This window comes from Amycolatopsis sp. NPDC005232 (assembly GCF_040607795.1).
In the GTDB taxonomy this organism is placed as follows: Bacteria; Actinomycetota; Actinomycetes; order Mycobacteriales; family Pseudonocardiaceae; genus Amycolatopsis.
The window spans coordinates 1-222,859 of record NZ_JBEXHL010000011.1 but is presented as its reverse complement, the minus strand read 5'-3'; the positions used below and the strand labels follow the sequence as shown (position 1 = coordinate 222,859).

General features: G+C 70.4%; 217 protein-coding genes, 2 tRNA genes and 4 pseudogenes (1 of these 223 cut by a window edge). 108 read left to right on the top strand and 115 right to left on the bottom strand.

Annotated features, from left to right (window positions below; all coding sequences use genetic code 11):
- The 3 genes in view from ABZU76_RS22565 to ABZU76_RS22555 are tightly spaced (at most 28 nt apart) and all read right to left on the bottom strand, a layout consistent with a single transcriptional unit that may run on beyond the window.
- Window positions 1-1,407: the 5' portion of an ATP-binding cassette domain-containing protein gene (locus tag ABZU76_RS22565; RefSeq protein ID WP_354872652.1), read on the bottom strand. The gene continues 321 nt to the left of window position 1, outside the view; the window shows 1,407 of its 1,728 coding nt (coding positions 1-1,407); it begins with the start codon at window positions 1,405-1,407; its stop codon lies beyond the left edge, outside the window.
- 2 nt (window positions 1,408-1,409) lie between these two features.
- Window positions 1,410-2,288 (bottom strand): branched-chain amino acid ABC transporter permease, encoded by an 879-nt coding sequence (locus ABZU76_RS22560; RefSeq protein ID WP_354872650.1) that lies wholly within the window; start codon window positions 2,286-2,288, stop codon window positions 1,410-1,412.
- A gap of 28 nt (window positions 2,289-2,316) precedes the next feature.
- Window positions 2,317-3,504, bottom strand: a complete 1,188-nt coding sequence (locus ABZU76_RS22555; protein WP_354872809.1) for an ABC transporter substrate-binding protein — start codon at window positions 3,502-3,504, stop codon at window positions 2,317-2,319.
- A 208-nt stretch (window positions 3,505-3,712) separates the two neighbouring features.
- Here ABZU76_RS22555 and ABZU76_RS22550 point away from each other — a divergent pair, with 208 nt between their 5' ends.
- A complete protein-coding gene (locus ABZU76_RS22550) occupies window positions 3,713-4,459 on the top strand; it encodes an SDR family oxidoreductase (protein ID WP_354872647.1) in 747 nt (248 codons plus the stop codon).
- A 47-nt stretch (window positions 4,460-4,506) separates the two neighbouring features.
- Here the strand turns inward: ABZU76_RS22550 and ABZU76_RS22545 are convergent, their stop codons facing one another.
- From ABZU76_RS22545 to ABZU76_RS22480, 14 genes are all read right to left on the bottom strand, one after another.
- Entirely contained in the window at window positions 4,507-5,337 is an 831-nt protein-coding gene (locus ABZU76_RS22545; protein WP_354872644.1) for an enoyl-CoA hydratase-related protein, read from the bottom strand.
- A 61-nt stretch (window positions 5,338-5,398) separates the two neighbouring features.
- Window positions 5,399-7,090: a CoA-transferase gene (locus ABZU76_RS22540; RefSeq protein WP_354872642.1), complete on the bottom strand. Its 1,692-nt coding sequence runs from the start codon at window positions 7,088-7,090 to the stop codon at window positions 5,399-5,401.
- Window positions 7,090-9,210, bottom strand: a complete 2,121-nt coding sequence (locus ABZU76_RS22535) for an acetate--CoA ligase family protein (RefSeq protein ID WP_354872639.1) — start codon at window positions 9,208-9,210, stop codon at window positions 7,090-7,092. The genes ABZU76_RS22540 and ABZU76_RS22535 overlap by 1 nt, the downstream gene beginning before the upstream one ends.
- A gap of 29 nt (window positions 9,211-9,239) precedes the next feature.
- Window positions 9,240-10,655 carry an aldehyde dehydrogenase family protein gene (locus ABZU76_RS22530; protein ID WP_354872637.1) on the bottom strand — a complete coding sequence of 472 codons (1,416 nt, stop codon included), beginning with the start codon at window positions 10,653-10,655 and terminating at the stop codon, window positions 9,240-9,242.
- 29 nt (window positions 10,656-10,684) lie between these two features.
- On the bottom strand, window positions 10,685-11,752 hold the full coding sequence (locus ABZU76_RS22525) for a tartrate dehydrogenase (protein WP_354872635.1): 1,068 nt from the start codon (window positions 11,750-11,752) through the stop codon (window positions 10,685-10,687).
- Window positions 11,749-12,561 carry a DeoR/GlpR family DNA-binding transcription regulator gene (locus ABZU76_RS22520; protein WP_354872632.1) on the bottom strand — a complete coding sequence of 271 codons (813 nt, stop codon included), beginning with the start codon at window positions 12,559-12,561 and terminating at the stop codon, window positions 11,749-11,751. Before ABZU76_RS22520 ends, ABZU76_RS22525 begins: the two co-directional genes overlap by 4 nt.
- Entirely contained in the window at window positions 12,558-13,424 is an 867-nt protein-coding gene (locus tag ABZU76_RS22515; RefSeq protein WP_354872630.1) for a hypothetical protein, read from the bottom strand. The genes ABZU76_RS22520 and ABZU76_RS22515 overlap by 4 nt, the downstream gene beginning before the upstream one ends.
- Before the next feature lie 99 nt (window positions 13,425-13,523).
- Complete coding sequence (locus ABZU76_RS22510; protein WP_354872627.1) at window positions 13,524-15,137, bottom strand: thiamine pyrophosphate-binding protein; 1,614 nt, start codon at window positions 15,135-15,137, stop codon at window positions 13,524-13,526.
- Entirely contained in the window at window positions 15,134-16,294 is a 1,161-nt protein-coding gene (locus ABZU76_RS22505; protein WP_354872624.1) for a hypothetical protein, read from the bottom strand. Before ABZU76_RS22505 ends, ABZU76_RS22510 begins: the two co-directional genes overlap by 4 nt.
- A gap of 84 nt (window positions 16,295-16,378) precedes the next feature.
- Complete coding sequence (locus tag ABZU76_RS22500) at window positions 16,379-17,539, bottom strand: hypothetical protein (protein ID WP_354872622.1); 1,161 nt, start codon at window positions 17,537-17,539, stop codon at window positions 16,379-16,381.
- 54 nt (window positions 17,540-17,593) lie between these two features.
- Window positions 17,594-18,406, bottom strand: coding sequence for an ABC transporter permease (locus ABZU76_RS22495; protein WP_220239152.1), 813 nt, complete (start codon window positions 18,404-18,406; stop codon window positions 17,594-17,596).
- Window positions 18,407-18,469: 63 nt separating this feature from the next.
- Window positions 18,470-19,255 carry an ABC transporter ATP-binding protein gene (locus tag ABZU76_RS22490; RefSeq protein ID WP_220239151.1) on the bottom strand — a complete coding sequence of 262 codons (786 nt, stop codon included), beginning with the start codon at window positions 19,253-19,255 and terminating at the stop codon, window positions 18,470-18,472.
- A gap of 29 nt (window positions 19,256-19,284) precedes the next feature.
- Entirely contained in the window at window positions 19,285-20,271 is a 987-nt protein-coding gene (locus ABZU76_RS22485) for a cyclase family protein (RefSeq protein ID WP_354872619.1), read from the bottom strand.
- Window positions 20,272-20,425: 154 nt separating this feature from the next.
- Window positions 20,426-22,540, bottom strand: a complete 2,115-nt coding sequence (locus ABZU76_RS22480) for an acetate--CoA ligase family protein (RefSeq protein ID WP_354872617.1) — start codon at window positions 22,538-22,540, stop codon at window positions 20,426-20,428.
- A gap of 248 nt (window positions 22,541-22,788) precedes the next feature.
- Between ABZU76_RS22480 and ABZU76_RS22475 the strand changes: the two genes are divergently transcribed.
- Window positions 22,789-23,622: an IclR family transcriptional regulator C-terminal domain-containing protein gene (locus tag ABZU76_RS22475; protein ID WP_354872615.1), complete on the top strand. Its 834-nt coding sequence runs from the start codon at window positions 22,789-22,791 to the stop codon at window positions 23,620-23,622.
- Window positions 23,623-23,698: 76 nt separating this feature from the next.
- Window positions 23,699-24,115, top strand: a complete 417-nt coding sequence (locus ABZU76_RS22470) for a Fur family transcriptional regulator (protein WP_354872613.1) — start codon at window positions 23,699-23,701, stop codon at window positions 24,113-24,115.
- Here the strand turns inward: ABZU76_RS22470 and ABZU76_RS22465 are convergent.
- On the bottom strand, window positions 24,112-25,107 hold the full coding sequence (locus ABZU76_RS22465) for a hypothetical protein (RefSeq protein ID WP_354872806.1): 996 nt from the start codon (window positions 25,105-25,107) through the stop codon (window positions 24,112-24,114). The genes ABZU76_RS22470 and ABZU76_RS22465 overlap by 4 nt on opposite strands.
- On the bottom strand, window positions 24,992-25,990 hold the full coding sequence (locus ABZU76_RS22460; RefSeq protein WP_354872610.1) for an EamA family transporter: 999 nt from the start codon (window positions 25,988-25,990) through the stop codon (window positions 24,992-24,994). The genes ABZU76_RS22465 and ABZU76_RS22460 overlap by 116 nt, the downstream gene beginning before the upstream one ends.
- 69 nt (window positions 25,991-26,059) lie before the next feature.
- Here ABZU76_RS22460 and ABZU76_RS22455 point away from each other — a divergent pair, with 69 nt between their 5' ends.
- From ABZU76_RS22455 to ABZU76_RS22435, 5 genes are all read left to right on the top strand, one after another.
- The gene (locus ABZU76_RS22455) at window positions 26,060-26,914 is read left to right on the top strand and encodes a LysR family transcriptional regulator (RefSeq protein ID WP_354872608.1); all 855 of its coding nucleotides are present in this window, start codon (window positions 26,060-26,062) and stop codon (window positions 26,912-26,914) included.
- A gap of 115 nt (window positions 26,915-27,029) precedes the next feature.
- A complete protein-coding gene (locus ABZU76_RS22450) occupies window positions 27,030-27,395 on the top strand; it encodes a hypothetical protein (protein WP_354872606.1) in 366 nt (121 codons plus the stop codon).
- Between the two features lie 438 nt (window positions 27,396-27,833).
- Window positions 27,834-27,907: transfer RNA gene (locus ABZU76_RS22445), tRNA-Cys, on the top strand.
- Window positions 27,908-27,942: 35 nt separating this feature from the next.
- Window positions 27,943-28,398 carry an HNH endonuclease gene (locus tag ABZU76_RS22440; RefSeq protein WP_354872603.1) on the top strand — a complete coding sequence of 152 codons (456 nt, stop codon included), beginning with the start codon at window positions 27,943-27,945 and terminating at the stop codon, window positions 28,396-28,398.
- 54 nt (window positions 28,399-28,452) lie between these two features.
- Window positions 28,453-29,805, top strand: coding sequence for a helix-turn-helix domain-containing protein (locus tag ABZU76_RS22435; RefSeq protein ID WP_354872602.1), 1,353 nt, complete (start codon window positions 28,453-28,455; stop codon window positions 29,803-29,805).
- 99 nt (window positions 29,806-29,904) lie between these two features.
- On the opposite strand, the gene ABZU76_RS22430 is transcribed toward ABZU76_RS22435, so the two are convergent.
- The 4 genes from ABZU76_RS22430 to ABZU76_RS22415 all read right to left on the bottom strand — a co-directional run bounded on the left by ABZU76_RS22430 (window position 29,905) and on the right by ABZU76_RS22415 (window position 33,642).
- Window positions 29,905-30,858: an alpha/beta hydrolase gene (locus ABZU76_RS22430; protein ID WP_354872601.1), complete on the bottom strand. Its 954-nt coding sequence runs from the start codon at window positions 30,856-30,858 to the stop codon at window positions 29,905-29,907.
- Between the two features lie 108 nt (window positions 30,859-30,966).
- The gene (locus tag ABZU76_RS22425) at window positions 30,967-31,899 is read right to left on the bottom strand and encodes a hypothetical protein (RefSeq protein ID WP_354872600.1); all 933 of its coding nucleotides are present in this window, start codon (window positions 31,897-31,899) and stop codon (window positions 30,967-30,969) included.
- Window positions 31,896-33,029 carry an aminotransferase class I/II-fold pyridoxal phosphate-dependent enzyme gene (locus tag ABZU76_RS22420; RefSeq protein ID WP_354872598.1) on the bottom strand — a complete coding sequence of 378 codons (1,134 nt, stop codon included), beginning with the start codon at window positions 33,027-33,029 and terminating at the stop codon, window positions 31,896-31,898. Before ABZU76_RS22420 ends, ABZU76_RS22425 begins: the two co-directional genes overlap by 4 nt.
- Complete coding sequence (locus tag ABZU76_RS22415; RefSeq protein WP_220239138.1) at window positions 33,013-33,642, bottom strand: PAS domain-containing protein; 630 nt, start codon at window positions 33,640-33,642, stop codon at window positions 33,013-33,015. The genes ABZU76_RS22420 and ABZU76_RS22415 overlap by 17 nt, the downstream gene beginning before the upstream one ends.
- A gap of 118 nt (window positions 33,643-33,760) precedes the next feature.
- On the opposite strand from ABZU76_RS22415, the gene ABZU76_RS22410 reads away from it, so the two are divergent.
- The gene (locus tag ABZU76_RS22410; RefSeq protein WP_354872595.1) at window positions 33,761-34,816 is read left to right on the top strand and encodes an alkene reductase; all 1,056 of its coding nucleotides are present in this window, start codon (window positions 33,761-33,763) and stop codon (window positions 34,814-34,816) included.
- On the opposite strand, the gene ABZU76_RS22405 is transcribed toward ABZU76_RS22410, so the two are convergent.
- On the bottom strand, window positions 34,801-35,673 hold the full coding sequence (locus tag ABZU76_RS22405) for a TIGR03620 family F420-dependent LLM class oxidoreductase (RefSeq protein WP_354872592.1): 873 nt from the start codon (window positions 35,671-35,673) through the stop codon (window positions 34,801-34,803). The two genes, ABZU76_RS22410 and ABZU76_RS22405, sit on opposite strands and share 16 nt — an antisense overlap.
- Window positions 35,670-36,410, bottom strand: a complete 741-nt coding sequence (locus tag ABZU76_RS22400) for an SDR family oxidoreductase (protein ID WP_354872589.1) — start codon at window positions 36,408-36,410, stop codon at window positions 35,670-35,672. The genes ABZU76_RS22405 and ABZU76_RS22400 overlap by 4 nt, the downstream gene beginning before the upstream one ends.
- A 119-nt stretch (window positions 36,411-36,529) precedes the next feature.
- Here ABZU76_RS22400 and ABZU76_RS22395 point away from each other — a divergent pair, with 119 nt between their 5' ends.
- The 4 genes from ABZU76_RS22395 (at window position 36,530) to ABZU76_RS22380 (ending at window position 39,908) form a co-directional block, all read left to right on the top strand.
- Window positions 36,530-37,018 carry a MarR family winged helix-turn-helix transcriptional regulator gene (locus tag ABZU76_RS22395; RefSeq protein WP_354872586.1) on the top strand — a complete coding sequence of 163 codons (489 nt, stop codon included), beginning with the start codon at window positions 36,530-36,532 and terminating at the stop codon, window positions 37,016-37,018.
- A gap of 138 nt (window positions 37,019-37,156) precedes the next feature.
- A complete protein-coding gene (locus tag ABZU76_RS22390) occupies window positions 37,157-38,371 on the top strand; it encodes an alginate lyase family protein (protein ID WP_354872583.1) in 1,215 nt (404 codons plus the stop codon).
- 94 nt (window positions 38,372-38,465) lie between these two features.
- On the top strand, window positions 38,466-38,951 hold the full coding sequence (locus ABZU76_RS22385; RefSeq protein WP_354872580.1) for a hypothetical protein: 486 nt from the start codon (window positions 38,466-38,468) through the stop codon (window positions 38,949-38,951).
- 78 nt (window positions 38,952-39,029) lie between these two features.
- The gene (locus ABZU76_RS22380) at window positions 39,030-39,908 is read left to right on the top strand and encodes an SDR family oxidoreductase (RefSeq protein WP_354872577.1); all 879 of its coding nucleotides are present in this window, start codon (window positions 39,030-39,032) and stop codon (window positions 39,906-39,908) included.
- A gap of 4 nt (window positions 39,909-39,912) precedes the next feature.
- On the opposite strand, the gene ABZU76_RS22375 is transcribed toward ABZU76_RS22380, so the two are convergent.
- Window positions 39,913-40,374 carry a helix-turn-helix domain-containing protein gene (locus ABZU76_RS22375; protein WP_354872574.1) on the bottom strand — a complete coding sequence of 154 codons (462 nt, stop codon included), beginning with the start codon at window positions 40,372-40,374 and terminating at the stop codon, window positions 39,913-39,915.
- Between the two features lie 81 nt (window positions 40,375-40,455).
- On the opposite strand from ABZU76_RS22375, the gene ABZU76_RS22370 reads away from it, so the two are divergent.
- Together ABZU76_RS22370 and ABZU76_RS22365 are read left to right on the top strand one after the other, a co-directional pair.
- The gene (locus tag ABZU76_RS22370; RefSeq protein ID WP_354872571.1) at window positions 40,456-41,163 is read left to right on the top strand and encodes an SDR family oxidoreductase; all 708 of its coding nucleotides are present in this window, start codon (window positions 40,456-40,458) and stop codon (window positions 41,161-41,163) included.
- Window positions 41,164-41,425: 262 nt separating this feature from the next.
- Window positions 41,426-42,463, top strand: coding sequence for a phenylacetaldoxime dehydratase family protein (locus tag ABZU76_RS22365; protein ID WP_354872568.1), 1,038 nt, complete (start codon window positions 41,426-41,428; stop codon window positions 42,461-42,463).
- Window positions 42,464-42,510: 47 nt separating this feature from the next.
- Here ABZU76_RS22365 and ABZU76_RS22360 read toward each other — a convergent pair whose 3' ends face one another.
- The 3 genes from ABZU76_RS22360 to ABZU76_RS22350 are packed head-to-tail and all read right to left on the bottom strand — an operon-like array spanning window position 42,511 to window position 45,487.
- Window positions 42,511-43,740, bottom strand: a complete 1,230-nt coding sequence (locus ABZU76_RS22360; RefSeq protein ID WP_354872565.1) for an amidohydrolase family protein — start codon at window positions 43,738-43,740, stop codon at window positions 42,511-42,513.
- 40 nt (window positions 43,741-43,780) lie between these two features.
- Entirely contained in the window at window positions 43,781-44,542 is a 762-nt protein-coding gene (locus ABZU76_RS22355) for an alpha/beta hydrolase (protein WP_354872562.1), read from the bottom strand.
- A 24-nt stretch (window positions 44,543-44,566) separates the two neighbouring features.
- On the bottom strand, window positions 44,567-45,487 hold the full coding sequence (locus ABZU76_RS22350) for a fumarylacetoacetate hydrolase family protein (RefSeq protein ID WP_354872559.1): 921 nt from the start codon (window positions 45,485-45,487) through the stop codon (window positions 44,567-44,569).
- 148 nt (window positions 45,488-45,635) lie between these two features.
- Here ABZU76_RS22350 and ABZU76_RS22345 point away from each other — a divergent pair, with 148 nt between their 5' ends.
- Together ABZU76_RS22345 and ABZU76_RS22340 are read left to right on the top strand one after the other, a co-directional pair.
- Window positions 45,636-46,298 carry an FCD domain-containing protein gene (locus ABZU76_RS22345; RefSeq protein ID WP_354872556.1) on the top strand — a complete coding sequence of 221 codons (663 nt, stop codon included), beginning with the start codon at window positions 45,636-45,638 and terminating at the stop codon, window positions 46,296-46,298.
- A gap of 126 nt (window positions 46,299-46,424) precedes the next feature.
- Window positions 46,425-46,568 (top strand): annotated as a pseudogene (locus ABZU76_RS22340) (catalase); the annotation flags it as partial.
- Here ABZU76_RS22340 and ABZU76_RS22335 read toward each other — a convergent pair.
- Window positions 46,567-47,013: pseudogene (locus tag ABZU76_RS22335) on the bottom strand (catalase); the annotation flags it as partial. The pseudogenes ABZU76_RS22340 and ABZU76_RS22335 overlap by 2 nt on opposite strands.
- A 63-nt stretch (window positions 47,014-47,076) precedes the next feature.
- Here ABZU76_RS22335 and ABZU76_RS22330 point away from each other — a divergent pair.
- Both ABZU76_RS22330 and ABZU76_RS22325 read left to right on the top strand, forming a co-directional pair.
- A pseudogene (locus ABZU76_RS22330) lies at window positions 47,077-47,379 on the top strand (catalase-related domain-containing protein); the annotation flags it as partial.
- A gap of 87 nt (window positions 47,380-47,466) precedes the next feature.
- Window positions 47,467-49,086: an ATP-binding cassette domain-containing protein gene (locus ABZU76_RS22325; protein WP_354872553.1), complete on the top strand. Its 1,620-nt coding sequence runs from the start codon at window positions 47,467-47,469 to the stop codon at window positions 49,084-49,086.
- On the opposite strand, the gene ABZU76_RS22320 is transcribed toward ABZU76_RS22325, so the two are convergent.
- Entirely contained in the window at window positions 49,087-49,482 is a 396-nt protein-coding gene (locus tag ABZU76_RS22320) for a hypothetical protein (RefSeq protein ID WP_354872550.1), read from the bottom strand. It abuts the gene before it with no gap.
- Between the two features lie 122 nt (window positions 49,483-49,604).
- Here ABZU76_RS22320 and ABZU76_RS22315 point away from each other — a divergent pair, with 122 nt between their 5' ends.
- On the top strand, window positions 49,605-49,883 hold the full coding sequence (locus ABZU76_RS22315) for a hypothetical protein (RefSeq protein WP_354872547.1): 279 nt from the start codon (window positions 49,605-49,607) through the stop codon (window positions 49,881-49,883).
- A gap of 181 nt (window positions 49,884-50,064) precedes the next feature.
- Here the strand turns inward: ABZU76_RS22315 and ABZU76_RS22310 are convergent, their stop codons facing one another.
- The 7 genes from ABZU76_RS22310 to ABZU76_RS22280 are packed head-to-tail and all read right to left on the bottom strand — an operon-like array spanning window position 50,065 to window position 58,932.
- Complete coding sequence (locus ABZU76_RS22310) at window positions 50,065-51,258, bottom strand: amidase (protein ID WP_354872544.1); 1,194 nt, start codon at window positions 51,256-51,258, stop codon at window positions 50,065-50,067.
- A gap of 2 nt (window positions 51,259-51,260) precedes the next feature.
- Window positions 51,261-53,075 carry a hydantoinase B/oxoprolinase family protein gene (locus ABZU76_RS22305; RefSeq protein WP_354872541.1) on the bottom strand — a complete coding sequence of 605 codons (1,815 nt, stop codon included), beginning with the start codon at window positions 53,073-53,075 and terminating at the stop codon, window positions 51,261-51,263.
- Window positions 53,072-55,183, bottom strand: a complete 2,112-nt coding sequence (locus ABZU76_RS22300) for a hydantoinase/oxoprolinase family protein (RefSeq protein WP_354872538.1) — start codon at window positions 55,181-55,183, stop codon at window positions 53,072-53,074. Before ABZU76_RS22300 ends, ABZU76_RS22305 begins: the two co-directional genes overlap by 4 nt.
- Window positions 55,180-56,034, bottom strand: coding sequence for an aldolase/citrate lyase family protein (locus tag ABZU76_RS22295; RefSeq protein WP_354872536.1), 855 nt, complete (start codon window positions 56,032-56,034; stop codon window positions 55,180-55,182). The genes ABZU76_RS22300 and ABZU76_RS22295 overlap by 4 nt, the downstream gene beginning before the upstream one ends.
- The gene (locus ABZU76_RS22290; protein ID WP_354872533.1) at window positions 56,028-57,194 is read right to left on the bottom strand and encodes an acyl-CoA dehydrogenase family protein; all 1,167 of its coding nucleotides are present in this window, start codon (window positions 57,192-57,194) and stop codon (window positions 56,028-56,030) included. The genes ABZU76_RS22295 and ABZU76_RS22290 overlap by 7 nt, the downstream gene beginning before the upstream one ends.
- The gene (locus ABZU76_RS22285; RefSeq protein WP_354872530.1) at window positions 57,179-58,411 is read right to left on the bottom strand and encodes a CoA transferase; all 1,233 of its coding nucleotides are present in this window, start codon (window positions 58,409-58,411) and stop codon (window positions 57,179-57,181) included. Before ABZU76_RS22285 ends, ABZU76_RS22290 begins: the two co-directional genes overlap by 16 nt.
- Window positions 58,408-58,932 (bottom strand): MaoC family dehydratase, encoded by a 525-nt coding sequence (locus tag ABZU76_RS22280; RefSeq protein ID WP_354872803.1) that lies wholly within the window; start codon window positions 58,930-58,932, stop codon window positions 58,408-58,410. Before ABZU76_RS22280 ends, ABZU76_RS22285 begins: the two co-directional genes overlap by 4 nt.
- Window positions 58,933-59,102: 170 nt before the next feature.
- Here ABZU76_RS22280 and ABZU76_RS22275 point away from each other — a divergent pair, with 170 nt between their 5' ends.
- Both ABZU76_RS22275 and ABZU76_RS22270 read left to right on the top strand, forming a co-directional pair.
- Window positions 59,103-59,834, top strand: coding sequence for an FCD domain-containing protein (locus tag ABZU76_RS22275; protein WP_354872527.1), 732 nt, complete (start codon window positions 59,103-59,105; stop codon window positions 59,832-59,834).
- A 52-nt stretch (window positions 59,835-59,886) separates the two neighbouring features.
- Window positions 59,887-61,278: an MmgE/PrpD family protein gene (locus ABZU76_RS22270; RefSeq protein WP_354872524.1), complete on the top strand. Its 1,392-nt coding sequence runs from the start codon at window positions 59,887-59,889 to the stop codon at window positions 61,276-61,278.
- Window positions 61,279-61,284: 6 nt separating this feature from the next.
- Here the strand turns inward: ABZU76_RS22270 and ABZU76_RS22265 are convergent, their stop codons facing one another.
- Entirely contained in the window at window positions 61,285-61,593 is a 309-nt protein-coding gene (locus tag ABZU76_RS22265) for a hypothetical protein (protein WP_354872521.1), read from the bottom strand.
- A 121-nt stretch (window positions 61,594-61,714) separates the two neighbouring features.
- Here ABZU76_RS22265 and ABZU76_RS22260 point away from each other — a divergent pair, with 121 nt between their 5' ends.
- Window positions 61,715-62,380, top strand: a complete 666-nt coding sequence (locus ABZU76_RS22260) for a nitroreductase (protein ID WP_354872519.1) — start codon at window positions 61,715-61,717, stop codon at window positions 62,378-62,380.
- Between the two features lie 257 nt (window positions 62,381-62,637).
- Entirely contained in the window at window positions 62,638-63,552 is a 915-nt protein-coding gene (locus ABZU76_RS22255; protein WP_354872517.1) for a M20/M25/M40 family metallo-hydrolase, read from the top strand.
- A gap of 14 nt (window positions 63,553-63,566) precedes the next feature.
- On the opposite strand, the gene ABZU76_RS22250 is transcribed toward ABZU76_RS22255, so the two are convergent.
- Both ABZU76_RS22250 and ABZU76_RS22245 read right to left on the bottom strand, forming a co-directional pair.
- Window positions 63,567-66,854: an error-prone DNA polymerase gene (locus tag ABZU76_RS22250; RefSeq protein ID WP_354872801.1), complete on the bottom strand. Its 3,288-nt coding sequence runs from the start codon at window positions 66,852-66,854 to the stop codon at window positions 63,567-63,569.
- 132 nt (window positions 66,855-66,986) lie between these two features.
- A complete protein-coding gene (locus ABZU76_RS22245) occupies window positions 66,987-67,397 on the bottom strand; it encodes a hypothetical protein (RefSeq protein WP_354872515.1) in 411 nt (136 codons plus the stop codon).
- Between ABZU76_RS22245 and ABZU76_RS22240 the strand changes: the two genes are divergently transcribed.
- Window positions 67,396-67,689, top strand: a complete 294-nt coding sequence (locus ABZU76_RS22240) for a putative quinol monooxygenase (protein ID WP_220239112.1) — start codon at window positions 67,396-67,398, stop codon at window positions 67,687-67,689. The two genes, ABZU76_RS22245 and ABZU76_RS22240, sit on opposite strands and share 2 nt — an antisense overlap.
- 39 nt (window positions 67,690-67,728) lie before the next feature.
- On the opposite strand, the gene ABZU76_RS22235 is transcribed toward ABZU76_RS22240, so the two are convergent.
- The gene (locus ABZU76_RS22235; RefSeq protein ID WP_354872512.1) at window positions 67,729-69,270 is read right to left on the bottom strand and encodes a UbiD family decarboxylase; all 1,542 of its coding nucleotides are present in this window, start codon (window positions 69,268-69,270) and stop codon (window positions 67,729-67,731) included.
- A gap of 355 nt (window positions 69,271-69,625) precedes the next feature.
- On the opposite strand from ABZU76_RS22235, the gene ABZU76_RS22230 reads away from it, so the two are divergent.
- The 5 genes from ABZU76_RS22230 to ABZU76_RS22210 are packed head-to-tail and all read left to right on the top strand — an operon-like array spanning window position 69,626 to window position 73,769.
- The gene (locus tag ABZU76_RS22230; RefSeq protein ID WP_354872510.1) at window positions 69,626-70,984 is read left to right on the top strand and encodes an MFS transporter; all 1,359 of its coding nucleotides are present in this window, start codon (window positions 69,626-69,628) and stop codon (window positions 70,982-70,984) included.
- A 32-nt stretch (window positions 70,985-71,016) separates the two neighbouring features.
- Window positions 71,017-71,952, top strand: a complete 936-nt coding sequence (locus tag ABZU76_RS22225) for an ABC transporter substrate-binding protein (protein ID WP_354872508.1) — start codon at window positions 71,017-71,019, stop codon at window positions 71,950-71,952.
- A complete protein-coding gene (locus ABZU76_RS22220) occupies window positions 71,949-72,758 on the top strand; it encodes a carbon-nitrogen family hydrolase (protein ID WP_220239108.1) in 810 nt (269 codons plus the stop codon). Before ABZU76_RS22225 ends, ABZU76_RS22220 begins: the two co-directional genes overlap by 4 nt.
- The gene (locus ABZU76_RS22215) at window positions 72,755-73,393 is read left to right on the top strand and encodes a DUF2848 family protein (RefSeq protein ID WP_354872506.1); all 639 of its coding nucleotides are present in this window, start codon (window positions 72,755-72,757) and stop codon (window positions 73,391-73,393) included. Before ABZU76_RS22220 ends, ABZU76_RS22215 begins: the two co-directional genes overlap by 4 nt.
- Window positions 73,394-73,421: 28 nt before the next feature.
- Window positions 73,422-73,769: a cupin domain-containing protein gene (locus ABZU76_RS22210; protein ID WP_220239106.1), complete on the top strand. Its 348-nt coding sequence runs from the start codon at window positions 73,422-73,424 to the stop codon at window positions 73,767-73,769.
- A 178-nt stretch (window positions 73,770-73,947) separates the two neighbouring features.
- On the opposite strand, the gene ABZU76_RS22205 is transcribed toward ABZU76_RS22210, so the two are convergent.
- Both ABZU76_RS22205 and ABZU76_RS22200 read right to left on the bottom strand, forming a co-directional pair.
- Window positions 73,948-75,426 carry a 4-hydroxyphenylacetate 3-hydroxylase N-terminal domain-containing protein gene (locus tag ABZU76_RS22205; protein WP_220239105.1) on the bottom strand — a complete coding sequence of 493 codons (1,479 nt, stop codon included), beginning with the start codon at window positions 75,424-75,426 and terminating at the stop codon, window positions 73,948-73,950.
- A complete protein-coding gene (locus ABZU76_RS22200; protein ID WP_354872504.1) occupies window positions 75,423-75,986 on the bottom strand; it encodes a flavin reductase family protein in 564 nt (187 codons plus the stop codon). The genes ABZU76_RS22205 and ABZU76_RS22200 overlap by 4 nt, the downstream gene beginning before the upstream one ends.
- 121 nt (window positions 75,987-76,107) lie before the next feature.
- Here ABZU76_RS22200 and ABZU76_RS22195 point away from each other — a divergent pair, with 121 nt between their 5' ends.
- Together ABZU76_RS22195 and ABZU76_RS22190 are read left to right on the top strand one after the other, a co-directional pair.
- A complete protein-coding gene (locus tag ABZU76_RS22195; protein WP_354872501.1) occupies window positions 76,108-76,644 on the top strand; it encodes a MarR family transcriptional regulator in 537 nt (178 codons plus the stop codon).
- A 64-nt stretch (window positions 76,645-76,708) separates the two neighbouring features.
- Window positions 76,709-77,260 (top strand): MarR family transcriptional regulator, encoded by a 552-nt coding sequence (locus ABZU76_RS22190; protein ID WP_220239102.1) that lies wholly within the window; start codon window positions 76,709-76,711, stop codon window positions 77,258-77,260.
- Between the two features lie 77 nt (window positions 77,261-77,337).
- Here ABZU76_RS22190 and ABZU76_RS22185 read toward each other — a convergent pair whose 3' ends face one another.
- The 3 genes from ABZU76_RS22185 to ABZU76_RS22175 are packed head-to-tail and all read right to left on the bottom strand — an operon-like array spanning window position 77,338 to window position 79,683.
- Window positions 77,338-78,102 carry an ABC transporter permease subunit gene (locus tag ABZU76_RS22185; protein ID WP_220239101.1) on the bottom strand — a complete coding sequence of 255 codons (765 nt, stop codon included), beginning with the start codon at window positions 78,100-78,102 and terminating at the stop codon, window positions 77,338-77,340.
- Complete coding sequence (locus ABZU76_RS22180; protein WP_220239100.1) at window positions 78,092-78,859, bottom strand: ABC transporter permease subunit; 768 nt, start codon at window positions 78,857-78,859, stop codon at window positions 78,092-78,094. Before ABZU76_RS22180 ends, ABZU76_RS22185 begins: the two co-directional genes overlap by 11 nt.
- Window positions 78,856-79,683 (bottom strand): ABC transporter ATP-binding protein, encoded by an 828-nt coding sequence (locus tag ABZU76_RS22175; protein WP_354872497.1) that lies wholly within the window; start codon window positions 79,681-79,683, stop codon window positions 78,856-78,858. The genes ABZU76_RS22180 and ABZU76_RS22175 overlap by 4 nt, the downstream gene beginning before the upstream one ends.
- Before the next feature lie 233 nt (window positions 79,684-79,916).
- Here ABZU76_RS22175 and ABZU76_RS22170 point away from each other — a divergent pair, with 233 nt between their 5' ends.
- Genes ABZU76_RS22170 through ABZU76_RS22160 form a run of 3 tightly spaced genes read left to right on the top strand, consistent with a single transcriptional unit; the run spans window position 79,917 to window position 83,031 of the window.
- Window positions 79,917-80,876, top strand: coding sequence for an ABC transporter substrate-binding protein (locus ABZU76_RS22170; protein ID WP_354872495.1), 960 nt, complete (start codon window positions 79,917-79,919; stop codon window positions 80,874-80,876).
- A 14-nt stretch (window positions 80,877-80,890) separates the two neighbouring features.
- Window positions 80,891-81,826: an alpha/beta fold hydrolase gene (locus ABZU76_RS22165; RefSeq protein ID WP_354872493.1), complete on the top strand. Its 936-nt coding sequence runs from the start codon at window positions 80,891-80,893 to the stop codon at window positions 81,824-81,826.
- Between the two features lie 17 nt (window positions 81,827-81,843).
- The gene (locus ABZU76_RS22160; RefSeq protein WP_354872490.1) at window positions 81,844-83,031 is read left to right on the top strand and encodes an NAD(P)/FAD-dependent oxidoreductase; all 1,188 of its coding nucleotides are present in this window, start codon (window positions 81,844-81,846) and stop codon (window positions 83,029-83,031) included.
- Window positions 83,032-83,150: 119 nt separating this feature from the next.
- On the opposite strand, the gene ABZU76_RS22155 is transcribed toward ABZU76_RS22160, so the two are convergent.
- From ABZU76_RS22155 to ABZU76_RS22140, 4 genes are read right to left on the bottom strand one after another with little or no spacing between them, the layout of a single operon-like run.
- Window positions 83,151-83,693 (bottom strand): hypothetical protein, encoded by a 543-nt coding sequence (locus tag ABZU76_RS22155; RefSeq protein ID WP_354872487.1) that lies wholly within the window; start codon window positions 83,691-83,693, stop codon window positions 83,151-83,153.
- A gap of 11 nt (window positions 83,694-83,704) precedes the next feature.
- On the bottom strand, window positions 83,705-84,916 hold the full coding sequence (locus ABZU76_RS22150) for an ABC transporter permease (RefSeq protein ID WP_354872484.1): 1,212 nt from the start codon (window positions 84,914-84,916) through the stop codon (window positions 83,705-83,707).
- Window positions 84,913-85,596, bottom strand: coding sequence for an ABC transporter ATP-binding protein (locus ABZU76_RS22145; protein ID WP_354872481.1), 684 nt, complete (start codon window positions 85,594-85,596; stop codon window positions 84,913-84,915). The genes ABZU76_RS22150 and ABZU76_RS22145 overlap by 4 nt, the downstream gene beginning before the upstream one ends.
- Window positions 85,593-86,669, bottom strand: coding sequence for a peptidoglycan-binding protein (locus tag ABZU76_RS22140; protein WP_354872479.1), 1,077 nt, complete (start codon window positions 86,667-86,669; stop codon window positions 85,593-85,595). The genes ABZU76_RS22145 and ABZU76_RS22140 overlap by 4 nt, the downstream gene beginning before the upstream one ends.
- A 181-nt stretch (window positions 86,670-86,850) precedes the next feature.
- Here ABZU76_RS22140 and ABZU76_RS22135 point away from each other — a divergent pair, with 181 nt between their 5' ends.
- Both ABZU76_RS22135 and ABZU76_RS22130 read left to right on the top strand, forming a co-directional pair.
- Window positions 86,851-87,549 (top strand): response regulator transcription factor, encoded by a 699-nt coding sequence (locus ABZU76_RS22135; protein ID WP_354872476.1) that lies wholly within the window; start codon window positions 86,851-86,853, stop codon window positions 87,547-87,549.
- Window positions 87,539-89,314 (top strand): HAMP domain-containing sensor histidine kinase, encoded by a 1,776-nt coding sequence (locus ABZU76_RS22130; RefSeq protein ID WP_354872473.1) that lies wholly within the window; start codon window positions 87,539-87,541, stop codon window positions 89,312-89,314. Before ABZU76_RS22135 ends, ABZU76_RS22130 begins: the two co-directional genes overlap by 11 nt.
- A 30-nt stretch (window positions 89,315-89,344) precedes the next feature.
- Here ABZU76_RS22130 and bcp read toward each other — a convergent pair whose 3' ends face one another.
- The 3 genes from bcp to ABZU76_RS22115 all read right to left on the bottom strand — a co-directional run bounded on the left by bcp (window position 89,345) and on the right by ABZU76_RS22115 (window position 90,837).
- On the bottom strand, window positions 89,345-89,821 hold the full coding sequence (gene bcp / locus ABZU76_RS22125; protein WP_354872470.1) for a thioredoxin-dependent thiol peroxidase: 477 nt from the start codon (window positions 89,819-89,821) through the stop codon (window positions 89,345-89,347).
- A gap of 116 nt (window positions 89,822-89,937) precedes the next feature.
- A complete protein-coding gene (locus tag ABZU76_RS22120) occupies window positions 89,938-90,474 on the bottom strand; it encodes a hypothetical protein (RefSeq protein ID WP_354872467.1) in 537 nt (178 codons plus the stop codon).
- A gap of 180 nt (window positions 90,475-90,654) precedes the next feature.
- Window positions 90,655-90,837, bottom strand: a complete 183-nt coding sequence (locus tag ABZU76_RS22115) for a hypothetical protein (RefSeq protein ID WP_220243744.1) — start codon at window positions 90,835-90,837, stop codon at window positions 90,655-90,657.
- Window positions 90,838-90,911: 74 nt separating this feature from the next.
- Here ABZU76_RS22115 and ABZU76_RS22110 point away from each other — a divergent pair, with 74 nt between their 5' ends.
- The gene (locus ABZU76_RS22110; RefSeq protein WP_354872464.1) at window positions 90,912-92,243 is read left to right on the top strand and encodes a DUF3089 domain-containing protein; all 1,332 of its coding nucleotides are present in this window, start codon (window positions 90,912-90,914) and stop codon (window positions 92,241-92,243) included.
- Window positions 92,244-92,410: 167 nt separating this feature from the next.
- Here ABZU76_RS22110 and ABZU76_RS22105 read toward each other — a convergent pair whose 3' ends face one another.
- The 3 genes from ABZU76_RS22105 to ABZU76_RS22095 form a co-directional block, all read right to left on the bottom strand.
- Window positions 92,411-92,785, bottom strand: a complete 375-nt coding sequence (locus ABZU76_RS22105) for a Fic family protein (protein WP_354872461.1) — start codon at window positions 92,783-92,785, stop codon at window positions 92,411-92,413.
- On the bottom strand, window positions 92,782-92,985 hold the full coding sequence (locus tag ABZU76_RS22100) for a hypothetical protein (protein ID WP_220243741.1): 204 nt from the start codon (window positions 92,983-92,985) through the stop codon (window positions 92,782-92,784). The genes ABZU76_RS22105 and ABZU76_RS22100 overlap by 4 nt, the downstream gene beginning before the upstream one ends.
- Window positions 92,986-93,052: 67 nt before the next feature.
- Window positions 93,053-94,132, bottom strand: a complete 1,080-nt coding sequence (locus ABZU76_RS22095) for a hypothetical protein (protein WP_354872458.1) — start codon at window positions 94,130-94,132, stop codon at window positions 93,053-93,055.
- 166 nt (window positions 94,133-94,298) lie between these two features.
- Here ABZU76_RS22095 and ABZU76_RS22090 point away from each other — a divergent pair, with 166 nt between their 5' ends.
- The gene (locus ABZU76_RS22090) at window positions 94,299-94,826 is read left to right on the top strand and encodes a hypothetical protein (protein ID WP_354872455.1); all 528 of its coding nucleotides are present in this window, start codon (window positions 94,299-94,301) and stop codon (window positions 94,824-94,826) included.
- 1 nt (window position 94,827) lies between these two features.
- Here ABZU76_RS22090 and ABZU76_RS22085 read toward each other — a convergent pair whose 3' ends face one another.
- Window positions 94,828-95,733: a LysR family transcriptional regulator gene (locus ABZU76_RS22085; RefSeq protein ID WP_220243739.1), complete on the bottom strand. Its 906-nt coding sequence runs from the start codon at window positions 95,731-95,733 to the stop codon at window positions 94,828-94,830.
- Window positions 95,734-95,840: 107 nt separating this feature from the next.
- Here ABZU76_RS22085 and ABZU76_RS22080 point away from each other — a divergent pair, with 107 nt between their 5' ends.
- Both ABZU76_RS22080 and ABZU76_RS22075 read left to right on the top strand, forming a co-directional pair.
- Window positions 95,841-96,584, top strand: a complete 744-nt coding sequence (locus tag ABZU76_RS22080) for an SDR family oxidoreductase (RefSeq protein WP_354872452.1) — start codon at window positions 95,841-95,843, stop codon at window positions 96,582-96,584.
- A 23-nt stretch (window positions 96,585-96,607) separates the two neighbouring features.
- Window positions 96,608-97,618, top strand: a complete 1,011-nt coding sequence (locus ABZU76_RS22075; protein ID WP_354872449.1) for an alcohol dehydrogenase catalytic domain-containing protein — start codon at window positions 96,608-96,610, stop codon at window positions 97,616-97,618.
- A 67-nt stretch (window positions 97,619-97,685) separates the two neighbouring features.
- On the opposite strand, the gene ABZU76_RS22070 is transcribed toward ABZU76_RS22075, so the two are convergent.
- Entirely contained in the window at window positions 97,686-98,591 is a 906-nt protein-coding gene (locus ABZU76_RS22070; protein WP_354872446.1) for a TetR/AcrR family transcriptional regulator C-terminal domain-containing protein, read from the bottom strand.
- Window positions 98,592-98,710: 119 nt separating this feature from the next.
- Between ABZU76_RS22070 and ABZU76_RS22065 the strand changes: the two genes are divergently transcribed.
- The 3 genes from ABZU76_RS22065 (at window position 98,711) to ABZU76_RS22055 (ending at window position 104,840) form a co-directional block, all read left to right on the top strand.
- Window positions 98,711-99,832, top strand: coding sequence for an FAD-dependent monooxygenase (locus ABZU76_RS22065; RefSeq protein ID WP_354872443.1), 1,122 nt, complete (start codon window positions 98,711-98,713; stop codon window positions 99,830-99,832).
- 308 nt (window positions 99,833-100,140) lie between these two features.
- The gene (locus ABZU76_RS22060; RefSeq protein WP_354872439.1) at window positions 100,141-102,324 is read left to right on the top strand and encodes a PQQ-binding-like beta-propeller repeat protein; all 2,184 of its coding nucleotides are present in this window, start codon (window positions 100,141-100,143) and stop codon (window positions 102,322-102,324) included.
- Window positions 102,325-102,383: 59 nt separating this feature from the next.
- A complete protein-coding gene (locus ABZU76_RS22055) occupies window positions 102,384-104,840 on the top strand; it encodes a CehA/McbA family metallohydrolase (RefSeq protein WP_354872436.1) in 2,457 nt (818 codons plus the stop codon).
- Between the two features lie 149 nt (window positions 104,841-104,989).
- Here the strand turns inward: ABZU76_RS22055 and ABZU76_RS22050 are convergent, their stop codons facing one another.
- Both ABZU76_RS22050 and ABZU76_RS22045 read right to left on the bottom strand, forming a co-directional pair.
- The gene (locus ABZU76_RS22050) at window positions 104,990-105,550 is read right to left on the bottom strand and encodes a GNAT family protein (protein ID WP_354872799.1); all 561 of its coding nucleotides are present in this window, start codon (window positions 105,548-105,550) and stop codon (window positions 104,990-104,992) included.
- A 71-nt stretch (window positions 105,551-105,621) separates the two neighbouring features.
- Window positions 105,622-106,476 (bottom strand): IclR family transcriptional regulator, encoded by an 855-nt coding sequence (locus ABZU76_RS22045; RefSeq protein ID WP_354872433.1) that lies wholly within the window; start codon window positions 106,474-106,476, stop codon window positions 105,622-105,624.
- A 106-nt stretch (window positions 106,477-106,582) separates the two neighbouring features.
- On the opposite strand from ABZU76_RS22045, the gene ABZU76_RS22040 reads away from it, so the two are divergent.
- Window positions 106,583-107,758 (top strand): FAD-dependent monooxygenase, encoded by a 1,176-nt coding sequence (locus ABZU76_RS22040; protein WP_354872430.1) that lies wholly within the window; start codon window positions 106,583-106,585, stop codon window positions 107,756-107,758.
- 147 nt (window positions 107,759-107,905) lie between these two features.
- Here ABZU76_RS22040 and ABZU76_RS22035 read toward each other — a convergent pair whose 3' ends face one another.
- On the bottom strand, window positions 107,906-108,991 hold the full coding sequence (locus ABZU76_RS22035; protein WP_354872428.1) for a DUF5937 family protein: 1,086 nt from the start codon (window positions 108,989-108,991) through the stop codon (window positions 107,906-107,908).
- A 99-nt stretch (window positions 108,992-109,090) separates the two neighbouring features.
- On the opposite strand from ABZU76_RS22035, the gene ABZU76_RS22030 reads away from it, so the two are divergent.
- The 3 genes from ABZU76_RS22030 (at window position 109,091) to ABZU76_RS22020 (ending at window position 112,039) form a co-directional block, all read left to right on the top strand.
- Complete coding sequence (locus tag ABZU76_RS22030) at window positions 109,091-110,299, top strand: MFS transporter (protein ID WP_354872426.1); 1,209 nt, start codon at window positions 109,091-109,093, stop codon at window positions 110,297-110,299.
- A gap of 217 nt (window positions 110,300-110,516) precedes the next feature.
- On the top strand, window positions 110,517-111,029 hold the full coding sequence (locus ABZU76_RS22025) for a cupin domain-containing protein (RefSeq protein ID WP_354872423.1): 513 nt from the start codon (window positions 110,517-110,519) through the stop codon (window positions 111,027-111,029).
- A 191-nt stretch (window positions 111,030-111,220) separates the two neighbouring features.
- Complete coding sequence (locus ABZU76_RS22020) at window positions 111,221-112,039, top strand: alpha/beta hydrolase (RefSeq protein WP_354872420.1); 819 nt, start codon at window positions 111,221-111,223, stop codon at window positions 112,037-112,039.
- 196 nt (window positions 112,040-112,235) lie between these two features.
- Here the strand turns inward: ABZU76_RS22020 and ABZU76_RS22015 are convergent, their stop codons facing one another.
- Window positions 112,236-112,637, bottom strand: coding sequence for a metalloregulator ArsR/SmtB family transcription factor (locus ABZU76_RS22015; RefSeq protein ID WP_354872418.1), 402 nt, complete (start codon window positions 112,635-112,637; stop codon window positions 112,236-112,238).
- 114 nt (window positions 112,638-112,751) lie between these two features.
- On the opposite strand from ABZU76_RS22015, the gene ABZU76_RS22010 reads away from it, so the two are divergent.
- The 6 genes from ABZU76_RS22010 (at window position 112,752) to ABZU76_RS21985 (ending at window position 116,417) form a co-directional block, all read left to right on the top strand.
- Entirely contained in the window at window positions 112,752-113,387 is a 636-nt protein-coding gene (locus ABZU76_RS22010) for an arsenate reductase ArsC (protein ID WP_354872415.1), read from the top strand.
- Between the two features lie 28 nt (window positions 113,388-113,415).
- Window positions 113,416-113,820, top strand: a complete 405-nt coding sequence (locus tag ABZU76_RS22005) for an arsenate reductase ArsC (RefSeq protein WP_354872412.1) — start codon at window positions 113,416-113,418, stop codon at window positions 113,818-113,820.
- 32 nt (window positions 113,821-113,852) lie between these two features.
- A complete protein-coding gene (gene arsB, locus ABZU76_RS22000) occupies window positions 113,853-114,959 on the top strand; it encodes an ACR3 family arsenite efflux transporter (protein ID WP_354872410.1) in 1,107 nt (368 codons plus the stop codon).
- Window positions 114,956-115,273, top strand: coding sequence for a hypothetical protein (locus ABZU76_RS21995; protein ID WP_354872407.1), 318 nt, complete (start codon window positions 114,956-114,958; stop codon window positions 115,271-115,273). The genes arsB and ABZU76_RS21995 overlap by 4 nt, the downstream gene beginning before the upstream one ends.
- Before the next feature lie 71 nt (window positions 115,274-115,344).
- Window positions 115,345-116,049, top strand: a complete 705-nt coding sequence (locus tag ABZU76_RS21990; protein ID WP_354872405.1) for an FAD-dependent oxidoreductase — start codon at window positions 115,345-115,347, stop codon at window positions 116,047-116,049.
- Window positions 116,050-116,072: 23 nt separating this feature from the next.
- Complete coding sequence (locus ABZU76_RS21985; RefSeq protein WP_354872403.1) at window positions 116,073-116,417, top strand: metalloregulator ArsR/SmtB family transcription factor; 345 nt, start codon at window positions 116,073-116,075, stop codon at window positions 116,415-116,417.
- Window position 116,418: 1 nt separating this feature from the next.
- On the opposite strand, the gene ABZU76_RS21980 is transcribed toward ABZU76_RS21985, so the two are convergent.
- Together ABZU76_RS21980 and ABZU76_RS21975 are read right to left on the bottom strand one after the other, a co-directional pair.
- Window positions 116,419-117,633: an MFS transporter gene (locus ABZU76_RS21980; protein ID WP_354872400.1), complete on the bottom strand. Its 1,215-nt coding sequence runs from the start codon at window positions 117,631-117,633 to the stop codon at window positions 116,419-116,421.
- Between the two features lie 5 nt (window positions 117,634-117,638).
- Complete coding sequence (locus ABZU76_RS21975) at window positions 117,639-118,976, bottom strand: FAD-dependent oxidoreductase (protein WP_354872398.1); 1,338 nt, start codon at window positions 118,974-118,976, stop codon at window positions 117,639-117,641.
- 102 nt (window positions 118,977-119,078) lie between these two features.
- Between ABZU76_RS21975 and ABZU76_RS21970 the strand changes: the two genes are divergently transcribed.
- Entirely contained in the window at window positions 119,079-119,918 is an 840-nt protein-coding gene (locus ABZU76_RS21970; RefSeq protein WP_354872396.1) for a GNAT family N-acetyltransferase, read from the top strand.
- Window positions 119,919-120,306: 388 nt separating this feature from the next.
- Here ABZU76_RS21970 and ABZU76_RS21965 read toward each other — a convergent pair whose 3' ends face one another.
- Window positions 120,307-120,885 (bottom strand): TetR/AcrR family transcriptional regulator, encoded by a 579-nt coding sequence (locus ABZU76_RS21965; RefSeq protein ID WP_354872394.1) that lies wholly within the window; start codon window positions 120,883-120,885, stop codon window positions 120,307-120,309.
- Window positions 120,886-120,975: 90 nt separating this feature from the next.
- Here ABZU76_RS21965 and ABZU76_RS21960 point away from each other — a divergent pair, with 90 nt between their 5' ends.
- Window positions 120,976-121,422, top strand: a complete 447-nt coding sequence (locus ABZU76_RS21960) for a DUF1772 domain-containing protein (RefSeq protein WP_354872392.1) — start codon at window positions 120,976-120,978, stop codon at window positions 121,420-121,422.
- An 84-nt stretch (window positions 121,423-121,506) separates the two neighbouring features.
- A complete protein-coding gene (locus ABZU76_RS21955) occupies window positions 121,507-121,857 on the top strand; it encodes an antibiotic biosynthesis monooxygenase family protein (protein WP_354872390.1) in 351 nt (116 codons plus the stop codon).
- Window positions 121,858-122,184: 327 nt separating this feature from the next.
- Here ABZU76_RS21955 and ABZU76_RS21950 read toward each other — a convergent pair whose 3' ends face one another.
- On the bottom strand, window positions 122,185-122,661 hold the full coding sequence (locus ABZU76_RS21950) for a DIP1984 family protein (RefSeq protein WP_354872388.1): 477 nt from the start codon (window positions 122,659-122,661) through the stop codon (window positions 122,185-122,187).
- A gap of 296 nt (window positions 122,662-122,957) precedes the next feature.
- Between ABZU76_RS21950 and ABZU76_RS21945 the strand changes: the two genes are divergently transcribed.
- The 4 genes from ABZU76_RS21945 to ABZU76_RS21930 all read left to right on the top strand — a co-directional run bounded on the left by ABZU76_RS21945 (window position 122,958) and on the right by ABZU76_RS21930 (window position 125,950).
- On the top strand, window positions 122,958-123,953 hold the full coding sequence (locus ABZU76_RS21945) for a VCBS repeat-containing protein (protein WP_354872385.1): 996 nt from the start codon (window positions 122,958-122,960) through the stop codon (window positions 123,951-123,953).
- 596 nt (window positions 123,954-124,549) lie between these two features.
- Window positions 124,550-124,885, top strand: coding sequence for a metalloregulator ArsR/SmtB family transcription factor (locus tag ABZU76_RS21940; protein ID WP_354872382.1), 336 nt, complete (start codon window positions 124,550-124,552; stop codon window positions 124,883-124,885).
- Window positions 124,882-125,349: an SRPBCC family protein gene (locus ABZU76_RS21935; RefSeq protein ID WP_354872379.1), complete on the top strand. Its 468-nt coding sequence runs from the start codon at window positions 124,882-124,884 to the stop codon at window positions 125,347-125,349. The genes ABZU76_RS21940 and ABZU76_RS21935 overlap by 4 nt, the downstream gene beginning before the upstream one ends.
- 1 nt (window position 125,350) lies before the next feature.
- Window positions 125,351-125,950 (top strand): dihydrofolate reductase family protein, encoded by a 600-nt coding sequence (locus tag ABZU76_RS21930; RefSeq protein ID WP_354872376.1) that lies wholly within the window; start codon window positions 125,351-125,353, stop codon window positions 125,948-125,950.
- Between the two features lie 19 nt (window positions 125,951-125,969).
- On the opposite strand, the gene ABZU76_RS21925 is transcribed toward ABZU76_RS21930, so the two are convergent.
- Window positions 125,970-126,043, bottom strand: a tRNA-Leu gene (locus tag ABZU76_RS21925).
- A gap of 122 nt (window positions 126,044-126,165) precedes the next feature.
- Between ABZU76_RS21925 and ABZU76_RS21920 the strand changes: the two genes are divergently transcribed.
- A complete protein-coding gene (locus tag ABZU76_RS21920) occupies window positions 126,166-126,387 on the top strand; it encodes a DUF3618 domain-containing protein (RefSeq protein ID WP_220243712.1) in 222 nt (73 codons plus the stop codon).
- Window positions 126,388-126,492: 105 nt separating this feature from the next.
- On the opposite strand, the gene ABZU76_RS21915 is transcribed toward ABZU76_RS21920, so the two are convergent.
- On the bottom strand, window positions 126,493-127,008 hold the full coding sequence (locus ABZU76_RS21915; RefSeq protein WP_354872374.1) for a hypothetical protein: 516 nt from the start codon (window positions 127,006-127,008) through the stop codon (window positions 126,493-126,495).
- 220 nt (window positions 127,009-127,228) lie between these two features.
- Window positions 127,229-127,828, bottom strand: a complete 600-nt coding sequence (locus tag ABZU76_RS21910; protein ID WP_354872372.1) for a helix-turn-helix domain-containing protein — start codon at window positions 127,826-127,828, stop codon at window positions 127,229-127,231.
- Between the two features lie 70 nt (window positions 127,829-127,898).
- On the opposite strand from ABZU76_RS21910, the gene ABZU76_RS21905 reads away from it, so the two are divergent.
- Entirely contained in the window at window positions 127,899-129,359 is a 1,461-nt protein-coding gene (locus tag ABZU76_RS21905) for an NAD(P)/FAD-dependent oxidoreductase (protein ID WP_354872369.1), read from the top strand.
- A 231-nt stretch (window positions 129,360-129,590) separates the two neighbouring features.
- On the opposite strand, the gene ABZU76_RS21900 is transcribed toward ABZU76_RS21905, so the two are convergent.
- The 5 genes from ABZU76_RS21900 to ABZU76_RS21880 form a co-directional block, all read right to left on the bottom strand.
- The gene (locus ABZU76_RS21900) at window positions 129,591-130,085 is read right to left on the bottom strand and encodes a helix-turn-helix domain-containing protein (protein ID WP_220247062.1); all 495 of its coding nucleotides are present in this window, start codon (window positions 130,083-130,085) and stop codon (window positions 129,591-129,593) included.
- A gap of 183 nt (window positions 130,086-130,268) precedes the next feature.
- Complete coding sequence (locus ABZU76_RS21895) at window positions 130,269-131,705, bottom strand: LCP family protein (protein WP_354872795.1); 1,437 nt, start codon at window positions 131,703-131,705, stop codon at window positions 130,269-130,271.
- 440 nt (window positions 131,706-132,145) lie between these two features.
- Window positions 132,146-134,305, bottom strand: coding sequence for a phospholipase (locus ABZU76_RS21890; protein WP_354872366.1), 2,160 nt, complete (start codon window positions 134,303-134,305; stop codon window positions 132,146-132,148).
- Between the two features lie 236 nt (window positions 134,306-134,541).
- Window positions 134,542-135,768, bottom strand: a complete 1,227-nt coding sequence (locus tag ABZU76_RS21885) for a GGDEF domain-containing protein (RefSeq protein ID WP_354872363.1) — start codon at window positions 135,766-135,768, stop codon at window positions 134,542-134,544.
- A 726-nt stretch (window positions 135,769-136,494) separates the two neighbouring features.
- Window positions 136,495-137,709: an MFS transporter gene (locus ABZU76_RS21880; RefSeq protein ID WP_255638396.1), complete on the bottom strand. Its 1,215-nt coding sequence runs from the start codon at window positions 137,707-137,709 to the stop codon at window positions 136,495-136,497.
- A gap of 390 nt (window positions 137,710-138,099) precedes the next feature.
- Between ABZU76_RS21880 and ABZU76_RS21875 the strand changes: the two genes are divergently transcribed.
- Entirely contained in the window at window positions 138,100-138,993 is an 894-nt protein-coding gene (locus ABZU76_RS21875; RefSeq protein ID WP_220243707.1) for an SDR family oxidoreductase, read from the top strand.
- Window positions 138,994-139,039: 46 nt separating this feature from the next.
- Here ABZU76_RS21875 and ABZU76_RS21870 read toward each other — a convergent pair whose 3' ends face one another.
- Entirely contained in the window at window positions 139,040-140,887 is a 1,848-nt protein-coding gene (locus ABZU76_RS21870; protein ID WP_354872360.1) for a long-chain fatty acid--CoA ligase, read from the bottom strand.
- A gap of 200 nt (window positions 140,888-141,087) precedes the next feature.
- Between ABZU76_RS21870 and ABZU76_RS21865 the strand changes: the two genes are divergently transcribed.
- From ABZU76_RS21865 to ABZU76_RS21835, 7 genes are all read left to right on the top strand, one after another.
- Window positions 141,088-141,768 carry a transcriptional regulator gene (locus ABZU76_RS21865; protein ID WP_354872358.1) on the top strand — a complete coding sequence of 227 codons (681 nt, stop codon included), beginning with the start codon at window positions 141,088-141,090 and terminating at the stop codon, window positions 141,766-141,768.
- Window positions 141,765-142,931 (top strand): kynureninase, encoded by a 1,167-nt coding sequence (gene kynU, locus ABZU76_RS21860; RefSeq protein WP_354872355.1) that lies wholly within the window; start codon window positions 141,765-141,767, stop codon window positions 142,929-142,931. Before ABZU76_RS21865 ends, kynU begins: the two co-directional genes overlap by 4 nt.
- Window positions 142,932-143,147: 216 nt before the next feature.
- Window positions 143,148-143,471 (top strand): hypothetical protein, encoded by a 324-nt coding sequence (locus ABZU76_RS21855; RefSeq protein ID WP_354872352.1) that lies wholly within the window; start codon window positions 143,148-143,150, stop codon window positions 143,469-143,471.
- A 462-nt stretch (window positions 143,472-143,933) separates the two neighbouring features.
- Entirely contained in the window at window positions 143,934-146,354 is a 2,421-nt protein-coding gene (locus tag ABZU76_RS21850) for a nitrate- and nitrite sensing domain-containing protein (RefSeq protein WP_354872350.1), read from the top strand.
- Window positions 146,354-146,770, top strand: a complete 417-nt coding sequence (locus tag ABZU76_RS21845) for a roadblock/LC7 domain-containing protein (protein WP_220243702.1) — start codon at window positions 146,354-146,356, stop codon at window positions 146,768-146,770. The genes ABZU76_RS21850 and ABZU76_RS21845 overlap by 1 nt, the downstream gene beginning before the upstream one ends.
- Window positions 146,767-147,138: a DUF742 domain-containing protein gene (locus ABZU76_RS21840; protein WP_220243701.1), complete on the top strand. Its 372-nt coding sequence runs from the start codon at window positions 146,767-146,769 to the stop codon at window positions 147,136-147,138. The genes ABZU76_RS21845 and ABZU76_RS21840 overlap by 4 nt, the downstream gene beginning before the upstream one ends.
- Complete coding sequence (locus ABZU76_RS21835; protein WP_354872347.1) at window positions 147,119-147,715, top strand: ATP/GTP-binding protein; 597 nt, start codon at window positions 147,119-147,121, stop codon at window positions 147,713-147,715. Before ABZU76_RS21840 ends, ABZU76_RS21835 begins: the two co-directional genes overlap by 20 nt.
- Here the strand turns inward: ABZU76_RS21835 and ABZU76_RS21830 are convergent.
- Window positions 147,709-148,176, bottom strand: coding sequence for a DoxX family protein (locus ABZU76_RS21830; RefSeq protein ID WP_354872344.1), 468 nt, complete (start codon window positions 148,174-148,176; stop codon window positions 147,709-147,711). The two genes, ABZU76_RS21835 and ABZU76_RS21830, sit on opposite strands and share 7 nt — an antisense overlap.
- A 111-nt stretch (window positions 148,177-148,287) precedes the next feature.
- On the opposite strand from ABZU76_RS21830, the gene ABZU76_RS21825 reads away from it, so the two are divergent.
- Complete coding sequence (locus tag ABZU76_RS21825) at window positions 148,288-148,743, top strand: NUDIX domain-containing protein (RefSeq protein ID WP_354872341.1); 456 nt, start codon at window positions 148,288-148,290, stop codon at window positions 148,741-148,743.
- On the opposite strand, the gene ABZU76_RS21820 is transcribed toward ABZU76_RS21825, so the two are convergent.
- The 3 genes from ABZU76_RS21820 to ABZU76_RS21810 form a co-directional block, all read right to left on the bottom strand.
- Window positions 148,740-149,393 (bottom strand): HAD-IA family hydrolase, encoded by a 654-nt coding sequence (locus tag ABZU76_RS21820; protein WP_354872339.1) that lies wholly within the window; start codon window positions 149,391-149,393, stop codon window positions 148,740-148,742. The two genes, ABZU76_RS21825 and ABZU76_RS21820, sit on opposite strands and share 4 nt — an antisense overlap.
- Before the next feature lie 32 nt (window positions 149,394-149,425).
- On the bottom strand, window positions 149,426-150,226 hold the full coding sequence (locus ABZU76_RS21815) for an alpha/beta hydrolase (RefSeq protein ID WP_354872337.1): 801 nt from the start codon (window positions 150,224-150,226) through the stop codon (window positions 149,426-149,428).
- Window positions 150,227-150,767: 541 nt separating this feature from the next.
- Entirely contained in the window at window positions 150,768-151,904 is a 1,137-nt protein-coding gene (locus ABZU76_RS21810) for a metallophosphoesterase (RefSeq protein ID WP_354872335.1), read from the bottom strand.
- Window positions 151,905-152,423: 519 nt separating this feature from the next.
- On the opposite strand from ABZU76_RS21810, the gene ABZU76_RS21805 reads away from it, so the two are divergent.
- Window positions 152,424-152,756, top strand: coding sequence for a hypothetical protein (locus ABZU76_RS21805; RefSeq protein ID WP_354872332.1), 333 nt, complete (start codon window positions 152,424-152,426; stop codon window positions 152,754-152,756).
- A gap of 148 nt (window positions 152,757-152,904) precedes the next feature.
- Here the strand turns inward: ABZU76_RS21805 and ABZU76_RS21800 are convergent, their stop codons facing one another.
- Genes ABZU76_RS21800 through ABZU76_RS21775 form a run of 6 tightly spaced genes read right to left on the bottom strand, consistent with a single transcriptional unit; the run spans window position 152,905 to window position 159,310 of the window.
- Window positions 152,905-154,263, bottom strand: coding sequence for an FAD-dependent oxidoreductase (locus tag ABZU76_RS21800; protein ID WP_354872330.1), 1,359 nt, complete (start codon window positions 154,261-154,263; stop codon window positions 152,905-152,907).
- Entirely contained in the window at window positions 154,260-154,949 is a 690-nt protein-coding gene (locus ABZU76_RS21795; RefSeq protein WP_354872327.1) for an isochorismatase family protein, read from the bottom strand. Before ABZU76_RS21795 ends, ABZU76_RS21800 begins: the two co-directional genes overlap by 4 nt.
- Window positions 154,946-156,358 (bottom strand): amidohydrolase family protein, encoded by a 1,413-nt coding sequence (locus ABZU76_RS21790; protein ID WP_354872324.1) that lies wholly within the window; start codon window positions 156,356-156,358, stop codon window positions 154,946-154,948. Before ABZU76_RS21790 ends, ABZU76_RS21795 begins: the two co-directional genes overlap by 4 nt.
- Window positions 156,355-157,242 (bottom strand): oxaloacetate decarboxylase, encoded by an 888-nt coding sequence (locus tag ABZU76_RS21785; RefSeq protein WP_354872321.1) that lies wholly within the window; start codon window positions 157,240-157,242, stop codon window positions 156,355-156,357. The genes ABZU76_RS21790 and ABZU76_RS21785 overlap by 4 nt, the downstream gene beginning before the upstream one ends.
- 5 nt (window positions 157,243-157,247) lie before the next feature.
- On the bottom strand, window positions 157,248-157,964 hold the full coding sequence (locus ABZU76_RS21780) for a GntR family transcriptional regulator (protein WP_220243689.1): 717 nt from the start codon (window positions 157,962-157,964) through the stop codon (window positions 157,248-157,250).
- A 26-nt stretch (window positions 157,965-157,990) separates the two neighbouring features.
- Complete coding sequence (locus ABZU76_RS21775) at window positions 157,991-159,310, bottom strand: MFS transporter (RefSeq protein ID WP_354872318.1); 1,320 nt, start codon at window positions 159,308-159,310, stop codon at window positions 157,991-157,993.
- A 262-nt stretch (window positions 159,311-159,572) separates the two neighbouring features.
- Here ABZU76_RS21775 and ABZU76_RS21770 point away from each other — a divergent pair, with 262 nt between their 5' ends.
- A complete protein-coding gene (locus ABZU76_RS21770) occupies window positions 159,573-161,435 on the top strand; it encodes a CocE/NonD family hydrolase (protein ID WP_354872316.1) in 1,863 nt (620 codons plus the stop codon).
- On the opposite strand, the gene ABZU76_RS21765 is transcribed toward ABZU76_RS21770, so the two are convergent.
- Window positions 161,425-161,829: a DUF1992 domain-containing protein gene (locus tag ABZU76_RS21765; RefSeq protein ID WP_220243686.1), complete on the bottom strand. Its 405-nt coding sequence runs from the start codon at window positions 161,827-161,829 to the stop codon at window positions 161,425-161,427. The two genes, ABZU76_RS21770 and ABZU76_RS21765, sit on opposite strands and share 11 nt — an antisense overlap.
- 128 nt (window positions 161,830-161,957) lie before the next feature.
- Here ABZU76_RS21765 and ABZU76_RS21760 point away from each other — a divergent pair, with 128 nt between their 5' ends.
- Complete coding sequence (locus tag ABZU76_RS21760; RefSeq protein WP_354872313.1) at window positions 161,958-162,776, top strand: TetR/AcrR family transcriptional regulator; 819 nt, start codon at window positions 161,958-161,960, stop codon at window positions 162,774-162,776.
- Here ABZU76_RS21760 and ABZU76_RS21755 read toward each other — a convergent pair.
- The gene (locus ABZU76_RS21755) at window positions 162,742-163,899 is read right to left on the bottom strand and encodes an acyl-CoA dehydrogenase family protein (RefSeq protein ID WP_354872310.1); all 1,158 of its coding nucleotides are present in this window, start codon (window positions 163,897-163,899) and stop codon (window positions 162,742-162,744) included. The genes ABZU76_RS21760 and ABZU76_RS21755 overlap by 35 nt on opposite strands.
- Entirely contained in the window at window positions 163,899-164,957 is a 1,059-nt protein-coding gene (locus ABZU76_RS21750; protein WP_354872307.1) for an alcohol dehydrogenase catalytic domain-containing protein, read from the bottom strand. Before ABZU76_RS21750 ends, ABZU76_RS21755 begins: the two co-directional genes overlap by 1 nt.
- Before the next feature lie 114 nt (window positions 164,958-165,071).
- Here ABZU76_RS21750 and ABZU76_RS21745 point away from each other — a divergent pair, with 114 nt between their 5' ends.
- A complete protein-coding gene (locus tag ABZU76_RS21745; protein WP_354872305.1) occupies window positions 165,072-167,060 on the top strand; it encodes a dehydrogenase E1 component subunit alpha/beta in 1,989 nt (662 codons plus the stop codon).
- Between the two features lie 115 nt (window positions 167,061-167,175).
- Here the strand turns inward: ABZU76_RS21745 and ABZU76_RS21740 are convergent, their stop codons facing one another.
- On the bottom strand, window positions 167,176-167,835 hold the full coding sequence (locus ABZU76_RS21740) for a TetR/AcrR family transcriptional regulator (RefSeq protein ID WP_354872302.1): 660 nt from the start codon (window positions 167,833-167,835) through the stop codon (window positions 167,176-167,178).
- 32 nt (window positions 167,836-167,867) lie between these two features.
- A complete protein-coding gene (locus ABZU76_RS21735) occupies window positions 167,868-168,644 on the bottom strand; it encodes an enoyl-CoA hydratase-related protein (protein ID WP_354872299.1) in 777 nt (258 codons plus the stop codon).
- A gap of 136 nt (window positions 168,645-168,780) precedes the next feature.
- Between ABZU76_RS21735 and ABZU76_RS21730 the strand changes: the two genes are divergently transcribed.
- The 8 genes from ABZU76_RS21730 to ABZU76_RS21695 are packed head-to-tail and all read left to right on the top strand — an operon-like array spanning window position 168,781 to window position 177,257.
- Window positions 168,781-169,047, top strand: a complete 267-nt coding sequence (locus ABZU76_RS21730; RefSeq protein ID WP_354872297.1) for a hypothetical protein — start codon at window positions 168,781-168,783, stop codon at window positions 169,045-169,047.
- A gap of 30 nt (window positions 169,048-169,077) precedes the next feature.
- On the top strand, window positions 169,078-171,108 hold the full coding sequence (locus ABZU76_RS21725) for a hydantoinase/oxoprolinase family protein (protein ID WP_354872294.1): 2,031 nt from the start codon (window positions 169,078-169,080) through the stop codon (window positions 171,106-171,108).
- Between the two features lie 3 nt (window positions 171,109-171,111).
- Window positions 171,112-173,040 carry a hydantoinase B/oxoprolinase family protein gene (locus tag ABZU76_RS21720; RefSeq protein ID WP_354872292.1) on the top strand — a complete coding sequence of 643 codons (1,929 nt, stop codon included), beginning with the start codon at window positions 171,112-171,114 and terminating at the stop codon, window positions 173,038-173,040.
- Between the two features lie 11 nt (window positions 173,041-173,051).
- A complete protein-coding gene (locus ABZU76_RS21715; RefSeq protein WP_354872290.1) occupies window positions 173,052-173,447 on the top strand; it encodes a carboxymuconolactone decarboxylase family protein in 396 nt (131 codons plus the stop codon).
- The gene (locus ABZU76_RS21710; RefSeq protein WP_354872287.1) at window positions 173,444-174,202 is read left to right on the top strand and encodes an SDR family NAD(P)-dependent oxidoreductase; all 759 of its coding nucleotides are present in this window, start codon (window positions 173,444-173,446) and stop codon (window positions 174,200-174,202) included. The genes ABZU76_RS21715 and ABZU76_RS21710 overlap by 4 nt, the downstream gene beginning before the upstream one ends.
- 24 nt (window positions 174,203-174,226) lie before the next feature.
- A complete protein-coding gene (locus ABZU76_RS21705; RefSeq protein ID WP_354872284.1) occupies window positions 174,227-175,015 on the top strand; it encodes an SDR family NAD(P)-dependent oxidoreductase in 789 nt (262 codons plus the stop codon).
- Window positions 175,015-176,520 (top strand): long-chain fatty acid--CoA ligase, encoded by a 1,506-nt coding sequence (locus ABZU76_RS21700; RefSeq protein WP_354872282.1) that lies wholly within the window; start codon window positions 175,015-175,017, stop codon window positions 176,518-176,520. The genes ABZU76_RS21705 and ABZU76_RS21700 overlap by 1 nt, the downstream gene beginning before the upstream one ends.
- Window positions 176,517-177,257, top strand: coding sequence for an SDR family oxidoreductase (locus ABZU76_RS21695; protein WP_354872280.1), 741 nt, complete (start codon window positions 176,517-176,519; stop codon window positions 177,255-177,257). The genes ABZU76_RS21700 and ABZU76_RS21695 overlap by 4 nt, the downstream gene beginning before the upstream one ends.
- Here the strand turns inward: ABZU76_RS21695 and ABZU76_RS21690 are convergent.
- Window positions 177,229-178,563 (bottom strand): carboxypeptidase regulatory-like domain-containing protein, encoded by a 1,335-nt coding sequence (locus ABZU76_RS21690; RefSeq protein ID WP_354872278.1) that lies wholly within the window; start codon window positions 178,561-178,563, stop codon window positions 177,229-177,231. The two genes, ABZU76_RS21695 and ABZU76_RS21690, sit on opposite strands and share 29 nt — an antisense overlap.
- A 50-nt stretch (window positions 178,564-178,613) precedes the next feature.
- On the opposite strand from ABZU76_RS21690, the gene ABZU76_RS21685 reads away from it, so the two are divergent.
- Window positions 178,614-179,201: a TetR/AcrR family transcriptional regulator gene (locus tag ABZU76_RS21685; protein WP_354872277.1), complete on the top strand. Its 588-nt coding sequence runs from the start codon at window positions 178,614-178,616 to the stop codon at window positions 179,199-179,201.
- 190 nt (window positions 179,202-179,391) lie between these two features.
- On the opposite strand, the gene ABZU76_RS21680 is transcribed toward ABZU76_RS21685, so the two are convergent.
- On the bottom strand, window positions 179,392-180,300 hold the full coding sequence (locus tag ABZU76_RS21680) for an SDR family NAD(P)-dependent oxidoreductase (protein WP_354872275.1): 909 nt from the start codon (window positions 180,298-180,300) through the stop codon (window positions 179,392-179,394).
- Window positions 180,301-180,382: 82 nt separating this feature from the next.
- Complete coding sequence (locus ABZU76_RS21675; protein ID WP_354872273.1) at window positions 180,383-181,234, bottom strand: SDR family oxidoreductase; 852 nt, start codon at window positions 181,232-181,234, stop codon at window positions 180,383-180,385.
- Between the two features lie 114 nt (window positions 181,235-181,348).
- Here ABZU76_RS21675 and ABZU76_RS21670 point away from each other — a divergent pair, with 114 nt between their 5' ends.
- A complete protein-coding gene (locus ABZU76_RS21670; protein WP_354872271.1) occupies window positions 181,349-181,729 on the top strand; it encodes a helix-turn-helix domain-containing protein in 381 nt (126 codons plus the stop codon).
- Window positions 181,730-181,783: 54 nt separating this feature from the next.
- Here ABZU76_RS21670 and ABZU76_RS21665 read toward each other — a convergent pair whose 3' ends face one another.
- Window positions 181,784-183,052, bottom strand: coding sequence for a lytic murein transglycosylase (locus ABZU76_RS21665; protein WP_354872269.1), 1,269 nt, complete (start codon window positions 183,050-183,052; stop codon window positions 181,784-181,786).
- 145 nt (window positions 183,053-183,197) lie between these two features.
- On the bottom strand, window positions 183,198-183,704 hold the full coding sequence (locus ABZU76_RS21660; protein WP_354872266.1) for a GNAT family N-acetyltransferase: 507 nt from the start codon (window positions 183,702-183,704) through the stop codon (window positions 183,198-183,200).
- 69 nt (window positions 183,705-183,773) lie between these two features.
- Here ABZU76_RS21660 and ABZU76_RS21655 point away from each other — a divergent pair, with 69 nt between their 5' ends.
- Window positions 183,774-184,358 carry a TetR family transcriptional regulator C-terminal domain-containing protein gene (locus ABZU76_RS21655; protein WP_354872263.1) on the top strand — a complete coding sequence of 195 codons (585 nt, stop codon included), beginning with the start codon at window positions 183,774-183,776 and terminating at the stop codon, window positions 184,356-184,358.
- On the opposite strand, the gene ABZU76_RS21650 is transcribed toward ABZU76_RS21655, so the two are convergent.
- Window positions 184,359-185,324: a helix-turn-helix domain-containing protein gene (locus tag ABZU76_RS21650; protein WP_354872261.1), complete on the bottom strand. Its 966-nt coding sequence runs from the start codon at window positions 185,322-185,324 to the stop codon at window positions 184,359-184,361. It abuts the gene before it with no gap.
- A 52-nt stretch (window positions 185,325-185,376) separates the two neighbouring features.
- On the opposite strand from ABZU76_RS21650, the gene ABZU76_RS21645 reads away from it, so the two are divergent.
- From ABZU76_RS21645 to ABZU76_RS21625, 5 genes are all read left to right on the top strand, one after another.
- Complete coding sequence (locus ABZU76_RS21645; protein WP_354872258.1) at window positions 185,377-185,772, top strand: cupin domain-containing protein; 396 nt, start codon at window positions 185,377-185,379, stop codon at window positions 185,770-185,772.
- Window positions 185,773-185,824: 52 nt separating this feature from the next.
- On the top strand, window positions 185,825-186,337 hold the full coding sequence (locus ABZU76_RS21640) for a helix-turn-helix domain-containing protein (RefSeq protein WP_354872256.1): 513 nt from the start codon (window positions 185,825-185,827) through the stop codon (window positions 186,335-186,337).
- A gap of 88 nt (window positions 186,338-186,425) precedes the next feature.
- Window positions 186,426-186,938, top strand: a complete 513-nt coding sequence (locus tag ABZU76_RS21635; protein WP_354872793.1) for an SRPBCC family protein — start codon at window positions 186,426-186,428, stop codon at window positions 186,936-186,938.
- Window positions 186,938-187,975 (top strand): LLM class flavin-dependent oxidoreductase, encoded by a 1,038-nt coding sequence (locus ABZU76_RS21630; RefSeq protein ID WP_354872254.1) that lies wholly within the window; start codon window positions 186,938-186,940, stop codon window positions 187,973-187,975. The genes ABZU76_RS21635 and ABZU76_RS21630 overlap by 1 nt, the downstream gene beginning before the upstream one ends.
- Before the next feature lie 70 nt (window positions 187,976-188,045).
- The gene (locus tag ABZU76_RS21625) at window positions 188,046-188,597 is read left to right on the top strand and encodes a dihydrofolate reductase family protein (protein ID WP_354872251.1); all 552 of its coding nucleotides are present in this window, start codon (window positions 188,046-188,048) and stop codon (window positions 188,595-188,597) included.
- A gap of 47 nt (window positions 188,598-188,644) precedes the next feature.
- Here the strand turns inward: ABZU76_RS21625 and ABZU76_RS21620 are convergent, their stop codons facing one another.
- A complete protein-coding gene (locus tag ABZU76_RS21620; RefSeq protein ID WP_354872248.1) occupies window positions 188,645-189,709 on the bottom strand; it encodes a pyridoxal-phosphate dependent enzyme in 1,065 nt (354 codons plus the stop codon).
- A gap of 76 nt (window positions 189,710-189,785) precedes the next feature.
- Between ABZU76_RS21620 and ABZU76_RS21615 the strand changes: the two genes are divergently transcribed.
- A complete protein-coding gene (locus tag ABZU76_RS21615; protein WP_354872246.1) occupies window positions 189,786-190,688 on the top strand; it encodes a LysR substrate-binding domain-containing protein in 903 nt (300 codons plus the stop codon).
- Window positions 190,689-190,713: 25 nt separating this feature from the next.
- On the opposite strand, the gene ABZU76_RS21610 is transcribed toward ABZU76_RS21615, so the two are convergent.
- Window positions 190,714-192,240 (bottom strand): AMP-binding protein, encoded by a 1,527-nt coding sequence (locus tag ABZU76_RS21610; protein ID WP_354872244.1) that lies wholly within the window; start codon window positions 192,238-192,240, stop codon window positions 190,714-190,716.
- A 91-nt stretch (window positions 192,241-192,331) separates the two neighbouring features.
- Window positions 192,332-193,141 carry a helix-turn-helix transcriptional regulator gene (locus ABZU76_RS21605; protein ID WP_354872242.1) on the bottom strand — a complete coding sequence of 270 codons (810 nt, stop codon included), beginning with the start codon at window positions 193,139-193,141 and terminating at the stop codon, window positions 192,332-192,334.
- A gap of 110 nt (window positions 193,142-193,251) precedes the next feature.
- Between ABZU76_RS21605 and ABZU76_RS21600 the strand changes: the two genes are divergently transcribed.
- Window positions 193,252-194,124 carry a hypothetical protein gene (locus tag ABZU76_RS21600; RefSeq protein ID WP_354872240.1) on the top strand — a complete coding sequence of 291 codons (873 nt, stop codon included), beginning with the start codon at window positions 193,252-193,254 and terminating at the stop codon, window positions 194,122-194,124.
- Here ABZU76_RS21600 and ABZU76_RS21595 read toward each other — a convergent pair.
- Window positions 194,094-194,933, bottom strand: coding sequence for an LLM class F420-dependent oxidoreductase (locus ABZU76_RS21595; RefSeq protein ID WP_354872238.1), 840 nt, complete (start codon window positions 194,931-194,933; stop codon window positions 194,094-194,096). The two genes, ABZU76_RS21600 and ABZU76_RS21595, sit on opposite strands and share 31 nt — an antisense overlap.
- Before the next feature lie 79 nt (window positions 194,934-195,012).
- Here ABZU76_RS21595 and ABZU76_RS21590 point away from each other — a divergent pair, with 79 nt between their 5' ends.
- Complete coding sequence (locus tag ABZU76_RS21590; protein WP_354872236.1) at window positions 195,013-195,615, top strand: DinB family protein; 603 nt, start codon at window positions 195,013-195,015, stop codon at window positions 195,613-195,615.
- A 123-nt stretch (window positions 195,616-195,738) separates the two neighbouring features.
- On the opposite strand, the gene ABZU76_RS21585 is transcribed toward ABZU76_RS21590, so the two are convergent.
- Entirely contained in the window at window positions 195,739-196,431 is a 693-nt protein-coding gene (locus tag ABZU76_RS21585; RefSeq protein ID WP_354872233.1) for a TetR/AcrR family transcriptional regulator, read from the bottom strand.
- Between the two features lie 36 nt (window positions 196,432-196,467).
- Here ABZU76_RS21585 and ABZU76_RS21580 point away from each other — a divergent pair, with 36 nt between their 5' ends.
- Window positions 196,468-197,565 carry a DNA alkylation repair protein gene (locus tag ABZU76_RS21580; protein ID WP_354872231.1) on the top strand — a complete coding sequence of 366 codons (1,098 nt, stop codon included), beginning with the start codon at window positions 196,468-196,470 and terminating at the stop codon, window positions 197,563-197,565.
- A gap of 25 nt (window positions 197,566-197,590) precedes the next feature.
- Here ABZU76_RS21580 and ABZU76_RS21575 read toward each other — a convergent pair whose 3' ends face one another.
- The 3 genes from ABZU76_RS21575 to ABZU76_RS21565 form a co-directional block, all read right to left on the bottom strand.
- Window positions 197,591-198,322 carry a pyrimidine reductase family protein gene (locus ABZU76_RS21575; protein WP_354872228.1) on the bottom strand — a complete coding sequence of 244 codons (732 nt, stop codon included), beginning with the start codon at window positions 198,320-198,322 and terminating at the stop codon, window positions 197,591-197,593.
- Window positions 198,322-199,191, bottom strand: coding sequence for a dihydropteroate synthase (gene folP, locus ABZU76_RS21570; protein ID WP_354872225.1), 870 nt, complete (start codon window positions 199,189-199,191; stop codon window positions 198,322-198,324). Before folP ends, ABZU76_RS21575 begins: the two co-directional genes overlap by 1 nt.
- A gap of 117 nt (window positions 199,192-199,308) precedes the next feature.
- A complete protein-coding gene (locus ABZU76_RS21565) occupies window positions 199,309-199,608 on the bottom strand; it encodes a hypothetical protein (RefSeq protein WP_220243647.1) in 300 nt (99 codons plus the stop codon).
- Window positions 199,609-199,822: 214 nt separating this feature from the next.
- Here ABZU76_RS21565 and ABZU76_RS21560 point away from each other — a divergent pair, with 214 nt between their 5' ends.
- Complete coding sequence (locus ABZU76_RS21560; RefSeq protein ID WP_354872790.1) at window positions 199,823-200,716, top strand: hypothetical protein; 894 nt, start codon at window positions 199,823-199,825, stop codon at window positions 200,714-200,716.
- Here the strand turns inward: ABZU76_RS21560 and ABZU76_RS21555 are convergent.
- The 3 genes from ABZU76_RS21555 to ABZU76_RS21545 form a co-directional block, all read right to left on the bottom strand.
- A complete protein-coding gene (locus ABZU76_RS21555; protein ID WP_354872222.1) occupies window positions 200,692-201,255 on the bottom strand; it encodes a TetR family transcriptional regulator in 564 nt (187 codons plus the stop codon). The two genes, ABZU76_RS21560 and ABZU76_RS21555, sit on opposite strands and share 25 nt — an antisense overlap.
- A gap of 88 nt (window positions 201,256-201,343) precedes the next feature.
- Entirely contained in the window at window positions 201,344-202,180 is an 837-nt protein-coding gene (locus tag ABZU76_RS21550) for a Scr1 family TA system antitoxin-like transcriptional regulator (RefSeq protein ID WP_354872219.1), read from the bottom strand.
- Window positions 202,181-202,471: 291 nt separating this feature from the next.
- Window positions 202,472-202,693, bottom strand: a complete 222-nt coding sequence (locus ABZU76_RS21545) for a hypothetical protein (protein WP_354872217.1) — start codon at window positions 202,691-202,693, stop codon at window positions 202,472-202,474.
- A gap of 153 nt (window positions 202,694-202,846) precedes the next feature.
- Between ABZU76_RS21545 and ABZU76_RS21540 the strand changes: the two genes are divergently transcribed.
- Both ABZU76_RS21540 and ABZU76_RS21535 read left to right on the top strand, forming a co-directional pair.
- A complete protein-coding gene (locus ABZU76_RS21540; protein ID WP_354872215.1) occupies window positions 202,847-203,701 on the top strand; it encodes a helix-turn-helix transcriptional regulator in 855 nt (284 codons plus the stop codon).
- Window positions 203,698-203,889, top strand: a complete 192-nt coding sequence (locus tag ABZU76_RS21535; protein WP_354872212.1) for a DUF397 domain-containing protein — start codon at window positions 203,698-203,700, stop codon at window positions 203,887-203,889. The genes ABZU76_RS21540 and ABZU76_RS21535 overlap by 4 nt, the downstream gene beginning before the upstream one ends.
- Before the next feature lie 93 nt (window positions 203,890-203,982).
- On the opposite strand, the gene ABZU76_RS21530 is transcribed toward ABZU76_RS21535, so the two are convergent.
- Window positions 203,983-204,387, bottom strand: coding sequence for an Imm1 family immunity protein (locus tag ABZU76_RS21530; protein WP_354872210.1), 405 nt, complete (start codon window positions 204,385-204,387; stop codon window positions 203,983-203,985).
- Window position 204,388: 1 nt separating this feature from the next.
- Complete coding sequence (locus ABZU76_RS21525; RefSeq protein WP_354872207.1) at window positions 204,389-205,120, bottom strand: DddA-like double-stranded DNA deaminase toxin; 732 nt, start codon at window positions 205,118-205,120, stop codon at window positions 204,389-204,391.
- A 97-nt stretch (window positions 205,121-205,217) separates the two neighbouring features.
- On the opposite strand from ABZU76_RS21525, the gene ABZU76_RS21520 reads away from it, so the two are divergent.
- Complete coding sequence (locus tag ABZU76_RS21520) at window positions 205,218-205,841, top strand: SDR family NAD(P)-dependent oxidoreductase (RefSeq protein WP_354872204.1); 624 nt, start codon at window positions 205,218-205,220, stop codon at window positions 205,839-205,841.
- On the opposite strand, the gene ABZU76_RS21515 is transcribed toward ABZU76_RS21520, so the two are convergent.
- Window positions 205,816-207,366, bottom strand: a complete 1,551-nt coding sequence (locus ABZU76_RS21515; protein WP_354872201.1) for a helix-turn-helix domain-containing protein — start codon at window positions 207,364-207,366, stop codon at window positions 205,816-205,818. The two genes, ABZU76_RS21520 and ABZU76_RS21515, sit on opposite strands and share 26 nt — an antisense overlap.
- A gap of 166 nt (window positions 207,367-207,532) precedes the next feature.
- Here ABZU76_RS21515 and pucL point away from each other — a divergent pair, with 166 nt between their 5' ends.
- From pucL to ABZU76_RS21475, 8 genes and pseudogenes are all read left to right on the top strand, one after another.
- Window positions 207,533-208,414: a factor-independent urate hydroxylase gene (gene pucL / locus ABZU76_RS21510; RefSeq protein ID WP_354872198.1), complete on the top strand. Its 882-nt coding sequence runs from the start codon at window positions 207,533-207,535 to the stop codon at window positions 208,412-208,414.
- Window positions 208,415-208,427: 13 nt separating this feature from the next.
- Window positions 208,428-209,312, top strand: coding sequence for an FAD binding domain-containing protein (locus tag ABZU76_RS21505; RefSeq protein ID WP_354872196.1), 885 nt, complete (start codon window positions 208,428-208,430; stop codon window positions 209,310-209,312).
- Complete coding sequence (locus ABZU76_RS21500; RefSeq protein ID WP_354872193.1) at window positions 209,303-209,773, top strand: (2Fe-2S)-binding protein; 471 nt, start codon at window positions 209,303-209,305, stop codon at window positions 209,771-209,773. Before ABZU76_RS21505 ends, ABZU76_RS21500 begins: the two co-directional genes overlap by 10 nt.
- A complete protein-coding gene (gene pucD / locus ABZU76_RS21495; RefSeq protein WP_354872191.1) occupies window positions 209,770-212,079 on the top strand; it encodes a xanthine dehydrogenase subunit D in 2,310 nt (769 codons plus the stop codon). Before ABZU76_RS21500 ends, pucD begins: the two co-directional genes overlap by 4 nt.
- 35 nt (window positions 212,080-212,114) lie before the next feature.
- Window positions 212,115-212,603, top strand: coding sequence for a nucleoside deaminase (locus ABZU76_RS21490; protein WP_220243638.1), 489 nt, complete (start codon window positions 212,115-212,117; stop codon window positions 212,601-212,603).
- 208 nt (window positions 212,604-212,811) lie between these two features.
- Complete coding sequence (locus tag ABZU76_RS21485; protein ID WP_354872187.1) at window positions 212,812-214,254, top strand: NCS2 family permease; 1,443 nt, start codon at window positions 212,812-212,814, stop codon at window positions 214,252-214,254.
- A gap of 29 nt (window positions 214,255-214,283) precedes the next feature.
- A complete protein-coding gene (locus ABZU76_RS21480; RefSeq protein ID WP_285973005.1) occupies window positions 214,284-214,661 on the top strand; it encodes a gamma-glutamylcyclotransferase in 378 nt (125 codons plus the stop codon).
- Window positions 214,658-215,749 (top strand): annotated as a pseudogene (locus ABZU76_RS21475) (glycerate kinase); the annotation flags it as partial. The gene ABZU76_RS21480 and the pseudogene ABZU76_RS21475, both read left to right, overlap by 4 nt.
- On the opposite strand, the gene ABZU76_RS21470 reads toward ABZU76_RS21475, so the two are convergent.
- From ABZU76_RS21470 to ABZU76_RS21455, 4 genes are all read right to left on the bottom strand, one after another.
- Complete coding sequence (locus ABZU76_RS21470; RefSeq protein WP_354872184.1) at window positions 215,747-220,747, bottom strand: AAA family ATPase; 5,001 nt, start codon at window positions 220,745-220,747, stop codon at window positions 215,747-215,749. The pseudogene ABZU76_RS21475 and the gene ABZU76_RS21470 overlap by 3 nt on opposite strands.
- A 117-nt stretch (window positions 220,748-220,864) precedes the next feature.
- Complete coding sequence (locus tag ABZU76_RS21465) at window positions 220,865-221,251, bottom strand: NUDIX hydrolase (protein ID WP_354872181.1); 387 nt, start codon at window positions 221,249-221,251, stop codon at window positions 220,865-220,867.
- Window positions 221,248-221,970, bottom strand: coding sequence for an SDR family oxidoreductase (locus ABZU76_RS21460; RefSeq protein ID WP_354872179.1), 723 nt, complete (start codon window positions 221,968-221,970; stop codon window positions 221,248-221,250). Before ABZU76_RS21460 ends, ABZU76_RS21465 begins: the two co-directional genes overlap by 4 nt.
- Window positions 221,960-222,664: an RraA family protein gene (locus tag ABZU76_RS21455; protein WP_354872177.1), complete on the bottom strand. Its 705-nt coding sequence runs from the start codon at window positions 222,662-222,664 to the stop codon at window positions 221,960-221,962. Before ABZU76_RS21455 ends, ABZU76_RS21460 begins: the two co-directional genes overlap by 11 nt.
- Window positions 222,665-222,859: the final 195 nt, after the last annotated feature.

Sequence of the window (222,859 nt, the reverse complement as noted above, 5' to 3'; positions counted from 1 at the left end):
GGAGACCGGCACGCCGCGCAACACGTCGCGGATCCAGGCGTAGTCCCGATCCGAACCCTCCCGGATGCCGAGCTCGATGTTGTCCCACGCGTCGAGCGAGTCGAACACCCGCGGCGTCTGGAACCCCCGCGCAACACCTGCAGTGGCGATATCCACCGCCGAGCGGTGGTTTTCGGACATCCCGTCGAGCGAAATCTCACCCGCGTCCGCACGAACGAGACCGGAGATCACGTTCAGCGTGGTGGATTTCCCACACCCGTTGGGACCGATCAGCGCATGGACCTTGCCCGCCACGGCCTCGAAGCCGACACCGTCCAGCGCGACCACCGCGCCGAACCGCTTCGTCACCCCAGACACCTCGAGCTCCAGACCCTTTCCGGGTTTCCGCTCGCCCTCCAGCCGCCCGATCATCGCCGGGATGTCCACGGCCGGCTTCGGCGCCGGTTTCCAGATCTGCGCCGCGAGGCGTTTCAACGGTGGCAGCAGCCCGTCGGGCAGCAGCGCCATGATCACGAACGCGAGCACACCGTAGATCAGGTCGCGGTAGTCGGAGAACTTCGTGAGCAGCAGGTTCGGCACCACGTACAGCACGAACAACCCGAACAGCGGCCCGATGATCGTGCTGTCGCCACCGACCACCACGGTGAAGTACAGCAACACGCTGAACGACACCGGGAACGCGTCCGGGCTGACAAAGCTGAAGTACGGCGCGTACAACGCACCCGCGACACCCGCACCGACCGCGGCGATCACGAACGCCGCCACGCGCACCCGCCCCGGCCGGATCCGCAGCGTCTGGGCCGCTTCCGGGCTGATCGCCGCCGCACGCATCCGCCGCCCCAGCCGTGAACCACGCAACACCGCGTGTCCGAAAAGTGCCAGGATCGCCAGCGCGAGCACGATCAGGCTGAACGGCTGGAACGCACCGCTGTGCGCGTCGACCGGCCGCACCACGGTGAGCGGCACACCGGACACCGCGTGCGTGAACGTGCTGAACCCGTACAGCAGCTGCGGGAACACCACCGCGGCCGCCAGCGACACGAACCCGAGGTAGTAACCCTGCACGCGCAACGCCGGCAACGCCAGCAGCAGCCCGAGCACCCCGGCGATCGCGATCCCGAGCAGCACCGCGAGCACCGGATTCCAGCCGTACGTCGCCGTCGCGAGCGCCGTGCTATACGCGGCGGCGCCGAAGATCGCGCCCTGGCCGAAGGTGTACTGGCCGGACTCCGCGCGCAGCACGTTGGTCGAGGCCGATGCGATCGAGTAGATCGCGACGATCGTCAGCGCGTAGGCCCAGTACGGGTCGCCGCCCAGCGCGGGCACGAGCACGGCCAGCGCGAGGATCACCGCGCCGACCCCGGATTCGCGCATCGCGGAGGAGTTCACAAAGGACAATCGAGGCACGCTCACACCCTTCTCGCGGCGGGACGGCCGAACAGGCCCTGGGGCACGACGAGCAGCACGACCACGAGGATCCCCAGCACCACCGCCGACTGGAAGTCCGCGCCGATCCACGTGGTGGCGGCCTGCGTCGCCATGCCGAACAGCGGGCCGATCAGCACCGCGCCCTGCAGCGAGCTCAGCCCGCCGACGATCGCGACGGTGAACCCGCCGATCACCAGGTTCAGCCCGCTCGTGCTCGACAACGCGAGGATCGGGCCGAACAGGTAACCGGTGAGGCCGAGAATCAGCCCGGCGATCGCGAACGACGCGATCTGCAGCCGCCGTGCGGGAATCCCGGCGGCGCGCGCGACGTCGTAGTCCTGCCGCAACGCCTGCATCGCGAGGCCGGCATCGGTGCGCCGGTAGAAAAGCGACAACGCGGCGAACACGACCACCGCGAACACGATCGCGACCAGGTACAGCACCGAAGTCTGCACCCCGAACACACCGAAGCTGCCGAAGACGGTGGGGATGTTGAGCGAGTCGCTGCCCAGCGTCCGCTCCACCAGCGCGCCGATGATCACCGACGCCGCCAGCGTCGTGACCAGCCATGAATGCTGGCTCGTGCCGCCCCGCAACGGCAGCAGCGTCGCCACCCCCTGCACCGACACCAGCGCGACGATCACCGCGACGACGGCGAGCAGCCCCAGCACGTATCCGCCCACCCCGACGCCCGCCGGGAGCCAGGACACGGCGAGACCGCCCGCGGCCACGACCCAGAAGCCCTGCGCGAAGTTCAGGATGGTGCTGGTGTTGTAGATGATCGTGAGCGACATCGCGATGAGCGCGTAGATCGCGCCGCTGCCGATGCCCCGGACGAGGACGATTCCTAGTTCCTGCATGGTTCCCTCTCGAGAAGCTGCGTCCCGGTCACTGGCATCCGGCCACCTTCTTGAACACCCCGGGCACCACGGCCGTGCCGGGTGCGACCGCGACGAGCGCGTCGTGCGAGGTGAGGAAGTGCGACGCGGGAGTGATGCCGAACGGCGCGTTGACGTAGCCGTCCTTCAGCCCGGAAGCGTGGTGTTCGAGCCAGTTCGCGACCGAACCCCCGGTGATCGATTTCGAACCTTCGGCACCGGCGGCGAACAACAACACGGAGTCGTGGGTGTTGGCCGCGAGGTCGGTCTGCGCGGTGGCCGCGGCCTTGGCGTCGAACGCCTTGAGCTGCGTGCGGAACTGCGCCGTCTCCGCCGGGACCTGCGCGGCCGAGCAAGCGCCGAAGCCGGGGTACTCGAGCGCGGTGACGTTGCGGTACGCGTCGGGCCCGGCGATCGCGGTGGCCGGCCCGGTGAACGTGGTGCCGTAGTTGCCGATCACGGGCACGTCCCAGTGCAGGTCCTGCAGCGCCTTGAGCGCGCGGCCGGTGTCCTGGCCGTTGGACGCGAACACCATCAACGCCTGCGGGTTCGTGTTCTTCAGGTTCAGCACCTGCGAGGTCATGTCCGCGGTGCCCGACTGGTACTCCGCCGAGCCGGTGACGGTGATCCCGTTCTGCCTCGCCGCGGCCCGGATGGCGGCCGAGCCGAGGCGGCCGTACTCGAGGGTGTCGGAGAGGATCGCGATCTTCCCGTACTGCTTGCTCGTGGCGAACCCGACCTGCGCCAGGCCCTGGTCGCCCGCGCTCGCGGTGATCGAGAAGCTGTTGGGCGCGGCCTTCGGGCCGAAGGCGGGTGAGGCGGAACCCTGCACGTTGTAGACGTTGGCGGCGTTGATCGTGGTGATCAGCGCGGACACCTGGCCGGACGCGGTCGGTCCCACGAGCACGTCCACGTGTTCTTGCAGGATCAGCCGCCGCACCTCCTGCACGCTCTGTGTGAGGTCCGACGTGGTGTCGGCCGTGACGACCTCGAGCTGGTGCCCCAGCACACCGCCCGCGGCGTTGAGCTGGGCGACGGCGACCTCCGCGCCGAGTCGCACGGAGCTGCCGACCGTCGCGTTCGGACCCGTGAGCGGCACGGCGACCCCGATCCGGATCGGACCGTCGCCCAGTGTTCCCGGCAGCGCGGAACCGCCGCCGCAGCCGGCGAGAGTCGCCAGCAGGCCGAGCACGAGCACGGCGCGCAACCCGCGGGATCGCCGGGACCCACGGATTCCACGGTGCCCGGCTGTCCGATGTGGCCCCATCGAGGTGCCTCCGTCTCTCGAGCTGGTCGCAACGTAGGGTGACCCGCTCACGATGTCAATGTTCCAACATTCCTTGTTGCCATTCGATCACCGTTCTGATGACCTGGACCCGGGATCCGTTCGAAGAAAGGCAGGACACGTGACTACTCCACCACCGGTTGCGGTGCTCACCGGCGGCGCGGGCGACCTCGGGGCGGCCACCGCCGCCCGCCTGGCCCGCGACGGCCACCGCCTGCTCGTGGTCGACGTGGACACCGCCCGCGTCGAAGCGACGGTCGCCGCTCTGCGAGCAGACGGCGCGACCGCCGAGGGCCACACCGCCGACGTGACCGATCCCGCGCAGGTCGCCGCCTACGCGGAGCACGCGGCGAGCCTCGGCCCGGTCCGCGCGTTCTTCAACAACGCCGGGATCGAAGGCCCGCGCGCCCTCATCCCCGACTTCGACCTCGACGCGTTCGAACGCGTGATGGCCGTGAACGTGCGCGGGGTGTTCCTCGGTCTCAAGCACATGCTCCCCGTCCTCGAAGACGGCGCCGCCGTGGTCAACACCGCGAGCGGCGCCGCGTTCGCCGCTGGCGCCGGCAACGTCGCCTACGTGACGTCGAAACACGCCGTGCTCGGCCTCACCCGAGCCGCCGCCGTCGAGGCCGCCGAGCGCGGGATCCGCGTGAACGCCGTGTGCCCCGGCGCCGTCGAGGGCCGGATGATGCGCAGCATCGACGCGCAGCGACTGTCCACGGAGGACATTCCGGCCGGAAACCCGCTCGGCCGCCGCGCGCAGCCGGACGAAATCGCCGACGCCGTGGCGTTCCTGTTGTCGGCGAACGCGAGCTTCGTGACCGGCGAAGCGCTGGTCGTCGACGGCGGCAAACGCGCCCGCACCTGACGCGCGGCTCCCGTGCCGGGACTGGCCCCGGCACGGGAGGCGGGAGGTCAGGACACCGTCCACTTCGGAGCACGCTTCTCGCGGAACGCGCGCGGCCCCTCGGCGCCGTCGTCGCTCTCCGCGATCTCCTTGTCCAGGTGCTTCGCGTAGGCCGAAAGCGTCGGCTCAGCCGCCGACATCCGGTAGAGCTGCACGGTCGCCTGCACCGCTAGCGGCGAGCTGCGGCACACCATCTCCGCGATCTCCTCGGCGGCCTCGATCAGCTTGTCCTGCGGCACCACCCGGTTGACGATGCCCTGCTGCAAGCAGTCCTGCGCGCTCAACCGTCCATTGCAGAGGGTCAGGTACGCGGCCGTCGCGCGCGGCAGCGCCGTGTACTTCAGGTGCGGGGATCCGAGACGCCCGACGTTGGTGTGCTGGTCGCCGAGCCACGCGTCGTCGGCCATCACGCGCAGCTGGCACTGCAGCGCGAGGGTGAGCCCGACGCCGACGGCGAACCCGTTGACCGCCGAGATCAGCGGCTTGTTGAGCTCGACGTCCTCGGGCATCCCGCCGCCGCCCCAGTGGAACACCGGGCTGTTGGGGTCCTCGTGCGGCGTGCGCTTGCCCTCGGACTGGTGCTGCGCGAGGAACTTGATGTCGCGCCCGGCGCAGAACGCGGGGCCCGCGCCGGTCACGATGCCGACGAAGATCTCCGGGTCGCGCGCGATGTCGAGCCAGCACTGGCGCAGCTCGAGGTAGGCGTAGGTGTGCAGGGCGTTGCGCACGTCGGGCCGGTTGATCGTGACGTAGGCAACGTGCCCCTTCTTCTCGTACACCACGTGCTCGAGACCGCTCGGCATGGTGGACGGATCGTACGGGGACTCGTACTGGGCCATGGTTTCTCCTGATTTTCGGTGAAGTGGCTCGGTTTCCGCGAGGGTCAGGTCCGAGCGCGGCTCAGGCCGGGACGCTGCCGAGGAACACGCGTTGCGGGTCGTAGCCGCGCAGCCGTTCGAGGTCGGCCGCGTCGGGCAGCGGCTCGGGCCGGCAGTCGGCGGCGACGGTGACCGGGAATCCGGTGCGTTCGACGATCTTGCGCAGCGTCGCGTCCCGGTCGGTGCGCGGGACCTCGACGTAGCTGGTGATCTCGTAACGGCCGTTCCGGCGTTCCAGCACCGCTTCCGACGTGACGATCGCCGACACGCGCCGGCCGGGCACCGTCACGTACGGCACGGTTTCGACCAGCCGCCGTGGCGAATGCTTCACCACCGCGACCACATCGTCGGCGGCCGAGGCGACATCGTTCGCGCCGCCCGAGCCGACGAGGAACCCGCCGTCGGCGCCGACGGTGGAGTTGATGTTGCCCTCCGCGTCGATCTGTCCGGCCCCGAGCACCGCGATGCTGGACGTGCCGGGTCCCGCCATGTCACGGCCGAGCACGGTCATCACGTCGGTGAGCTGCAGGCAGGTCGGGAGGTTCCGGCCGGCGAAAAGGTAAGGATCTCCCGGCTGGGGTTCGAATCCGGACATCCCGAGTTCGGCCGCCAACTGCACCGGGGAGCCCGCCGACCGCAATCGCGCGACGGCGACCCACGCGGCCAGGTGCGCGAACCCGATCCCGGCCAGCGCGACGTCGTGGCCCGCCACCGTGATGCGGTCCCCGACGATCCGGGCGGCGGTGAGCGTCATCCGCTCCTCGACCGTGGGCCCGGTCGCGAGGGAAGGCGGCCACACGACCGGCCGGCCCTCGCGCAGCGTCCGCAGCCGGTCTTCTCCGAGCCGCGCCAGGAACTCGTCGTGGTCGCGCACGCCGGTGATCCATTTCTTGATCCACCGCGCGAGCTCCTCGGCGTCCGCGGCGGCCGCGCGCAGCTCGTCCATGAACTCGGCGTCCTCGACGTACCCGCCGACGCCTTCCAGGCCCACCGGCTGCAACCCGTAGGGATGGGAACCGAACGGCGTGTGGCAGACCGCGCGCACCGCGTGTGCGGGAATCATCGGCAGCGAGTTGTGCCGCCGGATGAAGGAGTCGTCCACGATCTCCTCGACGCACGCGATCACGCCGTCGCGGGCCGCGAGCGAACCCCACGCGCCCTCGCCGTAGGGCGGAGCCAGGATCACGTTGCCCGCGGGGTCGGCGGCGAGCCCGTGCAGCAGCACCAGGTCGGGCCGCAGCGCCGTGACCACCGGCGAGACCGCGCCATCGGGGCCGACCTCGTGGTAGTCGCGACCGGCGTGCTCCTGCGCCATCGTGCTGCCGGCGAGCGAGCGCACCGGCAGGAACGGCACCCCGAGCGCCCCGGCCATCAGCCGCGCGGTGAGCGTCCAGATCGACCAGTTCTCGATCTCGACGGACCCGTCGGCCGAAGCCCTTTGCAGCGCCGGGTTCGGGCGCGGGCTCGGGAAGTTCTCCCCCGCGTACGCCACGGTCAGCGTCTTCACCAAGCCCGCGGCGACGAGGGCGTGTTGCGTGTTCACGAACCCCTGCGCGCTGATCCGGAACCCCGGCTCGGTGCCGGCGAACTTCCGGATGATCTCCGCGACCGCCGCGTTGGGGCGGCCGCCGTTGTAGGCGAGGTGCAGGAACGCACCCGGCCGCACGAACTTCTCGACCGCCTCGGCCAGCGGCAGCACCTTCGACTCGCTCATCACACGGCCTCCACGATCAGCAGCGCGTCCAGCGCCACGACACCCGACCCGACCGCCTTGACCGGGTTGATCTCGAGCGTGAACTTCCGCCACGGCAAGGCGGACGCCAGCGCGGCGAGGTTCGCGGCGAACGCACCCAGCGTGGAAAGATCAACGCCGGCTGTGAGTTTCGGCGCACGTTCGAACACCTTCAGCCCGCGAATGTGTTCGGCCGCGGACACCGCGCTCACCGGCGCCCGCATGAGCACCACGTCGTCGAGCGCCTCGGCCAGCACGCCGCCGACGCCGACGCTCACCATCACGCCGAACTGGTCGTCGGTGAACGCCGAGACGAGGAACTCCGTGTCCCCGTCGGCCATGCGCTGCACGAGCATCCCGTCGAGGGACACGCCGTCGGCCTCGGCGCGGGTGGTGATCGACTTCCACGCCGTGTTCAGTTCTTCACGGCCGGACACCCCCAGTTTCACCAGCCCGGCCGCGTAGCGGTGGGTGACCTCGTCGGTCACACCCTTGAGCACCAGCGGGAAACCGAACTCCGCGGCCTCGTCGACCGAATGCGCGTGGATCCCTTCGACCACCGGCAGCCCCGCGGCGGCCAACAACGGGCGCGCGCGGTGTTCCGCCACCACGGCCGGTTCGGAAACCACCCATCCGTCCACCACCGCCCCGACCGCGGCCGGAACCTCGGCGACATCCGCCGAGGCGGCCCCGGCGGCCGGCAAGTACCGGCCGAGGTGACCCAGCGCCCGCGCCGCCCGATCGTGCTCGGGGAACGCGTAGATCCCGAGCTCCGCCAGCGACCGCAACGCCTCGTCCGGCGCGAGCGGCCAGCTCACGCACACCGGTTTGTCCGTCGCCGCGCGCAGCGCCTCGACCGCGGCCACCACGTCGGCGGCCCGGTGCCGCATCGCCTGGGCGAGGAACAGCACGCCGTCCACACCTTCGTCCGCCGCGATCGCGCCCAGCGCCTCGGGCAGCTGCGAGCGCCACTTCGCCTGGTAGAACGACTCCGGCGTGAGGTCGGTCGGGTTGCCCACCGCCGCCAGCGGCGTCAGCTTCGCGGCCGCCGCCGCCACTGTCGCCTCGGACAGCCGCGGCACGGCCAGCCCGCGCGAAACGCACTGGTCCGTCGCGAGCACCCCGCCGCCACCACCGGTCGTGGTGATGGCGATCCGCCCGCCGGACCCGAGCTGCTCCGGACGAAGCGAACTGAACAGCGACGCCGTGTCGAGCAGTTCTTCCAGCGAGCTCACCAGCGTCACGCCGCAGTCGCGCATCACCGCGCTGAACACCTTGTCCACACCCGCGAGCACCGCCGTGTGCGATTTCGCAGCCTCGGCGCTCTCTTTCGAACGCCCGCCCTTCAAAATCACCACAGGTTTGGCTGCCGCGTGTGCTTCCCGCAACGCGGCGACGAGCTTCGCCCCGTCCTGCACACCTTCGAGGTACGCCGCGATCACGCGCACACCGTCGTCGTTCGCGTAGTGGTGGATGAAGTCGGCGGCCGACACCACGGCCTCGTTGCCGACACTCACCACGTGCCGGAATCCCCACCCGGCGCGGGCGGCGAGTGCCATCGACGCGGCGGTGATCCCGCCGCTCTGGCTCACCATCGACACCGCGCCTGTGAGCATGGTTTCGAAATCGAACAAGCCCGAGCTGTAGGTGGCCGTGAGCTTGGTGCCCGTGTTGATCAGGCCCAGGCAGTTGGGCCCGCACAGGTTGAAGTCCACCGCCGCGCATGCCTCGACCAGCCGGTCCTGCAGCGCCCGGCCCTCCGGCCCGGACTCCGCGAACCCGCCGGCCCACACGACGCCGTTGCGGATGCCGGCCGCGCCGCACTCGGCGACGAGGTCGACCGTCCGGGCCGCGGGGACCGCGAGGATGGCGAGGTCCGCCGCGCCCGGAAGGTCGGCCACACTGCGGTAGGCAGGCAGGCCCGCCACCGTCTCGGCCGACGGGTGTACCGGCCAGATCTCACCGGTGTACCCGAACTTCACCAGGTGCCCGATCGCCGTGCCGCCGACGTTGCCTTCCCGGTCGGACGCACCGACCACGGCGACGCTACGCGCCTCGAGCAGGCCGCGGATGTCGCGGAACCGCACTCCGTTCTCGCTCACTGAGCTGACCTTTCCTTCGTCCCGGCCGCTCAGGCGGCGAGGATCACGAGCTTCTCGGCGACCAGCGACGCCACGGCGTACTTCACGCCTTCGCGGCCGTGGCCCGATTCCTTCACACCGCGGTAGGGCATGTGGTCCGCGCGGAACGCGGGCGCCACGTTGACCAGGACCGAGCCCGCTTCCGCCTTCTTGGCGTACTGCAGGGCGTTGGCGAGGTCGTTGGTGAAGATCGCGGTGTTGAGGCCGAAGCGGGAGTCGTTGGCCGCGACGATGGCCTCGGCGACGTCCTTCACGGGCACCACGGTGACGACCGGGCCGAAGACCTCGCTGCACAGCAGCGCCGAGTCCGCCCGGACGTCCGTGACCACGGTCGGTTCGAGCACGCCTTCGCGCAGCGCGCCGCCGGCGACCACGCGGGCGCCTTCGCTGACGGCGCCCTGGACCCACTCCGTGACGCGGTCGGTGGCCTGGCCGCTGATCAACGGGCCGACCACGGTCTTCTCGTCGGCCGGGTCGCCCACCGCGAGCGCCGCGACGGCCGCGCCGAGCTTGGCCACGACGTCGTCGACCACGTCCTCGTGGACGTAAAGCCGTTGCAGCGAAACACAAGCCTGGCCGGAGAAGCCGTAGCCCGACGCCACGGCGGCGGCGACCGCGCGGTCGAGGTCGGCGTCGGCGTCCACCACCATCGCGGTGTTCGAGCCGAGCTCCAGGATGTGGTGCTTGTGCGGCGAACCGGCCTTGATCTGCCAGCCGACGGCAGCCGAACCGGTGAACGAGACCACGGCCACGCGCTCGTCCTCCTGCCACGCCTTCACGATCTGCGCGGGGTCGCCGGTAACGAGGTTCAGCCAGCCGGCGGGCAACCCCGCGTCGGCCAGGACCTCCACGAGCAGGCCCGCGGTGAGCGGCGTGCGCTCCGACGGCTTGAGCACCACCGGGCAGCCTGCCGCCAGCGCGGGGCCGATCTTGTGCGCGACCAGGTTCAGCGGGAAGTTGAACGGCGTGATCGCCGCGACCACACCCAGCGGCTCGGCCACGGTGAAGGCGAACATTCCGTCACCGGACGGGAAAGCGTCCATCTGCACGGACTCGCTCGGAAGCCGACGGGCCTCGTCGGCCGAGAGCTGCAGCGTGGTGATCGCGCGCTGAACCTCGCCGCGCGCGGCCGTGATCGGCTTGCCCGCTTCGAGCAGCAACAGCCGGGCGAACTCCTCGGCTCGCTCGCCGACGAGCCGCGCCGCGGCCCCGAGCACCTCGGCCCGGCTGTGCGGCGGCAGTCCTTCGGCCAGCGCGTGGTGCGCGGCGGTCACGGCGGCGGTGGCGTCTTCGGTGCCGCCCATGGCGTAGGTGCCGACGAGCTGCCCGTCCCACGGGCTGCGAACCTCGGCTGTTGCTTCGCGTGACACGCGCTGTCCGTTGATGAACAAATCTTGTGAACGCACGATCGTCCCCTCTTCTCCCCTGGTGGTGGTCATGCCTGCAACCGCGCGGCGACGCCGTCGGTGAACTCCGCGGTGGACGCGGTGCCCCCGAGGTCGCGGGTGCGCAGGCCCTCGGCGAGGCACGCTTCGAACGCGGCCATGAGCTCCGCCGCGGCGGCCGGCTCACCGAGGTGTTCGAGCATCATCACGCCGGCCCACAGCTGCCCGACGGGGTTCGCCACGCCCTGGCCCGCGATGTCCGGTGCCGAACCGTGGACGGGTTCGAACATCGACGGGTGTTTCTTCTCCGGGTTCAGGTTCCCGCTGGGAGCCACGCCGATCGAGCCGGCGATCGCACCGGCCAGGTCGGACAGGATGTCGCCGAACAGGTTCGACGCCACGATCACGTCGAAGCCCGCCGGGTCGAGCACCAGCTTCGCGGCCAGCGCGTCGATGAGCACCTTGTCCACGCTCACGCCCGGATAGTCGGCGAGCGTGTCGGCCACGACCTCGTCCCAGAACGGCATCGTGTGCACGATCCCATTGGACTTCGTCGCGGACGTCAGCCGGTTGTGCCGGGTCGTGGCCAGCTCGGCCGCGAACCGCGCGGCCCGGGCCACGCCGCGGCGGGTGAACACGGCTTCCTGCATGGCCGCCTCGTGCGGCTCGCCGACGTAGATCCGCCCGCCGACGGCCGAGTACTCACCCTCGACGTTCTCCCGCACGATCACCAGGTCCACGTCGCCCGCGCCGACGACCCGCGGCGGGATGCCCGGGAGTGTCCGAACCGGACGGAGGTTGATGTACTGGTCGAACGTGCGGCGGATGGGGATCAGCAGGCCCCACAGCGTTTCCACGTCGGGGATCTCCGGATCGCCGACGGCGCCGAGGAAGATCGCGTCGTGCTTCGCGAGCTCGTCGAGCCCGGTCGTGGGCATCATCGCGCCGTTCGCCCGGAAGTACGCCGAACCCCACGGGTATTCGGTGAGGTTGAGCGTGAAATCGTGCCGCTTCGCGACGAGCTCGAGGCACCGCAGCGCGGCGGGCACCACCTCGAGGCCGATGCCGTCACCCGCGATGACGGCGATGTCGTGTTGGCGCTTCCTCGCGGAAGTCATGCTTCCTCCTTGTCCCCCTGGGCTTCCGCCCGGGAGACGATCGAGACCTCGACCCCGTGGGCGAGGAGTGCTTCGTGATCGGGGTCCGGGATGCCGTCGTCGGTGACGATCCGGTCCACGTCGTCGAGGGTGCAGGCACGCACCATCGCCGAGATCGAGAACTTGCTGGAATCGGCCAGCAGCACCACTTCGTCGGCGACGTCCACGAGCGCCCGTTTGGTCATGGCGTCGAAGTGGTTGCCGCAGTACACGCCGTCGGCGTTGACACCGCTGGCGGCGAGGTAGAGGCGGCGCAGGCGCAGCTCCGCGATCGCGGCCAGCGTCGCGGGGCCGGCGAACGACTGCGTCTGGTGGTGCAGGGAACCGCCGAGGCACACGATCTCCACGTACTCGTGCGCCAGCAACGTGTTGGCTACCGCGAGCGAAGGCGTGACCACGTGCAGGCGGGCCTCGGGCGGGATGGCGAGCGCGAGCGCCAGGGTGGTGGTGCCGGCGTCGAGGGCGACCGCGCCGACGTCGGGCAGGTCGCGGGCGGCGAACTCGGCGATGGCGTCCTTGGTCGAGCGCATGCGTTCGACGCGGGACCGGAAGTCGGTGCCCGCCAACGCGGTCTGCGGCAGGGCGGTCACTCCACCGTGGACACTGCGGAGGCGGCCGTCGGCCACGAGCTTCTGGACGTCGCGGCGGATCGTCATGTCCGAGACGTCGAACTCACGCGACAGCTCGGCCGTGGTGCAGTAGCCCTGCTCCTCGACGATCTCCATGATGCGGCCGCGGCGGTCGCGTGTCGGGCGGGACGAGGTGGTCATCGGGCGCTCACCGCCTCGCGCACGGCTTTCGCCAGCGTGGCGAGCCTGGGCGCGGCCGTCGCGCGCAGGCCCGGGCCAGGCGGGTTTTCGGCGACGACGTCGTGCCAGATCGCCCGGCCGGCGAGGAACCCCGCCGCGCCGCCGCGGCAGGCTTCGAGGACGGCGGCCGGGTAGTCGGCGGGGTCGATGCCACTGGAGAGGACGACCCACGGCACGGTGAGCTCTTCGGTCAGCCGGGTGGAAAGCCCGGCGACGTCCGAGACGTCACCCTTGCGGTAGCCGGGGATTTCGGCTTTGTAGAGGTCCGGGCCGGCGGCGCAGAGGGTGGTGGCCGCTTCGTGGATGGCTTCGTCGCGCTGCGCGGGTTCGCAGCGCACCATGCCTTCGAGCAGGGTCGGCACCCCGCAGCGCCGGCCGAGGTCGAGGAAACGGGCTACGGTGTCGTCGCGTTGCGGGTCGGGGTGCCCGGGGCGGAAGAGCACGAGCAGCTTGATGGCGTCAGGGCCGGTGCGGCTCAGGAAGGCCGGAGTGGCCTCCCCGGCCAGCTCACCACGGGTGACCGGGCCGCCGCGCTCCTGCACGAGCCGGTCGACGGCGAGCACGAACCGCGTGCCCGCCGGGATGCCGGCGCGCGGCCCGTTGGCCAGTCCGTAACGGCTGTCGACCAGGACCGCCGACGCGTGGGGCGCCAGCGCGGCCACGGCCTCGGCCTTGAACCGGCGCAGGCGCTCGTCGGACACGGTGCCCACGGGGGCGCCTGCGGCCATGAGCGTCCGCAGCGATTCGCGGTGGTCGACCGACACCATCGTGAAGGAGCCATCCGGGTTCGCCAGGCGGGCCGCAGCCGTGTGCGGGGCTTTCATCCGGCCTCCTTCCTGATTTCGTCACTCTTCGCACAGTGTGATGTTCGAAAAACAACATCGTGGGGCGGTTTTCGCCCAGGGCGCCCCGCCCGGGTGTGGCTACTTCAACGCGGCCGCACAATCGATGACGGGATCGATGCGCACGTCCAGCAGCGTGAGCCCCGGCCGGGAGTCGGCCGCCGCCTCGGCCAGCTCCTCCCGGGTGCGCACCACGCGCCCGGTCCCGCCGAACGCCGCGGCGAGGTGCGCGACATCGGGCAGGGTCTGGCGGATCATCTCGGCCGGCAGGTCGTACTGGTCGATGTACTTGGCCTCGGCACCGAGCTGCTCGTCGTTGGTGACCACGACGGTGAGGCTCAGCCCGTTGAGCCGCACCGCGTCGAGGTCCTGGGCGGCCATCATGAAGCCGCCGTCGCCGCAGAACAGCACCACCGGGTCGGCCGGCCGCGCGGCGGCCGCGCCGATCGCGATGCCGAGACCGCGCCCGATCGAACCGAAACTGTTGCCGATCAACCATTGCCTGGCCGATTCCGCACGCACCAGTGTCGGCAACGTCTTCAGGCTGCGTCCGGCATCGGTCACCACCACGCGCCCGGCCGGCAGGTGCTCGTCGAACGCCGTGAACACCTCTCGCAGGTCCAGCCCGCGTGCCGGGTCGTGGCCGACGTCGACCGCCCGCACCGACTCCTGCACCTCCGCCACCGTCGGCCGCGCCACCACGGGCTTCGGCTCGGTGAACCCGCGCGCCCGCCAGGCGTCGAGCACCGCGCGCACCACCGTTTTGGCGTCACCGAACAGCGAGACCTCCGGGTCCGCGCCCGCCGGCACCGTCGCGGGGTCCACGTCGCACCGCACGAACCGCGCCGCCGGGAACACCTGCCGGTCGCCCGTCGTCCACGTGTTCAGTGACGCCCCGACCGCGAACACCACGTCCACCTCGGCCAGTGCCTTGCGCACCAGCGCGGGCGCCCAGTTGCCGCAGAGGCCGAGGTTGCCCTCGCGGCCGGCGAAGAACCAGTTGGCCCGCAACGTGGTCCCCGTCTGCGCCCCGGTGAGCGTGGCCAGCTCGGCCAGCTCGGCCTCGCAGCCGGCGAGCAAGGCACCCTGCCCGGCGAGGATGAGCGGCCGCCGCGCCGAAGCCAGGAGATCCACAGTGGACGCGACTGCGGCCGGGTCCGCAACCGCGGCCGTGACCTCGCCACGTTCGTCCGCCGGCAGCTCGACCTCCGCCGTCAGCACTCCGTCGGCGATGCTCACGACCTGCGGGCAGCCGTTCCACCGGGCCGCCGCCAGCGCCGCGCCGAACCGCCCGGCCAGTTGCGAAACCTCCGCGACGTGGTGGAAACCCGCCCCGGCGAGGTCAGACAACGCACGCTGGTCGATGTTCATCGTGGTCTTCACCTTCGTCGCCGGCGACTCGCCGACGACGAACAACATCGGGACGTGCGTACGTGTCGCCGAGATCAGCCCGTTGAGCGCGTTGGCGAAGCCCGGCCCCTGCGTCACGCTGCAGACCGGGATCTCACCGCGGCTGCGGCTGTACCCCTCGGCCGCGTTCACGGCCGTTTCCTCGTGTCGGGTTTTCACCAGGCGAAGTGCGCCGGTTTTCAACCCGTGTCCGATCCAGGGCACGTTGGTGTTGCCGACCATGCTGAACACGGTCGTGGTGCCCCCACGGCGCAACAGTTCCGGGATCGCTTCGAAGCCCTTCACGAAAGGCTCCCCGTCGGCTGGTCCCAGCCCTTCTCGTCGGTGCCGTACTTGGCGATGTAGGCGTTCAGCACGGTCTCGCCGAGGTAGCCGTCGTAGGGGGCCGGGCCGGGGATCGAGTGGATGTCGTCGAAGAAGTACCGGTTGTCCTGGTCCCAGGTCGCCTTCCAGTACGCGACCCCGCCCGGAGTGAAGATCTGCGCCTTCGTCTCCCCCGCGTTCACCGGGTACGTCTCGAGTTTCTGCCAGTACGCCTTGAAGTTGTCGACCGTGAGCGTGGAGCCGGTCTGCTTGTTGTAGGTCTTCGAGATGTACGCGGCGACCTGGTCGAGGTTCGCGTTGGTGTAGCGGATCGCCTCGTAGGTCACGTGGATCAGCTTCAGCAGCGCGTCCTGGTTGGCGTTCCAGTAGGACTTGGTGGTGATGTAGCCGTTGACCGGCGGCGGCGACAGGTTCGTGCCGGCCAGCAGCACCTTGTACCCGCGGTCCGACAGCGTCTGGCGCTGCGGGATGCCGGCGATGTAGGTGTCGCCGTCACCGCGCAGGTAGGCCGTGAGCCCGCTCGCCGGGTCGAGGTCCGTGTACTTGACCCAGTCCAGCGCCTTGCCCTGGGCCTGCAGCGCCGTCTGGATCACCTCGGCGCGGCTGTTGTTCAGCGTCGTGATCACCGACTTGCCGTGGATCTCGTCGATCACCGCGGTGATCGCGTCCTTCGAGCTCTTGCCTTCCTTCACGAACTCGTCGTAGGTCTTGAGGTCCGAGCCCGGCCGGCCCATCAGCGCGAAGCCGTTGCTGAAGATGTCCCACGGGTAGAGGTAGGCCAGGTCGTTGTCGAGGTGGTAGCCCTGGTTGATCTCCGACGCCGTGCGCCACCCGACGGGTGCACCCTTTCCGCTGGCCACGATCTTCGCGATGTTGGTGAACGCGACGTTCTGGAACGTCACGTTGAGGCATTCCTTCTTGTACCAGCCCAATGCGTCGCCCAGGCTCATCACCAGCGAGTCCTGGTACGGCGTGGTCGCGATCTGGATATTGGTGGTTTTCGCACAGCCCTGGATGGCCGGGCCGGACGCGCTGTCGGTTCCCCGGCAGGCGGTCAGCGCGGCGCAGAGGCTGACGGCAGCCAGCGCCACGGCGGCGAATCTCCGACGTGTGGACATGGTGCACCCTTCTTGGAGCTCTCGAGCGTCTTCGATCGAACCCCCGGCCGCGCATTCACGCGGCGACAAACTCTGTCCCCTTTGTCACAGATTCCCGGTCGGCTTCGTCCACCCCGTTTCGTCCGCTCCGTACTTGGCGACGTAGGCCTTCTGCACCTCTTCGCCCAGGAACGCCGACGCCGGCGCCGGTTCCGGGATAATGTGGGTGATCGTGTGGAAGTAGTTGTTGTCCTCGTCCCAGATCGTCCGCCAGTACGCGGGGGCGCCGGGCGTGAACATCTTCTTCTGGGCGTCACCCGCGTTGGTCGGATACGTCTCGAGGTTCTGCCAGTAGCGGTTGAAGTCCGCGACCGTGAGCGTGCTGCCGGTCTGCTTGTTGTAAGTGTCGGACACGTACTTGGCCACGGCGTCGCGGTTGGCGTCGGTGTAGCGGATGGCCATGAACGTGACGTGGATGAGCGAGAGCAGCGCGTCCTTGTTCTCGTTCCAGTACGTCTTGGTGGTGAGGAACCCGTTGAGCGGCGGCGGGGAGAGCTCCGCGCCGGTCAGTAGGTTCTTGTACCCCTTGTCCGCCAACGGTTGCTGCTGCGGCAGGCCGGCGATGTAGGTGTCGCCCGTGCCCGAGAGGAACGCGGTGTACCCGCTCGCCGGGTCGAGGTCCACGTAGCTCGCCCAGTCCAGCGGCTTGCCCTGCGACTGGATCGCGCTCTGGATCACCTCGGCGCGGCTGTTCTTGAGCGTCGTGACGATCGACTTGCCGTGCAGCTCGTTGATCACCGCGGCGATGGCGGCTTCCCGGCTCATGCCGGAGTTCTTGAACTCGGTGTAGCTCTTCAGCCCGGTGCCCGGCCGGGCCATGAGCGCCGAGCAGCTGCTGCAGATGTCCCACGGGTACAGGTAGATCAGGTCGGAGTCGAGGTGCTGTGCCTGGTTGATCTCCGACGACGTGCGCCAGCCCACCGGCGCGCCGTGTCCGCTCGCGACGATCTTCGAGATGTTCGTGAGCGCCACGTTCTGGAACGTCACGTTCAGGCAGGCCTGCTTGTACCACCCGAGCTGGTTGCCCAGGCTCATGATCAGCGAGTCCTGGTACGGCGTGGTCGCGATCTGGATGTTGGTGGTCTTCGCGCAGCCTTCGATCGGCGCGCCTTCGCTGCTGGAGCCGGCGCACGCGGTCAGAGCGCTCGCCAGCAGCCCGGCTGCGACCAGGAGACCGCCGAGGCGGAGACGTTTGCTGATCCTCATCGGGTGTTCGCTTTCTGACGGAATTCGGTGGGGAACGAAAGAGGGGTGAGCGGATCAGGACATCCGGTCGACCCAGCGGGTGAGGAACTTCGTCACCAGGCGAAGGATCTGATCGAAAACGAACGCGCCGATGGTCACGGTCGCCGTGCCGATGAGGACCACCGACGTGTTGAGCGAGTTGCTCGCCTGCAGGATCAGGTAGCCGATGCCGTTCTGCGCGCCCAGGTACTCGGCCGACACCACCACGGCCCACGCCAGCGCGGCCGCGATCCGCAGCGACGCCACGAGGTTCGGCAGGATCGCGCGCAGCACCACCGTGCGGTAGATCTGGTTGGGCGAGGCGCCCAGCGACTGCGCGGCCCGCACGAACAGCGGGTTCACGTTTTTCGCCGACTCCATCGTGGTCACGGCGAGCGTCATGAAACACGGCAGCGCGGCCAGGGCGATGCGCTGGGTGTCGGTGAGCCCGAACCACAGGATCGTGAACGGGATCAGCGCGATCGGCGGCACCGGCCGGATGATCTCGATCAGCGGGTTGACCGAGAAGTACGCGATGCGGCTGCGCGCCATGATCAGGCCGGCGAGCACGCCGAGGGCGCACCCGATCACCCAGCCGAAGAGCATGCGGTACGCGGTGGACCCGAAGTCCAGGGCGAGGTTGCTCCCGAGCGTCTTGCCCGCCTCGATCGTGGACGCGATCGACGGGAAGTACAGGTCGGGCACGACCTTCAGCAGGTCGGTGAGCAGGTACCACGCGGCGAGCACGACCACGACGGCGAGCACGCTGAGGATGCGCAGATCCAGGCGGCGGCGCGGCCGTGCGGACGGCCGCGCGGTCCGCACCGGCGGCGTGTCGAGCTGGGTCATGGGATTCTCACTCTCGAACGGCCTTGTTCGGCGGGCAGTGTTCGGCGGGCGGGGACGGCGGGTTCACTCGTTGCGCAGCAGCGACTGGATCTCGCGGCGCAGCTCCTGGAAGGCGGGTTCCATGCGGACGTTCTCGGGGCGCGGCCGGGCGAACGGCACGTCGATGATCTTGCGGATGCGCCCCGGCCGCGGGGTCATCACCGCCACCATGTCGCCCACGAAGATCGCTTCCTCGATGTCGTGGGTGATGAACACCAGCGTCTTGGGGTCGCTCACACTGAGGTTCACGAGCTCGTCCTGCAGCTGTTCCTTGGTGATCTCGTCGAGCGCGCCGAACGGCTCATCGAGCAGGATGGTGCGCGGGTTGTTCACATACGCACGCCCGATGTCCACTCGCTTGCGCATGCCACCGGAGAGCACCTTCGGGAACTCGTCGGCGAACGCCTCGAGCCCGAGCACCTGCAGGAAGTGTTCGGTGCGAGCCTTCGACGCCGCGTCCTGTGCGTGGCGGATGCGCGGGCCGTACTCGAGGTTGCCGCGCACGGTGAGCCAAGGGAACACCGCGTCGGCCTGGAACACGGTGGCCCGGTGCTCGTCGGGAGCACCGACGGGCGCGCCGTCGATCAGGGCCTCGCCCGTAGTGGCACCGGTGAAACCGCCCAGCACGTTGAGCAGCGTCGTCTTCCCGCAGCCCGACGGGCCGACGATGGCGAGCGTCTGCCCAGGTTCGATCGTGAACGAAGCGTTCTGCACCGCGTCGAAGCTGCGGTCCTTGAGCTGCATCGTCACGGTCAGGTCGTCCACGACGATCCGCGCGGGCAGGGTGTCTGTGGTCTGGGAGAGCGTCATCGCTTCGTCCTCGTCAGTCTGCAGCGGGGTCACTTGACGGCCAGGGCGTTGGCCGGGGAGGCCGCGCCGTGGAGGAGGTTGATGGGGGCCGACGCGAGCAGGAACCGATAGACCCGGTCGCGCGCGCAGTCCTCGGCGAGCCGGGCGAGGTCCCACATCTCGCCGATCGGCATGCCCAGCATGGGGATCAGCCGCGGGTGCAGCATCATCTCGTGGCGCCGGGCGGGATCCGCTTTGATGGCCTCGGCTTCTTCGCCGGGTTCGAGCAGCGCGCCCGGCGGCCAGATCTCGAGCGCCGGGTTGTCCGCCGCGACGGCGGCGAGGCGCCGGTTCCACAGCGTGCGGACCATGTCCTCGACCGGACGCAGCCCGGGCGTGCGCAGAGCCGGGATCGGGGCGATCCCGGCGCGTTCGTCCGCGGTGAGGCTTTCGTACCACTCCGTCCAGCCGGTACGCACCAGCAGGATGTCTCCACTGTGGACTTCCACCTGCTGGCTCTCCAGCGCGCCCACGAGGTCGGCCACCTCGATCGGGTCGGACGTGCGGTAGTCCAGCGGCCGGCCCACCTGCTCGCGGTAGCGGCCGACGTCGGCGAGCACCGCGTGGCCGAAGATCCCGCGCTCGGCCCACACGTGGACGCCGTGCTCCTCGCTCGGGATCCCGTTGTAGTTGCCGAACCCGACGCGCTCCACGTGCCGGAATCCGTCCCACTGCGACGAAGCCTGGGTGTTCCAGTCGTGGAGCACGTCGTTGAGCGAGGTGGAGGTGGTCGACTTCACGATCTCGTGGCGCAGGTTGGGCCGGCCGAAGAAAGCCGGGCTCGGCAGGTCCATCCGCCAGTTGAGCGAGAACACCGCGCCACGCCGCACGCCCCGGGCCGCTTCGGCCGCGTGCTCCTCGGTGATCAGGTTGAGGCAGCCCAGCTTGTCGTCCGGGCCCCACAGCCCCCAGGAACACGGCAACCCGCCCTTGGTAGGGAGGTCGTCGTAGTCCGGGATCGCGTCTGCCTTCGCCACTGGTGCTCCAACCTGTCCGGGGAGAGCCGCGGACTCGCGGCCGTGAAGTGCGGGGAAGTGGTTGCGACGTTAAGCGCGCGTTGCAGCGGTGTCAATATTCGAACAGATCTCTGTTGTGAAACGAACATCTGGCGCACCCGATGTGGCTTTTCGCTCACACCAACGAAGAACGCTCCACGATCAGCAGACCGTCGAGCGCGATCGCGCCGGCCGCGGTGACGGAGACGGGGTTGAGCTCGAGCACGAACCGGGCCCAAGGCAGGCCCCGGGCGAACTCCGCGAACGCCACCAGGAACTCCGCCGCCGGCTTGCCGGCCACGGTGAGGTCGAGCCCCTTCGGATGTCGTGTGAACCGGAGTTTCTCCAGCAGCCGCAACGCTTTCCGCTCGTCGAGCGGCACGGTGGCGAACGCGACGTCGTCGAGCAGCTCGGCGAGCACACCACCCGCACCACAGGACACGACGAGCCCGAACACGGGATCTCGGAACACGGACACGAAAAGTTCGGTTCCGGACTCCGCCTGTTCCTGAACGAAACAGGACGCACCGGTCAGGCCCAGCCGCGCGATCGCGGCCGTGAACTCGTCGTGCGCCTTCCGGACGGCGTCCTCATCGGACAGTCCCAACCGGACGAGCCCGGCGTCGGCGCGATGCGTGACCTCCGGCGACACTACCTTGAGCACCACCGGAAACCCGATGTCCCGCGCCGCCGCCACGGCATCTTCTGCCGACGGCGCGACGACACCTCGCGGAGTACGCAGCCCGGCTTCGGCCAGCAACCGGTGCACCTCGTGCTCGGGGAACACCTGCCCGTCGACCGCGTGCGGAACACCGCGTGGCCTGTGCCGCACCGCGTCGGCGACAAGCCTTGCGGACTCGGCGCCGACGTCGCGCGCCGCGGCGGCCACTCGCCCCAACGTGACGGTCGCCGAGGCCTGCTCGGCGAACACGTGGATCCCCTCGGCCTTCAGCAACGCCTCGGCCGTCGGCGGAAAACCCTTGCAGTGCACTGCGAGCGTCGCGGGTCCGGTGTCGTGCGCCTCGCACAGCGCGAGCGCCAGCTCCTCCCCCGCCGCCGCGCTCATCGCACCCAGCTGCACCAGGACCACATCGGCCTCGCCACAGGAAGCCAGTAGCCGCAACGCTTCCGGGAACGTCTTCCGCCACTCCGTCCGCGTGAACGCCTCCGGCGTCAGGTCGATCGGGTTGCGGTTCGACGCGATCGACGGCAGCAACGGCGCCAGCAGCCGGCGCGTCGCCGTGCTCAGCAGCGGCACCTCGAGCCCGGCGTCGTAACAGAGGTCCGCGGCCACGATCCCTTGCCCGCCACCGTGACTCACCACGACGACCCGGCGCCCCGGCAGCGGCCGATCGGCTTGGGCGGCGAGGAACGACGTGACTTCCACGAGCTCCTGCGCCGAGGTCACCCGCACAGCGCCTTCTTGCTCCAGCACCGCGTCCCAGATCCGCGCCTGCCCCGCGAGTGCTCCGGTGTGCGCGGCGATCGCCTGCGCACTCACCGCGGAGCGTCCGCCCTTGAGCACCACCACGGGTTTGCCTGCACGCCGCGCGGCCCGCAGAACCGAGACCAGCCCTGCGCCGTCGGTGAGACCTTCGAGGTAACACGCGAGCACCGCGGTCCCGGGGTCGTCGACCAGGTACGCGAGCGCCTCGACGGCGCCGACGTCAGCCTCGTTGCCCGTGCTGATCATGTGCCCGAAGCCGGTGCCCGCCGCCTGCGCCCACGAGTGCGCCGACGCGGCGAGGCCCCCGCTCTGGCTCACCATCCCGATCCGTCCCGGCAACAGTGTGTCCACACCGGACAGCCACGAGGCGAACGTGCCGGTGAAACCGAGGGCGGTGTTCACCACGCCCAGGCAGTTGGGGCCGAGCAGCCGGATCCCGGCGGCGCGTGCCCGCTCGGTGACCTGCTCCTGCAAGCCCGCGTTCCCGGTTTCGGCGAAGCCGCCCGCCCACAGGATCGCCGCGGCGACGCCGGCCTCGGCCAGCTGCGGCACCAGGTCCGGCACACGCGCGGCCCCGACCCCGACGATCGCCAGGTCCGGCGCGCACGGCAGGTCGGCCAGGCCGCGGTAGCCGGCGTACCCGGCCACCGGCTCGCCCGAGGGATGAACCGGGAAGACCTCGCCCGCGTAACCGAACTTGCGCAGGAACCGCACGGCCGTGCCGCCGCGGTTGCCCTCGGCTTCGCGCGCACCGACGACGGCGACCGAGCGCGGGCCGAAGAGCGCGCGCAGACCGGCGCTCACGGCCGGGCCGCCTGTGGTCGGCAGGCCCCGGCCGTCCGGAGCGACGTCTCTGTCGTCGGATCCACGGACACCCCTTTACGGGTCGTCTCTGAGTGTGCTCTAGTTTGTGCGGAGGTCGAACAAGTTTCCGTAGCTCGCACAAACCATGCCTCGCCGCCGTCGGACTGTCAAGAATCGAGGCGGACGGCGGCGGTGGCCTGGACCGTGCGAGAGTTTCGGGTCGAAGCAGATTCAGGAGGTGACCGGCAGTGGCCGACAAACCGGGCCCGATCAGCAAGGGCGACCTGGTCCAGTCGTTCGAACGCGGCTTGGCCGTGATCCGCGCGTTCGACGGGCACGGGCCGGAGCTCACGCTGACCGAGGTGGCCGAGCTCGCCGGCGTCACGCGCGCGGCCGCGCGGCGCTTCCTGCTCACGCTCGCCGAGGTCGGCTACGTGCACACCGACGGCAAGCGGTTCTGGCTGCGGCCGCGGATCCTCGAGCTCGGCAACGCGTTCCTGTCGAGCCAGGGCCTCGCGGAGGTCGCGCGGCCGCACCTCGACAAGCTGGTGGCGGAGGTCGACGACTCGGCGGCGCTGTGCGTGCTCGAGGACGACGAGATCGTCTACGTCGGACTGGTCCGCACGCCCGCGCGGCGGATCATGGCGCTCAACGTGACGATCGGCAGCCGGATCCCGGCGCACCCGTCGTCGATGGGGCGCGTGCTGCTCGCGTTCCAGCCCGAAGAGTGGCGTGCGGAGTACCTGAAGCGCGTCGAGCTGCAGCCGTTCACGCCGCGCACGGTGAAGGACCCGGCGAAGCTGGGCGCGATCCTCGACCGCGTGCGCGCCGACGACTACGCGCTGGTCGACCAAGAGCTCGACCTGGGCCTGCGCTCGATCGCCGTGCCGCTGCGGCACGAGGACGGGCAGGTGTACGCGTCGCTGAACGTCTCGATGCACTCCACCCGGCGTTCGAAAGAAGAGATGCGCGGGCAGCTGCTCGAACCGCTGCGCCGCAGCGCCGGCGAGATCGAAGCGGACCTGCGGGCCATCGCGCGGCGGCGCCAGTCGTTCGGCGTCGGCGACGAGGACGGGGCCTGAGCAGGCCGTTCGGGGTCAGGTGTGACCCGGGTCCCTCGATCGGTGTCACCGAGTGGTGCGAAGTTACCATCGGGTCATGGATGACTTCGCGGTCCAGCTGAAGCGGAGGGGACTGCGGAACACGGCCCAGCGCCGGGCGGTGCTCGGTGCCGTGCGCGACCACCCGCACACCACGGCCGCCGAGATCGCGGCGGCCGTCGAGGCCGGCACCGGCGGGCTGTCGCGGCAAGGGCTCTACAACGTGCTGGACGACCTCGTCGGCGTCGGTCTGCTGCGCACGCTCGAACCGGCCGGCTCGCCCGCGCGCTTCGAGCTCGACCGGCACGACGACCACCACCACCTGGTGTGCCGCGGTTGTGGCCGGATCGAGGACGTGCCGTGCGCCGAGGGCTCGGCGCCGTGCCTGCACCCGTCGTCGGCGCCCGGGTTCACGATCGACGAGGCCGAGGTCACGTGGTGGGGCCTGTGCGCGGAGTGTGCGGCGCGGGCTTAGTCCTGCTCCGGGTTTGGCTCTGGAGCGGCGGTCCCCGGGGTGGCCGTCTCGGGAGTTGCGGTCTCGGGAGTCGCCGTCTCGTCGACGGTCAGGGTGAGCAGGCGGATCATCGCCTCCACCGGCAACTTGCTCTCGTCCGCGTGGTCGAGAAACGACAACACGCGCAACCCCTCCGGGGTGAGCGCCGAGGTGTCGTCGCCGATCTGCGCGCTCGCCGCTTCGAGGGTGCCGAGGCCGGCGTTGTGGTGGGCGTCGCGGACGGCGTTGCGCAGCACGGCGAGTTCGGCCGGCGACGGTCCGCGTTTCTCTTCGCGCAACCTTTGGACGATTCGCACCACCTGAGGTGACCTCGCCGCCACGGACTGGCGGGCCGCGAACGACGCCACCATCCGCGGGGTCGAGCGCGTCTCCTGCGGGGAAGCCGGGATCACAGGTGCGGCGGCACCCTCCACGCGCAGGCTGTCGAGCGCCGCGGCCCGGCGTTGTTCACTTTCGCGCAGGCGCGCGAGCGGATCTTTGCGCCGGGACGCCGCGAATGTTCGAGCTTCATCACGCGCGCTCTGCCCCGCCTCGGTGACTCGCGGGCGCCGGCGGCCCGTGCCCTCAGCCGCGGCTTGGCGGCGGTTGTTCTCGAACCACGCCTCGAACGACTGCCCGCGCCGCGGCGGCTCATGGACCTCGGTCATCGCGGCCTGCGCCGCGTCGTTGAACCAGCCCTCCAGCCGCGAGCGCAGGAAGCCGCCGGGACGTTCGGCGGAGTGGCGGGGGCGCTGGCGCGTGCCGTCGGGCAGGGTGCTGAGTGCGATCAGCAGCGCGTCGGGGCAGTAGCCGCTGCTGTACCAGAACTCGAGCTGGCGCTCGACGTCCTCGCGCTCGTCACGCGTCAGCGTCTCCGTCACCCAGCCCATGCGCCGGAACAGGACACCGGTCGCCTGCGCGCGTTCGTGCTCGTCGCTCGGGATCACCGTCGACGGCCACGCGCGGTCCGACATCCGCACCATCCGCCACCTCCTGCATCGACGGTACGGCGCCCGAGTTCGCGCCCTTCACCCGACACGCCGCCGCCGTGTTGGCCGCCACGATCACCGCGATCGCCGCCCATGCCGGGGCGTCGAGCCGCTGGTCGAGCACCACTTCGCCCACGAGCGCGGCCAGGACCGGGTTCACGCTCATGAAGACCCCGAAGAACCGAGTCGGGACTCGCCGCAGCGCCAGCACGTCGGCGAGGAACGGCAGCGCCGAGGACAGCACCCCGGCAGCGAGCGCCGCACCGAGTGCCGCCGGTGTGGGGCGGTGGTGGAAAAACACCACGATCCCGACGGGCAGGTACAGCAGGCCGGACACGCCCGCCGCCGCGGCGGAGCCCTGCACGCCGGGCAGCCGGCGGCCGACGGTGCGGTTGAGCAGGATGTAGCAGGCCCAGCACGTGGCCGCGACCAGCGCGAGTGCGACGCCGAGGTAGTCGGTGCTGGGCCGCGGCCGCGTGAGTATTCCGACAGCCGTGGCGGCAGCAATCGCACAGGCCAGGTCCGTTCGGCGACGCGAGCCGGCCAGCGCGACGGCGAGAGGGCCGAGGAACTCCAGCGTCACGGCCAGCCCGAGCCCGATCCGGTCGATGGCGGAGTAGAGCGAGAGGTTCATCGTCGCGAACACCGCCGCGAGCGCGAGGACCGGGCGCCACTGGCGGGCGGTGAACGACCGCAGCCGCGGGCGTCCCACGGCGAGCAGCAGCACGGCGGCCACCCACTGGCGCACGGCCACCACGCCGGCGGGCCCGAGCACGGGGAACGCCAGCGCCGCGGTGGCCGCGCCGAGCTGGTTCGCGGTCGCGCCGCCGAACATCAACGCCACGCCGGTGCGATTGTCCTGGGTCATGCCGGCGAGCCTGCGGCACGGCCGTGCATGCGCAAAATGCATTCATCGCGGCATGCATACGCTGGAGTCATGGATCTGGAGCTGCGGCACCTGCGGTGCCTGGTGGCGATCGTGGACACGGGAACGTTCACGGACGCGGCGATCGAGCTCGGAGTCTCCCAAGCAGCGGTGTCGCGCACACTTCTTTCGTTGGAATCCGCGCTCGGCGTGCGACTTCTCCACCGCACGAGCCGCAGCGTCACCCCGACGACGGCCGGTGTGCAGGTGCTCGCCCGCGCCCGGCACCTGCTGGCCGAGGCCGAAGAACTCGTGCGCGAGGCCACGACGGGGCACACCCGGCTGCGCGTCGGCCACGCGTGGTCCGCGATGGGCCGCCACACGGCCGAGTTCCAGCGCCGCTGGGCCGATCGCCACCCCGACATCGAGCTGCTGCTGGTCCGCACCAACACCGCCACGGGCGGTCTGGCCGAAGGGCTGTGCGACCTCGCCGTCGTGCGCACCGTCGTGGACACCCGCAAGTACGCGCACGCGATCGTCGGCCACGAGGCCCGCTACTGCGCCATGGCCACCGACGACCCGCTCGCGCGCCGCCGCACCGTCACGCTCGCCGATCTCAGCCCGCGCGTCCTGGTGATCGACCGCCGCACCGGCACCACGACCACCGACCTGTGGCCGGAGGCGGAGCGCCCGCGTGTGGAGCCCACTCACGAAATCGACGACTGGCTGGCCGCCATCGCCACCGGCCGCTGCGTCGGCGTCACACCGCATTCCACGGTGACCCAGTACCGCCGCGACGGCATCGCCTACCGCCGCGTGCGTGACGCGGCCCCCGTTCCGGTACGGCTGATCTGGCACGGCCACGACCCCCATCCGGCCACACACGCGGCGGTGGCGCTGCTGAGCGAGCTCTACCGGGCCCGCTGAAACCGCCACAGTGGACGGTCACCCCTTCGGGCGTAAGAACCTTGCAGGGGCAGACATCGGCGCCTACGCGCGGGATGCTCCATTTCGGACAAACGCGATCAGGAAGGGGCGTTTCATGAGGAATCTCCGGGCCGCTCTGCTGGCGGCGCCACTGGTGGCCGCGAGCCTGCTCGTCGCGCCGGCCCCCACGTCCGCGGCGCCCGCCGTCAAAGATCTCGACTGCGGGTTCTTCGCGTGCAGCTGGGTGTTCAGCAAGAGCGCCACGAAGCTGATCTCCGAGGGCGCGCCCGCGATCCGCGTCTGCAAGAACATCCCGACGCCGGGCAACCTCGCGTGCGGCGTCGCCATCGCGGCGCTGGTCGTGACCGCGAAGAAGGCCCGCAGCGAGGGCAAGTGCGCGAAGATCACCTGGGCCAAGACGCCGGCGCCGCCCCTGGGCACGTGGTGGCCGTCGGTCGAGGGTGGCAAGCGCTGCAAGTAGGTTCCCTCCGGCCGTCGGGTGGCGAGCACCCGCCGACCGGGGAGGTGCGGGGCCGTCCCGTCCACTGTGGACGCGTGGACGGCCCCGCGAAACATTTTCGGGGGCCGGCGAGGTCGTTCGCCGGGCGAATTATCACCGTTGACGCCGTCGCGCGAGGTCGGTCATGATGTGGTGGTACACCACCAACCGAGGAGTGACGAGAATGTTCGGCGGCGAAGAGCGCAAGGCTTGTCCGGGGTGCTTCGGCATCGCGGGCGATGCTCGGCGCCTGCCTTACGCTGCCGAGACACCAGGCTCCACGCCGTGACGCGCCCAGAACGCGTCGCAGCACGGAGCCGCCCGTCGGGAGACCGATCAGGGCGGCTTTTTCGTTTTCCGTGACTTTTTCGTGACATTTCCGGCGCCATTTTCCGACCCCGATTTCCGATCCCCCTCTCCGACCACGTGCCCGAACGGCCAGGGAACCGCTTGCAAAGCGGGTCAAACCGGTTCAACTCCGGTCGCGGTCTCCACCCGAGCGAAAACCGAAAAGGAGGTGCCCGTCGCCATGGGTGTCCTGGTCCTCAACGCCGGCTACGAGCCCCTGCACACCGTCTCCGTCCCCCACGCGATCCGGATGCTCGTGCGCCACGTCGCGGTCGTCCACGAGAGCGACGGCGCCGACCTGGGCATCTTCCCCCGCCCGAAGGTCGTGCGGCTGCTGCGCTACGTGGTGATGAAGTGGCGCTATACCGGCCCGCCCCGGTGGTCACGCCGCGGCGTGCTCCAGCGCGACGGCCACACGTGCGCGTACTGCGGCCGCCACGCGACCACGGTCGACCACATCATCCCGACGTCCCGCGGCGGCGAGCGCACCAGCTGGCTCAACACCGTCGCCGCGTGCGGTGGCACCGCGCGCAGCTGCAACGCCCGCAAGGCCGACCGGACCCTCGCCGAGACCGGGCTGACGCTGCGGATCACCCCGCACGTGCCCACGTGGGACCAGCTGCACCTGCTGCGCTGACCGTCCACATGCGACACCTGTGCGCGACGGCCGGGCGGCGCTAGGCTGGCTCCCATGAAGGGGCTGCTGTTGCGCCTCTCGGCCGTCGACTCCGACGCCGAGGCCGCGGTGCGGGTGATCGCGTACTTCGACGAGCTCGTGGCCCACCGCGCCACGATCGCCGACCTGGTCCGCGCCACGGCCTCCCTCGCCGAATGCGTCGCCGGCCTCCAACGCGGCGGCGAATCACCCTTGCGCTTCCGTCCCGACGGCACCCGTGCGGTCGGGACGGAAGCGCGCGCGGTGGCTCGGCCGAGCGAGCCCGCGCGCGACGGCGGGACACCGGCCGAACCTCAGCCCGGGGCAACCGACCTCGGCGGCACGCGAGACAGCGCGACCCCCGCCGAAGCACGCACCCCGGCGACTGACCTGCGCGGCGAGGCGCTCTCAGCACCACGCCCCGTCGCAACTGGCCTCGCCGGCACACGCGACCGCGAGACCCCCGCCCCGGAGAGCAAACTCGGCGGCAAGGCCCCGGCAGCACCATGCGTCGTGGCGACCGAGCTCGGGGGTGAGACCGCGGGGCAGGTGTGGCTCGAGCGGGACGGCGAGCCGGGGCCACTCGACGATCTCGTGCTGGAGCGCTTCGCCATCGCGGCGCGGGTGCTAGGGCCGGCGCCGCAGGTCGTACAGCCGCATTTGGCGGACCCGGCGCTGGTGGAGTTGGTGCTGGGTGAGCGCGCGGCGGCGGAGGACCGGTCGCGGGCGCTCGTGTTGCTCGGGCTGGACGCGGGGCGGCCGTTGCGGGTCGTCGCGGTCGGGACCGAGGACGGGCGCGACCCGGGCGCCGCCGCCGTCGCGCTGGTTGCGCGCGGGGGTACGGCGCTGGGCGCGCGCGTCGCGGTGGTCGGGGAGGTCGCGGCGGTGTTGGTGCAGCCCCGGGAGGGGCCGGCGACGGTGGTGGGGGTGTTGGAAAACGCACTTTCCCTGCGCGCTCGCGAACGTGGGTCGTCCGGGAGTGTGCGCGTGGGGGTGGGCGATGCCGTCGCCGGGCTCGAGACGCGGCGGTCCTGGCTGCAGGCTCGCCTCGCCGAGCGCTTTGCCGTGCCCGCGACGGAGCCGCTCGTGGTCCACGAGAACCTCGGGTCGCTGACCCTGCTGGCCGAGATCCCCGCCGACCACCTGCGCGCGCAGCCCGACGTCCGCGCCCTCGACGCGCTCGCCGCGCCCGACCTCGAAGCGCTCGAAGCCTTCTGCCGCACCGGTTCCCTGCGCCAGGCGGCCGTCGCGCTGCACCGCCACCACAGCTCCGTCGCCACCCGGCTCGCCCACGTGGAAGACGCTCTCGGCTGGCCCCTGGACGACCCCGCCGGCCGCTTCCGCACCCGGCTGGCCCTGCTGGCACACCGATTGGCCCACCGCGCCTGACCGGCCGCGGCCGGCGCCCGAAACAAAGCCACACAACGAAAACGCGGCGCCCGGGCCGTCACCCGGACGCCGCGTCGTCACGCAGCGTCGTCTCAAACGTCAGCCCAGCTCCACACCCAGCGCCCGCGCCAGCACCGCGCGAGACTCCGCGGCCTCGCGCCGGGTGATGGTCGCGTGGCGGACCATGGCGGAGCCGTGGAAGGTGCCGGGGAACAGGTGCAGCTCGGTGGTCACGCCGGCGGCCAGCAGCGCCTGCGCGTAGGCGATGCCCTCGTCGCGCAGCGGGTCGAACTCCATCACCGAGATGTACGCCGGCGGGAGGCCCGTCAGGTCGGTCGCTCGGGAGGGCGCGGCGTAGACGGGCACGCCGTCGGTGCCGCGGACGCCCGGGCCGAGGTAGCAGTCCCAGCTGAGCTCGGCGTTGGGGAGGTTCCACAGTGGAGTGTCGTCGAAGCGGCGCATGCTGGACGTCTGCAGGCGGTCGTCGATCTCCGGGATGCCGAGGAACTGGAACGCGATGGCCGGCCCGCCGCGGTCGCGCGCCAGCAGCGCGAGCGCGGCGCACAGGCCGCCGCCCGCGCTGACGCCGTGGATGACCACGCGCTCGGGGTCGATGCCGAGCTCGTCGGCGTGCTTGACCGACCACACGAGCGCCGCGTAGCAGTCCTCCAGGCCCGCCGGGTACGGCGCCTCGGGCGCGAGCCGGTAGTCCACCGACACCACGACCACCCCGAGGTCCCGCGCGAGCTCGACCACGCCCGCGTGATCGGTGTCGACGTCACCGATGATGAAGCCTCCGCCATGGACGTTGAACAGCAGCGCGGGCGACGCGATGTTGTCCGGTGTGTAGATCCGAACAGCCACGTCGGGCGCGCCCTCGGGGCCGGGCACGGTCGTGTCGCGCACGGTCACGCCGGTCTCGTCGACGTCGCCGACCAGCTCGGCCGTCATCTCCTTCATCTTTTCCCGCGCCGACACCAGGTCCCTCAGATCGCCGGTGTCGGGGATCATCGGGAGAGCGGCGGCGATCTCGGGATCGAACGCGTAGTCCATGCGGGCCTCCAGGAGTGCGGGTGCCGTCCATCCTCCCGACCGGCAGCCGCCGCGTTCATCCGCCACGCGTCGCCGACCCGCGGCGCCGGGCCCGCCACGCGGCGGTGTTCAGCCCAGGTGCCGGAACACGGCCGTCGCCACCGCGGCGTCGGCCACACCGACGCCGGTGAGGTCGGCGATCGTCAGGCCCGAGCGATCCCGCACCCCGTCGCGCAGGACCAGCCCGACGGGGATGTCCGCGTCGTCGGCGACGGTCCCGGCCCGGACGGCGTTGCCGAAGTCGCCGTGCGCGAGGCACTGCGCGTGGTCGTCGGTCGCGATCGTCGTGGCGCGGGCGAACAGCCCGGCCGGCAGCTCCGCCTTGCCCGGCAGGTCGGTGCCGATCCCGGTCACGTGCACCGCGGCGAACGCCTCCGCCGGCGCCACCGGGCTCGTCGACGCCGTCGCCGTGATCACGCACGGCGTGGCCGCCGCTTCCTCCGCCGTCGCGGGCACGGCCGTCAGCCCGGCCTCGCCCAGCTCGGCACACAGCTTCCGAACGGCCTCGGGCCGCCGCCCACACACCCGCACCAGGGTCAGCGGCCGCAGGTCCGCGAGCCACTCGACCTGCAGCCGCGCCTGCAGTCCCGTGCCGAACACGGCCACCTCGTCGACGTCCGGCGGAGTGAGCGCATGGGTGATCAGGGCGCCGGCGGCGGCCGTCCGCCACGCCGTGAGCCAGCCCTCGTCGGCCAGCACCGCGGCGGGCACGCCGGTCGACGCGTCGAAAACCAGCATGAGGCCGCTGTTGGTCGGCAGGCCGCGCTCGGCGTTGCGGTAGAAGCCCGACGCCACCTTCACGCCGAAGTGCGAGGCGCCTTCGAGGTAGCCGGCCTTCACGTGGCAATCGCCCTCGGCCTCGGGGAACCACATCGCGATCGGCGCGGGCATCTGCGCGCGGCCCTCGGCGTGCGCGATCAACGCGCCGCGCACGGCGTCGAACACCAGCCCTCGCGTCGCCACGGCCTCGATCTCGGGCAGTCCCACCACGTCCAGCGTCATCGCCGCTCCTCCAGGAACTCCGCCCACGCGGCCAGCCCTTCGTCCGGACCACGACGGCCCACGCCGACGCGGAACCGGTCCTCGGGCGTCGCCGTGAGGTCGGATCGGTAGATGCTCGCCGGCAGCAGCAGCACGCCGCGCTGCTCGACGAGCTCGGTGCACATCGTCTCGACGCCGTCCGCGCCGAGGTAGCGCGGGAAGCACACGCAGCCGCCCTGCGGAGGTGCCCAATCGAACAGATCTTGGTAATTCTCGAAAAACGCGTCGAACTTCGGCACGTTCTCCGCGATCACCGCGCGGTTGCGCGCCAGGATCGCGTCCCGCGCGCGCAGCCCGATCAGCGCGAGCACCTCGCTCGGCGCCGAGTTGCAGATCGACGTGTAGTGCTTGGCCCGCTCGAGCCGCCGCAGGATTTCCGGGTCGCGGCAGGCGATCCAGCCCACGCGCAGGCCCGGGAGCCCGTAGGCCTTGGACATCACGTTGAGCGAAAGCGCCGACGCGGACAGGTCGGCGGCCTGCGGCAGCGTCGCCGACGGGTCGAGCTCCAGACCGCGGTAGACCTCGTCGCTGAACAGCAGCACGCCGCGCTCCTCGCACAGGCGCACGAGCCGGGTCCAGGTCTCGAGGTCCGGCACGGCGCCGGTCGGGTTGTTGGGGAAGTTCACCGACACCAGGCGCGTGGTGGGCCGCAGCTGCCGTTCGATCTCGTCGACGTCGAGGGACCAGCCGTCCTCGGGCCGCAGCGCGACACCGGACACCTCGCCGATCGAGAGCGGAATCGTCTCGGCGGCCTGGTAGTTCGGCGTGATCACCACGGTGTGGTCGCCGGGTTCGAGCAACGTCCGCATCGCCAGGTAGAGACCTTCTTCGGCGCCGGCGAAGCACAGCACGTGCTCGGGGCCGACGTCGGTGTAGGTCGCGGCGATCTCCTCACGCAGGGCGGGCAGGCCGTAGGTCTCGGTGTAGCCGAGCGCGAGGTTCTCCCAGCGTTCGCGGCCGTCGTCGTCGGCCAGCGCCAGCAGTTCGGCGACGGTCATGGTCTGCACGTCGGACGCCGTGAGGTGGTGGCGGGCGGTGAACTCCCAGCGGGAGAAGTACGTCTCCAGGCGGAAGTCAGGAAGCGTCGGCATCGGGCTCCTTGCGCATCTCGGCGAGCAGTTGGTAGGTGGCCGAACGGGAGATGCGCAACGCGCGTGCGACCACGGGCACGGATCGGCGCTGCGCGAACACACCGGCGGCGTCCAGACGTGCGAGAAGCACCAGGCGTTGTTCGCGGGTCAACACCTCGACCGGGGTCGCGTGATCGCGAACGAACTCGCCCACCACGTCGTTGAGCGTCTCGGTCCAGTCGCGTTCGAACAGCGCCTGGGGCTGTCCGGTCACCGGAGCCGCGAACCCGGACAGCAGCTGCGCGGCCTGGTCGAACGCGGTGCGGTCGACGTTCACGCACAACACCACTTCGGCGTTGCCGTGTTCGTCTCTCACCACGGCGCTCACACTCGACAGCCGCCGTCCGTCGGGCAGTGACTTCGGGTACGGGCCGTAGACGTCCTTCCCCGCGGGCCGCAGGCCGTCGAGCTCGCCGAGCAGCGACGGGTCCCCGGGTTCACGCCCGGAGAACGCGTTCCAGATGCCGAGCACGCAATCCGTGCGCGGGTCGTGCAGCACCACCTCCGCGTGCGGCGAAAGCAGGCGCACGATCGCCTCGCACACCGGCGCCCAGCGCGCCGTCCTCCCGTCCATGGATCTGGACACTACATCCAGCGTGGACGAAGAGTCCAATCACCCACTGTACCGAACCGTACACTTTGTTCTGTACGATCCAGTACAGACAGTCAGGCAGCCGACGGAAGGAATCCGCGTGCCCGGTCTCTGGAGTCCCGTCGACGTCGGCCGCATGCGTTTGCGCCACCGGCTGGCGCTGTCGCCGATGATGCGCAACCGCGCGCTGCCCGACGGATCACCCACCCCGCTCGACGCCGAGTACTTCGCGCAACGAGCGTCGCTCGGGCTGCTGATCACCGGCGGCACGCAGCCCTCGGCCGACGGGCAGGGGTTCCTGCTCAGCCACGGCTGCCACACCGACGCGCACATCGCCGGCTGGCAGCAGGTCACCAAGGCGGTGCACGACGCGGGCGGACACCTGTTCGTCCAGCTCATGCACGCCGGCCGCGTCGCACACCCCGACAACACGCCGCACGGCCGGGCGCCGGTCGCGCCGTCTGCCGTCGCGGCGGGAGTCGGCATCCACACCCCGAGCGGCAACCAGCAGGTCCCGCCACCGCGGGAACTGTCCACGAAAGAGGTCCGCGCGACCGTCGACGACTTCCGCCGCGCGGCCGCCGCCGCGATCGAGGCCGGCGCCGACGGCGTGGAAGTCCACGGCGCCAACGGTTTCCTCGTGCAGCAGTTCCTCTCGGCCAACGCCAACCACCGCACCGACGCGTACGGCGGCTCCATCGCCGGCCGCACCCGGTTCGCGCTCGAGGTGACCGAGGCCGTCGCCGCGGAGATCGGCGCCGACCGCACGGCCGTGCGCCTCTCCCCCGGCCTCCGCGGCTTCGGCATCGACGAAGGCGAGACCGGGCCGGCGACCTACGCCCACCTGGTTCGCGCCCTCGCCCGCCTCGACCTCGCCTTCCTCCACGTCACCCACCACGGCGACGACGCGCTCCTGGCCGAGCTGCGCACCGCGTTCCCCGGCCCGCTGCTGCTGACCCGCCCGGGCGCCACCGTCCGGGAACGCTCCGCCGACGTCAAAAGCGGCCTCGCCGACCTCGTCACCCTCGGCCGCCTGGCACTGGCCAACCCCGACGTCGTCGCCCGGCTGCGGGCCGGCGCGGCCCTCAACTCCCCCGACCCCGCCACCTTCTACGGCGGCGGCGCCGAGGGCTACACGGACTATCCGGCGCTCTGAGCCAGCCCGGCGAGCTCGCGCCACTGCGGCATCGGCATACCGTCACCGCCGCCCACGACGTGAAGGGCCACGTGGTCCGCGCCCGCCTGGAGGTGTTCCGCCACGCGCTTGCCGATCGCGTCGATGTCGCCCCAGGCAAGGACGCTGTCCACGAGCCGGTCGCTGCCGCCCTCGGCAAAATCGGCTTCCGTGAACCCCTGCGCCCGCAGGCTCTTGCGGTAGGCAGGCGCCCCGAAGAACCCGGCGAGGAAACCCCGGCCGGCTGCCCGAGCCTTCGCCGGATCCCGCTCCAGGGTCACAGCCTGGTACGGCGCGAGCAATGGCCCGGCGCCGAGCAGTCCGCGCGCCGTCGCCGAGTAGTCCGGTGTGACGAGGAACGGGTGCGTCCCGCCGGCCCGCCGCCGCGCCAGACCGACCATCTTCGGCCCCATCGCCGCGAGGATCAGCCGCTCCGCCGCCACCGGCTCCGGCTCGGCGTCGAGCTCGTCGAGGTACGCGGCCATGTCGTGCAGCGGCCGATACTCGTGGCCGTGCTCGGCGGCGGTGCCCGGGTCGCTCACGCCGAGACCGAGCAGCACCCGGTCGCCGTAGGCGCCCGCGAGCCGCGCGTGGCCCGCAGCCAGTTCCTTCGCCGGGTGACGCCAGATGCTCGACACTGCCGGCGCGACCGTGAGCCCTCGGGTCACCTCGAGCAGCCGCTCGAGGTCTCCCACGATGTCGCCGCCACCCAAACCGGGGATCCAGAGCGCGCCGAAGCCCAGTTCGTCGAGCTCGGCCGCCGCGTCGGCGATCTCGCCCGGCGCGGCCGTGCGCAGCTCGACGCTCCAGACCCCGACGCGGCCGATGTCGAGGGTCATACCTGGTTCGCCCCGCCGTCGGCGAAGAGCTCCACCCCGGTGACGAAGCTGCTGGCGTCGGTCGCGAGGAACAGCGCCACCGACGCGATCTCCTCGGGCCGGCCCATCCGTCCCAAGGGGACAGAGCTCACCAGCGCCGCCTTCAGCTGCTCCTCGCCGAAATCGGCGCTCGCGAGCCCGCTGATCCCCGGTGTGTCGACCGGTCCCGGGCTCAGCGAGTTGACGCGGATCCCGCGGCCGCTCAGCTCCTTGGCCCATGTGCGCGCGAACGAGCGGACGGCCGCCTTCGACGCGGCGTACACGCCGAAAGCGTCGTTGCCCTTCGTGCCCGCGGTCGAGCCGGTCAGGATCACCGAAGCGCCGTCCACCAGGAGAGGAAGCGCTTTCTGGACCGTGAACAGCGTGCCCTTCACGTTGGTGCCGAAGGTCTCGTCGAAGTGCTGCTCGGTGACCTGCGCCAACGTCGAGAACTCGCCGCCGCCCGCGTTGGCGAAGAGCACGTCGATCGGCCCGCCGACGGTTTCGTAGAGCCGGTCGAGGTCTGCCGGGTCGGAGCTGTCCACCTGGACACCGGTCACGTCGCCGCCGATCTCCGCGACGGCCGCGTCCAGCACGTCCTTGCGCCGTCCCGTCACGAAGACGCGCGCGCCCTCGTCCGCGAACCGCCGGGCCGTCGCGAGCCCGATGCCGCTCGAGCCGCCCGTGACGACGGCGGTCTTCCCCTGTAGTGCGTTCATAACCGTGTTTCCCGTCCGTGTACTCACCCGGCCCAGCCGTGGTCGTTCCGCTCGGCCGGTCTGCGCGGGACAATGAGCCTCTTCGCTCCACCGCCGACCACTACGACAGATTACGGGACATGTCACCTAAAGGCAATGACGACCCCTGGCTCGACGCGCGGCAGCAGCGCGCCTGGCTCGCCTACATCCGCGTCCAGCTGCGGCTGAGCTACGAGATCAACCGGCAGCTGCAGACCGACAGCGACCTGTCCATGCCGGACTACGACGTGCTCACCGCACTCGCGAACGCCCCCGGCGAGCGGATGCAGATGACCGCGCTGGCCAACCAGATCGGCTGGGAACGCAGCCGCACCGGCCACCACGTGCGCCGCATGGCGACGCGCGGGCTCGTCGACGCGCGCACCTCGAGCACCGACCGGCGCGCCACCGAGGTCACCTTGACCGCGCAGGGCCGCGAGCTGCTGGAGAAGGCGGCGCCGGGCCACGTCGAGCTGGTGCGCGGCCTCTTTTTCGACGGCCTGCCCGCCGAGCTGCTCACCCCGCTGACCGAGGCGATGGAGAACATCTACGCCAACATCCTGGAGCGCGGCACGCTGCCCCCGCCGTGAGACTGCCGCTGCCGCAAGGAAAAAGCCGTCCCTGCCAGTGGAACACGGGTTTTCGCGCGCGGTGGACCAGACCAATGGGCGTGAAGTAAATTCACCTTTCACGCACGGTCCGCCAGCCTGCGCCCTGTTCTCAAAGTCGTGGACGAAGGGCAGCTCATGCACCGGAAGTTCGTTCGTTGCCTGGCGGCCGCGGCCGCCACCGCCGTGGTGATCGCCACCGGTCCGGCGGCGTCGGCCCAGCCGGCCGCACCCGCGGCACCGACCTCGCCGGCCACCTTCACGCACCCCGGCGTGCTGGTCAGCCGGGCCCAGCTGGACACCATGCGCCAGCGCGTGCAGGCCGGCACGCAGCCGCAGAAACAGGCGTACGACTCGATGATGGGCTCGAAGTACGCGTCGCTGTCCTACACGCCGCACCCGCGCGCCGTGGTCGACTGCGGGCCCAGCTCGATGCCCAACAACGGCTGCACCGACGAGCGTGAAGACGCGATCGCCGCGTACACGCAGTCCCTGGCCTGGTACGTGACCGGCGACGCGCGCTACGCGAACAAGGCCATCCAGATCATGGACGCGTGGTCGGCCACCATCAAGGACCACACCAGCGACAACGCGCACCTGCAGACCGCCTGGTCGGCGTCGACGTGGCCGCGCGCGGCGGAGATCATCAAGTACGCCTACGGGACTTGGCTGAACTCCGGGCGGTTCGCCACGATGCTGCGCAACGTCTACTACAACGAGATCCAGGGCAGCGACGGGCGCACCGGCAACTGGGAGCTCAGCATCGCCGAGGCCATCGTCGGCATCGGCGTGTTCCTCGAGGACAAGACGATCTACGACCGCGGCATGTCGATTTACCGCAACCGCGTGCCCGCGTTCATCTACCTCAGCTCCGACGGCGCGCTCCCGAAGACCGTGCCCGGCAGCGGCCTGAACACCCGCGACCAGATCGTCGGCTACTGGCAGGGCCAGTCCACCTTCGTCGACGGTCTCACCCAGGAGACCTGCCGCGACTTCGTCCACACCGGCTACGGCATCGCCGCGATCGCGGAGGTCGCCGAGACCTCGCGCATCCAGGGCCAGGACCTCTACGGCACCGACATCGGCGAGCGGCTGCGCCAGGCGCTGGGCTTCCAGACGAAATACGAGCTCACCGCTGCACCGTCGTGGCTCTGCGGCGGCACGGTCAAGCGCGGCCTCGGCCCCGTGACCGAGGTCGGGTACAACGCGCTGCACAACCGCCTCGGCATCGCCATGACCAACACCCAGGCCTACACCACGAGCCACCGTCCCCAGGGCAGCAACAACTTGTTCGTCTCGTGGGAAACCTTGACCCACGGCGACAACCCGGCCTGACCGGATTCGGTTCCGGGGCCGCCGTACCGAGCGCGGCGGCCCCGGAATCCGCGAACCCCCGCTCGCCGGCCCGGCGAGGTGCTACCAAGAGCGCATGAGAAAAGCGCTCGCCTGCTCGTTCTTGCTGCTCGCGGCGGGCTGTTCGACGCCGCCCCAGCCACCCCCGCCGCCGCCCGAGCCGATCGTGGCGCCGCCGTCGGTCTCGACGGTGCCGCTCGAGCCCGCCCCGACGACGTCGCGCACCTTGATTGCGAAAGACGGGTCCGACCTCACCGCGTGCAGCGACGGTTCGTGTGACGTGCTCATCCACGGTTCGGTGACCGTGCCGCTCGACGCGCGGTTCGCCACGCGCCGGCTGACGCTCACGCAGTCGGCTCCGGACCGGCTGGACTTCGCCATCGACCGCACCGAACTGCCCGACATCAAGGGCCACTTCCGCGGCGAGGGTTACGTGAGCCTGGCCAATCGGATCACCGTCACCGTGCTGGACATCGATGCCACCGGGGCCGTGATCCGCGTGTCGCCGTCGAGTGAATCGTCCCAGGACAAGATCTGGGGTGACGACTCCCGCTTCGACTGAGCTCATGGTGGCATGTAGTCGTTGACCATATTGTTGTCGGCGACTACATTGGCGGACGCCTACCGAAAGGACTCCGTCGTGCCTGCTCCCACCCAGACGTGGCTCATCACCGGCGCCGGCTCCGGCTTCGGGCTCGAGGTCACCGCCCAGCTGCTGGCCGGCGGCCACCGCGTCGCCGCCACGAGCCGCAACCTGAGCCCGGCGTTGAAGGAGCTCGCGCGCCGGCACGGCGATCGGCTGTGGACCGCCGAGCTGGACGTCACCGACCCCCAGACCGTCCACGCGACGGTCGAGCAGGCCTTCACCGAGCTCGGCCGCATCGACGTCGTGTTCTCCAGCGCCGGGTTCGGTGCGCTGGGCGCCGCCGAGGAGCTGTCGGACGAGCTGCTGAACCGGCAGCTCGCCGTGAACCTGCTCGGACCGATTCACCTCACGCGCGCGGTCACGCCGTGGCTGCGGGCGCAGGGTGGCGGGCGGATCATCCAGATGTCCAGCTCCGGCGGCCACGTGCCCGACCCGGGCATGAGCGTGTACAACGCGTCGAAGTTCGGCGTCGAGGGCTTCTTCGAGTCGGCGGCGGTGGAGCTGGCGGCGTTCGGGATTTCGGTGACGCTGATCGCCCCGGGCGGCACGCGCACGGCGTTCAACGCCAACATCGCGCAGGCCGAACCGCTGCCCGCCTACGAGGACGGCGTGCTCGGCCAGGTGCGCGGCGCGCTCGCGGGCGGGATGGACGAAACCACGCTGCGCCACGCCGTCGCGGGCGATCCGGCGAAGATCGCCCGCGCGATCATCACCTCCGCGAGCACCACGCCCGCGCCCCGGCGGCTCGTGTTCGGCGCCGCGGCCTACGAGGCCATCACCACGGCGTGGCGGCAACGCCTCGACGCGCTCACTGCCCAGCGCGACCTGGCGCTGAGCACCGACGCCGACGACGTGCTCGCCGACCGCGCCTGACGCGTCAGTCTTCGAGAGCCCCCGGCCCACGGCGGTAGGCGACCTTCGCCGGGTCGACGACGTGACCGTCTTCGTCGACGAAGGCCAGGTGCACGGGCCGGTCGTCGGTCGTGTCGACGTAGATCGTCGCCGGGCCGTGGCCGGTCGGGAGGTACTCGTCGCCCCACTCCGACAGCGCGGCCAGCACCGGCAGCAGGTCCTCCCCGACGGGGGTGAGCACGTACTCGACACGGGCCCGCTGCCCCGGCTCCCGGTACGGCCGCCGCACGAGGATTCCGGCCTCGACCAAGGATTCCAGCCGGGACGTGAGGAGATCCGTCGGCACGCCGATCTTCTGGAACTCGGCGAAGCGGGTCCGCCCGCGGAACGCCTCGCGAACGATCAGCAGGCTCCACTTCTGCCCGAGCACCTCCAGGCTGCGCGCGATCGAGCAGCGGCTGTTGGTCGGGATCGCCATGGCCTTCATGACTCCATCGTACGGCACACTTGGCATTTCGGAGTCAGCCTGCTAGCTTGGAATTACCAAGCAAGAGAGCCGGAGGAAGTCATGACCGATCTGCAGGGTGCGGTTGTCCTGGTCACCGGGGCCAACGGCGGGCTCGGCATCGAGTTCGTCAACCAGGCGCTGGAGCGCGGGGCGCGGCGCGTGTACGCGACGGCGCGCACTCCGCGCCAGTGGGACGACGAGCGCGTGGTGCCACTCGCCCTCGACGTCACCGACGAGGCCTCGGTTGCCGCCGCGGCCGCGGCTGCCCCGGACACCACGGTGGTGGTGAACAACGCGGGCGTCAGCGGGCGGCAGAGCCTGCTCACCGTGCCCCTGGCCGAGGTGCGCGCGACGTACGAGACGAACGTCTTCGGCGCGCTCGCCGTCGCACAGGCGTTCGCGCCCGTGCTGGCGAGCAACGGCGGCGGCGCCCTCGTCGACATCCACTCGGCGCTGAGCTGGCTGGCCAAGTCGGGCGCGTACTCGTCGAGCAAGGCCGCGCTGTGGCAGATCACCAACTCGCTGCGGCTCGACCTCGCCGGCCAGAAGACCCACGTGCTGGGTGCGCACCTCGGCTACACGGACACGCCGATGACCCAGGCGCTGACCGTCGAGAAGGAAGACCCGCGCGACATCGTGGCGGCGATCTACGACGGACTGGAAGCGGGCGCGCTCGAGGTGCTGGCGGACAAGACGTCGCGGGACATCAAGGAAAACCTGTCCGGTCCGGTGGAGGCGCTGTACCCGGAGCTGACAGCGACGGTGTGAGGCGACCGGGCGCGAGCCCGTCGTGGTGAGTCCGCGCTTCAAGTCCATGCCGTGAGTCCACGCCCTGAGTCCACTGTGGATCGTGTGATGTTCGAGGTGTTCGAAGTCGAAAGTTCGGAATCGCACGTGCGCTGTGCAGCAACTCCCGGTGCGCTGTGAAGCAAGTCACAGGTGGCCCCCGTGCCTACGTTCGGTCGGTTACAACCGGCACCACGTTCCCCGGAGGCCACCATGACCCACCACGAAACGGCGGGGTGACGCCGTGGAATCCTCGATCGCCGAGCACTTGCGCGTCGGCCGGGTCCACCCGCGCCGCAAGCCGGACAGCTTCCACCCGCCCTACCCGTCGTTCTCCGCGCGCTTCGACCCCGCCGTCGACCAGGTGGTGATGGCGTACCTCGGTGTTCAGTACCGAACACCGGAACCACCGCCGGTGGTGGTCGCCGCACTCGCGGCGCTCGATTCCGCACGCTCGGGCGAGCACGCGCCCGACCACCACGACCGGGCGCGGTTCGTCGACGAAGCCGGCTACACGACCGTGCTCACCACGTTGTACTGGACCGACCCCGCCGAGCACGACCGCTGGGCGAAGGCCCGCGAAGCGTGGACCGGCCAGGAGCACCGGTCCCCCGACGCCGGGTTCTTCAGCGAGGTCGTGCGCCCGACCGTGCGGCGGTTCGAGACGCTGTTCTCCAGCGACCGCACCGAAGGCGTGTCCGTGGCCGCCGGCGAACTCAGTGGCGAGATCCACGAACACGGCTACTGGGGCGGCGCCCGCGACCGGCTGCCGATCGCGCAGACCGACCGGCTCGAACCCGGCACGCGGCCCACGGCGGAAACCGATCCGGAGACGGGCGTCGTCACCGTGCGGCCGCAGGGAAACCTGTGCCTCATCCGCTCCGGCCAGGAGTGGACCGAGACCGAGGACGACGAACGCGGCATGTACCTCGGCGACGTGGAACCCGTGCTGCGCGCCGGCATGGAGTTCCTGCGCGACGACGGGCTCGCCATCGGCTGCTACGCCAACCGCTACGTGCGCGTCACCGACGAAACCGGTGCCGAGACGGACAAGAGCTACGGGATGAGCTGGTGGCACAGCCTGGCCGATCTTGAGGCGTGGGCCGAATCGCACCCGACGCACGTCGCGATCTTCCGCGCCGCCATGAAGTACCTGTCGGCGATGGGGCCTGCGGCGCGGCTGCGGCTCTACCACGAGGTCACTGTGACCGACGCCGACGAACAGGAGTTCCGCTACCTCGGCTGCCACGACCGCACGGGCCTGCTGCGCGCGGTCCGGTGAGAGCTCCTGGTGCGCCGCCCCGGCCGGGCGGCGCACCGCGGACGCGGTCAGGCCGCGTCTTTGTGGAACCGGCCGTCCTTCATGATGGCGTGGAGCTTTTCCTTGTCCTGCAACACGGTGATGTCGGCGAGCGGGTCGCCGTCGACGAGCAGCAGGTCGGCGAGGTACCCGGGCTGGACCTTGCCGAGCTCGTCGCCGCGCAGCATGATCTCGCCGCCCTGCGCGGTGGCGGCGAGGATGGCCTCCATCGGCGTGAACTCGAAGCGCTCGACGAAGTGCTGCAGGTCGCGCGCGTAGGTGCCGTGCGGGGTCCAGGCGAAGCCGTAGTCACCGCCGGGCAGCACGCGGATGCCGCGCCGGTGCATCTCGATCATCGCCGCCGTCGCCTTTTCCAGCTCGCGCTTGTAGCCGACGGCTTCGGCCGCCGCCTGCGGGAACCCGAAGTCGGCGGCTTCGTAGAGCGTCGCGACGAGCCAGTTGACGCCCGGCGCCACGAACACCCAGTCTTTGGCCTGCTCCAGCAGATCCATGCCCTCGGGGTCGGTGAAGCTGGCGTGGTAGACGATGTCGACGCCGTGGCGCACACACATCTTCACGCTCTCGGCGCTGCGCGCGTGGGCGCACACCCGCTTGCCCCGCCGGTGCGCCTCGGTGACGGCCATCGCCACCTCCTCGTCGGACATGTAGGTGTCCTCGGCGCGCTGCGTGCCGGTGATCTCCTCGCCGGTCATCGACAGCTTGATCTGGTCGACGCCGATCTCGACGAGGCGGCGCACGGCTTTGCGCATCTCGTCGGGGCCGTCGGCGAACCAGGTGATGCCCTTCACGAGCTCCCCGCCCGTCACGGCGATCTCGGGTCCGTTGGCGAGGTAACGCGGGCCGGGGATCCGCCCGGCGTTGATCGCGTCGCGGCACACGACGTCGAGCCGGTCCTTCGCCGACGCGGCACCCAGGCACATCGTGTAGCCGGCGTCCAGATAGGACTTGGCCGATTCCACGGCGAACAGCAGGTGCTCCTCCACCGGCAGGGCGGCCAGCCCGTCGAGGTCGGCGCTGTTGTTCCAGGTGAAGTGGGTGTGGGCGTCGCACAGCCCGGACATCAGCGTGCGGCCGCGGCCCTCGACCACCCGCGAGCCCTGGGCGGCGGCCGGGTCGACGGTGCCGACGGCGGTGATGCGGTCGTGGTCCACGAGCACGTCGCCCCGGTAGGGCAGCGCGCCCGTGGAGTCCAGAATGGACACATCGCGGAACAGGGTCTTGTCGGCGGTGAGCGGCACAGTGGTTCCTCCTCGTCGTTGAGGCGCGAAAACTTTGTGGTTAAAGGAACTTCAGCAGCATCGAGGTGACGTCGGCGGCGGCTTCGAGCGCGGTCCAGTGACCGACGCCCGGCAGCACCTCCACGTTCGTGCTGCCGTGTGCGGCGGCGAGCGCCTCGCTCACGGCGGGTGGGCCGACTTTGTCGTCGGCGCCGGTGATCAGCAGCAGCGGCAACGCGGGGTCGACCGGCCCGGGGTCGGTCGCGGCGGCGAGCGCCTCGCAGTTGCGTGCGTAGCCCTCGGCGTCCTGGCGCATCACGAGCTCCCGCACGAACGCCGCCACCTCGGGCTTGTCGCGGCGGGTGGCTTCCGACAGCGCGTTGGCGACGACGGCCGGCGCCACGGCCGCAGTGCCTTCCGCGCGCAGCAGGGCCGCGCGGTCGTGCTGGGCCTGGCGCCCGGCCTCGGGCGGCTCCGCGACGGCGCCGAGCAGCGCCAGCGCGGTCACCTTGTCCCGGTGGCGGGCCGCGAAGCTGCGGGCGACGAGCGTGCCCATCGAGTGCCCGACCACGGCCGCCGACGCGACGCCGACCTCGTCGAGCACCGCGGCCAGGTCGTCGGCGTGCGACTCGATGCCGATGCCGGCACGCAGGCCGGAGCGCCCGGCACCCGCGGAGTCGACGCGGATCACCTGGTGGCTCGCTGCCAGCGCGCCGGCCTGGACCTGGTAGAAGTTGCCGGTGCCGCCGAGGCCGTGCACCAGCAGCACGGCGGGACCGCTGCCCTCGACCTCGACCGCGAGGTCCGTTCCGTTGATCTTCATGCGGGCTCCTTTCGGTACGGGAGTTCAGGCGAGCGAGGCTGAGGCGACACGGGCTGAGGCGACGCTGTTGCGCAGCACGCCGAGACCGGTGATGGTCACCTCCACAACGTCGCCGCTCGCCAGGAACTTCGGCGGGTCGAAGCCGATGCCGACGCCCGCGGGTGTGCCGGTGGCGATCACGTCGCCGGGCAGCAGGGTGATGCCGGCCGAGAGGGTGGCGATCAGCTCAGGAATGTCGAAGATGAGGTCCTTGACCCGGGCGTGCTGGCGGCGTTCGCCGTTGACGGTGGTTTCGAGCTCCAGCGCGGTCACGTCGGGGATCTCGTCGGCGGTCACCGCGTACGGGCCCATCGGGCAGTGCGTGTCGAGAGACTTGCCGAGCAGCCACTGGCGGTGGTCGCGCTGCAGGTCGCGGGCCGTGACGTCGTCGAGGATCGTGTAGCCCCAGACGTGTGCCAGGGCGGCTTCGCGGGTGATCCCACGGCCGCCCCGGCCGATGATCACGGCGAGTTCACCCTCGTAGTCGAGCTCGGAGGTGAGGCCGGCGTGCGGGTCGATGTCGTCGCCGGGGCCGATCACGGCCGTGGTGGCCTTGGAGAACAGGATCGGCCGGGCAGGCAGGTCTTCCGAGCGGTCCGGGCTGTCGTAACCGCTGCGGCCGAACTCCGCGGCGTGCTCGCGGTAGTTCTTGCCGACGCAGAAGATGTTGCGCCGTGGAGCGGGGAACGGCGCGCGGAGCCGCACGTCGGCGAGGGGTACCGGCGTGCGGTCCGCGGCCTGGTCGGTGAGGATGGTCCCGACCTCGCCCCAGCGTTCGACGGCGCCGAGGAGCGTTCCGCCCGGCACGAGATCGGTGACGTCCCGGACCTCGCTTTCGCCGGTCACGACCCCGACGCGGTCGGCGTCCCCGGTGGAGTTCCCGGCGGAGAAGGTCACCAGCTTCATGTGAGACCAATCTGTACCAATATGAACCAATGCGGACGTGATCGACCGTACGCGTCTCGGCATCCGTTGTCGATATGCAGGACTTGTTCTGGTCATTGCTTCGCCCATTGGTCTCGATTGGTCTCAAGTCGTCCGGTAGAGTGCGCCCATGACCACGGTGGAACACGCCCTGCGCGCGCTGCTCGACGAAGGCGCGGCCGACGGCAGCCTCGGCCCGGGCGCCAAGCTGCCCACCGAGCGCGACCTCGTGCAGCGGCTTTCCGCGCCGCGCAGTGCCGTGCGGCGCGCACTGGATTCTTTGGAGCGCGACGGGCTCGTGATCCGGCACGTCGGGCGCGGCACGTTCCTCACCGACATCGCGGCGCAGCACGTCGAGCCCGCCCCCGCCGACACGAGCCCGGCCGAGATCATGCAGGTGCGCCAGCTGCTCGAACCGCAGGTCGCGACACTCGCCGCAAGGGTGGCCACGCAGGCGGACCTCGACCGGATCGCGGCCGCGCTCGGCGCGGGCGCCGCGGCCGGCGACTTCGAAGGCTTCGAGCGCGCCGACGCCGGGTTGCACCGCGCGATCGCCGTCGCGGCCCACAACGGGTTGCTGATGAACATGTTCGACGTGATGAACACCGCGCGCTCACTGCCGGTGTGGGGCAGCCTCAAGCGGCGAACGTCCACACCGGAGCTGCGTTCGTGTTACCACGACGAACACACGTTGATCGTCGAAGCACTGCGCGACCGGGATCCCGTGAGCGCCGGCGAACACATGCGGCGCCATCTCCAACACGTGGCCGACACCCTGCTGGGGCGCGACTGAGATTCCACCCGATTTGAGCTTCCGCCTGACTGAGTTCCCACCTGACCGAGCTCCCACGTGTGAGCCCGTGTTCGCCGGGTTTCGCCATCTCCTCGTGTTCGAATCCCACCACGAGGAGCTGGCGAAATGACGCAGACGGAACGGACCACCACCGACGCCGGTATCCCGGTGGAAAGCGACGAACATTCGCTCACCGTGGGGCCGGGCGGGCCGATCCTGCTGCAGGGCCACTACCTCATCGAGCAGATGGCTCAGTTCAACCGCGAACGTAGCCGTTCATGTGCCGCCACGTGCGCGGAATACCGCGGTCGCCCATCAGCCACGTCACCTGGTGCGCCGATTCGGGGGACAGCGTCCAGAAGTCCCACTGCATGTCGTGGTCGCGCAGGTTGTTGTCCGCCCGGCGTTTCTGCGAACGGATGAAGTGCTGGAACTTCAACGGGTCTTTGACGAAGAACACCGGCGTGTTGTTGCCGACCATGTCGTACACGCCTTCGCTCGCGTAGAACTTCAATGCGAACCCGCGCGGATCGCGCCACGTGTCAGGGCTGCCCCGCTCGCCGGCCACCGTCGAGAATCGCGCCACCATCTCAGTCTTCGTGCCCGGCTGGAACACCGCGGCTTTCGTGTGCGGGCTGACGTCGGCCGTCACCTCGAACCGGCCGAACGCGCCGCTGCCCTTGGCGTGTGATTGGCGCTCCGGTACGCGAACTCGAAGGGCGGCCCGAGCGCCGACGTCGAGCGCTACGGCACCCCGGCCGGCTGCCATGCCGACGGCGAGATCACGCGCTCGGCCTACGTCGACCACTCCGAGGACGACGACTGGGGCCAGGCGGGCACGATGGTGCGCGAGGTCCTCGACGACGCGGCGCGCGAGCGTTTGGTTTCCAACGTCGTCGGTCACTTGCTGAACGGGGTGAGTGAGCCGGTGGTGCAACGGGCGTTCGAATATTGGCACAACGTGGACAAGCACCTCGGCGACCGCATCGAGTCCGGTGTGCGGGCGAAGGCCGACGAGAAGGACCCGAAGGCCGCGGAGGAGGGCAACCCGGCGCGCAGTGACATGCAGCGGAAGGCGTGAGTCCGTCCACTTCGGACTGGTCACGGTCACGGGGCCTGGCGGAAAATCTGACGGCGTCCACCGGGCCCGCCGGTAGAGTGCGCGTCCATGGGTCACCTGGAGGTCGCGCACCTCGACTACTCGCTGCCCGACGGGCGGCCGCTGCTCGGTGATGTGTCGTTCCGGGTCTCCGACGGTGCCGTCGTCGCGCTGGTCGGCCCCAACGGCGCCGGGAAGACGACGCTGCTGCGCCTGCTTTCCGGTGAGCTGAAGCCGCACGGCGGCACGGTGACGGTGTCCGGCGGGCTGGGCGTGATGGGCCAGTTCGTCGGCTCGGTCCGCGACGAGCGCACCGTGCGAGACCTGCTCGTGTCGGTGTCGCCCGAGCGCATCCGCACCGCCGCGGCGGCCGTGGACGCGGCCGAGGAGCGGCTGCTGACCGTCGACGACGAGGCCGCGCAGATGAAGTACGCGCAGGCGTTGAGCGACTGGGCGGAGGTGCGCGGCTACGAGTCGGAGACGACCTGGGACGTGTGCACCACGGCCGCGCTCGGCGTGCCGTACGAGAAGGCGCAGTGGCGGCTCGTGCGCACGTTGAGCGGGGGCGAGCAGAAGCGGCTCGTGCTGGAGGCGCTGCTGCGCGGCCCCGACGAGGTGCTGCTGCTCGACGAGCCCGACAACTACCTCGACGTGCCCGGCAAACGCTGGCTCGAGGCGCGCCTGGCGGAGACGCGCAAGACGGTGCTGTTCGTCTCGCACGACCGGGAGCTGCTCGCGCGGGCGGCGAAGAAGATCGTGAGCGTGGAGCCCGGGCCGGCCGGCAGCGACGCGTGGGTGCACGGCGGCGGGTTCGCCACCTACCACGAGGCACGCGACGATCGCTTCGCCCGCTACGAAGAGCTGAAGCGACGCTGGGCCGAGAAGTACGCACAGCTCAAGAAGCTCGTGCTCGACATGCAGCAGTACGCCGCCCGCAGCGACGAGATGGCGTCCCGCTACAAAGCCGCGAAGACCCGGCTGCGCAAGTTCGAGGAGGCCGGCCCGCCTCCGGAGCCCCCGCGTCGGCAGGACATCCGCATGCGGTTGCGCGGCGGACGCACCGGCCTGCGCGCCGTGACGTGCGAAAACCTGGAGCTCACGGGCCTGATGAAGCCGTTCTCGCTGGAGATCTTCTTCGGCGAACGCGTGGCCGTGCTCGGCTCCAACGGCTCCGGCAAGTCACACTTCCTGCGCCTGCTCGCGGGCGGCGACGTCGCACACACAGGCCTGTGGAAGACCGGCGCCCGCGTGGTGCCCGGCCACTTCGCCCAGACGCACGCCCACCCGGAGCTCACCGGCCGCACCCTGGTCGACATCCTCTGGACCACCCACGCCAAGGACCGCGGCGGCGCCATGGCCGTGCTGCGGCGCTACGAGCTCGAACGCCAGGGTGACCAGCCCTTCGACCGCCTGTCGGGCGGTCAGCAGGCCCGCTTCCAGATCCTGCTCCTGGAACTCGGCGGCGCCACCGCCCTGCTCCTGGACGAGCCGACGGACAACCTCGACCTCGAATCGGCCGAAGCCCTGCAGGCGGGGTTGGAGGCCTACGAAGGCACCGTCCTCGCGGTCACCCACGACCGCTGGTTCGCGCGCAGCTTCGACCGCTACCTGGTCTTCGGCTCCGACGGCGTGGTGCGCGAAACCGCGGAACCCGTGTGGGACGAACGGCGGGTGGAACGGGCTCGCTGATCAGCGCGGCAGCGGCAGAGCCAGCTCCGCGCGCGTCACCGAGATCGAGCCCAGGGTGTGGGACCACCAGGTCGACGCGAGTTCCTCCAGGAGGAAGCGGCCTTCGACGCGTTCCGGGGACATCGCGGTGATGCGGGGCTCGTCGGGCTCGTCGCGTTCGACGTCGATGCGCAGGCGGGGCGGGTGGGCGGCCAAGCCGAGGCGCAGGGCGCGGAAGGAGGCGCCGTCGCGGGTGGCGTCGGTGACGAGCTCGTCCATGAGCTGCACGGCGTCGCCGACCACGGGGGCGGGCACGTGGGCCAGCATGGCCCTCAGCGTGACCCGTGCGGCCTCCGCGGTGTCCGGGCCGTTGAACACGGCCGTGGCGGCGCCGGGCGGCCGCGAATCCTCCGTCATGGTGGTGCCCCTCCCCTGTCGAGCGATGATCAAGCGCAGTGCAGGTACCCAGAGCCTCCAGGGTTCAACCGTCCGAGTTAAGTCGCGGCCATATGCTGGGACGGACGACCGGAGGTGAGCAGGTGCCCGACAAGCCACGAAGCACCTGGTCAGCCGCGGAAAAGGCCGCTTACCGGGAGTTCGTGCGCACCCACCATCCCGACGCGGGCGGCGACGCGGAGGCGTTCCGGGAGGGGCTGGCGCGGTTCCACCAAGTGGACAAAGCAGTGGACAAAACGGTGGGCAAACCGGTCAGGCAGCCCGATTCCGTGATCTTCGTCGTGCGCAGGCGCGGGCTGACGCGGTTGCTCGCCGCGCTCGCCGCCCACCGCAGGCGCAAGCGGCGGACTCGCGTGCGCTGAATCGAACCGCGCAGACGCCCCCAGGCGCGGTCCCGCCGGCTGTAATGCTCAACCGGCGAGACCTGGGGCATCGGCAGCCGGGCCCTGCCGCCGATGCCATGGGAAGCGGATAGACGCCATTACCACCCCGTAAACATCGGTTTCGCGAAAAGTCCACCACCGGCCACAGTGGACCCCTGCGTCACCGCAACGGGCCGCGCGCCCCCTCGAAGGCCGCGGCCGCTCCCAGCAGCACGTCTTCCCGCCACGGCGCCGCGCTCAGCTGCACGCCCACCGGCATGCCGGACGCCGGATGCCGCCCGCCCGGCACGCTCAGCGACGGCCCGCCGTACGCCGACCACGCGTAGGTGAACCGGGCGATCTCCCGCGTCGACGCCGCGAGGTCCACGCCCTCGCGCAGCGGCACGTCCACGGGGATCGTCGGGGTCAGGACCACGTCGACCTCGGTGAACACCGCGTCCACCCGCGCGCGGAACCCGATGAGCCACTCCCGCGCCGCCGCCGTCCGCGCCGGAGGCACCTCGAGCCCGAGCAGAAGCCGCCGCCGGACGTCGGGGTCGATGCTCTCCGGCGCGTCCCGCAGCCGAGCCGCGTGCACGGCCGCGGCCTCCGGGTACATCACGTCGAGCATCCGCGCCTGCGCCTGCGCGGCCGACGGCACCTCCACCGGCACCACCTGCGCGCCGAGCCCGCGGAACACCTCGACGGCCGCCCGCACCACCTCCGCCACGCCGGGTTCGACGCCGACGGCGAAGAATCCGCCCGCCACGCCGATCCGCGGCAGGACACCCGACCCGAGCAGCGCGTCGACCGGCCCCGAGCCCCCTCCGTCGAGCGCCGCCAGCACCGCCGCGGCTGTGCGGACGTCGCGCGCCATCGGCGTCACCGTGTCGAACGACGGGCTCACCGGCAGCACGCCGCGGAGGGAGACCCGGCCGAGCGTCGGCCGCACGCCCACCACCCCGTTCACCGACGCGGGAATACGGCCCGAACCGCCGGTGTCGGTGCCCAGCGACACGTCCGACAGCCCCGCCGCGACGGCCACCGCCGAGCCGCTGCTGGACCCGCCGGCGATGCGCGCCGGGTCCCACGCGTTGAGGCAGTCGCCGAACGCGGCGTTGCGGCCGGTCGCGCCCATCGCGAACTCCGCCAGGTTGTTCTTGCCCACCAAGGCGAACCCGGCTTCGCGCAGCGACCGCACGACGTCGGCGTCGGCCTCGGCCGGGCCGGTGGCGAAGGACGCGGAACCGGCGGTGGTCGGCACGCCCGCGACGTCGATGTTGTCCTTCACCGTCGCGGTCGTGCCGCCGGCGGGGCCCGGGAGCACGGTGATGAGGGCGCGCAGCCGCCGCGCGAGCTCGAGCCGGGTCTCCACCGTCAGCCTCCCGTCCGCTGCCCACGCACGCGGGCCGTCGCCTCCTCGTCCAGCGCCAGTGTGCGCGCGTCGAGCACCACGCCGTAGTGCTCGCGGGCGTCGGCGGCCGAGAGGTAGTCGTCGAGCACGTCCTCGCGCACGTCCCGCGCGTCCCGCTCGAACGGGTCGCCGTAGCCGCCGCCGGAGGGCAGCTTGATCTCCAGCGTGTCGCCGGCGGCGCACTTTTCCTGCGTCACCTTGGAGTACAGCAGCTCCTCACGCTCGGTGCCCGCGTTGCGCACGAACGACCCCGCGACGCCGTCGTGCCCGCCCGCGAGACCCCGCGGCGGGTCGGTGCGGTTGTCCGCCTCCGAGCCGATGAACGTGTCGGTGAGCATCTTCCACTTGCGGATGCTGCCGATGCCCCCGCGGTACCGGCCGGGCGCGGGCGGCTCGTCGCGCAGCTCGTAACGCTCGGCGAGCATCGCGTGGTTGAGCTCGAGCTCCTCGATGGGGTTGTTGCGGGTGTTGGCCATCAGCGCGTCGACGCAGTCCAGGCCGTCCTTGCCATTGCGCGCGCCGTAGGAGCCCTCGTTGATCTCGATGTAGACCCAGTACGACTGCCCGTCCGCGGCCAGGCCCGAGTACGCGATCGCGCACAGCGCCGCCGACGAACCCGCGACGGCCCGGTCCGGCAGCACGTCGGCCAGCGCCAGGTTGATCGAGTCGAAGATCCGGTTGATCTGCGAGAACCGCGCGAAGCACGACGCCGGGAAGTTCGGGTTGAACAGCGTGCCCTCCGGCGCGTACGCCTTCGCGGGGCGGAAGCAGCCGTCGTTCTGCGGCACGAACTCCTCGGTGAGCGCCTCGTCGAGCAGCAGCGTGCGCACGGCGGAGGCGACGGTCGGCAGCACCGAACCCTCGAACGGAACGTTGAACGCCGTCGGCACCTGCTCGTGTGAGCCGGTGAGGTCGACGACGATGTCGCTGCCCTCGACCTTCACCGTCACCGCGACCTTGAGCGGGATGTCCCGGTTCTTGCCGTCGTCGTCCAAAAAGGACAGCGGGGCTTCGTAGCTGCCGTCGGGGATCTCCTGGATGCGGCGGCGCAGCATGTCCTCGGAGTAGTCCATCCACTTGTCGGCCGCCGACATCACCACGTCGAGGCCGTAGCGCTCCAGCAGCTCGAGGAACCGCTTCTCCCCCAGCCGCGCGCACGCGATGAGTGCTTCGAGGTCGCCAGCGTTCTGCTCGGGGGTGCGCACGTTGTCGAGGATGTGCTGGATGAGGGCCTCGTTGCGCACGCCGCCGTCGTAGATCTTCGCGGCGTCCATGAGCTTGCCCTCGGCCCAGACGTCGACCACGTCCATGCACAGGCCGGGGAAGTTGCCGCCGATGTCGGACACGTGCCCGGTGCAGCCCGCGAAGCCGATGTGCTTGCCGCCGAAGAAGATCGGGATCATGATCCCGTAGTCCGGCGAGTGCGCCGCGCCGTGGTACGGGTGGTTGTGCAGCACCACGTCACCGGGCCGGTAGGTGCCGGTGAGCTTGCGGTTGATCCCGCGGATGTAGGCGGGGATCGAGCCGCAGTGCATCGGCGTGGAGTCCGATTCGCACAGCTCGCGCCCGTTGGCGTCGAAGATGCCGGCGCCGAGGTCCTCCGACTCCCGGATGAGGCTGGAATACGCCATCCGGTAGAGGATCTGGGCCATCTCCTTGGCGATGGAGTTGAGCGCGCCGCCGATCACGCGCAGGGTGATCGGGTCGACGTCGACGGTCGTGAAGTCGCCGGGGGCGACTCCGGCGAGCGAAACGCCGGCGGGGTCCAGAGCGGTCACCGCTGGCCTCCTTCGATGGCTCGGCCGGGCTGGGCCACGGCGGTGTCGATGACGAGGTGGCCCACGCGGTCGACGGTGGCGCGCTGATTGGGGCCGATGATGGTCGTGGAGTCGAACTGCTCGACGATCGCGGGACCTTCGAGCACGTTGCCCGCCTTGAGCAGCGCGCGGTCGTAGACCTTGGTGGGAAACGGCGTGACCTCCCCCGCACCGGACCAGAACACCGCGTCGGTGGTGGCCTTCACGGCGGCCGACGGGTCGGTGCCGCCCGTCTCGACGTCGGCCAGCGGCACGTGGCCGACCTTGCCGACGGCGGTGACGCGCACGTTCACCAGGTGAACAGGTTTGTCGTCGAACCGCTGCAGATATGTTCGTTCGTGAACATCGTGGAACGCGGCGGCCGCCCGAGCCACCCAGTCGGCGTCGATCTCGCCGGACGGCGCGGGGACGCGCAGCTCGTAGCCCTGGCCGATGTAGCGGCAGTCGAGGCTGCGCTCGATCACCACGTCCTCGGGTGCGAGGCCGTCGGCGCCGAGCTGTTCCACGGCGTGCGCGGTGAGGCGGTCGAACTCCGCGGTGATGCGGTCGAGGTCGGGGTCGGCCGAGGAGGTCCACACCGTCGCCGGGGTCTCGCTGCGGATGTCGGTCGCCAGCAGGCCCATCGCCGACGCGATGCCGGGGTGGTGCGGCACGATCACGCGCGGGATGCCGAGCTGCTCGGCGATGTGCCACGCGTACAGCGGTCCGGCGCCGCCCTCGGCGACGAGTGAGAAGTCGCGCGGGTCGTAGCCCTTGCGCACCGAGTGCAGACTGATCGCCTCGGTCATCGCATGGGCCGCGATCTGGAAGATGCCGATGGCCGCGTGGCTCACGGACGTGCCGAGCTTCTCGGCGATGTGCTCGTCGATCGCCTTCACCGCGAGCTGCGGTTCGACCTCCATCGTGCCGGACAGGAAGCTGTCGGCGCGCAGCCAGCCGAGCGCGACCATGGCATCGGTGCTCGTGGGCTCGGTGCCGCCGCGGCCGTAACACGCGGGCCCGGGCGTCGCGCCGGCGCTGCGCGGGCCGACACGGAACATGCCGCCCTCGTCGATGAACGCGATCGAGCCGCCGCCGGCGCCGATGGTGTCGACCTCGGCCATCGGGACCATGGCGTGGTAATCGCCGATCCGCGTGTCGAGCAGGTGTTTCATGCGCAGCTTGCCGTCGGGGGCCACGCCGATGTCGGCCGAGGTGCCGCCGACGTCGAGCGTGATCACGCTCGGGTAGCCCGAGGCCTCGCCGATCGCGCAGCCGCCGAGCAGCCCGGCGACGACACCGCTGGTGAGCAGCAGCACCGGGTTGTCCACGGCGCCGCGCGCGGTGATCAGGCCGCCGGCTGACGTCATCAGGCCGACCTCGCCGCGCACACCGGCCTCGCGGGTCGTGTTCGCCAGGTTGTCGACGTAGCGCGAGACCTTGGGGCCGACGAACGCGTTGAGCGCAGTCGTGGAGAAGCGCTCGTACTCGCGGTACTGCGGCGCGACCTCGCTGGAGAGCGAGACGAACACGCCGGGGTACTCCTGCTCGATGATCCGCTTCACCGCCTGCTCGTGGGCGGGGTTGCGGTAGGAGTGCAGGAAGCACACGGCGATGGCCTGCACGCCGTTGTCGCGCAGCACGCGGACCTGCTCGCGCACGGCGTCCTCGTCGAGCGGCACGAGGACCGCGCCGGAGGCGTCGACGCGCTCGGGTACCACGCGGCGGTTGCGGCGGCGGACGAGCTGCCACTTCTGCCACGGCAGATCCTGGTAGGACGAGTAGTTCAGCGGCCGCTTCTTGCGGGCGATGTGCAGGATGTCGCGGAAGCCCTCGGTGGTGATGAGCCCGACGTCCGCGCCGTTGTGCTCCAGCACGATGTTCGTGGCCACGGTGGTGCCGTGCAGGAACTGGTCCAGGTCCGACACCGCGATGCCGAGGCGCTCGCTCAGCTGCCGTACCCCGTCCATGGTGGCCACTGCCGGATCGTGCGGGGTGGACGGAACCTTGTGCACCGCGACGGCACCGTCCTCGTCCCAGTACATCAGGTCGGTGAACGTGCCACCGACGTCGACTCCGATGCGTTTCACTGCTGGTCCTCCTTGATCAGCTGATCGGCGGCTGCTTCAGCCAGGGCGAGCACGCGGCGGGCACGGCGGACGACGGCCGCGTCGACCATCCGTCCCGCGACGACGGTGACCCCGGTTTTCTCGGTGTTCTCTGCGTTTTCCAGAGCACGCAGGACTTCTTGTGCGTGCGTGACTTCCTCGGTGGTGGGGACGAGGACCTCGTGGGTGAGGGCGACCTGGGCGGGGTGGACGCACAGGCGGCCGAAGAACCCGGCGCGCTGCTGCGCCAAGGTGTCGGCGCGGAACCCGGCGGGGTCGTCGAGCTCCGCGCTGACGGCGGCGGGTGGTGGGGCGAGGCCGGCCGCGGCCGAGGCCACCACGACCTGGGCCCGCGCCCAGGCGAGCGGTCCGGTGTTTTCGGTGCGGCTCGGGGCTGCGGTGCCGAGCTCCGCGGCGAGGTCGTACTCGCCCAGCCCGAGCCGGGTCACGGCCGGGTGGCGGGCGAGGTCGGGCAGCTCTTGCAGTCCGTTCGCCGTCTCCACCAGTGCGAAAACGGCGGCTTCGGTGCGGGCGGTGACTTCGGCGATGCCCGCGAGCTCGGCTTTCGGCAGGACGACACCGGCGATGCCCAGCTCGGTGACGGCGTCGAGGTCGGCTTCGAGGTGCTGGTCGTTGTTGATCCGCACCCACGTCCGCGGCGCGAGGTCCGGCCGCTCCCGTAGCCACGCGGCGACCGCCGTCCGGGCGACGGCTTTCGCTTGCGGCGCAACGGCGTCTTCCAGGTCGGCGATCACCACGTCGGCCACCGCGGCCGCCTTCGTGAGGCGGTCGGGGCGGTCGCCGGGGCAGAAGAGCCCGCTGCGGGTCACCATCCGACCCGGCCTTTCCCCGCGATGAGCGACTTCGCGATGACGGTGCGCATCACGTCGCTGGTACCCTCGCCGATCGTCATGAGGATCGAGTCGCGGTAGAGGCGTTCGATTTCGAACTCCGTGGAGTAGGAATAACCACCGTGCACCCGCATGGAGTCCTGCGCGGCCTGCAGGGCGACCTCCGAAGCGAACAGCTTGGCCATGCCCGTCTGCAGGTCGGAGCGTTCGCCGCGGTCCAAAGAGGACGCCGACCAGTAGGTGAGCAGCCGCGCGGCCTGCAGCTGCGTCGCCATCTCGGCGAGGCGGATCTGCGTGGCCTGGAACTCGGCGATCGGCTTGCCGAACGCCTTGCGCTGCGAGGAGTACGCGAGGGCCTCGTCGTAGGCGCGCTGGGCGATGCCGAGGCTGCGCCCGGCGATGTTGAGGCGGCCGACCTCCAGCGCCGAGAGCACCTGCTGCAACCCGCGCCCTTCCACACCGCCGAGCAGGTTCGCCGCCGGCACCCGGACCTCGTCGAGCACGACCTCGCACGATTCGGTGCCCTTGTAACCGAGCTTCGGGATGTCGCGCGTGACCTGGAAACCCGGTGAGTCCGCGTCGACGAGCAGTACGCTCATGCCCTTGTGCGCCGGTGTCGTCGTGCGGTCGGTTTTCACGAGCACGGGCAACGGGTCGGCGTGGCGGGCGTTGGTGATCCACATCTTGGTGCCGCTGACCACGTAGCTGTCGCCGTCGCGGGTCGCGGTGGTGCGGATGCCCTGCAGGTCGGTGCCGGCGTCGGGCTCGGTGAGCGCGATGCCGGTGCGGCGCTGCCCCGTGGCGAGCTCGGGCAGGTAGCGCTGCTTCTGCTCGGCGGTGCCGTGGTGGGCGAGCATCCAGCACGCGAGCGAGTGGCTGCCCAGGATCCCCGCGATGCCCATCCAGCCGCGCGAGATCTCCTCGAACATCAGGGTGAACGAGACGAAGTCGGCCTCGCCGCCGCCGTACTCGTCGGGGATCATCAGCCCGAACAGGCCGAGGTCGGCCATCTTCGCCACGATTTCGGCCGGGTAGCGGCCTTCGTGTTCCCAGTCGCGGGCGACGGGCACGATCTCCGCGTCGACGAAGCCGCGCAAGATCGCGCGGAACTGCTCCTGGTCGGGGCTCAGCGTGAAATCCACGGCGCGCTCCTGTCCGTTCCGAAAGCGCCCCGGCTCGCGAGCGCCTGGTAGTCCGCTTCGGACGTACCGAGCAGCTCGCCGAGCACCGCGGCGGTGTGTTCGCCCAGCAACGGGGCGCGGTGGTGGTCTTGTCGTGGTTCCCCGACCCGCACGGGCGAGGCGACCTGGTGTACGGAACCGAACCTGGGATGTTCGGTTGTCACCACGAGCCCCCGGGCCGCGGTGTGTTCTTCCACCAAAGCCTGCGGGATGGTGTTGATCGGCGCACACGGCACACCGGCAGGTTCGAGCACGGACAGCCACTCGGCCGTCGTCCGCGTGAGGAGCTCCTTCTCCAGGTGCCCCAGGCATTCCGCCGAGTTCGCATAGCGGCCGGCGGGCGTCGAGAACCGTTCGTCGGCGGCCCACGCCGGGGAGCCGATGGCCGTCACGAGACGGTCCCAGAACTTCTGCTTCGCGCAGCCGATGACGACCCACGAGTCGGCCGTCTCGAAGTTCTGGAACGGCACGAGGCTCGGGTGCGCGGAGTGGTGCGTGCGCCCGGGTTCGAAGCCGCGGTTGAGGTGCCAGGTCGCGAGGTAGGTGAGCATGCCGACCGCGGTGTCGTAGAGGCTCACGTCGCAGTCGGTCCCGACGCCGTCGCGGCGGGCGGCATGGATGGCTGTGACCATCGAGAGCGCGGCCACGATCCCGCCGGTGTAGTCCACCATGGACAGTCCCGACTTGGTGGGCGGGCCGTCCGGCTCACCCGTCACGGACATCCAGCCGGCGAGGCCCTGCAGCAGGTAGTCGTAACCGGGCTGGGCGCTGCGCGGGCCGGTCATGCCGTAGCCCGAGAGCGAGCAGCAGACGATGGCCGGGTTGAGGTGCTTGAGGTCCTCGTAGCGGATGCGCATCTTGGCCGGCACGTCGCCGCGCAGGTTGGAGTACACGGCGTCGCTGACCTTCACCAGCTCCTCGAAGACCTCGCGGCCCGCGGGGTCGGTGAGGTCGAGGACCACGGACCGCTTGTTGCGGTTGAAGGCCTCGAAGAAGAGCGAATCGCCGTCCTCGGCGTAGGGCGGGGTGTGGCGGCCGACGTCGCCGCCGGTGCCGGGGTCCTCGATCTTCACGATCTCGGCGCCGAGGTCGGCCAGGTGCACGGAGCCGAACGGGCCGGCGCCGTACTGCTCCACGGCGAGCACCCGGACGTCGGCGAGCGGCAGGGGGCGGGTCATGCGCGGTCCCCCAGCGTCAGAGGGCCGGTCTTCGCGGCGGGGAACGAGTCGATGGCACCGGCCTCGGATCGCTTGTACACCAGCACAGTGCGGTCGAACGACAGGCATTCGTCGCCGTCGCCGTTGAGCCCGCGGGTGTGCACGGACACGAGCCCCGCGTACGGCTTCGAGGCCGACTCACGCTTCGCGGTGCAGATCGACTCGCCGTAGAGCGTGTCGCCGATGAAGACCGGGTGCGTCAGCCGCACGTCGGTCATCGCGAGGTTCGCGATCGCCCGCTGGCTGATGTCGGAGACGCTCTGGCCCAGCAGCATCGCGATCGTGAGCCCCGAGTTGACCAGGATCCGGCCGAACGGCGTGCGCTCGGCGTAGTGCGCGTCGAAGTGCGCGGGGTGGGTGTTCATGGTGAGCAAGGTGAACCACGTGTTGTCCGCTTCGCTGATCGTGCGACCCAGCGGGTGGCGGTAGACGTCGCCCACGGCGAAGTCCTCGTAGTAGCGCCCTTGCCGGCCGTCGTGCACCGTCAAAACGGCACCTCCGGGGAGTCGGCGGGTGGGAATCTGCGCTGAAGTATGCGCATCGGACCTGCGGTTGGCAATACCTCAGACATTTAAATCGCGCAGCTGGTGCCGCGCTCGTTCCCGATGTCCTACGCTTCGGGGACCAAGCTTTTCGAACCGAGGGGGAACCGATGAGCGAGACCGCCGGCACGCAGGCCGGCCTGCGGGTGCGCCGGGTTCAGGCCGCGTACCGCCAGGTGGCCGACCAGCTCAAGGACCAGATCCTCACCGGGGAGCTGACCGCCGGCACGCGGCTGCCCAACGAGGCCGAGCTGGCCCGGCTGTTCGGGGTCAGCCGCAGCACCGTGCGCGAGGCGCTGCGGCTGCTCGCGAGCCAGCACCTGGTGGACACCACCCGCGGCGCGACCGGCGGGACGTTCGTGTCGAGCCCGGACGCGCTGAGCGTCGCCGAGAGCCTGGGCGGTGCACTGGGGCTGCTGGTGAACGCGCAGGGCATGAGCGTGGAGAACCTGCTCGAGGCGCGGCTGATCCTCGAGCCGCTGGCCGCGCGGCTGGCGGCTTCGCGCGCCGATGCCGCGGGACTGGAGGCATTGGCGGGGGCGACGGCGAGCACGTCGGCGCTGGCCCCGTCGAGCGGGTTCGTCGTGCACTGGGACTTCCACACGACGCTGGTCGCCATCACCGGCAACCCGCTGCTGCACCTGATGTGCCGCCCGATCAACGACGTGTTGCGCGGCCGACTGCACCGCGACCGCGTCCCGCGTGACGTGTGGGACCAGGTCGACGCCGACCACGTCGACATCCACCGCGCCGTGGCCGAGCGCGACGCAGACGCGGCCGAGCGGCTCACGCGCGAGCACTTGCACAGCCTGCGGCCGTTGTACGAGAAGATGGAAGACTAAAAGTCCGACATATGCCTTGCGGTGGCGTGGCGGGCCCTGCACACTGCTGGGCATGCACCCGACCACCACGCTCGCCGGCCGGCTCGGGGAGTTCGCCGCCGGCGTCCGGTTCGAAGACCTGCCCGCCGCCGTCGTCGAGCAGGCGCGCCACCTCGCGCTCGACGCGGTGGGGCTCGCGTTCTGCGCCGCGGACGAACCGTTCGCGCATCGGGCCCGTGAGGCGTTCGCACTGCTCGGCTCCGGTGACCAGCCCGTACTCGCCGTCGGCGACCGCCTGCCGGCGCGCGACGCCGCAATGCTGGGCGGGATCCTCGTGCACGGCCACGACTTCGACGACACGCACATCGGCTCGATCGTGCACGTGTCGGCGTCGGCGTTGCCGGCTTCGCTGGCCGCCGCGATCGCGGCCGGGCGGACCACGCGGGAGCTGCTGGTGGCCTACGTGCTGGCGATCGAGGTGAGCGCCCGCGTCGGGCTGGCAGCGCACGGCGGGTTCCACGACGCGGGCTTCCACCCGACCGGCGTCGCCGGCGCGTTCGGCTCCGCGGTGGCCGCGGCGAAGCTCGGCGGCCTCGACGCCGCCGGGATCGCGGGCGCGCAGGAAATCGTGGGCTCGATGGCGTCGGGGATCCTCGAGTTCCTGGAGGACGGCGCGTGGACGAAACGCCTGCACCCGGGCTGGGCCGCGGCGTCGGGCCTGACGGCGGCGGCGTTCGCGCGCGCGGGCTGGCCGGGGCCGGGCCGGGTTTACGAGGGCCGGTACGGGCTCTATGCCACGCACCTGGGTGGTCGCGCCTGGGACCCCGACGCGCTGACCGCCGACCTCGGCTCCCGTTGGGAACTGCTCACGACGGGCGTGAAGCCGTACCCGAGCTGCCACTTCAGCCACGGCTTCGCCGACGCGTTGCTGACCCTGCGCGCGGACGAGGGTTTCACGGCCGACGACGTCGAGCACATCCGCTGCCTCATCCACCCCACCGCCGCGGCGGCCGTCTTCGAGCCCGCGGAACGCAAACGCCGCCCTCGCGACCTGTACGACGCGAAGTTCAGCGTGCCGTACATCGCGGGCGCCTGCCTGACCCGCGGCCGTCTCACCTTGGCGGAGTTCACAGAGGACTCACTCGCCGACCCCGCCATCCACGCGGTCGCCGACCGGGTGGACTTCGCGGACGACCCGGAATCGAGGTTTCCGGAGGCCTATTCGGCCGCGGTGGAGGTAACACTGCGGGACGGCCGCCGGTTGTTCCGGCGCGAGCAGGTGAACCGCGGTCATGCCGAGCGGCCACTGTCCGTCGAGGACATCTCGGCCAAGTACGCGGCGAACATGGCCCTGGTCGCCGACGAGGCCACTGCCGCGCGGGTGCGGTCGGCGGTGTTGTCCTTGGGCGCCGACGACACGACCACGGCGCTGGAGTTCGGGGAGGCTTGCTCGCGCGCGGAGTGAGGGCGGTCAGTCCACGCGGGTGACTCGGGCGTAAATCTGGCGGTTTTCGTGCCGGTGCCCGAGCACTTCGCCAGTGACGCGGGCAGAAAGAAGCGGAAGCTCACCACCGCCGGGAAGAGCGGTGACTTCGGCCAGCCCGAGGGCGCCCGGCACCTCGTCGACCGCGAAAAACACGCCGAAGGGCTGACGCGCGATGACCGAGCCGGTGATCCGGGCACCGACGGGCAGTTGTACGACAGCGACATCCCACGTGAGGCGCGCCCGCTCCGCCACGCGGTCGCCGTGCTCCGGCCACGAATAGTCGCTCACGAGCACAGTATGACCGGCACATCGCGGTGATCGCGTAAGCATTCGCACACGGTCAGAGACTGCCTCCCAGATAGTATTGACTGATACTATCTCACTAGACACCAATCTGGGACGGGGAGGCAGGGCCATGGACGTCTACGAGGCAGTCACGAGCCGGCGGGCCGTGCGGGGGTTCACCGACGAGCCGGTCGCGCCGGAGGTGCTTCGGCGGGTGCTGGCGGCGGCCGCGGCGGCGCCGTCCGGGTCGAACCTGCAGCCGTGGCACGTGTATGTGGTGACGGGGGCGCCGCTGGCGGAGCTCAAGAAGCGCGCCGGCGAGCGGATCGCGGCCGGGGACCCGTGGGACGAGGCCCAGTACGAGCAGTACCCGGCCACGCTGAAGTCGCCGTATGCCGAGCGTCGCGCCGCGTTCGGCAAGCAGCGCTACGGCGCGCTCGGCATCTCCCGCGAGGACGTCGAGGCGAGCCAGCGCGCCGCCGCGGCGAACTGGGACTGCTTCGGCGCCCCGGCCGCCCTGTTCTGTTACCTCGACCCCACCCTGGGCCGGCCCCAGTGGTCTGATGCCGGGATGTACCTGCAGACCGTCATGCTGCTGCTGCGCGCCGAAGGCCTGCACAGCTGCCCGCAGATGGCGTGGGCGAAGTTCCCCAGGACCGTCGCCGAGATCGTCTCGCCGCCGGAGGACCTCATCCTGTTCTGCGGGATGTCCATCGGCCGCGAGGACACGTCCGTCGACCTCGGCCGCACGGGGCGGGCGCCGCTCGAGGAGACGGTGACGTTCGTCGAAGGGTGAGGCGGCGGCAACAATCTCACCTTCGCCGTGTGGTGCCGCAGCCGCGCGGGTTCGCGACGATGGGCTCGGAAGAGGCACGTCCACAAGACTGGCTCGGACTGAGAGCCGGACGAGGAGCGACGGTGATGCGGTCACTGAAACGAGCCCGGCTCCGTAGAAGACTTACCCTCGCACTGATCGCGGGTGTCGTGGCCGCGGGCTGTTCGTCCCCCGCCCAGGCGCCGCCGGAACCGAATGTCTCTGCAGTGGACGGCCCGGTGGCTCAGCAGCTGAAGAGCTCGGTCACCGACGCCGGAGCCTTCGTCCACCTCGCGGCGTTGCAGAAGATCGCCGACGAGAACGGCGGCAACCGGGCTTCGCCGGGGCCCGGTTACGACGCGAGCGTCGACTACGTCGCCGCCACCCTCCGCGCCTCCGGCTACGACGTGAGCACGCCGACCTACGAGGCGCCCGGACGGCGCGGTCGCGAGGGGGCCACGGTGCGCAACGTCGTCACGCAGACCCGCACCGGCGACCCGGACCACGTGGTGGTGATCGGGGCGCACCTGGACTCGGTGAACGACGGCCCGGGCATCGTCGACAACGGCTCCGGCGTCGCGACCCTCCTGGAGATCGCGAACCGCCTGGGGCCCTCGGCGCCGCTGCGCAACGCGGTCCGGTTCACGTTCTTCGGCTCCGAAGAGAATGGTTCCGAAGGCTCGAAAGCCTACGTGCGCGGCCTTTCCGCCGACGATCGCGACAAGATCATGCTCTACCTGAACGTGGACATGGTGGCCTCGCCCAACGGCGGCTACTTCGCCCAGGGCGGGGTGGGCGACGACGAGTCCGCCACCGGCCCGCCCGGCTCGGCCACCGTCGCCGCCGTCCTCGCCGGCCAGCTGGCGAAGACGGGGGTGCGACCGGAGATCATCAAGTTCGTCGGCGACGACGAATCGGCGTTCATCGACGCCGCCATTCCTTCCGGCGGCGCGGAAAACGGCGACCACAAGGAAAAGTCCACGGCGCAGGCCCAGGACTGGGGCGGTGCGGCCGACGAACGGTACGACCCCTGCTACCACCAGGCCTGCGACCGTCTCGACAACGTCAACCGCGTGGTCCTGAGCCACTACCTCTCCGCCCTCGCCGGGACGGTCGCCCACTTCGCGACCACGGACGCGCCCATGCTCCGGTGAGGCGAACCGAAACCTCACCTGAAGTCCCTGGACTTCAAGACCAGGGACTTCAGGTCCAGGGCCGCCAGATGGTCCGCCACCACCGAGACCGTGCCCTGGCCCACCTGGGCGATGCCGCGCACCAGGATCACCGAGTGGTTCTGCAGCAGGCGGCGGTTGCGGCGCCACACGCCGACGGACACGATGACGTTGATCATGCCCGTTTCGTCCTCCAGGTTGAGGAACGTGATGCCCCCCGCGGTGGCGGGGCGTTGTTTGTGGGTGACGGCCCCGCCGACGCGGATGCGGGTGCCGTCGGGGACCGACAGGAGCGAGCCGGCCGGAAGGGCTCCCAGGGTGTCGAGGTGGGTGCGCAGGAACGAGACGGGGTGGCGGTCCGGCGTGATGCCCGTGGCCCACAGGTCGGCGGTGGCCAGTTCGAACGCCGTCATGCCGGGCAGCGGGGGCGCGTGGTGGCCGAGCGACAGGCCGGGCAGGTGGTCGGACCGCGTGGCGGAGGCGGGGCCGGCGGCCCACAGCGCCGAGCGGCGGTCGCCGAAAACGCCTGCCGTGGCGAGGGATTCGACGACCGGGCGGGCGAGCTGGACGCGTTCGGTCAGGTCGCCGATGGACGCGAACGGGCCGCCGGCGTCGCGCTCGGCGACGACTCGGTCGGCCACGTCCTGGCCCACCGAGCGGATGCCGGCGAGCCCCAGCCGGATCGCGACGCCGCCGGTACTGTCCGAACAGGACTCCAGCGTCGCGTGCGACAGGGAGAGGTTGAGGTCCGGCGAGCGCGTGACGACGCCGTGGTGGCGCGCGTCGGCGACGAGCGACTGCGGGCTGTAGAAACCCATGGGCTGCGCGCGCAGCAGGCCGGCGCAGAAGGCAGCCGGGTAGTAGCGCTTGAACCACGCCGACGCGTACACGAGCAGCGCGAACGACATCGAGTGCGCCTCGGGGAAACCGTAGCCGGAGAAGGCGTGGATCTGCTCGAAGATCCGGGCGGCGAGGTCGGCCGGCAGGCCGTTGGCCGCGGCGCCCTCGAAAAAGCGACCCGCCAGCCGCCGCATCTTCTCGCTGGAGCGCTTGGCCCCCATGGCCCGGCGCAGCTGGTCGGCCTCGGCCGCGGTGAACGACGCGACGTCGCGCGCCATCTGCATCACCTGTTCCTGGAACAGGGGCACGCCCAGGGTCCGCTCCAAAGCCGGCGCCAGCAGCGGATGCGCGTGCGACCACTCCTCCTCGCCCCGCCGGCGCCGGATGTAGGGGTGCACCGAACCGCCCTGGATCGGCCCCGGCCGGATGAGCGCGACCTCCACCACGAGGTCGTAGAACTTCCGTGGCCGCAGGCGCGGCAGCGTGCCGAGCTGCGCGCGGGACTCCACCTGGAACACCCCGACCGCGTCGGCCTCGCACAGCATGTCGTACACGGCCGGGTCGGCGAGGTCGAGGTCGTGCAGTCCGATGTGGACGTCGTGGTGCTCGGCGACGAGGTCGATCATGTAGTGCAGCGCGGACAGCATGCCGAGGCCCAGCAGGTCGAACTTCGTGAGCCCGATCGCGGCGCAGTCGTCCTTGTCCCACTGCAGCACGCTGCGGTCGGCCGCCGTCGCCCACTCCACCGGCACGATCTCCGACACCGGCGTCTTCGCGATCACCATGCCACCCGAGTGCACGCCCAGGTGCCGTGGCGTGTCCTCCAGCCAGGCGGCGCACTCCAGCACCTCGTCGGGGATCTCGTGACCCTGCTCCCCCGGCGTCGAACCGCTGGCGACGGACGACCAGCGGTCCACCCGCTTGCCGAACGCGTCCTGCTGGCCGGTGGAGTACCCGAGCGCCTTGGCGGCGTCGCGGATGGCGGAACGCGAACGATAAGTGATGACATTCGCAACCTGCGCCGCGTGAAAACGACCATGTTTGGCGTAGACGTACTGGATCACCTCCTCGCGCCGGTCGGACTCGATGTCGACGTCGATGTCCGGCGGGCCGTCGCGTTCGGGGGCGAGAAAACGTTCGAACAACAACCCCCACTTCACGGGGTCGGCGTGGCTGATCTGCAACGCGAAGCACACCGCGGAGTTCGCGGCCGAACCCCGGCCCTGCGCGAGGATGTTCGTTTCCCGGCAGAATCTGACAATGTCCCACACCACGAGGAAGTAGCCGGGGAACCCGAGCTGCCGGATCACCGCGAGCTCGTGGTCGAGCTGGGCGTAGGCCTTGGGGTTGTCCGCGCGGCCGCCGTAGCGCGCGGCGGCGCCCGCGAATGTCAGGTGGCGCAGGTAGTCGTCCTCGTCGGCGAACCCCTCGGGCACGGCGAACGGCGGCAGCTTCGGAGCCACCAGAGCGAGGTCGAACGCGCACTCCACCCCGAGCAGCGCGGCCCGCTGCACCGCGCCCGGGTACCGCGCGAAGCGGCCGGCCTGTTCCGCGCCGCTGCGCAGGAACGCCGTGCCGTCGGCGGGTAGCCAGCCCTCCAGCTCGTCGACGGACCGCCGCGCCCGGATCGCCGCGACGGCCGCGGCGTGGCGGGCCTGCTCGGGCCGCGCGTAGTGGACGTTGTTCGACGCCACCGTCGGCAGCCGCAGCTCCCGCGCCAGCTCGGCGAGGCGATCGTTGTGCACGGCGTCGAGCGGCAAGCCTTCCTCCAGCAGCTCGACGGCCACGTTCCCCGGGCCGAACCGCTCGGCCAGCGTCCGCAGCGCCGCGGCCGCCCCCGCGTCGTCGCCCCGCGCGAGCGCGCTGCGGACCGCGCCCTTGCGGCAGCCGCTGAGCACGAGGACGTGGCCCCGCAGCTCGTCGGCGACGTCGTCGAGCGCGAGTACCGGACGGCCCTTCTCCCCGGCCAGCTGCCCGCGCGAGATGACCGAGCACAGGCGCCCGTACCCCTTGAGGTCACGCGCGATCACCTGCAGGTGGGTGCCGACGGGGTCGGCCACCCCGCCCTGCGGCGCCGGCAGACCGAGCGACAGCTCCGCGCCGTAGCCCGTGCGCACCCCGATCTCGCGCGCGGCCTCGGCGAACCGGACGGCGCCGTACATCCCGTCGCGGTCGGTGAGCACCAGCGCGTCGAGCCCCAGCCGCACCGCCTCCTCGACGAGCGCCTCCGGCGACGCGACGCCGTCGAGGAACGAGAAGTACGAATGCAGGTGCAGCTCCGCGTACGGCACCCGCCGCCCGTCCGCCTCCACGTCGGCCCACGGCCGCAACCGCTCGGGCGCCCGGTACCCCTCCCGCTTGCGCGACCACGCCGGCGAGTCCCCGCCGTCGCCCCGCACGGGCGCCCGCCCCGCCGCGATCCGCTCCAGCTCCGACCACCGCATGAGGGGGTTGTTGAAGCCGCCTCGCCGGTGTTGCTGGTCCTGCTGGTCCACCGCACTGCCCTCACTCGCGTGAAACCGCCGCGGGGAGACAGCGTGTCCGGACCCGAACCCGGGATGGGAACAGGTGTTCGATTAGCACCATACCTCGACGCTCGACGGGGGCCGGTCCCCCAGGTGCGGCGCCAGGTTCGTGGTGCCGGATTTCCCGTCCACGATCGGAGCCGCGCCGGTCTCGGCCGCGAGCAGGACGGCGAGCTCGTCGACCGGCTGCCCCGCGAGGTCGCCGAGCCGCGCGGCCGGCGACGGCGTCGCCGGCATCAGCGCCAGTACGCGCCCGAACCCGGGCGTGAGCCCGACGGCCAGCTCCCGGCCGCGGGTCTCTTCCCGCAGGCGCGCGAGCACCGCGCGGACGGCGGACTGGCCGACGGCGCGCTCGAGGACGCGAGGCAGGCCACAGAACCGGGTCGCGCAGCCCGCACCTCGACTACAGTCCGCCCCGTAACTGAAGTCAGCACTACACCAGACCGCGAGGAGACCGAGCATGCCCCAGCTCCAGGTGATCGCCCGCTACACCGTGTCCGCCGGCAAGGAGGACGAGGTCGCCGCGCTGGTGCCGCAGCTGGCGAAGGCGGCGCGGACCGAGCCGGGCAACCTGGCGTTCGACGTCTACCGCTCGTTCGACGACCCGCGGTCGGTGGTGCTGCTGGAGCGCTACGTCTCGCGGGAGGCGTTCGCCGAGCACCGCGAGACGGAGCACTTCAAGCGGCTCGTCCTCGACGGCATCGTGCCCCTGCTGGACGACCGGGCCGTGGAGCTCTTCGACGTCGCCGAGTAAGTCCACAGTGGACCGAGAAGGCCCACTGTGGACACAGTGTCACTCCTCGGTCGAGGCGTAACGCCCCTGCACCGCTTCGGCGGCCCGGTGCCGGTCGGCGTCGGACCATTCGCCGAGCTCGTAACCGTGCCACGGTTCGGCCAGCGACAGCTCCGGCAGGCCGAGCTCCTGCCACAGGTCCTGCGCCCGATCCATGAACTCCTTGGCCGGCAACGAGGTCGGCGGGTACGGGCGCTTGCGCGTGGCGTCGATGAGCAGCGCCGAGGACAGGCTGCCGTCCTCGGCGGCCGACGGGTCGAGGCGCGGCAGCTTGCCCGGCAGGATCGTGACGTCGCGCGCGGGCTGCATGCGGAAGCTCATCGCCCACACCACGGCGCTGAGGTCCTCCGGGTCGACGTCGTCGTCCACGGCGACGATCGTCTTGCCCATCGACGCCTCGTACCCGGACGCGGCATACAGCGCTTGGCGCGCCTGGCCGGGCGTCGGATTCTTCAGCTGGATCACGAAGAACATGTTGCACGTGCCGCTCTCGTGCGTGACGAAGCGCTGCACAGCGTTGATGTTGCACGCCTGCTTGAGGAACCGCAGGTACACGTTCTCGAACGCGATCTTGCGCATCAACGTCGACTCGCTGGGCGGGAACTCGCTGATGAACGACTGCACCACCGGCGCCGTGCGGTGGGTGATGCAGCGGACGCGGAACACCGGCGACGTCGTCTGCGGGCCCATGTAGCCGCTCGCCTCACCGAAGGGACCCTCCGGCTCCAGGTGCTCCGGGTCGATCTCGCCTTCGAGCACGATCTCCGCGTGCGCGGGCACCTCGAGGTCCACGGTCTCGCAGCGCACCACCTCGAGCGGGCGGCCCATCAGGCCGCCGGCCACGGCGTACTCGCTGACGCCGAACGGGATCTTCTGCGCCCCGGCGAACCCGACCGCGGGCACCGCGCCGAGCACGATCGCGGCCTCGAGCTTCTTGCCGAGGCGCCGCGCCTTGGCGAGGTGGATCGCGATGTGCTGCGTGGGCGTGTCCATCTGCAGCCCGATGCGGTCCGGGCCCTTCACCATGCCGCGGTAGATGCCGACGTTGTACGTGCCGTCCTCCGGGTCCTTCGTGACCCAGTACGGCGCGGTGAGGAACGGCGCCGGGTCGAAGCCGGGCGTCGAGATCGGGTGCGGGAACCCGTCGACGCCGCCGGCGTCCAGCAAGGACTGTCCCGTGAGGACGTTCTCCTTGCACGGTCCGGTCTCGACCACCACCGGCTCCACGGGGTTCGCGAGCGCCGCGGCCCAGCGCCCGGCCACCTCGTCGGGCTTCGCGGCCAGCGCCGTGGTGTACACCGCGCGTGAGGACGCGAACGCCCCCATCACCACGGTGCCGTCGTAGCGCCGGCCGGACCCGTCGGTCACGTTCTCGAAGAGGAACGCCTTGCGCTCGGCCTCCGGCAGCCCGCGGAACTGCAGGCGCACCAACGGAACCAGCTCGGTGTCCTTGTCGACGGGCCGGCTCACGCGCACCAGCAGCCCGCGGCGGTCCAGCTCGGCCAGGTACTCCCGGAGGTCACCGTAGGGGTAGTCGTTCACGGCTGTCGGTTCCTCTTTCGTCGACGGGAAGAACTCACGGACTCCTTGTTACAGAGGCCGTTAACAAACGCGTGCCGCACCACGAAACCGCACGGGCCCGGACACGGCACGATCACGATTCTCCTTGCCAGCAAGGGTCTCCGGCCCGGTCCGAGTCCACATCATCCTGACCGCCCTCGCGGTCCGGCGTTGACACGGCACCGGGCGCGACCTATCGTCTCCCGCATCATTTATGGCTGTCAAGTCAGGTACTAAAGTTAAATAAATCCCCCCATCAACCCGCGGTGCCCGTCCCCCGCCCGCACTCGTCGACGAGTGTCGTGGTGCTGGGTGCCGCCCGGGCCGAGGAGCGCGGATGCGACCCGCTGCCACGTTCGACCACTGCCTCACCGAGACCAAATTGTCCCCCAAGGTCCTCGCGATCGCCGCCATCGGCGGCGCCGCGGTGATCTTCGACGGCTACGACCTGCAGGCCCTGGCCTACGGGCTGCCCAAGATCGTCGCCGAGTGGCACATCTCCCCCGTCCAGGCGGGACTGCTCGCGTCGATCACGTTCGTCGGCCTGTTCATCGGCGCCGTCGGCCTCGGCGCGCTCGGCGACCGCTTCGGCCGCAAGCGCATGCTCGTGCTGGGCGTGTCCGTATTCGCGGTTTTCATGGGCACGGCCGGGTTCGCCGGCGACTATACGCAGTTCGCGATACTGCGGTTCTGCGCCGCCATCGGCATGGGCGGCGTGCTGCCCGCGACGATCGCGATGCTCGGCGAATACGTGCCCGTGCGCAAGCGCGGCCGGATGATCGCCGCGTCAGCCGGCTGCTTCACGTTCGGCTTCGTGGTCGCGGCCGTGGCCGCGACGCTGCTGGTGCCGAGCTTCGGCTGGCGCCCGCTGTTCCACATCTCCTACGCGGCCCTGATCGTCGCCGCCCTGATCGCGTGGTTCGTGCCCGAGACGCCGCAGTTCCTCGCCACGCGCAGCCGGTACGAGGAAGCCCTCGCCACCGTCAAGAAGGTCTACCCGGCGATCTGGCCCACCGCGCAGGCCGCCGACCCGGCCACGTTCTTCACGGGCCCGCGCACCGAGAACGGCAAGATCCAGCTGCGCACGCTGTGGACGCCGCGCTACCGCAACTCCACGCTCACGATCTCGCTGCTGTATCTGTTCCTGCAGTTCGTGGTCTACGCGCTCGACTTCTGGATGGTGTCGCTGCTGGTGAAGCACGGCCTGTCGCTGGTCAGCAGCTACTCCTACGCGATCGAGCAGGCCGCCGCGGCCACGATCGGCGGGTTCATCCTCGGCTGGGTGCTCGACCGCATGAACCAGTACGTGGCACTCGCCATCGCGTTCGCGGCCGGCGGGGTGTGCCTGGTGCTGTTCGGCTTCGCGAGCTCGGTGGTCGCGCTCTACCTGCTCAACGCACTGGCCGGCGCGTTCATCATCGGCGGCCAGAACGTGGTGCACACGCTCGTGATGGGCACCTACGGTCCGGAAGCCCGCGCGACGGGTCTGGGCTGGGCGCTGGGCATCGGCCGCCTCGGCGGGCTGCTGGGCCCGCTCATCGGCGGTTACCTGCTCGCCGCTTCGCTGCCCTTCCCGGTGTACTTCCTGGTCTTCGCGGTGCCGGCGGTGCTGTGCTCGATCACCGTGGTGGTACTACGGGCCGTCAAAAAGCCGGAACCGGCGCCCGTGGCGCGCCAGCTTGACCCAAAATACTAAGCTAAGTACATTACTTGAGTACCGTTAATTTCTTGATCAGGAAGGCAACCATGCGCCTTGCCGTGCCCGATCTCGTCTCGAACTCCTACTTCCCCGCCATCGCGGCCGTGGAGCTCGGATACCTTCGCGACGAGGGTCTCGACGTGGAGCTGGAACTCCTGTTCCCCGTCACCGACGCAGCAATCGCCCTTCGCGAGGGGCGGATCGACTACCTCGCCGGGTGCGCCCACGCTCCGCTCTACGCCGACCCCACCTGGGGCGGGCAGAAGCTGCTGGCCGCGCTCGCGCAGAACATGTACTGGTTCCTCGTGGTGCGGCCCGATCTCGACATCACCCGCGAGACGCTCGCCGAGCTCCACGACGTCCGCATCGGTGCCGCGCCCGGCCCGGACCTCGGCCTGCACCGCCTGCTCGACGCCGAGGGCGTGGACCTGAAGGCGGCGAACGTGACCATCGCCCCCGTCGCGGGGGTTGCCGGTGACGTCTCGTTCGGCGTCACCGCCGCCAAGGCCCTGTCCGAAGGCAAGATCGACGCCTTCTGGGCCAACGGGATGGGTACCGAGGTCGCCGTTCAGCGCGGTGTCGGCAAGGTCGTGGTGGACGCCCGCCGCGACGGCTCCGCCCACTCGCTGTACACCTTCCCCGCCCTGATGACCACGGACCGCACGGCCGCCGACCGCCCCGAGGAGGCGGCGGCCGTCACCCGCGGTGTGCTGCGGGCCCAGCGCGAGCTGGTCCGGGACCCCTCGCTGGCCACGAAGGTGGGCACCGCGCTGTTCCCGGAGATGGAGGCCGGCCTCATCGCCGGCCTGATCGAGCGGGACGGGCCGTTCTACGACCCGGCGATCTCCGCCGAGGCCGTGGCCGGGCTCGCCGGGTTCGCCCGCGCGACCGGGCTCACCGACCGCGAGTTGTCCTACGACGACATCGTCGCCGCGGGCGCTCGCGACCTGTGGCCTGCCTCGTGAAGATCGCTCTCGTCCAGATCGGCAGCCCCGAGGACGAGCCCGTCGCCGCCCGGTTCGACCGGGTGGCCGGGCTCGTCCGCTCGGCGGCCTCGGCCGATCTGATCGTGCTGCCCGAGCTGTGGGCCACCGGGTACTTCGCCTTCGACGACTACGCCCGCGACGCCGAACCGGCCGACGGACCGTCGTTGGCGCGGCTCGGAGAGCTCGCCCGCGAAACCGGTTCCTACCTGCACGGCGGCAGTTTCGTCGAGCGCCTGCCCGACGGCGCCCTGCGCAACACCGCCGTGCTGTTCGACCCGGCCGGCGAGCTCGTGCACAGCTACAGCAAGGTGCACGTGTTCGGCTACGAGTCGAAGGAAGCGCAGCTGCTCAAGCCCGGTGACCACGTGTCCGCGGTGGCGACGCCGTTCGGCGCGGTCGCCGGCACCACGTGTTACGACCTGCGCTTCCCCGAGCTGTGGCGCTGCCTCGTCGACGCCGGTGCGGAGATCGTGATCGTGCCGGCCGCCTGGCCCGCGGCGCGGCTCGCGCACTGGCGCCTGTTCACCACCGCGCGAGCCGTGGAGGACCAGGTGCTCGTGGTGGCGTGCAACGCCACCGGCACCCAGGGCGGGGTCGAGCTCGGCGGGCACAGCCGCGTCGTCGACCCGTGGGGCACCGTGCTCGCCGAAGCCGGCACCGAAGAGGGGATCACCTGGTGCGACGTCGATCCCGGCGTCGTCCCCGCCACGCGCGAGCAGTTCCCCGTGCTCGACGACCGGCTCCCCAGCTATCGCGAACTGACCATCCGAGGAGCGCACGCATGACCGCACTCACCTTCACCGTGGCCGGGACGGGCGAAACCGTCGCGGTCGCCGACTTCGACCTCGTGGTCGCGGGCTACACCGGCCGCGACGAGGCCGCCGTGAAGCACCACATCGACGAGCTCGCCGCCATCGGCGTGCCGCCGCCCGACTCCGTCCCGGCGTTCTACGAGCTCGACGCGGCGCTGGCGACGCAGGCCGCGGCCATTTCCGTCGACGGCACCAACACCTCCGGCGAGGTCGAGCCGGTGCTCGTGCGCGCGGGCGGCAAGCTCTACCTGACCGTGGGCTCCGACCACACCGACCGCGACATCGAGACCTCCAGCGTCAAGGACTCGAAGGCGGCCTGCCCCAAGCCGCTCGGCACCACCGTGATCCCGGTCGACAACCCCGACTGGGACGCGATCGTCGCCGAATCCACTGTGGACGGCGTGCGTTACCAGCACGGCCCGCTCAGCGCCCTGCGCATCCCCACCGACGTGCTGGCCCTGCTCGGCGGCTCGGCCGAGCGCGACCTGGTGATGTTCTGCGGCACCCTGACGCTGCTCGACGGCAAGTTCGTGCCCGGGAAGGCCTGGACGCTGTCGCTGGCCCTGCCCGGCGGCCCCGAGCTCACCCACGCCTACTCGGTGTCCTGACCCCTCGTACCTGGAGAGAGAAACCCCCATGGCCAAACCGGAACACGAGTTCTTCCCCGCCAAGACGGTGGAGTTCACGCCCTGCGCGGGCGTCGTGCCGCAGCTGACCGAACGCATCCTCGCCGCCGACGGCGACAGTGGCGTCGCGACGCGCATTCTGCGCTTCGAGCCCGGCACGGACACCACCCCGAACGGCGTGCAGGTGCACGACTTCTGGGAAGAGGTCTACATCCTCGAAGGCTCGTTCCACGACACGCGCCTCGGCAAGACCTTCTCGGCCGGCGACTACGCCTGCCGCCCGCCGGGCATGGAGCACGGCCCGTGGACGAGCGAGGAAGGCTGCCTGACGTTCGAGGTGCGCTACCGCGCGAGCTGAACCGTCCACAGCGGACATGAGAAAGGGCGCCCGGTCCCGGCCGGGCGCCCTTTCTCGTCTTCGCGGTCCACGTCTTCGGCGGCCACGTCTTCGCGGGCCGGCGAGCATCATCGTCGCGCGGGCATGGAAACGGGTCGCCCGGCATCCCGCCGGGCGACCCGCAGTCTGTGTGCTTCGCTCAGGCCTGCACGGTCTCCGTGCGGCCGCTGAGGTCATAGCCGGCCAGGGCGCCGTCCACGAGGGCCTCCGCGCGGGAGAAGTCGTAGATCTGGCTCATGCGCGACTTCACGAGGAAGGGCGCGCCCGCGTAGAACATCTCGTACTGCTGGTGGCGGCTCGCGAACTCCGAGCCGACGAGGTCCCACACGAGCTTGAGCAGCTTCACGCGCTCGACGGTCGGGTGCCCCGGCGACTGCACGTACCGCTCGAAGTCGGCGCGCGCCTCAGGGTTCTCGAAGTCGGCGGCCGAGGACGGCAGCTGGATCACGCCACCGCCGACGAGGTCACGCACCAGGTGCAGCAGCTTCGGGTAGAAGTCCGACTGCAACGTCATGGTCGCGTAGCACTCCTCGCGCCCGGGCCACGCCACGCCCTTCTCGTCGAGCTCGCAGTTCTGCTCCTGCGCGTAGACGAGGCCGGACACCATGGCCGCGTGGGCGGCCAGCTCGCCGAGCACGCCGCGCACCGGCGGGAACTTGTCCGAGCCGTTCATGCGCGCCACGCGCAGCGCCAGGCCCGCCAGCAGGTCCAGCTTCACGGAGAAGCGGATCTGGGCCTGGTTGTTGCCCAGCAGGTGCGCCGGCGTGCGGCTCCACTGGTCGCTCGTGATCTGGCGGTCGCGGAACACGAACACCTTGTCCCACGGCACGAAGACGTCGTCGAAGACGATCAGCGAGTCGGTCTCGTCGAAGCGCGTGGCGAGCGGGTAGTCGTACACGCTCGTGGCGGCTTCGGCGTAGCTGCGCCGCGAGTAGATCTTCAGGCCCTCGGCGCCGATCGGGACGGCGACGGAGATCGCCTGGTCCTCGTCACCCGGCTGCAGCGGCACGATGCAGCTGAGGATGAGGTAGTCGGAGATCGCCGCGCCCGTGCCGAGCATCTGCGCGCCTGCGATGACGATGCCGTCCTCACGCTCCTCCTTGACGCCCGCGTAGAGGTGCGGGTCGGCCTGCTGGTGCGCCGGCTTGCTGCGGTCGATCTGCGGCGGCACGATCGCGTAGGAGCAGTACAAGTCGTTGTCGCGCACGTACTCGTAGAACTTCGTGACGTTGTCGGCGAAGCGCTGCTCGCCCGCCGCGAAGACGTCGGAGCGGCCCGCCCAGCCGGCCAGGAAGCCCGCGACGTGCTCGGGCCCGCGGCCCATCAGGCCGAAGGTCGCCTCGGCCGTCTTGCGCAGCGCGACACGGCGGCGGCGCAGGTCGTCCTCGCCGCGCGGGATGAGGTACGACAGGTTCACCGGGGCGCCGGTGGTCGGGGACGGGAACGTCATCTCCGCGGCGTTGGCCGGGTCGTGCGCGACGTCGTACACGCGCGCGATGGACTCGACGGCCCCCTTGAACGCGGGGTGCGCGGCGACGTCGGAGACGTATTCGCCGTCGACGAACACTCGCCGGTTGTCGCGCAGTCCTTCGACGTAGTCCTTGCCGGAACGCGTCACGCCGTTTCCTCCAGTGCGATCGGTAGCGGCCGGGGCCGCGGGTGGTGGACTCCTGCCTGCAGCTGCCGGTAGCGGCCGCGGAAGTGCAGGAGCGGTTCGTGGTGCGGCAGCGCCGAGCTGAGCCCGATGCCGCCGACGGTGGCGATGAGCACGGCGTGCGTGCCCGCGTGCACGTCCTGGTCGATTTCGCAGTCCAGGAACGCGAGAGCGCCGGAGAGGGCAGGGCTGTGCCAGCCCTCGCGGCGGGTGAGCCATTCCTCGGGCAGGGCCTTGTCGGCGCCCGGGCGGGCGCAGTGGTCCGAGATCTCGCGCGCCGGCGAGCCGAGGATGTTCACGCCGAACCGGCGGGTTTCGGCGATGCGCTCGTAGGTGCGGGTGGAACGGTTGACACAGACGAGGATCATGAGCGGATCGACCGACACCGACGAGAACGCGGTGGCGGTCATGCCAAGCGGGCGACCGGCCGCGTCCGAGAGAGTGATGACGTTGACGCTCGCGGCAAACGAGCCGAGTGCTGCTTTGAATCCGCTCGGATCACTGTCCGCGGGGTGCAGAGCCATGGGGGGACCTCCTGGGCCAGAAGGCTAACAAGAATACCTTACTTTAGTCAACTAAATCGGTGCGACGTATGATCGCCGGGTTCGCTCGCCGCCGCGCTCGTCCGAGAGGAAACTCCACCCCATGAACGACGCAATGCGCGCCTACACCAAGTGGGCCGACATCGGCGACGCCAAGCGCAGCCGCGAGTTCCAGGCGTACGTGAAGAACATCGCCGACGCCCGCTACGTCACGCGCCGCGTGCTGCGGATCGTCGACGAGCAGGCGAAGACCCACGGCCTGGAACCCCTGTTGCACCAGGCACTTCTGCAGGTGTACGGGTCCAACGAGGCCCGCGGCATCACCGTGAGCACACTGGCGGCCAGGCTCGACGTGGCCGCCGCGTTCGCCTCCCGCATGGTGCGCCGGCTCGAAGAGCTGGGCCTGGTCACGCGCGAGGCGTCGGAGAGCGACCGCCGCGCGACCAACGTCGTGGCGACCACCGCGGGCGCGGAGAAGCTCGCGGAGATCGACAACGAGGTGCACCACAGCGTCGCGTTCCTGCAGCACCAGCTGAACGAGGACGAACGCCTGTCGGCGCTGTCGATCTTCGCGTTCTACGTGGGCCTCGACCCGCAGTCGGCGATCGCCGAAGCCATCCGCGGGGCCGTCGATTCCTGACCTCTTCCTGATATAGTGTCCTCAGGTCATTGACTTGATGATGTCTTTGAGGGGGGCGAACACGGTGGAGGACGGGACCGCGGAGCTACTCGCCCTGTGGGGCAAGGGCGCGGTCGCGTCGAGCGACCTCGACTTCGCCAACCACGTCAAGGCGATCGCCCACGCGCGGTTCGTGCTGCGGAAGATCCTGCGGCTGCTCGACGAGCAGGCCATCGCGGGCGGGCTGCAGCCGCTTCAGCACCAGGCACTGCTGCAGATCTTCGGCGCCGAGGACCCGCTGCCGGTGAACAAGGTCGCCGACCGCCTCGACATTGCGCCCGCGCTCGCGTCGCGCCTGATCCGCCAGCTCGAGGAGAAGGGGCTCGTGCACCGCGCCCGCATCCCCGACGACCGCCGGGTCATCGCCGTGCACGCGTCGGAGGCCGGCATCGAGGTGCTGCGCACCATCGACAACGCCGTGCACCACCACGTGAACCACTTCCAGCGCCAACTCACCGACGAGGGCAAGTTCGGCGCGCTGGCCACGTTCTCGTTCTACCTGGGGCTGGACTCCGACCCCCGGCTGGCACTGCTGCTCACCGCCGCCGGGCACCACGCGCACGCGCATCACCACTGAGATCGCCGAAAGCCCGAACGTGGAAAGGGGCCCCGGCCCGGGTGTGTCCACACCGGACCGGAGCCCCTTGGTCTTGTTCAGTTCTGCGGGCGGTACCGCAGCAGGAACCCCTCGATCCCCGACACGAGCATGTTGATCACGAGCGCCACCAGCCCGACCACGACCACGAGCCCGTAGACCTGGGCCGACTGGAAGTTCTGCTGCGCGGTCTCCATGAGCTTGCCCAGCCCGGACACCTGCGTGCTGATCTCGACCACGAGCACCAGCACCAGCGTGAGCGGCGCCGCGATCTTCACGCCCAGCAGCAGTCCCGGCACGATCGCGGGCAGGTGGATCTTGCGGAACGCGGCGAACTTCCCGAGCCGCAGCGTCGAGGCCACGTCGGAGAGGATCACGTCGGCCGCCTTCGCCGACTGGCGCACCTGCAGCAGCACGGGCCACAGGGCACCGAAGACCACCACATAGAGCTTCATCGACTCGGTGTAGCCCACGAGCAGCACGGCGAGCGGCACGAGCGCGACCCCCGGCAGGAACCGGAAGTACTCGAGAATCGGGCCGAGCAGCCGTTCCGCGAGCGGGACGTGGCCGATGAGCAGGCCCAGTACCGCGCCGAGCACGGTCGCGGCCAGCAACGAGATCACGAACGTCTCGAGCGTGGCAAGCAGTCCGTCGACCAGCGCGCCGCCGGACGTGAGCTCCCACGTCTGGCTGAACCACTTCGCCGGAGGCGGGAAGAACGTGCTCGCGCTGTCGCCGATCACCTGCCACAGCACGAGCAGTAGCGCCAGCGGCAACAGGCCCCGCAGGGGCGCGACACCGGACTTGCGGGTTTTACGCGGCATCGTCGGCTCCCCCGGCGGCTTGACGGGCACCCGGCACGAACCGGAGTGTCCACACGAGAATGAAGTTGAGCACGATGCCGAGCACGCCGGTGAGCAGGATGTAGGAGAACATCGCCGCCGGGCGCAGCGACTGCTGCGATTGCACCAGCGCGTAGCCGATGCCCTCGGGGTCGCCGACGATCTCGGCGACGATGGCCAGCACCAGCGCGGCCGAGAGGCTCAGCCGCAGGGCCACGATGATCTTCGGCAACGCCGTGGGCAGCGCGAACTTCACGACCTTCGCCACCGGCGAGAGACCGAGGGTGCGCGCGAGATCCTGGTGCACCGGGTTCACGCCGCGGACGCCGTCGATCGTGCTGATCGCCACGGGCCAGATCGCGACCCACGCGGCGATCACGATCTCCATCTCCACGGTCTGCGCCAGCAGGATCACCACGATCGGCACGAACGAGATCGCGGGCAGCGCGCGCAGCACCTCCACCGAGGCCATGCCGTAGGTCCACGCGGGACGGACGAGCCCGAGCAGCAACCCCAGCAACAGACCCAGCGCGGAGCCCAGCGCCCAGCCGCCGAGGCAGGCGGCGAGCGTGTGCCCGGTGTTCGTCATCAGCTCACCGGACGACGCGAGATCCACTGTGGACGACCAGATGTCCGACGGTGCCGGGACGTTGTCGTACGGCAGCAGCCCGGCCGACTTCACCAGCTGCCACAGCAGGATCACGGCCACCGGCACCGCGAACCCGATCAGGCGCCTCATTCGGCCCCCGCATCGTGCGCCTCGGACTCGGCTTTGAGCGCCTCGTACACGCGGTGCCGAGCGGCGAGGTAGGCCGGGAGCTCCTTCGTGGCCACCTGGTCGCGCGGGCGCGGCAGGTCGATGCGCAGCTCGCGCCCGACCGTGGCCGGACGGCCCGCGAGCACGAGCACGCGGTCGGACAGATACACGGCCTCGTCGATGTCGTGGGTCACGAACACGACCGTCGCGCCGGTGACCTCGGCGACCTTGAGCAGCTCGTCCTGCAGCTGCGCCTTGGTCATCGCGTCGAGCGCGCCGAAGGGCTCGTCCATCAGCAGCACCTCGGGGCGCATCACGAGCGAGCGCGCGATCTGCACGCGCTGCTGCATGCCGCCCGAGAGCTGCCACGGGTAGTCCTTGCCGCGGTCGGCGAGGCCGACCAGCTCGAGCGCGTCGCGGACGCGTTCGTCGCGTTCGGCCTTGCTCGTGCGGCCTTCCAGGCCCAGCGCGACGTTGCGCTCCACGGTGCGCCACTGCAGCAGCGACGCGGCGTAGTTCTGGAACACGATGCCGACGCCGGCGGGCGGACCGGTGATCTCCTTCCCGCGGAACCGCACGGACGAGCCCTCGCCCGGGACGAGGAGCCCGGCGAGGATCCGCAGCAGGGTCGTCTTCCCGGTGCCGGACGGCCCGAGAATGCTGAGGAACTCCCCTTGGGCACAGGAAAAACCGACATCTTCGAGCACTCGCAGCACCTTGTTGCGCGTGCGGTACTCGACGAAGAGCTTCGAACAGGAAAACGCATCCGCCGTCTCGGTGGCCGGCGCGGTGGCTTCTACGGTCACGGGATCGGGACCTCCTTCAGGGCTGGCGTTGGCCATGATGGGCGCCTAGCCTTCCACACGTCAATGACTTGAGTAGTGCTTTTTGGTCTGCGATCCAGGCTTAACAAGGCCGTTACCAACGTCCTGAGCTGGACCGTTGAGAGATTAGCTAACTTGAGTTACTGTCTCTGCTCAACTACTTCGGATAGTGAACTCTCCCCGATCCCCATTCCCCCCACTCCCACGGAGGCGTCATGAGGGGCACCCGCATCACCACGCTGGTCACCGCACTGCTCGCAGGCGCGCTGGCCGTGTCCGGCTGCAGCAGCTCCGGTGACTCCGCGTCGAGCGACGGCACGATCCGCGTGGCACTGAACAACACCAACGACTCGCTCGCGGTTGTCGTCGCCCAGCAACAGGGTTTCTTCACCAAGCACGGCATCAAAGACGTCAAGACGACGACCCTCAACGACATCACGCTGGTGCCGTCGCTGCTGGGCAAGCAGTACGACCTCGGGTTCAGCGTCGCGCCGATCATGCTGCGCGCGTCCTCCTCGGGGGTGCCGCTCGTGGCCGTGTCGGGCAACAACGGCGACTCGCCGCAGGACCAGAGCGTGCAGATCTTCGTGCGCCCGGACATCACCGACGTGAAACAGCTCAAGGGCAAGCGCATCGGCTCGCCGACCCTCACCGGCAACATCAACATCTCCACCAAGGCGTGGCTGTCGAAGAACGGCGTGGACCCCGCTGCCGAGCAGTTCGTGCAGGTGCCGACGCCCAACATGATCGACGAGCTGAAGGCCGGTCAGGTCGACGCCGTCGAGGTGATCAACCCCTTCATCACCGTCGGCAAGCAGGCCGGGATGCGCAGCCTCGGCGACCCGGAGCGGGCGTTGAGCGCGAACTACCTCGGCGGCACGTACTGGATCGCGTCGAAGGACTGGACCGCGGCGAACCCCCAGCTCGCCGACGGGTTCAAGGCGGCGCTGCAGGACGCGGCGCAGTGGGTCAAGGCCAACAACGACAAGGCTTACACCGCCCTGGCCACGTACACCAAGGTCACGCCCGAGCAGGCCAAGAAGTCGCCACTGGGCGAGTTCACCACCGAGGTCTCGCAGGACGACCTGAAGATCTGGGGTGACGCGATGAAGCAGTTCGGCGGCTTCGGCGGCACGGTCGACTACAGCAAGCTCGTCTACACCGGTTCGAAGTGACGGGAGCACGACAAGTGTCCACTGAGGACAAAACGGCCGCGGCGGTCACCTACCGGCCCGCGGAGACACCGGGATCCCTGCTCGACTTCGACGCGCCCGACGGCGTGTCGTTGCAGTACTACGAGATCACCTCGCTCGACGGGCGATCCGGGCCGGCCGCGCACCTGGTGCCGGCCGAGCCGCTGCCCGACGCTCCGCTCGTGCTGAGCGTGCACGGCAGCGGCGGCAGCATCGGCAGCCTGCCGGTGCGCACGCTGGCGCTGGGCCTCAGCGGCCGCGGCGTGCCGGTGCTCGCGATCAACACCCGCCAGTCGGGCGACGCCGTGAACACCGACAACTTCTACGCGACCGTGCGCGACATCGAGGCCGCGTACTGGACGGCGCGTTCGCTGGGCTACTCGAAGATCGTGCTGCACGGGCACAGCCTGGGCACGTCGCAGGTCTCGTACTTCGCGGCCACGCACTGGCACCCGGAGACCGCGGGTATCGCGCTGACCGGGATGTTCGCGGACCTGCCGTGGAAGTCGCGCCACCTGCTCATCAACGACGAGGCCACCTACCGTGCGTTGACCGAGGAGGCCGTGGCGGCCGCGCAGGCCGGCGACTTCGGCCGCACGCTGTCCACGCAGATGTCGTGGCTCGGCGGGCGCTCGGTTGCGGTGACGGCGCAGCACTTCCTCACCTACCGGCGCACCGGCACCGCGGGCGCGCGCAGCATCGAGTGGATCGCCCGCGTGCCGAACCCGATCCTCATGGTGCGCGACCAGCACGACACCGTGATCCACGACTTCGAACCCGGCTGGCTGGAGGCGGCGCTGGAGCAGGGCATCTCGCCGTCGGTCACGTCGGTGTCGCTGCCCTCGCCGGAAGGCACGGAGGGGCACCGCTTCGACGGCTCCGGCGAGGCGCTGGTGGACACCGTGGCCGGCTGGCTCGCGAAACTCGACTGAAAGGGGATTGGAACACCATGGGACAGCGTGTTGTGGTCGTGGGCGCGGGTCCGGTCGGCGCGGTGTTCGCGCTGGCCGCCGCCCGGCGGGGGTTCGACGTGACGCTGCTGGAAGCCGAGCAGGGAGTGGAGGACGCACCGCGCGCGGCGACGGTGCACCCGTCCACCCTCGCGATGCTCGGTGAGCTGGGCCTGATGGACGACGTGGTGGAGCGCGGGCTCGTCGCGCGGTACTTCGACTTCTGGGACCGGCCGGAGCGGTCGATGATCACCCGGCTGGACCACGACGTGCTGCGCGACGTGACCCCGTATCCGTTCGTGGTCCAGATCGAGCAGCACAAGATCGTGAACATGGTGCTGGAGCGGCTGTCCGGAGTGGACGTCCGCTTCGGCGCCGCGGTGACGGGCGTGACCCAGGACGCGAACTCCGCCACCGTGCACACCGCCGAGGGCCCGGTGACCGCGGACTACGTGATCGGCGCCGACGGCGGGCGCAGCACGGTGCGCAAGGCGCTCGGGATCGAGTTCGAGGGCTACACCTGGCCCGAGCGGTTCCTGGTGCTCACCACGCTGTTCGACTTCCAGTCCGAATTGGACTGCAGCTACCGCAACTACTGGGCCGACCCCCGCGAGTGGGTCAACCTCTTCAAGGTCGCCGGCGACGACGGCAAGGGCCGCTGGCGCGCCGTCTTCCCCACCAACGTGGGCGAAACCGACGAGGAAGCCGTCGGCGACGAAGGCGCGCGGGCCCGGCTTTCGGGCCTGGCACTCTCGGCGAACCCGGCGGACCAGCTCGTGCACCGCAAGCTGTACAACGTGCACCAGCGCGTGGCGGCCAGCTTCCGCTCCGGCCGCGTCTTCCTCGCCGGCGACGCCGCCCACGTCAACAACCCCATCGGCGGCCTGGGCCTCAACTGCGGCATCCACGACGCCGTCGAGCTGGCCGCTTCGTTGCACGAGTTCGCCTCCTCGGCCGACGAGAAGGTCCTCGACCGCTACGACCTGCGCCGCCGCACGGTGAACATCGAGTTCGTGCAGCAGCAGACCGTGACGAACAAGCGCCGCCTGGAGGAGAAGGATCCGGTGCGGCGTAAGGAACGGCTGGCGGAACTCGCGGCTTTGGGCGATGACCCGGAGCTGGAGCTGAAGTTCCTGATGAACTCGTCGTTGCTCAACAGCGTGGCCCGAGCGGCCTCGCTCGGCTGACTCCCCTCCACTCTCCCCCTCCCCCAGCGCCCCAATGCGGCGTTCGGTGCGCTGAACGCACCGAACGCCACATTGGGTGCGCTCAACGCAACCAACGCCACATTGGGGCGGAGTAGCCGCTACTTGTCGCTCGGTCCCATCACCTGAACTTCGCACCCCTGCTCGATCTTGTCCGAGTTCGGCGGCTGGTTGTTGCTCGTGTAGTGCCACGGGGACTCGTCGTCGTCCGGGTCTTCGGCGACGTGCATGCCCTGCGAGGTCATGCATTCGACCCAGCGGTGCAGGTTGTCCTTGTACGCCGGGTTCGCCGGGTCCTCGCCCCACGGCAGCAGGGGCAGCTTGGACCGGCACGCGTCGCCGGCGGCCTGGTGGTCCTTGGACCACTGTTCGGCGCCCGCGATGCTGTGGGGCTGCTGGTCGACGTCCGCGTCGTGGTCCTTCATGCAGGTACGCCACGGTTCGATGAGCCGCTGGGAGTCTTCCGGCGATTCGTCGACGCGGTGGCGGGGTCGGCCACCATCGGCGTCGGTCGAGGCAGGCGCCGAGGACGACGCGGTCACCGACGGCGTACCCAGCGAAGCGACGTGAGGGCTGGACGGCGCGGGCGACGAACACGCCGCGAGAACCAGTGCCAGCCCCGCGAGCCAGACCACTTTGGACATTCGAAGCTCCCTCATGTCGTTGCCAGCGCCTGCGTCGGGGTGAGCCGAGACGCGCGGATCGATGGGTGGATCCCCGCCAGCGCACCCACCACCAGCGCGCCCGCCACACCGCCGGCCACGGACAGTGGCGGGATCACGGGCGGCCACCCTTGGTACGTCGTGTAAAGCAGTGTCACCACGATCCCCAGCACCGTCCCCGCCAAACCGCCGAGACCGGACAACGCCACCGCCTCCGTGAGGAACTGCCCGCGGATCTGTCCCCGCGTCGCCCCCAACGCGCGCCGCAAGCCGATCTCGCGACGGCGTTCCAGCACCGAGATGAACATCGTGTTGGCCACGCCGACACCACCGACCAGCAGCGCGACCCCCGCCAGCCCGAGGAACAGCGCGGAGAACGTCGTCTGGCTCGCCTGCTTGGCCGCCAGCGCGTCCGACGGCCGGCTCACCGAAACCAACCCCGGCAGCTGCGGGTACAGCGTCGCGGGCAACACCGCGCGTACGTCGGGAATCGCGTCTTCGCGCGCCTTCACGTAGATCACCGTCGGGTGGCCGTCGAAGCCGAGGAACTGCTTCGCCGAACCCCAGCCGACGAGCACCGCGCGCTCGATGTCCGGTGCCAGCGGCATCGGCGCCAGCACGCCGGTCACGGTGTACCACTGCTCGCCGATCATCACGATCGGCGCGGGCCGCCCGGGTGTCACCGCGGGAATGCCGAGCCGCGAGGCCGCGACGTACCCGAGCACGACGGCGGGCAGGTTCTGCGTTGCTGCGTCGAGGAACTTGCCGCTCTGCACGGTGCCGTTGAGCGCGGACAGCAGGTCCGGGCTGCTCGCCAGCACGGCGAGACCCGAGCCGTCGAGCGGGTCGGTCAGATCGGAGCGCCGCACGGTCTGGTGCGTGTTCGCGACGGCCGCCGCCGTGGTGACCGGGCCGATCCGCGCGACGCTGCCGACGGACGACTCCGGCAGCAGCACCGGCGGCGTCTGGTTCGGCTGCGGTTCGGCGCGCAGCATGTTCGTGCCCAGCGCCGTCAGCTTGTCCAGCAGCGCGGCCTGGCTCGACGCCGGAATGCCGGTGACCACGATCATCGTGGCGATACCGAGCGAAATCCCGAGCGCCGACAGCGCCGCGCGCAGCCGCCGGGTGCTGATCCCGAGCAGGCCGAGACGCAGGACATCGCGCAGGCCCAGGCGCACCGGGCGAGTGTCGAGTGCTGTGCTCACGCGGCACTCACCACGAGGTCCTGCACGATCCGGCCGTCGCGGAACTCGATGCGCCGCGGCAGGCTCGCCGCGATGTCGCGGTCGTGCGTGATGATCGCGATGGTCGTTCCTTCGGCGTTGAGTCCGTGGAGCAGCTCCAGGACGGCGCGGCCGTTGGCGGTGTCGAGCGCGCCCGTCGGCTCGTCGGCGAGCACGAGCGCGGGGTCGTTCACCACGGCCCGCGCGATGGCGACCCGCTGGCGTTCACCACCGGAGAGCTCGTGCGGCCGGTGGCCCACGCGGTGCGCGAGCCCGACCCGGCCCAAGGCCTCCAACGCGAGCGGACGGCGTTGCTTGCGCGGCACGCCGGCGTACAGCAGGCCGGTGGCCACGTTCTCCGCCGCGCTGAGGCCGTCGGTGAGGTGGAACTGCTGGAACACGAACCCGAGCCACCGCCCGCGCAGGGCGGACAGCCGCCGGTCGCTCAGCTGCGTCACATCCTGGCCACCGAGCTCGACGGTGCCGGAAGTCGGGAGGTCGAGCGTGCCGACGATGTTCAGCAGCGTCGACTTGCCCGAACCGGACGGTCCCACGATCGCCAGCAGCTCACCCTCGGCGACGGCCAGCGACACGTCGTCGAGCGCCTTCACACCCCCGGGGTAGTGCTTGCTCACCCCGCGCAGGGCCAGCACCGGCGTCACGAGGTCGTCACCACCCGCAGGCCCTCGGTGATGCCCGGGCCGCTGATCTCCACCTGGTCGCGCGCGAACATGCCCGTCTTCACCGGCACGAGCTTCCCGCCCTGCAGCTGCACGGCGTAGCCGCCTTCGCGCAACGCGACCAGCGCACCGAGCGGCACGGCCAGCACGCCGGCGTGGGTCTCGGTGGCGACCTGGACCTGCACCGACGCCGAGTCCAGGTCGCCGACGTCCGAGGCGTTCACGGGCACCACGGTCACGTTGATCTTCGGCGGCCCCTGCGCCGGGTCGCCGCCCGACGGGTCGCCGCCGGTCACGGCGGTGCTCACCGAAGTGACCTTCGCCGGGATCTCCTTGCCGTCCGGGCGCACCATCGTCACGGCCATGCCGGTCTTCACCGAGCCGACCTCCGCCGCGTCCACGGGCGCGATCACGACCTTCGCCGTCGGCGTCGTGGTGAGCAGCGGGCCAGCGGCGGGGTCACCGAGCTGGGCCGTCACGCTGTTCACGCGCGCCTCGCCGGGCAGCACCACGACCTGGCCGACGTCGAGCGTGCCCGTGTCCGGCAGGCCGGCCTTCTTCTCCCACTTCTTCAGCGCGTCGGTGAACGTGAACTTCGCCTTCTGCGGGTCCTTCGCGCGCGTGCCGACGGAGTAGCCGAGGCGGGCGAGGTTGTCGGCCACCGTGGCGACGTCCGGGCCGGTCAGGTCGGGGTTGTCGAGCTTGCGGAACAGTGGGGTGTCGCCGAAGAACACCGGCACTCCCACGCCGTTCACGGAGTACAGCGGCTTCCCGCGCTGGGCCACGGTGCCGACGTCCGGGAGCTGCGTGACCACGCCGGCGCCCGCGCCCTTGAGCGGCTCGGGCGCGCCGAAGCCGAGGGTGCCGGTGAACGTCCGCGTGTTCGACAGGTCGGTCTTGGCCACGGCGACGGTGGTCACGGCGGGCGGGGGAGCCGCGGCTGCCGCCGTGCCGCGGCCGTGGTCGATGGCCACGTACGCGCCGACGCCGAGCAGCACCACAACGGCGGCCGAGGCTGAGACGGCGATCGCGCGCCGCCGGGACTTACCGGCCACTGACGGCCTCCATCATCGTTTCTCCGCTTCCACTCACCCGGCGCGTCCGAAGTGGACTGAGCCGCGGGTCCGGAGGCCACTATCGCGGCGAATTGTCAGGAAGCCGTCAGGAAGCGGTGCTGATCCGGTGTTCCCGCGGCGCTGGGTCGCCCGCGTCGGCGGAGATCCTTATGCTCGCAGCATGTGCGCAGACATCGTGCTCGCGGAGGACGATCCGAAGCAAGCGGAGCTCGTCCGCCGCTACCTCGAGCGGGAACGCCACTCGGTGGTGGTCGTGCCCGACGGCCGCGAGACGCTCGACCTCGTCCGCCGCCGCCCGCCGGACCTGCTCGTGCTCGACGTCATGCTGCCCGGCATGGACGGGCTCGAGGTGTGCCGGATCCTGCGCGCGGAGTCCGACGTGCCCGTGCTGATGCTGACCGCACGGTCCACAGAGGACGACCTGCTGCGTGGTCTGGACCTCGGGGCCGACGACTACATCACCAAACCGTACAGCCCCCGCGAGCTGATGGCTCGGGTGCGGACTTTGTTGCGCCGCACCAAAACTGCCGTTCCCCCGGGTGGCCCGCTGCGCGTCGGCGCGCTGACTGTGGACGTCGGCCGGCACGAAGTTGTCGTGTCCGGGCAGCTGATCGAGACCACTCCGGGCGAGTTCCGGCTGCTCGAGGTGATGGCCGCGCACCCGGACCAGGTGTTCACGCGCGGGCAGCTGCTGGAGCACCTGCACGGCTTCGACCGCTACATCACCCAGCGCGCGATCGACGTCCACGTGATGAACCTGCGCAAGAAGATCGAGGCGGCGCCGCGCAAACCCAAGCGACTGCTGACCGTGTACGGCGTCGGCTACAAGCTCACGGCCGGGCCGCCCGATGCGGCGTAGCCTGCTGGTCCGGCTCATCGCGGTGTCGGCGCTGGTCGCGGTGTGCGCGATCGCGGCCACGGCGTGGCTCGCCGCGCGCACCACCACGGGCGCGATCCGGCAGGAGCAGGGCCAGGTCTTCGCCGACGACGGCACCATCTACCAGGGCCTGCTCGGCTACGCGGCCACGCACCCGAACTGGGACGGCGTCGGCAAGGTCGTGACCACCTACGCCGAGAGCACCGGCCGCCGCGTGGTGTTGGCGACCCCGCAGGGCAAGGTGATCGCGAGCTCCGACCCCGACCCCGGACGGTTGCCGCCGCAGCCTTCGGTGGTGGTCGACCCGTTGTCGGTCGACCCGGGGCTGGGCGTGCAGTCCACACCGGACCGGATCGACCCGGAGGCGGTGGGGCCGTATGCGTTGCCGCAGGACGAAAAGGCGAGGCTGACGGGCGTCGCGCAGCGCGTGCTGCGGTGCGTGCAAGAGCGCGGGAGCGTCGGCAGCATCGAGGTGTCGCCCGGTGGGCACCCGCGAGTGGTGGCCGACGACCCGTACGCGCTCACGCGGTGCAACGGCACGAGCCTCGAGCAACCCACCGACACCGAACAGGCCGCGCTCGACAAGCTGCAGGACCTCGTGAACGCCTGCCTCGGCCGCAGCGCGCAGAGCGCTCCGGCGGCGCAGCTGTCGCTGTCGTGGACGTTCGTCGGGCCCGAGACCGGCGCGACGGACGCGACGGACACGACGGCGCAGAGCTGCGTGACGTCCGCGCGTCATGAGCAGCTGGCGTCCTACGTCGCGCCCCCCGCGTGGCTCTACATCACGGAGAAGGGCAGTGACCAGCCGCCGAGCGGGTTCACGCTGTCGTCGGACAACCAGGTGCGCCTGGCCGAGGTGGCGGGCGCGATCCTCGTGCTCACGGTCGTGGCCACCGGGCTCGCGTCGATCCGGCTCATCCGGCCGCTGCACGCGCTCACGGGCGCCGCGCAGCGCATGGAGGCGGGCGAGGCCGGGGCGCGCGTGAAGGTCAAGGGCAAGGACGAGATCGCGCGGCTGGCGCGGGCGTTCAACGACATGTCCGAGGCGCGCGAGAAGCTGGAGACCGCGCGCAAGGCCATGGTCAGCGACATCGCGCACGAGCTGCGCACGCCGCTGTCCAACATCCGCGGCTGGCTGGAGGCCACGCAGGACGGCGTGAGCCGGCTCGACGACGAGCTCGTCGTGTCGCTGCTCGAAGAGGCGCTGCACCTGCAGCACATCGTCGACGACCTGCAGGACCTCGCCCTCGCCGACGCCGGCGCGCTGCGCGTGCACCCCGAGCCCATCGACGCCAACTCCCTGCTCACCCAGCTCGCCGCGGCCCACGCCGCCCGCGCCGACGCGGCGGGCGTTCAGCTGGTGGTGCGGTCGATGGCCGACCCGGCCGTCACGGCGGACCCCGTGCGCCTGCGGCAGGCCATCGACAACCTCGTGTCCAACGCCGTCCGCCACACCCCCCGCGGCGGCTCCGTCACGGTCAGCGCCACGCGTGCCGATTCGGACGTCGTGTTCTCCGTGGCCGACACCGGCGTCGGCATCGCCGCCGACGACCTGCCCCACGTCTTCGACCGCTTCTGGCGCGCGGACAAGGCCCGCACCCGCGGCGCGAGCGGCGGCAGTGGCCTGGGCCTCGCCATCGTCCGCAACCTGGCGGCCGCCCACGGCGGCACGGTCTCGGTGCTCAGCACGCTGGGCGAGGGCTCGACGTTCACGCTGCGCTTCCCCGCCGCCGGCCCGCCTGAGTGAACCGCTCACCCCGGCGGCGGGTTTCGTGGCTCAGGCGGGGATGCCGAGGTCTCGGATCAGCTTCGCGACGTGACCGGTCGCGCGGACGTTGTAGAAGGCGTTCGCGATCTTGCCTTCCGCGTCGACGATGAAGGTCGAGCGGATGACGCCCTGGTAGACGCGGCCGTAGTTCTTCTTCTCGCCGAAGGCGCCCCACGCGGTGAGGACGTGCTTGTCCTCGTCGGAGAGCAGGGGGAAGGTCAGCTGCTCGTTCTCGACGAACTTCGCGAGCTTCGCCGGCTTGTCCGGGGAGATGCCGAGGACCTGGTAGCCGGCGTCGTTGAGCTGGGCGAGGCTGTCGCGGAAGTCGCAGGCCTGCTTGGTGCACCCGGGGGTGCCGGCGGCCGGGTAGAAGTACACGACGACGGCCTGGCCGCGGAAGTCGCTGAGGGAGACGCTCTTGCCCGTGCTGTCAGGCAGGGTGAAGTCGGGGGCGGCGTCGCCGGGGGAGAGTCGCTGCTCGGTCATGAACGCAGCGTACTGTGTCGATCGTTACTAATCCGACCACAGTCACGGCCGAATGGCTTCGTAGCAACGGTTACGTGCCGCGCGGGGGTCGGCCTGCTTTTGGCCGGATTGGTAATTCAGACGGCCCCGCAGTACGTGGCCACGGCGGGCTCGCTCGCGCTGGGTCGCAGCTGAACCGTGAGCTGCGTGGTGCTGTCGGGCACGGCGAACGCGAGCGTCAGCTGCGCGGAGCGGCCCTGCTGCAGGTCTTTGCCCGCGTCGGTGATTCCGCCGAGGCCCTGGGTGGCGTCGACGACCTGTTTGGTCGGGCGTCCGTCGATCATCGCGGCGACCGTGAAGCCGGAAAGCCGGTAGGAATCCGCGCCGTTGTTGGTGATCTCGATGCCGAACGACGCCGCCCGCGAGCTGCGCGGGTACGCGGCGGGGCTGGGCTGGAACGACTGCGGGGCGGAAACCGAGATCGTGATGCCGCTGGCGAACCGGTGTTCCGCGCCGAACTGCAGGTCACGCGACGTCTGCGCGGCCGCGGCCTTCGCAGGGCCGCCACCACCGCCGAGCGTCGCCGTGCCTTCCTGCGCGTCGACCCCGCAGGCCGCCACCGCCATCAGCAAACAGGCGGAAAGCAACAGCTTGGGGGTGCGCGCGGGCGCCATCTCGGTTTACTCCAGTCGGGGCGAGGGCTCAGGCCGTTCGGCGTAGTGACCGAAGGCGACCCGCTCCACTGTCCCTGCATGTGCACGTGCGCGCGCACGAAGACGCGGACCTGGTGTACAGCCGTGGCCGATCCGTGACCGAAAGGGCACTCCGGGTGACAGTCGTCACCGATGTGCCACTTAAACGGCGAAGGCGAACAAGAGGATGAAGATCGCCACGCCGGCGCCCCACGCGACCATCAGCCACCCGAAGTCACGCACCGGGTCGACCGCGCGGCTCTCCTCGCCCGGGATGTACACGCCGCGGTTTTCGAACCAGTCCGTCCACTTGCGCAGCAAGCGCAGCGGATTGCGTGACGGCACGACTCACCTCCCGGATCGACTTCGCTCCGGCCAGCCTACGGGGGACTCGCCCACCCGGTGAAGGAGCGTCGAGCGTGCGGAAAAGCGCGATCCTGCTGGCTCTCACGACCGTGTTCGGCCTCGCGGCCGCCGTCCCGGCGGCCGCCGCGTCTGGTGCCGCCCCGCCTGGCACGGCGCCGCTCGACCACCCGGTGTGGGTGTGCCTGCCCGGCATGGCCGCGAACCCGTGCAACCAGAACCTGGCGGGTGACCCGCAGATCGCGACGCCCGGTGGCAGCTTCACAGTCGGCTACCCCGCGTCGCCGGGCCGGGTGACTTTCGACACCACTCGGGTGGAGTCGGGCGCGAGTGTGGTGGAACCGTTCGAGCCGCCGGCGGCCCCTCCGGTGGACTGCTTCTTTGTCTACCCGACCGTCGACCTGCTCTCGAATCCGACGCTGCAGATCGGCTCGCTGCCACCCGGCCCGGACGACGCCGCGGCCGCCGTGACCTACGCCCAGGTCGGTCCGTTGCTCGGTCACTGCCGCGTGTTCGTGCCCGTGTACCGGCAGGCGCCGTTGGCCGCGCACATCGTCGGCGTGCTCACCGGCACGGCACCCGACTACGCGCTGGGCCTCGAAGACGTCGAACAGGCGTGGGACACGTACTGGCGCGACTACAACATCGACCCGGTCACGCACCGTCGCCGCGGAGTGGTCGTGATCGGCCACTCGCAGGGCGCCGCCGACGCGGCCTCGCTCCTGCGCGACCGCGTGGACGGCCACCCCGACGTGCAGCCCTCCTTGGTGAGCGCGCTGCTTCTCGGCGGCAACGTCCAGGTCCCCACCGACCGCCCGGCCGGCGGCGGCTCCGATCCGGACGCGGCTTTCCAGCACCTGCCCGTGTGCGCTCGCGCTTCGGCCGCGGCGCCCGTGCCGGTCAGCTGCGTGGCCGGTTACTCGTCGTACAAGCAACCGGCCGGAACGGTCCCGCCGCCCGGTTCCACCTTCGGCCTCTCTTCGACGCCCGGCCACCGCATTCTCTGCACCAACCCGGCCGCGCTGCTGACCGGCGCCGCGCCCGACGCGACGACCCCGCTCGACACCCGGCTCCCCACTCGGACTTTGGTGCAGGGCAACGCTCTTCTCCCCAACGGCCACCTCACCGCCGTCCTCCTCGGTACCTCGCTGCCGGTGTTCCCCACCGGCTTCGCCCGCTACCCCGGCGAGTTCACCGGCGCGTGCGACTTCCGCACCGTCCCCGGCGGCACCGCGTCCTGGCTCCAGCTCTCCGGCGGCGACGCCCTGGTGGGCCCTCCGAGCAGCGGCGGCCTCGGCCTTCACGTCGACGACTTCTCGCTGACGTTGGGCGACTTGACGGCTCTGGTCGACGCGCAAACGGCACAGTGGGAGGCGGGTTCGCGGTGAGACTTCCGCGAATCCGCCTGGCTGCAGGGCAGGGTTTCGTTCGACCGAGAGGGTTCGGTCCCGCTCATGAGGGGGGCACGGGCTGCTTTGCGCCTGCCTCGCGGAGTTCCTGCCTTCGGGCCGACGGGCGACGTCGGTGCCTCGCTCGGCGAGATGTTGCCGGGCGGTTAGGCGAAGTCGGCCAGGCGTGCGGCGATGCGGGGCAGGTCGAGGTGGCCCTGGACGACGTCGTGGACGAAGGGTTCGGCGGCGTCCTCGTCGAGGGGCGTGCGGAGGGGTTTGTCGTTGAGGCCGAGGAAGAACCAGGTGGCGGTCCAGGCGAGGCGTTTGTTGCCGTCGATGAGGGGGTGGCCGCGGCCCAGCGACTCCATGAGCGCGGCGGCCTTCTCCCACACGCCGGGGTAGGCCTCCTCGCCGAAGACCGACGTGCGCGGGCGCGCCGCGGCGGCCGCGAGGATGCCCGTGTCGCGCACCGCGAGCTCGCCCCGCACCACCCGGCGCGCGACGACCATCAAGTCGTGGATAGTCAGGTACTCGGTCATCGCGCCAGCCGCTCGTTGAGGCCGGCGCTCGCTTCCAGCACGTGGTCGAGCACCGTCGCGCGCTGGCGGGCCCGCGAAGTCACGGCGGTCATCAGCGTCTCTCGCACGTACTCCTGAAGGCTCCGCCCCTCAGCGGCCGCCTGCCGCTCGAGCTCCCGCACCTCGCCGTCACTGAATTCGACGGGCAGCACCTGACCCATGTCCTGAACCTTAAGGCCTCACCCCGCTTGGCGAACCCCGGTTTTCCCGCCCCCGACCGGACATCGCTCAGTGGGGCGCCGGCGGATACGGCCCTGCCGGTGGGTACTGCTGCTGCGGAGCCCCCGGCGCATCGGAACCCGGCATCGGCTGTCCTGGCGGCACCGAACCCGGCCAAGGCTGTCCGGGCTGACCGTGCGCCGGGACGGCACCGGACCAGGCCGGACCGGATGCCACAGACCCCTGCGACGCCGGCCCGGGCGGCACTGCGCCGGCTTGCCAGGCTTGGTCGGCCGTACCGGCGCCCTGCCATTGCTGTCCGGGAACGGGCGCTGGGGCTGCCTGTCCAGGAACCTGCCCCGGCACCGCGCTGCCTTGCCAGGCTTGGCCGGCCTCACCGGCGCCTGGCCATTGTTGTCCGGGAACGGAACCTGGCATCGCCTGTCCAGGAACCTGCCCCGGCACCGCGCTGCCTTGCCAGGCTTGGCCGTGGTCAACGGCAGCCGGCCACTGCTGTCCTGGAGCTGGGCCCGGCATCGCGGCTCCGGGAACCTGTCCCGGAACCGCGACCGGCCAGGCTTGGCCGGCCCCGCCAGCGCCCGGCCACTGCTGCCCAGACACCGGCCCGGCCATCCCCGGAACCCCTTGCCGCTGTTGCCCAGGAATCGCCCCCGGCATCCCCGCACCCTGCCAACCGGCCGGCCCGCCGTACCCCGGCTGCCAACCCGGCCCACCGGCGAACCACGGCATCACCTCGGGCAAAGCCATCGCCACCGCGAGCAGCCACAGCAGTACCGCGATCACCGCCGCCAAGCCGGCCGGCAGGAACACGTCCTCGAAAGCACTCGACCGCCGAATCCCCCAGAGCAGCATCGACCCGGGCACCGCGAGAACCACCTGCACAACCGCACCCAGCATCAACACCCGCGCGACCCGTGGCCGTCGCGCGGTCAGCAGCGCCGCGCCGACGAGCATCCCGAGGCCGAGCAAAGCGATCACCAGGTGGAAGTACGGACCGGGATTCAGATCGAAACGCCGGCTCAGCTCCGCGACCTCGTTCCACACCAGCAGCACTTCGCACACCCCGGCAACACCCGCGAGCACAAATGCCAGCACGCGCCCCTGCGGCGTCGGTGAGTGAACCACCACGCCCGATCCCCCTCCGTCATCAACCGGACACGCACAGCATAGAGACCACCCCCGACAATCCAGCGCGATCACGACGCGGTCGCGGCCGGGAGAACTCTGGCCGCGGCCCCGTCGGACGCCCGGAAGACGCCCCTACGCTGGGCGAGAACCGACCGGAAGGGCGCCGATGCAGATCGACCTCGTCGACGCCTGGGCGTGGTGGGCCGGCGGCGACCCGGGCCTGCGCGAGGCGCACCTCTGGGGCCTCGCCGTGAAGTGGTGGGGGCTCCTGGGCGGTCTCGTACTCCTGACTGTCACCATCGCCCTCGTCGCCGACGTTGCGAAAATCCCCGAGAAGTACCGCCGCAAAAGCCGGGCCACCAAGATCTTCCGACGGCTGACCGCGCTCGCCATCGCCGTCCTGGTCGTCGTCGGCGCCGTCAACGCCGTCCGCGAAGAAGCGCGCGACACCGGTACCTCGACGGCGACCGTCCTCCTCGCCGGCGACGACGGCATCGACTGGGCCGGCGCCCCACGCTGGTTCGTGCTCCTGTTCGCCGGCCTCGTCGTACTGGCACTCCTGCTGTGGCAAGGCCATCGCCTGAGAGACTGGGTGGGTAACACAGTCCGAAAAGGACCGTCCGCGATCGCGACGAGGCTGGCGTCCGCGATCGTCGCACTGGCGGCGCTGAGTTTCGCCGTCCTGGCCGGCTGACTCACACCGGCGTCGGCCGCGTCACCCGCTTGCTCTCCTCCAGCAGCAGGTCCAGCAGCGGGTTCGAGTTCTCCCGGAGCCAGATCAACGCCAGCCCCAACGGCGTCGCGTCCTCCAACGGCCGCCACACCAACCTCGGGTACGGGAAGTACGCGGCCGTCGACGCGGGCGCGATCCACGACCCGCGCCCGGCCGCCACGTGGTGCAGGCACTCCTCCGGCGTCCGGCCCTGCGGCCCGTAGACCGCGCGAGTGCCGTCCGGCCGAGGGTCGATGAACCAGAACTTCACCACGGCCTCGGGCATCCCGTCGCGCGGCCCGACGATCGGCTCGCACGCCAGGTCGGACACCTTCAGCGACGCTCGCGTGGCGAGGCGGTGCCCGGGCGGCAGCGCGACCCAGCGTGGCTCGTCGAGCAGCCAGTGCGTGACGAAGCGGCGGTCGTCTCCGATGGGCAGCCACAGGAACGCGGCGTCGGCGGTGCCCGCGGCAAGGGCGTCGAGCTCGTCGGGCAGCGTGTGGACCGCGAGGGCGTCGACCTCCACGTCGGGCGCGACCCGGCGCAGCGACGACTCGACGTCGGGCAGGAAGTGTGCGGTGCTCTGCGCCTTGAACGCGATCCGCAGCCGCCCGGACAGCCCCGAGCCGACGAGCCGCGCTTCCGAGACCATCGCCGAACACGCGGTGAGCAGTTCGCGGCCCTGTTTCAGGAACACCTGCCCCGCCGCGGTGAGCTCGACGCCATTGGACCGGCGCCGGACCAACGGGGTGCCGGCCACGCGCTCGAGCTGCCGGATCTGCCCGCTGACCGCCTGCTGGGTCATCATGAGCCGCCCGGCCGCGCGGGTCATGCTGCCCTCGTCGGCCACGGCTTCGAGGGCTTTGAGCAGGCGCAGATTCAGGTCCACCGCACGATCCTCGTCACAACGGTTCGTTGTGGCAACCACAAGGATCCGGTGTTTCCCTTTCCAGCACCCCGGCCGGACCATAGCTGTATTGACACAGAGGAGCACCTATGAATCTGAGCGGTAAAGTGGCCCTCGTCACCGGCTCGTCGAAAGGCCTGGGCCGGGCCATCGTGCTGCGGCTGGCGGAGCAGGGCGCCGACGTGGTCATCAACTACTCCCGCGACGCGTCCGCCGCGGAAGAGGTGAAAAAGGCGGCCGAGGCCCACGGTGTGAAGGCGCTGGTGCACGCGGCCGATGTGTCTCAGGTGGACGGTATCGTCGATCTTTACGACGCGGCCGTCGCCGAATTCGGCAAGATCGACATCGTCGTGGCCAACGCGGGCATGGAAAAGGTCAACATCCCCGTCACGGACGTCACCGAAGAGGACTTCGACCTCCTCTTCCGGGTGAACACCAAGGGTCCGTACTTCGTGCTGCGCGAGGCCGCCCGCCGCATCGCCGACGGTGGCCGCATCATCACCATCTCGTCGAACACCACGACGGTTCCGCAGCTGGGCGTCGGCCTCTACGGCACCAGCAAAGTGGCCACCGGTTACCTCGTGAAGGTGCTCGCGATGGAGCTCGGCCCGCGCCGCGTCACCGTGAACACGGTGGTGCCCGGCCCGATCGACGGCGCGGGGATTTTCACCGACCCGGCCAACGACGAATACAAGCGCAGTTTGATCGAAATGGTCCCGATCGGGCGACTGGGCACCACGGAAGACGTCGCGGGTGTGACGGCATTTCTCGCCGGAGACGAAGCTGCGTTGATCACCGGACAGCAGCTCGTCTGCGACGGCGGAATGCACTGACCACCGAAAGGAATTGTGGGAAAATGACAGGGACAATGCGCGCGGCTCAGGTTCAGCAACCGGGCGGCCCGTTCGTGCAGGTCGAACTGCCGATCCCCGAGCCGAAGCCCAACCAGGTGCGGGTGAAGGTGCACACGTGCGGCGTGTGCGGCGGTGAGATCATCCCCCGCATGGCCCTGTTCGGCACCAAGTTGCCGCGCGTGCCCGGGCACGAGATCGCGGGCGTCGTCGACGCGGTCGGCGACGCCGTGACCCTGTGGAAGGTCGGCGACAAGGTCGGGGTCGGCTGGTCCGGCGGTGTCGACTTCACGTGTGAGTACTGCCGCCGCGGTGACTTCGTCAACTGTGACAGCCGCACGATCACGGGCACGTCCTTCGACGGCGGTTACGCCGAGTACATGGTCGCCCCCGAGGACGCGGTCGCCCGTATCCCCGAAGGCCTCTCGTTCGAAGAGGCGTCGCCGCTGATGTGTGCCGGCATCACCGCCTTCAACGCGTTGCGCCACGCAAAGGCCGGCCCCGGCGATCTCGTCGCCGTGCAGGGTGTGGGCGGCGTCGGCCACCTTGCCGTCCAGTTCGCCAACAAGATGGGCTTCCGCACTGTCGCGATCAACCGCGGCCGCACCAAGGAAGAGCTGGCCCGCAAGCTCGGCGCGGACGAGTACATCGACAGCAACGAAGGCAGCGTCGGCGAGTCCCTGAAGAAGATGGGTGGCGCGTCGGTGATCCTCGGCACCGTCGACCGCGCCGAGATGCAGTCGGAGCTGATGAACGGCATTCGCCCCAACGGCCAGGTGATCGTGCTGGAAGGCCAGAACCCGATCCAGGTCACCGGCCACACGCTGGCGGACTACCGGCTGAACCTCTCCGGCTGGTACAGCGGCGTCGCCCGCGACAGCGAGGACACGCTGAACTTCTCCGTGCTGCGCGGCATCCGGCCGGTGTACGAGGTCTTCCCGCTGGAGAAGGCCGAGGAGGCCTACCAGCACATGCCGAAGGCCAACATCCGCGTCGTGCTGAAGATCGCGGACTGACGCCTCGGTTCGAAAACGCGCCCACTCTTCCCCCCGGGGGTGGGCGCGTTTTCTCATGCCGGCCTTCTCAGGTCAGCCGGAGTGAGACGCCGTCGAGCAGTGAGCGCAGGCCGAGCTCGAACAGCTCGTCGAGATCCAGGTCGTAGCCGTCCTCTTCCAGCGTCGTCAGCATCCGCGTGAAGGCGGGGTGGCGGCCGCCCGCCATGATCGCCGTGTGGCCCGGCGCCTGGGTGGCCAGCCACTCGTCCTCGGTCAGCCCGGACGTGCCGGCCGCGTGCCGCTCGCGTTCGAGGTGGATGGCGATGCCCTGGATGTAGCTGAAGAACAGCACGTGCAGGTCGCACAGCTGCGTCGCGGACAGGCCGAAGCCGTCGAGCGCCGAAAGCGCCTGTTCCGCGTGCGTGGCCAGGTTGGCCAGTGGCAACGGCCGCGTGATCGGCGACAGCTGCGCGAGCCACGGGTGCCGCCGGTACAGCGACCACAGTGTGCGACCGGTGAGCTCGAGCCGCGCCCGCCAGTCGCCTGAAAGGCGCGCGGGGTAACCGCGTTCGCCGAACGCCGCATCGGCCATGAGCAGCACCAGCTCGTCGCGCCCGGCGACGTAGCGGTACGGCGCCATCGCCGCGACACCGAGCCGCGCCGCCACTCCCCGCATGGACAGCGCGGCCAGCCCCTCCTCGTCGGCGATCGTGATGGCCGTCCGCACGATCCGCTCGCGCGACAGGCCCGGCGGCCGCGGGCGGGCCTTCGGCTCGGCCTTCCGGCCTGCGACGACGGTGCCGGACCGCGGTTCGGCCCGCACCAGCCCTTCCTGGCCGAGCGCGGCGAGCGCCTTGGCCGCGGTGGCCGTCGCGACGCCCCACTCGACCGCGATCCGGCGCGTCGACGGCACCTTCGCGCCCGGCACGAGCTCCCCGTCGGTGATCCGGCGGCGCAGCTCCGCGGCGATCTCCAGGTAGCGCTGCTCGGCCATCCCCGGCTCCGATCTGTACCAGTACAGCTGACCATCTGTACTAGGTCAGTTTTGGCATGGTTGCCTGGCCGAAGCCAGTGTGTGGTCCGTAAGGATACGACGAACACCTGGAGGAAACCATGCGTAACGTCCTCGTCTCCGGCGCCGGCATCGGCGGCCCGACGCTCGCCTACTGGCTCCACCGGGCCGGGTTCTCCGTGACCGTGGTCGAGCGCTCGCCCGGCCTGCGGGAGGGCGGGCAGGCGGTCGACGTGCGCGGCGTGGCGCTCGACGTGGTCGACCGGATGCGGCTCGGCGAGCAGGTGCGCGCGATGCGGACGCGGATGCGCGGAATGTCCGTGGTGGACGGTTCCGGCACCGAGCTGTTCCGCTCGGAGGAGCACACCTACAGCAGCGGCCGCCTGGACAGCCCCGACGTGGAGCTGGTCCGCGATGACCTGGTTTCCCTGCTGTACAAGGCAACCGAGCACGATGTCGAGTACATCTTCGACGATTCCGTCACCGCACTGGACCAGGACGAGCACGGCGTGCGCGTGGAGTTCGAGCGCGGCGGTTTCCGCACGTTCGACCTCGTCGTCGGCGCCGACGGTCTGCATTCCGCCGTCCGGCGGCTGGTGTTCGGCCCGGAGGAGCGGTTCGCGCAGCACCTCGGGCAGTACCTGGCGATCTTCCCGGCGCCCAACGTCCTCGGCCTCGACAACTGGCAGGTCTGGTTCCGCGACGCGGAGACCGGCGGCGCCGTCTATCCGGTGCGGGACAACACCGAACTGCGGGTCACGCTCGGGTTCGGTTCGCCGCCGCTGTCGTACGACTACCGCGATGTCATGGCGCAGAAGGAAATCGTGGCGAAGCAGCTGGCCGGCACGGGCTGGGAGGTACCGCGTCTGCTGTCCGAAATGGCCGGTGCGCCCCACTTCTACTTCGACGCCATGCAGCAGATCCACCTCGAATCCTGGAGCGCCGGCCGCGTGACGCTGCTCGGGGACGCGGGCTACTGCGCGTCGCCGCTCTCGGGCCAGGGCACCAGCCTCGCGCTCGTCGGTGCGTACGTGCTCGCCGACGAGCTCGCTCGCCACGACGACCACACCGCCGCGTTCGCCGCCTACGAGACCCGGTTGCGGCCGTTCGTCGCCGCGAACCAGGCGCTGGCGACGGAGAACCCCGGCGGTCCGGCGGCCGAGGAGTCTGTGGATCGCGCTAAAAACGCGATCAGTCTCACGTACTGGGCCGATCGTTACTAATCCGACCACAGTCACGGCCGAATGGCTTCGTAGCAACGGTTACGTGCCGCGTGGGGGTCGGCCTGCTTTTGGCCGGATTAGTAATTCTGGGCCGATCGTTACTAATCCGACCACAGTCACGGCCGAATGGCTTCGCAGCAACGGTTACGTGGCGCGTGGGGGTTGGCCTGCTTTTGGCCGGATTGGTAACGCCGCCGAGCCCGGCAGAGTTTGGTCCGGCGTTCAGCCTCCCCACGTCGGTGCGACAGATCGGCGTTACCCGAACGGGTGAAGGTTTGAGGGTTCAGCTTCTCGAATGGAGGAACCCGATGGTCGACGAGCCCTGCCGCCACGACGGACTGCACCGAAGGGCGTTCTTCGGGCTCGCCGCGGGGGCGGTGGCGGCTCCGGCGCTGGCGACGCTGCTCGGGGCCGCGCCGGCGGACGCCACGCCCGGCCGGCCGGGGCGCGGCTTGACGTTCGCCGCCATCTCGGACACCCACGTGAACACCACGAGCCCGCAGTCGACCACGTACCTGACGCAGGTGTACGCCTCGATCGCGCGCCGCGACCCGGACCTCGTGCTGCACTGCGGCGACATCACCGACACCGGCCTGCCCGACGAGTACGAGCAGTACGGCAAGGTGCTGCCCGCCTCGCTGCGCGGGAAGATCCACTACTCGCCGGGCAACCACGAGACGCGGTGGGACCCGTCGGCCAAGGAGGAGTTCCACAGCCACTTCGGCCCGACGCCGTACTCGTTCGACGCCGGCGGTGTCCACTTCGTCGGCTTCGACCCGACGCAGGTGCTGCAGGAGCCCGGGCACTACGGGCCCGCCGGACTCGACTGGCTCGAGCGCGACCTGCGCCGCGTGCAGCGGGACACGCCGGTGGTGCTGTTCCAGCACTTCCCGTTCGGCAACCAGTTCTACTACGTCGACGACCAGCCGGCGGTGCTCGACGTGCTCGCGGGGCACAACCTGCGAGGGGTCATCGCCGGCCACGTCCACCGCGAGGACGTCACGCGGTTCAACGGCCTCACCCAGGTGACGCTGAACGCCGTGCTCAACGGCCCGACCTACTACTGGGCCGAGAAAACCACCGCCGCCGACGGCACCGCGGTGCTGGACGTGCGGCGGATCACCGTGTCCGCAGACGGGTCCGACACCGAGGCGCCGTTCGCGACCGCGCCGCTCACCGGCGAGGGGCAGGGGCGCGAACAGCGGCCGCGGTATGTCCACCCGGGCAAGGTTTCCGGTGGCTCGCTGCCGGTCGAGGTGCGGGCGGCGGGCGCGCAGCTGGTCGGCGTGCAGCCGTACCCGCAGGCCGTGTTCGGCGGCACGAGCCCGGCCGCGTGGCAGCCGCTCGCGGGTTCGGGGGACCGCTGGACCGGCAGCGTCGACGTCTCGGCACTGGCGCCGGGCCGGCAGCGGCTGCAGGTGCGCGTGAACTCGGCGGACGGCAGCTGGTGGGAGCAGGTCGTGCTGTTCACCGTGCCCGCGGTGGCCGGCGACCCCGTCGACCGGTGGCAGGAGCAGCTCTCGGGTTCGGTGCAGGGCGGCGTGACCCTCGCGGACGCGCACAGCGGACTGGTGCTCGCCGCTTCGTCGGCCGGTGAGGTGACCGCGTTGCGACGCGGCGGCCATCGGGAGTGGCGCACGCAGCTCGGCCCGGTGTACCGGCGCCCGGCGGTGAACGGGACGCTGGCTTTCGTTCCCTCGGCCGACCACCACCTGTACGCGCTGGATGTCCGCGATGGCCGGCGGGTGTGGGCGTTCGACGCCGAGGCCCCGGTCGTGAGCGCGCCGCTGGTCTCCACTGTGGACGGACACCCGCAGGTGGTGTTCTCGGCGGGACAGGCGTTGTTCGCGGTCGGCACCGACGGCCGCCGCCGCTGGTCCGTGCCCGGCCGCGGGTTCTCGTCCGGACAGGCCGCGAGCGACGGTGAACGCGTCTACACGGCCGCCGCCGACGGTTACGCCCGGGCGCACGACGCGCGCACGGGGGCCCAGGTGTGGGCCTACCAGATGGTGACCGGCGTCGAGCACAGGATCGCGCTGTACAGCGGGTGGGACACCGTGGTGGCGCTTGGCGGTGACGTGGTCATCGTCGCCACCGTGTCGAGTGCGATCGCGCTGGACCGCGCCACCGGCGCCCTGCGCTGGACCGTCGCCGGCAGCGCGATGTACGCGCCCGCGTTGATCGTCGGCTCCAGCGTGCTGCTGACCACCGAGTGGGGGGTGCTGACGCTCGTGGACCTCGCCACCGGGAAACCGTTGTGGACGACCAACCTCGCGCTGCGCGTGTTCAACGCGGGTGTCGCGATCAGCGACCGCACGGCGTGGGTGCTGACCGTAGACGGCAAGGTGATCGGCGTGCGGCTCTCCGACGGCGCGCGGCTGGGCTGGCTGCAGCAGAGCCTCGTCTACACGTTCGGCCGGCCGGTGATCGACGGCCGCACCCTCGTGGTCGGCGACCAGAACGGTGTCGTCCACGGGATTTCCCTCCCCTGAGTTCCCTTGAGTTCCACCGCGCCGAACCATCGGCGCCGGTGCCCGGAAGAAGGACAGAGATGGGCCTCACTCGAAGACAGTTCATGGTGGCGGGCGGCGCGATCGCGGCGTCCGGCCTCGTGGCCGCGCCGGCCGTCGCTGCGACCCAGGGACTCCCGCTCGGCGGTTTTCCCTTCGGCAGTGGCGAACCGAAGGGCCAATGGCTCGTCGGCGACACACACGTGCACGACGACCACTCGGCCGACGGCAGCCTGCCGCGCCAGACGTCGAAGCAGACGCTGCCGGGCAACTTGCCCGTCGGCGACCAGATCGGCCAGGCTGAGAAGACCGGGCTGGACTTCCTGCCGCTGACGGATCACCGCACGTACGACCAGCACTGGGATCCACAGTGGACGTCGGACCGGCTGCTGCTGATCCCCGGCGAAGAGGCCAACGGATCGCCGCACGCGATCGTGCTCGGCGCGGTGGACAACGTCGTCGACGGTGCGAACCCGCCCGGCTCGGCGGCGTTCCGGCACGTGCAGCAGTCCATTTGGGACGCTCGTTCGCAGGACGCGGTGTGGCACATCGCGCACCCCGACGACGGTGAGTACACCCGTGCGGCCGGGCCGAACGACAACGCCAGCGTGCAGGGCATCCACAACATCGAGGTGCTCAACGTCTCGACGAACCCCGATGCGCAGATGGACTTCGCCGAGACGCGCTGGAACCGCGGCTACGTCACCGGCGTCACCGCCGCCAGCGACTGCCACTTCCGTGAGCTGTGGGACATCGCGGGCCCCGGCCAGCCGGCCACGCGCGTGTTCGCCGGCGACCGCAGCGTCCGCTCGATCCTCGACGCGCTGAAGGCGGGCCGGACCACGGTGTCCTCCGGCGTGTCGGGACCGTTCGTGACGATCGAGGCCGACCTCGACGGCGACGGCCGGTTCGAGGCCATCGGCGGTGACGAGACGGTGGTCAGTTCGCGGAAGCTGCCGCGGCGCGCTTCGCTGCGCGTGCGGGTCCGCCAGGGCGCCGGGACGCACCTGCTCGTTTACGGCACGCCGGGCCGCTCGGCCGAGGCCCTGCTGGACACCACCGTGCGCGGCACCGACGACACGCGCACTCTGCCGTTGACCCTGTCCGGCGACCACGTGTGGTTCCGCGCCGAGGTGCGCTCGCCCGGCAGCGCGTCGGGCGCCGACGCCGACCCGACGCTGCCCGACCAGCTGCGCGCGGCGACGTCACCCGTGTTCGTCTCCGTCGGCCGCGTGGCCACGCCCGCGCCGGAGATCCCGTTGCCCGCCATGCAATCCGGGCACGACAACGCGACCGCGGTGCTCGGCGGGACCGGCGAGTTCACGGGGTTCGCCGACGTCGCGGTCACCGGCAACGACGTGCACGTGGTCGCGCAGCGGCATTCCGACGGCCGCAGCCGGATCGTTTACAAGCGCGTGGACCGGCGCGGCTTCGGTCTCTTCGAGGTCGAGCTCTCCAGCGGTTCGGGCACGGCCACGGCGCCGCGCGTCGCCGCTTCCGGGCGCGACGTGTGGGTGGTCTGGCAGGACGAGCGCGGCCACGAGCAGCCCCACCGTCCCGCGATCTACCTGCGCCACAGCAGCACCGGCGGCCTGCTCTTCGGCCCTGCCGTGCGGCTCGACGCCGGCACCGGCCGCGCCGTGCACCCGGCGATCGCGCTGCTTTCCGGCGGACAGCCCGTCGTCACCTGGGCCGACAACACCGCCGGCGCGTTCGACGTATTCGCCCAGGTGGTCGGCGTCGAGCGCAACCCGGTCAACCTGTCGGCCGCGGGCAAGACGGTCAGCGCCGGCAACCGCGCCGTCGACGCCCGCTCGCCGCGCTACCCGGCCTCGGTGTTCCCGACCGTCGCGGTGGGCCACGGCGACCGCATTCTCGTTGCGTGGCAAGACGACCGCTTCGACCCGGATCCACTGTGGACGGGCCACACCCCGCCCGCCGGCCAGGCCGCGTCCGGCGGCACGGACCCGGACAACTGGCAGATCCTCGCCACCACCCGCGCGGGCACCCGCGGCGGCTGGGGCGCTTCGGCCCAGGTCAGCGCCGCCACCGACCGCGCCGACCGCCACCCGAGCGCGGCCGTCGACCACTCGGGCGCCTTCGTCGTCGCCTGGGACAGTGGCGCTTTGCAGAGCTCGGGCGCGAACCTGTCCCTGCGCTCGGCCCGCTCCGCCGACGGCCGCACCTGGTCGGCCGGCACGCCGTTCGCCCTCGAGCCGGCGGCGATGAGCCAGCGCCCCCGTCTGAGCCACGACCCGGACGGCACCGTCCGCGCCGTCTGGTACGACTCCCGCGCCACGGACTGGCGCTGGAAGGTCTTCACGGCGCGCCTCACGCCGGCCGGCTGGTCGGCTCCGGTGCAGCTCACGAAAGCGGGCAACGCGACCTACCCCGCGGTGTCCGCCGGCCTCGTGGCTTTCGTCACGGACCGTAACGCTGTTCGGGGTCAACGCGACACTACGCAACAGATTTACGTCGTGGACACGGGCGGCCGCTGACGTGGTTGCCGGCCCGGCCGCCGTCCGACGGCGGCCGGGTCTGCCACGTCATCCTCGCCGAGCGAGGGGAGCGGTTCCCTTGTGGCTCTGACGAGACGCGATCACTCGGCGTGAGTCGCGTTTCCCGGCGGCCCGGTCTGCCGCCGGGATCAGTACCGGACGCGAGTACGCCAGTGCCGCCCGCGTCGCCGGGTTCGCGAGTGCCGCCCCGTCCAAGGGCTGTCGGCGATGTCCAGGCGCCGGGCGGCGAACGCGTCCGCGCCGAGACCCATCAGCACCGGGTACGTGATCTGTCCGTGGAGCGCCTCGGTGTCGCGCACCCGGCCTTCTTCGCGGAACCCGAGCCTGGCGTGCAGCGCGAGCGAGGCGAAGTTGCGGCCGTGGACGCTGACCTCGCACTTGCGGTAGCCGGCCGGCCCGAACATCGCGGCGAGCAGCGTGGTGACGGCGTCTTCGGCATACCCGCACCGCCGGTGCTGCGCGCCGATCCCGACGCCGTAGCTGAACCGGCTCGCCGCGGGGTCCGTCCGGACCCAGATCGACCCGACGAGCGCCCGGCCGTGCAGCGTCTCGATCGCCAGGTGGCGATCCCCGCCGGACCCGGCCACCTCCGCCCGGTGCGTCGCCCAGTGCCGGTAACCACCGCCACCGTCGCGATCGAACCCGACCAGGGCCCGCCGGTCGTCGGGGCGGATCTCGCGCAACCGCACCTGCCGGCCGACCCAGTTCTCGCGCACAGCGGCGCGGCTGCCGGACAGCACCGGACGGGCGAGGTTCACGGTCATCGGTACGGCACGGTACCGGGTTGCTCATCGGCGTCTTGAAGGGCCGGCCGCCCGGCGCCCGGGATGGGGAGGTCGGCGTCGCGCATGCCGATCCCGGGCCGCCAGCCCAGGTGGCGCGAGATGCTGAACGCGCTGGCGAGCACCGGCGCGACGACCGTGGCCAGGTCGAGCGAGCCCGTGCGCACGACGACCGAGAGCGCCGCGACGACCCGGCCGTGGCCGTCGGTGATGCGGGCGCCCACCGAATCCGCGCCCTCGGTCATCTCGCCGCGCACCGTGGCGGTGCCGGACCGCCGGCACGCCGTCAACTCGGCGCGCAGGTCCGCCGGGTCGGTCACGGTCCGCGCGGTGAACCGCGCCGGCCCGGCCGCGAGGTAGGCCTCGATCAGCGTCCGGCCGGCGTGCGCGAGCAGCACCTTCCCGACGGCCGAGCTGTGCAGCGGCAGCCGGCCGCCGACGTGGGAGGCCAGGTCGACGGCGTCGCGCGCGGAGAAGCGCTCGATCACCACGGCCTCGTGCCCCTCGAGGACGGCGAGCTGCACGTGCTGGTGGAGCGCGGCGTGCAGGTCCTCTAGGAACGGCAGCGCGACCGTGCGCAGCGGAACCGACAGCGGTGCCAGTGTGCCCAGCTGCCACAGGCGCAGGCCGACGGTGAACCGTCCGTCCGGGGTGCGGTCGAGGGCGCCGGCGCGGAGGAGCTCGTGGACGAGCCGCCGGACCGTCGCGTGCGGGAGCCCGGTGCGGCGGGTCAGGTCGGCGAGGGTCAGGGCGCGGTCCTCGGGCGTGAAGGTGAACAGCACCTGCAACAGCCGCGAGCTGACGCTTCGGCCGGGTTCGTTCGTGCGCGGCATGGTGCTCGCAGCCTACGTCGATGTCCATTGGATGAACATCGACGTTCCTCGACGGCCTCGCGCACGGTCATGCTCGTCGGCACCCGAAACGAAGGAGGCAACGCCGGTGACTGAGCTGCGGATCGCCGTCGTCGGAGGGGGAATCGGGGGACTGGCCGCCGCCGCGTTCCTCGGCCGGGCGGGGCTCGCGTGCACGGTCTACGAGCAGGCCGCCGAGCTCGGCGAGGTCGGGGCGGGGCTCGTCGCCGGCCCGAACCTCGTGCGCCTGCTGCGCCGCCTCGGTGTGATGGACGAACTGCTCGCGCGAGCCGTGGCGATCGACGTCGGGTGGGAGTTCCGCCGCTGGGCGGACGGGACCGTGCTGTCGGCGGAGAACCTCGCCGAGTCGTGCGAACGGCTCTACGGCGAGCGCACATACACGGTGCACCGCGCCGACTTGCTGAGTGTCGTCCGGGCCGCGGTGGCGCCGGACGCGCTCCGGCTCGGCGCGAAGTGCGTGGGCGTCGAGATCGCCGACGACGGCGCGGTCCTGTCGTTCGCCGACGGCACCACCACGACCGCCGACGTCGTGATCGGTGCCGACGGCGTGCACTCGACCATCCGCAACGCCTTGCTCGGGCCGTCACCCGCGACGTTCTCGGGACTGTGCGCCTTCCGCGCCCTTGTGCCGGCCGCCGACGCGCCCGCGTTCGCGCTGCGCAACGCCCACACGCTCTGGCTCGGCCCCGACCACCACCTCGTCCACTACCCGATCTCGGCGGGCAGGCTGATCAACATCGTCGCGTTCGCCCCGGCCGGCGAGGACGTCGTCGAATCCTGGAGCGCCACCGCGACCTACGCGGAGTTCGCCGCCGAGTTCGAGGGCTGGGATTCGCGGCTGCGCGAGCTGATCGACGCGGCCGGCACCCCGGGCCGCTGGGCACTGCTGGACCGCGCCCCGCTCGCGCAGTGGAGCCATGGCCCGGTGACCCTGCTCGGCGACGCCGCGCATCCGATGTTCCCGTTCTTCGCCCAGGGCGCCGCGCAGGCGGTCGAAGACGCGGCCGCCCTCGCGCTGTGCCTGGCCGCCGACGCCACCGCGCCGGCCCGCGCGTTGCGCCGCTACGAGTCCGCCCGCCGCGCCCGCACCGCCCGGCTCCAGACGGTGTCGCACGAGCGCGCCCACCTCAACCACCTGCCCGACGGGCCGGACCAGCAAGCCCGCGACGCGTCGTTGTCCGGTCAGGATCCGCTGGCCGCCAACGCTTGGATCTACGGCCACGACGCGGAACTCGTGCCCTGACCATCCTTTGTGGAGGATTGAGGCGCGGTTGCGCGCGGGTCGGCCCATGCTCGGTTCAGGAACGCCGGACCGGCCGTCGACAACGCGAAGCAGCGCGGCACCGCCGAGTGTGAGCTCCTCGACTTCGAGTTCCCGCACCTCGGCTGCTCAGCGAAGCACGGCCGCCAGCAGGTCGGCCCCCAGCGCCGTCAGATCAGGCAGGTTGAGGGTGTATTGGACGTAACGACCGTGCCGGCGGGTCGTGAGCAGGCCCGCGCGGCGCAGGACGGCGAGGTGGCGGGAGACCTCCGGGGGCGAAAGTTCCCAGGCGTTCGCCAGCTCGCCGGTGGTGTGCGGGCCGCGGGCCAGGGTGCGCAACAGCCGCAGCCGTACCGGATGTGCGAGTGCCTCCAGCCGTAGCGTGACCGTTTCCAGCGATACCGGCTCCGATGGGCTCGGCTCGGCCACGGGGTACTGCACCACCGGCTGCCACCCGGGCGCGTGGATCGCCACCAGGTGCGGGCGGCCGAAGACGCTGGGGAGGAAGGTGACTCCGGTGCCGTGGGCGGTGGTCGTCTTGTCCTGCAGTTTGTCCACGATGATGCAGTTGCCGTCCGGGGCCAGGGTCACGGCGCCGGAGACCGACGCGAGCGCCGCCCCGATGCCCTGGCGCTTCAGCAGGTCGTTCTTCAGGCGCAGGTCGCCGGCGAGCCGCGCGGTGATGCCCGTCCAGGCGTCGTCGAAGAAGGCCTCGCCGCACTGTTCGAGGGTGTGGCGCACCCGCGCCCGGACGGCCGCGGGGTCCGCGAGAAGCCGTTCCGCGAAGGCCTCTTGCAGCGAGCCGCGGGCCTGGGCGCGGTCCAGGGCCCGCTGTCGCGCCGTCGCGTCGGCAAGCGGTGACGGCGCGGCGAAGTGGACCCGGTTGCTGCCGCAGGTGGTGATGAGCGCGGCGTTCACATAGGTTTCGTCGTCGATCCGGTCCACCTCGTCCAACTCCTCGGCGAGGGTCGGCCGGGGGCGAGCGGGGACCAGGAAGTCGGCTCGTGAGGAACGCCAGAGGAATTCCGCCTCCCTGAGCCGCTCGGCCAGCTCGGGCCGCAGCCCGGCCCAGACGTCCCCCGCCCAGCCGGCGAGCCGCGGGTGATGCCCGGGTTCGGCCAGCACGTGCAGCATCGCGGTCAGCTCGGCCAGCGGGGAGGCAGCGAACCGCAGCCGCCCGGACGGCAGACCGCCGATGTCGATCCTCAACGTCATCCCCCCATCATCGCTGGTCGGATGGCCGACGACCGAGTCGATTGACGGTGTCCGTCAACCGACGTGGCGAGCTGGAGGACGCGACGCACCGTTGACGCCATGGGAACCACCACCAAGATCCAGCCGCGGGCTCTCGTCCGGGCTTCCGGCGGCCCCCGCTACGCCGTCGCCCTGGCCGTGGACGCGCTCGGCACCGGCTTGCTGCGGCCCTTTCTGCTGCTCTACGGGGTGACGGTGCTCAGGCTCTCCCCGCCGGTCACCGGCATCGCCATGACGGTCGGCGCCGTCGCGGGTCTGGTGTGCATGCCCGCTGTCGGCCGTTGGCTGGACCGGGGCGCGCGCAGCACAGTCGTGGCAGCGTCGATGCTGGTGCGGGTACTGGGCGTGGCGCTGCTGCTGGCGGCCCCGGCGGGGCACGTTGGGCTGTTCGCGACGGCGGCGCTCTTCCTCGGCATCGGCAACCAGGCTTGGCCCGCCGCCCACGCGGCCCTGGTGGCCACGGTCGCCCACGGCCGGGAACGGGACGCGGCGCTTGCGGGAGGTCGTGCCCTGCGCAACGCCGGCCTGGGCGTGGGTGGCCTCCTCGCCACCGCCTGCCTGACGGGCGGCACCGCCGCACTGCAGGCGCTGGCAGCCGTCACCGGGTTCGCCTATCTCGCCGCGGCAGCCTTGGCCTGGTCGGTCCACCTGCGCACGCAGCCGGCCGCTGTTCCGGCCGAGGACAGGACCGACGAGCCCGCACCTCGGATGCGCGCGTTGCTGGCCGCCAACGTGGTCTACGTCTTCTGCCTCAACGTCCCCGAAATCGCGGTGCCGCTGGTCCTGGTGACCCAGTTGCACGCATCCCCGGTGTGGTCGGCAGCCATCTTCGTGGCCAACACGGTGCTGGTGGTCGCCCTCCAGGTTCCGGTCACCGTCCTGCTGTCCCGCTTTCCCCGGCGGACCGTGCTGGCTCTCGCCGGCGTGGTACTCACCGCGTCCTACCTCGGCTTCCTCGCCGCCGCGTCACTGGGACACGACTGGGGTGCCCCCGCCATCGGCGCGGTGTCCGTGGTCTGCACCATCGGCGAGATCATCTATGCCGGCAGCGCCACCGCACTCGTCACCGCCCTCGCTCCGGCCCCCGTCCTCGGACGTGCCCTCGCCCGCTTCCAGCTCTCCACGGGCTTCGGCCTCGCGGTCTCCCCGGCGGCCATCACCGCGCTCGCCTCCCACGGCTCGGCCGCCCTCTGGGGCAGCCTCTCCGCCGCGACGCTCCTCTCCGCCTCCGCAGTTGCGACCGAGAAGGAGCGCAGGAGTGGGTTGTAAGTGGTGGCGGGGCGCTACCACCGTAGCCGAAGCCGGTGTTGGACGGTGGCATCGGAACCGGGTCGGTGCGCAGTCCGCCGTCGGACCGAGGAGAGAGCGCGAGCAGGGTGGTTGCCGAGGCGTAACGACGGCGCTGTCTTCGGCGACTCTGTACGGTCGGGCGCCTAGAGCGAAGCAGGGGTGGGACCTCGACGTTTCCAGTGGTGGGGGAGACGAGATGACCGATGGACTGGTGCTGCCACCCGGATCCGGGCAGTCGATCACTTCCGCCGGGATGACACTCAAAGTCGGTGCCGACGAGTCGGCCCGGTGGTCGGTGTTCGAAGCGGACGTCGGGCCGGGGTTCGACGTGGGCGCACACCGGCACGGTGAGGCCGAAGAGCTGTTCTACATCATCGAGGGCGAACTCGACCTGCTCGCATTCGAGCCGCGAATTCGCACCGCCGGCGACTGGCAACGCTGGGAGTCCGCCAGCGGCCAACGAGTCGTTCGGGGCGGTCCGGGCAGCCTGATGTACGTGCCCGCCGGCTGTCCGCACGCCTTCGCCAACCCCTGCCCGGCACCGGCCAGGATGCTCTTCCTCGTCACGCCGGCCGGCCACGAGCGGTACCTGCGCGAACTCGCCGAGCTACTCACCGCCGACGGGCCTCCCGACCAGCCCGCCATCGCAGCGCTGCGGTTCCGCCACGACATCGAGCAGCTCACCCCACTCAAACCAGGCCGAGCTTAAGAAGAGTGCCGCCCGACCGAGTCCGGCACGGGCGGCTGTGGCCCGTTGCAGCCGCTCGACCGACCCCTCGGTTTTCGCCAGGCCTGCGCGCTCGCCCCCGAGCACCGCAGGAATCATTACCTGCCAGGTAATCGACTGGCCTCTCGGCTTCAGCGAACATTGGGTCATAAACCAATGGTGAGGAGCTGAAAATGCCTTTCTTCGAGGTCAGTGACGGGACCCGCCTGTCATACGAGGATTACGGTGCGGGCGCGCCGATGGTGTTCGTTTCCAGCTGGGTGCTGAACGCCGAAATGTGGGAGTATCAGGTCCCGTTCTTCGTCGAGCAGGGATTTCGGTGTGTCCTGCTGGACCGGCGGGGGCATGGCCGCTCGGACCGCCCTTCCTCCGGCTACGACGCGGACACCGGCGCCGACGATCTGGCCGCTCTGATCGAGCACCTGGACCTGCGCGGCATCACGCTCGTCGCCCACTCGGCCGGCGGTGGCGAGGCCGCACGCTATCTGTCCCGGCACGGTGAGGAGCGGGTCTCCCGTGTCGCGTTCCTGGCGTCGACGTTGCCGTGCCTCAAATTGACCGAGGACAATCCCGAGGGAATTCCAGAGGCGCTCAACGAGGCGACGCTGGCACAGTTGCGCAAGGACCGGCCGAAGTGGTTCGCCGATCGAGCGCAGGGTTATTTCGCCACGCATCTGGGCAACGACGTCTCACCGGCACTGATCGAGCATGAGATCCGGCGCTGCCTGTCGCCATCGCCGTTCGCGACGGCCGCGATGTTCAGCTCGAACTTCCACACCGATTTCCGCCCTGACCTGCGTCGCATCACCATTCCGACGCTGGTTGTGCACGGAGTGGCCGACCAGTCCGCACCCATCGACGTCACCGGCCGTCGTACCCGGAAGCTGGTGCCCCATGCCGTCTACCGGGAATACCCCACTGCCGGGCACGGCCTGTACGTCACCCACGCTGAACAACTCAACGCCGATATCTTGGAGTTCATCAAGAGCTGAGATGGTTTCCCTGCCGCGTGCGCGTACACGCGGCCAAGCTCGCGGCGGCCGACGAGCCCGCGGATGCGAGAAGACCACCCCGGTGCGGTGGTCACGTCGGGACCGGACCCGCGGAAACGCTCAAGGGTGCAACCACGCGACGATCGCGACCGCACCCTCCGAGATTCTCGATTCCGGCCCGGAAGTCGGGCCGCTGTCAGCAGCGGCTCGCGCGCTCCGAGCCGTCGACGGGCGCGATCCGGTCCACCAGTGGGCCGCCGGCTCGCAGCAGTGCCTGAAGTGTTTCCAGTGGCTCGGGGACGAGGCTGTACCAGCTCCACGTGCCTCGGCGTTCGCGGGTGAGGATGCCCGCGGACACGAGGACGCGCAGGTGATGGCTCAGCGTCGGCTGGGGCATGTCGAACTCTTCGGCGAGGTCGCAGAAGCAGGCTTCGCCGCCGGGTGAATGGCGGATGAGGGACACCAGCCGGATGCGCAGCGGGTCGGCGAGGGCTTTGAAGACCTTGGCCGCGTCGGTGGCGTCGGTTTCTGCGACGACGGCGGCGGGTTCGGCGAGCAGAAGGGTGACCGGGACCGGGGTCCGGTGCTCGACCGTCATGCGCCCTCCCGTCGTGTCGTGCGTGTCTCCCATCTGACCATACCGCGTGCATTGACAAAGTTCGATCCAATCGCGTTCACTTGGATCGAGATAAGTCAATCCAAGGAGAGCGTCATGGTGCAGCCTGCTCGGGGCCTGCCCGCGGCGGACGCCCAGGTCGAGCGGATCGTGGACGAGCTGGCCGACCGGTTCCGCGGGACGTTCGCGCGGGAAATGGTCGCCCGGTTCGTGCACGAGTCGTATACGTTGCTGCAGGCGACGGCGACGGTGCAGACCCATCTGCCGACGCTGACCGCGCGGTTCGCGCGGGAGCGGCTGCTGGATCGAGGGCGCGCGACGGGGCTGGTGCGGGTCGAGGTGCCGCAGGTGCTGTTCGTGTGTGTGCACAACGCGGGCCGCTCGCAGATGGCGGCAGGGCTGCTGGATCACCACGCGTTCGGGCGGGTGTCGGTGCGCTCGGCCGGCTCGCGGCCGTCGCGCGGGCTTCCCGAGGTGGTCACGGAGGCGATGGCCGAGCTGGACATCTCGCTGACGTGCGCGTACCCGAAGCCGCTGACCGACGAGGTGGTCCGCGCGGCCGACGTGGTGGTGACGATGGGCTGCGGTGACGCGTGCCCGATCTACCCGGGACGGCGCTACCTCGACTGGGATGTGCCAGATCCGGACGGGCAGCCGCTGGCGGTGGTGCGCCACATCCGCGACGAGCTCGACGCCCGCGTGCGCGGACTGCTCGGCGAGCTGTCGTCCTGACGTTCCCTTGTGCTGAAAGGAAAACACGGTGACCCGAGTGCCCGAAGTCTTGTTCGTGTGTGTGCACAACGCCGGCCGTTCGCAGATGGCGGCGGCGCTGCTGCAGCACCACGCCCTGGGCCGGGTCGCGGTCCGCTCGGCGGGCTCGGAGCCGGCCGACAAGGTCAACCCGGCCGCCACACAGGCGTTGGCCGAGTGGGGGCTGGACATCGCCGCCGAGATCCCGACGAAGCTGTCCACAGAGGACGTCGAGGCGTCCGACGTGGTGATCACCATGGGCTGCGGCGACACGTGCCCGGTGTTCCCTGGCAAGCGCTACGAGGACTGGCCGCTGGACGATCCGGCCGGCCAGGGCGTGGACGCCGTGCGCCCGATCCGCGACGAGATCGACCGCCGTGTCCGCGCCTTGCTGGCCGAACTGCTCGACGCCTGACATCCCCGTCCCGACTTCTGGAGGCCCGGTCCGTGACCCAGACCGCTGACAACACAACAACGCCGGCCGAGGGCGATGTCCTGCGCCAACTGTCCTTTCTGGACCGGTTCCTGCCCGTGTGGATCATCGTCGCGATGGCGCTCGGGCTGCTGCTGGGCAGTGTGATTCCCGGCCTGCAAGGCGTGCTGGACGCGGTGAAGATCGGGCAGGTGTCGCTGCCGATCGCGCTCGGGCTGCTGCTGATGATGTACCCGGTGCTGGCGAAGGTCCGCTACGACAAGGTCGGCACCGTCACGCGTGACAAGCGCACGATGGTGCTCTCCCTGCTGCTGAACTGGATTCTGGGCCCGGCGCTGATGTTCGCGCTGGCCTGGCTGCTGCTGCCGGACCTACCCGAGTACCGCACCGGGCTGATCATCGTCGGCCTCGCCCGCTGCATCGCGATGGTCATCATCTGGAACGACCTCGCCTGCGGCGACCGCGAAGCCGCCGCGGTGCTGGTGGCGCTCAACTCGGTGTTCCAGGTGATCATGTTCGGGGTACTGGGCTGGTTCTACCTCGACCTGCTGCCCGGCTGGCTGGGCCTGCAAAGTCAGAGCATCTCGTTCTCTCCGTGGGAGATCGCGCTGTCGGTGGTGGTCTTCCTCGGGATCCCGCTTGCCGCGGGCTACCTGTCCCGCCGCATCGGGGAACGGACCAAGGGCCGCACCTGGTACGAAGGCAAGTACCTGCCCAAGGTCGGGCCGATCGCGCTGTACGGGCTGCTGTTCACCATCGTCATGCTCTTCGCGCTGCAGGGCGACAACATCACCTCGCGCCCGCTGGACGTCGCGCGAATCGCGCTGCCGCTGCTGGCCTACTTCGCGATCATGTGGGGCGGCGGCTACCTGCTGGGCAAAGCTTCGGGGCTCTCGTATTCGCGCACGACGACGCTGGCGTTCACCGCCGCGGGCAACAACTTCGAGCTCGCCATCGCCGTCGCGATCGGGGTGTTCGGGGTGACCTCGGGGCAGGCGCTGGCCGGGGTGGTCGGGCCATTGATCGAGGTTCCGGTCCTCGTCGGCCTTGTGTACGTGAGCCTGTGGCTGCGCCGGCGCTGGGCCGATCCGGCCCCGCAGGCTGAAGGAGAACATCCATGACCCGTGTGCTGGTGATCGGCGGCAGCGATGCCGGGATCAGCGCGGGTCTGCGTATCCGGGAACTGGACCCGAACGTGCGGCCCACGCTCGTGGTGGCCGACGCCTACCCGAACTTCTCCATTTGCGGCATCCCCTACCACGTCTCCGGTGAGGTCCCCGACTGGCGCGCTCTCGCGCACCGCACCCGCGCCGACCTCGAAACCGCGGGTCTGAACCTGCGGCTGAACACCCGCGCGACCCGCGTCGACCCGTTCGCCCGCACCGTCACCGTCGTGGACCACGACGGCCGCCACAAACGCCCTACGACGAGCTGATCATCGGCACCGGCGCGGTCCCGATCCGCCCACACATCGAAGGGGTCGACACGCTCGGCCCAGCTGACGGGGTGCACCTGCTGCACACCATGGACGACACCTTCACCCTCACCGACACCCTGGCACGTCAGCCGGAGTCGGCGGTGGTCGTCGGCGTCCACCCGGACACCGCGCTCGCCGAAACCGCCGGGGTCAAGCTCGGCGTGCGGGGCGCGATCGCCGTCGACCGCGGGATGCGCACCACCGTCGACCACATCTTCGCCGCCGGCGACTGCGTGCAGACCTACCACCGCCTCCTCGGCACCGACACCTACCTGCCGTTGGGCACCACCGCGCACGAACAAGGCCGTGTCGCCGGGGAAAACGCACTCGGCGCCTCCCGCCGGTTCGCCGGCTCGTTGGGCACGCAGGTGCTGAAGGTGTTCGACCTCGCGATCGCCCGCACCGGCGTCCGCGATCGCGACGCCGTCGGCTTCCGCCCGGTCACCCACGAGATGGTCGCCGACGACCACAAGGCCTACTACCCCGGCGCCCGCCCGATCCACCTGCGCATCACCGGCGACGCGACGACCGGCCGGCTGCTGGGCGCACAGTTGGTCGGGCACCGCGACAGCTCGGTGCACAAACGCATCGACGTCCTCGCCACGGCGATCCACCACGGCATGACCGTCAGCGACGTCGAAGACCTCGACCTGTCCTACACCCCGCCCCTGGGCAGCCCGTACGACGCGGTCCAGGTCGCCACCCACGCCTGGACCCAGCGGCACGGCGACTGACAACGCCTTGCGAAGATCACCTGATGCCCGACTCGACGCCGCCGCCCAGCGCCTGCGTGGCGCCGTTGGCGGCGGCGCCGCTGTCGGCCGAGCACGCCGCAGACCTGGCGACAGGGTTCAAGGCCCTGGGCGACCCGGTCCGGCTGCGGCTGCTGTCGCTGATCTGCGCGTCGAATGGCGACACGTCCGTGAGTGATCTGGCCGCGGCGTTCACGCTGTCCGGGCCGACGATCTCGCACCACCTGAAGGTGCCGCGCGAAGCCGGCCTGATCGAGGCGTCGCGCCGCGGCACATCGATCCACTACCGGCCGCGAGGTGCGGCGCTGGACGGATTGGCCGGCCGGCTGGCAGCACCTGGATGCCGCTAGGTCAGGGAATTCTCCGAGCCGGGGTGGCTGCGAGGGCCAGGACAGCCGCGGCGACGTTGACCGCGGCGAGGACGAGGAACGCCGGGGTGTAGCCGCCGAACAGGGTGGCGAGGCCGGCGCCGGCGAACGGGGCCAGGGCCATGGTGATGGTCATCGGTGCCGAGAGCAGCCCGTTGAGGCGGCCGTAGTGCGTGGCGCCCCACCGGTCGGTTATCGCGGTGGCCTGCAGCAGGGTGAAGATCCCGCGCGCCATGCCCGCCACGATCGCGGCCGCGATGAGCGCGGCGGTGGAGGTGAGCACGCTGAGCAGGGCGGTGGTCAGGGAGGTCGCCAGCAGGATCAGCGCGGTGCGGGTCCGCACGCTGGTGCGCCGGGTGAGGGTGGCGTAGCCGAGCCGGCCCAGCACCTGCCCGGCGCCGCCGAGGCCGAGCGCGATCGCAGCGGTGCCGACGCTGACGCCACGTTCGGTCAGCAGTGGCACCAGGTTCACCACGACGGCGAACACCGAGAACGTCGCCAGGCTCATCGCCACCACCAGCGTGCGGAACGCCCCGCTGCGCGCGACCTGTGAAGGATCGGCGTGCAGATGCTGCTCGGTGTGGTGCTCGGCGTGTGGCCAGGGCCCGCGCAACCCCCAGAAGTGCCCGGGAACCGTGATCACCGCCAGGATTACCAGCAGTACGAGATAGGTCCGGCGCCAATCCAGATCTGCCGCGAGCAGCGCGGTCAACGGGGCGAACACGGTGCTGGCCAGTCCGCCGGCCAGTGTCAGCACGGTCAGCGCCGACACCCGCCGCGGCCCGTACCAACGGGTCAGGGCGGCGAAGGCGGGTGCGTAGAGCACCGCGCTCATCGAAGCGCCGACCACGGCCCACGCGACGATGAACCACGCCAGCGACTGCGCGGTCGCGACCGCGATCACCGCCGGAACCGCGAGCAGGGAGCCCGCGGTCATCACCGCCCGCGGGCCCCGCCGGTCCAACCACCGCCCGACCGGGATCCCCGCCAGCGCCGACACCAGCTGCGCCCCCGAAACCGCGGCGATCACCGCCGTGGTCGGCCACCCCGTGTCGCGGGCGATATCCGGGGCGAGCACCGGGAACGCGTAGTAGAGGATGCCCCAGCTGGTGATCTCGGTCAGGCACAAGACCGCCAGCACGCGGCGCAGCCCCGACGCCGGCAACGTGCCCGGGTGCGTGGTGGACTCGGTCGTCACCGGGTTCAGTTCCCGCGCGCGGGCGGCGCCGAGAGCGTCAGGACCTCCGGCTCAGCCGGGCCGCAGCAGCCACCGGCGGCGGAATCCTCATCGTCGAACAGCCCGGCGCCGCCGCACACCCCGGTTTCGGCCAGGATCAGCTCCACACGCGCGGCGGCCTCGTGGTCCCCGGCCAACTCGGCGGCGATGCTGCGGACCTGCTCGTAGCCGGTCTGGGCGAGGAACGTCGGCGCGCGGCCGTAGCTCTTCATCCCGGCCAGGTAGAAATCCTGCTCCGGGTGCGCGAGTTCCTTGGCGCCGTGCGGGTAGACGGTGCCGCACGAGTGCACGTTCGGATCCACCAACGGCGCCAGCCGCACCGGTGCCTGCAACGTCGGGTCCAGCTCCAGCCGGATCTCCGAAAGCCACGCCAGCTGCGGACGGAACCCGGTCAGCGTCACGACTTCGTCCACCTCCTCGAGCCGCTGCCCGGCCGCCGACACCAGCGTCAGCCGGCCCGCGGCGTCGCGCTCTACGATCTCGGTGCGGAACCCGGTCACCACGTCGATCAGCCCCGCCTCCACCGCGGCCTGCGCGCGTTTCCCCAGCGCGCCCCGCGCCGGCAACTGGTCCGCTTCACCGCCGCCGAAGGTGTTCCCGATTCCACCACGTCGCAGCACCCAGCTGATCCGTGTCGAGGAGTCCTGCTCGGTCAGCCCGGACAATGCCACCAACGCCGTCAGCGCGGAATGCCCGCTGCCGGCCACCACGATGTGCTGACCGGCATAGCGGTCACGCGTCGCCGTATCACCCAGATCCGGGACGCGGTAGACGATCCGGTCCGCCGCCGCGGCCTCACCGATCGCGGGCAACCCTTCACCGCCCAGCGGGTTCACGCCCACCCACGTGCCGGACGCGTCGATCATCGCCCGCGCGAAGACGCGCTCCTCGGCGCCGTCGGCTGCCCGCACGTGCACCGAGAACGGCTCGGCGTCGCGACCGCTGTCGACAACCCGATCCCGGCCACGGCGCGCGACGCCCACGACTTCGGCGCCGAACCGCACCCGCCCACCCAGCGCGTCGGCGAGCGGCCGCAAGTACGATTCGGCCCACTCGTGGCCGGTCGGGTAACCGCTGCTGTCCGGGCGGATCCAGCCTGTCGGTTCCAGCAACCGTCCCGCCGCCGGATCGACCAGCTCCGACCACGACGAGAACAACCGCACGTGGTGCCACGCCGCGACCGCCGCCCCGGCACGATCCCCCCGCTCCAGCACCAGCGGCTCCAGCCCCCGCTCCAACAGCTGCGCCGCGGCCGCGAGCCCCACCGGGCCCGCGCCGACCACCACCACCGGCAACTCGCTCATCCCCACCACACTCCATCGATCGGGCTCGATTAATACGGTTCGGACTGTATCGACGCGAATCGATGGATGCAACCATCGATTCGGATCGATACACTGATGGGCATGCCGATCGCGCTGCCCCGGGCCCAGGTCCTGCCCACCACGGACGCCGCCACCTACGCCGAGTGGTTCGCCTGCCTGGCCGAGCCCGTGCGCGTGCGGCTGCTGCACGCCGTGGCGACCACCCCGCGCGGCCTGACGGTCGGCGCACTCACCGAGATCCTCGGCACCAGCCAATCCACCACGTCCCACCACGTCCGCAAGCTGGCCGACGTGGGGTTCGTGCACCTGGAGAAGATCGGCACCGCCACCGTCGTCACCGTCAACGAAGCCTGCTGCTCAGGCCTCCCGCACGCCGCCGACGCCGTCATGGGCCTGCTCGGCCCCCGCCCCTGCTGCCCCGACGACATCCCCGCCGACGTCACCGTCCGCGCCCTCAAACCCGGCGACTGGGCCGCCGTGCGCCGAATCTACGGCGAAGGCCTCGCCACCGGCATCGCCACCTTCGACACCACCGTCCCAACCCTCGCGAGCCTCGACGCGAAATGGCTGCCCGAGCACCGCTGGATCGCCGAAGCTGACGGCCAGGTCGTCGGCTGGACCGCCGCCGGCCCTGTGTCGTCGCGGGACTGCTACGCCGGCGTCGCCGAAACGTCGGTCTACGTCGCCGAAACCCACCGCGGCCGCGGCGTCGGGAAAGCCCTGCTGCGCAAGCAAGTCATGGCCGCCGACGACGCCGGCATCTGGACCCTGCAAACGTCGGTCTTCACCGAGAACCGCGCCAGCCTCGCCCTGCACCACTCGGCCGGCTACCGCACCGTCGGCATCCGCGAACGCATCGCCCAGCGCGACGGCAAATGGCACGACACCGTCTTCCTCGAACGCCGCAGCCCCGTCAGCTGACCAGCCCACCACCGCCTCCGGCGACGCCCACAACACTGTCGTGTCGACGGGGACGCGTCTTGAGCACGACTGTCCAAAGCGGCAGGTGTTCAGGTGTTTCGGGGGAGTGGGGCTAATGCAACACAATCCGAACTCTTCGATCCTCTGCGTGACCCGGCGACCGTCCACCTCGACGACGACGAGGGCGCTGGTGAATGACGCGGCGTTAGGGCGCGTATCGGGTCCTGATCAATGAGCATCGCGGCTTCCGGGGCGGGTGCCCGATTGGGGTACGGGGCCCGGCGATTTGCGGCTGCGCCGTGTGGACTCGAGTGACAGGAAGTGTTGCCGCAGGCAGGCAGCGCCGAGGCCCGAGAGCCCCGGCTGCCCGATCGGCCGGGACCGCGCGTCAAAGTGCAGCGAGCCGGTCCACCAGCAATTCCACCCTCGGCTCGGTGTCCTCCGGCGGCAGCCGTCCCGCTCGAGTCAGGGTGGCCAGCCCGTGCAGGGCCGCCCAGAACGCCTCGGTGAACAGTCCAGGGTGGACGCCGTCCCCGGCGACCTTGCCGAGAGTCTCCAGCAGGGCGGCGAAGGCGTCCTTCAGCGGCTCCGGGGTGTCCTCGTTCGCGAACATCAGGCCGCCGTCGAGCTGGAACATGGAGTCGTAGACCGCCGGGTTGCGCTCGGCGAAGTCGAGGTAGGCGCGGGCGAGTGCGGTGACCCGGGCGCGCGGGCCGTCCGCGGCGGAGGTCGCGGCCCGCAGCGCCGCGGCCATTTCGGTGGCTCCCTCGAGGGCGACGGCGCCGATGATCTCGCGCTTGCCGCGGAAATGGCTGTAGAGGACGGGCTGGCTGTACTCGATGCGCTCGGCGAGCAGGCGGGTGGTGACCGCGTCCCAGCCCTGCTGCTCGGCGAGTTCGCGGGCCGTCGCCACGATGAGGCGTTCGCGGTCCGCCCGTTCGCGTTGCTTGCGTTCCTGTACCGACATAGCTGAAGTCTAGCACCGCTAGACAATCGAGCGGCAGTAGTACTAGCGTTGACTCAACATCTAGCAACACTAGATCTCTGGAGGGACATCATGCTCGGCACGCTCGAGGTCGTCACCATCGTGGTGGTCGGGGTGATGGTGGGGGTGGAGTTCTCCGTCGCCTTCGTCATGAACCGGATCTTCAGCGGACTCCCCGACGACAGCAACCAGGCCGCCCGCTCCCACGGGGGCCGGATGCTCGGCGGGCTCATGCCGTTCTGGTACATCGGCTCGCTGGTCCTGAGCGCGGTCTGGGCCATCGCCGGATGGCAGCACCCTGGAACCGGCCTCGTCGTCATCGCCGCCGCGCTGCTGATCGTGAGCGTGATCATGTCGCTGCTGCTGCTCGTCCCGATCAACAACCGGGGCAAGACGTGGACCGCTGACAACCGGCCCGCCGACTGGAAGCAGCAGATGGACCGCTGGGACCGCTACCACTACGTCCGCGTCGCCGTCATCATCGCCGCCTTCGCCCTGCTGGTCGCCGCTCTCACCTGAGCCCGCGGGCTCACCCGCCCGGTTAACCCCGGGACGCGGGCGCCGGCGACACCCACTGACCGATAGCGAGAGGAAGTGCCGAGAATGGCCAAGCTGCAGAGCCTGGACCCGAATGCGCCGATGTTCGCGCAGTTCAAGGAGAAGACCGGGCCCATCGTCCTGGCCAACACCTTCTTCGTTCCGAAGGAAGGGGCTGAAGCGTTCCTGGCCCTCTTTCGGAGGCAGGCGGAGTTCATGAAGGCTCAGCCGGGATTCGTCTCCCTGCAGATGCACAAGGGAACGGCGGACAGTCGACTTCTGATGAACGTCGCGGTCTGGGAGTCGACCGAGGCTCTCGCCACGGCGTTCGGCAGCCCGGAGTTCCAGCGCATGGCGGCCGAGTTCCCTGACGACATCGTGTCGTACCCGCACATCTTCGAGCAGATCGACGTATGACACGGCGGTTGTAGCCGGGGGCGGGCAGCCGGAGAAGCCCTGCCTTCTCCCGGGCAGTCACGCATCCACGCACCATGCCGGGTCGCCGACCCCCTGGCGCTGTCCTGACACGGAAAACCCCTTACCCGCCCTCACCTTCCCGGGGAACCAGCACGTGGTGGTGAAGTGTGCCGCGTGCGCGGTCACCTGTGCGCGGTGCTGGGCTGCGCTGTCGAATGGGGAATCGAACCCCGTGCGTTGCCCGCCACGCGCCACGAGCCGGATTGGCCGCCGGCCCTCGGCTTGTGCTCGCTTTCCCCGGGCGGTTACCTGCTTCCGTTCCGCCGGTCAGTGGAGGAGGTCGGCCTCCCAGTTGGTGCGCTGGATGTCGATGTCGAGGTGGCGCAGCTCGAGCGCGACGCGGTCGGCCTGTTCGCGCAGCTCGGCCACCGAGAGGGCGGCCAGCTGCCTCAGCTCGGACCGCAGCTGGCGCCCCATGCCCTGCCCGCGCCCAGCCGCGGCGTCGGCCGCTCCGGTGAGCACGGAGTGGCGCAGGCGCAGCATGTCGCGGCGGGCGAGGGCGTCGGTGACGGTGCCGTCGCCGAACGGGGTCTGCGCGTTGGTCCGGTTGATGCGCCGGATCAACGCCTCGAGTTCGGTGAGGACGGTCCCGGCCTCGGTGAGCAGCTCGGCCGCGTCCTCGGACGGTGGCTCGCCTTCCTGGTAGCGGGCGTTCGCGACGATCCGCGTGCGCAGCTGCTCGATCCGCTTTGCCGCGTCAGCACGCAGCGCCAGTGCCTCCGCGAGCTTCATCTCCTCGCTCATGTCGCGAGAGTAACGGCGATCAACTTCGGTTCCTACTCTGGCCTCGCAGCATCGGATTCACTCTGCTCCCTCGGACCTCGACCACCTGGCCGGAGTCCTGCGGCTGCTGGCATTCCTCGACCTACCTGCCAGGCCTGCTCGGTGAGTCGACCCCGTGGATGTGCCCGTAGCCGATCCGCAGGGTCCAGGCCGTAAACCCCCGAGAACGTGACATTGGCGCGGACAGTGCGCCGCAGTAACGTTTCCCGGCTGCGCGCGCGACCTCAATTCGGCAAAGCCGACACGAAGGGGACGTGATGCGAGCTCTTGTAATGGCCGGTATCGCCGGTCTGCTGCCTTTGACCCTCACCACGCCGGCGGTGGCGTCCGGCGTGCCGGAGCAGTGGTCGACCGGACCGTTCACCGCGCAGGTCGCGGTCAGGGCCGGGGACGTCAACGGCGACGGCAAGGACGACCTCGCCGGCTTCAACGCCTTCCAGAACGCGTGCTACGTGAAGCTGTCGACCGGTTCTGGCTTCCAGCCGCAGCAGGATTGGAGCCTGTGCGCAAACAGCCTCGACGACAGTCCGTACTACGGATACTTCCTCGGCGACGTGGACAACGACGGCCGCGCGGACGCCATCACGGTCCGGCCGCACACGATTGCGACCCCGAGCGTGCGGGGCATCTTCGTGGCGAGGTCGCGCATCTACTACCCCGGCGACGAACGGTTCGAGTTCCCCACACAGTGGCTGGACAACAACATCGCCGGCGACCAGGCGAACCTGACGGCGGACCTGGACGGCGACGGGGACACCGACGTGATCGGCTTGTCCGCCGGGACCCCAGCACTGGCGGCCAGGTCGAATGGCACCACGATGCTGCCATTGACAGCGTGGGGTCCGGACACCCTCCGCGGAGAGAAGGCGACACTGGCGGCGGACGCGACCGGTGACGGCCTGGCCGATTGCATCCTCGTCGACTCGGGCGGTGTGCGCGTGGTGCCGGCCACCACCGAGACCCGCTGGTTCGTCACCTCGCCGCAGCAGTGGTCGACCGCGCCGTTCCACGGCACCAAGAAGACCTTCACCGGGGACATCGACGCCGACGGCAAGGCCGACCTCATCGCCGTCAACGACACCGACGTGCGGGTAATGCGCTCCACCGGTGCGGGCTATTCCGCGCCCGAAGTGTGGTACGCGGGCTCGTTTTCCGGCACGAAGGACACCCTCACGGTCGATGTGGACGGTGACGGCGATACCGACCTCGTCGCGGTGAACGACACCGACATCTGGCTGTTGCGCTCGCAGTAGGACTCAGGAGTCCAGCACGACATCCGACGCCTATGCCGTGGACCGAGTCAGGCTTGTCGGGTGTGGCGTTCGTGTCGTGTCACACTTCGCGAGTTCCGATCGGTAACCCCTTCGAGCCGTAAATTCGCAGGTCAAGAGGCTCGAAGGGGCTACCGATGCTTCTGGGGAGTGGGCCTGACGCAACACAATCCGAACTCTTCGATCCTCGTTGACGGGCCGGAGATCGTGATTGAGGTGGTCCGCGGCCGCGCGCCCTCAGGCAGTGCGCGATGACCGCGGCTGGTGTTGGTGCTTGTCACTGACGCGGGCGACACCACGAAGCTCGCAGTCACGCCGATCCGGCCCGCCGATGTGCAGGAGCCCACTGGCGATGCAGGCGACGGCGGGGATCGGGTTGGCGATCGCGAGGGTGGACGCATCGTCGGAGTGCTGCTCCTGAGCCGCTACCGACCAATCACTTGAACGGGGCGGTGATCCCCGACCGGATCACCGCTCTGTTCGACGTCCGGGTTCCCGGTGAGCCACCTGCTCTTGCCGGCGGCGGCGACCCTTCTTATAGTCAACAGGTAGCTTGATAAAGAGAATGGTTGATAAAGATGTCAGTTGACGACGCCGAGCTGGATCGGGCGTTCACCGCACTCGGTGACCCCGTGCGCCGGGCGCTGGTCGCGCGGTTGTCGCGGGGTGAGGCGACCGTCAACGAGCTCGCCGAGCCCTTTGCGATCACCAAGCAGGCGATCTCCCGGCACGTGCAGGTGCTCGAACAGGCGGGCCTGATCACGCGCAGCCGCGACGGTCAGCGCCGGCCCTGTCACCTCGTACCGGCCGCGCTCGAAGCCCTCACCAGTTGGATCGACACCTACCGGCTCGCCACCGAACGCGCCTACCGGCGCCTCGACGCCGTCCTGGACACCCTGGAGGAACAGTCATGACAGGCACCACGATCACCGCGCAGCCCGGCACCCCGTTCGTCGAAGTCACCCGCGAGTTCGCCGCCTCCCGGGAGAAGGTGCTGCGGGCGCACACCGACCCCGAGCTCGTCGCCAGATGGCTCGGGCCGCGCGGCATGGAGATGAAGATCATCGAATACGACGCCCGTTCCGGCGGCAGCTATCGCTACGTCCACCGCAATGATCGGGGCGAGTTCGGCTTCCGCGGCGTGTTCCACGCGGTCACCGGTGAGCGGATCGTCCAGACCTTTGAGTTCGACGGCGCACCCGGCCAGGTCAGCCTCGAGACAGCCACCTTCACTGACCTCGGCGGGCGGACCCGCCTGCGGAGCCGGTCGGTCTTCCTCACCGTGGAAGCCCGTGACGCGGCCGTGGAGAGCGGCATGGAGCACGGCATCACCGAGTCGTACGAGCGCCTCGACACCGTGCTCGAGAAGGGCGAATGAGATGGCCGTGACCATGGCGAGCTTCTGCATGTCCCTCGACGGCTTCGTCGCGCGCCGCGACAACAGCGTCGGCCCCCTCTTCGACTGGTACCAGGGCGGCGACGTCGAGGTGCCGATGGTCGGCTACCCGGTCAAGTTCCGCGTCGCGAAAGCCAGTGCGGACTACTTGACGCGGCTCATGGCAGACGCGGCGCGCAGCGCGTTCGTGTGCGGCCGTCGCGTCTTCGAGTACACCCACGGCTGGGGCGGCAACCCACCCGGCGGCGGCAAGGCCTTCGTCGTCACCCACCGCCCGCCACCGGCCGACTGGCCCCGCGAACAGCTGGCACCCTTCACGTTCGTCTCGAACGTCGCGCACGCGATCGAGCAGGCCAAGTCCGCGGGCGACGGCAACGTCGGTGTCTCCGGTCCCGCCATCGCCCAGCAGTGCCTGAACCTCGGCCTGCTCGACGAACTGCGGATCGACCTCGTGCCGGTCTTCCTCGGCGAAGGGGTGCGCTACTTCGAGAACATCACCACCGCGAAGCCCGAACTCGAGCGCGTCGAGGTCGTCGAAGGCGTGGGCGTGACCCACCTGCGCTTTCGCGTGCACCACCGCTGACGCGACAACCTCGGGATTGTGGGGCCGGAGAGACTCGAACTCTCACTGGCACGGACCTAAACCGTGTGCCTCTGCCAATTGGGCTACGGCCCCGCGAAAGCCTGGTGAATCGTAGCGCGCGCCACGTTCGGGGTGGCTCGGCGTGGCCAGTGGCCGTGAGGGGGGTGTCGTCCTCTAACGTGGGCGCCTACAGTCCGACGCGGCGAGGAGGGCACGTGGCTCGCGACCCCGAGACCATCGAGCGTGAGATCGAGCAGGCCAGGACGGCGCTGACGGCGACGCTCGACCAGCTGGGCACCAAGGCCAACCCCCAGAAGCTCGCGGACCAGGCCAAGAACGGCATCCGCGCGAAGCTGGACAACCCCAAGGTCAAGTACCCGCTCATCGGCGTCGGGGCGTTGATCCTGGCGCTGCTGGTCCGTAAGCTGTTCCGCTGATCCACCGATACGTCTGAGCGGGCCCGGAGACGGGTCCGCTCAGACGTATGCAGGGATGAAAGATCGACAAAGCGACAACTGGCCCGGCGTGAAGGCGCGGCGGTGTCAGGCGCGCGGGGAGACCGTTGGCTTCGAGATGGGGACGGCGGGCGTCTCCTCGGCCTTGCGGTCCTCGACTTCCTTCGGCAGCTGCTTGCTCGGCGGAAGCTGAGGCTTGGCCGCGGCAGGAGCACCAGCCGAAGTGGGAGCGCCAACCGAAGTGGGAGCACCAGCCGAAGTGGGAGCGCCAACCGAAGCGGGAGCGCCAGCCGAGGCCGAAGCGGCGGCAGCGGCAACAGCCGGCTTCGAAGATCCCGACGGCGGCACCTCCAGCGGCTCGATGTCCGGCAGGGTGAGCCGCGCGGTCATGTAGGAGCTTGTGAACTCCAGGGCGCTCCCGTTGAGCAGGTGCACGACCGTGGGTCGCCCGTCCGGGGCGAGCTCGTCGACGAGCTGGTCCGCGCGGTCACGCGCGGCGATGATGCCCGGCGCCTTCGCGGTCCGTGCCCCGCCGCGGCCGCTGACGGTGATCGTCCAGTCGTCGTTTTCGTGCGCGTACGCCGCTGTGATCGTCTCCACCACTACCTCACCCCTCTCGCCATCAGCATGCGTCACTGGCCGAGACTCGGCCACCGCACACTCATGACGTGATTTCTGCGCCCCCGCGCAACCCGCGACTGTCCATCAGTCTTTCTACAGGGTTCTCGATACCGTAAAGAAACTCTGTGTCACAAGACACGGGAGCGGATTCGCACTGAGTGACGACCGAATGGCCTAGTGCGCGTGCATTTTCACGCGCACCTCAGCGGGCGCGTGGTGACAGTCCGAACCAGAGCATGTTCATGGCGTAGTCGGTCGCCATCTCGGGTGTCACGTCCGGGAAGCGCTCGCACCAGATCGCGAGACGCTCGCACGCGCCGACCACGAACTCGGCCGACGCTTCGGCGCGCAGCTCGTCCGAGTCCTCGAAGCGGCCGCTCATCAAGCCCGCGATCAGGTCCGTCTGCTGCCGCCGCGTCTGCTCGATCTCGTCGGCCGCCGGCGTGCCGATCAATGCCATCTCGTGACGCAGCAGCGACCAGGCCTCCCGGCGGTCGCGGATGAAGACGAAGAACGCCAGTAGCCCGCGGCGCAGCGCGTCCTCGGCGGAAACCGCGCCCACTGTCGCCTGTTCGGTCACCTCGCGCAGCGCCGCCCGCGACTGCCGGATGCACGCGAGCAGCAGGCCTTCCTTGGAGTGGAAGTACTCGTACAGCATCGGCTTCGACACGCCGACGAGCTCGGCGATCTCGTCCATCGACGCCGCACCGTAGCCGCGCTCGGTGAACACTCGTTCGGCGACCTCGATCATCTGCCGTTCGCGCTCGGCCCGGGGCACGCGCTTGCGTTTCGCGGTGGTCACGAGAACACTCTACCGCCGGTAACCTACTCCAAGTAGGATGGACTTCGAGTAACACTAAACGGGAGGGCGCATGGGCAACCGCACCGAGACCGGGGTGATCGTGGTCGGGACCGGGTTCTCCGGCCTGGGCATGGCCATCCAGCTGCGTAAGGACGGCCGCGAAGACTTCGTGATCCTCGAGAAGGCCGACGACGTCGGCGGGACCTGGCGCGACAACAGCTATCCCGGCTGCGCCTGCGACATCCCGTCGCACATGTACTCGTTCTCCTTCGAGCAGAACCCCGGCTGGTCGCGCGCCTACTCGCCGCAGCCCGAGATCTGGAGCTACCTGCGCGGCGTCACAGAGAAGTACGGCCTGCGCCGCTTTTTGCGCTTCGGCCAGGAGATGACCGGCGCGCGCTGGGACGCCGACGAGAACCGCTGGCACGTCACCACCAAGTCGGGCGACGAGTTCGTCGCCAAGGCCCTGGTCGCGGGCGTCGGCGCGCTGCACCGGCCGCAGATCCCGCGCCTGCCAGGCATCGAGAACTTCGCCGGGCCGGCGTTCCACTCCGCGCAGTGGGACCACGGCGTCGACCTCACCGGCAAGCGCGTCGCCGTGGTCGGTACGGGCGCGAGCGCGGTGCAGTTCGTGCCGCAGATCGTCGGGCAGGTCGAGAACCTGACGCTCTTCCAGCGCACCCCGCCGTGGGTGATGCCGAAGGCCGACCACGACATGCCCGGCTGGGCCCGCGGCCTGTTCAGGGCGGTCCCGCTCGCGCAGCGCGCCTATCGCGACGTCCTGTACTGGATGCTCGAGGCCCGCGCCATCGGCTTCAACGGCCAGCCGTGGGTGATGCAGCTCGGCCAGCGGATCGCCAAGCGCAACATCGACCAGGCCGTGGCCGACCCGGCTCTGCGCGCGAAGCTGACGCCCGACTACACCATGGGCTGCAAGCGCGTCCTGATCTCCAACGACTACTACCCGGCCCTGGCCAGGGACAACGTGGACGTGGTCACCGAAGGTGTCGCCGAGGTCCGCGAGCACAGCGTGGTCGACGCCGCCGGCGTGGAGCACGAGGTCGACGTGATCATCTACGGCACCGGCTTCCATGTCACCGACGCGTTCGACACGCTCGAGATCGTCGGCCGCGACGGGCGCAACCTCGCCAAGGAGTGGGCGGCCGAAGGGATGCGCACGCACCTCGGCGTCACCGTCAACGGGTTCCCGAACCTGTTCTTCCTGCTCGGCCCGAACACCGGACTCGGCCACAACTCCGTGGTGTTCATGATCGAGTCCCAGATTTCCTACATCGCGCAGGCGCTGCGGCTGGCGGGCGACCGCGCGATCGACGCGCGGCCACAGGTGCAGGAGGCGTTCAACACCGACGTGCAGCGCAAGCTCGCGAAGGGGATCTGGACGCAGGGCGGCTGCAAGAGCTGGTACCTCGACGCGAAGGGCGTGAACCGCACGATCTGGCCCGGCTTCACGTGGCGGTACTGGCTCGACACGCGCACGGTCCGCCGGGAGGACTACGAACTGCTCGGCTGACAGGGCAGGGCACAAAAGGGGTACGAAGGGGACTTTCGCGGCAGGGGAGGAGGCGCGAAAGTCCCCTTCGTAGCTTGTGGGGAGGGCAGGAGGGCGCGCCGAACAAGCCCACGGACGGCGGTGGGCGTGCTCGGATCAGGGATGAGAGGGCGGGGGCTTTCGCGACCCTCGACAACGCGAAAGCCCCCGGCCGGGACCGGCGAAACGGCCCGGGTCAGCTCCGCCCGTGGCTCAGGCGGGTGCGAGTTTGCGCAGATGGCTGATCAGGTCGACGACCTGCAGGTCGCACAGCTCGGCCATCCGCTCGAGCGCGGCCAGGTCGAGCGACACCTCGGCCGGGCCCGAGCTCACCGTGGTCGCGCCGGCTCCCGGATCGCCGCGGCGCAGCCGGTCCTCGGCCCAGCGGCGCAGCGGCAGCAGTTCGGGCGAGGCCTCGGCCACCACTCGCCGCAGGTCCACCCGCACACGTCCGGGCTCTTCCACGAACACGCGCCGGTGAACCTTGGCCAGCAGGTCCTGGGGCAGCTCGTCCATCGCGACGCACAGCTCGACCAGGCGCACCACGGAACACTGCCGCGTGCCCAGCTCGTACGTCGCCAGCGTCTGCAGGGAGATCTCACTCTGCAGATGCGTGTTCAACTCCTTGCGCGTCCAGCCTCGCCTGCGCCGGAGCTTGCGGAGCTCGTCACCGAGTATCCGCTGGTAGTGCTCAGCGTCGATCACCACTTCCTCGTCCCCTGCCCTGCTCACGCTCTCACACGCGGCATCCGCTCTCGTGACTGCGAACGCGTGCGCGTCTCACGTGTATGAAAGTGGGCAGTGCGCTTTTCCTTACGCGGTTTCGGGCAAGTCTTTGGTGACGATTTCGCAGACTGCTCCGAACGGACGAACCGCGGTGCGCTGAACAGGTCAGTTGACGCAGGGAACGCCGTCGGCCGTGATCGGCTTCTGGTCGTCGCCGGCGGCCGGCGGGGGTGCCGGGGTCGACGCGGGCGCGTTGGCCGAGCCGGCCGGCGCACCGGAGCCGGCGTTGTCGGCGCTCGGCTGGTAGTCCGAGCCGAGGAACACCATCACGTGACCGGCGCCGACGCTCTTGTCCTCCTGCACCGTGGCCTTGGTGCCGAGCGCGTCGGCCACGGCGTTGCCGGAGTCCTCGCCGCCGGAGGGCACCCAGATCACGGTGGTCTTGCGCGAGGTCGCGTTGGCCGTGTCGCCCGCGGTGAAGCCCTTGCCGGTGAGCTGCTTCGACACGCTCGCGGCCAGGCCGGTGCGGCCCGAAGCGTTGCGGACGTCGACGGTGACGCCCTTGTTCGCGTCGTTCGCCGGCGGCGCCTGTTCTTGTTGACCAGCCTGCTGGCCGGGCTGCGGACCGGCGAGGCCCTGCACGAACTTCTTCACGGCCTGCGGGTCGACCTTGATGGCGTCGCCGTCGCTGGGCGTCTTGTACGCGACGTTCTCCACCGGGATCGTGCGGAACTCGAGCTGTCCGCCGGTGAGGCCTTTCATCTGCTGGGCGAAGCTGAAGATGTCCCAGTTCTGGTTGAGGACCACCGACTTCTTGATGGCGTCGATGAGCGCGTTGAGCTTGCCCGGGTTGGTGAGCGTGCCGGCCGAGAGCACCTTGCGCGCCATCCCGGCCATGAACACCTGCTGGCGCACCACCCGGTCGAGGTCACCGCGCGGCAGGCCGTGGCGCTGCCGGACGAACTCCAGCGCCTGCACCCCGGAGATCGTGTGCACGCCCTTGGTGAACTTCGCGCCGGAGTAGGAGTCGTCGACGTTGTCGTTGAGGCACACGTCGACGCCACCGATGGCCTGCGTGATCTCGCTGAAGCCGAGCAGGTTGATCGCCGCGTAGTTGTCGATCGTCGAGCCGGTGAGCGCCTCGACGGTGGTGATGAGCTCCTTCGCGCCGGCCTGGTTGGCCTTGACGTCGAGCTCCTTCGGGTCCGTCACGCCCTGCTGCTGCAGATCCTTGCGCGCCTGCAGCATCGCGCGGGGGTACGCGGAGTTGATCTTGTGCTCGCCGAAGCCGGGGATGTTCACGTACGAGTCGCGCGGCAGCGAGATCGCGACGGCCTTGCTGCCGTCGTTCGGGATGTGCACGAAGATCAGCGAGTCGGTGTTGAGCTCGCCGTCGGCCTCGCCCGCGTGTAGTTGGGCGAGCAGCTGCGGGGAGAGCGGGTTGCCCTGTGCGTCGGTGCGGCTGTCGAGACCGACCATCAGGATGTCGCGCGCGCCGTCGGCGGGCTGGTCACCGCCTGACTGAGGGTTGATCACGTCGGCGTAGTTCAGGCCGTTGACCAGGCCCTGCAGCGACGCCCACGCGTAGCCGGTGAAGGCCATGACCAGCAGCGACACCACGGCGAGGGTGATCTTCGCGCCGCGGTGCGAGCTGCGCCGGCTCGAGCGCCGCGGCGGTGGGCCGGACCGGCGCTGCGGCGGACGCGAAGGGCGGTGCTCGGCGTCGCGGGGCCCGGCGCGGTCACGCGCGGGAGGCGGCACCCGGCGTCCGCTCGCGCGCCCCGGCGGGTCCTGCCAGGGGCGGGCGGGGCGTCGGTCGCCTTGCCCGTTCCGAGGCGGGTGATCCACGCGGTCCGCTCCTTCTGCTCGTCCTTCTGCCTACCTCTGTCCGGTTCCCCGGACCTTGAAGACGCATGGTGCCGGGACGGGGTTGCGGCGGGTTCGCACCTCCCCCGGCCGGTGTGGCCTGCACCACCCATGGTCCGCCAAAACGGGCGCGTTCGCCTGGCCGGTTGTGTGCGTGTCGCGGTTCGAGTTTCTCGTCAAGAAGTCGCGCTCGCAGCACGGCGCCGGGGAACCAGGCACGAAACGGCCGCGACCAGCGCAAACACCGCCGTCGCCGCGTGCAGGACCACGGTCGGCGTGCCGGCCGACGAGACCATCAGCGCCGGGCCGCAGGCGAGCGCGCAGACGAACCACGTGCCCGCCGACGCGGTGGCGCCCGTGCGGACGGTGTGCAGCAGGAGCACGCCGAGAAGCAGGTGCACGAGGCTCTGCACCGGGTCGAGGTGCAGGCCGAGGAAATCGGCGTCGGCGGCGACGTCGCCGAAGCGGGCCAGCGCGAGCCCGAAGACGCCGAGCGTCGCGTAGCCGATGCCGAGCGCGGCGGCCGCTCTCGTGAGCAGCACCGGCCGCCAGCCGGTGGCCGTGCGGGGTCTCGGCGGGGGCGGTGCGGGTTCGCCGTGGCCGCGCGGGTGACGTTCGAACCACCAGAACACGCACCCCGCCGGCACGAGCAGAAGCGCGATCGCCATCGCGGTGCGCGGCTTCACGAGCCAGCTCAGCCCGTCGGCGATCGGGCCCGGCAGGTAGACGACGGCGACGAGCAGCAGCATCGCCGCCAGGAACGCCAGGTACAGGCTCATCGGCGCCCGCAGCACGAACCCGGTCGCACGGCTGACCCGCGGCCGCGCCGCGACGCGCACCAGCCGTCCGCCGAGCAGGCCCGCCAAGCCGAGCTGTGTCACGCCGAGCAGCAGGACCTCCCACGGCGGCGCTGACAACGCGGCGGGCGCACCCGGGCTGCCCAGCAGGATCGGCGACGCGCCGAGCGCGAAGGTGGCCACGGCCAGCGCGCCGACCCCGGCCACGGCGGCGCCCGCCAGCACCGGCCGGGGGAGCCGCACCCCGTCGGCGTGGGCGAACGCGACCTGCTGGGCCAGCAGCGCGAGCGCCAGGGTGGCGCCGTAACCGGGCAGCGGCGAGCCGGACCAGGCCGCGGTGGCCTCGCCCGTGACGACGAGCGCCAGCAGGCCGGCCACCGACCACAGCCCGGCGCGACGGTGCAGCGCGAGCAGCGCGGGGGCGCAGACGATCGTCAGCAGGTACACGCCCAGCAGCCACAGCGGGTGCAGCGCGATCCGCATGACCGTCGCGTTCGTGCCTGCGGGGATGCCGAGCAGCTCCAGCGCCAGCGGGACGAGCAGGGCGACCACGGCGAAGATCAACGCGGGGCGGAGCAGCGGGCTCGCGCGCTCGGCGAGGTAGTGGCGGTAGCCGCGGTCACGTTCGGCCAGCCAGCCGGTGACGTTCGCGTAGCCGCCCGCGAAGAACAGCAGCGGCGTGAGCTGCGCGAGCCACGTCAGCGGCCACCACGCGGACTCGGGCGCGCCCGCCCAGTCGGCCAGCGCCGTCGCCGATTCGCCGAGCACGAGCAGCACGGCCGAGGCGGCGCCGAGCACGGCCCAGCGCGTGGGGGGACCGGTCGCGGCGCGAGCGGGTCGCGGGGTGGCGCGCCGGGCCGTGTGCCAGCCGCGCAGCCGGAACACGAGCAGGCAGCCGATCACGAGGACGCCGGCGACCATCGGCCCGATCGGGTCGGCGACCGGCGGTCCCCACCGCTGGTGCCACGAGTTCACGACGAGCCCGGCGGAGTAGAGCGTGGCGACGACCTGGCAGGTGCCCGGCGAGCCCATCGGGTTCACCACGCACGCGTGGTGCATGTCCTGCGACAGCCGCGCGTCGAGCGAGGCCCGCACGCTCTGGTCGAGCGGGTGGCCCTTCTTGTCCGCGTAGCGCAGCAGGTCGTAGCCCAGGTCGTGGGCCTTGCACGGCACCGCGTAGTCCCACTTGGTGTTGTCGTCGCCCCACGGGGTGGAGCACCCGCCGTCGACGTGGACGGCGCGAACGGTCCCGTCGCGTGCTGCCAGCGCACCCGGCGTCACGCCGCTGACGGCGGTGAAGTCCTTGGGCAGGAGCGCGAGCGCGGTGGGCTGCGGGCCGGGGTGGGTCAGCGCGGCGATGGCGTTCTGCGCGGCCAGCACGTCGCCGGTCGGCGGTCCCTGGTCCGGCGGTGACGCCGGGCGCGAGGCGATGAGCCCGAAGCCGAAGACGACGAAGAGCACCAGCAGCAGCCAGCCCGACGTCGACCAGGGACGGCGGGCGCGAGCGGCGGCCGGAGGACGGTCGTCGGAGGCGGGCATGCGCTCAAGGGTGCCAGCCCCGCCCGGGCGGCGGCATGGGGATGACCCCCGGAAGGGGTGGGGATCTCCCCGGGTTCGGGCCGGGCACCACATTTCAGGGGGTAGTGAATTGCATCACAGTCCCCTTTTTGCGACTTCCAGTCACGGAGAGCAAGCTCCGGCTGAATTTGCCCGCCGTTTTCGAGAGCTAGCCGGTCCAACGCGATTAATCGCAATTGGTGGCGGGGCGATTTCGCTCAGGCCACGCGCGGCGGCGGATCCGCGTCGGCGAACCGGACTTGATTCCGGCCGCCTTCCTTCGCGGCATACACGGCGGCGTCGGCCGCGTGAAGCAACTGTTCCACCGTCGATCCGTTCGGCCCGAGCAGTGCCACTCCGATCGAGGTGGTCCGACCGGTGATGCGGGCGCGCCCGCCGCGTTTGTCGGTGGTTACGATCTGCTGTTCGGCGATCGCGAGACGGATCCGTTCGGCCGCGACCTTGGCGGCCGTTTGGTCCACGTCCGGCAGCAGGATCAGGAATTCCTCGCCGCCGAAGCGGCCGATGATGTCCCTGGGGCGCGTGATGTCGTCCAAGGTCTGGGCCACGGTGCGCAGGACGTCGTCGCCCGCGGGGTGGCCGTAGGTGTCGTTGATCCACTTGAAATGGTCCAGATCGATCATCAGCAGCGCCAGCATTTCGTTGTTGCGCGCGGCTCGCGTCAAGGCGCGGTCGGCTGATTCGGACCACCCGCGCACGTTGAAGATGCCGGTCTTCGGGTCCGTGCGCGCCTCGGACTGCAGCTGGTTGATCTCGGCGAGCCGGTTGCCCAGCACGGTGATGAGCACCAGGATCACGATCGCCGGCGGGAAGTTCACCAGGAGGATCGTGGCGATCGTGCCGAGACCGATGGTCGAGAGCTCCAGCAGGTTGTCATCCTTGGTGCCCAGCACGTTGCTCAGCGTCGGGGCGGAAGTTCCGCCCAGTGCGAGCAAGCTGCCGATGACGATCGCCTGCAGTGCCGCGTAACAAAAGCCGACCAGCATGAGGATGCCGAAGAGCCTCAGTGAATTGCCCGGGGAGAGGTTCTCGAGCTCCGCCGAGGCGAAAGTCTGGTAGAGCTGGTGCGCCGCCAAGGCCGACACGGCGTGCGTGAACGAGGTGAACACGAACTTGTGCGGAGGCCGCCGCGAGTTGAACCACCGCTGCCCGCGGACGATGACGATCAGCAGCAGTGTCAAGTGGATCGGCAGCAGCAGTGCGCCGGGGAACACCCAGATCCCCGACAGGTCGATGTGGACGGCCGTCACGCGGTTGCGCCGTCGCTCCTCCTGCCGGCGCGTGAGCTGGATGTGCACCGTGGCGCACACGGCGAGGATGCCGAATCGGGCCCAGTCCAGGGCCGTGGTGGGCCCGCCGGTGACGATCCCGTACGTCAGCAGGCCGACGGCAAGCGCTTCCCACGAAAGCAGGAAAACGATCATCGGCCGCGGCTTGGTCCACAGATCCCACGACCGCACGGGATTGCCGGAAATCAACTCACCGAGCCGTTTGCCGACACCCTGCGATCGCGCGGTTGCTTTTTGTGTATCACTGTGTGCATCCCCGGAAGAATCTTGGGACTTCGGCGCGTGATCATGGGAGGGTGTGGGTACCCCGTGATTGGAGTCCGTCGGTTCACCGTGCGCGTGTCCGTTCTCGGGCATCGGGCTCGGCCTCCTCCGGTCTCTCGGGTGATGCGGGTCTGGTGGTATCCACTGTGGTGCTGTTATCGCTTACCGGTATCATCGCACTCACCGACTTCCCGGCGGTGGGCCCTCCGCGAGGGCTGAATTCGTGTTCCGTCCAACCGTGTGCCTCTTACCCGGAGGTGCCTTCCCCCGATGGCTGGTGAACCCTGAATGCGAATTGCAACGCCAGTCGCTGAGCCGTGCCCTCCAGGAGGTGTTTTCCCGATGCGCGACCGCGAAGCCTGAATCGTTCTTGTCTGTTTGCCCGGAAATTGTCAGTGCACTCAGTTCGAGGAGGTGTCCGACCGTGCGTGACCGCGAGGCGTGATTCCGGTGACCGGCAACCAAGAGTTCGTGACAGCGAGAGCAAAGGAGAGTCGCGATGCGTGACCGCGAAGCCTGAGAACAAGACGCACCCCGAGACTTCGATCCGGTGGTCAGAACCGGATCGCCCCGGCCGGTGAACGAGCCGGCCACGACTCAGAGCCCGGTATCGGCTGCGACCGCGTGCCGCACCCGGGTCCATGAGAAGGCGGTGGGGATGGCCAGCGCCACGCCGAGCAGACCGGCGAGCGCGATGGCGGTGACCGCGGACCCGGTCACCTGGGCGACCACCCCACCCAGTGCGACCCCGACTCCCTGCGCGACCCGCAGCCCGGTGCGGTAGAGCCCTCCGGCGCCGCCGCGCAGCTCGTTCGGCACCCAGGTGGCGAACGTCGCGGTGACCGTGATGATGTACGCGCCCATCGCACCCGCCAGTGCGAGGAGCACGAGAGCCAGCGCCAGGTTCGGCTGGAGCAGGAACAGTGCGAGCAGGGCCAGCGACGTCGTCGCGAGGATGCCCAGCAGACGCAGCCTGACCTGGGCGGACGCGAACTTCGAGAGCAAGTAGGCACCGGCCACGAACCCCAGCGGGTCGGCAGCCAGCAGCCAGCCGACGGCCGTGGACGACGCGCCGAGCTGCTCCGCCAGCGGAGCCGCGAGCCCTTCGGGGACCACCGCGAGCCCGACCAGCCACGACAGCGCGATCAGCACCCGCAGCCTGCGCTGTCCGAACACGAACCGCGTGGCCCCGAACCACGTCGTCTGCTCGCCGCCCGCGGCCGGGCGATCGTGCACCCACACGCGCACGATGAGCGAGGCAACGGCGAAGCTCACGGCGTCGATCGCCAGCGCCCACGACGTGCCCACGAACGTCACCAGGAGGCCGCCGCCCGCGAGCCCCACCAGCATCACCGTGTTGGTGGTGATCCCGCGCAGGTCCTGGCTGCGCAGGTAGATCTCGTCGTCGGTGAACACTTCGCGCGTGATGGCGTTCTGCGCGGCGTTGGCGGGTGATGCGGCCAGCTGCACGGCCACGAGCAGGCTGCACAGCACGGCCAGTGGCATGCCCGGCAGGCTCATCAGCCCCACGAGCACCGCCTGCACCGCGGCGCTCACGCTCAGCACCGCGCGCCGCCGGTAGCGGTCGGCGAGGAAGGACAGCCCGAGCCCGCCCGCCAGCGCGGGGAGGAACGTGAGGGCGTAGACGACGGCGGCCCAGAGGGCCGAGCCGGTGCGGTTGTAGACGAGGATGGCGAGCGCTACCTTCGCCAGCTGGTCGCCCGCGCTCGAAATGGCCTCGGCCGCCCACAGAACGCGGTACTCGACGTTCCGCAGTGGTGCCGTCAGCCGTGGCGTGGCGTGGGTCGTCACAGGGTGACCACTTCCCCCTCCCCGATCGGGTGAACGTGTCCGGTGGGCATTCTGCCTGGGCTGTGACGGCGACCCCGAGGGAGTCACAGGTCCCGGCAGCGGGACAACAATCAGTATGCCGCTGATTACGCGCGGGCGAACAGTAGAACCAGCGTTCTCCCGGGTTGGGCTGTTCAAGGGGGCCCCGACCAGGCCGGGCGGAACCCATTCCCGGTCGGTGCTGACCAGTCCGGAGGTACCGGAGGACTGATCGTGCGTGACTCGCTCGTCGCAGGACGGACACCGTTCGTCGCCGTCGCCCTGTATCCCGTGCCGAATGGCCCAACACTGGAAATGAGCCCGGCGGAGCGACCCCTCGCCCCGCCGGTGCCTGGGAGTGGGGAGAGGGTTATGGACAGGCTCATGCAGGACAAGGCCGTGGTCGTCACAGGCGCCGGCCGGGGACTCGGTGAGGCGTTCGCCGTGCACGTGGCCCGCGCGGGCGGGGCCGTGGTGGTCAACGACGTCGACGCCGGGCTCGCCGAGCGCACGGCCGAGACGATCCGGCAGCACGGCGGCCGGGCCGTCGCGAGTGGACACAGCGTGGCCGACCCGGCACAGGCCCAGGCGATCGTGGACCTGTGCGTGGGCGAGTTCGGGCGGATCGACGGCCTGGTCAACAACGCCGGGCTCAACTACGAGTCCCTGCCGTGGGACGACAACGTCGACCAGGCCAGGGAGCTGGTCGAGGTCAACGTCCTGGGTGTGATGTACACGGGGCTGGCGGCGATCAAGGCGATGGTCGCCGGGGGGATTCACGGGTCCATCGTGAATATTTCGTCGGGCGCTTCGCTGGGGCAGCGCAAGCTCGGCGTGTACGCGGCTTCGAAGGGCGCGGTTGCTTCGTTGACGTATTCGTGGGCCCTGGATCTGGAGGAGCACGGGATCCGGGCCAACGCGGTGTGCCCGGTGGCGCACACGCGGATGGTGTGGAAGTCGGAGCGGGCGTTGCGGGCTTGTCCGCCGGAGCGGACGCCGTCCCGGATCGCGCCGGTGGTGTTGTTCCTGCTCGGGGATGGGTCGGCGGGGATCACCGGGCAGATGATCCGGTGCAACGGGCCGCAGCTGCATGTGATGGGGCAGCCGTTCCTGAAGCAGCCGATCCTCGAGCGGCAGGTGTGGGACACGGAGACGGTGCAGAACGCCTTTGACGAGGTGTTTTCGGCGCATCTGGAGAACTACGGGCTCGAGAAGCGGGTGCCGCCGCGGTTGAGAAAGTGGACGGACAGCAGCCGGATCGCCTGACGACCCACCCCGGGCGGTGCTCATCCGAACCGCCCGGGGCCGGCGATCAGGACGCCGGGGTGGTGGCGGTGTAGAGGTCCTTGATCGCGGCGTCGTAGCGCTCGTTGATGACGCGGCGCTTGAGTTTCAGCGTGGGCGTGAGCTCGCCGGTTTCGGGCGTCCACGCCTGTGTGATCAGGTGGTAGCGCTTGATCTGCTCGATGCGCGCCAGGCGGCTGTTGGCGGATTCCACCGCGCGTTCGATCTCGGCGAGCACCTGGTCGTGGGCAGCCAGCTCGTCGATGCCGGACGCCTCGATGCCGTGGGCCGAGGCCCAGCCGGGGGCGATCTCGTCGTCGAGGACGATCAGGGCGGTGACGTACGGGCGGTCATCGCCGATGGCGACGGCCTGGCCGATGAGCGGGTGTTCCTTGAGCAGGCCCTCGATGTGGGTGGGGGCGATGTTCTTGCCGCTCGAGGTGATGATCAGTTCCTTCTTGCGGTCGGTGATCCGCACGAAACCGTCTTCGTCGATGGTGCCGATGTCGCCGGTGGCGTACCAGCCGTCGGCGTCGGTGGCATCGGCGATGGAACCGTCTTCCTGCAGGTAGCCGAGGAACACGATGGGGCCGCGCACGAGCAGCTCGCCGTCTTCGGCCACCTTCACCTCGACGCCCTCGAGCGGCTTGCCGACGGTGCCCGCGCGGAAGCCGCCGGCGCTGTTCGACGTGGCGGCGCCGGTCGTCTCGGACAGGCCCCAGACCTCCTGGATCTCCACGCCGAGGCCGGCGATGAAGTACAGGACCTCCACCGGCAGGGCCGCCGCACCGCTGGAGGCGACGAGCACCTTGTCCAGACCGAGCAGCGCGCGCACGGGGGCGAGCACGGTTTCGTCGGTCTTCGCGATGCGCTCGGCGAGCTCGGCCGGCACCTCCTTGCCGTCGGAGCGCAGCTTGTAGCCCTCCTGTAGCAGGGCGTTGGCCGAGAGCAGCGCCTCGCGCCGGTCCTCGGGTACGCCGCCGAGCATGTTCTTCATGCCCGCCACCATCTTTTCCCACACGCGCGGCACGCCGAAGAAGCTCTCCGGGTGCACTTGCCCGAGCGCGGCGACGACACCGGCGGCGTCGGCGACGGTGTGCACGTGGCCCGCCCACAGCAGCGGCAGGTAGATCGACAGCTCACGCTCGGCGATGTGCGCCAGCGGCAGGTAGGCGATGTTCTTGGCGTGCATGGGCGCGTCGTGCAGGTTCTGCACCGCGAGTCCTTCGTGGACGGCGTTGCGGTGCGACAGCACGACACCCTTGGGGTCGCCGGTGGTGCCGGAGGTGTAGATCATCGCGAGCGGGTCGTCCGGCTGGATCGCCTGCCACTCGGCTTCGAACGCGGCGGGGTCTTCGGCGAGCGTCGCGCGTCCGGTCTCGCGCACTTCCGCGAACGAAACGAACCGTTCGTCGCCGGCCGGGATGGCGGCCTCGTCCATCACGACGATGTGGCGCAGTGCGGGGAGATCGTCGAGCACCGGCAGCCAGCGCTCCAGCTCACCCGCGCCGCCGAGGACGACCACGGGCGCAGCGCTGTGGCGGGCGACGTAACGGATCTGGTCCGGACTCAGCGTCGCGTATGCGGTGCACGGGATCGCGGCCAGGTGCACGGCGGCGAGGTCGGCGACCAGGTGGTCGGGACTGCTCGCGGCCATGATCAGCATGCGGTCGCGCTTGCCGAGGCCGAGCCCGGCCAGGCCGCGTGAGAACTCGGCGATCGCGGTGCGGAACTCGCTCCAGCTCAGCGTCGGGTGACCCTCGAGGTCGAGCGAGGTGACGGCGGGGTGTTCGCCGTACTCGGTGGCGTTGTGGTGCAGCAGGCGGGGGATCGTCTGACCCTCGGCCTGTGCGGCTGCGGACTGCGGGGTGGTCAACGCTGGCCCTCCTCCAGTGGTGCGGATGACCGACCACTGTAGGGGCTCCCGGCCGGTGTGGATAGAGAATCGCGGCCACTCCGCGTGCCTGCGTGGACCTGACCGTGAACTACGCAAAACGGTCTATTCCTCACGCCTCGAGGAAAAGATCCACTTCAGCGGATCCTGCTTGAATGGAAGCCCCCTCCGAAGGAGAGCCTGTGCCCGCTCGTGATCAGTCCGCTCGTGAACTGCTGAGTGCGATCCAGCGCGAGCTCGCGCCGCGCGACGACGACAACCGGCTCGTGCCGCTCGTCGTGTCCGGCCGTGCGCCGCGGGAGGTGTTCGCCGCGATCGCCGCCGAGGAGCGGTGGATTGTGCGCAGCGACTGGCGCAGCTTCCACGCGCTGGCCGCCCGTGCCGACGAACCGCGGGCGCGCGAGTTCTTCGGTGGCCTCGCGCCGGGGGAGCAGCTCGCGCTGGGCAAGCTCGACGCGTTGGCGGCCGCGGCCGGAGATGATCCGGGTACCGAGTTGCCGCGTGCGGGTTGTCAGGCATATCCGGCGTACTTCGCTTGGCTGGCGCTGAATGGCGAAGCGGCTGAAGTCGCCGTCGCGATCTTCGCGAACTTCGCCGCGTGGGGCCGGTACTGCGCTGCCATCGCCGCGGGGATTCGTGAGCACTACTGTTTTGAGGACGGCGGCTTCTCCGACGACGCGTGCGCGTTCTTCGACTTCTTCGCCGCCGACGTCCCGGAAATCGAAGAGCAGGCGCTTGCCGCGATCCAGGCCGGGCTCGACGCCGGGCGGCTCGACGAGGATCGCGCGCGGACGTACGCCCGGTTGTTCCAGAGCTACGAGCTGATGTTCTGGGACACCCTCGCCGACGAGTTCCCGGTATGACCCTGGCCGAAGAAGCGGCCGAGCTCGACGCCGCCGACCCGCTGGCCGCCAAGCGCGCGGAGTTCGACCTGGACCCGGCCGTCGCGTACTTCGACGGCAATTCTCTCGGCGCACCGCCGAGGCACGTCGCGCAGCGGCTCGCCGACGTGGTCCGCGAGCAATGGGGCGGCCGGCTGATCCGGTCGTGGACCGACGGCTGGTGGGACGCGCCGGAGCGGGTCGGGATGCGCATCGCGCCGCTCGTCGGCGCGGCGCCCGGGCAGGTCGTGGTCGCCGACTCGACGAGTGTCGACCTGTTCAAGGTGCTCGTCGCCGCCGTGCGCGTGAACCCGGGCCGCGGCGAGATCCTGCTCGACGCCGCGACGTTCCCGACCGACGGCTACGTCACCGAGCAGGTCGGGCGCCTCACCGGACACGCCGTGCGGCGCGTGCCGGTTGCCGAGCTGCCCGCCGCGTGCGGTGAGGCGACGGCGGCGGTGCTCGTGAACCACGTCGACTACGTGTCGGGCCGGCTGCACGACATGGGCGCGATCACCGCCGCCGCGCACGCGGCCGGCGCCGCCGTGGTCTGGGACCTCTGCCACAGCGTCGGCGCGATCGAGGTGCGGCTCGATGAGCACGAGGTCGACTACGCGGTGGGCTGCACCTACAAGTTCCTCAACGGCGGGCCGGGCGCGCCCGCGTTCGTCTACGTCGCGAGCCGGCTGCAGGAGTCGTTCGACCAACCGCTCGCGGGCTGGGCCGGGCACGCCGACCCGTTCGCGATGGAGGCCGGCTACCGCGCGGGCGCGGGGATTTCGCGGGCGCGCGCGGGCACTCCGGACATCCTGTCGCTGCTCGCGCTCGACGCCGCACTGGACGTGTGGGACGACGTCGATCTTGCCGTGTTGCGGGCGAAAGGCTTGGCACTGGGCGATTTCTTCCTGCGCTGCCTCGACGAACTGCTGCCCGGCGCCGACGTGCCGACGCCGCGCGACCACGCGCGCGGCCACCAGATTTCAGTGCGGGTGCCGGACGCGCCACGGACCATGGCGGCGTTGCACGAACGCGGCGTGCTCGGCGATTTCCGTCCGCCCGACGTGCTGCGGTTCGGGCTCGCGCCGCTCTACACGAGGTACGAGGAAGTGCTGCGCGCAGTCACGGCGTTGCATGAGCTGAGCTGAACGAAAAGGCGAACTGAATTCACGGAAAATCGCGGTTTTCGTGGCTGAATGGATCCACGAATAGCCCCTTCGGGTGAGCGACCGGGACAGTTTCGCGTGGTTGCCCGCTATGATCGGACCCTGCTTTTCCGCTGGTGGGCGCACCGCGGACGGCGCGATCCCGTGCTCGTGCGGCACGGGAAACGTCGGCGCGGTTGCCGGGCGAAGGGGGCGGCGATGGCCGGTGCACGGGTTCGGGAGGTGCCGATTTCGTATGTCGGCACACTCCTGGTCGGGGTGATCATCGGAATTCTGCTCGCCGAATTCGGCGACCTGTTCGTGCGCTTCCCGGTGGAGTCGGCACTCGTGCTGGTGCTGGTCTGCTCCGTGGCCGTGCTCGGGTGGGCGTGCCGGGAGATGCTGCACGACCTCCTCCGCCGAGGCCGGCGCGGCGTTTCCGCTCGCCGGGCCGACCACGAAGACGACCCCGACTGGCCCGACGTGCCGCGGCTCATCCTGCACCGCGACGGCGACTCGAGTCCGAACGGCGTTCGGCGCTGAAAAGTGGTAATCGCGCCGGTGCGAACAGCGATTCCGCGGCCGGTGTAGTCCATTTCACGCCTTTTCGTCCTCGCGTGGAGTTCACGGCCGCGCGTAAGGTGACCGTCACGGACTGTCCGTGCCTTCCGTGATGGACCTCACCGAATGATTTCGGTGTTCCCCATATGTCGATCACCTCGCCGATAGCGCGTTGCAGGTCGCGGCGGCACCGCCGTCCGGCCCATTACTCGTGCGACCAAGCTCACCCTTCTCGTGGCAGATTTTCCAAAGTACTGCGGGAAGTTGTGAGTGGATCACGGGAACGTGACCTGGATTCGCATCCGGACTTGACGTTGCTGCCCGGCCTGCCTAACGTCGTCGCGGGCGATGGACCACGGTGAGTTGATCCGGCTGGTCGGAACCGGGTGAGAAAACCCTGGGAGACCCGAATACCTTGTACTGCCGGAAGGAAAACGGACCACGGTGAAGCAGAATTCTGTTCGTCGCAACCGCGGCTCGTCGATTCGATCACGCGTGCTCGCGATCGCGTTGATTCCGAGTCTCGCTCTCCTGCTCGTCGGCGTCGCGCTGGCCGGCTACCTGATCACCGACGCGCTGCAGGCGCGCGACTACGCGCGGAAGATCCGCAGTTCGGAAGGCCCGGGCATCCCGTTCATCGTCGCCGCCGAGCAGGAGCGGCAGCTGTCGATGAGCCTGCTGGCCGGGCAGAGCGGCGCGCGTCAGGCGCTGCAGGCCGCGCGGCCGAAGACCGACGCGGCGGCCGCGCAGATCAGCTCGATCCTCGAAGGCAACTTCGCCGACGACGACACCGTGCCCGCGAGCGTGAAGCAGAACATCGCCACGTTCGCCGGGCTGTACGCGAAGGTGCCGCAGGTGCGTCAGCAGGTGGACGCGGGGCAGCTGCCGCTGCTGCAGACGTTCACCTTCTACAACCAGATCATCGACCAGTTCACGCAGGGCGTCGCCGGGCTCGCGCAGGCCGCGCGAGGTGCGGAGAACGCGTTCGCGCGCCTGTCGGCGATCCCGATCTTCAACGCCGCCGAGGAGATGCAGCGCAGCGACGCCCTGTCGGCGGCCGGGCTCGCCTCGGGCGGCCTGAACGGCGACGAGCAGCGCGCGTACATCGGGCAGATCGGCGCGTATCACGCGCAGCTGGAACAGTCCGTGCCGCAGATGCTGCCGCAGGTGCGCGCGAGCTACGACAAGCTCGTGGCCGGACCGGACTGGCGCACCGTCACGCAGGTCGAAAACGCGTTCCTGGCGGGCGAAAAGCAGCTGCCCGTGCCGCAGCAGCAGTGGCGCGACGCCGCGCACCAGGTCGCCACCACGTTGATGACGATGTTCGTGACGCAGAGCGCGGCCGCCACCAACGCGGCGATCGCCGACGCCGACACCACGCTCACCAACTCGATCATCGCCGGCGCCGCCGCGGTGCTCATCGCGATCATCGTGGTGCTCATCGCGCTGCGCCTGTCGCGCCGGTTCATCGCGCGCCTCGCGCGGCTGCGGGAGGACACGCTCGACGCGGCCGAGGTGCGGCTGCCGGAGCTGGTGGAGCGCGTGCGGGCGGGCGAGCCCGTGGACCTCGAGGAGGGCGGGCACTTCCTCGACCACGGTGACGACGAGATCGGCGAGGTCGCCGAGGCGTTCAACAAGGCGCAGCAGGCGGCCATCGCCGCCGCGGTCGAAGAGGCGAAGACGAGGGAGGGCACCAAGACGGTGTTCCTCAACATCGCCCACCGCAGCCAGGTCATCGTGCACCGGCAGCTGAAGGTGCTCGACGCGGCCGAGCGCAAGCAGGAGGACCCGGACCAGTTGGACACGCTCTTCCAGCTCGACCACCTGTCCACGCGCGCCCGTCGCAACGCCGAGAACCTGATCATCCTCGGCGGCGGCCAGCCCGGCCGGCAGTGGCGCAACCCCGTCGGCCTGGCGGAGCTGGTGCGGGGCGCGGCGGCCGAGACCGAAGACTTCTCGCGCGTGAAGACGGCCGCGCTGCCGTCGATCGCCGTGCGCGGTCCGGTGGTCGGCGACCTCGTGCACCTGCTGGCGGAGCTGATCGACAACGCGACGTCGTTCTCGCCGCCCGAGGCGCGCGTCGAGCTGCGCGGCAACATCGTCGGCAAGGGCGTGGTGATCGAGGTCGAGGACCAGGGCCTCGGGCTGGAGAAGGAGCAGGCGGACGAGTTCAACGCGATGCTCGCCGACCCGCCGGACTTCGGGATCATGGCGCTGTCGGACGAGCCCCGGCTGGGCCTGTTCGTGGTCGCGCGGCTCGCGTCGCGCCACGGCATCTCCGTGCACCTGCGGGAGTCGGCCTACGGCGGCACACGCGCGATCGTGCTGGTGCGCAGGGATCTGCTGGCCCCGCTGGCCGAGGCGGCGCCGGACGTCGCCGAGGATCAGGCCCCGGCGCCGGTGCCCGAGCGGCCGGTTCAGGACCCGGTGCGCATGAGCCGCGTCGGCCGGCGGGCGGCCCGGTTGCGTCCCGAAGCGGCTCCGGTCGCGGCGGTGGAACAGCCCGCGTACGAACCGCCCGCGCCGCCGGTCGAGCAGCCCGCTCCGCCGCGTGCCGCCCGCCCGCCTCGCCCGCCCCAGCCGGCGTGGCCCGCGCACGAGCCGCGGCCGGCGCCGGAGAACGGCCGCCCCCAGCAGCCGCACCGGCCGGAAGCACCCGGACGCCCGGCGCTGCCTCAGCGCCGGCGTCAGCAGAACCTCGTGCCCCAGCTGCGCGAGGACCGTCCGGCGCACGAGCTCCAAGACGCCCGGGAGGACACGCCGGAACTCGCCCGCAACCGCCTCACGGCGTTCCAGCAGGGCACCCGGCGCGCTCGGGAGACGGAAGTCGACTACGACGACAACAGGTACGGAGATCGCGACTGATGGCCAACAACGGCGTCAACGAGCTCGACTGGTTGCTCGACGACCTCGTCAAGCGGGTCGCCGGTGCCGAGCGGGCAGTGGTGCTTTCTTCCGACGGGCTGCTGATCGGCCGGTCGAGCAACCTGTCCGAAGAGGACGGTGAGCACCTGTCGGCCGTCGCTTCGGCGTTCCAGAGCCTCGCGAGGGGCACCGGACGTCACTTCGGCGGCGGCAACGTGCGGCAGACGATGGTGGAGATGGACCACGCGTTCCTCTTCGTGACGGCCGCCGGCCGCGGCGCGTGCCTCGCGCTGCTGGCGAGCGCCGACGCGGACATGGGACTCGTGGCGTACGAGATGAACCTGATGGTCAAGCGGGTCGGCGCGGTGCTCACGGCGGCACCGCGGGCCGGAGTGGTCCAGCGGACCTCGCCATGAGCGGCCGGCACGAGTCCTGGTTCGACGACGAGGCCGGACCGCTGGTCCGCTCCTACGCCGTCACGGGCGGGCGCACCCGCTCGGACACGCTCGGGCTGGACCTGATCACGCTGGTGGTCGCCATGCGCACCGCGCGTGAGGTGGCCGCGATCGAGCCGGAGTACGCGCAGATCCTGAGCCTGTGCCAGAAACCGACGTCGGTCGCCGAGGTGGCCGCGCGCGTGGACCTGCCCCTGCCTGTGGTCAAGGTTCTGCTCAGTGATCTGATCGAGCAGAACCTGGTGCTGTTCCGCACCGCTGCACCACCGACCGAAGCCCCGAACAAACACGTACTCCAGGCGGTTCTCGATGGCATCCGGAAACTCTGAACCCCGGCGAGCGCTGACCGCGACCGCGGTCAAGTTGCTGATCGCAGGCGGGTTCGGGGTCGGCAAGACCACGATGGTCGGGTCGGTCAGCGAGGTCCCCCCGCTGCGCACGGAAGAGGTGATCACCACCGCTTCCGAAGGCGTCGACGACCTCTCGGGCGTGGAACAGAAGACCACCACCACGGTCGCGCTGGACTTCGGCCGCATCACCATCAACCCCGAGCTGATCCTGTACCTGTTCGGCACGCCAGGGCAGGACCGGTTCTGGTTCATGTGGGACGAGCTGGCCGAGGGCGCGCTGGGTGCCGTGGTGCTGGCCGATACGCGGCGGCTGGAATCGTGCTTCGCCGCGGTGGACTTCTTCGAGCGGCGCGGCCTGCCGTTCATCGTGGGCGTGAACTGCTTCGACGGCGCGTACCGCTACGGCACGGAAGAGGTCCGGGCCGCGTTGGACCTCGACCCGGACGTTCCCCTCTTGCTGTGCGACGCCCGTGAGCGGGAGTCCACCAAACAGGTGCTGACGATCCTCATGGAGCACGTGATGAAGTACAACGACCTGGCGGTCGCGGGCTACTGACGGGCCTTCTTGGCCCGGTTGCGCAGGTTGCCCAGGGCGAATGCGCCCGGACCGGTGACGGCGATCGTCAGGAAGATCCATGAGTACAGCGCGGCCGGCTCGCCCATGTTCTGCATCGGCAGCAGGCCCATGGGCGCGTGGACGGTGAAGTAGGCGTAGGCCATCACGCCGGACAGCACGATCGCGGCCGGTCGCGTCGCCACGCCCAGCAGGATCAGCACGGCGCCGACCACTTCGATCGCGCTGGCCCAGAAGCCGGGGAAACTGCCGAACGGCACCGCCCCGCCCTGTCCGTCGATGCCGCCGAAGAAGCCGAAGCCGGCCAGGCCGTGGATCAGGAACAGGGCCGACGTGACGACCCGGAACAGGGCCAGCACGACCGGGCGGACGCGCTCGAGGAGCTGCGGCTTCGTGGCCGACGCGGTGGACGGGGTGGCCTGGGTGCGGGTGATGGTGGTCATTTTCCGGTTCCCTCCGAGTGTTTTCCCTTTTGCCGATGCGTCGAGCGGGCTCGACGCGGATCGACACGGGTGCGGAAACTTTTTTCGGACGGGTTCCGGCAGACTGTCGCGATGGCTGCCAAACACAGCGCCGGGCTGCTGCTCTTCCGCCGGCGCGACGAGGTCGAGGTGCTGCTCGCGCACATGGGCGGGCCGTTCTGGGCGAAGAAGGACGAGGCCGCGTGGTCGCTGCCCAAGGGCGAGCTCGAGGACGGCGAGGAGCCGGTGGCCGCCGCGCGGCGCGAGTTCGCGGAGGAGCTCGGCCTGCCCGCGCCCGACGGCGAGTGGCTCGCGCTGGGTGACGTTCGGCAGTCGGGGAAGGTCGTCACGGCGTGGGCTGTGGAGGCGGACCTGGACCCGGCGGCGGTCGTGCCGGGGACGTTCGAGCTGGAATGGCCACCACGCTCGGGGCGCAAGCAGGAGTTCCCGGAGGTGGACCGCGTCGAGTGGTTCGGGCTGGACGACGCGCGGGTGAAGCTCGTGAAGGGGCAGCGGGCGTTCCTCGACCGGCTGTCCGAAGTGGCCTAGCCCAGGAGATCGAGGACCTCGGCCAGCGGTTTGGCCGTGAACGACGGCAGCACCAGGTCGGCGTGACCGAAGTCGAGCACGGTGGTGATGGCGTTCGGCACGGCGACTGTCGGGATGCCCGCGGCCTTCGCGGCGCTCACGCCGTGGGGCGAGTCCTCGAAGGCGATTGCTTGGTCGGCCGGGACGTCGAGCGTGGCCAGCGCGGCGAGATAGGTGTCGGGGCGCGGTTTGGCGGCGTGGCGGTCGCCGGTCTCGACGGACCCGAACCGTTCGGCGAGGCCGAGGCGGGCGAGCTGACCGTGGACCCAGGTGCCCGACGAGCTGGACGCGACGCCGAGCTTGAGGTTCCGGCTCGCGGCCTCGTCGAGGTAGCCGAGCACGCCCTCGCGCGGGCCTTCGGCTTCCAGCAGCTGGTGGACGCGGGCGCGCATCCCCGGGCGCAGCTGCTCGGGGTCGATGTTCGCGACGCGCTCGGCCAGCAGCTCGAACATCGTGGCGGCCGTGTTCTGCGTGCCGATCACCGTGTGCCAGACCTCCAGCGGGAGCTCCGTGCCGTGGTCGCGGAACATCTCCTGCCACGACTGCAGCACCGCGGCTTCCGTGTCGGCCAGCGTTCCGTCGAAGTCGAAGATCAGCGCTCGCGTGGCCACCCGGTCAGCTTGCCGTACGGCCGTTCGCGGTGTCAGCGAGGTGTGAAGAACTCCGCAAGCACGGGGGCGAGCGCCTTGGCCTTCACGAGGTGGGTCTGGCCCGGGAGAGTGCGGTAGGTGGCACCTGGCAGCGTCCGGGCGAGTTGCGAGACGCCGGCGCGCATCCACTGGGGACTCTTGCCGCCGTCGATGACCAGTGTGGGCGCGGCGATGCCTGACCAGCGTCCTTCGGGGAGCGGCCGGCCGGCTTGGTTGCCGTCCATCACCGCGTTGTCGTAGGGGAGTGTGTGGGCCACGCGCTTGAGCTTCGGCCACGCGGGCATGAGGCGCATCATCGCGACCATCGGGGCGGGCAGTTCGACACCGACGCGCATGAAGAGGCGGACGGCTTCCGCTCGGTTGTCGTCCTTGACGGCCTGCTCGAGCTTCTCGGTGTAGTCGCGTTCGAGAGGCTTGCGCGACCCGTCGACGACGAACGGCGGCTCGTACACGGCGAGTCTGTTCGTCGGCACCCCGCGATGTGCTGCTTCGAGCGCGAGCACGGCTCCCGAGGAGATCCCGAAGAGGCCGGCTTCGCCACCCGCCTCCTTGACGACGGCGGCGACGTCTTCCACCTCGCGCTCCACGTCGTAGGGCAGCGTGTTCCCGCTTTCGCCCCGGCCGCGGCGGTCGAAGGTGAAGACGGTGAAGCGGCCGGCGAGTTCCTTCGCGATGGCGTCGTTGGGCGTCGAGCCGCGGTAACACATCGCCCCGTCGACGAGCACGAGCGACGGCCCGGTGCCGAGGCGGGTGTAGCCGAGGGTGGTGCCGTCGGCGGAAGTGGTGGTGGGCATGGGTTTTGCCTCCTTCAGTGGTTGATGGTGCGCTTGGTGGGGACTCCTCGGTTGGTCGCTTGGGGAGAAGGCTGCCACCGATGGTTGTTGTTGTCAAGACAAAAAAATTAGTCGGTGGGGCGAGTTGAAAGAGGTGCGGTGGGGGTCGGCGTTGGTGATTTCAGGCGAAGGTGCGCCGGGGTTGAGCGTGACGAGGTCGCGTGTGGCCGCGCCGGAGCTCTCGCGGGCCTGTCGGTGATCGGGCCGGGGTCGCGGGTCGGCGGTGCTCAGGTCAGGCGTGCTCGCCGAGTTGCGGTCAGGCCAGTTTTGGGCGAGCGGGGCCGGGCCGGTCGGGCGGCGCGGCGGATCGCTTGGTCGCGTGGAAGCACTTGCCCGGCCTGCTGTTGCTCGCGTCAGGCCAGTCGGTCGGCCGTGCTCAGGTCAGGCGTGGTGGCCGGGTTGAGGTCGTCGACGGCGGGCCTGGTCGGGTCGCTTCGAAGCCTTCGCCCGGCCTGGCGTTGCTCGCGTCAGGCCGGGCGGTCGAAGGTCGGTGGCGCCCAGGTCAGGCGGCGCGGCGGAGGGTGAGGAGGCTGATCTCGTTGGGAGCGAACACGCGGAACGGCGGGCCCCAGAAGCCGGAGCCGCGGCTGTTGTAGAGCTGGGTGCGGGGGCCGTGGGGCGTGAGGCCGGAGAGGGTGGGCTGGTCGAGGCGGACGAGCAGGTGGAACGGCCAGATCTGGCCGCCGTGGGTGTGACCGGAGATCTGCAGGTCGACGCCGGCTTTGCGGGCCTGTTTGACCTGCTTGGGCTGGTGGGCGAGGAGAACGACGGGGACGTCGGGATCCGCGCCGGCGAGGGCGGCGGGCAGGTCGGGGCCGTGGCCGGGCAGTCCGGAGGCCGCGCCGGTGGGGTCGTCGATGCCGGCGAAGAGGATGCGGTCGCCGCCGCGTTCGACGAGGGTGCTGCGGTTGTGGAGGGTGTCCCAGCCGAGGCTCGCCATGTGGTCGAGCCAGGCCTGGGCTTCGCCGAAGTACTCGTGGTTGCCGGTGATGTAGAAACGGCCGAGGCCGGCCTGCACGCCGCCCAGCGGGTCGACCTGCTTGCGGCGCTTGGCGACCGACCCGTCGGCGAGGTCGCCCGCGTGGCAGACGACGTCGGCCTGCAGCCGGTTCACCTCGGCGACCAGCTTCTCCGACCACTTGGTGCGGTCGAGGGGGCCGTAGTGCGTGTCGGTGATGACCGCGACGCGCAGCCCGTCGACGCCCGCGCCCAGCTGCGGGATCACCACGTCCACTTCCCTCACCGGCGGCACCCGCATCGCGATCCGGTTGCCGACCACGAGCAGCACCACCGACGCCGCCAGGCTCGCCGCCGCCACGATCCGCGGCCGCGCGGGGTCGTCGACACCCGCGACCAGCAGCGCCAGGCGCAACACGTGCCCGAGGACGCTCCAGGTGAACAGCACCCAGGCGGTGCCCAGCATGACGTCCCCGGCCCGCGCCGCCGCATCGCTCTGCCTCGGCCCGTGGCCCCGGAACATCAGCACCGGGAACGCCACCATCGCGCCCGCGAACACCACCGTCCCCGCGACGGTCCCCGCCACCGGCCACCCCGGCAACAACACGAACACCGACCAGGGCTCCCCGAACAACAACAGCAACGCAACAACCAGGGCGGCCGCCCGACGAACCCGACGCATCACGGTCGCCATCCCTTCGACATGGTCTACCCAGAGTAGCCGGACTCTTGAAGCTAACGGCCCAATGGGCTGTTAGGGCTGCTTCGAGTCGCCGAGCTGAGGTGGCCGAGTCGGACCGAATCAGGTCGGTCGAGTCCTGTGGCCGAGCCGGAGTTGAACTGAGCCGAGGCAGTCGAGCCGAGGCCGGCCGGCCGTGCCGCGACCTGGGGCCGGCTTGGCTCAGTGGATCCGGAAGTCGAACGGAGCCCGGCCGGGCGGGCCGAATCGAGCCGGGCCTGCCGAGTGCAGTAGCCGAGGCGAGTCGAGCTGAGTCGGTTGGCGGAACCGGGCAGGAGGACCGCGAGTCGAACGCTTCGGCTTGACCGAGCTGGCAAACAGAATCGGTTTGGTCGAGCGAGCCGGGTTGGGCGAGCGGGCGAGCGGGCCGAGTCGGAGGACCCCGCTACTCGGACCGTGTCGGTGGGCCGAGTCAGGGCAGTCGTGAGAGTCAACTGCGCGATCGTCGCCGCTGCTGATTCAGTGACCCGCGCCGAGACCACCCGATTCAGCGACTGCGTTATCGATCAGGTGTTCGATACAGTTTTTGACATGAAGTCCTCCACTGCTCACACGGCCACCGAGATCTCCCGCCGTCTGGCCCTGTCCCACACCGAAACCGAAGCCGTCGCGGCTCTTCACGCCGCCCTCGCGTCACATCTGCCGACCACTCTCACTGCCCTCCGCAACGGCACCATCGACATCATCACCGCCGCCGGCCTCGCCTATCTCGCCGGTTTCCTCTCGGCCACCCACGCTCACCTCGCCACAGAAATACTCACCCCCGGCCGCCACGAATGGCGCTGGGTCACTTAGGTCCTGGCGCGGACACTCTCTTGTGGACACTTGGGCCCGGCCGCACTGTCCACACGGGAGTACCGAGCAGATTCCGGGCCATCGCTCGCTCCGGTGCGGTGTCAGGAGGGGCCGGCCGAGCAGCGGGGAGGGAAGGCAGGGGAACTCCTCATCGCAGGCGGGCGCCGGCATGGGTGCCGGCGAGGTGGCCGAGGCCGAGGGCGGCCAGGAGGCCGTTGCCGGAGCTGTAGCCGGCGCCGCCGGTGTGGCCGCTGATGCCGGTGGCGACGCCGCCGACGGCGTAGAGGCCCGGGATGGGGCAGGTGTCGGTGGTCGGCTGGGCGTGCCCGTCGACGAGCAGCCCGCCCTGGGTGTGGAAGAGACCGGGCACCGACCGGACGGCGACGTAGGGCGCGTGTAGTGGGCCGAAGCCCCAGTCGGTGCGGCCCCACTCGTCCTTGTCGTCGCCGGAGGCCACCGTCGCGGCGGAGGCCAGGGTAGTGGAGAGGGCTGAAGGGGAGACGCCGCAGAAGGTGGCCAGTTCCTCCACCGACGCGCACTCCCGCGCGCCGCCCATCGCGACGAGTTCCGCGAACTCCTCCTCGTGGCTCGCCACGTAGTCGCGGATCTTCGTGTCGAACACGACGTGCCACGGGCCCGGAGTGCCGAGCACGGCGTCGGCGTAGCCGGAGTAGCCGCGGGATTCGTCGCCGAAGCGCCGGCCGGCGCCATTCACGAGCACGCCGCCCATCTCCACCGTCGTCCACGAGGTGATGGAGCCGTGGGGATACGCGACGGCCGCGTAACCCTGGTACGCCGTCGGGTTGCCCAGCCGGGCGCCCAGGTCGAGGGCCCACTGCAGCGACTCGCCCGTGCTGCCGTGCGCGCCGAAGTAATCGAAGCCGGCGATCGCCGGGGCCCACTCGCGCAGGAGGGCGCGGTTGGCCGCGAAGCCGTTGCCGGCCAACACGACGGCGTGCGAGGTGATCTCGTACGTGCCACTGCGCGGCCCGGAGACCCGCACGCCCGTGACCCGGCCCTCGTCGTGGAGCAACCCGGCCACCGGCGTGTGCACGAGCACCTCGGTGTCCGTCGCCCGCACCGCGCGGAGCAGGTCGGCGACGAGATCGCGGCCCTTGCGAGAGGGCGGCGCGTGCAGCCGGGGCACGGAGTGGCCGACATGCTTGTAGTCGGTGATCAGGCGCAGGTCGACGCCGTGCGTGTCGATCAGCCACTCCACCAGCCCGGCCGAACCGGCGGCGAGGAGGCGGGCGAGGTCGTCGGCGTCGTGGCTGCCCGACTGGGCCAGCAGGTCCGTCGCGAGGCGGGCGGCGGAGTCGTCGATGCCCGCCGCGGCTTGGAAGCGCGTGCCCGCGCCCGGCACGGAGCCCGTGGACAACGCGGTGTTCCCACCCGCGTGCTCCGCCTTCTCCAGCACCACCACGCCGGCGCCGGCGTCGTGGGCCGCCAGGGCGGCCGTGAGCCCGCCGCCGCCGGCCCCGACCACGATGACGTCGACGTCTGTCACGCGGAGACCTCCGAAAGGGCCGCGAGGATCCGATCCGTGCTGGCGACGTCCGCGTACTTCTGCGCCATGTCGAACAAGTTGGCCTGGTGCACGGTCGGCGTGCGGTCGTACACGGCGTCGTGCGGCACGGCGACACGGAAGTTGTACGCGAACGCATCGACCACACTGGACCGCACGCACCCGCTGGTGGTGCAGCCGGTGACCACGAGTGTGTCCACGGCCCGGTCGATCAGGTAGCTGACCAGCGGCGTCCCGAAGAACGCGCTCGGGTGCCGCTTCGGCAGCAGCACGTCACCCTCGGCCGGCGCGACCTCGGCCACGAACTCATACCCTTGCGAAGGAACGTCCATGATGGACGGCACCTTCGCCCCCAGCCGACCCGAGTCGTACGACGCTTTCGGGGCCACATAAGGGTAGAGAACCGGCCAGCCCTGAGCCCGGAACGTCGTCAGCAGCCGGCTGATGTTCGCCACCGCGTCCCAGCCGGCCTGGCCGCAGCTCGTGCGGTAGTCCTCGGCCACCGACTCGAAGAACGGCTTCGGCGAGTTCCCGACGGTGCGGTACTGCACGTCGATGATCAGCAACGCCGGCCGTTCGCCGAGGCCGGCGGGCTTGCCGAACCCCGCGGCTTCGTAGCGGGCCTCGTCGTCGGCGGTGATCACGTCGGACCACGGACGGTCGCTCACGCCGAAACCTCCTGCTTCGCACTGGCAGCCAGCGCAGCACGCCCGCTGTTGCGGCGGGACAGGAACTGCCCGCGCGGACCCTGCACCTCACCGTCGCGCACGGTGAACTCGCCGCCGAGAATGGTGTGCTGCACGCTCACCTTCGACTCCCAGCCCTCCCACACCGAGTACTCGGCACCGGAATGCTGCGTCGCCGCGGCGACCGTGCTCGGCCGGTTCGGGTCGATGACAGCGAAATCGGCGTCCGCGCCGATCCGGATCGCGCCCTTGCGCGGCCACAGGCCGAACAGCTGCGCCGGACGCGTGGCCGTGAGGTCGACGAGCCGCTCGACCGGAATGCCCCGGTTGAAGTGACCTTCACTCAGCAGCAGCGGCAGAAGCGTTCCGGTGCCGGGGAAACCGGCCGAAGCGCTCCACAGGTCCTTGTCCTTCGCGCTGAAATGCCGCGGCACGTGGTCGGAGCCGATCACGTCGACGCGGCCGTCGGCCACGGCTTCCCACAACGCTTCGCGGTCGTCACGCGTACGCAGCGGCGGGTTCACCTTGCCGCGCGAGCCGAGCCCGGAGTCGATGCCGAGCGTGAGATAGTGCGGGCACGTCTCCACGAACAAGTCGGGGTACTCGGCGCGCTGGCGCTCCAATGCCGAAAGCGCTTCCCGGCTCGTTACGTGCACCGCGTAGCTGGACGCGCCGACCACGCTCGCGAGGTACGCGACCCGCCCCTCGGCCTCGGCCTCCACATACGGCGGACGCACGGCGTGCCAAGCGTCCAGGCCGGCGTCGGGGTCCTTGCTCAGCCGCTCGCGCAGCCGCCACACGAGCTCGATGTTCTCGGCGTGCTGCGCGATCATCGCGCCGGAGTCGGCGGCGGCCTGCAGCGCGTCGAACAGGAACGAGTCGTCGTTGCCGGGCAGGTTGAGGTACGCGCCCTCGTTGCCGCGGAAGTTGGTGAACACCTTGAAGCTCGACACACCGAGGTCACGCGTGTAGTGCCCGATGGACTCGACGTGCTCGGGCGTGACCACACAGAAGTGGAAGCCGAAGTCGGTGTGCGCGTGCTCGGCCATCAGGTCGCGCGCGGCCGGGAACAGCTCGTCGTAGGGGCGCGGGCTCATCAGGTACGCCAGCATCGTGGTGACGCCGCCCGCCGCGGCCGAAGCCGTCTCGAGCGCGGCGTCCTCCACGGTCTTGGGCACGGAGAGGTCCTGACCAAGGTGCACGTGGGCGTCGATGGCGCCGGGCAGGACCCAGCGGCCGGTGACGTCGACGGTCTCGGTGGCGGGCAGCTCGTCGGACGGCGAGCAGATCGCGGCGATCTTCCCGTCGCGCACGCACACGTCGACCTCGCTCAGGCCGGTGCCGGGCAGCACGACCCGGCCGCCGTGGAGTCGCAGATCGTAGGGCTTCATTCGGTGGTCCTTCCCGCGTACTTCTCGTCGAGGGCGTCGAACAGCGGCTTGCGCACCAGGTTCTGCCGGTCGGCCCAGCTGATGATCTTGTCGCCGATCTCGGTGGTGTCGCCGTGTTCCTTGAGGTGGCGCAACGCGATCCGCATCCCGGCGACGGCGCCGCGCATGGCCGTGTTGGCGTAGAGGGCGACCGAGAAGCCCAGCGTGCGCAGCTCTTCCAGCGGCAGGATGGGCGTGAGCCCGCCCTCGACCATGTTGGCGATGTGCGGGCCGGGCACGGTGCGGGTGATCTCGGCCAGCTCCTCCGGCGAACCGGGCGCTTCGACGAACAGGATGTCGGCGCCGGCTTCGCGGTAGAGGTTCGCGCGCTCGCACGCGGCGGTGAGTCCTAGCACCGCGCGCGCGTCGGTGCGCGCCACGATCAGGAAGTCCTCGGTGGCACGAGCGTCGACGGCGGCCTGGATCTTCCCGACCATCTCGGACGCTTCGATCACCTCTTTGCCCGTGAAGTGGCCGCACCGCTTGGGGGAGACCTGGTCTTCGATCTGGATCGCGGTGGCGCCGGCGCGTTCGAGCGTGCGCACGGTGCGCTGCACGCCGAGCGCGTTGCCGAAGCCGGTGTCGGCGTCGACCACGAGCGGCAGGGACACCGCGTCACGCGTGGCCTCGACGTGGCCGGCCAGCTCGGGCAGGGACAGCAGGCCGACGTCGGGGGCACCGAGGTAGGTGTTGGTGATCCCGGCACCGGAGAGGTAGACGGCTTCGAACCCGGTCTCTTCCGCGACCCGGGCGGTGAGCGCGTTGGGCGCGCCCGCCAGGAGCAACGGCGCCTGGTCGCGAAACGCCACCCGCTCGCGCAACCGGGCACCCAGAGAGCTTGTCACAGGGCTTACAACTCCTCGTCTTCTCCCCGCCCCGCCAGCCCCTTCGGGCTGTCGGGCACGGTGTTTTCGAACAGGGACAGGGCATTTTCGAGCGAGTGCTGCAGGTGCTCGTCCATCAGGCGCGCGGCCACGTCGGCGTCGCCGGCGGCCAGCGCGCGCAGGACCTCGCGGTGCTCCTTGAAAGCGTCGCGGGCCCGGCGCGGCTGGCGACCGGAACGCGACCGGGCCAGCTGGATCTGGTTGTTGGCGTCGGCGAAGGCGCGCAGGATGGACTGGTTGCCCGACAGCGCGACCACGCGGTGGTGGAAGTCGAACTCGCCGGGGTACGCGGTGTCCACATCGGACTCCAGAACCTCTTCGGTGGCTCGCAGAAGGTCGTCGAGGTCCCGAAGGTCCTCGTTGTCCGCCCGCCGGGCCGCGAGCCGCACCGCATGGGTCTCCAACGCGGTGCGCAGCTCGTAGAGATCGCGCAGCTCGTCGGCGTCGAACGTGCGCACGTAGGCACCGCGGTGGGGCACGACGTTGAGCAGGCCCTCACTGGCCAGCCGCTGGATCGCCTCGCGCAGCGGACCCCGGCTGATGCCGAGCGCGCGGGCGAGCTCGACCTCGTTGAGCCGCTGCCCGGGCTGCAGCTGCCCGTCGCGCACCATGCCGCGCAGCACGTCGAGGCTGCGGCCGGCGTAGGTGTCGGTGCGTCGTTCCAGAGGGGGCGGTGTCGCCATGTCCTGCCTTCTTCGGTTGTCGTGGTTCAGCTGTCGCGCAGCGCGGTGCCGCGGGTCTCCTTCATCCGCACTGCTGCCGCAAGTGTGATCAACGCTGTCACGAGGAGGAAACCGGCCGGGGCCAGGCTGCTGCCGGTGCGGGCGATCAGCCAGGTGCAGATGTAGGGCGCGGTGCCGCCCACGGCCGTGCTGGCCAGGTTGAACCCGAGCGCGATGCCGCTGTAGCGCACGCGGGTGGTGAACAGCTCCGCGAACGTCGAGAACGCCACCGCCATCAGCGCGGATTCGGGCAGCCCCAGCACGATCTGGGCGAACAGTGCCGGCACGTAGTGACCCGCGTTCATCACCATGAACACCGGCACGGTGAGGATCAGCGTCGCGATCGTCGCGCCGAGGAACATCGGGCGTCGCCCGATCCGGTCCGACAGCGCCCCGAAGAACGGCATGGCCGCGCACGAGACGATCAGCGTGACCGTGGTCGACCAGAAGGCCTGCTTCGGGCTGAACCCGCCCACGCGCTGCAGGTGGATCGACGCGTACACGTAGACCACGTAGTAGAGGGCGAACAGCAGGATCGACAGGCCGAGCGTGCGCGCCAGTGCCGGGCGGTGCGAAGCGAACAGCTCGCGCACCGGCGCCTTCGCGACCTCACCCTGGGCGGCCAGGTTGTGGAACTGCTTCGAGTCTTCGAGCTTGAGCCGGATCCAGACGCCGACCGCGCCCAGCGGCAGGCTGAGCAGGAACGGCAGGCGCCAGCCCCAGTCGGTCATCTGCTGCTTGGTGAGCACGGTCGTCAGCGTCGTGACCACGGCCGACGCGAGCAGCGCGCCGCCGAGTGCGCCGAACTGGACGGTGGAGCAGAGGAAGCCGCGGCGGTGGGCGGGGGCGTATTCGGCGACGTAGGAAGCGGCACCGCCGACCTCGCCGCCGGCCGCGACACCCTGCACGCACCGGGCCGTGACCAGCAGGAACGCGGCAGCGCTGCCGATCGCCGCGTACGTGGGAAGCACGCCGACGGCGAACGTCGCGGCGCACATGGCGAGCACCGTGGTGGCCAGCATGCGCTTGCGGCCGAGCCGGTCGCCGAGGTGACCGAAGATCAGGCCGCCCAGCGGACGCAGCGCGAACGCGGCGGCGAAGGTCGCGAGCGTGGCCAGCAGCGCCGCGGTGGGGTCGGCACCGGAGGCGAAGAAGACGACGGCGAGCACGGTCGCGAGGTAGCCGTAGATGCCGAAGTCGAAGTACTCGACGATCGAGCCGACCAGCCCGGCGGCCACGACCCGGCGGTCGATGCTCACCGGGCCGGCGGGGGCGGCGGTGCCGACCGCTGACGTGCGGTTTTTCATGATTTCCGCCTTCCAGGCAGAACCGGGGGGACTCGGATGCGAGAACGATAGGTAGCTCCCTGTCTGCTGTCAACAGTTTGCAGCCGACAGGCAGTCGGCTCGACGGATGCGCGCCGGATGCCCGACGGTCGACGGCGGGTGCGGTCGGGCGAAAAGCATCTGATCCGTTGCCCTGGCGGGAAAACTGCCGCCCACGATCGGTCGACGACGGCTCACCCCGGCGGCGGTGCCCCGTCGACGGGTGCCGGCGTTGACTGGCCGCATGCGGCGTTCGACGGCGTTTTTCGGCCTGCTCGTCCTCTTCCTGACCCAGCTCGTCTCCCCGGCACAGGCGGCCACCTGGTCACCAGGCCCGGCCCAGTTCGCCGTGACCGAGACCAACGACGTGCCGGTCACCATGGCGGACGGCACCGTGATCAAGGCCGACGTCCTGCGCCCCGACGCGCCCGGCACGTACCCGGTGCTGCTCGCGCAGACGCCGTACGGCCGCGCTGACCTGCATGAAGACCTGTCCTACTTCGTCCGGCGCGGGTATGTCGCCGTGATCTCCGACGTCCGCGGCACCGGCGGTTCGGGCGGGCAGTGGGTGCCGTTCGCGCCGATCGAACGCCAGGACGGCGCCGCCCTGGTCCGGTGGGCGGCGGCGCTGCCCGGCAGCGACGGCGACGTCGGCCTCAACGGCGGCTCCTACGTCGGCATCAACCAGCTGACCACCGCGGCCGCCGTCGGCCCTGGCTCACCGCTCAAGGCGATCTTCCCCGTGGTCGCGGGCAACGACCTCTACCGCGACCTCGCCGCGATGGGCGGGCTGCCCAACGCCGAGTTCATGCCGCTGTGGGAGCTGCTCACCGGTCTGCGCACGGTCACCCAGCCCGTGCTCGACGCGCTGAACAGCGGTTCACCGGTCGCACTACTGGCGGCGCTGACCACCGAGCTGCAGCACCTCGGCGGCCTCGGCGCGGGCACATTGCCCCTGCTCACGGGCGAGTTCACCGGCGGCGAGCAGGCGTTCGACGAGGACTACTGGCAGTCGCGCAACCCCGCCAACGTGCTGGGTGACGTCGTCGCGAACGGCATCCCCGCGTACCTCGTCGGCGGCTGGAACGACCTCTTCCAGCGCGGTGCCCTGATGAACTACGCGGCGCTGCAGAACGCGTGGGCCGGCCGTCCCGTGAACGCGCCGATGGCCGCCGGCCAGACGGCGACCAGCCGCTACCAGCTCATGATGGGCCCGTGGTACCACGATCCGACCGGCGACATCGACCTGCACCCGATCGAGCTGGCCTGGTACGACCACTGGCTCAAGGGCGTCGACACCGGGATCACCGACACCACGAAACCCTTGCACGCCAACGTGTTCGGCACCGACACGTGGGTCGACACCACGACGTACCCGTTCGCCGGCGCACAAGCCACCACCTACTACCTCGGCGGCGGCCGCACCGGCACCGCACCGCGGTCGGCCAACGACGGCACGCTGACGACCAGCCCGCCCTCGGGCAGCGGCACCGACTGGATCACCTGGACGCCGACGTCGAGCACCTGCACCCGGTCCACCGCGCAGTGGCTGGGCGGATTCCTGCCGAACCCGGCGTGCGACACCACGAACCTCGACCGCGAACACGGTCCCGGCTCGCTCGTCTACACGTCCGCGCCGCTGACACAGCCGAACGTGCTCGCCGGGCCGATCACCGCGTCGATCTCCGCGCAGGCCAACACCCTGGACACGATGTGGGTGGTGACCGTGACCGACGTCGGCCCGGACGGTTCGTCCAAGCCGCTCACCGAAGGCGCGCTGGTCGGTTCGCAGCGGGAAACCGACTCGTCGCGCAGCTGGTACAGCCCCGACGGGAAGCTCCTGATGCCCTACCACCCGTACACGCGCCAGTCGGAGAAGTGGGTGGTACCCAACGAAATCACGCGTTACGACGTGGAGGTGTTCCCCACCTTCGCGCAGCTCTCGGCCGGGCATCGGATCCGCGTGGTGCTGACGACGGCCGACACCCCGCACCTCACGCCGACGATCACCCAGCTGCCCCGCCTGCTCGGCGGCATCTACCAGGTGAAGACGCCCGCTTCTTCGATCACGCTGCCACTGGCGCCGCTCACGGCGTTCACCGGGTGACGCGCCAGCTCTCCACGATCTCGTCGACGTCCAACGGCATCGCGCGCAGCGGCGGGCCTTCCTGTGGCCGGCGGTGCGTTTCGCGGATGCGTTCGTTGAGGTCTTCCACGATCTCGCGCACGCGCTTCTCGGTGCGCACCGAGGCGAGTTTCGCCGGCAGGTCCTGGATCTCGCGCGGGATCGCGAGTGACGGCGGCAAGAACGAGCCCGTGTCCAGGTCGCCTTCTCGGGCGCGGCGCAGGGCCCAGTCCGTGGCGGCGTCGCGCCCCGTCGCGGGTGGCAGCGGCTTGCCGGCGCCCGGCAGGTCGTCGAATTCGCCGCGCGACTGGGCGGCGTTGATCAGGCGGTCGACCCACGAGCCGAAGGACACGCCGGGGGGTTTGCGCTCGGTCACTCCAACACCTCCGATCCCCACCCAGCGTAGCCGCGCCCGGAGTCTCGCGGATGGGTCGAAGGTCCCGAACCGGCAGGTAGGATCCCCGGCAACCGATCAGCGCCGGGGCAGGGGAGGGGGCTGCGACGATGACCGTCGAGCAGAACAGCGACGAACGCGCCGCGGAGGCTGAGCAGATCGACCGCACGCTCGCGTTGCTGTGGCGCGAACGTTCCACGCCCGCGGCCGAACCCGCGCGCGGGCGCCGGCCGACGCTCACCGTCGGGCAGATCGTGGCCGCCGCCATCACGGTCGCCGACGCCGACGGGCTCGTGGCCACGTCGATGCACCGCGTGGCCAAGGAGCTCGGCGCCGGGACCATGACGCTCTACACCTACGTGCCCGGCAAGACCGAGCTCGTCGACCTGATGGTGGACGACGTCCTCGTCGAGCGCGGCCTGCCCGGCCCCGGACAGCCCCGGACGGGTGACTGGCGCGCGCAGATCCGGCTCTACTCCGAGCGCACGCGCGAAGCCCACCGCCGCCACCCGTGGCTGCGCGAGATGTCACGCGTGCGCCCGGCGCTCGGCCCGGGTCAGCTCGCCGGCCAGGAGTACGTGCTGTCCACCGTGGACGGTCTGGGGCTCGCGCCGCGCGAAACCGTGGCCGCCGCGAACAGCATCACAGCCTACGTGGACGCCAACGCGGCGCTCGAAGCCGAGAGCATCCACCTCGAACGCAGTACCGGCCAGTCGAACGACGCGTGGTGGGACCAGCGTTCTTCCTTCTGGGGCAAGTACTTCGACCTCACCGCGCACCCGGCGATGAACCGCGCGTGGCTCGGCGGCGGCTTCGACCAGGGCGCGGGCGAGCAGGCGGCCGAGGCTTGGGAGTTCGGCCTCGACCGGCTGCTCGACGGCATCGAGCTGCAGGTCAAGCGGTGCCGCGGGCCAGAGCCCGGGCGATGACGTTGCGCTGCACCTCACTCGTGCCTTCGCCGATTTCGAGGATCTTCGCGTCGGCGTAGAAGCGGGAGATGGTGGACTCGCGGATGAAGCCGTAGCCGCCGTGGATCTGCACGCTCTGGCTGGCGGCGCGGTTCGCGACCTCCGACGCGTACAGCTTCGCCATCGCGGCCGCCGTGCTGAACGGCCGCCCCTGGTCGCCGAGCCACGCCGCGTTGTACACGAGCCAGCGCGCCGCCGCGATCTCCGTGGCCATGTCCGCGAGTTTGTGCCCCACGGCCTGGAACCGCGTGAGCGGCTGGCCGAACTGCTCGCGTTCGCCCGCGTGGCGCACCGCGAGGTCGAGGGCCTTCTGCGCCAGCGACAACGACAGCGCGGCCACGCTGATGCGCCCGCCGTCGAGGACCTCCAGGAACTGGCGCAGGCCGTTGCCCTCCTCGCCGATCAGGTGATCGTCGGGCACCCAGCATTCGGAGAACACGAGCTCACGCGTGTCGAGCGCGTGCCAGCCGAGCTTCTTCAGCGGCTGTCCCTTGGTGTAGCCGGGGGTGCCTTCGGGAATGAAGAAGGTGCCGTAGCGCTTGGCGCCGCCGTCGTTCTCGCCGGTCAGGGCCAGCACGGTGACGCCGAGGCTCATCTCGGTGCCGGCGTTGCTGATGAACATCTTCGTGCCGTCGAGCAGCCAGCCGCCGTCGGCTTGTCGCGCGCGCGTGCGGATGCCGGCCGCGTCCGAGCCGGCCGTGGGTTCGGTGAGGCCGAAGGCACCGATCGCTTCTCCCGAGGCGAGCGGCCGCAGCCAGCGTTCCTTCTGCTCGTGGGTGCCGAATGTGGCGAGCGGCAGCGTCGCGATCGTCGAGTGCGCGTTCCACGCCGACGCGATCGACTGGTCGGCCGCGCCCAGCTCCTCCATCGCGGCCACATAGGACACGAAGCCGGCGTCGGCGCCACCGTACTTCTCGTCCACGAGCATGCCCATCAGCCCGAGCTTGCCCAGGTCGTGGAACACCTCCGTGGGGAAGTGGCTGCGCTCGGACCAATCTGCGGCGTACGGCGCGATCTCCTTCGCGGCGAAATCCCGGCAGAGCTGCTTCAGCGCGACGGTTTCCTCGGGCAGGTCGAAGTCCATCAGTGCTCCTCCGGCTTCAGCAGGATTTTGAGGTGGCTGCCGCGGTCGGCTTCGAGCTCGGCGAACGCGTCGCGCCCGGCCGAGAGCGGCCGCACCCCGGTGAGCATCGGCGTCGCGTCGAGCCGGCCGGTGGCCATGAGGTCGAGCACGCGCGGGATGTCGAAGTTGTAGCCCAGCGAGCCCAGCACCGTGCGCTCGAACGGCACGATCTGCGTGATCGGCAAGGACGCGCTCGCGCCGCTGATCCCGCACAGCACCGCGCGCCCGCCCCGGCGCACGGTGTTCACGGCCAGCTCCACCAGTTCGGGCCGGCCGGTCGCCTCCACCACCACGTCGGGCCCGACGCGGCCGGTGCGCAGGAAGACCTCACGCCGCACGTCGGTCTTCGCCGGGTCGTAGACCTCGGTCGCGCCGATCTCGGCGGCCTTGCGCGCGCGGTCGGGCACGGGCTCGCTCACGTACAGGCCCGCGGCGCCCGCGAGCTTCGCGGCCAGCAGCGCGGCGATCCCGATCGGACCCGCGCCGAGCAACAGGACGTGGTCACCCGGCTGGACGCCTGCGCGGCGGATGGCGTGCAGGCCCACGGCGAGCGGCTCGGCCAGGGCGGCCAGCTCGTCGGAGACGCCGTCGGGGATCGGTACGAGGCCCTCGACGGGCACGGTCACCTTCGACGCGAACCCGCCGTCGGCGGCGAGGCCGATCGAGCCGCCCTTGGCGCAGATGTGGTACTCGCCGTGGGTGCACCAGCGGCACACGCCGCAGCGCAGGCACGGGTCGACGGCCACGCGTGTGCCGACGTTCACACCGGGCACGTCGGAACCGAGCGCCACGACCGTGCCGCTCATCTCGTGGCCGAGGGTGAACGGCGGTTCGAGGCCGGTCAACGGGTGTGGCCCCGTGCGGATGAGATTGGGGCCGTGCGCGAACTCGTGCAGGTCGGTGCCGCAGATCCCGCAGTACGACACGGCGATCACCGCTTGACCCGGCGCCGGTGCCGGCGGTTCCGGCACGTCGTCGAGGCGCAGCTCGCCCTTGGCGTGCCAGCGCAGCGCGTGCACGCGACCACCTCCGAACTGGAGTTGTTTTTTCGAACAGTCGGTACAAGAATCGTGGTTCCCGGCGCGATGTCAAGGGCCGGGAGAAAACCGGTGAACGGCAAGGGCAGGAGCGTGATGACTTCCACCCGGGTGAGCGACCTGGCAACGGCATTCGACGGTGACCCGAGCGCATTGGCCGAGATGTACCGGCGGATGCGGCTGATCCGGCAGTTCGAGGACCGGGCGTCGAGGCTGTACCGGAACAACGAGATCCCCGGCTTCCTGCACCTGTCCATCGGGCAGGAAGCCTCGGCCGTCGGCGCGTGCCGGCCGCTGGACGACCGCGACGTGATCACGTCCACACACCGCGGGCACGGCCACTGCATCGCGAAAGGACTCGACGTCGAGGGCATGTTCGCGGAGCTGATGGGCAAGGAGACCGGCACGTGCCGGGGCCGCGGCGGGTCGATGCACATCGCCGACCCGCGCAAGGGGATCTTCGGGGCCAACGGGATCGTCGCGGCGGGGCTGCCGATCGCCGTCGGCGCGGGTACGGCCGCGCAGCTGCGTGCTCAGGGCGGTGTCGTGCTGGCGTTCTTCGGCGACGGCGCCGTGGCCCAGGGCATGTTCCACGAAGCGGCGAACCTCGCTTCGGTGTGGCGGCTTCCGGTCATCTTCTTCTGCGAGAACAACAAGTACGCCGAGTTCTCGCCGATCGCCACGCAGACGCGCGCGTCGCTCGAAGATCGCGCGCCGGGGTACGCGATGGACTACCACCACGTGGACGGCAACGACGTCGCCGCCGTCGCCTCGCTCGTCGACGGTTTGGTGCGCGAGCTGCGTGAGGGCGGCGGGCCCGTGCTGGTCGAAGCCGACACGTACCGCTGGCACGGCCACTACGAGGGCGACCCGGAGAAGTACCGGGAGCCGGAGGAGCTGGCGGAGTGGAAGGAACGCGACCCGCTGGTGCGGCTGGCGGCGCGGCTGCGTGAGCTGGTAACGGACGTCGCCCCGATCGATTCCGAGGTGGACGCCCGGATCGAGGCGGCGGTCGAGGCCGCGCGCGCCGCGGACGAGCCGTCGCCGGACACGCTGCACCACTACGTCGGCGTGCCTCGGGAGCCCGTGCCGGAGCCGGCCGAGGCGACGGGCGAGATCTTCCGGACCATGGACGCGATCCGCGGGGCGCTGGAGTACGAGCTGTCCCACGACGAGTCCGTGTTCCTGGCGGGCATCGACGTCGGCGCCGGCGGCAACGTCTTCGGCCTGACCAGGGGACTCGCCGAGAAGTACCCCGGCCGCGTGCGTGACACGCCGATCTCGGAAAGCGCCATCATCGGCGCCGGCGTGGGCGCCGCGATGGCCGGGCTACGCCCCGTGGTGGAGCTGATGTACTTCGACTTCGTCGGCGTGTGCCTCGACCAGCTCATGAACCAGGCCGCGAAGCTCCGCTTCATGACCGGCGGCGCCGTCAGCCTGCCCATGGTCGTGCGCACGCAGTTCGGCGCGGGGAAGTCGTCGGGGAGCCAGCATTCGCAGAGCCTGGAGGCGCTGCTCGCGCACATTCCCGGCCTGACCGTGGTGATGCCGTCGACGCCTGCGGACACGTACGGCCTCCTGCGGGCCGCCATTCGCGATCCGAATCCGGTGGTGTTCGTGGAGAACCGCCTGATGTACGGGCGAAAGGGACCGCAGCCACCGCCCACGCACCTGGTTCCCCTGGGCCGCGCCGCCATCCGCCGACCGGGAACGGACGTGACGCTGGTGTCCTACTCGAAGCTGGTGCACGACTGTGTCGACGTGGCTGAGGAGCTGGCGGCCGAAGGGATCAGCGTCGAGGTGATCGACCTGCGGACCATCGCACCGCTGGACACCGCCACGGTCCTGCAGTCGCTGGCCAAGACGGGCCGGCTTGTGGTGGCACACCAGGCGGTCGGCGACTTCGGCGTGGGCGCGGAGCTGGCCGCCGTCGCCGCCCGCGAGGGCTTCTGGACACTGGACGCGCCCGTGATCCGCGTGGGTGCGGCGGGGACGCCGGCACCTTATGCGCCTTCGCTGGAACGGGTGTGGCTGCCGTCGAAGGAACGGATCGCCGCCGCTGTCCGGGAATCCGCCCGCGCGTGACTACGCCTGGCCGCAAGCACCCCAATGCGGCGTTGGTTGCGTTGAGCGCACCGAACGCCGCATTGGGTGCGTTGGGCGCAACGAACGCCACATTGGGGTGCGGCGAGCGGGCCGGTCAGGCGGGGACGCGAGCGCGGAAGGCCGCGACTCGTTCCTCCAGATCAGCCACGTCGTAACCCGGACTGCAGAACCCCGAGATCAACGTCGCGCAGTACTCCCGCGACAGAAACGCCGCGTCCCACGGTCCGTCCGGGCGCGCCCACTGGTAGGTGTGGTTGTGCAGGTTCAGGAACTGCAGCATGGCCAGCCGCGGATCCAGCCGACGGAACGCGCCGGTGTCCATCGCGGCCGTCAAAAGCTCCAGCACGATGCGCTCGAACTCGCGGCGCTGGCGCAGCAGGCGGGCGCGGTTGGCGCCGCGCAGGTGGCGGTAGTCGTGTTCGTACACCCAGATGTGGTCGAGGCGCTCGAGGATGATGTCGAGCAGCGTCTCGGACAGCAGGCGCAGCCGCAGGACCGGGTCCTCGTCGAGGGTGGCGATGCGGCGAGCGGCGGTGAGCAGCGGGCGCAGCACGCGGTCCTGGATCTCGACGAGGAGGTTCTCCTTGGACCCGATGTAGTAGTACAGCGCGCCCTTCGCGAGGCCCGCGACCTGACCGATCTCGGCGATCCCGGTGGCGGCGTAGCCCTGCTTGGCGAACAGCGCGGCGGCCTGGTCGATGATTTCCTGGCGCTTGACCTCGTAGCCGGGGCCGTGTCCCGGTGGTCTCGGCATTTTTCCCCTCCGCTGCTGGCAGACACACCACTCTAGGCGTCACGGTCGAACGTGGCCTTGCCCGGTCCGTCGCGTAGGAACGACGCCATGCCGGTGTCGCGGTCGCGCGTGGCGAACAGGCCGGCGATGAGCGAGCGTTCCAGGGCCAGGCCCGCGGCGATCGGCGAATCCAGTCCGTGGTCCACGGCCTCCTTCACCGCCTGGATCGCGAACCGGGGCCCCGCCGCGAGAACCTGTGCGTACTCCAGAGCCGCGGCAAGAGGATCGTCGGCGATCCGATCCACGAGCCCCAGGGAGAGCGCTTCCGGAGCACGCACTCGCCGTCCGGTCATCAGCAACTCCTTCGCCCGCGACGGGCCGATCAAGCGCGCCAGCCGTTGCGTGCCGCCGGAACCCGGGATGATGCCGAGCAGCACCTCCGGCTGGCCGAACACCGCGTCGGGAGCCGCGACGCGGTAGTCGGCCGCGAGCGCGAGTTCCATGCCGCCGCCGAGGGCGTAGCCGTTGACGGCCGCGACGACCGGCATCGGGAGTTCGGCGAACCGGGTGAACGCCTTCTGCAGCGCGCGGTTCCAGCCGAGCACCTCCTCGAACGAGAAACCGGCCAGCTGCTTGATGTCCGCGCCCGCCGCGAACACTCGCGAGCCGCCGTGGAGCACCACCGCGTGAACGTCGTCGGAGTCCGCCAAGCGCGCCGCGGTGTCGGCCAACGCCTGGCGCATCTCGGTGTCGAAGGCGTTGAGGGGCGGGTGGTCCAGGCGGACCGTCACGACCCGGCCGGTGGTTTCGACGTGTAGCCGTTCCGTCATCACTGAAGCTCCTCACCTCACCCGGTCCGGGCTTGTCAGGCCGCGATCAGGGTCCTACAGTGCTTCCCATCACGGTTTCTTAGACCGATTGGTACACGAAACTCGGCAGCGGCACAACACACCGGAGTGATGGCCCATGGACGCAGTCGAATCATCCGTCCCCGAAGGACTTTCGGTAGCCCGGGAAGAGGTCTCCGACGCCGATCTGCAGGCACTCGGCGTGAACCTCGAGCGGGATTTCCCCGGCTCCACCGCAGCGGACTTCCGCCGCTACCCGGTGCTCTCGGAAGGCGGTTGGTTCACCGTCGTCAAGCACCAGAAAACGCTCGAATCGGTGAGCCGTGAAACCGGCCCGCTGCTCGGCCCCATCGTCCTCACCTCCGACGGCCTCGACGTTTACTGACCACAAATCACCGAAAGGGCGGGTAGTTCCATGATCGGAGTAGACGTCGGCGGCACGTTCACGGACGTGGTGGCGATCGCCGATGGCGAGATCAAGACCGTCAAGGTCGCCACGGACGTGCGCACCACCGAACGCGGTGTGCTGCGCGGTGCCGAAGAAGTCGGCGTGAGCGCGTCCGCGGTCTTCAACCACGCCAGCACCCACGGCCTCAACGCGATCATCACGCGGCGGCTGCCGAAGATCGCTTTCCTGACCACGCTGGGACACCGGGACATCCTCGACATCGGCCGCACCTGGCGCCCGGTCGAAGGCCTGACGAACCCGGCGTGGCGCCGCTCCTACGGCGACGCGAACCGGCCGCTCGTGCCCCGGTACCTCCGGCGCGGCATCCGCGAGCGGCTGACCGCCGACGGCGGCATCCTGATCCAGCTCGACGAGGACCATGCGCGCGAAGAGCTCGCGGTGCTGCGCAAGTGCGGCGTCGAAGGTGTGGCCATCTGCCTCATCAACGCATACGTGAACAACCATCACGAAGAGCGCCTGCGCCAGCTCGTGTTCGAGGAACTCGGCGACATCCCGGTGTCGATCTCCAGTGAGGTCTCCCCGCTCGCCAAGGAGTTCGCCCGCGCGTCGACCACGGTCATCGACGTCTTCATGCGCCTGACTTACGACGCCTACACCAAGCGCCTCGACGCCGGCCTGCGCGACCTCGGCTTCACCGGAGACCTCAACTTCGCCGACTGCGCCGCACAGCTGGTGCGCTCCGATGTCGCGATGGAGCACCCGTTCCGCATCGTGTTCGCCGGCCCCGCGGCGGGAACCGTGTCCAGCGCCCACTTCGGTGGCCTGATCGGCGCCGGCAACCTGCTGTGCGCGGACGTCGGCGGCACCTCGTGCGACATCAGCATGGTCAGCGACGGCAAGCCGTTCGTGAACACGACGTTCGAACTCGAACACGACCTGATCGTGAACGCACTGTCCAACGAGGTCTCCAGCATCGGCGCCGGCGGCGGCAGCCTCGTCACGATCAACCCGGCAGGCGAGCTGAAGGTCGGCCCTGGCAGCGCGGGCGCCGACCCCGGCCCGGCCTGCTACGGCCTCGGTGGCCAGCAGCCGACCACCACCGACACCTGCCTGCTGATGGGCATCATCGACCCCGACGGGTTCGCCGGCGGCCGCATGAAGCTCGACCCGGACCTCTCCCGGCAAGCCTTCGAGGCGCTCGACTCGAAGCTGTCGTTCGAGCAGCGCGTGAGCTACGCGTTCAACATCGGCGTGAACAACATCGCCGAAGGCGTCGTGAACATCGCCATCCAGCACGGTGTCGACCCGCGCGACTACAGCCTCGTGGCCTACGGTGCGGCCGGCCCGATGCTGCTGCCCGCGGTGCTCGACCTGGTGCACGCGGCCGAGGTCATCGTGCCGCCGCACCCGGGCCTGTTCTCCGCGCTGGGCCTCGTCAGCTCCGACCTCGTCTACGCCGACAGCCGCAGCGCCTACACGCTGCTCACGTCCGAGGCGGCCGAACAGGTCGACAAGGTCTACCACTCCATGGAGGAGCGGCTGCGCGAACGCTTGCAGGACAAGGACCGCGACAACATCGAGTTCGTCCGCAGCTTCGACGGACGGCTGGCCGGCCAGACGTGGGAAACACCGTTCATCGGCGTGCCCGCCGGCACGATCGACGCGGAGGCCGTCGCCACGATGGTCGCGAACTTCCACGAGGCCTACGCCGAGCGCTCGGGCAACAAGTTCGAGGCCCTGCCCGTGCAGGGCGTCACCTACCGCGTCCAGGCCGTCGCGAAGGCCGACAAGGTCGAGTACCCGAAGATCCCGGAGCGCGCGTCCGGCGACACCCTGCAGCCGACGCGCACGCTGAAGATCCGCTACCTCACCGACGACGTCCTCGACGCCGGCGAGTACCAGCGCGCCGACCTCCGCGTCGGCGACAAGGTCCCCGGCCCCGCGGTCGTCCGCGAACCGCTGTCCACCACGTTCCTCGTCCCGGGTCAGGTCGCGACCGTCGGGACCTACGGCGAGCTGCGCATCCGGAAGGCGTGAACCATGACCTCCTTGAAGGACCTCGACGACGCCCAGTTCGCCGAGCTGTACGGCTCCGACCGCTTCACCGCGTCGGTCCTGTCGAGCCGCATGCGCTACATCGTGCAGCACATGTGCACCGGCCTGCTCAACAACGCGTTCTCGCTCATCCTGCGCGACTGGTACGACTTCGCGGCGACGATCTCCGGCCCGCCGGAACAGAACTACCCGATGTCCTCGGTGAGCAACAGCCTCGCGATGTTCCTCGGCACCATGTCCGAGGCCGTGCGCAACACCATCGAGGAGTACGGCCCGGAGAACCTCGAACCGGGTGACGTGGTGATCTGCAACGACCCGTACCGCGCGGGCAACCACGTGAACGACATCTGCTTCATCCGCCCGGTGTTCCACGAGGGCAAGCTGATCTCGCTCGTCACGCTGCGCGCGCACCAGCTCGACATGGGCGGCGTGATCCCGGCGGGCTTCTCCGGCACCAAGCGCAACGTGTACGAGAACGGCCTCGTGATCGCGCCGATGCAGCTGTACAAGAAAGACAAGCCGGTGAAGTCGGCGTTCAACCTGATCTTCGACAACGCCCGTTACTGCGCGCTGCTGCTGCCCGACATCAAGACGATCTACCAGAACCTGCTGCTGGGCGAGAAGCTGATCAACGAGAGCGTGGAGCGCTACGGCGTCGACGCGTACCTCGGCGCGATCCGCTACTCCACCGACGTGTCGGCCGAGTCCATGAGCACCGCGCTGGCCGAGCTGCCCGACGGCGTGTACGAGGCCGAGGAAGGCATCGACTGCGACGGGGTCGACGACACCGTCGAGTACAAGATCCGGCTGAAGATCACCAAGGCCGCCGACCGGATGGAGCTCGATTTCTCGGGCACCTCGCCACAGGCGCGCACGTCGATCAACGCCGGCATCCTCGACACCAAGACCGCCGTCGGCGTCGCGTTGAAGTTCCTCATCGACCCGGCCACGCCGTTCACCTCCGGTGCGTACCGGCCGATCGACATCGTGCTGCCGGCCGGCACGTTCATCAGCGCCACGCCACCGGACGGCGCGGTGTTCCTGTACTGGGAAAGCACCGGGCCGGTACTGCTCGCGGTGTTCCGCGCGCTGGAGAAGGCGCTGGGCCGCAAGGCCGTCGGCGGCGACTACGGCTCGCTGAACATCCACAACGCCAACGGAGTCCTGCCCGATGGCACCCCGTGGGTCACCACCGCGCAGTGCGGTGGCGAGCACGGGCCTTGGGGCGCGACGCAGGACGGTGACGCCGACAGCTACTCCGTGGTCTACCAGGCCAACAACCTGGACCCGGCCACGGAAGCCATCGAGTCCGAGCTGCCGGCCGTGGTGCTGCGCAAGGAGTACGCGCCGGACAGCGGCGGCGCGGGCGACAACCGCGGTGGCGCGGCCGTGCTCAAGGACACGCTGTACCTGACGGACGCGGAACACTGGTCGAGCCCGCTGCACACCAAGACCGCGAGTGGCGTCGGCGTCTACGGCGGTGAGGCCGGCGCGCTCGGCGCGACCTGGGTGTTCCACCCGGACTACAAGAACGTCACGAAGGACAAGGACCTCATCGGCACCGAACCCGAGGTCTACTCGGGCGCGACGCCGGTCGCCGGGATGCTCGACCCGAAGACCAAGACCGTGGACCCGAACGGCGAGTACTTCTACTTCGCCAGCACCCCGGTGTGGCACACCAAGCCCAACGCGGTGTTCCGCTACCTCACCAACGGCGGTGGCGGCTGGGGTTCACCGCTGCAGCGCGATCCTGAGCGCGTGTGCCGCGACGTGCGCGACGAGTACGTGACCATCGAGGGCGCGTACCGCGACTACGGCGTGGTGATCTCCGGCGACCCGCACAACGACCCGGAGAACCTGAAGATCGACCAGGAAGCCACCGCCAGGCGCCGCGCCGAGCTGGCCGCGAAGTAGGGGAGGAACCGTTGTCCGAGAACGGGACGGACGTCGACCGGCAGAACAAGCTCAGGGAGACGTTCCTCGCCGAGCGCGGGTACTGGAACACGTTCTGGGAAGGTCTGCTGAGCCTCGACCCGGACTTCTTCGAGGCGTACCTGAACTTCTCGGCGGTGCCGTGGCGCAAGGGGGTGCTGGAGCCGAAGATCAAGGAGCTGATCTACACCGCGATCGACGCCTCCACCACGCACCTCTACGAGCCCGGGCTGCGCCAGCACATCCGCAATGCCCTCGGCTACGGGGCCACCAAGGAGGAGATCATGGAGGTGCTGGAGCTCACGAGCGTGCTCGGGATCCACACCTGCACCCTCGGGGTCCCCGTGCTGATGGAGGAACTGGCGGCGCACGAGCAGAAGTCGGCGTGAGCCACGGAGTTCTCGACCCGCGCGGCCCGGCCTCCCTGGCCGGGGCGCGTGCGGTCGTGACCGGTGCGGCGCGCGGGATCGGCAGCCGGATCGCCGTCGAGCTCGCGCTCGCCGGGGCCCACGTCACGGTGCTCGACGCCCGGGATCCCGCCGCGACCGTCGCCGAGATCACCGAGGCCGGCGGTTCCGCCGCCGGCCTGGTCCTCGACGTCACCGACCGCACCGCCGCCGCCTCGGCCATGGCCGAGGCGGCGGGGCCGGGCAAGCGGATCGACGCCTTGGTGACGTGCGCGGCCGTCTACGGCGAGACGATGCGGCTCGACGAGCTGCCGGAGTCCGAAGTGGACGCGGTGCTCGGCGTGAACGTCAAGGGCACGCTGTGGTGCATCGCCGGCGCGCTGCCGTTCCTGCGCGGTCACGACGCGAGGGTCGTCTGCATCGGGTCGGTGGCGGGCAAGGTCGGCGGCGTGCTCGCCGGCCCGCACTACGTGGCCAGCAAGGGCGCGGTCCACGCGGTCGTGAAGTGGCTCGCGAAAACCGAGGCCCGCAACGGGATCATCGCCAACGCCGTGGCCCCCGGCGTGGTGGACACGGACATGATCGTGGGCAAGGGGTATTCCGACGACTACAACCCGCTCGGCCGCCTGGCGCGGCCCGAGGAGATCGCGCGCGTGGCGGCCTTCCTGGCCTCGCCCGCGGCGAGCTACATGACGGGTGCGGTGGTCGACGTCAACGGGGGTTACGCGATGGGCTGAGCGCCCCGCGGAAGGAGGTCCACTGTGGACAAGACAGGTTGCGCGGTCGTCACCGGGGCGGGCTCCGGGATCGGCCGCGCCTGCGCGCTGCGGCTCGCCGAGGACGGCCGGCCGCTCGTGCTGCTCGACTCCGACGGCGCGGCGGCCGAGCGCACGGCGAGGGAACTTTCCGTGGCCGCGGCGGCGTTCGCGGTCGACGTCACCGACGAAGACGCCGTGGCCGACGCGGTGAGCCAGGCCGTCGAACGGTTCGGTCCGCCGAAGGTACTGGTGAACGCCGCGGGGATCATCATCCGCAAGAAGCTGCTGGAGTCCACTGTGGGCGAATGGCGGCGGGTGCTCGACGTGAACCTCACCGGGTACTTCATCCTGCTCAAGCAGGTGATTCCGCTGATGGCCGCGGGGGGCGGCGGCTCGATCGTGCAGATCGCGTCGATCGCCGGGCACACCGGGTACGGCTTTTCCTCCTACACGGCGGCGAAGGGTGGCGTGCTGGCGTTGACGAAGCAGCTGGCCGCGGAGCTGGCCGTGGACGGGATCCGCATCAACTCCGTGAGCCCCGGCGTCGTCCACAGCGGACTGAACCGCGACACGCTGGGCAACGAGAACATCCGCGCGGCGACGGTGGCCAACACGCCGCTGGGTCGCATCGGCGAGCCGGACGACATCGCGCGCGTGGTGGCGTTCCTGGCCGGGCCGGGCGCGGACTACGTCACCGGCACCGATCTGGTCGCCGACGGCGGCATGATCAGCACCATCCACTGGGGATCGGCCGGGGGCGAGCTGCACAGCTTCCACGCACAGGAGCGCTGATGTCGAACTTCGCCACGATCCTCGACCACAACACCGGCCGTTACCCGGACAAAGTGGTGCTCATCCAGGGTTCGCGGTCCTTGACCAACCGCGAGCTGCTCACCCGGGTCGACGCGCTGGCGTCCGGGCTCACGGAGCTGGGCATCGGCCGCGGTGACGTCGTCGGGCTGCTGCTGTACAACCACCTCGAGTTCTTGGAGGCGGTCTTCGCGGTGAACCGGATCGGGGCCGCGTTCCTGCCACTCAACTACCGGCTCTCACCCGAGGAATGGCGTTACATCCTCGAGCACTCGGGCGCGGTGGCGCTGCTGACGGAGCCGGAGTTCCAGACGTCGGTGGACACTCTGCCGTTGCCGGGTCTGAAGCAGCGGCTGTTGCTGGGTGGAAGTGCTTCGGGCTGGACCTCGTACCAAGACCTGGTGGGCTCGAACCTCGGCCGTTCCGTGACGCCGGCGTCGGTCGGCGCGGACGACCTGCAGCGGCTGATGTACACGTCCGGCACGACGTCGCGGCCGAAGGGCGTGCAGATCACGCACGGGAACCTGGTGTGGAAGAACCTCGGCCACCTCGTCGAGTTCGGCATCACCGCCGAGGACGCGACGTTGGTGTGCGGGCCGCTGTACCACGTCGGCGGGTTCGACCTTCCCGGCGTCGGCACGCTGCACGCGGGCGGCTCACTGATCGTGCTGCGGAAGTTCGACGCGGCCGAGGTCGTGGACACGATCGAGCGCGAGCGGCCGAGCAACATCTGGCTGGCGCCGTCGATGATGAACGCGATCCTGCAGCTGCCCGACATCCTGGAACGCGACACGTCGTCGATCCGGTTCATCATCGGTGGCGGTGAGAAGATGCCGGTGCCGCTGGTGGAGAAGATCCTCGCCGCGTTCCCGAGGGCGTGGTTCTCCGACGCGTACGGGCTCACCGAGACCGTGTCGGGCGACACCTTCAACGACCCCGAGCACATGCTGGCCAAGGTGGGTTCCGTCGGGCGGCCGGTGGTGCACCTCGAAGTCCGGATCGTCGACGAGGCCGGGGCGCCGCTGCCCACCGGCGAGCTGGGCGAGATCGCGTTGCGCGGGCCCAAGGTGAGCATCGGGTACTGGCGCGACGAGGCCGCGACGGCGAAGGCGTTCCGCGACGGCTGGTTCCACACCGGCGACGTCGGGCGGCTCGACGAGGACGGGTACCTCTACGTCGAGGACCGCAAGAAGGACATGATCGTGTCGGGCGGCGAGAACATCGCGACGCCAGAGGTGGAGCGCGTGCTGTACGAGCACCCCGACGTCGTCGAGGCGGCGGTGGTCGGCATGGGCCACCCGCGTTGGGGTGAGGTGCCGCAGGCTTTCGTCGTGCTGCGCCCGGGCGCGGCGCGGGACCGTGACGCGCTGGTGGCGTTCTGCCGCGAACGGCTGGCGAAGTTCAAGGTGCCGGCAGATCTGGTGTTTCTCGACGAGCTGCCGCGGACGCCGTCGGGCAAGGTGCTGAAGAGGAATCTGCGCGGATGAGCTTCGATCTGACGGGCAAGGTCGCTTGGGTCACGGGCGCGGGGAAGGGCCTCGGGCGGGCGATCGCGGTGGCGTTGGCTGGGGCCGGAGCGACGCTGGCCGTGACGTCGCGGACGGAGGACGACTTGACGTCGTTGGCGGCGGAGGTCGGTGGTGCGCTGGTGCTCCCGGGTTCGGTGTCGGATCCGTCCTTTGCGGACAGTGCGGTGTCGGGGATCGTGGCTTCGCACGGGCGGTTGGACGTGTGCGTGACCGCGGCCGGGATCAGCCCGACGTTCCGGCGCAGCGAGCAGGGCAGCGACGACGACTGGGCGCACGTGCTCGACGTCAACCTGTCGGGCACCTACTACTGCGCCCGCGCGGCCGGGCGGCAGATGCTCACGCAGGGAGCGGGGTCGATCATCACGGTGTCGTCGGTGCACGCGCGCACCGGGTTCGACCGTATTGCCGCGTACGCCGCGAGCAAGGGTGGTGTCGAGGCGCTGTCGCGCGTGCTTGCTGTGGAGTGGGCGCCGAAGGGGGTGCGCGTGAACGTGCTGGCGCCGGGCTATTTCCACACCGAGCTGTCCGAGGGCCTGGTCACGAGCAAGTGGGGCGAGCGGATCCTGGCGAACATCCCGCAGAACCGCGTGGCCTCGCCGCCGGAACTCGGTGGTGCGGCGGTGTATCTGGCGTCGGACGCGTCTTCGTACACGACCGGCTCGACGCTCACCGTGGACGGTGGCTGGACGGCGTGAGCGCAGGCTCCGGGGCGAGCACGAAGTCTTCGCGGCGGAAGACGCCTTCGCGGAAGAACGTCCGGCGTGCGGTGGGCTGCCGGCCCGGCGCGGTCACCACGAGGTCCACGAACTGCTCGGGCAGTCCGCCGACGGCGAAGGCACCGTCGTCGTCGGCGGTGGTCCGCACGAGCTGCCGGCCTTTTCCGTCGGTGACGGTGAGGATCGCGCCGCCGACGCGGTCACCGGTGGTGGAGCGGACGGTGCCGATCAGCATGGGCACGAGCTCGCCGAACCGGTGGCCGTGGGTCGGGAGCGCGGTGGGCCGCGGCATCTCGAGCACGGGATCTTCCACGGGCGGTGCTTCGTCTTGCGTGTGCTTCCGGCGCAGCCACAGCGCGTGGCCCACGTTGAGGGCGATGCCGAGCGCGAGCCAGGCGCACAGCACCAGGACGTGCCCGCCGACGCCGGCTCCGTGGAAGTAGAAGACGCCGCGCAGTGCGTCGTTGAGGTTGCCCATCGGCAGGATCGGGTGCAGGGCGCGGAAGAACGCGGGTTGCATCTGCGGCGGGATGATGCCGCCGCTGGCCGCGGAGCTGAGGATGACGAACAGCGTGACCGCGACGCCCGGGAAGAACTGCTTGAAGATCGGCACGAGACCTTGGGAGACCAGGGAAACCACGATGCTGAACAGGAACGCGAGCGGGATGGCGACCGGGTCGCCCGGGATCACGTCCAGGGCGTGGGCGATGAGGAAGCCCGCGACGGCGAGGAAGGCGGCCCAGCCGACGAACGTGAGCATCCGCGCGCGGCGGCTCAGCCCGACGGCGCGCAGCAGCATCATCACGACGAAGTAGCTCGGCAGTCCCCATGCGGTCAGGAGGTAGAACAGCCCGTTGCCCAGCGGGTCGCCGGCGACGGTAGGGGCGAGGTCGACGACGGCGAGCTTCCCGTTGGCCAGCGGTGTGAAGGCCTGGGTCAGCAGCGACTGGAGGGTGAAGCCGTTGGCTTTGGCGACGTAGAGCACGGGGTGCTTTGCGTCCGGTGCGAAGGCCCCGCTGGTGGTGCGGTCCAGCACGGCTTCGCGGGCCGCTCGCGCGTCGGGCACGGCGACGACGTGGAACCCGCCGGGGCTGACCTCGTCCAGCCGGCTTTGGACCCGCGTCGCGGCCACCGGGTCGGCGACGGCCACCGGCACCTCGTGTGGCTGCGGCCGGTGGAAGGCGGCCAGGTAGACCACGGCAAAACCGAGAAAAAGGACAACGGGGAACCAAAGGTTCTCGGCGAGGGTGCGAGTGATCGAGGGTTTGGCCAGTTCTTCCGCCATGGTGGTCACGTTATCTTGCAGTACTGCAAAAGTGCAGTAGTGTAAGAAAGATGACAGGGGCGGGACTTCGCGAGCGCAAGAAGGAAGCAACGCGACAGGCGATCCGCTCGGCGGCCGTCGCGCTGTACCGATCGCGCGGGCCGCACGAGGTGACCGTCGACCAGATCTGCGACAAGGCCGGCGTCTCGGCGCGCACGTTCTTCAACTACTTCGACAGCAAGGAAGCTGCGGTCTTCTCCCTGGCGCTCACCCCCGACGGCGTCCGGTCGGGCGTCGCCGCGCGGCCCGCCTCGGAACGTCCACTCGCGACCCTGCGCGCGGTCTTCACGGAGCGCTTCACGGAGGCCTCCGCCGACCCCACCTTCGGCGAGCGAGCCCTGATGCTGCGCGAATACCCCGAGCTGTGGGGCCGGCTCGCGCACGTGAACAAGCTCGTGGAGGAGGCCGCCCTGGAGTCGATCGCTTTGCGCACGGGCCTCCCTGTGGACGACCTCTACGTGCGGCTCACGGTGGAGACCGCGTTCGCCGCGAACCGGGCGGCGTTCAAGTGCTGGTACCCGGGGAGTGACCCGGACCTGGTGGCGCTGCTGAACCGGGCTATGGACGCCCTCGACTCGGGCCTCGAACCGCCGGGTTGATCAGCCGGGCGCAGAAAGCGTCGGCGAGTTTGTCCGGCAAGGGCCGGCGACTTGGTGCTGAACCGGGTGGCGTTCGAGCGCCGCTGCCGTGTCGGCGACCTAAGCCGGCAGCTCTGGCAGTGGTCCGAGTTGGCTGTGCTGCTGGGCCAGGCGGCGGATGCCGGCGACAGGGCTTGAGCCGCCGGGTTGATCAGCGGACGTCGAACGTCGTGCCCGTCAGCTTTTCCGACAGGGCCCACAGCTTGGCCGCGCGTTCGGGGTCGCGGTCGACCTTGACGGCCGTCTTCGGCACGGGGCGGCCGACGCCGCCGCGGGCGGGGCCGTAGAACTGGCCCCCGGTGGCTTGCGGGTCGACGGCGGCGCGGACGGCGGGCCAGGCGCCGCGGTCCTTGCCCTGCGTGAGGGGCGCGAACAGGCGCATCAGCGGCTTCGGGTCGGTGATGCCGTCGCGGCGCGGGCTGGCGCTGTCGAGGCTGAAGCCGGGGTGGGCCACCACGCACGTGACCTTCGAGCCGGCCGCGCGCAGCCGCCGGTCGAGTTCGAAGCCGAAGGACTGCACGGCGTGCTTGGACTGGGCGTAGGCGCGGAACTCGGAGTACTTGCGTTCGGTCTGCAGGTCGTCGAGGTCGAACGGCTGCAGCCGGGTGATCAGGCTGCCCATGGGCACGACGCGGGCGTGGGACGTGGTGAGCACCGGCATCGCGAGCGCGGTGAGGGCGAAGTGGCCGAGGTGGTTGGTGCCGACGGCGAGTTCGAAGCCTTGGCGCGTGGTCCGGCGTCGGCGGCCGGGGGAGGTGGAGCCGGCGTTCTCGACCAGCCCGTCCACGCGCCCGAGACGATTGAGCGATTCGGCGGCTTCCGCGACGAACTCGAGGTCGGCCAGATCCAGGCGGATCGTGCTGATTTCGGCCTGCGCGTGGCGGTTTTTGATCGCGTCGGCTGCGGTCGCCAGCCGGGCCGGGGTGCGGCCGAGGATCACGACGTGCGCGCCGGCGCCGGCGAGCTGTTCGGAGATGAAGTAGCCGATCCCCGCGTTCCCGCCCGTCACGGCATAGGTGCGACCGGACAGATCGGGCAGCGCTTGGGGGTTCCAGGACACGTTCGCTCCTCGGGCTCAGACCGCCTGCAGCTTATAGCGCGATCTCGGCCGGTCCCCGAGGCGGGAGCGCGGGGAATCGGGCTCAGCCGAGCAGCTTCGCGATCGTCTCGCTGATCGGTGCCGGCGGGCGGCCGAGGAGCTTCGCCAGCTCTCCCGGGGTGCCGGCGAGGCGGCCGCGGGAGATGGCGTCGTCGACGTCGACCAGGACCGTCGCCATCAATGCCGGCACACCGGCGCCGGTCAGGATCGCTTCGTACTCCGCGCCGGGGATGGTGGTATGGACCACTGGGCGGCCGCCGAGGCGCGCGAGCTCCGCGGCGAACTCGCCGTACGTGAACGCGGTGTCGCCGCCGAGCTCGTAGGCGACGCCGAGGTGACCGTCGGTACGGAGGACCGTGGCGGCGGCCTCGGCGTAGTCCTCGCGCGGCGCGCTGGCGATGCGCGCGTCGGCGGAGATGCTGTTCACGACGGCACCGCGGGCGAGCGACCCGGCGACGTCGAGGACCACCATCTCGGAGTACCAGTTGTTGCGCAGGAACGTGTACGGCAGCCCGGAGTCAAGGATGCGCTGCTCGGTCTCGAGGTGGTCGTCGGCGAGGGTGAAGTCGGCGTCCGAGCCGCCGAAGACGCTCGTGTACGCGATTTGTGCGACGTCGGCGGCCTTCGCGGCGTCGATGACCGCGGTGTGCTGACCGACGCGCTTGCCCAGCTCGGTGCCGGACACCAGCAACACGCGGTCCCCGGGGGCGAACGCCCCGGCCAGCGTCTCCGGCCGGTCGTAGTCGCCGACGTGGACGTGCACACCCAGGTCGGACGCCTTCTCCGCACTGCGCGCCACGGCCGTGATCTCACCCGCGGGCACGCCGGCCGCGAGGAGGTCGGCGACGACCTGCCGGCCCAGCTGCCCGGTGGCGCCGGTGATGACGATGCTCATGTTCTTCCTTCGGGTCGGTGGATCTTTCGCCACTCACCGTAGGACTGTTACTTTCTCTCGGAAAGTACCCACTTCAGAGTAAGGTACTGGTGTTCGAGTAACCAGGAGGGTGACATGACCGCAGCACTGCCCGAGGCGCCCAACGTCAACCGCGCGACTTGCCCGTCGCGCATCGTGCTGGAACACGTGACGAGCCGCTGGGGCATCCTCGTGCTCGCCGCCCTGTTCGAACGCTCCTACCGCTTCAGCGAGCTCCGCCGCGAAATCGGCGGCGTGAGTGAAAAAATGCTGGCGCAGACGCTGCAAACCCTCGAACGCGACGGTTTCCTCGACCGCGACGCCAAACCCGTCATCCCGCCCCGCGTCGACTACTCGCTCACCCCGCTGGGCCGCGAGGCCGCCGAACAGGTCCGCGGCCTGGCCCACTGGGTCGAGCGCCGGCTCCCCGCCGTAACCGAAGCCCGCGACGCCTACGACGAGGCCCGCGCTTCCTGACGCAGCCGGACGCGTGAGTGGTGGAGCCCGGCTTCACCACTCACGCCACGGGAATCAGCTGGTCGGTGTGGTGCTCGTCGTCTCCGGGGGCGGGGTGGTGTCCGAGCCCGTGGAGGAGGACGAGTCCGAGCCGGACGACGACGAGTCCGAGCCGGACGGCGACGGGGTGGTGGTGGTCGGCGTCGTCGAGTCGGCCGGTGGGGTCGAGCCGGCCGGAGGGGTCGAGCTCTCGGCGGGCGGCGGAGTCGAGCTGTCCGAAGACGGCGGGGTCGAGCTTTCGGGCGGCGGCGGCGTGGTACTGGAGTCCGACGGGGTGGTGCTGGATTCCGCCGGAGTCGTGGGGGTTGAGCTTGGCGTCGTCGACGCCGGGAGCTGCGTGGGGGAGCCCGGCGGGGTGACGACCGGGGGCGGCGGCGGGGCCGGGTTGCCGAGGGGGCTGCCGGCGGCGGCCGCGATGGCGTCCGGGCCCGGGGGCGCGCCGATGGGGACCTGGCTGTCGGGCAGCCGCGACACGCCGCCGCGGTAGGCCGCCGCGTAGGCCATGACCGTGTCCACATAGGACTGCGAGTTGTTGTAGCGCCGCACGGCCACGCGCTGCATCGCGTCGCTGGAAAGGTCCAAGCCGCCGGAGCACAGGTAGCGCGCCGTGGCGAGGGTTTCGTCGTAGATGTTGTTCGGGTTGGACACACCGTCGCCGTTGCCGTCGGACGCGTAGCCCGCCCAGGTCGACGGGATGAACTGCGTGGCGCCCACGGCGCGGTCCCACACCGCGTTGCCGTCGTACTTGCCGCCGTCGGTGTCGCCGATGGCGGCGAACGGGCCGGAACCGTCGAGCACCGGTCCGAGGATCGGCTCGAGTGTGTTGCCCTGCGCGTCGACATAACCGCCGCGCGCGTGGTTGGACTCGATGCGCCCGATGGCCGCGATGAGCTCCCAGTCGAGGTGGCAGCCGGGCTGCTCGCGGGACATGATGTCGGCCGCGTTCTGGTACGCCTTCAGCATGCTGCCCGGAATCCCCAGTGGACCGGACGGCGTGGCCGAACCCATGCTCACCTGGAAGCCTGGCACGGTCAGCGGCAACGGGGTCGGCGGCTGCGGCAGGCTGCCGTCCACGGCGACCGGCGGGAGCTCGATGTTCGGCGGGAGCCACGGCGCGGCGATCGGCGTCTGCGAGGTGCCCGCGGCCGTGGGGGCCGGGGCGGCGGCGAGCGGAATAGGCAGACCCGACGCGGCCATCGTCGGCAGCACCACGAGCGCGCCACCCGCGAGGGCGGCTGCCGCCTTGCCGCGGACAGACCTCCGGCGTGGCCGGTGTTTCGCCATCGTCGCTCCCCGTTTCGCCTTTCGGACCCTCTCTTTCGTCAAGCTAGCCGAAGACGGCCGCCTTTTGTGAGCCTGCGCCAAATCTGTCGAGACGGCGAGGTCTCGTCCATCCACGCTAAATCCGTAGTTGGCCGATCGGACATTTTCACCGGGGTTTAACAGGAGGTGCGGACCGGTTTTCCAACGACTGCGCCGAATGGAGTAATCGCGCGAAGCATCGGGCCAGTGGATCACTGTCGTACGCGCCGAACGCCGGGATCGGTTCGTAACCTTCCCGCTGGTAGAAGCGCATCGCGTCCGGCTGGCGGACGCCGGTTTCCAGTAGCAGCCGCGTGATGCCGTGCGACACGGCCTCCTCTTCGAGCGCCCGCAACAACGCCGTCGAAACGCCGGTGCCACGCGAGGCCGGCGCCACGTACATGCGTTTGATCTCCGCCTCGCCCGGCCCGAGGAACCGCAGGCCACCGCAGCCGACCGCCGTGCCGTCGGACCACGCGATGACAAAAACGGCCATACTTTCGGCGGTGGGCACCGGGCCGGCTTCGTGGTCACTGGTCGCGTACCGGGTGTCCAATTCGGCCCGTTGTGCCGCCCGCAGCGCCACCGCCTCCGGCGCGTCCCACTCCGAACGCAAGATCTCGATCACCGGCATCCCCCAAATTTTCACACGTGGTTTCGGAACAAGTGTTACCGTAACCGATGTTACGGAACGGAGGCGCGCATGCCAAGACAGCGTGACGTCGACGCTCAGCGTGAACTGCTCTCCGGCGCGGTGTGGCAGGTGCTGGCCGTCGACGGGCTACCCGGCCTCACCGTGCGCGCCGTCGCCGAGCGCGCGGGCTGCACCACGGGCTTGGTCATGCACGCGTTCCCGACCAAGCGGGCCCTGCTGCTGCACGCCCGCGACCTGCTGCACCAGCGCACCGCCGAACGCGCCGACGCCACCGAAGCCGCCGGCGGCCCACCCGCCGCCGTGCTGCGCGACGTCCTCTGCCACGCCGCCACTCTCACCGAAGAAGCCGCCGACGAGGCCCGGGTCTGGGTCGGCTTCCTCGCCGCCGCCCTGGCCGACCCCGAGCTGGCCGACCGCCACCGCTCGCACAACCGCTCGTTCGTCATCCGCGTGACGCGGCTCGTCGGCGCCTGCCACCCCCGCTGGGCCCACCCTCGCCGCGAACGGACCGCGAAACGCCTGATCGCCCTGGTCGAAGGCCTCAACGCCCTGACCGCGGCCGACCCCGCCACCTACCCGCCGGCCGTCCACCGCGACGCGATCGCCGCCGCCCTGCGTGAGCTCGAGAACTGATCAGGCGGCCGGCCCGAACCGTCGCCGGTACTCCGACGGGCTCAGCCCCGTGTGCCGCCGCAGCTGCGCCCGCAGGTTGGCGGCCGTCCCGAACCCGCATTCGGTGGCGACGCGGTCCAGCCGCAGCTCGCCGCGTTCCAGCAGCCGGCACGCGAGGCTCACCCGCTCCGTCGTCAGCCAGGCCAGCGGAGTCGTGCCCAGCTCGCCGCGGAACCGCCGGTGCAGCGTCGCCTGGCTGGTCGCCGCCCGCGTGGCCAGGTCCGCGACGGTCAACGCCCGGTCGAGATTGCCGCGCGCCCACTCCAGCACCGGCGCCAGCGACGCGTCCGGCACCACGGGCACCGGCCGTTCCACGAACTGCTGCTGACCGCCGTCGCGGTGACCGGGGAAGACCAGGCGGCGGCTCACGTGGTTGGCGATCTCCGCGCCGTGGTCGCGCTGGATCACGTACAGGCCCAGGTCCATCGCCGCCGCGCTGCCCGCCGCCGTGAGCACCGTGCCCTCGTCGACGAACAGGACGTCGGGCTCCAGCCGCACGTCGGGGTAGCGCTCGGTGAACTCGGCCGCCCATCGCCAGTGCGTCGTCGCGCGCAGCCCGTCCAGCACGCCCGCCTCGGCCAGCGTGAACGCGCCGGTGCAGAAGCTCATCAGCCGCGCGCCGCGCGCGTGCGCCCGTCGGATCGCGGACAGCACCGAGGCGTCCGCCGGCACTTGCGGATCCGGCCGGTTCGGCACGATCACCGTGTCCGCCTCGTCGACCGCGCCGAGCCCCGCGATGCCCGAGAGCGTGAACATCCCCAGGTGCATGCCCACGCGCTCGCGCGCCGAAGCCAGCGTGAACTCGTACCAGGGCCGCCCGAGCTCGGGCCGGCGCAGGCCGAACAGCTCCGTCGCGACGCCCATCTCGAACGGGTTCGAGCCGTCGTCCACGACCATCACCACGCGGTGCGAGGATCCTTGCGACATGTGCTATTCCTAGCACTCCCCGTGGTCTGGCGACAGGACGACGATCGATGGCATGAACCAGCCCATCGATCTGCAGACCGTGCTCGACGGCTTCGACGCCGTGTGGAGCCCGCGCATCGTCGCGAACATCAACGACTACGACGTCCGCCTCGCCCGCTTCTCCGGCGAGCACGTGTGGCACGTCCACGAGAACACCGACGAGTTCTTCCTGGTCCTCGACGGCGAGATCCAGATCGGCCTGCGGGAGCCCGCCGGCGAGCGCGTGGTCACCGTGGGGCGCGGCTCGGTGTTCGTGGTGCCGCGCGGGACGTTCCACAAGCCGTCTTCGAAGGAAGGCGCGGCCGTGCTGCTCGTGGAGCCCGCGGGCACGCTCTCGGTCGGCGACGAGCACGACGAGGTGCCCGATCACGTGGACGTGACCGTCGGCCACCGCGTGGAAATCGCCTGATCACAGCTTCCAACAGCTGAGTTTCAGACTGAGACGGCGTAGTCTCCCGTCCATGAAACGGACTTCCTTCGCGCAGTGGCCGTGCTCCATCGCGCGGACCATGGACCTGCTCGGGGACTGGTGGACGCCGCTCGTGCTGCGCGACGCGTTCTACGGCGTCACGCGCTTCGACGAGTTCCAGCAGGCGCTCGGCATCGCGCGCAACACCCTCGCCGACCGGCTGCGCCGGCTGGTCGACGAGGGTCTGCTGGAGAAGGTGGCGTACCAGACCGAGCCGGTGCGCTACGACTACGTGCTGACCGACAAGGGCAAGGACTTCTTCGGGGTCCTCATCGCGATGACGGCGTGGGGGGACCGCTGGCTCGCCGGCGAGGCCGGCCCGCCGATCACGACGCACCACGAGAAGTGCGGCCACGACACGCACGCCGAGGTCGTCTGCGCGCAGTGCGGCGAGCCGCTCACCTCCGAGGACACGCGGATGCGCCGCGGCCCCGGCTTCCCCGAGAAGATCGCGCACCGGCCCGACGTCGAGGCGCGGTTCGCGAAGCAGGAAGCCGCGCACTGAGCCGACCTCGCGTTGACATGAGGGTCTCACTACGAAACTATCGTGGTCAGAGGCACCTTGACGGTCGATGCTGAGGAGGCGCACCACGATGGAGTGGACCGGCGCGCGGTACGCGGACAAGCCCACGGCCGAGGCGGCCACCTGGATCGACAGCGCTCCCGAGGCGGTGTGGCCGTTCGTGTCCGACGTGCAGCGCATGCCCGAGATGAGCGCTGAGCTTCAGCGTGTCGAGTGGTGCGACGGGGCGACCGGCCCGAAGCTCGGCGTCTCCTTCGTGGGCTACAGCAAGCACGACGCGCTCGGCGAGTGGTCGACGACGTCGTTCATCGTCGAGTACGACGAGCCGCGCGTGTTCGCGTGGGCGGTGGCGGACGCGGACATGCCCACGGCGACCTGGCGCTTCACGCTCGAGCCCGAGAACGGCGGCACGAAGCTCACGCAGTGGATGCAGATGGGGCCGGCGCGATCGGGTCTGTCGTTCGCCATCGACCGAATGCCGGACAAGGAGGAGAAGATCGTTTTCGTGCGCATGCGCGAGTTCGAGAACGCGATGATCGCGACCGTCGCGGCGATCAAGGACCGGGTCGAGGCGGCGCGCTGATGCGCACCGCGACCACGGTCGAGGCCTCGGGCGGCTGGGCGGAGACGCTGGAGTTCGTGCTGGAGGCTGAAAAACTCGGTCTCGACGTGTGCTGGGTCGCCGAGGCGTGGGGTTCGGACGCGCCGTCGGTGCTCGGCTTCCTGGCGGGGCGCACTTCGCGGCTGCAGCTCGGCTCCGGAATCATGCAGGTCGGTGTGCGCACGCCCGTCGCGGTGGCGCAGGCGGCGTTGACGCTCGCCGACATGTCCGGCGGCCGGTTCTCGCTGGGCCTCGGATCGAGTGGGCCGCAGGTGATGGAGGGACTGCACGGCGTGCCGTTCGCGAAGCCGCTCACGCGGATGCGCGAGACGGTGGAGATCGTGCGCAGCGCGTTCGCGGGGGAGAAGATCTCCTTCTCCGGCAAGGCTTTCGAGATCCCGCTGCCGGGCGAGGCGCGGCCGATGCGGCTGTCGTCGAAAGCACGTGAGGACATCCCCATCTACCTGGCCACGCTGTCGCCGAAGATGTTGGAGCTCACCGGCGAGGTCGCCGACGGCTGGCTCGGCACCAGCTTCGTGCCCGAAGGTGCTTCGGCGTACTTCAGCCACCTCGACGCCGGCCTCGCGAAGTCCGGCCGCGCGCGGGGCGACCTCGACGTGTGCCAGGGCGCGGAAGTCGCGTTCGCCGCACATGACGACGAGCTGCGCGACATGGTGGGCTCTCGGAAGAAGGAACTCGCGTTTTCCTTGGGGGGTATGGGTTCCGCGAGCACCAACTTCTACAACGACGCCTACAGCCGCCAGGGCTGGGCCGAGGTCGCCGCGGAGGTCCGCGACCGCTGGCAGTCCGGCGACCGCGACGGCGCCGCTTCGCTCGTGACGGACGAGATGGTCCTGGGCACCACGCTCATCGGCACCGAGGACATGGTCCGCACGCGGCTGCGCGTCTGGCGCGACGCCGGCGTCGACACGGTGCGCCTCTACCCGGCGGGCGACTCGCTCGAGGCGCGGCTGTCGACGCTCGGCCGCGCACTCGACCTGGTGCGGCAAGTGGGTTGATCGTTCGGTTTGTCTGCGCGATCCCGGCCGTCTCCGGGATAGTGGGGCTCCCCGAACGAGGAGCCCTCCGATGCGCAAGATCGTGTCCACGTTGTTCGTGTCGCTGGACGGCGTCGTCGAAGCGCCGGACCGCTGGTCGCTTTCGCACTGGACGCCCGAGCTCGAACGCATCGTCGGCGCCGGCATGTCCGACGCCGACGCGATGCTGCTGGGCCGCGTGACGTACGAGGGCTTCGCCGAAGCGTGGCCCGGCCGCACGGACGACCCCGGCGCGGAGTTCATGAACAACGTCCGCAAGTACGTCGCCTCCACCACGCTCACCGCCGTCGGCTGGCAGCACACCACCCTCCTGCCGCGCGACCTCGAACCCGCGATCCGCGACCTCAAGGCCGCCCCCGGCGGCACCATCCTCACCAGCGGCAGCGCGACGCTCGTGCGCTGGCTGCTCGCCCGCCGCCTCGTCGACGAGCTGGTCCTCCTGCAACACCCCGTCGTCGTCGGCGCGGGCCGCCGGCTGTTCCCGGCGAACGGCCCACACCTGGACTTCGCGCTGGAACGGTCGAAGGTGTTCGGCAACGGGGTGGTGCAGCTCGTCTACCGGCCGGCCGAGCCGCGCGGCTAGTTCACCTGCCGCTCCGATCGAACTCGCCGACATCGGGGGCCGCGGGGTCAATCGGCGATGTGGCCGACGACTTGGGGGATTTCGAACAGGTTGCCGGTGTCTCCGGTGTGCAGGAACGCGACGTTGCTGCCGGCGGGGATCCGCCCGCTGCGGGCGTGGTCGAGCAATCCCGCGAGTCCCTTGCCGGTGTAGACGGGGCCGACGAAGACGCCCTCTGCTCGGGCCAGCTCGCGGATGGCTGCCGAGCTTTCGGGGGACGCGACGGCGTAGTCCTCGCCGATGAAGCGCTGGTCGATGTCGATCTCGGCGCGGATCGTCGCGTCGTCGGGTACGGGCGCACCCAAGGTGGCCAGAACCGCCTTGGTCCGTTCGACGATCACGCCGGGGTTCATCCAGTCTTCGTCGTTGTACTTCAGGATGGAGATCGACCGGAACTTCACCGGGTGGCCCAGGCTCAGCTTGGCCGCCAGCATCCCCGGCAGCGCGGTCCCGGTGCCGATCGTGTGGTAGACGAAGTCGAGCTCGGCCCCTGCGGCGTCGGACTGCTCCAGCATCTCCCGGAAGGTCAAGGCGTGCGCGATGAAGCCGTCGGGGTGTGCACCGCCGGCTCCGACGACGAGGACCTTGTGCCCCTGTGCCTCGAGTTCGGCCTTGCGGTGCGTGATGGTGCCGGTGATCCGCGGGGCGTCTCCGGTGCTGCCGGTGACGTTGATGACGTGGGTTTCGACCCCCATTGTTTTGTTGAGCAGGTAGTTGCCGCGGAGCTCGCCGAGTTCACCGTGCCGGGGCACGTTCCGCGTCAGCACCAGGATCGGCGTGATCCGCGCGCTCAGGCAGGCGGCGGCGAACTGCAGCCCCGAGTTGGTCAGGTATGCGCCCTGGGTGATCACGTGCGTCACCCCGTCCTCGACGGCCCGCCCCAGGATGAACTCGGCCAGACGCATCTTGCTTCCGCTGATCGCACTGGGGCCGGCCAGGTCCTCGCGTTTCAGGAAGAAGTTGATCCCGTACGCCGCCGACAGGTTGGGCAAGGCGTGGAACGGAGTGGGATAGAACCCGACCCGACGTCGGGGGAGTGTGTCGATGGCGGTGTCGAAGTGCGTGAAGTCCATGCGTCCAGCGTCACCGACGCCTCTGGATTAGCACAAGCGATGATCTCTTCTCGGTCGATAAGCTACGCTTAACTTCATGTCTTGGCTGTTCGATCCGCGGCATCTGGTGACCCTTGCGGCCGTCGTACGGCTCGGCTCGTTCGCCGCTGCCGCGGAGGAGCTGGGCTACACCCAGTCCGCGGTCTCGCAGCAGATTGCGGAACTGGAACGACGAGTCGGTGCGCGAGTCGTGGTCCGGCGGCCCGTCCGTGCGACCGAGGCCGGGAAAGTTCTTCTCGACACCGAGGCCGCGATCACCACCTCGATGAGCCACGCCGCCACCGAGCTCGCGGCGCTGGCGGACGGAACCGTCGGCGAGGTGCGGCTCGGCGCGTTCATCTCCGCCGCAGCCTCGATCGTCCCTCCCGCGCTCGCGCGCCTGCGGTCGACCCGTCCGGCAGTTCACATCACACTCCGCGAACTCGAGCAGCGCGAAACGCATGCGCTGCTGTTCCGGGGTGAGATCGACCTGGCCATCACCTTCGACTACGAACACGCTCCCGAGCCAGTGCCCGCCGGGCTCAGGCAAGAGCACCTCATGGACGATCCGATCATGGTCGTCCTTCCCGTCGGTCATCCCCTGGCCGGAGCGAACAGCGTCACCCCGGCCGACCTGCCGTCGGACGCGTGGATCACCACCGCGGTCGACGTCCGCGACTTGGCAGCGTCACCCCTCGACCGCGACCGGGGAAGCGGACATCGCCTGGACTTCAACGGCATGGACTTTCGCACCGCACTCAACCTCGTCGCGGCGGGCCTCGGCGTCGCCCGGCTGCCGCGGTTGTTACTGCTGGACGCTCCCCCGAGCGTCGTGGTTCTCCCGATGCGGCAGCCCACACTCGTCCGTCGCCTCTACACCTGCCGACTCGACACCCGAGGCGTGACCGAGCCGATCAGACGACTCGAGACGTACCTGCGGGAAGCCGCAACGGAACTCTGACACGAAAGGCTTTTTCAGAGATGCCCTAGTGCACCTGCCGCTCCTGGCCTTCCCAGAACGGCTTGCGCAGCTTGAACTTCTGGATCTTGCCCGTCGCCGTGCGGGGGAGTTCGTCGAGAAAGTCCACGCGCTTCGGGCACTTGTAGCCGGCCAGGTGGCCGCGGCAGTGCGTGATCAGGTCCTCCGCCGTCACGGGGGTGCCGTCGGTGACGACCAGGGCCGTGACGAGCTCGCCCCATTTCGTGTCGGGGATGCCGATCACGGCGGCCTCGCGCACGGCCGGGTGGGAGTTCAGGGCGTCTTCCACCTCGATGGACGACACGTTCTCGCCGCCGGTGATGATCACGTCCTTCTTGCGGTCGGCGATGGAGAGGTAGCCGTCCTCGAAGCGGCCGCCGTCGCCGGTGTGGAACCAGTTGCCCGCCTGCACGCGGGCGGTTTCGTCGGGGTTCTCCCAGTAGCCGTCGAGGTTCATGTTCGACTGGACAAGCACCTCGCCGTCGGTGTCGATCGACACGCGCACGCCCAGCGCCGGCGCGCCCGCGCGGCCCAGGAGCTTCGCCTGCTCGTGCGCGTCGAGGTCTTCCCACTCCGAGCGGAAGCGGTTGACCGTGAGCAGCGGCGACGTCTCGGTGAGGCCGTAGATCTGGATGAACTCCCAGCCCAGCTCGGCGCGCACGCGTTCGATGGTGCGGGTCGGCGGCGGCGCGCCCGCCACGACGATTCGCACGCGGTCGCGGCCGGGGATCTCGCCGTCCCACTTCGCGGCGCCGTCGAGCGCCGCGGTGACCACGGCGGGGGCGGCGCACATGATCGTGACGCCGTGTTCCTCCACGCGGCGCAGGATCTCCGTGCCGTCGACCTTGCGCAGCACGATGTGGCGCGCGCCGAGACCGGTGACGCCGTAGGGCATGCCCCAGCCGTTGCAGTGGAACATCGGCAGGGTGTGCAGCAGCACGTCGTTGTCGTTGAGCGTGGTGTGCAAGGCGAACGTGGTGGCGTTGAGCCAGAGGTTGCGGTGCGTCAGCTGCACGCCCTTGGGCCGCGCGGTGGTGCCCGAGGTGTAGTTGAGCGTGGCGGTGGCCGATTCGTCGGGCGTCCACAGCCGCGGTTCGCCGTCGCCGCCGAAGATCTGCTCGTCGTGCTCGCCGAGCACGAACACGTGCTTCGCGGTGACAGAGTCCAGCAGCGGCTTCAGCTCCGGGTCGACCATCACGACCTCGGCGCCCGAGTGCTCCACGATGTAGCGCACCTCCGCCGGGGCGAGCCGGAAGTTCACCGGCACCAGGATGCGGCCCCAGCCCGAAACCCCGAAGAACGACGTGAGCAGCCGCGCCGAGTTGTGCGAAACGATCGCGACGCGGCCGCCGACGGGCACGCCCAGCGCGTCGAGGTTCGCGGCCTGCCTGCGGGCCCGCCGGGCCAGCTCGCGGTAGGTGATCGCGCCCCACGATGCCGCGGGCTGGTCGGGTTCGTCCACCACCGCGATCCGGTCCGGGTACACCGTTTCCGCGCGGTCGAGGAAATCGCGGACAGCGAGGTCGTAGAACACGTGCCGATCCCTTCGCGTCGAACGGGCAGCGCTGCCCGTGCGGCGATGATGCCCGTGCGGTGACCACCCGGCCACCCCACAAAGGGGGTGCTCAGCCGAACAGGCCGGCCGCGCGCGCCCGGTTCACCGCCTGGATCCGGTTGCTGACGTCGAGCTTGCGCATGGCGTGCTTGAGGTACGACTTGACCGTGTTGGGCAGCAGCCCGAGCCGCTCGGAGATCTCGTCGTTGGTGCAGCCCTCGCTCACGAGCCGCAGCACGTCGAGCTCGCGCGGCGACAGCGTGATCCCCGGCGGTGCCTCGGCCGGACGCAGGCGTTCGCACACTTCGAGCAGCCGCGCGCGGGCCTCGTCGTCGTGCATCGAACCGGCGATCGCGAGGAGCTCGGCGCGCAGGTCGTGGTGCTCACCCGCCGGCGGTGTCGCCACCCGGCGCCGGACTTCCTCCTCCACCTCGATGTCGCGCTCCAGCCGTGCGACGACCGCGCTCGCCGCGCGCAGGATCCGGTCGCCGAAAGTGATCGAATCGCGTGTCGCCGCGTACAGCACCGCGCGCGTCGACGCGCCCACGCGCACCGGCAGCGCGACCATCGCCCGCAGTTGCTCCGGCGCGACGGCGCGGTCGTACTTGTGGGTGATGCCCTGCGCGTTGAGGTAGTCGATGACCGTCGACGGCCGCCCGAGCGCCACGGCCTTGCCGCCGAGCCCGGCGCCGGTGTCGACGCGGAGGTGCTGCAGCGAGCCCGTGGCCGTGCCGCGCAGCTGGTCGATCACGAGCGTGCGCGACCCCGCCGACACGGGCCCGCCCATCGCGACCGGCAGCCCGGTCACGCGCTGGAGCGCCTGCAGCGCGCCGGCGACCAGGGGGCTGGCCGTCAGCGCGAGCCTGCCCGATGGCGTCATGGGCACCGTCCCTGGACCTGTCTCGCTTGACCTGCGGCTTTCGGCTTTGCCGAGGCGTCCACCGTACGTGATACGTCGCGTTCGGACTACCGGTGTGGTTCCGTGGTGCGGTGGCAGCACCGGATTTCGACACCGTCGCCGATGACCTCTACGCGGGCGAGCCCGCGGACTTCGTCGCGTCGCGCTCCGCCGCGGCCCGCGCGGCCAAGCAAGCGGGCGACGCCGAGCTCGCGCGCCGCATCCAGGCACTGCGCAAGCCGACGACCGCGGCCTTCTTCGTCAACCGGCTGGCTCGCGACGGTTCCTCGGCGCTCGAGGAGCTGGCCGAGCTGGGCGACCGGCTGCGTGCCGCGCACGCGAGTCTCGCCGGCGAGCAGCTGCGGGAGCTGGCGCAGCGGCGGGCCGAGCTGGTGCGCGGGGTCCTGCGCGACGCGCCGGACCTGAGCGACTCCGTCGCGCGTGAGGTGGAGGAGACGCTGGAGACGGTCGTGGCGGACCCGGACGTCGCGCGGCTCGTGCTGGCGGGGCGGCTGACGTCGGTGGCGCACCAGGATGTGGACCAGTGGCTGTCGTTGCCGGCTGCTCCGGGTCCACGGAAGAAGAAACCCGCTCCGGAGAAGAAAGCCGCGCCGGCCAAGGAAAACACCCGCCGCAAGCAGGCCGACGAGAAGGCCGCGCGCGAGAAGTCCGAAAAGGACCATGCGGACCGCGAACGGGAACGCGTCGCCCGCGAAGAGTGGCAGCGCAAGGCTTCCGCCGCCACGCGCGAACGAGCCGAAGCCTCACGAACCCTGGTCCGCACCGAACGCATCGCCGAACTGGCCGACGCCCGCCTGGCCGAGCTGCGCGAACGCCTGGCGGACGCGGAAACCCGAGCCGCCCGCGCGGCCGAGGACCTCTCGGCGGCGCGGGCGGCGTTCGACAAGGCCGACGAGGCCGTGCAGCAGTTCGCTCACAAAAGCACTTCGGCGAGCCGGCGGTAGCCCGTCAACGGGTCGGGCCCCAGCACGTGGACCCCGACGTGGTCGGCGCCGGCGTTCAGGTGTTCGGCCAGCCGGCTGTGGATCGCGGCGGGCGTGCCGTGGAGGACGAGGTCGTCGATGAGGCGGTCGCTGCCCTCACCGGAGACGTCGGCGTCGGTGTAGCCGAGGCGGCGCAGGTTGTTCACGTAGTTGCGCAGGCCGAGGTAGGGCTTGTGCACGAACGGACGGCCGATCGCGCGAGCGGCCACGGGATCGTCGTCCACCACGACCTTGTGCTCCGGCGCCAGCAGCGCGCTCGGGCCGAGGACCGCCCGCGCGTGCTCGGTGTGCTTCGGCACGACGAGGTACGGGTGCGCGCCGCGCGTACGCGCGGCGGCGAGCTCGAGCGAACGGTCCCCCAGTGCCGCGAGCACACGGGCTTCGGCGGGCACGCCTTCGGCGTCGAGCTGGTCCAGGTAGGCGACCATCTTCTGGTACGGACTCTGGTACGTCGTGATCGACTCCGGGTGCCCGACGCCGACGCCGAGAACGAACCGCTCACCGTGCCGCTCCGCGAGGCGGTGGTAGGCGGCGGCGATGCGGCCGGCGTCGTTGGTCCACATGTTCACGATCGCGGTGGCGACGGTGATCCGGTCGGTGGCGTCGAGGACTTCCTCGAAGTAGGCCAGATCCTCGACGGAGCTCGCGCCGATGCCGAACCACACCGTGGCGTAGCCCAGTTTTTCGGCTTCCACGGCCACTTTCTTGCGGGTCTCGTCGTCGGTGGCGGGGCTCATCCACACGCCGTACCGGCCGAGTGCTGCTGGCATGCCGGATCCTCCTCTATATTTGTTATAGAGACGACTGTAGCAAATGTATCGATGAGCCGAGGCGCGGGGCTGTTGGTGCATGCTCGTAGTCGTGATCGATGATTTCTCGAAGGAGTACCTGCACAGTGACCTGCGAGAGATCCGCGCGGCGATGCTCCGGAAGCTCGACGGGCTGTCCGAGTACGACATCCGTCGTCCCCTGACCTCGACCGGAACCAACCTGCTCGGTCTGATCAAGCACCTGTCGGTGTGGGAGTCCCGGTACTTCGGCGAGGTCTTCGATCGGCCGTTCCCCGAGCCGGTCCCCCGGTGGGACGACGTCGAACAGCGCGGTACCGACTTATGGGCGACCGAACGCGAAACGCGCGAGGAGATCACCAGCCGCTACCAACGAGCCTGGGCACACTCCGACGCGACAATCGCCGCGCTCGCCATCGACTCGCCCGGCTACGTGCCCTGGTGGCCACGTCCTGACGTGATGCTGTTCAACGTCCTGGTCCACATGCTCACGGAGACCAGCCGGCACGCCGGGCACGCCGACATCCTGCGCGAACAGTTGGACGGCGAAGTCGAGATGGATGCGGCAGGCATGGTCCGGCGGGGGCAGGATGCAGCCTTCTGGGAGCGTCGGCGGACGGAAATCGAGCGGGCGGCCAAAGCCGCCGATCCAGCCACCGCCTGAAGGTTTCACCGCCCATCAGGCGGAACACCTCGTTCACGGCCCCTGGCCTGCCGCGTCACTCGGGCCAGCTCAGTGCCCGCTGGACATGACTCGGATGAGGTCGCCCAGGTGACCTGGGCCGCCTTAGGAAGCGAGGCGGTCCAGCCACTCGCGCAGCATGGTCTGCTCGACCGGGGTGAGCTGCTCGTTCTTCCCGTCCAGCGCCGTCGCGAGGGCGACAGCCAGCGCGCCGATAGACGACGGCGCATCGGCGGGCTCGTCGGTGATCAGCTTGGCGAGCAGTGCGTCGCGGACCTGGTGGGACATCGCCAGGTCGCGCGCGTCTTCGGGCTGGGCGATGAGGCTGAGCGTGACGCCGGAGTTGGCGGCCGCGATCTGCCGCGCGGCCTCGGCGGGGCTCACGCGCAGGCGGCCCTGGCGGGCGGCGCGCGTGAGCAGCTCCAGCAGCATCGCCTCGGCGCTGGAGGTGAGGGTGCAGGGGACGCCGGGCTGGATCTGGCCGTAGAGCAGCACGTAGAAGGCAGGGTGGGCCAGGCCGTAGTCCACGTGGCGGTCCCAGCCCTCGCGGATCTGCTCGACCGGATCGGCGTCCGCGCGGTTTTTGTCGGTGCTCTCCACATACTGGGTGAAGCCGAAGTTGACCACCGCGTCGAGCAGTCCCTGCTTGCTGCCGAAGTGGTGGTACAGCGTCGGCGCCTGCACGCCGGCCCGCTCGCAGATCGCGCGGGTCGAGACCGGTCCGCCGGCCGCAGCGTCGAGGAGCTGGGCCGCTGCCAGGAGCAGCCGGTCCTTGGCGCTGGTGTTCTGGATGGGCATGTAACGAATGTAGCGCTTGATGGAGGGGAGAAGCGGATGCCGCTGGCCGACGAGATGCTCAACGACGCGGCCGTCAGGGGGCTGCTCGCGTCGATGAAGGTAGCCGCGCCCGGCGTCGCGTTCGGGGAGCTCCGCCGGGTCCGCCTGGGTGGGCTCGGGCTGCGGCAACGCACGGACGCGGTGCGCGACGCATTGCTGGCCGACCTGCCGGGCGGCTACCGCGAGCTGTCGGACGTCGTGGAGCGGGCGTTGGCCGACGAGTCGTTCTCCGGCTGGATGATCTGGCCCGTCTCGGAGGCGGCTTCGGCGCGGGCGCTGGCGGACGGCGGGCCGGTCGCGTTCGACGCCGCGTTGGATCTGCTCGCCGCCTTGACCCCGCGGCTCACGGCGGAGTTCGCCATCCGGCCGTTGCTCGACGCGGATCTCGACCGGGCGTTGCCGAAGGTGCTGACCTGGACTTCCGACCCGTCGGAGCACGTCCGCCGCCTGGCCTCGGAGGGCACGCGGCCGCTGCTGCCGTGGGCGCGTCGGGTGGGGGCGATCACCGCCCGGCCGGGCGTCACGGCGCCGATCCTCGACGCGCTGCACCGCGACTCGTCGGCGTACGTGCGGCGTTCCGTCGCCAACCACCTCAACGATCTGAGCCGCGCGCGTCCCGACGCGGCGGTGGCCGCGGCCGGCCGCTGGGTGGGTGCTTCCGGTGACAAACAGACCGCGCAACTCGTCCGGCACGGCCTGCGCACCCTGATCAAACAAGGCGACCCGGGTGCCTTGGCGCTCCTCGGCTTCGCGCCACCGTCCGGCATCACCTTCGACGGTCTCGTGCTCTCGGCGCCTTCGGTGTCCATCGGCGCCGAGCTGGGCTTCACCGGCACGCTGCGCAACACGGGCGACACGCCGATGAACTTGGTCGTCGACTACGTCGTGCACCACCGCAAAGCCAACGGCACCACCACACCGAAGGTCTTCAAGCTCACCACCCGTGTCCTCGACCCGGGCGCCGAGCTGCTCCTGGACCGCACCCACTCCTTCCGCGTCATCACCACCCGCGTCTACCACCCGGGCGCGCACGCGCTGGAGATCCAGGTGAACGGAACTTCGTTGGGGAAGGCGGATTTCGAGCTGTTGGCGTGAAGTCAACGCTCCACTGTGGACTGAGTCAGTGGAGCAGGTACCGCAGCATCAACGTCCCGTCGTCCTCCAGGACCGAGGTCAGCTGGAGTCGCGCGGGGTCGATGGTGTCGCCGAAAGCCGCGCGCGGGGCGAGGCCCGCGATGAGGAAGGGGGAGATCGTCAGGCGGAGCTCGTCGACGGCGTCGGCGGCCAGGAGGGACGCGAAGAGGCGCGGGCCGCCCTCGCAGTCGATGCGGGTGAGGCCGCGGGAGACGAGGGCCGAGACGGCGGAGCCGAGGTCGACGGCGTCCGTGCCGGCCACGAGCACGTCGGCGCCCGCGGCGGTCCAGGCGGCGCGCAGGTCGGGGTCGGTGCCGGCGTGGGTGATGACGATGGTGGGCACCAAGGCGTTCGTGATCACCGGGGCGTCCGGGCGCAGCGAGCCGCCGCCGGTGACCACGGCGACCGGCGGGATCGGCGCGAGGCCGTGGCGGCGGCGCCGGTCGGTGGAGTGCTCGTCCGGGCGCATGCCCTGGAAGCCCTCGAGCACGGCCGTACCCGCGCCGACCAGCACGACGTCGGCGAGGTCGTTGCCCAGCCGGTAGATCACGCGGTCGGCGGGCGTGGACAGCGAGGCCGAGCGGCCCTCGACGGTGACGGCACCGTCGGCGCTCGACACGAAGTTCACCGCGAGCCACTTGCCGGGCGCCGGGTACGCGTAGAGCGCCTCCAGGTCGGCCTCGGCCAGATCGCGCGCGTCCGGGAAGATCTCCCGCATCAGACCGACCGCACCACGTGCGCGGGCGGGCGCGTGCCGACGATGCTGGCCACCATCTCCGCCACCTGCCGCGTCTCCACGACCTGGTGGGCGCGGAACATCGCGGCCCCGTGCAGCGCCGCGACGGCGGTGGCCGCGAGCGTGCCGATCACGCGCTCGCCGACGGGCACGTCGAGCGTCTCGCCGATCACGTCCTTGTTCGACAGCGCCATCAGCACCGGCCAGCCCGTGTCCACGAGCGCCTGCGTGTGCCGCATCAGCTCCAGCGACTGGTAGGAGTTCTTGCCGAAGTCGATGCAGGGGTCGATCATGATCCCCTCGCGCGGCACCCCGCGCTCCAGCGCGCGCTTCGCGAGCTCGGTGGTGCCGTCGATCACGGCGCCGACCACGTCGTCGTACTGCGGCTTCGCGGCTTCGGTGCGCGGCGTGAGGCCGTTGGTGTGGGAGCAGATGTACCCCGCGCCGTGCTCGGCCGCGACGTCCAGGATCTCGGGCTCGAAGGCCGCCCAGTTGTCGTTCACGATGTCGGCGCCGGCGCGGCAGACGGCGTCCGCGACCTCGGCGCGGTAGGTGTCGACGCTGATCACGAGGTCCGGGAACGTCTCGCGCGCCCATTCGACGGTCGGCACCACGCGGGCGATCTCCTCCGCCGTGGTGACCTCGGGGCCCTTGCCGGCCGGCACGCCGCCGATGTCGATGAGGTCCGCGCCCTCGGCGCACGCGCGGCGGATGGCGTCCTGCGCGCGGGTCTCGAGGTAGGTCGCACCGTTGTCGTAGAACGAATCGGGGGTGCGGTTGATGATGGCCATCACCAGCGCGCGATCGCTGGTGAGGCGGCGGCCTCGGAAGACGAGGTCGGGCGTGTGCATGGCTTCTCCCGTACCGGAACGTCGGTTCCCGCGATCATAGGCGAGCGCACGACGGTGATACGGCGGGCAGGTGGCGGGCAACACCGCCGAAGGCCACCTGCTCCCGGGCCGGCGACTTCAGGAGGCGAGTGCCTCGTTGATGGCGTGGAATTCGTGGGAGGTGCGAGTGGCGGAGAATTCGATCACGGTGTAGTGCGCGAGGCGCTGGACCACGAGCGGGTCGGTGGCGAGCACGGCGTCCAGCTTGCCGCGCACGCAGGGGCGGGTGAGGATGACCTGGTCGTGCTCGGTGTCCCCTTTTCCGGAAACCAGGAACAATCCGCGGGAGAAGTGGGTTCGCAACCACTCCGCGTGTTCTGCCAGTGCGTAGTCGACTTCGTTTCGAGGCGCCGTGTAGGCGAGCAAGGCTATGTACATGTCTTCAGAGTAGAACTCACTCACGGCAATCGCATCCTCCTGCCGAGTGGCGGCGCCCACGCGTTATCCCGGAATTGCAATGTGTTCTTTACGTGCTCTTTTTTCGCGTTTTCACAATGGACGGCGTACGTAAATCTGCGTACGCGGGTGTCGACACCGAGCGGACGACGAAACGTTGTCACAGCACCAAACTGACGTCATGACTCAGCCGGTGATGGACGCCGTGAGCCGCATCTGGCGGGACGGCAGGCGCGTGGAACGCGTCGCGTACGTGGTGGGGGCGGTGCTCTTCGCGAGCGGCGTCGTGAACGCGGTGGTGCTGCTGGCCAGTGGCGGCACGTGGCTCGGGCCGGTGTCGCTGCGCAAGGCGGTCACGTTCGGGTTGTCGTTCGGTCTCACGCTGGCGTCGGTGGCGTGGGCGACGTCGTACGTCGTGCTGCGGCCGCGGGCCCGGGCCGGATTGCTCGGCGCGTTCGTCGTGGCGTGCGTGGCGGAGGTCGTGCTCGTGACCATGCAGGCGTGGCGAGGGGTCCCGTCGCACTTCAACTTCGAGACCGGCTTCGACACGGTGGTGTCGATGTCGCTCGCGGCCGGCGGCGGCGTGATCGTGGTGACGGCGCTGGGCTTCACGGCCGCGGCTTTCCGTTCGCCGGGCCGCATGGCGCCGAGCATGCTGGTCGCCGTGCGCTTCGGTCTGCTGGTGCTGATGGTCGCGCTCGCCACGGGCGCGGTAATGATCGCCCGCGGTGTCGTCGAGGCGCGCGGCGGGTCCCCTGAGTTGGCCTACACGACCGCCGGTTCTCTGAAACCCCTGCACGCCGTGGCGATGCACGCGATCCTCGTACTGCCCGGGCTCGCGTGGCTGCTGCGCTTCACGGCGTTGCCCGAGCGGGCTCGCCTGCGCGTCGTCTGGCTCGCCGTGGCCGCCGACGCCGTGCTCACAGCGGTGATCGGCATCGAGGCCTTCGCGGGAATTCCGCCCTTCTACGCGCCTTGGTTCTTACTCGCGATCTCGGCCCTGGCATCCCTTGTTCTGGCCGGCACCGTTGTTTTTTCGTTAATTCGCGGGAAAAGCCCCGCTGGCTATTTCAGTGCAAGCAATCCCTGAACCGCGTCGACGAGCGTCCGCCGCCTCCCCGCGCGGGCGCTCGGCAGGTGTGGCCCCAGTTCCGGGTTGGTGCTGTGCCACGCCGCGGAAAGCGCTTGGATCAGCACGAGCAGCTGCACGGGCGAAAAGTGCCCGGAGATCTCGCCTTCGCGTTGCGCCCGCCCGATTTCCCGCAGCCGGACGTCGTTGACCTCGGTGATGGCCGCGAGATGCTCGGCCTCCGTCCGCTCGAGCCGATACCACGTCGAGAGCCGCAACGTCTCGGGATGCTCGTCGAAGTAGTCGAACGCCCGCCCTGTGTACCCCGCGAGATCCCCGGCGTCGAACGGCACCGCCTCGAAGAACGCCGCCGTCCGCTCATCGAACGCGGCGTCGAACAGCCCCTCCTTGCTGCCGAAGTACGAGTAGATCATCGCCTTGTTGCACCCCGCCGCCGCGGCCACCCGATCCACCCGCGCCCCCGCGATCCCGTATGCGGCGAACTCGCTGATCGCGGCTTCGAGCAGCCGCTGCTTGGTCTGTTCCGCGTCGCGCGCCATCCGGTGAGGTTACCAACCAACTGGTCGGTGAGTTGAGGTTTGGTCGTCCATGTCACGCGTCGGCTTCCACGGTGGCAACAGGGCCACGTCAGCGGTACCCGGTCTGGAGCTCTCGGATCCGCTCGGTGAGGTATTGCTTTGTTTCGGCAGGTGAGAGCGCTCGGTCGGCGAGGTGCCCGAGTTTGTCGGCGTAGTCGGAGACGGCTTCCTCCGACGTCAGGTACACAGTGGTGTGCGAGTGCTGTAATGCGACGGTCGGGCGCTGATCGGTCCTGGTGTAGATCGTGAACCCCGGCAGATCCTCTTGCTCGGCGGTCAGGAGCCGGATCGTCTGAGGCTCGCGGGCCAGCGTCCGGAGCAGGTGCTCGTGCTGGACGATCGACGTCTCACGACTGATCACCGGGTTGCGAAGCGACCGGCGGCCGACGATGGATTTCCGGGTTGCCGAACCGGCCTTCGCGAGAGCCGGCGTGGTGCTCAGGTCGAAGAAGTAGCTCTCCGGACTCGCGCCGGGAGGCGTCGTGTGTTCGAGCATCTCCCAGGTGTAGTCGCGGGTCTGCAGGTGAGTGGGCAGAAACGTCGGCGACCACTCGGCGATGGTGGTCGCGACCTGCTCGTACGCGTGCATCATGCGCACCGATCCGGCGTGCAGGTGTACTGCGTGCATGGTGCTGTGCGTGCTGGCGGCGAGGTCTCGGAGCCTGGTGTACTCGGCCTGGGGCAGTTTGAGCAGGCCGAGCAGGAAGGACAGCATGTCCGGTGGCGGCGTGCGGTAACCGGCCTCCCAGTTGGTGAGGTGACCGGGCGAAAGTCCGGCCCGCTTCGCGAGTTCACGCAGGCCGAAGCGGGCCTGCAACCGCGCGGCGCGCAGCTCCGCACCGAGCGCGACGACGGCAGGTGAGGTGGCGCGGATTCCGGTCTTCACTGTTGTTCTTCCTGAGGTTGTTTTCGGTGTTCGTTGAGGTGTTCGTTCCCGGGGACTCGGCCGGCGCCGGCTTCCTCGTGCTCGACGCGCGTGCAGATGGCTCGCACCGACTCGGAAGAACGCTGGACGCGCCGGTTGTGCCGGTTCCCGCTGACGGCCACGGCACCGGCGAAAACGATCGGAACAGCCATGACCACCAGGACGAACGCGGCCTCCCAGCTCATCGCCGGGCGCCGGTGGTGATCGCGGCGCACGCGGGTGCCTTCGTGTTGGCGCCGTGCTCTGTTCCTCTCACGAGTCCCCCTGCGCGTTCCGGTCGACGACCTGGCGGATGTTCGCGATCAGCTCGTTCGCTGCCTGCGGTCGAAGCAGCACCGGTGCTCCGGTATCGATCTGCGCCGCCGCGAAGAACGTCCCCGCATGCACCACCCGTCCCACCACGACCTGCGCTGGACCCCCGTCCAGCGCCCGCGCCGGCGCGATCAACCTCGACCGCCAGTCCAAGCCGTCCACGGTGGTGCCTCCCCGTTACTATCTGGTCCATTGCTGTCAGTGCTGCTAACGCTGACTTGATTGGTAGCAAGTGTCAGCGAGCGCAGCACTGCCACGCAATTGCCTGAACGGGTGAATCCTGGATGCGCCGTGGCCTGCACTAGCATGTGCTGCATGGCTGGTAGCGATCAGCAGCAGACTGCACTCGGATGGGCGTTGCGTTCAGCGCGGGAAAGTCGTGAGCTCACTCTCCGGCAGGTCGCTGAGCTGATGGGGAGGAAGGCCTCGGACTCGGGCCTGATCTCGCGATGGGAGTCCGGCGCGCGCCGCCCGAAGGCGGCTGATGTCGCGCTGCTGGTCGAGGTGCTGGAGATCGAAGGTGGCGATGCCGCTCACCTCATGGATCTCGCCAATGGCGCGAATTCCGGCGAACCGTGGTTGGCCGGCTCGCCGCCGGAGCGGCGGCAACAGCTGAACCAGCTCCTCGCCGCCGAGCGCACCGCGACCGAGATCACGGACGTCGCGCCACTGATCCTCCCCGGTGTGCTTCAGACCCGTGACGTGATCCGCAACCAGATGGTCGAGGCGAACGTTCCGGAAGACGAGGTCGATGAGCGAGTCATCACGCGCATCGGGCGGCGCGATGTGGTGACTCGGCCCGATCCCGCCCATCTCGCCGTCTTCCTCGGCGAAGCCGCGATCCGGACGGTGAACGGCGGGCGGCGGATCTGGGCTGATCAGCTTCGTTACCTCCTCGAGATGGCCGAGCTGCCGAACATCGATCTGCACCATGTGCCGTTCGCTGCCGGGTGGTCGCCCCTGCAGATCGGCGGATTCATCCTGATCGAGTCGACCGAGGCCCCGCCGATCGTGAGCTTGGACCTGCACGGCAGAGGCGTGATGCTGAAGTCCGGCGAAGACATTGAGCTGTACCGGCGGCAGGTCGAAGCGGTGCGAGAGAAGGCGATCGATCCCGCGGCGACGACAAAGCTCATCGCGAAGGTGTTGGCTGAATTGGAGCAGGAATGATGGTGCAGCGGGAAATGGGAACCTGGTTCAAGTCGAGGTGGAGCCCGGATCACGCGAACTGCGTCGAGGTGAGGTTCGCGGAGGACCACGTCGGCGTCCGTGACACGAAGGACCGAACCGGCGGGCAGCTCGGCCTCGGACCGCAAGCGTGGTCCGGTTTGCTTGAGTCCGTGGCCGCCGACCGGTAGTCGGTTGTCCATTGTGGAACCTCGCGCACTCTGAGCGGGTTACGCATCTCATGGCGAACGCTGGCCTGCGGTCGCGCTTTTCTTGACTCCGAACTACACGCTCGGCGGGAGCTCTTCTCGTTCCAGGAACGCCAGCGCTGCGGCCCGAGCCTGGTCCATGGGCACTTCGTACTGGGCCGGGATCTCTCGGACGTGTGCCATGTAGTCGTAGACCACCGTTCCGGCAAGCGAAGGGTTGCCCACTGTCTGCGCTGCTCGGGGCGTCATGAAGACGACGAAGCCCTTCTCCTGTCCAACGCCCAGAAAGAACACGCCACGGCCGGCGTCTCCGGAAACCGAGCATTCGGCCATAGGCGGCACCGCCTTGTCCTTGCCGTCGGCCTGCATCCGCTGGATGAGGGTGTCCAGCTCGTCGGCCGTGTTCACCAGGATCGCCGGATCGCCCTCGGCGTAGTCGTTCTCCGGCTCCTGGTCGTACCAGATCTCGAGTGTGACCACGTTACTTGCCTCCGGTGAACGTCTTGCGGTAGTTCGGGGCATGGACGGTCAACGTATAGCCCTCGGGGAGAATCTCCGGCAGGAGGGTGTCGCACCCGAACACACCACGGCACGGCCGGTTGTTTTGAACGATGTCCACGTGTTTGCGTCCCTCCCGCACCATGCGGGCGGCGATCTTCTGCTCGACGTCGGCGGTGGTGGTCACGTCGCCGCGCTGCGGGATGCCCTTTTCGCGCAGCAATCGCGCCGCTTCCGCCGCGTCCGCGTCGTTCCCGCTGACGATCTCGTGCGCCTGGCCATGTTCGTCGACCCACCGGCCGTGAGTCTTCTGACCGGTCATGGTGATCACCGGCGGCGGCAACTCGGCTTGCAAGCTTTCGGCCTGTTCGCGAGTGAGACGTTGACCGTCCGGGACCGCGGCGGGTGGCTCGGCGGCAGTTGCCGGACCGGCCGGGCTAGTGGTTTCGTCCGGCGGATCATGCGCTCCGATGCGATCGAGGTAGCCGGTGAGCGTGCCGGTGACTCGGCCGATCGTCTCCACCACGCCGTCGATGTCCAGCGCAGCGGCGTTGTGGCAGGCGATGGCATTCCGCAATTCGGGCTGTTGAGAGCCGGTCTGGCTGAGCGCCTGGGTGGCTTCTTCGAGCAGTTGAGCGGCCTGTTTCAGGCTGGCTGTGCGCAGCTTGGTGAGTGCCGTCCGTACCGCCGCCGTCAGCGCCTGCACTCCTGCCATTACCGCCCCCTGCGGCCATACTGGCAGTTCAGCGGAGCGCCGTCACTCGTTGGACGGTACGCAGGATGAACCCGCCCCGGACGGCTACGGTCGACTCATGGCAGGAATCGTCGTGATCGGGGCGGGGCCGGGGATCGGGGCGGCGGTCGCGCGGCGGTTCGCGCGGGAGGGGCTCGGCGTGGCGGCCGTTGCGCGGCAGCCCAAGGACCTCGGGGTTGACGCCGTGACCCACGTGGCCGACGTCGGAGACGAGGAGTCCTTGCGCCAGGCGCTCGACGCCGTGATCGAGGACCAAGGACTGCCCGACGTAGTGGTCTACAACGCCGCCGCCATCCGCAGGGACGCGCCGGGGGAGCTCGGCGCGGAAGAGCACCTCAGGCTGTGGCGCGTCAACGTCCTCGGTGCCTACCTCGCCGCGGCGCACCTCGCGCCCAGGATGGCCGAGCGCGGCCACGGGACGTTCCTCACCACGGGCGGGATGCCCGAGCCCCAAGCCGCCTACACCAGCCTCTCGCTGGGCAAGGCCGGCCTCCGCACGGTGACGGCGCTGTTCGCCGAGCAGTACCCCACGCTGCACTTCGCCACGGTCACCGTCGGCGGCACCGTGGAGAAAGGCACGGCGTTCGACCCGGACGTCGTCGCCGAGCACTACTGGCGCCTGCACACGCAGGGCGTCTGGGAGCGGGAAGTGCTGATCACGACCAACCCCAGTCCTGCGTGAAACACCCCGCCAAGTAAAGGTCCACCCGGTCCGCGAAACGGCCCAGATCGCGGCCGGTCAGCTCCGAGATGCGCGAGATCCGGTACCGCAGGGTGTTCACGTGCAGGTGCAGCGCGCCCGACGTCTGGGTCCAGGAGCCGGAGTGCTCGAGGAAAGCCTTCAGGGTCGGGAGAAGCTCCGAGCCGTGGGCGGCGTCGTACGCCAGCACCGGTCCCAGCACCTTCTCGCCGAAGGAGCGGCGCAGGTCGTCGGGGACGGCGGCCAGCAGTAGCAGGTGGGAGGCCACCTCGTCACCCGCCAGCACGGCCGCGCGGCCCGGCGAAAGGGCGGCCAGCGTGCGAGCGTGGCGCGCCTCCTGGAGGCCGGAGCGCAGGCCGGCCGCGTCGGGCGCGCGGCTGAGGCCGACCGACAGGCGGGCGGAGCCGAGGGCGGGTTCGACCGCGCGGACGGACTCGCGCAGAGTCTCGGCGAGGCGGCCCAGGCGGTCGTGCGCCGGGAACAACCCGAAGGTCTCGCCGTCGATGGTGGCCACCAGCGTGGGGGCGGGGGCCGAAGCGAGCAGCTCCTCCACCAGCACCTGGGTGAGGCCTGGGCCGCCGCCGTCGACTGCGGCGGAGAGGGTCACGACGTGCGCCGAAGGTGGGAAGTCCAGCGCCGCGAGCCGCGCGGACAACGAAGCCGGAGAAGCGTCGTCGGAGAGGGCCAACCGCAGCAACGGCTCGGCCGCCCGGTTCTCGATGCGCTTGGCCTCGTCGACGCGGGAACGCTCCAGCCCGATCAACGGGGCCAGCTCCAGAGCGAGTTCGCGCCGGGAAACAGCCCAGCGTCCGATGTCGCCGGAGGCCACCAGGAACCAGCTCGCCACGCGGTGGCCCGAGCGGCTGGCGGCGGCCAGCAGCGTGACGGGACCGTCGTCGCCGGGGACGGTCAACGGGAGGCGTTCCGCGCGGAGGAACCGGCGCGCCAGGGCGGCCCGGCGCGCATCGGAAGGCGGCGAACCCGTGCCGGCGATCAGCCGGCCGGTCGCGCTCAGCACCCAGCAGTCCACGCCCAATTCGGAAGCGCCCGCGGAAACGAGCGCGGGAAGGCCATCACCGCCGGTCACGGCCGCGACCAGTCGCCGGTGCGAGTCGTGCGCGGGGGCGGAACGCTCGGCGGCCAGGCCGAGGATCACGCGCTCGGTCACCGTCGCGAAGGACACCGACAGCGGGACCTCGAACAGCGGCAGCCCGACCCGCCGGCACGACTCCACGAGGTGCTCGGGCACGGGCCCGCCCACCTCCGCCGTCCCAGCGCCCAGCGCGACCACACCCGCCGCCGCCAGCACGCCCACGAACTCCTCGGCCTCGGCCGGCCCGGGCAGCCAGCGCATGCCGCACAGCACGATCTCCCCACCGTTGAGGTACCGCGTCGGGTCCTGCAGTGTCGCCTGGAAGACGCGCCCGAACTCGCGGTCCAGCGCCGACTCGCCGGTGAGCAGGGTCAGCCCGAGCTCCGGCGTGTCCAGCAGCGCACCCAGCCGCATGCGGCACCTCCTTCCCGGCTCAAGTAGCGCACACGCCAGGGCCGCCGTCGTTTGGAGGAACCTACGAAAAACCACCCTCGACGCCCACCCGGTTTCGGTGGATCTGCCGTGGTCCGCGCCACGTCACGGCGTGTCTACTGACCGACGAGCGAAGGGAAGGAACACCATGGCGATCGTTCTGGGCGACAACCGCTACGGAAAGGCGGAGAACCGGGTCGTGCGCGTCGACCGCGACGGCGACGAGCACCGGATCACCGACCTCAACGTCAGCGTTTCGCTGTCCGGCGACATGAGCGACACCCACCTCACCGGCGCCAACGACAAGGTGCTGGCCACCGACACGCAGAAGAACACGGTGTTCGCGTTCGCCCGCGACGGCGTCGGCGAGATCGAGGGCTACGCGCTGCGCCTCGCGCGCCACTTCGTCACCACGCAGGACAGCATCCACGGCGCCCGCGTCCACGTGGAGTCGTACCCGTGGCAGCGGCTCACGGTCGGCGGGCAGCCGGCCCACCACTCGTTCGCGCGCTCGGGCGGCGGCACGCGCACCACGACCGTGCACTACGACGGCGCGCAGGCCTGGGTGCTCGGCGGCGTCGAGGACCTCACGGTGCTCAACACCACCGGCTCGGAGTTCTGGGGCTTCCCGCGCGACGGCTACACGACGCTGCCGGAGACCAGGGACCGCGTCCTCGCCACGGCCGTCAACGCGAGCTGGCGCTTCGCCGGCGAACTGGCAGACGCTGTCGACTGGGCCGGCGCGTACGACACGGCCCTGGCCGCGTTGCTCGACGCCTTCGGCGGAACGCACAGCCAGTCGCTGCAGCAGACGCTCTACGCGATGGGTTCGCGCGTGCTCGAGACGGTGCCCGAGATCGTGGAGGTGCGCCTGTCGCTGCCGAACAAACACCACTTCCTCACCGACCTGTCGCCGTTCGGCCTCGACAACCCCGGTGAGGTCTTCCATGCCGCCGACCGGCCGTACGGGCTGATCGAGGGCACCGTGCTGCGCGACGACGCGCCGCCCGCCGGGCCGGCCTGGTCCTGAGACGGAGGCCGAAGTGGAGTTCCTGCGCCCGACCACGCTCGCCGAGGCCCTCGAGGCCAAGGCGGCGCACCCCGACGCCGTGCCGATCGCGGGCGGCACCGATGTGATGGTGGAGATCAACTTCGACCACCGCCGCCCGTCGGCGCTGCTCGACCTCAACCGCGTCAGCGAGCTTTACGGCTACGACGTCGAGGAAGGCCGCATCCGGATCGCGGCCGCGACGCCGTACACGCGGATCATCGCGGAGCTGGGCGACCGGCTGCCGGGACTGGCGATGGCGGCCCGCACGGTCGGCTCGCCGCAGATCCGCAACCGCGGCAGCGTCGGCGGAAACCTCGGCGCGGCGTCGCCCGCGGGCGACTCGCACCCGGCGCTGCTCGCGGCCGACGCGGAGGTGGAGATCGCGTCCACCCGCGGCACCCGGCGCGTGGCGGCGAAGGACTTCTACGTTGGTGTGAAGCGAAATGTGCTCGAACCCGACGAGCTGATCACGGCTGTCCACTTGGCACCGGCGAGCGGGCCGCAGCAGTTCAGCAAGGTGGGGACCCGCAACGCGATGGTGATCGCGGTCTGCGCCTTCGGCCTCGCGGTGCACCCGGCCGAACGCCGCGTGGGCACGGGTGTCGGCTCGGCCGCCCCGACACCGCGCCGCGCGTTCGACGCCGAGGAGTTCCTCGCGGGCGAGCTGGCGGCCGACGACCAGTGGGACCGCCCGCGTGCGCTCGCCGACTCGGTGAAACGCCGCTTCGGTGAGCTGGTGGCCGCCGCGGCCGCGCCCATCGACGACGTGCGCGGCAGCGCCGACTACCGCCGCCACGCGCTGTCGGTGCTGGCGCGGCGGACGCTCGGCTGGGCCTGGACCGAATACTGCGGAGGGAGGCGCACGGAATGCGTGTGAACGTGATCGTCAACGGCGAGCAGCGCCAGGCGGACAACGTCTGGGAAGGCGAAAGCCTGCTCTACGTGCTGCGCGAACGGCTCGGCCTCGCCGGCTCGAAGAACGCGTGCGAGCAGGGCGAGTGCGGCTCGTGCACGGTGTACCTCGACGGCGTGCCGGCGTGCGCCTGCCTGGTCGCGGCCGGGCAGGCCGAGGGCCGCGAGGTGCGCACGGTGGAAGGTCTCGCCGACGGAGAGAACCTGGACCCGATCCAAGAGTCCTTTGTCGAATGCGGAGCCGTCCAATGTGGCTTCTGCACGCCCGGGCTCCTGGTGACCGCCCACGATCTCGTGGCGCGCACCGAAAACCCGAGCGACGCCGAGATCCGCGAAGCGCTGGCCGGGAACCTGTGCCGCTGCACCGGGTACGAGAAGATCCTCGACGCGGTCCGGCTCGCGGCCGCGCGGAAGGAGCACGCATGACGCGCCCGGCCCCGGCCCGGTCACCGCAAGAGCTGTCCGACACCGTCACCGGCGGCATCGGCACGAGTCCGCTGCGACCCGACGGCACGCTCAAGGTGCGCGGCGAGTTCGCGTACTCCTCGGACCTGTGGCACGAGGACATGCTGTGGGGTGCCACGCTGCGCAGCCCGCACCCGCACGCGCGGATCGTGCGCCTCGACGTCTCCCGGGCGTTGGCGCAGCCCGGCGTCCACGCGGTGCTGACGCACGAGGACGTGCCCGGCGAGAACCTCTACGGCCTCAAGTACCAGGACACGCCGGCGCTCGCTGAGGACCGCGTGCGCTACCAGGGCGAGCCGGTGGCGATCCTCGCAGCCGACCACCCGGAGATCGCGCGGCAGGCGCTCAAGCACATCGTGGTCGAGTACGAGGTGCTCGAACCGGTCACCGATCCCGAGCGCGCGGCCCACGACGAGACCCTGCCGAAGCTGCACCCGGGCGGAAATCTCGTGCGCTACCAACGCATCGTGAAGGGTGACCCGGCCGCGAAGGCCGATGTGGTCGTGTCCGGTGTCTACGAGATCGGCATGCAGGACCAGGCTTTCCTCGGCCCGGAGTCCGGCCTCGCCGTGCCCGACGACGACGGCGGCGTGGACCTCTATCTCGCCACGCAGTGGCTGCACGTGGACCAGAAGCAGACCGCGCGGGCACTGGGCCTGCCGCTGGAGAAGGTGCGGCTCACGCTCAGCGGCGTCGGCGGCGCGTTCGGCGGGCGCGAGGACCTGTCGATGCAGATCCACTCGTGCCTGCTCGCGCTGCGTACCGGCCGGCCCGTGAAGATGGTCTACAACCGAGAGGAGTCGTTCTTCGGCCACGTGCACCGGCACCCGGCGAAGATGTACTACGAACACGGCGCCACGCGCGAGGGCGATCTGGTCTACGTGCGCGCCCGGCTGTACTTCGACGGCGGCGCCTACGCGTCGAAGACGCCGGTGGTGGTCGGGAACGGCACCACGCTGTCCGTCGGCCCGTACAACGTGCCCAACGCGAAGATCGAGGGCTGGGGCGTGTACAGCAACAACCCGACGTGCGGTGCGATGCGCGGGCTCGGCGCGGTGCAGCCGACGTACGCGTACGAGTCCCAAATGGACAAACTCGCCACGGCGCTCGGCATCGACCCCGCCGACCTGCGGATCCGCAACGCGATGAGCGAGGGCTCCACCAACGTCACCGGCCAGCTCGTCGATTTCCCGGCTCCCGTGGCCGAGCTGATCCAGCGCCTGAAGGACATGCCGTTGCCGCCGGAACGTGGTGAGCACCCGGACATCCGCGACCTGCCCGGCGGAGCGTCCAATGTTACCCACGGCGAAGGCGTGGTGCGCGGGGTCGGTTACGGCGTGACCATCAAGAACATCTCCTACGCCGAAGGCCTCGACGACTACTCGACCGCCCGCGTGCGGCTGCAGGTGATCGGCGGCGAACCGGTGGCGATGGTGCACACGGCCGCGGCCGAGGTGGGCCAGGGGCTCGTCACGTTGCAGCAGCAGATCGCGCGCACCGAGCTGGGTGTGCCGCGCGTAACCGTGCACCCGGCCGACACGAGCGTCGGCGATGCGGGTTCGAGTTCGGCGTCGCGGCAGACGTACGTGACCGGTGGTGCCGTGCGCAATGCGTGCCGTGCGGTGGCCGACGCGGTCTATGCACTGGCCGAACGCCGGCTGGGCCGTGATGCGAAAGGGATGTCGCTGGCGGGCGGCAAGATCGTGGCCGGCGACGGTGAGGTCGTCGCGTCCCTTGTGGACCTCCTCGGCGACGAGATTGTCGAGGAGACCCGGGAGTTCCACCACCGCAAGACCTACCCGCTCGACCCGGAGACCGGCCAGGGCGACGCCCACGTGCAGTACGGTTTCTCCGCGCACCGCGCGGTGGTGGACGTCGACGTGGAGCTGGGCCTGGTCAAGGTCGTGCAGCTCGACTGCGCGCAGGACGTGGGCAAGGCGATGAACCCCGACGCGGTGCTCGGCCAGATCCAAGGCGGGTCCGCGCAGGGTCTCGGCCTGGCCGTGATGGAGGAGATCCAGGTGGTGGACGGAAAGGTGCGCAACCCGTCGTTCACCGACTACCTCATCCCGACCGTGCTGGACATGCCGCCGATGCGCATCGACGTGCTGGAGCGGCCCGACCCGCACGCGCCCTACGGCGTGCGCGGCGTCGGCGAGCCGCCCACGATCTCCTCGACGCCGGCGGTCGCCAACGCCATCCGCGCGGCGACCGGCCTCGAATTGCCACGCGTCCCGATCCGGCCCGAGCACATCACCGGAACCTGAGCCGACTCACTGGAACTGTCTGGAGCGCAAGCGAAATGACCCTCTCCCTCGACGCCGACCTCGAGCGTGAATGGCTCCTCGAGAGCGTGCGCATCGCGACCCGCAACGTCGCCGACGGCGGCGGCCCGTTCGGCGCGCTCGTCGCCAAGGGCCGTGACATCATCGCGACGGGTGTCAACCGCGTCACCCCCTCGCTCGACCCCACGGCCCACGCCGAGGTGGTCGCCATCCGCGCGGCCTGCCAGGCGCTCGGCACGTTCAAGCTCACCGGCTGCGTGCTCGTGTCCTCGTGCGAACCGTGCCCGATGTGCCTTTCGTCCGCGCTGTGGGCGCGGGTGGACGGCGTGGTCTACGCGGCCGACCGCCACGACGCGGCCAAGGCCGGTTTCGACGACCGCGCGTTCTACGAACTGTTCGACAAGCCCCGCGAAACCTGGGAAGTACCCGTTTCCCGGCTGTCCCTCAAGGACGGCTTCGCGCCGTTCGACGCCTGGCTGGACCGGCCCGACCGCGTCGACTACTAGGCACTCGGGGCCGGCGGTTCTCCCCGGTCCGGCCCCGCAGTTCCCAATACAGACAGGCCCGATACAGACACGCCCGACACCGGAAGCCCGTACCCGGGCACATCCCGGTGCTGACCGGAGCACCACAAAAAACAATTCGTCAGGCTTGCCACGCCCCGATCCGACTGCAGGGCGCGGTCGAGCACACCCACCGGCAAGGGGACGACGCATGACCCAGGTACACATCGACGACGCTGTGACCCCGGCCCCAGGACCAGCTCGCAAGCCCTTCCTGGACCGCCTCTTCGACATCACCGCCCGCCGCACAACCGTGGGCCGCGAGGTGCGCGGCGGCATCACCACGTTCGTCGCGATGGCCTACATCGTGCTGCTCAACCCGCTCATCCTCGGCGCTTCCGCCGACATTACCGGCGCGAAGCTCAGCGCCGCCCAGGTCACCACGGCCACCGCGCTGGCGGCCGCGGTGATGACCATCCTCATGGGACTCGTCGGCAACGCGCCGCTCGCGCTGGCCGCGGGTCTCGGGATCAACGGCATCGTCGCGTTCCAGATGGCGCCGGCGATGACGTGGCCCCAGGCCTTCGGACTCGTGGTGCTCGAAGGCGTCTGCATCGTGCTGATGGCCGTGAGCGGGATCCGGGAACGGATCATGAACGCGATCCCCGCGCCGCTCAAGATGGCGATCACGGTCGGCATCGGGCTCTACATCGCGCTCGTCGGCCTGGTCAGCGCCGGGTTCGTCACGCGGACGCCGGACGCGGCCGAGTCCACCGTGCCCGTTCGGCTCGGTTTCGACGGGCACCTCGACGGCTGGCCGATCGCGGTGTTCTGCTTCGGCCTGCTGCTGATGACGGTGCTGATGTCGCGCAAAGTCCCGGGCGCGGTGCTGATCAGCATCGCGGTGTCCACTGTGCTCGCCGTGGTGCTGCACGACGGTTTCCACGTGGGGAACTGGGGATTGACCACCCCGACGCTGCCGAGCCACGTGGTGGCGGTACCCGATTTCGGGCTGCTGGGCCACATCGACCTGTTCGGCGGCTTCGCTTCAGCGGGTGCGCTGACCGCCACGATCTTCCTGTTCACCCTCGTGCTGTCCGGCTTCTTCGACGCGATGGGCACGATCACCAGCGTGTCGGCCGAAGCCGGGCTGTCGAAGGACGGCCGCGTGCCACGGATGGGCCGGATCCTGTTCGTCGACGGCGCGGGCGCGATCGCCGGCGGGCTCTCGGGTTCCTCGCCCAACACCGTGTTCCTCGAATCGGCGGCCGGCGTGGGCGAGGGCGCGCGGACCGGGCTCGCGAGCGTGGTCACCGGCGCGCTGTTCACCGCGACGCTGCTGTTCACGCCGATCGCGGGCATCGTCCCGGCGCAGGCCGCGGCGCCGGCGCTCGTGGTGATCGGCGGCATGATGGTGGCGCAATGCCGCAACATCCCGTGGCAGGACAGTGATTACACGATCCCGGTGTTCCTCACCGTCGCGCTGATCCCGTTCACCTACTCCATCACCAACGGTGTGGGCGCGGGTCTCATCGCGTTCGTGCTCATCAAGACGTGCAAGGGCAAGTGGCGCGACGCTGGGTGGATCCTCACGGTGCTGGCGCTGGTGTTCACCGTCTACTTCGGAATCGACGTCGTCAAGGCGATCTTGTAGCTGTGGTAGCTCGAAGGAAAGGAACTGTTGTGACCTTGATGTTCCTCAACGGCGGCGCCATGCGCGGCGAACCGCTGCACCACCTGCTCGACGGCGCCCCTCTCGTCGCGTCGACGACCACCGCGCCGAAGTACCGCTTCTACTCCGTGGGCGGCCAGTGCCCGGCTTTGGTCCCGGTCGCCCACGGCGGCGGTGCGGTGGCGGGCGAGGTGTACGAGGTGTCCCTGGACGCGCTGCGGGACCGGGTACTGCCGGCGGAACCGCCCGAGCTGGAGCTGGGCGTGATCGAGCTGGCGGACGGGAGCTCGGCGTTCGCGATGCTGCTGCGCCGGCCGCAGACGTCCCACGTGCAGCTGCGCGACATCACCGAGATCGGTGACTGGCGGGCGTTCCGGTCTCGGTCATGACAGTGCTGGTCGCGCCCGACAAGTTCAAGGGCTCGCTCACGGCGGCGCAGGTCGCTTCGGCGGTCGCCGCCGGCTTGCGTGAGGTGTCCGGCGACGAGCCGGTGGTCGAGCTCCCGGTGGCGGACGGCGGTGACGGCACGGTGGCCGCCGCCGTCGCTGCCGGGTTCCACCGGGTGCCGGTGCGCGTGTCCGGGCCGACGGGTCGGCGGATCACGGCGTTCTTCGCCCTGCGGGGTGACGTTGCCGTGGTGGAACTGGCCGAGGCTTCCGGTTTGCAGCGGTTGCCGGGTGCGTTGCCGGCGCCACTGACCGCGTCGAGTCATGGCACGGGCGAGCTGATCGCGGCGGCGCGGGCGGCCGGGGCGTCGCGGATCGTGCTGGGCGTCGGCGGGAGTGCTTGCACGGATGGTGGCGCCGGGATGCTGACGGCGCTGGGGGCGCGAGTGCTGGATTCTTCCGGTGCCGCGGTGCCTCTCGGCGGTATCGGGCTGGCTTCGGTGTCTACTGTGGACTTGTCCGGGGTGTCCGCTGTGGACATCGACCTGGCTTGCGACGTGGACAACCCGCTGCTGGGTCCTTCGGGCGCGGCGGCGGTGTATGGGCCGCAGAAGGGTGCGAGCCCTGAGGATGTCGCCGTGCTGGACGCCGGGTTGCGCCACTGGGCTTCGGTGCTGGGTCCTTCGTCCGCCTCGGCCGCGGGCGCCGGCGCGGCGGGCGGGGTGGGCTTCGCGGCGCTGGCGGCGTTGGGCGCTCGGCTGAGGCCGGGTATTTCCTTGCTGCTCGACCTCCTGGGCTTCTCCACCGCGGTCCGCGACGCCCGCCTCGTCATCACCGGCGAGGGCTCCTTGGACACGCAGTCCTTGCACGGCAAGGCCCCCGTCGGCGTCCTGCGCGCGGCCACGGGCGCCGGCGTCCCGACGGTTGCCGCGGCGGGCCGCTGCCTGCTGCCCCCGGCCGAGTGGCGTGCGGCCGGCTTCACCGCCGTCCACGCCCTCACCGACCTCGAACCGGACCCGGCGCGCTGCATGACGAACGCGGAGCCGTTGCTACGCCGCCTCGCTGAACGCCTGGCCCGAGACCACGCCTCAACCGTCCAGCGCGGACGCTCGGCTGGGGTCGGCGAGCGGAAGTTCCGCGTGCAGGCTGGTTCCGGCTCCGGGCGGGCTCTGGAGGACGATCCGGCCGCCGATCGCTTCGACCCGGTCTTTGAGGCCGAGCAAACCGGTGCCCCGGGTGAAGTCGGCGCCACCGACGCCGTCATCGAGGACCGTGACGTGCAACAGGGCCTTCGCGGCGTCGAGGTGAATGGTCACCGAGGCGGAAGATGCTCGTGAGTGCTTGGCCGCGTTGGTCAGGGCCTCCGCGACGACGAAGTAGGCGCTGACCTCGACGTGCTTGGGGAGCGACTGCCCCGGCTGCTGGTCGACCTCGACCGGGATGGGCGAGCGGCGGCCGAGCGTGCGTACGGCCGCTTGGAGTCCTCCCGTGTCGAGGATCCCCGGGTGGATACCGCGCGCGATCTCGCGCAGCTCGTCCAGCTGACTGGTGGCTTCGGCGGCGAGGTCGCCGAGATCGGCGGCGAGTTCGGTGAGTTCCGGTGGCACCTGCGCCTGTGCCGCGCGCAGCCGCAACGCGAGAGAGACCAGCCGTTGCTGAGCGCCGTCGTGCAGGTCCCGTTCGATGCGCCGGCGTGCCTGGTCGGCTGCAGTGACGATCCGCGCCCGCGACGCGGTGAGCTGGGCGTACAGCTGCGCGTTGTCGAGGGAGACGGCGAGCTGGCCCGCGATGAGCTTGACGGCGTCGAGCCGCTCGGCGGTGAACGCGCCGCCGATCAGCCGGTTTTCCAGCAGCAGCGCCGCCCGCGGGGCACCGCGGCTGAGGACGGGCACCGCGAGGAAGGAGCAGCGCGTGAGGCCCGCGAAGCACGGGTCGTGGGCGAAGCGGTCGTCGCGGGTGACGTCGTCGACGACGAGTGGTGCCTCGGTCCGGCGGATGTAGCGCAGCACCGACATCGGCACCGCGTGGTCATGATCGGCGCCTGTCGCTGTGTTCGGGGGAGCGGAGGCGGGCAGGAGCCAGTCCCGCCGGTCGTCGCTCCACAGCACGAGGCGGACGACGGTGGCACCGGTCATCGCGCTGAGCACGTCGACGACCCGCGAATGCAGGCGTTCGATGCTCGTCTCGGAGCTCAGCGCCCGCGACGCGGACAGGACGCCGAGCAGGTCGAGGGTGCCCGTGGTGACCGTTGAGCGCTGGTGGACGGCACCCGCCGGTCGGGCCTGCCCGAGACCGGCCGTCGCGCCGGCTCCTGATCGCAGAGCCGGGTACGCCCAGTCGAGCTGCGCCACCTTCGCGGTCGCGCCCCAGGCGGCGTAGTCGTCGCGGGCCTGCGCGAGCAGGTCGAAGCCGGTGTGGTCGATGTCGTGCGCCAGGTGGAAGCGCGCCGCGCGCTCGGCGATCAGGGCCCGGTGCCAGGGGCGCCGACGCTGGACGACCTCGCGCCGCGCGGCGTCGAACGCCCGCACGGCACCGCGGAAGTCGTCGACCGCCCAGGCCCGCTCGGCCTCGAGCAACCGCACCAGGTGCAGGAAGTTTTCCGGTGCGTCCCTGACCCGCGCGGCCAGCCACCGCATCACCTCGTCCAATTCGGACAGTGGAGCTCCGCGCTCGGCGTCAGTGGCCGCGCGGGCCTGGTCGGCCAAGGCGAGCCCGCGCAGCAAGCGGGCCACGGCGGTGGAGTAGAAGCCGGCGGCGGCCGGGAGCAGGGCCATGGCGGCCGCACTGTGTTCTGCCAGGCGAACTGGATCACCGAAGCAGGCCGCCGCGAGCGCGTGACACAGGTGCGCGTAGAACAGCGCCAGCGGATTGTCGGCGAAGCGGTCGAGGGGGATCGGGTCGTCGCTCGAGGCTGGACTCTCGCCGCGCAGCACGTCGGCCAGCCACCGGTAGCTGTCGAGCCATTGGCCGGTCTGCTCGTTGCCGGTCCGGCGCAGGAAGGCGAACCCCCGGTCGACCTCGGCGACGAAATTCGCCAGCGACGGCGCGCACTCCGCCAGGTACGGCACCGAGAGCTGGTAGGTGTAACCGGCGTAGGCCAGGTCACCGCCCGCGATCAGCCCCGTCCTGGCTTTCTGCGCCGCGCGGGCACCGTTCTCGACCGGCTCGAACCAGCCGCTGAGAGCGGAGAACATGTGCCGTGCCTGCGAGGTGCCGGGCTCGTAGCCGCGGGCCTCGCCCAGCGCCACGATCCGCTGCAACGCGCGGTATCCGGCCTCGTAGGCACCGCGCTGCGCCCCCGCGTGGTAGGCGGCGTGGCTCGCCGGGCCGATCACGCTCGGGCCGGGACCGTGCTCGATCCAGATCCGGATGGCTTCCAGACCCAGCCACGAGATCAAGGCCGGGTCGGCGACGAAGTAGGCAGCCGGCAGGGCAGCGTCGATCAAGCGGGTCACGGCCAGCGCGGTGGCGTCGGCAAGGTCCGGCCGGGCCAGGTCATCCGCTGGGTCGCTGTCGGCCGCCCACCGGTACAGGCGCTCGAACCGCTGGTCGACTTCGGCGGGGAGCCGATCCCCCGAAGGTACGACGACGCCGCACTCCCGCAGCGACTCCAGGCTCAGCGCGATCGCCTCGGCGAACCGGGTCTGGTGCGTGAGGCCGCGCACCTGGATCGCCGTCGGGCCCGCCCGGTCCGGCATCCTCTCGCAGAGCCGCTCGATCGCCCGGTAGTCCGCGTCGGCCTCTGCCAAGCGCCCCGAACCGAACAGAGCCGCCTGGCGAGCAGTGCGCAGCTCGACCACCACGGCGATCTCGGCGGGGTCGACCAGCCGCAACGCCGCCGAGAGGAGCGCGTTCACCTGCACATCGTCACCCGTCAACGCGGCCTGGTCGGCGCCGCGCCGCGGCAGCTTCGTCACCTGCCGGCGCTCTGCGGGATCGTCGACCGCGTCGATCACCGGCAGGTACTGGTCGGCGGCGGCCGCGAACAGGTCGCGCACCCGGGCCAGCCGTCGCGCCATGGCCAGGTGCAGAGCCCGGCGCCGCTCCGGATCGAGCGTGGACAGGATCGCCTCGCGGATGCGGTCGTGGCGGAACCGCACCGCGCCGTGGGCACCGCTTTCCAGTGCGAGAAGTCCCTCGTCCAGCGCCGGCGCCAACTGCCGCTCCACCCCGCCGTCCGGCTCGCCCGTGGCAATCCACAGCACCGAGACCTCGACCTGCCCGCCGAGACAGGCCATCGCCTCCACCAGCCGCCGGGACCGCGGCGGCACGGCCTCGATCCGCGCCGCCAGCAGGTCGCCGACCTCCGACGGACCCAGCCGGGCTCGCAGCCGCGCCGGATCCCACCGCCACCCGGAGGCGTTCGCGGTGAAAACACCGTGGCGGCCCAGCGCGTTGAGCAGCTGCACGGTTTCGTACGGGTTGCCGGACGTGCGCGGCTCGATCACCTCGACCAGGCTCGCCGCCGCGACCTCGTCGGCGTGCAGCATCTCGGCGACCATGGCGACCAGACTCGGGATGGGCAGGTTGCCCAGCCGCAGGTACCGCACACCGGCTCGGTCCTCCGACCCTGCCGGTTGCTCTGCCGAAGCCACGTCGTCGTCGCGGCGCACGCCCACCAGCAGCAGGCCGGCGATCGGCTCCTCGTCGAGCAGGAGGTCGACGAACCCGAGCGGGACTCGCCCGGCCCATTGCAGGTCGTCGAGGAGCAGCACCACAGGTCGTTCCGGTGACGCGATCGCCCGCAGGATCTGGACGCTGTTGTGCTGAGCCCGTGATTGCGCGGTGAGCGGATCGCCGGGGTCGGGCGGCACCTTCAGCAGCGCGGCGAACTCCGGCACCACCGCGGTCAGCAGGCCCACATTCGGGCCGGCCGCGGCGAAGATGCGTTCCCGGACCTCGGTCAGCTCGTTCTCCGGCTCGGCCAGCAGCAGCCTTCCCAGCACCCGGAACGCCTGGTGCACCCCGTCGAACTCCAGATCCCTCCGGTACTGGTCGAACTTGCCCGGCACGAACCAGCCACCCCGGCTCGTCACGGCCGGGCGCAGCTCGTCGACCAACGCCGTCTTGCCCACCCCCGCCGCGCCGTTGATCATGACTCCCTGGCACTGGCCCGTCAGCGCGTCTTCGAGCGCCGCGTGGAGCGCGGCCACCTCGGCTTCGCGCCCGACCAGCCTCGGTGGCGCGACCAGCCGGAGCGGGAAGTCGTGTTCACCGACCCGGACCGGTCCCGCCCGGGCGTCCCGCAGCCGCTCCAGGTCGTGGACCACGCCCTCCGCGGTCTGGTAACGGCTGTCCGGCTCCTTCTCGAGCAGATGAAGGATGATCTCGGGCAGGGCCGCCGGCAAAGCCGGGTTCACCTCGTCCGGCGGCACCGGGACCTGCGTCAAGTGGTCGTGGGTGAGGCGAAGCGGATCGCCGGAGCCGAACGGCGGTGCCCCCGTCGCCAGTTCGTAGAGCGTCGCACCCAGCGAGTACAGGTCGGCCCGCTGGTCGACGGAACGGCCGGTCCGCCCGGTCTGCTCGGGAGCGAGGTACGCGAGAGTCCCGACGATCTCGCTGCGATCGGAGAACGGACGGCCGGCGTCGGCGAGCGAGGTGGCCAACGTGAAGTCCACCAGGTACGGAGCACCGTCGCGGGAGATCACGATGTTCGCGGGGGTGATTTCCCGGTGCAGCACTCCGCGGCGGTGCATGGCCGCCACGGCTCTGGCCAGCCCCAGCGCGACGCCGACCAGGACGTCGACGGGAAGCGGCTTCGACAGTCCTGCCAGGTTCGTGCCGCCGACGTCCGCCAGCACGATCGCCCCCGCGTACTGCGGCGCGTCCGCCAGCTGCGCCACGCCCGGGACCCCGCGGAGCTGTTCCAGCACCGCCTTCTCGTGCCGCAGCCGTCCCGGCGCGTCCGGCCCGAGCGGCTGTTTGCAGACGACAGTGCGATCAGGGAGGAACAGCCGGACGATCCGCGTGCGCGCGTCCTCGCGAAGTACTGAGACCCGGGTGTCCGGATCTCGGCCCGGTAGCTCGGCTGTGCCCACCCGACACCTCCACACACTGTCGGTCTCGACGCAACCTCTGCCTACACCCATCTCAGCGCGATCGCGACCCCCCGGGGCAGGCGGTGCACCGGCTTCTTCTTCCCCGGATTCGCCCGCTTTTCACCACCCTCGGCGGCACCCGGTGATCAGCCGCCGCCAACGCCCGCCCTACCCGAGCAGGTGGAGGTGGGGCGACAGACGGAGTGCTGCGGCTTCTTCGGTTGTCGCCCAGGTGAAGTCGTCGTGTTCGGCGGGGTTGAGGGTGACCGTGCCGGGCGTGGGTTCGGTCGCGTTGTAGACGCGGGCGTGGATCGTGAGCGGCCGGCCGTCGAGGTCGGGCCACGAGAGGCGGGCGCGTTCGCCGAGGAGGTGGACGTGCAGGCCCGTTTCCTCGGCCACCTCGCGGACCGCGGTGGTCTCCGGGGCTTCGCCGGGCTCGGCGGTGCCGCCAGGAAGCTCCCAGTGCTCGCCGAGGAACGTGCCGGGCGCGCGGCGAAGGAGGAGGACCGTGTCGCCGCGGGGGAGCCAGACGTAGGCGAGGAGTTTGGTGGTCATGAGAAGCCGCCGTTGGAGGTGAGGAGCTGGCCGGTGACCCAGGTGCCGTCGGGGCCGCAGAGGAAGGACACGAGGTTGGCGCAGTCGCGCGGGGTGCCGAGGCGGCCCAGCGGTGTGCGGTCGCGGAGGGTGGTGCTCAGGGGGCCGTCCATCCAGCCGGTGTCGGTCGGGCCGGGGTTGACGGCGTTGGCGGTGATGCCGCGGGGGCCGAGTTCCCCGGCGGCGGCCACGATCAGGCGGTCGAGGGCGCCTTTGCTGGCGCCGTAGGGAACGTTGTGGACCACGGCGTCGCTCGTCAGGGCGACGATGCGGCCGGTGCCGTGGGGTCCGCCGAAGCGCACCGCGAACTCGCGCATGAGCAGCCAGTTCGCGCGTGTGTTCACCGCGAAGTGCCGGTCGAAGCTTTCGAGCGACGTGTCGAGGAAACCGGAGTCGACGGACTCGCAGTGCGCCAGCACCAAAGCCGTCACGTCGCCAAGGGAAGAAGCCACTCGGTCGAACAACGACGCCGGCGCCGCAGGATCGGCCAAGTCCGCTTCGACCGAGAAATCCCCGGCCCGCACCGGATCCGCGCCCCACGGCATGCGGGCGTCGTAGGCCGGCCAGTGTGTGCACGCGACGAGCCAGCCGTCCGCCGAGAGGCGTTCGGCGATGGCCGCCCCGATGCCCGCGCGCCGGCCGACGCCGGTGACCAGGGCGACCGGGCGCTCACTCCTCAATGGCCCCGCCCACGGCGCGCAGGTGTTCGCGGAAGGTCAGCGCGGGGTTGGCCTCGCGGGCGCGCAGGAACTCGGCGAAGCGCACCTGCTCGCGCAGCGTCTTGCCGCCGCGGATGAGCTCGGCCTGGCGCCGCTCGGTGTCCCGAATGGACTCCGCGAGGCGGAACACGTCCTCGGCCTCGTTGGCGGGCACGAAGACCACGCCGTCGTCGTCGCCGAACACCAGGTCGTCCGACGTGACCTCCCACTCGCCGACGCGCGCGGACTCGAGCGCGTTCGCGGCGCGGTCGGTGAGCGAGAGCGGTCCGGTCGGCAGGGAACCGAGGCTGAACACGGGCAGCCCGATCGCGCGCAGGTCGGCGGTGTCGCGGTGCAGGCCCCAGATCACGATGCCGGACGCGCCCGCCGTCGCGGCCTCGATCGCCACGAGGTCACCGACGCAGCTCTCGTCGAGGCGCCCGCCGTTGTCCACCACCAGCACGTCGCCCTCCTCGGCGCTCATCAGCGCCTCCAGGAACACGTCGACGCTGCCCGCGTGCCGCGCCGGCAACACCCGCCCGGCCACGCGCCCACCGACCGCGGCCCGTGTCCCCGCCGGCGCGCAGCGCACCTGCAGCCGCGCGCGGATGCAGCCGTCGGTGAGGTGCGCGGTGGTGAGCGTTTCGAAGCGGCGCCGCAGCTCGTCGTTTTTCATTTCGTTCAGGCCTTTCTCGCAGCGAGCTGGAAGACGTTGCCGGGTGGCGGGGTCACCACCCGAGCCAACCGCGTCCGCGACGCGCGCGCAATATCTTTGGCCCCGGCTCCGCCGGGGCGTGCGAGATCGCCTTTGAGCCGGTTTCCGGATTGGGGCGGTCGGATCGGCCGGGGGCCGATCGCACCGCCCCAATCC

Coding starts and splice junctions, on each gene's coding strand:
- ABZU76_RS22055 (WP_354872436.1), top strand. CDS start 102,384: ATGGGCCTCACTCGAAGACAGTTCATGGTGGCGGGCGGCGCGATCGCG.
- ABZU76_RS21875 (WP_220243707.1), top strand. CDS start 138,100: ATGGACAGGCTCATGCAGGACAAGGCCGTGGTCGTCACAGGCGCCGGC.
- ABZU76_RS21905 (WP_354872369.1), top strand. CDS start 127,899: ATGGGCAACCGCACCGAGACCGGGGTGATCGTGGTCGGGACCGGGTTC.
- ABZU76_RS22325 (WP_354872553.1), top strand. CDS start 47,467: ATGGGTCACCTGGAGGTCGCGCACCTCGACTACTCGCTGCCCGACGGG.
- ABZU76_RS22405 (WP_354872592.1), bottom strand. CDS start 35,673: ATGACCCTCGACATCGGCCGCGTCGGGGTCTGGAGCGTCGAGCTGCGC.
- ABZU76_RS21665 (WP_354872269.1), bottom strand. CDS start 183,052: ATGGCGAAACACCGGCCACGCCGGAGGTCTGTCCGCGGCAAGGCGGCA.
- ABZU76_RS21740 (WP_354872302.1), bottom strand. CDS start 167,835: ATGCCGAGACCACCGGGACACGGCCCCGGCTACGAGGTCAAGCGCCAG.
- ABZU76_RS22435 (WP_354872602.1), top strand. CDS start 28,453: ATGAAGGGGCTGCTGTTGCGCCTCTCGGCCGTCGACTCCGACGCCGAG.
- ABZU76_RS22275 (WP_354872527.1), top strand. CDS start 59,103: ATGAGCGAGACCGCCGGCACGCAGGCCGGCCTGCGGGTGCGCCGGGTT.
- ABZU76_RS22245 (WP_354872515.1), bottom strand. CDS start 67,397: ATGCTCGGTCTCCTCGCGGTCTGGTGTAGTGCTGACTTCAGTTACGGG.
- ABZU76_RS21840 (WP_220243701.1), top strand. CDS start 146,767: ATGAGCGGCCGGCACGAGTCCTGGTTCGACGACGAGGCCGGACCGCTG.
- ABZU76_RS21620 (WP_354872248.1), bottom strand. CDS start 189,709: ATGGACTTCACGCACTTCGACACCGCCATCGACACACTCCCCCGACGT.
- ABZU76_RS21670 (WP_354872271.1), top strand. CDS start 181,349: ATGACCGCAGCACTGCCCGAGGCGCCCAACGTCAACCGCGCGACTTGC.
- ABZU76_RS22215 (WP_354872506.1), top strand. CDS start 72,755: ATGACCGCACTCACCTTCACCGTGGCCGGGACGGGCGAAACCGTCGCG.
- kynU (WP_354872355.1), top strand. CDS start 141,765: ATGACCCTGGCCGAAGAAGCGGCCGAGCTCGACGCCGCCGACCCGCTG.
- ABZU76_RS21645 (WP_354872258.1), top strand. CDS start 185,377: ATGAACCAGCCCATCGATCTGCAGACCGTGCTCGACGGCTTCGACGCC.
- ABZU76_RS22080 (WP_354872452.1), top strand. CDS start 95,841: ATGAATCTGAGCGGTAAAGTGGCCCTCGTCACCGGCTCGTCGAAAGGC.
- ABZU76_RS22240 (WP_220239112.1), top strand. CDS start 67,396: ATGCCCCAGCTCCAGGTGATCGCCCGCTACACCGTGTCCGCCGGCAAG.
- ABZU76_RS22195 (WP_354872501.1), top strand. CDS start 76,108: ATGAACGACGCAATGCGCGCCTACACCAAGTGGGCCGACATCGGCGAC.
- ABZU76_RS22120 (WP_354872467.1), bottom strand. CDS start 90,474: ATGGCGCCCGCGCGCACCCCCAAGCTGTTGCTTTCCGCCTGTTTGCTG.
- ABZU76_RS21560 (WP_354872790.1), top strand. CDS start 199,823: ATGGACGCCGTGAGCCGCATCTGGCGGGACGGCAGGCGCGTGGAACGC.
- ABZU76_RS21895 (WP_354872795.1), bottom strand. CDS start 131,705: ATGGCCTTCACCGGCTACGCGTGGGCGTCGCTGCAGGGCCTGGTCAAC.
- ABZU76_RS21885 (WP_354872363.1), bottom strand. CDS start 135,768: ATGATCGTTTTCCTGCTTTCGTGGGAAGCGCTTGCCGTCGGCCTGCTG.
- ABZU76_RS21790 (WP_354872324.1), bottom strand. CDS start 156,358: ATGAAGCCCTACGATCTGCGACTCCACGGCGGCCGGGTCGTGCTGCCC.
- ABZU76_RS22420 (WP_354872598.1), bottom strand. CDS start 33,029: ATGCCGACGCTTCCTGACTTCCGCCTGGAGACGTACTTCTCCCGCTGG.
- ABZU76_RS21675 (WP_354872273.1), bottom strand. CDS start 181,234: ATGAGCATCGTCATCACCGGCGCCACCGGGCAGCTGGGCCGGCAGGTC.
- ABZU76_RS21890 (WP_354872366.1), bottom strand. CDS start 134,305: ATGCCCGCCTCCGACGACCGTCCTCCGGCCGCCGCTCGCGCCCGCCGT.
- ABZU76_RS22210 (WP_220239106.1), top strand. CDS start 73,422: ATGGCCAAACCGGAACACGAGTTCTTCCCCGCCAAGACGGTGGAGTTC.
- ABZU76_RS22350 (WP_354872559.1), bottom strand. CDS start 45,487: ATGAAGCTGGTGACCTTCTCCGCCGGGAACTCCACCGGGGACGCCGAC.
- ABZU76_RS22430 (WP_354872601.1), bottom strand. CDS start 30,858: ATGGACTACGCGTTCGATCCCGAGATCGCCGCCGCTCTCCCGATGATC.
- ABZU76_RS21660 (WP_354872266.1), bottom strand. CDS start 183,704: ATGCCGGTGATCGAGATCTTGCGTTCGGAGTGGGACGCGCCGGAGGCG.
- ABZU76_RS22385 (WP_354872580.1), top strand. CDS start 38,466: ATGAGAAAAGCGCTCGCCTGCTCGTTCTTGCTGCTCGCGGCGGGCTGT.
- ABZU76_RS21725 (WP_354872294.1), top strand. CDS start 169,078: ATGATCGGAGTAGACGTCGGCGGCACGTTCACGGACGTGGTGGCGATC.
- ABZU76_RS21650 (WP_354872261.1), bottom strand. CDS start 185,324: ATGTCGCAAGGATCCTCGCACCGCGTGGTGATGGTCGTGGACGACGGC.
- ABZU76_RS22065 (WP_354872443.1), top strand. CDS start 98,711: ATGCGTAACGTCCTCGTCTCCGGCGCCGGCATCGGCGGCCCGACGCTC.
- ABZU76_RS21640 (WP_354872256.1), top strand. CDS start 185,825: ATGAAACGGACTTCCTTCGCGCAGTGGCCGTGCTCCATCGCGCGGACC.
- ABZU76_RS22090 (WP_354872455.1), top strand. CDS start 94,299: ATGCAGATCGACCTCGTCGACGCCTGGGCGTGGTGGGCCGGCGGCGAC.
- ABZU76_RS22425 (WP_354872600.1), bottom strand. CDS start 31,899: ATGACGCTGGACGTGGTGGGACTGCCCGAGATCGAGGCCGTGGCGACG.
- ABZU76_RS22075 (WP_354872449.1), top strand. CDS start 96,608: ATGACAGGGACAATGCGCGCGGCTCAGGTTCAGCAACCGGGCGGCCCG.
- ABZU76_RS22520 (WP_354872632.1), bottom strand. CDS start 12,561: ATGACCACCTCGTCCCGCCCGACACGCGACCGCCGCGGCCGCATCATG.
- pucL (WP_354872198.1), top strand. CDS start 207,533: ATGGCGATCGTTCTGGGCGACAACCGCTACGGAAAGGCGGAGAACCGG.
- ABZU76_RS21735 (WP_354872299.1), bottom strand. CDS start 168,644: ATGACGGAACGGCTACACGTCGAAACCACCGGCCGGGTCGTGACGGTC.
- ABZU76_RS22545 (WP_354872644.1), bottom strand. CDS start 5,337: ATGGCCCAGTACGAGTCCCCGTACGATCCGTCCACCATGCCGAGCGGT.
- ABZU76_RS22440 (WP_354872603.1), top strand. CDS start 27,943: ATGGGTGTCCTGGTCCTCAACGCCGGCTACGAGCCCCTGCACACCGTC.
- ABZU76_RS21935 (WP_354872379.1), top strand. CDS start 124,882: ATGACAGGCACCACGATCACCGCGCAGCCCGGCACCCCGTTCGTCGAA.
- ABZU76_RS21575 (WP_354872228.1), bottom strand. CDS start 198,322: ATGCGGGAGATCTTCCCGGACGCGCGCGATCTGGCCGAGGCCGACCTG.
- ABZU76_RS21995 (WP_354872407.1), top strand. CDS start 114,956: ATGACCCGTGTGCTGGTGATCGGCGGCAGCGATGCCGGGATCAGCGCG.
- ABZU76_RS21830 (WP_354872344.1), bottom strand. CDS start 148,176: ATGACCACCATCACCCGCACCCAGGCCACCCCGTCCACCGCGTCGGCC.
- folP (WP_354872225.1), bottom strand. CDS start 199,191: ATGCACACGCCCGACCTCGTCTTCCGAGGCCGCCGCCTCACCAGCGAT.
- ABZU76_RS21775 (WP_354872318.1), bottom strand. CDS start 159,310: ATGAAAAACCGCACGTCAGCGGTCGGCACCGCCGCCCCCGCCGGCCCG.
- ABZU76_RS21630 (WP_354872254.1), top strand. CDS start 186,938: ATGCGCACCGCGACCACGGTCGAGGCCTCGGGCGGCTGGGCGGAGACG.
- ABZU76_RS22355 (WP_354872562.1), bottom strand. CDS start 44,542: ATGAAGATCAACGGAACGGACCTCGCGGTCGAGGTCGAGGGCAGCGGT.
- ABZU76_RS21950 (WP_354872388.1), bottom strand. CDS start 122,661: ATGAGCGAGGAGATGAAGCTCGCGGAGGCACTGGCGCTGCGTGCTGAC.
- ABZU76_RS22025 (WP_354872423.1), top strand. CDS start 110,517: ATGACCGATGGACTGGTGCTGCCACCCGGATCCGGGCAGTCGATCACT.
- ABZU76_RS21500 (WP_354872193.1), top strand. CDS start 209,303: ATGCGTGTGAACGTGATCGTCAACGGCGAGCAGCGCCAGGCGGACAAC.
- ABZU76_RS21525 (WP_354872207.1), bottom strand. CDS start 205,120: ATGGCAGGAGTGCAGGCGCTGACGGCGGCGGTACGGACGGCACTCACC.
- pucD (WP_354872191.1), top strand. CDS start 209,770: ATGACGCGCCCGGCCCCGGCCCGGTCACCGCAAGAGCTGTCCGACACC.
- ABZU76_RS21595 (WP_354872238.1), bottom strand. CDS start 194,933: ATGCCAGCAGCACTCGGCCGGTACGGCGTGTGGATGAGCCCCGCCACC.
- ABZU76_RS22470 (WP_354872613.1), top strand. CDS start 23,699: ATGGATGACTTCGCGGTCCAGCTGAAGCGGAGGGGACTGCGGAACACG.
- ABZU76_RS22465 (WP_354872806.1), bottom strand. CDS start 25,107: ATGTCGGACCGCGCGTGGCCGTCGACGGTGATCCCGAGCGACGAGCAC.
- ABZU76_RS22155 (WP_354872487.1), bottom strand. CDS start 83,693: ATGTCCAAAGTGGTCTGGCTCGCGGGGCTGGCACTGGTTCTCGCGGCG.
- ABZU76_RS21695 (WP_354872280.1), top strand. CDS start 176,517: ATGAGCTTCGATCTGACGGGCAAGGTCGCTTGGGTCACGGGCGCGGGG.
- ABZU76_RS21465 (WP_354872181.1), bottom strand. CDS start 221,251: ATGACCACCAAACTCCTCGCCTACGTCTGGCTCCCCCGCGGCGACACG.
- ABZU76_RS21985 (WP_354872403.1), top strand. CDS start 116,073: ATGCCCGACTCGACGCCGCCGCCCAGCGCCTGCGTGGCGCCGTTGGCG.
- ABZU76_RS22415 (WP_220239138.1), bottom strand. CDS start 33,642: ATGGACGGGAGGACGGCGCGCTGGGCGCCGGTGTGCGAGGCGATCGTG.
- ABZU76_RS21945 (WP_354872385.1), top strand. CDS start 122,958: ATGCGAGCTCTTGTAATGGCCGGTATCGCCGGTCTGCTGCCTTTGACC.
- ABZU76_RS21930 (WP_354872376.1), top strand. CDS start 125,351: ATGGCCGTGACCATGGCGAGCTTCTGCATGTCCCTCGACGGCTTCGTC.
- ABZU76_RS21685 (WP_354872277.1), top strand. CDS start 178,614: ATGACAGGGGCGGGACTTCGCGAGCGCAAGAAGGAAGCAACGCGACAG.
- ABZU76_RS21960 (WP_354872392.1), top strand. CDS start 120,976: ATGCTCGGCACGCTCGAGGTCGTCACCATCGTGGTGGTCGGGGTGATG.
- ABZU76_RS22505 (WP_354872624.1), bottom strand. CDS start 16,294: ATGTCCACACGTCGGAGATTCGCCGCCGTGGCGCTGGCTGCCGTCAGC.
- ABZU76_RS22515 (WP_354872630.1), bottom strand. CDS start 13,424: ATGAAAGCCCCGCACACGGCTGCGGCCCGCCTGGCGAACCCGGATGGC.
- ABZU76_RS21585 (WP_354872233.1), bottom strand. CDS start 196,431: ATGCCCATCCAGAACACCAGCGCCAAGGACCGGCTGCTCCTGGCAGCG.
- ABZU76_RS21770 (WP_354872316.1), top strand. CDS start 159,573: ATGCGGCGTTCGACGGCGTTTTTCGGCCTGCTCGTCCTCTTCCTGACC.
- ABZU76_RS21730 (WP_354872297.1), top strand. CDS start 168,781: ATGGACGCAGTCGAATCATCCGTCCCCGAAGGACTTTCGGTAGCCCGG.
- ABZU76_RS22170 (WP_354872495.1), top strand. CDS start 79,917: ATGAGGGGCACCCGCATCACCACGCTGGTCACCGCACTGCTCGCAGGC.
- ABZU76_RS22185 (WP_220239101.1), bottom strand. CDS start 78,102: ATGCCGCGTAAAACCCGCAAGTCCGGTGTCGCGCCCCTGCGGGGCCTG.
- ABZU76_RS21755 (WP_354872310.1), bottom strand. CDS start 163,899: ATGGACTTCGACCTGCCCGAGGAAACCGTCGCGCTGAAGCAGCTCTGC.
- ABZU76_RS21470 (WP_354872184.1), bottom strand. CDS start 220,747: ATGGGTGTAGGCAGAGGTTGCGTCGAGACCGACAGTGTGTGGAGGTGT.
- ABZU76_RS22395 (WP_354872586.1), top strand. CDS start 36,530: ATGTCACCTAAAGGCAATGACGACCCCTGGCTCGACGCGCGGCAGCAG.
- ABZU76_RS21625 (WP_354872251.1), top strand. CDS start 188,046: ATGCGCAAGATCGTGTCCACGTTGTTCGTGTCGCTGGACGGCGTCGTC.
- ABZU76_RS22370 (WP_354872571.1), top strand. CDS start 40,456: ATGACCGATCTGCAGGGTGCGGTTGTCCTGGTCACCGGGGCCAACGGC.
- ABZU76_RS21970 (WP_354872396.1), top strand. CDS start 119,079: ATGCCGATCGCGCTGCCCCGGGCCCAGGTCCTGCCCACCACGGACGCC.
- ABZU76_RS21535 (WP_354872212.1), top strand. CDS start 203,698: ATGATGGTGCAGCGGGAAATGGGAACCTGGTTCAAGTCGAGGTGGAGC.
- ABZU76_RS21815 (WP_354872337.1), bottom strand. CDS start 150,226: ATGCCCACCACCACTTCCGCCGACGGCACCACCCTCGGCTACACCCGC.
- ABZU76_RS22070 (WP_354872446.1), bottom strand. CDS start 98,591: ATGGCCGAGCAGCGCTACCTGGAGATCGCCGCGGAGCTGCGCCGCCGG.
- ABZU76_RS22230 (WP_354872510.1), top strand. CDS start 69,626: ATGCGACCCGCTGCCACGTTCGACCACTGCCTCACCGAGACCAAATTG.
- ABZU76_RS22270 (WP_354872524.1), top strand. CDS start 59,887: ATGCACCCGACCACCACGCTCGCCGGCCGGCTCGGGGAGTTCGCCGCC.
- ABZU76_RS22450 (WP_354872606.1), top strand. CDS start 27,030: ATGAGGAATCTCCGGGCCGCTCTGCTGGCGGCGCCACTGGTGGCCGCG.
- ABZU76_RS21810 (WP_354872335.1), bottom strand. CDS start 151,904: ATGCGTCGGGTTCGTCGGGCGGCCGCCCTGGTTGTTGCGTTGCTGTTG.
- ABZU76_RS22045 (WP_354872433.1), bottom strand. CDS start 106,476: ATGCCGCGCACGAACGAACCCGGCCGAAGCGTCAGCTCGCGGCTGTTG.
- ABZU76_RS22035 (WP_354872428.1), bottom strand. CDS start 108,991: ATGACGTTGAGGATCGACATCGGCGGTCTGCCGTCCGGGCGGCTGCGG.
- bcp (WP_354872470.1), bottom strand. CDS start 89,821: ATGACCGAGCAGCGACTCTCCCCCGGCGACGCCGCCCCCGACTTCACC.
- ABZU76_RS22100 (WP_220243741.1), bottom strand. CDS start 92,985: ATGGGTCAGGTGCTGCCCGTCGAATTCAGTGACGGCGAGGTGCGGGAG.
- ABZU76_RS21975 (WP_354872398.1), bottom strand. CDS start 118,976: ATGAGCGAGTTGCCGGTGGTGGTGGTCGGCGCGGGCCCGGTGGGGCTC.
- ABZU76_RS21760 (WP_354872313.1), top strand. CDS start 161,958: ATGACCGTCGAGCAGAACAGCGACGAACGCGCCGCGGAGGCTGAGCAG.
- ABZU76_RS21690 (WP_354872278.1), bottom strand. CDS start 178,563: ATGGCGGAAGAACTGGCCAAACCCTCGATCACTCGCACCCTCGCCGAG.
- ABZU76_RS22295 (WP_354872536.1), bottom strand. CDS start 56,034: ATGGTGACCCGCAGCGGGCTCTTCTGCCCCGGCGACCGCCCCGACCGC.
- ABZU76_RS21655 (WP_354872263.1), top strand. CDS start 183,774: ATGCCAAGACAGCGTGACGTCGACGCTCAGCGTGAACTGCTCTCCGGC.
- ABZU76_RS22455 (WP_354872608.1), top strand. CDS start 26,060: ATGGATCTGGAGCTGCGGCACCTGCGGTGCCTGGTGGCGATCGTGGAC.
- ABZU76_RS21635 (WP_354872793.1), top strand. CDS start 186,426: ATGGAGTGGACCGGCGCGCGGTACGCGGACAAGCCCACGGCCGAGGCG.
- ABZU76_RS21720 (WP_354872292.1), top strand. CDS start 171,112: ATGACCTCCTTGAAGGACCTCGACGACGCCCAGTTCGCCGAGCTGTAC.
- ABZU76_RS21965 (WP_354872394.1), bottom strand. CDS start 120,885: ATGTCGGTACAGGAACGCAAGCAACGCGAACGGGCGGACCGCGAACGC.
- ABZU76_RS22460 (WP_354872610.1), bottom strand. CDS start 25,990: ATGACCCAGGACAATCGCACCGGCGTGGCGTTGATGTTCGGCGGCGCG.
- ABZU76_RS22160 (WP_354872490.1), top strand. CDS start 81,844: ATGGGACAGCGTGTTGTGGTCGTGGGCGCGGGTCCGGTCGGCGCGGTG.
- ABZU76_RS22250 (WP_354872801.1), bottom strand. CDS start 66,854: ATGCGGTGGTCGGAGCTGGAGCGGATCGCGGCGGGGCGGGCGCCCGTG.
- ABZU76_RS21580 (WP_354872231.1), top strand. CDS start 196,468: ATGCCGCTGGCCGACGAGATGCTCAACGACGCGGCCGTCAGGGGGCTG.
- ABZU76_RS21565 (WP_220243647.1), bottom strand. CDS start 199,608: ATGTACATAGCCTTGCTCGCCTACACGGCGCCTCGAAACGAAGTCGAC.
- ABZU76_RS22180 (WP_220239100.1), bottom strand. CDS start 78,859: ATGAGGCGCCTGATCGGGTTCGCGGTGCCGGTGGCCGTGATCCTGCTG.
- ABZU76_RS22200 (WP_354872504.1), bottom strand. CDS start 75,986: ATGGCTCTGCACCCCGCGGACAGTGATCCGAGCGGATTCAAAGCAGCA.
- ABZU76_RS21700 (WP_354872282.1), top strand. CDS start 175,015: ATGTCGAACTTCGCCACGATCCTCGACCACAACACCGGCCGTTACCCG.
- ABZU76_RS22060 (WP_354872439.1), top strand. CDS start 100,141: ATGGTCGACGAGCCCTGCCGCCACGACGGACTGCACCGAAGGGCGTTC.
- ABZU76_RS22375 (WP_354872574.1), bottom strand. CDS start 40,374: ATGAAGGCCATGGCGATCCCGACCAACAGCCGCTGCTCGATCGCGCGC.
- ABZU76_RS21825 (WP_354872341.1), top strand. CDS start 148,288: ATGGCTGCCAAACACAGCGCCGGGCTGCTGCTCTTCCGCCGGCGCGAC.
- ABZU76_RS22135 (WP_354872476.1), top strand. CDS start 86,851: ATGTGCGCAGACATCGTGCTCGCGGAGGACGATCCGAAGCAAGCGGAG.
- ABZU76_RS21955 (WP_354872390.1), top strand. CDS start 121,507: ATGGCCAAGCTGCAGAGCCTGGACCCGAATGCGCCGATGTTCGCGCAG.
- ABZU76_RS21780 (WP_220243689.1), bottom strand. CDS start 157,964: ATGGCGACACCGCCCCCTCTGGAACGACGCACCGACACCTACGCCGGC.
- ABZU76_RS21555 (WP_354872222.1), bottom strand. CDS start 201,255: ATGGCGCGCGACGCGGAACAGACCAAGCAGCGGCTGCTCGAAGCCGCG.
- ABZU76_RS22320 (WP_354872550.1), bottom strand. CDS start 49,482: ATGACGGAGGATTCGCGGCCGCCCGGCGCCGCCACGGCCGTGTTCAAC.
- ABZU76_RS21520 (WP_354872204.1), top strand. CDS start 205,218: ATGGCAGGAATCGTCGTGATCGGGGCGGGGCCGGGGATCGGGGCGGCG.
- ABZU76_RS22030 (WP_354872426.1), top strand. CDS start 109,091: ATGGGAACCACCACCAAGATCCAGCCGCGGGCTCTCGTCCGGGCTTCC.
- ABZU76_RS21455 (WP_354872177.1), bottom strand. CDS start 222,664: ATGAAAAACGACGAGCTGCGGCGCCGCTTCGAAACGCTCACCACCGCG.
- ABZU76_RS21605 (WP_354872242.1), bottom strand. CDS start 193,141: ATGACGCCATCGGGCAGGCTCGCGCTGACGGCCAGCCCCCTGGTCGCC.
- ABZU76_RS21590 (WP_354872236.1), top strand. CDS start 195,013: ATGCTCGTAGTCGTGATCGATGATTTCTCGAAGGAGTACCTGCACAGT.
- ABZU76_RS21485 (WP_354872187.1), top strand. CDS start 212,812: ATGACCCAGGTACACATCGACGACGCTGTGACCCCGGCCCCAGGACCA.
- ABZU76_RS21940 (WP_354872382.1), top strand. CDS start 124,550: ATGTCAGTTGACGACGCCGAGCTGGATCGGGCGTTCACCGCACTCGGT.
- ABZU76_RS22540 (WP_354872642.1), bottom strand. CDS start 7,090: ATGAGCGAGTCGAAGGTGCTGCCGCTGGCCGAGGCGGTCGAGAAGTTC.
- ABZU76_RS22500 (WP_354872622.1), bottom strand. CDS start 17,539: ATGAGGATCAGCAAACGTCTCCGCCTCGGCGGTCTCCTGGTCGCAGCC.
- ABZU76_RS22105 (WP_354872461.1), bottom strand. CDS start 92,785: ATGACCGAGTACCTGACTATCCACGACTTGATGGTCGTCGCGCGCCGG.
- ABZU76_RS21855 (WP_354872352.1), top strand. CDS start 143,148: ATGGCCGGTGCACGGGTTCGGGAGGTGCCGATTTCGTATGTCGGCACA.
- ABZU76_RS22015 (WP_354872418.1), bottom strand. CDS start 112,637: ATGACGGTCGAGCACCGGACCCCGGTCCCGGTCACCCTTCTGCTCGCC.
- ABZU76_RS21845 (WP_220243702.1), top strand. CDS start 146,354: ATGGCCAACAACGGCGTCAACGAGCTCGACTGGTTGCTCGACGACCTC.
- ABZU76_RS21515 (WP_354872201.1), bottom strand. CDS start 207,366: ATGCGGCTGGGTGCGCTGCTGGACACGCCGGAGCTCGGGCTGACCCTG.
- ABZU76_RS22130 (WP_354872473.1), top strand. CDS start 87,539: ATGCGGCGTAGCCTGCTGGTCCGGCTCATCGCGGTGTCGGCGCTGGTC.
- ABZU76_RS22525 (WP_354872635.1), bottom strand. CDS start 11,752: ATGACTTCCGCGAGGAAGCGCCAACACGACATCGCCGTCATCGCGGGT.
- ABZU76_RS22490 (WP_220239151.1), bottom strand. CDS start 19,255: ATGACGCTCTCCCAGACCACAGACACCCTGCCCGCGCGGATCGTCGTG.
- ABZU76_RS21490 (WP_220243638.1), top strand. CDS start 212,115: ATGACCCTCTCCCTCGACGCCGACCTCGAGCGTGAATGGCTCCTCGAG.
- ABZU76_RS21745 (WP_354872305.1), top strand. CDS start 165,072: ATGACTTCCACCCGGGTGAGCGACCTGGCAACGGCATTCGACGGTGAC.
- ABZU76_RS22560 (WP_354872650.1), bottom strand. CDS start 2,288: ATGCAGGAACTAGGAATCGTCCTCGTCCGGGGCATCGGCAGCGGCGCG.
- ABZU76_RS22285 (WP_354872530.1), bottom strand. CDS start 58,411: ATGACCCGCCCCCTGCCGCTCGCCGACGTCCGGGTGCTCGCCGTGGAG.
- ABZU76_RS21540 (WP_354872215.1), top strand. CDS start 202,847: ATGGCTGGTAGCGATCAGCAGCAGACTGCACTCGGATGGGCGTTGCGT.
- ABZU76_RS22010 (WP_354872415.1), top strand. CDS start 112,752: ATGGTGCAGCCTGCTCGGGGCCTGCCCGCGGCGGACGCCCAGGTCGAG.
- ABZU76_RS22020 (WP_354872420.1), top strand. CDS start 111,221: ATGCCTTTCTTCGAGGTCAGTGACGGGACCCGCCTGTCATACGAGGAT.
- ABZU76_RS22400 (WP_354872589.1), bottom strand. CDS start 36,410: ATGAACGCACTACAGGGGAAGACCGCCGTCGTCACGGGCGGCTCGAGC.
- ABZU76_RS22260 (WP_354872519.1), top strand. CDS start 61,715: ATGGACGTCTACGAGGCAGTCACGAGCCGGCGGGCCGTGCGGGGGTTC.
- ABZU76_RS22495 (WP_220239152.1), bottom strand. CDS start 18,406: ATGACCCAGCTCGACACGCCGCCGGTGCGGACCGCGCGGCCGTCCGCA.
- ABZU76_RS21835 (WP_354872347.1), top strand. CDS start 147,119: ATGGCATCCGGAAACTCTGAACCCCGGCGAGCGCTGACCGCGACCGCG.
- ABZU76_RS22345 (WP_354872556.1), top strand. CDS start 45,636: ATGACCACGGTGGAACACGCCCTGCGCGCGCTGCTCGACGAAGGCGCG.
- ABZU76_RS21615 (WP_354872246.1), top strand. CDS start 189,786: ATGTCTTGGCTGTTCGATCCGCGGCATCTGGTGACCCTTGCGGCCGTC.